This is a genomic window from Sneathiella sp., from assembly GCF_036844445.1.
Taxonomy (GTDB): domain Bacteria; phylum Pseudomonadota; class Alphaproteobacteria; order Sneathiellales; family Sneathiellaceae; genus Sneathiella.
In genome coordinates, this window is the sequence record NZ_DAIUFV010000003.1 from 1 (window position 1) to 220,997 (window position 220,997).

Here is a 220,997-nt window from a genome sequence, read left to right on the forward strand (position 1 = left end):
TGAAGTCGCTCTCCGACATGCTGAAGGGCAAGCAGGGCCGCTTCCGCCAGAACCTTCTGGGTAAGCGCGTCGACTATTCGGGCCGTTCGGTGATCGTGGTCGGGCCGGAGCTGAAACTCCATCAGTGCGGCCTGCCGAAGAAGATGGCGCTCGAGCTTTTCAAGCCCTTCGTTTATGCGAAGCTGGAACTGAAGGGCATGGCGGCGACCGTCAAGATGGCGAAGAAGCTGGTTGAGAAAGAACGGCCGGAAGTCTGGGACATCCTCGAAGAGGTGATCCGCGAGCATCCGGTGCTGCTCAACCGTGCGCCGACGCTGCACCGCCTCGGTATCCAGGCGTTCGAGCCGACCCTGATCGAGGGCAAGGCGATCCAGCTTCACCCGCTGGTCTGCACGGCCTTCAACGCCGACTTCGACGGTGACCAGATGGCTGTTCACGTGCCGCTGTCGCTCGAAGCGCAGCTTGAAGCCCGCGTTCTCATGATGTCGACCAACAACATCCTGAGCCCGGCGAGCGGCAAGCCGATCATCGTGCCGAGCCAGGACATTGTTCTTGGTATCTATTACCTCACCATGGACCGGGCGAATGAGCCGGGCGAGGGAATGCTGATTGCCGACGTTGCCGAAGCGCTGCATGCGATCGACAACAAAATCCTGACGCTGCACAGCAAGATCAAGACCCGTATCTATGAGATGCAGGAAGACGGCAGCGAGGTGCGCAAAGTGGTGGAGACCACGCCGGGCCGTATGCTGATCGAGGAAATTCTGCCGCGCAACGCGAAGATCAACTTCAACCTGATCAACCGCCTGCTGACGAAGAAGGAGATCACGCAGGTGATCGACGAGGTCTATCGTCACTGCGGCCAGAAGGAGACGGTGATTTTCGCCGACCGGCTGATGGGCCTCGGCTTCTCCCACGCCTGCCGCGCCGGTATCTCCTTCGGCAAGGACGACATGCGTATTCCGGAAGCGAAGGAGCAGCTTGTTGAAAGCACGCGCAAGCTCGCCGAGGAATATGAGCGTCAGTATTATGACGGCCTGATCACGCAGGGCGAGAAGTACAACAAGGTCATCGATGCCTGGTCACAGTGCACGGACCGCGTCGCCGAAGAGATGATGAAGGTCATCGAGAAGGTGGAGATGGATGAGAACGGCCGTCAGGTCGGCATCAACTCCATCTACATGATGGCCAACTCCGGCGCCCGTGGTTCCGCGGCGCAGATGAAGCAGCTTGCCGGGATGCGCGGCCTGATGGCCAAGCCCTCGGGTGAGATCATCGAGACGCCGATCATTTCCAACTTCAAGGAAGGCCTCAGCGTTCTTGAATACTTCAACTCGACGCACGGCGCCCGTAAGGGTCTCGCCGATACGGCGCTTAAGACCGCGAACTCCGGTTACCTGACCCGCCGTCTCGTCGACGTCGCGCAGGATTGCGTCGTCATCGAAGAGGACTGCGGCACGACCAACGGGCTGACGGTTCGCGAAGTGGTGGAGGGGAGCGATATCATCTCGACCCTGAATGACCGCCTTCTCGGCCGCACGGCGGCTGTCGATGTGATCAATCCGACCACGGGCGAGGTTCTTGTCGCGGCCGGTGAGATGTTCGACGAGGCGACGGCGCTCCAGACCGAGACGGTCGGGGTTGAGCAGGTTCTGATCCGCTCGGTTCTGACTTGCGAGACGAAGGGCGGCATCTGCGCGAAATGCTACGGCCGTGACCTCGCGCGGGGCACCCCGGTCAATATCGGTGAGGCAGTCGGTGTTATCGCCGCGCAGTCCATCGGTGAGCCCGGAACGCAGCTTACCATGCGGACCTTCCATATCGGCGGTACGGCGCAGGTTGCGGAAACCTCCTCCATCGAGGCGTCGCATGACGGCACGATCCGGATCGAGAACCGCAACGTGGTTGTCAACTCCAGCGGCTTCCCGATCGTCATGGGCCGGAACTCCGAACTGGTTCTGGTCGATGTCAATAACCGCGAGCGGGCCCGCCACCGCGTCGCCTACGGCACGCGTCTCCTCGTCGATGAGGGGGCCGAGGTCCGCAAGGGCGACAAGCTGGCGCAGTGGGATCCGTTCACCACGCCGGTTATCACCGAGCTCAAGGGTAAGGTCAGTTATAAGGACCTTGTCGGCGGCGTGTCGATGGCCGAACAGGTTGATGAGGCGACCGGCATCACCCGGAAGATTGTCGTTGACTGGAAGTCACAGCCGAAGGGCAGCGACCTCCGCCCGCGCATCACGCTGCGCGATGACGAGGGTGAGATTCTCACCCTGCCGAGCGGTCATGAGGCCCGCTACTTCCTGCCCGTCGATGCTATCCTCTCGGTTGAGGACGGCGCAGATGTGCAGGCCGGTGACGTGCTTGCCCGTATTCCGCGCGAAGGCTCCAAGACCAAGGACATCACCGGCGGTCTGCCGCGGGTGGCGGAACTTTTCGAGGCACGTCGTCCGAAGGATCACGCGATCATCGCCGAGGTCAGCGGCTTCGTCGAGTTCGGCAAGGATTACAAGTCCAAGCGGCGGCTTTATATCCGCCCCGAAGACGAGAATCTGGAGCCGGTCGAGTATCTGATTCCGAAGGGCAAGCATCTCGCGGTCAACGAGGGCGACTTCGTCCGCGTCGGCGACTACCTGCTTGATGGCAACCCGGCGCCGCACGATATCCTGAAAGTGCTCGGGGTCGAGGCGCTCGCCAACTTCCTGATCAACGAGATCCAGGACGTCTATCGCCTGCAGGGCGTGAAGATCAACGACAAGCATATTGAAGTGATCTGCCGACAGATGCTGCAGAAGATCGAGATCGAGAAGCCGGGCGACAGCTACTTCCTGCTCGGCGAGCAGGTCGATGCCGAAGAGTTCGAGGCGCATAACGCGAAGCTCGTTGCCGAAGGCCGCGCGCCGGCCGAAGGCAGCCCGGTTCTGCTCGGTATCACCAAGGCGAGCCTGCAGACCAACTCCTTCATCTCCGCCGCCTCCTTCCAGGAGACGACGCGGGTGCTGACGGAAGCCTCGGTCGCCGGCAAGCGCGATATGCTGGTCGGTCTGAAGGAGAACGTCATCGTCGGCCGCCTGATCCCGGCGGGAACGGGCGCGATGATGAACCGCCTCAAGGTGACGGCCGCGAAGCGCGACCGCGAGCTGCAGGAGCAGAATGCCGGCATCGATATGCTGGAACCCGAGAGCAGCGGCGAGACCTCGGCCGCCGAATAACAGGAGAATCGCCTTCGTGCGCGGGCAATGCCCCGCGGGAGGGCCACTCCATGAGACGAACGGCGCCCCGATCAGGGCGCCGTTTTTCATCGCCGCGCGCGATCACGATCTGAATTCGTGCAACATCGTGATTTTTATTCTCTTTTTGCGAAAATGCGGGCGCCGCCATGGGCCGGCGGAGGGGCAAGCGGAGCGGGCGGGAAAGATTAATGAAATGCCAATCTTTCTTCTTGACTGCATGAAACCCCGCCCATATATTGCGCGCTCCTGACACTGGTCGTGTACTGAATTTTCCGTGTGTCGTCAGGATTTTTTTAAAAAACACACGTGTTAAGTCTCTTCGGGTGGACGCAAAAAACCTGACCGCGAGCAGAGCCGCAACTGCGCGCGGCTGTTCTGTTTGCGGGAACGAATGATAGGAAGAAGAATGCCTACTATTAATCAGCTGATTAGAAATCCCCGCAAGGCACCGATTTCGCGGAATAAAGTGCCCGCCATGGAGGCGTGCCCGCAGAAACGTGGTGTCTGCACACGAGTTTATACGACGACGCCGAAGAAGCCGAACTCCGCGCTTCGTAAAGTTGCCCGTGTCCGCCTGACCAATGGTTTTGAGGTGTCAAGCTACATCCCCGGCGAAGGGCATAATCTGCAGGAGCACTCTGTGGTTCTGATCCGTGGCGGTCGTGTGAAGGACTTGCCGGGCGTTCGCTATCACATCATTCGCGGTGTGCTGGATACGCAGGGTATTGCAAGCCGTCGTCAGCGTCGCTCCAAATATGGCGCCAAGAAGCCGAAATAAGGAATGAATTGAATGTCACGTCGTCACGCAGCTGAAAAACGCGAAATTCTCCCTGACGCAAAGTATGGGGATGTTGTTCTGACCAAGTTCATGAACTCCCTCATGTATGACGGAAAGAAGTCGACTGCCGAAGGTATTATCTACAAGGCCTTCGAGATCATCGAAAAGAAGACGGGCAACAATCCCGTTGAAGTTTTCCATGAAGCGCTCGACAAGATTAAGCCCGATATCGAAGTCCGCTCCCGCCGTGTCGGTGGTGCGACCTACCAGGTGCCGGTCGAGGTGCGCAGCGAGCGCGGCCAGGCCCTGGCGATCCGCTGGCTGATCGCCAGCGCGCGCAAGCGCTCCGAGGTCACCATGGTTGACCGCCTGTCCGGCGAGATTCTCGATGCGTCCAACGAGCGGGGTGGCGCAGTGAAGAAGCGTGAGGACACGCACAAGATGGCGGAGGCGAACCGCGCGTTTGCCCATTACCGCTGGTAATTGAATTTAACGACGCAAGCTAAAGCTTTTAGGATTTCCGACATGGCACGCAAAACCCCTATCGACCGATACCGCAACATTGGGATTATGGCCCATATTGATGCCGGTAAGACGACAACCACGGAACGCATTCTGTTCTACACCGGGGTGTCTCACAAGGTAGGCGAGACGCATGACGGCTCGGCGACCATGGACTGGATGGAGCAGGAGCAGGAGCGTGGGATCACCATCACCTCTGCCGCGACCACCTGCTTCTGGCACGATCACCGCATCAACGTCATCGATACGCCCGGTCACGTGGACTTCACCATCGAGGTGGAGCGTTCGCTCCGCGTTCTCGACGGCGCGATCGCCGTGTTTGACGGCGTTGCCGGTGTTGAGCCGCAGTCGGAAACCGTCTGGCGCCAGGCCGACAAGTACCGCGTGCCGCGGATGTGCTTCGTCAACAAGATGGACCGCACAGGCGCGAACTTCCTGCGCTGCGTCGACATGTTCAAAACCCGCCTTGGCGCGACCCCGCTGGTCATCCAGCTGCCGATCGGCTCCGAATCCGATTTCGAGGGCGTTATCGACCTCATCCGGATGAAGGAAGTGGTCTGGCTCGGCGATGAAGCCGGCGCGCAGTTCGAATATCGCGACATTCGCCCCGAGCTTGCCGATCAGGCCGCGGAATACCGTGAGAAGATGATCGACACGGCAATCGAGGTCGATGAGGCGGTTCTCGAAGCCTATCTCGAAGGCGAAGAGCCGGACGAGGCGACGCTGCGCCGCTGCATTCGCAAGGGCACCATCGAGGCGATCTTCGTGCCGGTTCTGACCGGAACGGCGTTCAAGAACAAGGGTGTTCAGCCGCTGCTCGACGCGGTTGTCGATTTCATGCCCTCGCCGGTCGATATCGGCGGCACGCACGGCATCGATGTGAAGACCGAGAAGGACATCGAGCGCATGCCGTCCGATGACGAGCCGTTCGCCGGCCTCGCCTTCAAGGTGATGAGCGATCCGTTCGTCGGCTCGCTGACCTTCGTGCGCGTCTATTCGGGCGTTCTGGAAGCCGGCACGTCGACGCTGAACTCCGTAAAGGGCACCCGCGAGCGCGTTGGCCGCATGCTTCAGATGCATGCCAACAGCCGGGAAGATGTGAAGGAAGCCCGCGCCGGCGATATCGTCGCCATTGCTGGCCTGAAAGACACCACGACCGGTGACACGCTGTGCGATGCGGTGAAGCCGGTTATTCTGGAGCGGATGGAATTCCCCGAGCCGGTGATCGAGATTGCCGTCGAGCCGAAGACCAAGTCGGACCAGGAAAAGATGGGCATCGCCCTCAACCGCCTTGCCAAGGAGGATCCGTCCTTCCGCGTGTCGTCCGACGTCGAGAGCGGCCAGACGATCATCAAGGGCATGGGCGAATTGCATCTCGACATCATTGTCGATCGCATGCGCCGGGAATTCGGGGTGGAAGCAAACGTCGGTGCACCGCAGGTGGCGTATCGCGAAAGCCTCACCCAGCGGGCCGAACTCGACTACACCCACAAGAAGCAGTCGGGTGGTTCGGGTCAGTTCGCGCGGATCAAGATTGTTGTCGAGCCGAGCGAGGCCGGTGCAGGTTTTGTCTTTGGTGATACCATCACGGGCGGGTCGGTTCCGAAGGAATACATCCCGGGCGTTGAGAAGGGTGTCCGCGAAATCGTCGAGACGGGCGTGCTCGCCGGCTTCCCGATGATCGACGTGAAAGTGACGCTGATCGACGGTGCCTATCATGACGTCGACAGCTCGGTCATGGCCTTCGAAATCGCCGGTCGTGCGGCGATGCGCGAGGCGGCCCGCAAGGCCGGCCTGCGTCTGCTTGAGCCGATGATGAAGGTCGAGATCGTGACGCCGGATGAGTATATCGGCGACGTCATGGGCGACCTCAACAGCCGCCGCGGTCAGGTGACCGGAACGGAACAGCGCGGCATTGCGCAGGTCGTCAATGCCATGGTGCCGCTCGCCAACATGTTTGGCTATGTGAACACGCTGCGTTCCCAGACCCAGGGGCGGGCAACCTTTACCATGGTCTTCGACCATTATGAACCTGTGCCACAACACGTTTCAGACGAAGTTCTGGCGAAGTTGGCGTAACGAAACGAGCTGAGGCAGCCGGGAAATTGGAGAATTAAAATGGCCAAAGAGAAATTTGATCGCAGTAAACCGCATGTAAACATTGGCACCATTGGTCACGTTGACCATGGGAAGACGACGACGACGGCGGCGATTACGAAGGTGCTTTCGGAAGCGAGCGGCGGCAAGTCGTTTGCGTTTGACGAGATTGACAAGGCGCCGGAAGAGAAGGCGCGCGGCATCACGATTTCGACGTCGCATGTTGAATATGAGACGGCCAACCGTCACTATGCGCATGTCGACTGCCCGGGTCACGCGGACTATGTGAAGAACATGATCACGGGTGCGGCGCAGATGGACGGGGCGATCCTGGTTGTGTCGGCGAACGACGGCCCGATGCCGCAGACGCGCGAGCATATCCTGCTGGCGCGCCAGGTTGGCGTTCCGGCGCTGGTGGTGTTCCTGAACAAGGTTGACCTTGTTGACGATCCGGAGCTGCTGGAGCTGGTCGAGATGGAAATCCGCGAGCTGCTGTCTGAATATGAATTCCCGGGCGACGACATTCCGATTGTTGCCGGCTCGGCGCTGGCGGCGCTTGAAGGCCGTGACGACGAGATTGGCAAGGACGCGATCCTGAAGCTGATGGCGGCGGTTGACGAAGCCATTCCGCAGCCGGAGCGGGCGATTGACAAGCCGTTCCTGATGCCGATCGAAGACGTGTTCTCGATCTCGGGCCGCGGCACGGTTGTAACGGGCCGTATCGAGAGCGGCGTGGTCAAGGTTGGCGAGGAAGTCGAGATTGTCGGCATCCGCCCGACGACGAAGACGACCTGCACGGGCGTTGAAATGTTCCGCAAGCTGCTCGATCAGGGCCAGGCCGGTGACAACGTCGGCGTGCTGCTGCGCGGCACGAAGCGCGAGGATGTTGAGCGCGGCCAGGTTCTGGCGCGTCCGGGCTCGATCACCCCGCACACGAAGTTCAAGGCTGAAGCCTACATCCTGACGAAGGAAGAAGGCGGCCGTCATACGCCGTTCTTCACGAACTACCGTCCGCAGTTCTACTTCCGCACGACGGACGTGACGGGCGTTGTCTCGCTTCCCGAAGGGACGGAGATGGTGATGCCGGGCGATAACGTGACGATGGATGTCGAGCTGATCGCGCCGATCGCCATGGACGAAGGCCTGCGTTTCGCGATCCGCGAAGGCGGCCGCACCGTCGGCGCCGGCGTCGTCGCCAGCGTAACTGCTTAAGGCAAAGACACATCCTGTCTTATCGGTTAAGACAGTGATGCAGAGATAAAGGCAGTCCCGGGCGCCGATTCAAGCGGATCAGCGACCCGGGTCTGCCCGTTCAGGCCGGAGGAGTGTAGCTCAATTGGTAGAGCACCGGTCTCCAAAACCGGGGGTTGGGGGTTCGAGTCCCTCCTCTCCTGCCATTCTGGTTGATCTCTGCGTAAAAGTCTTGTATACCGCCGGGTCATTCACCCGAAATGAGGATATTGATTTAATATGGCGAAGGTTAACCCAGGAGCTTTTATCCGCCAGGTGCGGCAGGAAGCCTCGAAGGTCACGTGGCCGACCCGAAAGGAGACGCTGATCACCACGGGGATGGTCTTCGTCATGGTTTTTCTGGCCTCGATGTTCTTCTTTCTGGTTGACAGCGGCATCCAGTTAGCCATCAAGACATTCATGACGCTGGGGTCCTGATCCTATGGCAAAACGTTGGTACATCATTCACGCCTACTCAGGGTTTGAGAAGAAGGTCGCCCAGGCCATCAAGGAACAGGCGATTCTGAAGGGTCTCGCCGACCACTTTGAAGAGGTGCTGGTGCCGGTCGAGGAAGTGGTGGAAGTGCGCCGCGGCCAGAAGGTCAATACGGAGCGCAAATTCTTCCCCGGCTACGTCCTCGCGCATATGGAAATGAATGAGGAAACCTATCATCTGGTGAAAAACCTGCCGAAGGTGACGGGCTTCCTCGGTAACGGCAACAAGCCGACGCCGATCTCCGAGAAGGAGGCGAAAGCCGTCCTCAACCAGGTGCAGGAAGGGATCGAGCGGCCGAAGCCGTCGGTCACCTTCGAGCTCGGCGAGGAAGTGCGCGTCAGCGACGGTCCGTTCGCGACCTTTATGGGTCTCGTCGAAGAGGTTGATGAGGAAAAGGCCAAGCTGAAAGTGTCGGTCTCCATTTTCGGCCGCTCGACGCCCGTCGAGCTTGATTATTCGCAGGTCGAGAAGAGTTAATTCGAAGTCCGCATGGTGCGGAAATGTTGTGGGAGGCCGGCCATGGCCAAACCACGACCCCTTATTGTTGAAGAGGGAATATAATGGCAAAGAAAATTACGGGTTATATCAAGTTGCAGGTCCCGGCGGGACAGGCAAATCCTTCGCCGCCCATCGGCCCGGCCCTGGGTCAGCGCGGTGTTAACATTATGGAATTCTGCAAGGCGTTCAATGCCTCGACCGGCGGTATGGAAGCCGGTATGCCGATTCCGACTGTGATCACGGTCTATGCGGACCGCTCGTTCAGCTTCGTGACCAAGACGCCGCCGGCGGCTTACTTCCTGAAGAAGGCCGCAGGGCTCAAGAAGGGCGGCGCGACGCCGAGCCGCAGCGTTGCCGGAAAGGTGACCGAGGCGCAGGTGCGCGAGATTGCCGAGGCGAAAATGCCGGATCTCAACGCCAATGATATCGAAACGGCAATGGACATCATCCGTGGGTCTGCCCGTTCCATGGGCCTGGAAGTGGTGGAGTAAGGATCATGGCGAAACTGACGAAAAAACAGAAGGCCCAGGCCGGACAGGTTGACCGCAACAAGCTCTATGGGCTTGACGAGGCGATCGACATCATCAAGGCGAACGCGACGTCGAAATTTGACGAGACTGTCGAAATTGCCATGAACCTCGGCGTTGACCCGCGCCACGCGGACCAGATGGTGCGCGGCGTGATCCAGCTGCCGAACGGCACGGGCAAGTCGGTCCGCGTTGCGGTGTTTGCGCGCGGCGACAAGGCCGAGGAAGCGAAAGCGGCCGGTGCCGAACTGGTCGGCGCTGAAGATCTGATGGAGCGTATCCAGAACGGCGAGATGAATTTCGATCGCTGCATCGCAACGCCCGACATGATGGCAATCGTCGGCCGTCTCGGCAAGGTGCTGGGTCCGCGCGGCCTGATGCCGAACCCGAAGCTCGGCACGGTGACGCCGAATGTCGCCGACGCCATCAAGGCGGCGAAGGGCGGCCAGGTCGAATTCCGCGCCGAGAAGAGCGGGATCATCCACGCCGGCCTCGGCAAGTCGAGCTTCAGCAAGGATGCGCTGCGCGAGAATATCCGCGCCTTCGTCGATGCGGTGGCGAAAGCCAAGCCGAGCGGCGCCAAAGGAACATATATCAGGAAGATCGCCGTCAGCTCCACCATGGGGCCGGGCGTGAAGCTTGAGGTCAGCGACGTCATCTGACGCCGCGACGGGATTTGCCGCCTCGCAAGGGGCGGCAGATGTCGGGTCGGCATGCCGGCCCGTCTGTCCAAGACTGCAGGTGTTTCCGGATCTCCGGAAATTTAAAAGCGTTCGTTGCCTGCATAGACAGGGAAGCTAAAAAATTCGCTGCAAGTCAGCAATTCAGGTGGACCTGGGACAGTTTGAACCGGATCCGGCACCCCGCCGGGTTCAAGTGAAAACGGAATATCCTGAAGTCGGGATATTTCAAAAACTGGAGACGACGAGTGGACCGATCGCAAAAAGAAGCGGTGGTTGCCGAGCTGAACGGTGTCTTTAACGAGGCCTCAGTGGTTGTCATTGCCGAATACAGTGGTCTCACTGTCGCGGAAATGACCGATCTGCGCGTTAAGATGCGGCAGGCCGGAGCCCGCTTCAAAGTGACCAAAAATCGGCTTGCGCGTCTCGCTCTTGATGGCACGGACTATAGTTCCCTGTCCGCAAAACTGAAAGGCCCGGTGGGTATCGCCTATTCAAGCGATCCGGTCGCGGCCCCGAAGGTGGCGACGGACTTTGCCAAGGGGAATGAGAAGTTCATCGTCATCGGCGGCGCCATGGGTGAGACAACGCTTGACGCCGCAGGTGTCAAGGCTCTCGCCAGCATGCCTTCGCTCGATGAGCTTCGTGGAAAACTTATCGGTCTGGTGCAGGCACCCGCGACGAAGATCGCCGGCGTTCTGCAGGCACCGGCCGGCCAGTTGGCCCGTGTCCTGGCGGCGAAAGCCGCACAGGGTTAGATGTAATAGCCAGTTAATATCGAAACAAACCAATAGGTTTACCTGAGGAGAACTAGTAAAATGGCCGATCTCGAAAAGATTGCCGAAGATCTTTCCAGCCTGACCGTGCTGGAAGCTGCGGAACTCGCAAAACTTCTGGAAGAAAAATGGGGCGTCTCCGCGGCGGCTCCGGTCGCTGTTGCAGCGGCTCCGGGCGCTGGCGGCGGCGAAGCTGCTGCGGCTGAGGAAAAGGACGAATTTGACGTTATTCTTGCCACCGTCGGTGACAAGAAGATCAACGTCATCAAGGAAGTTCGCGCCATCACCGGCCTTGGCCTGAAGGAAGCGAAAGACCTTGTTGAAGGTGCGCCGAAGCCCGTTAAGGAAGGCGTCAACAAGGACGAAGCCGCGAAGATCAAAGAACAGCTCGAAAGCGCAGGCGCAACTGTTGAACTTAAGTAAACAGTTTTGTTGCAGCGACCTTTTGGTAGCTTGAAATAAACGGGGAAGGTGGCTTTTGCTGCCTTCCCCGCAGCCGCTTTCAAAGCGGTGATCGCAAAATCCGTCGGGATTTCAAACACGTGACCCGTCCGGAGGGGTGGATATCCGGAAGAAATCAGCAGGATTTCCTGACCAGGCGCCCCCGCTTCGGGCGCTGTCGGAGATCCGGCGGCAACTCTTGTTTTCCGGGGTTGTTATTCAGTTGGCCAGAAAACATACGGGGATTTGGCATGGGCATTTTGCAGTCTTTCACCGGTCGCAAGCGCGTTCGTAAAAATTTCGGAACAATCAAGGCGGCAACTGAAATGCCGAACCTGATTGAGGTTCAGAAAACGTCCTACGATGCGTTTTTGATGAAAGACACGCCACCCGATCAGCGCGGTGACGAGGGGCTACAGGCGGTTTTCAAGTCTGTATTCCCGATCAAGGATTTCGCGGATACGGCAAGTCTCGAATTCGTTTCCTACGAGTTTGAAGCCCCGAAATATGACGAGGAAGAGTGCCAGCAGCGCAGCATGACCTTTGCCGCGCCGCTCAAGGTGACCTTGCGTCTTATTGTATTCGAGGTCGATCCGGACACTGAAGCGAAGTCCGTCCTCGATATCAAGGAGCAGAGCGTCTACATGGGCGACATGCCGCTCATGACGGACAAGGGCACCTTCATCATCAACGGCACCGAGCGCGTCATCGTCTCGCAGATGCACCGCAGCCCGGGCGTCTTCTTCGATCATGACAAGGGCAAGACGCATGCGAGCGGCAAGCTCCTGTTCGCGGCGCGCGTTATCCCCTATCGCGGCTCGTGGCTCGATTTCGAATTTGACGCCAAGGATATTGTCTATGTGCGCATCGACCGCCGCCGCAAGCTGCCGGTGACGACGCTGCTGCAGGCGCTCGATATGACGCATGAGGATATCCTCAACTATTTCTACGACCGGGTTGACTACAAGCTCGAGAAAAAGGGCTGGCGGACGCCGTTCAATGTCGAGCGCGTGCGCGGCAGCCGGCTTATCCGCGACCTGATCGACGCCGACACCGAAAAGGTGGTCGCCGAAGCGGGCACGAAAATCACCCAGCGTCTTGCCAAGAAACTGGTGGAAGAGGGCCTCAAGGACATGCTCGTCGGCCATCTCGATCTGGTCGGGCGCTATATCGCCGAAGATCTGATCAACGAGAAGACCGGTGAAGTGTTCGCCGAGGCGGGCGATGAGCTTACCGAAGCGATGATCGACCGGCTTGAGGCAGCCGGCTTCAAGGAACTCTCGACGCTCGATATCGATAACGTCAATGTCGGCCCCTATATCCGCAACACGCTCGCCATCGACAAGAGCACGTCGCGCGATCAGGCGCTGATCGACATCTACCGCGTCATGCGTCCGGGTGAGCCGCCGACCGAAGAGACGGCGGAAGCCCTCTTCAACGGGCTTTTCTTCGATCCGGAGCGCTATGACCTTTCCGCCGTCGGCCGCGTCAAGATGAACCTCCGCCTCGATCTCGAGGTTGAGGACACCGTGCGCGTGCTGCGTAAAGAAGATATCCTCGCGGTTGTCAAGACGCTGGTCCGCCTGAAAGACGGGCATGGCGAGACCGACGATATCGATAACCTCGGCAACCGCCGGGTGCGCTCGGTCGGTGAGCTGATGGAGAACCAGTATCGCATCGGGCTTCTTCGCATGGAGCGGGCGATCCGCGAGCGGATGAGCTCGGTCGAGATCGACACGGTGATGCCGCATGACCTGATCAATGCGAAACCGGCCGCCGCGGCGGTGCGTGAATTCTTTGGCTCGAGCCAGCTCAGCCAGTTCATGGACCAGACCAACCCGCTTTCCGAGATCACCCACAAGCGCCGCCTGTCGGCGCTTGGCCCGGGCGGCCTGACGCGGGAGCGCGCGGGCTTTGAAGTTCGCGACGTGCACCCGACCCATTACGGCCGTATCTGCCCGATCGAGACGCCGGAAGGCCCGAACATCGGTTTGATCAACTCGCTCGCCACTTTTGCGCGCGTCAACAAATACGGCTTTATCGAAAGCCCCTATCAGCGCGTCGAAAACGGCAAGCTGACCAATGAGGTCCGCTATCTCTCCGCCATGGAGGAGAGCAAGCACACGATCTCGCAGGCCAACGCCGCCCTCGATGAAGAGGGCCGATTCACCGAGGATTTCGTTCGCTGCCGCGCGCAGGGCGACTATGTCGTCGCCAAGCCCGAGGACGTGACCTATATCGACGTGTCGCCCAAGCAGCTTGTCTCGGTCGGCGCGGCGCTTATCCCGTTCCTTGAGAATGACGACGCCAACCGCGCACTGATGGGATCGAACATGCAGCGCCAGGCGGTGCCGCTCCTGCGGGCCGAGGCGCCGTTCGTCGGCACCGGTATGGAAGAGCGGGTGGCCCGCGATTCCGGCGTCGCCACGGTGGCGAAACGCGCCGGCGTGGTCGATCAGGTGGATGCGACCCGCGTCGTTATCCGCGCGACCGATGAGGATGATCTCACCAAGTCCGGTGTCGATATCTACAACCTGCTGAAGTTCCAGCGGTCCAATCAGAACACCTGCATCAACCAGCGGCCGCTCGTGAAGGTCGGCGATCGGGTCGAAGCCGGTGATATTATTTGTGACGGTCCGTCGACGGATCTTGGCGAGCTCGCGCTCGGCCGCAACGTGCTGGTCGCCTTCATGCCGTGGAACGGCTATAACTTCGAGGACTCGATCCTCATCTCCGAGCGGATCGTGAAGGACGATATCTTCACCTCGATCCATATCGAGGAGTTTGAAGTTGCCGCCCGCGACACGAAACTCGGCCCGGAAGAAATCACCCGCGATATTCCGAACGTCGGCGAGGAGGGGCTGAAGAACCTCGACGAAGCCGGTATCGTCTATGTGGGTGCGGAAATCCAGCCGGGCGATATTCTCGTCGGCAAGATCACGCCGAAGGGCGAAAGCCCGATGACGCCGGAAGAGAAGCTGCTGCGCGCCATCTTCGGCGAGAAGGCGTCCGACGTGCGCGACACCTCGCTCCGTCTGCCGCCCGGGGTTGCCGGAACGGTCGTCGAGGTACGCGTCTTCAACCGTCACGGCGTTGAGAAGGACGAGCGCGCGCTCGCCATCGAGCGCGACGAGATCGAGCATCTGGCGAAAGACCGGGACGACGAAAAGGCGATCCTCGAGCGGACGATCTATGACCGCCTGAAGGGCCTGCTGATTTCACAGATCGTGGCGTCCGGCCCGAGCGAGTTCAAGGCGGGTGAGGAAATCACCTCCGAGAAGCTCCTCGACCTGCACCGCGGTGTCTGGTGGCAGATCAGCGTCCAGGACGACAGCGCGATGGAGAAGATCGAGCAGCTGAAGAAGCAGTATGACGAGGCGATCGGTGCACTCCGCGCCCGCTTTGAAAACAAGGTGGACAAGCTGCAGCGCGGCGACGAGCTGCCGCCCGGGGTAATGAAGATGGTCAAGGTCTTCGTTGCCGTGAAGCGCAAGCTGCAGCCGGGCGACAAGATGGCCGGCCGCCACGGCAACAAGGGTGTCATCTCCCGCATCCTGCCGGAAGAGGATATGCCCTATCTTGAGGACGGAACGCCGGTCGATATCGTGCTGAACCCGCTCGGCGTGCCCTCGCGCATGAACGTCGGGCAGATCCTCGAGACGCATCTTGGCTGGGCGAGCCATGGTATCGGCCGCCAGATCAGCGAGATCATGACGCGCATCCGCCATGGCTCCGCCGATCTCGCGCCGCTCAAGGCGAAGCTGAAAGAGGTCTATGGCGATACCGAGTATGAGGAAAAGATGTCGGATATGTCCGACGAACAGTTCCTCGAACTTGGCGGCAACCTGACGCATGGCGTGCCGATGGCAACGCCGGTCTTCGACGGCGCGCGGGAAGAGGATATCAACCGCCTGCTTGAGATCGCGGGGCTTGATACCTCCGGTCAGGTAACGCTGATTGACGGGCGCACGGGCGAGCCGTTCGACCGGAAAGTGACAGTCGGCTATATCTATATGCTGAAACTGCACCATCTGGTTGATGACAAGATCCATGCGCGCTCCATCGGCCCCTACAGCCTTGTGACCCAGCAGCCGCTCGGCGGTAAGGCGCAGTTCGGCGGCCAGCGCTTCGGTGAAATGGAGGTCTGGGCCCTGCAGGCATATGGCGCCGCCTACACGCTGCAGGAAATGCTGACCGTCAAGTCCGACGACGTGGCCGGCCGTACCAAGGTCTATGAAGCCATTGTCCGCGGCGATGACACGTTCGAAGCCGGTATTCCGGAAAGCTTCAACGTTCTGGTGAAGGAAATGCGCTCCCTCTGCCTGAATGTCGAACTTTCCCAGACGGGATACTGAGGATACCGGTCCCGGCTCCGGCCGGGACCGCATGAACGCCGGTCACTGACATTAGAATTTTAAGGCTGCCATACAGGCGCCTCCCGGGGGATCCCGGGTTAAAAAGGAGAGATGGTCCATGAATGAGCTAATGAACCTATTTGGTCAGCCGCAGGGCACTCAGGCTTTCGATCAAATCCGCATCTCGATTGCATCGCCGGAACGCATCCGGTCCTGGTCCTACGGTGAGATCAAAAAGCCCGAAACCATCAACTACCGCACATTCAAGCCGGAGAAGGACGGCCTCTTCTGCGCCCGTATCTTCGGTCCGATCAAGGATTACGAATGCCTTTGCGGCAAGTACAAGCGGATGAAATACCGCGGCATCACCTGCGAGAAGTGCGGCGTTGAAGTCACGCTCTCCAAGGTCCGCCGCGAACGCATGGCGCATATCGAACTGGCGTCCCCGGTTGCGCATATCTGGTTCCTGAAGTCGCTGCCGTCGCGCATCGGCCTCTTGCTCGATATGACGCTGAAGGATCTCGAGCGGATCCTCTATTTCGAAAACTACGTGGTCATCGAGCCGGGCCTCTCGCCGCTGAAGCAGTACCAGCTTCTCAGCGAAGAGGAATATCTCGACGCGCAGGACGAATATGGTGAGGATGCCTTCACCGCCGGCATCGGCGCGGAAGCGATCCGCGATGTTCTCGCCGGCCTCGATCTCGAAGCGATCCGCGAGGAAATCCGCGAGGAAATGGCGACGACCACCTCTGAAGCCAAGCCCCGCAAGCTCGCCAAGCGTCTCAAGATCATCGAGGCCTTCATTGAATCGGGCAACCGTCCGGAATGGATGATCCTGCAGGTGATCCCGGTGATCCCGCCGGAGCTGCGCCCGCTGGTGCCGCTCGATGGCGGCCGCTTTGCGACGTCTGATCTGAACGATCTCTATCGCCGCGTCATCAACCGCAACAACCGCCTGAAGCGCCTCATCGAGCTCCGCGCGCCGGACATCATTGTCCGCAACGAAAAGCGCATGCTGCAGGAATCGGTTGATGCGCTGTTCGACAACGGCCGCCGCGGCCGCGTCATCACGGGCGCCAACAAGCGTCCGCTGAAGTCGCTCTCCGACATGCTGAAGGGCAAGCAGGGCCGCTTCCGCCAGAACCTTCTGGGTAAGCGCGTCGACTATTCGGGCCGTTCGGTGATCGTGGTCGGGCCGGAGCTGAAACTCCATCAGTGCGGCCTGCCGAAGAAGATGGCGCTCGAGCTTTTCAAGCCCTTCGTTTATGCGAAGCTGGAACTGAAGGGCATGGCGGCGACCGTCAAGATGGCGAAGAAGCTGGTTGAGAAAGAACGGCCGGAAGTCTGGGACATCCTCGAAGAGGTGATCCGCGAGCATCCGGTGCTGCTCAACCGTGCGCCGACGCTGCACCGCCTCGGTATCCAGGCGTTCGAGCCGACCCTGATCGAGGGCAAGGCGATCCAGCTTCACCCGCTGGTCTGCACGGCCTTCAACGCCGACTTCGACGGTGACCAGATGGCTGTTCACGTGCCGCTGTCGCTCGAAGCGCAGCTTGAAGCCCGCGTTCTCATGATGTCGACCAACAACATCCTGAGCCCGGCGAGCGGCAAGCCGATCATCGTGCCGAGCCAGGACATTGTTCTTGGTATCTATTACCTCACCATGGACCGGGCGAATGAGCCGGGCGAGGGAATGCTGATTGCCGACGTTGCCGAAGCGCTGCATGCGATCGACAACAAAATCCTGACGCTGCACAGCAAGATCAAGACCCGTATCTATGAGATGCAGGAAGACGGCAGCGAGGTGCGCAAAGTGGTGGAGACCACGCCGGGCCGTATGCTGATCGAGGAAATTCTGCCGCGCAACGCGAAGATCAACTTCAACCTGATCAACCGCCTGCTGACGAAGAAGGAGATCACGCAGGTGATCGACGAGGTCTATCGTCACTGCGGCCAGAAGGAGACGGTGATTTTCGCCGACCGGCTGATGGGCCTCGGCTTCTCCCACGCCTGCCGCGCCGGTATCTCCTTCGGCAAGGACGACATGCGTATTCCGGAAGCGAAGGAGCAGCTTGTTGAAAGCACGCGCAAGCTCGCCGAGGAATATGAGCGTCAGTATTATGACGGCCTGATCACGCAGGGCGAGAAGTACAACAAGGTCATCGATGCCTGGTCACAGTGCACGGACCGCGTCGCCGAAGAGATGATGAAGGTCATCGAGAAGGTGGAGATGGATGAGAACGGCCGTCAGGTCGGCATCAACTCCATCTACATGATGGCCAACTCCGGCGCCCGTGGTTCCGCGGCGCAGATGAAGCAGCTTGCCGGGATGCGCGGCCTGATGGCCAAGCCCTCGGGTGAGATCATCGAGACGCCGATCATTTCCAACTTCAAGGAAGGCCTCAGCGTTCTTGAATACTTCAACTCGACGCACGGCGCCCGTAAGGGTCTCGCCGATACGGCGCTTAAGACCGCGAACTCCGGTTACCTGACCCGCCGTCTCGTCGACGTCGCGCAGGATTGCGTCGTCATCGAAGAGGACTGCGGCACGACCAACGGGCTGACGGTTCGCGAAGTGGTGGAGGGGAGCGATATCATCTCGACCCTGAATGACCGCCTTCTCGGCCGCACGGCGGCTGTCGATGTGATCAATCCGACCACGGGCGAGGTTCTTGTCGCGGCCGGTGAGATGTTCGACGAGGCGACGGCGCTCCAGACCGAGACGGTCGGGGTTGAGCAGGTTCTGATCCGCTCGGTTCTGACTTGCGAGACGAAGGGCGGCATCTGCGCGAAATGCTACGGCCGTGACCTCGCGCGGGGCACCCCGGTCAATATCGGTGAGGCAGTCGGTGTTATCGCCGCGCAGTCCATCGGTGAGCCCGGAACGCAGCTTACCATGCGGACCTTCCATATCGGCGGTACGGCGCAGGTTGCGGAAACCTCCTCCATCGAGGCGTCGCATGACGGCACGATCCGGATCGAGAACCGCAACGTGGTTGTCAACTCCAGCGGCTTCCCGATCGTCATGGGCCGGAACTCCGAACTGGTTCTGGTCGATGTCAATAACCGCGAGCGGGCCCGCCACCGCGTCGCCTACGGCACGCGTCTCCTCGTCGATGAGGGGGCCGAGGTCCGCAAGGGCGACAAGCTGGCGCAGTGGGATCCGTTCACCACGCCGGTTATCACCGAGCTCAAGGGTAAGGTCAGTTATAAGGACCTTGTCGGCGGCGTGTCGATGGCCGAACAGGTTGATGAGGCGACCGGCATCACCCGGAAGATTGTCGTTGACTGGAAGTCACAGCCGAAGGGCAGCGACCTCCGCCCGCGCATCACGCTGCGCGATGACGAGGGTGAGATTCTCACCCTGCCGAGCGGTCATGAGGCCCGCTACTTCCTGCCCGTCGATGCTATCCTCTCGGTTGAGGACGGCGCAGATGTGCAGGCCGGTGACGTGCTTGCCCGTATTCCGCGCGAAGGCTCCAAGACCAAGGACATCACCGGCGGTCTGCCGCGGGTGGCGGAACTTTTCGAGGCACGTCGTCCGAAGGATCACGCGATCATCGCCGAGGTCAGCGGCTTCGTCGAGTTCGGCAAGGATTACAAGTCCAAGCGGCGGCTTTATATCCGCCCCGAAGACGAGAATCTGGAGCCGGTCGAGTATCTGATTCCGAAGGGCAAGCATCTCGCGGTCAACGAGGGCGACTTCGTCCGCGTCGGCGACTACCTGCTTGATGGCAACCCGGCGCCGCACGATATCCTGAAAGTGCTCGGGGTCGAGGCGCTCGCCAACTTCCTGATCAACGAGATCCAGGACGTCTATCGCCTGCAGGGCGTGAAGATCAACGACAAGCATATTGAAGTGATCTGCCGACAGATGCTGCAGAAGATCGAGATCGAGAAGCCGGGCGACAGCTACTTCCTGCTCGGCGAGCAGGTCGATGCCGAAGAGTTCGAGGCGCATAACGCGAAGCTCGTTGCCGAAGGCCGCGCGCCGGCCGAAGGCAGCCCGGTTCTGCTCGGTATCACCAAGGCGAGCCTGCAGACCAACTCCTTCATCTCCGCCGCCTCCTTCCAGGAGACGACGCGGGTGCTGACGGAAGCCTCGGTCGCCGGCAAGCGCGATATGCTGGTCGGTCTGAAGGAGAACGTCATCGTCGGCCGCCTGATCCCGGCGGGAACGGGCGCGATGATGAACCGCCTCAAGGTGACGGCCGCGAAGCGCGACCGCGAGCTGCAGGAGCAGAATGCCGGCATCGATATGCTGGAACCCGAGAGCAGCGGCGAGACCTCGGCCGCCGAATAACAGGAGAATCGCCTTCGTGCGCGGGCAATGCCCCGCGGGAGGGCCACTCCATGAGACGAACGGCGCCCCGATCAGGGCGCCGTTTTTCATCGCCGCGCGCGATCACGATCTGAATTCGTGCAACATCGTGATTTTTATTCTCTTTTTGCGAAAATGCGGGCGCCGCCATGGGCCGGCGGAGGGGCAAGCGGAGCGGGCGGGAAAGATTAATGAAATGCCAATCTTTCTTCTTGACTGCATGAAACCCCGCCCATATATTGCGCGCTCCTGACACTGGTCGTGTACTGAATTTTCCGTGTGTCGTCAGGATTTTTTTAAAAAACACACGTGTTAAGTCTCTTCGGGTGGACGCAAAAAACCTGACCGCGAGCAGAGCCGCAACTGCGCGCGGCTGTTCTGTTTGCGGGAACGAATGATAGGAAGAAGAATGCCTACTATTAATCAGCTGATTAGAAATCCCCGCAAGGCACCGATTTCGCGGAATAAAGTGCCCGCCATGGAGGCGTGCCCGCAGAAACGTGGTGTCTGCACACGAGTTTATACGACGACGCCGAAGAAGCCGAACTCCGCGCTTCGTAAAGTTGCCCGTGTCCGCCTGACCAATGGTTTTGAGGTGTCAAGCTACATCCCCGGCGAAGGGCATAATCTGCAGGAGCACTCTGTGGTTCTGATCCGTGGCGGTCGTGTGAAGGACTTGCCGGGCGTTCGCTATCACATCATTCGCGGTGTGCTGGATACGCAGGGTATTGCAAGCCGTCGTCAGCGTCGCTCCAAATATGGCGCCAAGAAGCCGAAATAAGGAATGAATTGAATGTCACGTCGTCACGCAGCTGAAAAACGCGAAATTCTCCCTGACGCAAAGTATGGGGATGTTGTTCTGACCAAGTTCATGAACTCCCTCATGTATGACGGAAAGAAGTCGACTGCCGAAGGTATTATCTACAAGGCCTTCGAGATCATCGAAAAGAAGACGGGCAACAATCCCGTTGAAGTTTTCCATGAAGCGCTCGACAAGATTAAGCCCGATATCGAAGTCCGCTCCCGCCGTGTCGGTGGTGCGACCTACCAGGTGCCGGTCGAGGTGCGCAGCGAGCGCGGCCAGGCCCTGGCGATCCGCTGGCTGATCGCCAGCGCGCGCAAGCGCTCCGAGGTCACCATGGTTGACCGCCTGTCCGGCGAGATTCTCGATGCGTCCAACGAGCGGGGTGGCGCAGTGAAGAAGCGTGAGGACACGCACAAGATGGCGGAGGCGAACCGCGCGTTTGCCCATTACCGCTGGTAATTGAATTTAACGACGCAAGCTAAAGCTTTTAGGATTTCCGACATGGCACGCAAAACCCCTATCGACCGATACCGCAACATTGGGATTATGGCCCATATTGATGCCGGTAAGACGACAACCACGGAACGCATTCTGTTCTACACCGGGGTGTCTCACAAGGTAGGCGAGACGCATGACGGCTCGGCGACCATGGACTGGATGGAGCAGGAGCAGGAGCGTGGGATCACCATCACCTCTGCCGCGACCACCTGCTTCTGGCACGATCACCGCATCAACGTCATCGATACGCCCGGTCACGTGGACTTCACCATCGAGGTGGAGCGTTCGCTCCGCGTTCTCGACGGCGCGATCGCCGTGTTTGACGGCGTTGCCGGTGTTGAGCCGCAGTCGGAAACCGTCTGGCGCCAGGCCGACAAGTACCGCGTGCCGCGGATGTGCTTCGTCAACAAGATGGACCGCACAGGCGCGAACTTCCTGCGCTGCGTCGACATGTTCAAAACCCGCCTTGGCGCGACCCCGCTGGTCATCCAGCTGCCGATCGGCTCCGAATCCGATTTCGAGGGCGTTATCGACCTCATCCGGATGAAGGAAGTGGTCTGGCTCGGCGATGAAGCCGGCGCGCAGTTCGAATATCGCGACATTCGCCCCGAGCTTGCCGATCAGGCCGCGGAATACCGTGAGAAGATGATCGACACGGCAATCGAGGTCGATGAGGCGGTTCTCGAAGCCTATCTCGAAGGCGAAGAGCCGGACGAGGCGACGCTGCGCCGCTGCATTCGCAAGGGCACCATCGAGGCGATCTTCGTGCCGGTTCTGACCGGAACGGCGTTCAAGAACAAGGGTGTTCAGCCGCTGCTCGACGCGGTTGTCGATTTCATGCCCTCGCCGGTCGATATCGGCGGCACGCACGGCATCGATGTGAAGACCGAGAAGGACATCGAGCGCATGCCGTCCGATGACGAGCCGTTCGCCGGCCTCGCCTTCAAGGTGATGAGCGATCCGTTCGTCGGCTCGCTGACCTTCGTGCGCGTCTATTCGGGCGTTCTGGAAGCCGGCACGTCGACGCTGAACTCCGTAAAGGGCACCCGCGAGCGCGTTGGCCGCATGCTTCAGATGCATGCCAACAGCCGGGAAGATGTGAAGGAAGCCCGCGCCGGCGATATCGTCGCCATTGCTGGCCTGAAAGACACCACGACCGGTGACACGCTGTGCGATGCGGTGAAGCCGGTTATTCTGGAGCGGATGGAATTCCCCGAGCCGGTGATCGAGATTGCCGTCGAGCCGAAGACCAAGTCGGACCAGGAAAAGATGGGCATCGCCCTCAACCGCCTTGCCAAGGAGGATCCGTCCTTCCGCGTGTCGTCCGACGTCGAGAGCGGCCAGACGATCATCAAGGGCATGGGCGAATTGCATCTCGACATCATTGTCGATCGCATGCGCCGGGAATTCGGGGTGGAAGCAAACGTCGGTGCACCGCAGGTGGCGTATCGCGAAAGCCTCACCCAGCGGGCCGAACTCGACTACACCCACAAGAAGCAGTCGGGTGGTTCGGGTCAGTTCGCGCGGATCAAGATTGTTGTCGAGCCGAGCGAGGCCGGTGCAGGTTTTGTCTTTGGTGATACCATCACGGGCGGGTCGGTTCCGAAGGAATACATCCCGGGCGTTGAGAAGGGTGTCCGCGAAATCGTCGAGACGGGCGTGCTCGCCGGCTTCCCGATGATCGACGTGAAAGTGACGCTGATCGACGGTGCCTATCATGACGTCGACAGCTCGGTCATGGCCTTCGAAATCGCCGGTCGTGCGGCGATGCGCGAGGCGGCCCGCAAGGCCGGCCTGCGTCTGCTTGAGCCGATGATGAAGGTCGAGATCGTGACGCCGGATGAGTATATCGGCGACGTCATGGGCGACCTCAACAGCCGCCGCGGTCAGGTGACCGGAACGGAACAGCGCGGCATTGCGCAGGTCGTCAATGCCATGGTGCCGCTCGCCAACATGTTTGGCTATGTGAACACGCTGCGTTCCCAGACCCAGGGGCGGGCAACCTTTACCATGGTCTTCGACCATTATGAACCTGTGCCACAACACGTTTCAGACGAAGTTCTGGCGAAGTTGGCGTAACGAAACGAGCTGAGGCAGCCGGGAAATTGGAGAATTAAAATGGCCAAAGAGAAATTTGATCGCAGTAAACCGCATGTAAACATTGGCACCATTGGTCACGTTGACCATGGGAAGACGACGACGACGGCGGCGATTACGAAGGTGCTTTCGGAAGCGAGCGGCGGCAAGTCGTTTGCGTTTGACGAGATTGACAAGGCGCCGGAAGAGAAGGCGCGCGGCATCACGATTTCGACGTCGCATGTTGAATATGAGACGGCCAACCGTCACTATGCGCATGTCGACTGCCCGGGTCACGCGGACTATGTGAAGAACATGATCACGGGTGCGGCGCAGATGGACGGGGCGATCCTGGTTGTGTCGGCGAACGACGGCCCGATGCCGCAGACGCGCGAGCATATCCTGCTGGCGCGCCAGGTTGGCGTTCCGGCGCTGGTGGTGTTCCTGAACAAGGTTGACCTTGTTGACGATCCGGAGCTGCTGGAGCTGGTCGAGATGGAAATCCGCGAGCTGCTGTCTGAATATGAATTCCCGGGCGACGACATTCCGATTGTTGCCGGCTCGGCGCTGGCGGCGCTTGAAGGCCGTGACGACGAGATTGGCAAGGACGCGATCCTGAAGCTGATGGCGGCGGTTGACGAAGCCATTCCGCAGCCGGAGCGGGCGATTGACAAGCCGTTCCTGATGCCGATCGAAGACGTGTTCTCGATCTCGGGCCGCGGCACGGTTGTAACGGGCCGTATCGAGAGCGGCGTGGTCAAGGTTGGCGAGGAAGTCGAGATTGTCGGCATCCGCCCGACGACGAAGACGACCTGCACGGGCGTTGAAATGTTCCGCAAGCTGCTCGATCAGGGCCAGGCCGGTGACAACGTCGGCGTGCTGCTGCGCGGCACGAAGCGCGAGGATGTTGAGCGCGGCCAGGTTCTGGCGCGTCCGGGCTCGATCACCCCGCACACGAAGTTCAAGGCTGAAGCCTACATCCTGACGAAGGAAGAAGGCGGCCGTCATACGCCGTTCTTCACGAACTACCGTCCGCAGTTCTACTTCCGCACGACGGACGTGACGGGCGTTGTCTCGCTTCCCGAAGGGACGGAGATGGTGATGCCGGGCGATAACGTGACGATGGATGTCGAGCTGATCGCGCCGATCGCCATGGACGAAGGCCTGCGTTTCGCGATCCGCGAAGGCGGCCGCACCGTCGGCGCCGGCGTCGTCGCCAGCGTAACTGCTTAACTTGCGGGCAGCCCTCCGGGGCTGCCATGTTTCTCTTCTGGAGTGACCAGAGTAATGGAAAACCAAAATATCCGCATCCGCCTGAAAGCGTATGACCATCGCGTTCTCGATGCTTCGACAGGTGAAATTGTAAACACGGCGAAACGCACGGGCGCAAAAGTTCGCGGGCCCATTCCGCTGCCGACGCACATCGACAAATATACGGTCCTGCGCGGTCCGCATATTGACAAGAAGTCGCGTGAGCAGTTCGAAATCCGGACCCACAAGCGTCTCCTGGATATCGTTGAGCCGACGCCGCAGACGGTGGACGCGCTCATGAAACTGGACCTCGCCGCAGGCGTCGATGTGTCCATCAAGCTGTTGGGGTGATCTAAATGCGTAGTGGATTGATCGCAAAAAAGCTGGGCATGACCCGGATTTTCGCGGAAGACGGCACACATGTTCCGGTGACCGTTCTTGCCGTTGACAAATGTCAGGTCGTCGCGCATCGCACGGCGGACAGCCATGGCTATAATGCCGTCCAACTCGGTGCGGGCACGGCCAAAGTCAAGAATGTGACGCGGGCACTGCGCGGCCATTTCGCCAAGGCGGAAGTCGAGCCGAAGATGAAGGTGGCCGAGTTCCGCGTGTCGGAAGACGCGTTTGTCGATGTCGGTGCGGAGCTGACGGCGGATCACTTCGTCGCGGATCAGTATGTCGATGTTGTCGGCACGAGCATCGGTAAAGGCTTTGCCGGCGCGATGAAGCGGCACAACTTCGGCGGTATGCGCGCCTCGCACGGTGTCTCCGTGTCGCATCGCGCGCATGGTTCCACCGGCCAGTGTCAGGATCCGGGCAAGGTTTTCAAAGGCAAGAAGATGGCCGGTCACATGGGCGCCGCCCGCGTGACCACGCAGAATCTGAAAGTGGTCTCGACCGACAAGGATCGCGGACTGGTTCTCCTCAAAGGCGCCGTTCCGGGGGCCAAGGGATCCTGGGTCTATATCGCCGACGCGATCAAGAAGGCGCGCCCCGAGAATGCTCCGTTCCCGGCAGCATTCATCGCCAAGGGCGGGGAAGCCGCAGCGGCGGATGCGCCTGTCGAAGAGTCCTCCGTTGCCGACGGCGCGGCGGAAGAGTAAAGGACGGCTGAAATGAAGGTAAATGTAATCAACCTCGATAATAAGAAGGCCGGCGATATCGAACTTGCCGAAGAGGTCTTCGGTGTGCCTGTGCGGGCCGACATCCTGCAGCGCATGGTGCGTTACCAGCTGGCGGCACGCCGGGCCGGTACCCATAAGACGAAGGATATCTCCGAAGTCTCCGGGACGGGTCAGAAGCCGTTCAAGCAGAAAGGCACCGGCCGCGCCCGTCAGGGTCAGAAACGCGCGCCGCAGCATCGCACCGGCGGTGTGGCGCATGGCCCGGTTGTTCGCAGCCACGCCCACGATCTGCCGAAGAAGGTGCGCAAGCTCGCGCTGAAGACGGCGCTTTCCGCCAAGCATGCGGAAGGCAAGCTTGTCATCATCGATGAGCTGAAGGCCGGCGACATCAAGACCCGCGCGATTGCTGAAAAATTCAAGGCTCTCGGCTGGGAATCGGCGCTGATCGTTGATGGCGACGAGATGGAAAAGAATTTTGCGCTGTCCGCGCGCAACCTGCCGCGGATCGACCTGTTGACCTCGAACGGGGCGAATGTCTATGACATCCTGCGCCGCGATGTTCTCGTGCTGTCGAAAAGCGCTGTTGAAAACCTGGAGGCTCGACTGAAATGAACCAGGAAAATCTTTACGATATCCTGCTCGCCCCAGTGGTGACGGAAAAGTCCACCATGGGGTCCGAGTTCAATCAGGTGACGTTCCGCGTCGCCCTGAACGCGACCAAGCCGCAGATCAGGGAAGCTGTAGAAAAGCTCTTTGATGTCAAGGTAACGAATGTCAACACCAACCGCACCAACGGGAAGGTGAAGCGTTTTCGTGGCCGCATCGGCAAACGCTCTGACTATAAGAAAGCAGTGGTGACCCTTGCTGAAGGGCAGTCCATTGATGTGACGGCGGGGATTTAAGCTATGGCGTTGAAGAATTATAAACCGACGACACCGGCGCAGCGGGGCCTGATCCTTGTTGATCGCTCCGAGCTGCACAAGGGAAAGCCGATCAAGGCTTTGACCGAAGGCCTGTCCGGCAACGGCGGTCGCAACAACTATGGCCGGATCACGGCGCGTCGCCGCGGCGGCGGACACAAGCGGACCTACCGTCTTGTCGATTTCAAGCGGAACAAGTTTGACGTTTCCGCGACGGTTGAGCGGCTTGAGTATGACCCGAACCGGTCGGCGTTCATCGCGCTGATCCGCTATGAGGACGGCGAGCTTGCCTACATCCTGGCGCCGCAGCGTATCGCTGCGGGCGACAAGGTGATTGCGGGCCGCAACGTCGACATCAAGCCCGGCAATGCGATGCCGTTGAAGAATATGCCGGTCGGCACGATCGTGCATAACGTCGAGATGAAGCCCGGCAAGGGCGGCCAGCTCGCGCGCGCCGCAGGCACCTATGTCCAGCTGATCGGCAAGGACTCCGGCTATGCCCAGCTTCGTCTGGCCTCCGGTGAACAGCGCATCGTTCCGGGCGAATGCCTCGCGACGGTCGGCGCGGTTTCCAACCCGGACCAGAAGAATATCAAGCTCGCCAAGGCAGGCCGGACCCGCTGGCTCGGCAAGCGCCCGTCGGTTCGCGGTGTCGCCATGAACCCGGTCGATCATCCGCATGGTGGCGGTGAGGGCCGGACCTCCGGTGGCCGTCATCCGGTAACCCCGTGGGGTATCCCGACGAAGGGCAAGCGGACGCGGTCGAACAAGGCAACCGATAAAATGATCATGCGGCGCCGTCCGCAAAAGCGGAAGAAGTAGGAGCGCATTATGGCACGTTCTGTATGGAAAGGCCCGTTTGTTGACGGCTATCTGCTGAAGAAGGCAGAAGCCGCACGGGCTGATAGCAGAAAACAAATCATCAAGACCTGGTCCCGCCGGTCAACCATCCTCCCGCAGTTTGTCGGGCTCACCTTTGGCGTCTATAACGGCCAGAAGTTTGTTCCGGTGCTGGTGGACGAGGACATGGTCGGCCACAAGTTCGGGGAATTTTCTCCGACACGGACGTATTATGGCCATGCGGCCGATAAAAAGGCTCGGAGAAAGTAACATGGGGAAACCGTCTCTTAAGCGGCAACTGAAAGATACGGAGGCGTGCGCCATCGGCAATCGCCTGCGCGTCAGCCCGCAGAAAATCAATCTGGTCGCCGGCCTTATCCGTGGCAAATCGGCGGAAGCAGCGCTGACAGAACTCACCTTCTCCAAGCGCGGCATTGCGCCGGAAGTAAAGAAGGTCCTTCAGTCGGCAATCGCCAACGCGGAAAACAACCATCAGCTCGACGTTGACCGGCTCTATGTGGCGGAAGCCTATGTCGGCAACTCGCTGGTGATGAAGCGGATGCGCCCGCGCGGTCGTGGTCGGTCAAGCCCGATTCTGAAGCCTTTCAGCAACATCACGATCGTCGTCCGTGAGCGCGAGGAGCAGGAATAATGGGTCAAAAAGTAAATCCGATTGGCCTTCGGGTCGGCATCAACCGGACGTGGGATTCGCGCTGGTACGCCAAGGATGACTATGCGAAGCTGCTGCACGAAGACGTGCGCATTCGCGCCTATCTCGAGAAGCAGCTCGAGCAGGCGGGCATCAGCAAGATTATTATCGAGCGGCCGGCGAAGAAGGCGCGGGTGACCATTCACTCGGCGCGTCCGGGCGTGATCATCGGCAAGAAGGGCGCGGATATCGAAAAGCTGCGCTCGGCGATCGCCAAGATGACCGATTCCGAGGTGCACCTCAACATCGTCGAAGTCCGCAAGCCGGAAATTGATGCGAAGCTGGTGGCTGAGAACGTCGCCCAGCAGCTGGCCCGTCGCGTGTCTTATCGCCGGGCAATGAAGCGGGCGGTTCAGTCGGCGCTGCGGCTCGGGGCCGAAGGCATCCGGATCAATTGCGCTGGCCGTCTTGGCGGCGCCGAGATTGCACGCACCGAATGGTACCGCGAAGGCCGCGTGCCGCTGCATACGCTGCGCGCCAATATCGACTACGGTACGGCGTCGGCGCTCACGACCTACGGCATTATCGGTATCAAGGTCTGGGTCTATAAAGGCGAGATCCTGGAGCATGATCCGATGGCGCAGGACAAGCTGATGGAAAAACAACAGGCGGGTGGCCGCCCCGCGGGCCGTCCCGGCGGTCGTCGGAACTAAGTAAAGGGGTGATGTCATGCTTCAACCGAAGCGCACAAAATTTCGCAAAGCGCATAAAGGGCGCTTGAAGGGAACAGCAACTTCGGGTACAACGCTGAACTTCGGCGCTTTCGGCCTAAAGGCTGTAGAGCCCGGGCGTCTGACCGCGCGGCAGATCGAGGCGACTCGGCGTGCGGTAACCCGCCATATTAAGCGTGCTGGACGCGTGTGGATTCGCATATTCCCGGACGTTCCCGTCTCCAAAAAGCCCACCGAGGTTCGGATGGGTAAAGGTAAGGGATCGCCGGAATATTGGATGGTTCGCGTGCAGCCGGGCAAGATTATGTTCGAACTTGACGGTGTTCCGGTCGAAGTCGCGCGCGAGGCATTTGAGCGCGGCGCGGCGAAGCTTCCGATCAAGACCCGTTTCGTGACCCGTCTCGGGGAAGGGGATTGACCATGAAAGCACAGGATTTACTGGGCAAAACGAAAGACGAGCTGAGCGCAGAGCTGCTTCAGCTCAAGAAAGAGCAGTTCAATCTGCGCTTTCAGAAAGCCAGTGGCCAGTTGGAAAATACGGCGCGCCAACGCCAGGTGCGGCGGGATATCGCCCGCATCAAAACGGTGATGTCAGCTAAAGCTGCATCTTAGGAGAGAGAACGATGCCAAAGCGTATCCTGCAAGGAACCGTGGTCAGCGACAAGAACGATCAGACTGTCGTTGTCAAAGTCGAGCGTCAAGTGATGCACCGGCTGTATAAAAAGTACATTAGCAAGTCCAAGAAGTATCATGCCCATGATGCTGAAAACAAATTTTCGGTCGGGGACACGGTCCGTATCCAGGAATGTGCGCCGCGGTCTAAGTTGAAGCGCTGGGAAGTTCTTTAAGCGTTGCTGGAAATACTGGTTTTGATACCAAATAAAGGTAAACGACTATGATTCAAATGCAAACCAACCTGGATGTCGCCGACAATTCCGGCGCAAGACGGGTGCAGTGCATTAAGGTTTTGGGCGGTTCGAAGCGGAAAACCGCATCTGTCGGAGACGTGATTGTCGTTTCCGTGAAGGAAGCCATTCCGCGCGGCCGTGTCAAAAAGGGTGACGTTCAGAGAGCTGTCATCGTGCGCACCAAGAAGGAAATCCGCCGCCCGGACGGGACGGCTATTCGCTTCGATTCGAATGCCGCCGTGCTGATCAACAAGCAGGGCGAGCCGGTGGGAACGCGTATTTTCGGCCCCGTCACCCGTGAGCTTCGGAGCAAGAATTACATGAAGATCATTTCGCTGGCGCCGGAGGTTCTCTAATGGCTGAAAAGTTTGCAGTGAAAAAAGGCGACAAGGTCGTCGTTCTGGCGGGCAAGGACAAGGGCCGCAAGGGCGAGGTGCTGAGCGTTATTCGCAAGGATCGCCGCGTGGTCGTTTCCGGCGTCAATATCATCAAGCGCCATACCAAGCAGAGCCAGACCGAGCAGGGCGGAATCGTGGAAAAAGAAGCCGCCATTCATATTTCGAACGTTGCATTGCAGGATCCGAAGGACGGCAAGGCGACGCGGGTTGGCTACAAGATACTGGATGACGGCCGGAAAGTTCGCTTTGCCAAGCGCTCCGGTGAAGTCATTGATATTTAAGGGGCAGTTCGATGACGACGCCAAGACTTAAGACATTATATAACGAGACGCTGCGTCAGCAGATGCAGGACAAGTTCGCCTACAAGAACGTGATGGAGATCCCTAAGCTGGAGAAGATCGTCATCAACGTCGGCTGTGGTGAAGCGGTCGCCGATTCGAAGAAGATCAAATCGGTTGAAAGTGAAGTTGCGAAGATTTCCGGTCAGAAGCCGGTTGTCACGGTCGCCAAGAAATCCGTCGCCAGCTTCAAGCTGCGCGAAGGCATGCCGATCGGCGTAAAGGTGACGCTGCGCAAGAACCAGATGTATGAGTTCCTGGATCGCCTGATCAACATCGCGTTGCCCCGCGTTCGGGACTTCCGCGGTGTTTCCGCCAAAAGCTTTGACGGGCGTGGCAACTATGCCATGGGCCTGAAAGAGCAAATCGTCTTTCCGGAAATCCATTACGATGATGTAACGGACGTACGGGGAATGGATATCGTGATCTGCACAACGGCAAAGACCGACGAGGAAGCGCGCGAGCTTCTGAAGGGGTTCAGCATGCCGTTCAAGATCAATTGATCCAAGGAGTTATTTGAGAATGGCTAAGAAAAGTGCTGTTGAAAAGAACCAGAAGCGGAGCCGGATGGTCGCACAATATGCGGCCAAGCGAGCTGAGCTGAAGGCAATCAGCAAGAATGAGGAACTGCCGCAGGAAGAACGCTTTGCCGCGCGCCTGAAGCTGGCTGCGTTGCCGCGCAATTCCTCGAAAACGCGTCTGCGTAACCGCTGCGAACTGACCGGTCGGCCGCGTGGCGTTTATCGTAAACTGAAACTTTCCCGTATCGGCCTGCGCGACATGGCGTCCAATGGCCAGATCCCGGGCATGGTCAAGTCGAGCTGGTAGGGGAGATACAAAGATGTCTATGAGTGATCCCCTCGGCGATATGCTGACCCGCATCCGTAACGGTCAGCGCGCCATGAAGAGCAGCGTAAAGAGCCCGTCTTCCAAGCTGCGACTGAGTGTTCTCGAGGCTTTGAAGCGCGAAGGTTACATTCGCGGCTACGAAGTTACCGAAGAGCAGAAGGGCCGCCCGGAAGTGACCATTGAACTGAAATATTATCAGGGCAAGGGCGTGATCGAGCATGTCAGTCGGGTCTCCAAGCCCGGTCGCCGGATCTACACCGGCGTGAAAGATCTGCCGACGGTCCGCAACGGTCTCGGCGTTGCCATCCTGTCAACTCCGGCCGGCGTCCTGTCGGACACGGAAGCACGCGAAGCCCATGTTGGCGGCGAAGTGCTCTGCAAACTGTACTAAGGAGGAGTTATGTCTCGTATTGGAAAACATCCGGTGACGATCCCCTCTGGTGTCGATGTACAGCTTGCGGGCAACGATATCACCGTGAAGGGCAGCAAGGGCGTGCTCAGCATGAAATTTGTTGACGACGTTATCGTCGACCGCAAGGACGACCAGATCTGGGTGAAGCCGCGGAACAAGAGCAACCGCAGCCGCCAGATGTGGGGCCTGCAGCGGACGCTTCTGAACAACCTCGTCGAAGGCGTCTCGAACGGCTTTACGCGGAAGCTCGAAGTCCTCGGCGTCGGGTATCGTGCGGCGGTGCAGGGACGCGTGCTGAAACTCAGCCTCGGCTTCAGCCACGACATTGATCTTCCGATCCCGGAAGGCGTCAATATCGTAACGCCGTCTCCGACCGTGATCGAGATCTCGGGCGCGGACAAGCAGCAGGTTGGCCAGGTTGCGGCCGTCATCCGCTCTTATCGCAAGCCGGAGCCCTACAAGGGCAAGGGCGTCAAATATTCGGATGAAGTCGTCTTCCGTAAAGAAGGCAAGAAGAAGTAGGAGCCGAGAATGGTTAATTCTAAAGAATTGTTCGAACGCCGTCGGCGCAGGAACCGGACCCAGCTTCGCAAGGTGTCTTCGGGCCGTGTGCGGCTTTCGGTTCATCGCACGCTCAAGCAGATTTATGCCCAGATCATTGATGACGCGCAGGGCAAGACCCTCGCATCCGCATCGAGCCTGGAGAAAGATCTGCGCGAGAAGCTGAAAAGCGGCGCCAACAAGGATGCAGCTGCCGAGATTGGCAAGCTGATCGCCGAGCGGGCCCTCAAGGCCGGCGTCAAGGAAGTCGCGTTTGATCGCGGCGGGTATAAATATCATGGCCGGGTCAAGGCCCTTGCCGACGCTGCCCGTGAGGGCGGCCTGTCCTTCTAGGGGAATTGTCGATGTTGAGACCTGAACAAGCAGAAAAAGGCGATTCCGAGTTCGTCGATAAGCTGGTGTACATCAACCGTGTGGCCAAGGTGGTGAAGGGCGGACGCCGGTTCGCTTTCGCGGCACTCGTCGTTGCCGGTGACCAGAAGGGCCGTGTCGGCTACGGTCACGGCAAGGCGCGCGAGGTTCCCGAAGCCATCCGCAAGGCGACGGAAGCGGCAAAGCGCAACATGGTGCGTGTCCCGCTCCGCGAAGGCCGCACGCTGCATCACGACGTGGATGGCCGCTTCGGTGCGGGCCGCGTGGTTCTCCGCTCGGCGCCGGCCGGTACCGGTATCATCGCCGGCGGTCCGATGCGCGCTGTGTTCGAGACCCTCGGGGTCCAGGACGTGGTGACGAAGTCGATCGGAACCTCCAACCCCTATAACATGATCAAGGCGACGTTCGAGGCCTTGAAGGCTGTCAGCTCTCCCCGTATGGTAGCGGCCAAACGCGGTAAGAAGGTTTCCGACGTGCTCGGACGCCGCGGCAGCGAGGCAGGAAAGGAATAGGTCGATGGCGAAAGCAACGATCAAGGTAACCCAGACGGCCAGCCCGATTGGCCGCCCGAAGGATCAGCGGGCGACGCTCGTCGGTCTTGGACTGAACAAGATGCATCGCACTGTCGAACTTGAGGATACGCCGGCCATTCGCGGCATGCTCCGCAAGGTCCACCATCTGGTACAGGTTGAGGAAGCCAAATAAGGCTCAGCCCGTCTGATTTAAGGAATATTGAAATGCGTTTGAATCAACTTGCCGATAATGCAGGCGCAACCAAAAACCGGATGCGCGTCGGTCGCGGTATCGGTTCCGGCAAGGGTAAAACCTCCGGGGCGGGCCAGAAGGGCCAGAAATCACGGACCGGCGTCGCCATCAAGGGATTTGAAGGCGGCCAGATGTCCATCTATCGGCGCCTGCCGAAGCGGGGCTTCACGAATATTTTCCGCAAAGACTACGCGGTTGCCAACCTCGGCCGTATCCAGGCGGCGATCGATGCCGGAAAGCTCGATGCCTCCGCGACGATCACCGCCGAGGCCCTGAAGGCCGCCGGTGTCGTCGGGAAGATCGGCGAAGGCGTGCGTCTTCTCGCCAAGGGTGAGCTCAAGACGAAGGCGACTTTCGAAGTGGCCGGTGCGTCGAAATCGGCGATCGAGGCTGTTGAGAAGGCGGGTGGCAAGGTGACTGTCCTTGCCGCTGCTTCGGCGAAGAGCGAATAATCAGGTCTTCGGAGCGGCGAAAAGCCGGACCTTCGGGAGAGTTTTAGATGGCGTCAGCAGCAGAGCAAATGGCTTCGAGCCTGAGTTTCGGTGCGTTTTCAAAAGCGACGGAACTCAAGAAGCGTCTTTGGTTCACGCTCTTTGCCCTGATCGTATACCGGATCGGGACCTACATCCCGATTCCAGGCGTTGATCCGAAAATTCTGGCGGATGTCTTTCAACAGAATGCCGGGGGTATCCTCGGCATGTTTGATGTTTTCGCCGGGGGCGCGCTTGGTCGTATGACCATTTTCGCCCTCAACATCATGCCCTATATCTCGGCGTCTATCATCATGCAGCTGATGACATCGATTTCACCGTCGATGGCGCAGCTGAAGAAGGAAGGCGAGGCGGGGCGCAAGAAGATTAACCAGTACACCCGCTACGGCACGGTGCTGCTGGCGGCTTTGCAGGGCTACGGCATCGCGGCCGGGATCGAGGGGCTGACGCTCTCCAACGGGCAGTCGGCGGTCATCGATCCGGGCATGCAGTTCCGTATTATCACCGTGATCACGCTGGTCGCCGGCACGGTATTCCTGATGTGGCTCGGCGAGCAGATCACGGCGCGCGGCGTCGGCAACGGGATCTCGCTGATCATCTTCGCCGGTATCGTGGCCGAGCTGCCGAGTGCTCTCGTCGGAACGCTGGAACTTGGACGGACGGGCGCGCTGTCGACCTTCGTCATCCTGATGCTGCTGGTGATGGCGGTTGCGGTGATTGCGTTCATCGTCTTTATGGAGCGGGCGCAGCGGCGGATCCTGGTGCAGTATCCAAAGCGCCAGCGCGGCAACAAGACGTTCGGCGGACAGAGCTCGCATCTGCCGCTGAAGCTGAATACGTCGGGTGTTATCCCGCCGATCTTCGCCTCGTCGCTGCTGCTGATGCCGACGACGGTGGCGAGCTTCTCGTCGGGCACGGGGCCGGACTGGCTGACCAGCCTGACGGCGATGCTGGGGCACGGGCAGCCGATCTATCTGCTGCTCTATATCGTGGGTATTGTGTTCTTCTGCTTCTTTTACACGGCAGTTGTTTTCAATCCCGACGATACGGCGGATAACCTGAAGAAGAATGGCGGCTTTGTGCCGGGAATTCGTCCGGGTAAACGGACGGCGGAATATCTGGACTATGTCCTGACGCGGTTGACGGTTGTGGGGGCGGCGTATCTGTCTCTGGTCTGTATCCTGCCGGAGATCCTGGTTTCCCAGTGGGCGGTGCCTTTCTACTTCGGCGGAACGTCGCTGCTGATCGTGGTATCGGTGACCATGGATACGGTCGCGCAGATTCAGAGCCATCTGGTCGCTCATCAGTATGAGGGGCTGATCAAGAAATCCAGACTTGGGGGACGGCGGAAATGATTTTGATCCTACTTGGACCTCCCGGCGCGGGCAAAGGAACGCAGGCGCAGCGCCTTGAGGACAAGCACGGCCTGATCCAGCTTTCGACCGGCGACATGCTGCGTGCGGCGGTTGCGGCGGGAACGGAAGTTGGCCGGCAGGCGAAGGCGGTGATGGATCGGGGCGAACTCGTCTCCGACGATATCATTACCGGGATTATCTCGGACCGGCTGGACCAGCCCGATTGCAAATCCGGGGTGATCCTGGATGGCTTTCCGCGCACCGAAGCGCAGGCCGAGGCGCTCGACCGGATGCTCGCCGACAAGGGGATGAAACTTGACGCCGTCATCGAGATGAAAACCGATGACAAGGTGCTGGTGGAGCGGATCACGGGGCGCTATACCTGTGCGAAGTGCGGCGCCGGATATCATGACAAATTCCTGAAGCCGAAGGTGGATGGCGTTTGCGACAAATGCGGCGGAACCGAGTTTACCCGGCGCAGCGACGATAATGCCGAGACGGTTAAATCCCGGCTTAACGCCTACCATGCCCAGACGGCGCCCCTGCTGCCCTATTACCGCGGCAAGGGGATCCTGAAACAGGTTGACGGCATGGCACCGATTGACGAGGTAACGGCGCAAATTGAAGCCGTACTCAAGACAATCTAACTGTTGACTAGGTAAAACAAGATTATATAATCGCGCGCTTCTCAAAGGCGCATGAGAGACACGGGTCAGGACGACCCGATTTGGTGATGAGGAGAGACTAGGGTGGCTCGTATTGCTGGTGTAAATATCCCGACAAACAAGCGGGTGTTGATTGCACTGACCTATATTCACGGTATTGGCCCGGCTAAAGCCAAGGAAATCTGCGAGGCCATCGGTCTTGCCCCGGACGTGCGTGTGAACGCGCTGAGCGACGCCGAAGTCGTGAAAATCCGCGAGACGATTGATGCCGATCATCTGGTCGAGGGCGATCTGCGCCGCCAGACCTCGATGAATATCAAGCGCCTGATGGATCTCGGCTGCTACCGTGGTCTGCGCCACCGTCGCGGTCTGCCGGTTCGCGGCCAGCGCACCCACACCAACGCCCGCACCCGTAAGGGCCCGGCGAAACCCATTGCTGGAAAGAAGAAGTAAGATGGCACGTGACAAGACCCGTATTCGCCGCCGCGAACGTAAGAACATTATTTCAGGCGTCGCTCATGTCAGCGCCTCTTTTAACAACACGAAGATCATGATCACGGACGCGCAGGGCAACGCCATTGCCTGGTCGTCGGCCGGATCGCAGGGCTTCAAAGGCTCCCGCAAGTCGACCCCCTTCGCTGCCCAGATCGCAGCTGAAGATGCCGGTCGCAAGGCGATGGAGCATGGAATGAAGACGCTGGAAGTGGAGGTCAAGGGCCCGGGTTCAGGACGCGAATCCGCGCTGCGCGCACTGCAGGCCGTCGGGTTCAACATCACTTCCATTCGTGACGTGTCGCCCATTCCACATAATGGCTGCCGTCCTCCGAAACGCCGCCGCGTTTGACGGATATGCCATATGGATACTGGCGCATTTCCGGTATCCTTTTTGTCAGGATGTCGCGGGTCCGTGGTGGGCCCGCTCAACTATGAGGTCTATACCGTGATTCAGCAAAACTGGAAAGATCTGATCCAGGCGAACCTCTCCGTCGAGCCGGGAGAGGAGAGCGATCGGGAAGCCACGATTATTGCGGAACCTTTGGAAAGAGGCTTCGGGCTGACGCTCGGCAACGCGCTGCGCCGCGTCCTGCTGTCTAGCCTGCAGGGAGCTGCGATCACTTCTATCCAGATCGACAATGTTTTGCATGAATTCTCGTCGATCTCCGGCGTGCGCGAGGATGTGACCGATATTGTCCTCAACCTCAAGACGCTCGCGATCCGCGCCCACTCCGAGGGTCCGAAGCGGATGAGCCTGAAGGCGACCGGTCCCTGCGAAGTGACCGCCAGCATGATCGAGACGGGTCCCGATCTTGAGATCATGGACCCCGATCAGGTCATCATGACGCTCGATGACGGCGCGACGATCTCGATGGAGATGAATGTCAACACCGGCAAGGGCTATGTTCCGGGTGTCAACAACCACCCCGAGGATGCGCCGATCGGCCTCATCCCGATGGATGCGCTCTACAGCCCCGTCCGTAAAGTTACCTACAAGGTCGAAGCGGCCCGTGAAGGCCAGGTTCTCGACTATGACAAGCTGACGCTGAAGGTCGAGACCAACGGCACGGTCAGCCCCGAAGATGCGGTGGCGTTTGCCGCGCGCATCCTGCAAGAGCAGTTCCAGCTCTTTGTCAACTTTGACGAGCCGGAAGAAGTGGTTGTCAAGGAAGAGAGCGAAGAGCCGGAGTTCAACCGCAACCTGCTTCGCAAGGTGGACGAGCTTGAACTCTCTGTCCGTTCGGCGAACTGCCTGAAGAACGACAACATCGTCTATATCGGCGACCTGATCCAGAAGACCGAGGCGGAAATGCTGCGGACGCCGAACTTCGGCCGCAAGAGCCTGAACGAGATCAAGGAAGTCCTGGCGCAGATGGGCCTGCATCTTGGCATGGAAGTGCCGAACTGGCCGCCGGAAAACATTGAAGATATGGCCAAACGGCTGGAAGAACCCTTTTAAGACAGCACCAATCGCTGTGGAGTAAGAAAAATGCGGCATCGTAAATCCGGGCGCAAGCTCAACCGAACCTCTGCTCATCGCAAGGCAATGTTCGCCAATATGGCGGCATCGCTGATCAAGCACGAGCAAATCCAGACCACTCTGCCGAAGGCGAAAGAGCTTCGCCCGATCGTTGAGAAGCTGATCACTCTCGGCAAGCGCGGCGATCTGCACGCCCGTCGTCAGGCATTGTCGGAACTGCATGAGAAATCGGCGGTTGACAAGCTCTTCACGACGCTGAGCGAGCGCTATGCGGAACGCAACGGCGGCTACACGCGCGTGCTGAAAGCCGGTTTCCGGACCGGAGACGCGGCGCCGATGGGTGTGATTGAGTTTGTCGATCGCGATGTCGATGCGAAGGGGCAGGACTCCGGTCCGGACCAGAACGCCGATGCGGATGAGCTGGAAGCGGAAGCGGTCGCCTGAGCGGCTGGTTTCTGAAGGAATGCGAAGGCAGCCCGTCGGGCTGCCTTTTTTTTCGCCGGGTTGCTTCGGTGCGCGGACCCTTCGCTTGAAAAAGCGCTGAAGGGGTGCATTTAATAGGGTGTTGGAAATTTCATCAGTCCGGGTTGTAGCATGACGGTCAAGTCCCGCAAATTGTTGCCTGTCTTTTTCGTCGGCCTTCTCATGATTGCCGCACAGCCTGCCGCCGCGCGTGACGTCGCCGTGCCGGAGAGCCAGACGCAGATCATGCTGTCTTTCGCGCCACTCGTGAAAAAGGCGGTGCCGGCGGTCGTCAATATTTTCACCCGGACGCGAATCACCCAGACGCGCTCAAGCCTCTTTGACGATCCCTTCTTCCAGCGCTTTTTTGGCGGCAATTTCGGCCCGCCGCGGCAGCGCCAGAAAATCCAGAATTCGCTCGGCTCCGGCGTCATCGTCGATGCCAAGGGCATTATCGTCACCAATTACCATGTCGTTGGCGGGGCCGACGAGATCACGGTGGCGCTCTCGGACCGGCGCGAGTTCGATGCGCGGGTGCTGGTCGCCGATGAGCGGACGGACCTTGCGATCCTAAAAATCGATGTCGACGGGGAGAACCTGCCGGTGCTGGAGCTCGCCGATTCCGACCTGCTGGAGATTGGCGATCTGGTGATCGCCATTGGTAATCCCTTCGGTGTCGGCCAGACGGTGACGAGCGGCATTATCTCGGCGCTCGATCGGAACGCCGGCGTCAGCAATGAAATCCAGTCCTTCATCCAGACCGATGCGGCGATCAATCCCGGCAACTCGGGCGGCGCGCTGCTCACCATGGATGGCAAGGTTGCCGGCATCAACTCGGCGATCTTCAGCAAGAGCGGCGGCTCGCTCGGCATCGGTTTCGCCATTCCGGCCAACATGGTGAAGGCGGTACTTGCGAACGGTCTTGCGACCGGCAAGGTGGTGCGCCCATGGCTTGGCGCGAGCGGCCAGGAGATCACCGTCGATGTTGCCGAGGGCCTCGGCCTTGAAAAGCCGGGCGGCGTCCTGATCAGCCGCATCCATCCCGACAGCGCCGCCTATAATGCCGGCCTTAAAGTCGGAGATGTCATCGTCTCCATCGACGGGCGGGAAGTGCTGTCACCGGAAACGCTGTCGTTCCGGGTGGCGTCCAGCGTTGTCGGCAGCACGGCAACGCTCGGCGTCTATCGCGGCGGCGAGCAGGTTGATCTTGAAATGAACCTGACGCCCGCGCCGGAAAACCCGCCGCGGGCCCTCGAGACATTGACGGGCCGGCATCCGCTCTCCGGCGTGACGCTCGGTAACCTCTCGCCCGCCTATGCCCTGGAGCTCGGCTTCTCGGCGTTTACCGAAGGCGTCGTTGTCGATGAGGTGGCGCAGGGCAGCGTCGCAGAGCGCTACGGCCTCCTTCCGCGCGATATCCTGCTGCAGGTGAACGAGACGAAGGTCAGCACCGTCGCGGGCGCGCGCACCGCGCTCGAAGAGGCGCGGGGGAGCTGGCATATCACGATCCGCAGGGGTGGCCGGACGCTTGCCTTCAAGGTCAACTCGTGACAACTCTCTTTGAAGCCGCCGGGGGTGAGAGCGACAAGGGGCGGCCGCTCGCCGACCGGCTCCGCCCGTCCCGTCTCGAGGAGGTGGTGGGGCAGGATCACCTGCTGATGAAGGATGGGCCGCTTCGCCGGATGCTGGATGCGGGCTGGCTCGCCTCGCTCATCTTCTGGGGTCCGCCGGGCTCGGGCAAAACCACCATGGCGCGGCTACTCGCGCAGGAGGTGGATATGCATTTCGAGCAGATCTCGGCGGTCTTCTCCGGCGTTGCCGATCTTCGCAAGGCCTTCGATGCGGCAAAGCAGCGCCGCGCCGGCGGCAAGACGACGCTGCTCTTCGTCGATGAGATCCATCGCTTCAACCGCTCGCAGCAGGATGGCTTCCTCCCTTACGTCGAGGACGGCACCATCACCCTCGTCGGCGCGACGACGGAGAACCCGTCGTTCGAGCTGAACGGCGCGCTGCTCTCGCGCTGCCAGGTGCTGGTGCTGAACCGGCTGGACGAGGCGGCGCTCGCAACGCTGATGGAGCGGGCCGAGGCGCTCGAAGGGCGGCCGATCCCGCTCGATGACGAGGCGAAGGCGGCACTCATCCACCTCGCCGACGGCGACGGGCGCTTCTTTCTTAATATGGTGGAGGCGGTGTTCCGCTCGGGCAGCGACATACTCTCCGTGGCGGAGCTGCCGCAGGTTGTGGCGAAACGCGCGCCGGCCTATGACAAGGACCGCGAAGGGCACTACAACCTGATCAGCGCGCTCCACAAGTCGCTGCGCGGTTCGGATGTGGATGCGGCGCTTTACTGGTTCGCGCGCATGCTGGATGGCGGGGAGGATCCGCTCTATCTCGCCCGCCGTCTCGTGCGCTTTGCCGCGGAAGATATCGGCATGGCGGACCCCAACGCGCTTCTGCAGGCCAACGCGGCGAAGGAGGCCTATCAGTTTCTCGGCTCGCCTGAGGGGGAACTCGCGATTGCGCAATCGGTCATCTATCTCGCGACCGCGCCGAAATCGAATGCCGTCTACCGCGCTTATGGCAAGGCCCGGGCCGCGGCGCGAAAGAACGGCTCATTCATGCCGCCAAAACATATCCTGAACGCACCGACCAAACTGATGAAGAACATCGGTTATGGCGCTGGCTATCAATATGACCACGACACGGCGGACGGCTTTTCGGGGCAGAATTACTTCCCCGACGAAATGCCGCGCGCGCAGTATTATTCGCCGGTGGAACGCGGCTTCGAGCGGGAGATCCAGAAGCGCCTCGACTATTGGGCGCGGCTCCGGGCAGGCAGGCAGGGCGGGAAGACGGACGAATGACGATGTATCTTTCGGTCGCGCTCGGCGGCGCGCTTGGGGCGTGCGCGCGTTACGGAACGGGGCATCTGATGCTGCGCCTTGTCGGCGCGGGCTTCCCATACAGCACCCTTGTCGTCAATATCCTCGGCTCGTTTCTGATGGGCGTTCTGATCGAGCTGCTGGCGCTGCGCATCTCCATCTCGCCGGAACTCCGGGCATTGCTGGTGACGGGATTCCTCGGCGGCTACACCACCTTCTCCGCCTTCTCGCTCGATGCCGCGCTGATGATCGAAAAAGGCGAGATGCTGAGTGCTGCGCTCTATATCCTGCTTAGCGTCGTTCTTTCTATCGCCGGGCTTTTTGCCGGGCTCTATCTGATGAAAATGGTTTTGACATGAGTCGCGTACAGCATCTTACGGTGAGCGAACAGGACGCCGATCAGCGGCTGGATCGCTGGTTCCGGGCGCATTTCCCGGGTCTCACGCATGTGCAGCTCGAAAAGTTGCTGCGCAAGGGTGATATCCGTGTCGACAAGAAACGCGCGAAGGCCGGCGACCGGCTGGAGGCCGGGCAGATTGTCCGCATCCCGCCGCTCCCTGATGATATATATAAGCCGGCGCCGCGCGAGAAGACGCAGGATGCGCTGCCGCAGCGCCTTAGTGAAGCGGATATCGCCGAGATTCGCGGCATGATCCTGCATATGGATGACGAAGTCATTGTCCTTAACAAGCCCGCCGGCCTGCCGACGCAGGGCGGCAGCGGGCAGACACGCCATGTTGACGGGCTGCTTGCGGGCCTCCGCTTCGACTATCCGGAGAAGCCGCGCCTCGTCCATCGGCTTGACAAGGACACCTCGGGCGTGCTCGTCATCGGGCGGACGCGGCAGGCGGCGAAACATCTCGCGGAGGCCTTCAAACAGCGCTCCACCCGCAAGATCTACTGGGCGCTGCTCGCCGGTGTCCCGAAGCCGCGCCAGGGCAGCATCAGCTATAACCTCACCAAGATCGTCACCGCCAACGGCGAGAAGGTGGTGGTCGATCGGGACGGCCAGAAGGCAATCACCGACTTTTCGGTTATCAGCATGGCGGCCCAGAAAGCCTGCTGGGTCGCCTTCAAACCGCTGACCGGGCGCACCCATCAGCTCCGCGTTCATTCCGCCGCGATCGGCACGCCTATCGTGGGCGATGGAAAATATGGCGGCTCGGAGGCGTTTCTTGACGGCGTGATCAGCAAGAAGATGCATCTGCACGCCCGCGAGATTACGATTTCGCATCCCTCTGGCGGGGAAATAACCGTTACGGCGCCGCTCGATCGGCATATGGCGGAAAGCTGGAAACTGCTCGGCTTTCATGAAAATGACTATGAGGATCCCTTCGCCGAGTGGGGTTTTTGAGGCGAAAGGGCCGGATTCGGCGCTTTTTGGCTTGACTATTGGCGCTCAATATTTACATTTCTGGGCATGACACATGCTATCCGGATTTTGAGCCTACGACTTATTGGCCCGGCACTCTGAGTTAAGTGCCGGGGCTAGTGCTGTCCTTTTCTCAAAATCTTCGGATATTCAATGAACGTTACAAAACCTTCTGGGTCATTCATCTTTGGAAAATTTATCGGCTATCGGCGGGAAGAGTTTGCAGGCTCCTCCGGGGGGCTCTCGCGACTTCTTTGCGGTCGCACGGGTATGCGCAGCGCCCGGCGACCGTATGCAGGCTGCATCGAACCGAATTGCTGAAACTTGCGGACTGACGAGGTCCGATACAAAAATAAAAGGATAAGAAAAATGACTTTTAACCCCGGAGAAAAATACAGGGCGTTTACGCCGATCAATCTGCCGGACCGACAGTGGCCGTCGAAAGTGATCACCAAGGCGCCGATCTGGTGCAGCGTTGACCTTCGCGATGGCAACCAGGCGCTGATCGAGCCGATGGGCCATGAGCGCAAACTGCGCATGTTCCGTCATCTGGTGAAGCTCGGTTTCAAGGAAATCGAGGTTGGTTTCCCTGCCGCCTCGCAGACGGATTTTGACTTTGTACGTTTCCTGATCGATGAGAATGAAATCCCGGATGACGTGAAGATCCAGGTGCTCACCCAGTCGCGCGAAGAGCTGATCCGCGAGACGTTTGCGAGTATCCGCGGCGCCAAGCAGGCGATCGTCCATCTCTATAACTCGACCTCGACGCTGCAGCGCCGGGTGGTGTTTGAAGAGGGAATGGAGGGCGTCAAGAAGATCGCGACGGACGGGGCAACGCTGGTTCGCCAGCTCGCCGACGAGATGCCGGAAACCAAGGTGCAGATGGAATATTCGCCCGAAAGCTTCACGCAGACGGAACTCGAATATGCCTGCGAGGTTTGCGATGCGGTGATGGAGATCTGGAAGCCGACGGCTGACAACAAGATCATCATCAACCTGCCGGCGACCGTCGAGGTGGCGAGCGCCAATATCTATGCCGACCAGATCGAATGGATGCACCGCAACCTGCCGAACCGCGACAAGCTGCTGCTCAGCCTGCATCCGCATAACGACCGCGGCACGGGCGTTGCGGCGGCCGAATTGGGGATGATGGCGGGCGCTGACCGCGTCGAGGGCACGCTCTTTGGTAACGGCGAGCGCACCGGTAACGTCGATGTCGTCACCATCGCAATGAATATGTACACGCAGGGCGTCAACCCCGAGCTTGATTTCAGCGATATCAACGAGGTTGTCCGCACCGTCGAATATTGTAACCAGCTGCCCGTGCATCCGCGTCACCCGTATGGCGGCGATCTCGTCTTCACGGCCTTCTCCGGCTCCCATCAGGACGCCATCAAGAAGGGCTTTGCGGCGATGAAGAAAACCAATGACCCGCTCTGGGAAATTCCCTATCTGCCGATCGATCCGGCCGATCTCGGGCGCAACTATGATGCGGTGATCCGCGTCAACAGCCAGTCCGGCAAGGGCGGCATCGCTTATCTGCTGGAAGAGGATTACGGGATCGAGCTGCCGCGTCTGTTACAGATCGAATTCAGCAAGGTCGTTCAGGCCGTCACCGACGAGACCGGCAAGGAGCTGTCGTCGGCGGCGATCTATGACCTCTTCGAGAAGGAGTATCTGGTGACAAACGGCGGCCTCGAGTTCGTCAATCACCAGTCCGTCGCCGATCCCGAGGAAAGCGAGCGGCGTAGCCTCGTTGCGACGGTGCGCGACGGCGGCAAGGAGATCAAGCTGGAGGGACGGGGGACAGGCCCGATCGACGCCTATATGGCGGCCCTCAGCAGCAAGTTTGATATTGACCTCAAGGTCAATGACTATCGCGAGCATACGACCGGCTTCGGCTCCGATGCCGTCGCAATGGCCTATGTGGAGATGCGCGATTCCGCCGGCGATCCGATTTTCGGCGTTGGCAAACATGCCAATATCGTAACCGCGTCGCTCCGCGCCATTACGAGTGCGGTTAATCGTTCCAGAGCGAAAAAGTAAGACTAAACCGAACGGGCTGGCGGGATTTCCGCCGGCCTTTTCCTTTTTTCGGACTTTCAGGATAGTTGGGCATGGTTTCCAGCGCGGTTACTCTCGTCGTTTTTGACTGCGACGGCACTCTTGTCGACAGTGCGCATAATGTTATCGCCTGCATGCAGAAGGCGTTTCAGGAAGCCGGGCTTCCCGTGCCGTCTGACCAGTCGATCCGGCGCACGATCGGCCTCAACCCCGATGTCGCGGTGCGCAGTCTCGCTGCCCGGCCGCTCTCCTTCGAGCAGCTCGACCGGATCGTCACCACCTATAAAACCTCCTTCTTTCACCGCCGCCTCCAGATCGACCATCACGAGCCGCTGTTTGACGGTGTGCGGCCGGTTCTGGATGCCCTCTATGCGCGCGATATTGCCATGGCGGTCGCCACCGGCAAGTCGTTGCGCGGCCTTCATGCCGTGATCGAGCAGCATGGGCTGCAGAAATATTTCAGCTCTCTGCAGACGCCCGACCACAACCCCGGAAAGCCGCATCCGCAGATGCTCGACAAGGCAATGAGCGAAGTCGACGGGCGGCGCGAGCGCACCTTTATGGTCGGTGATACCACCTTCGATATGATGCTGGCGCGAAACGCCGGCTGCCGGGCGGTCGGGGTGAGCTGGGGCTATCACGACGCATCGGAGCTGAAGGAAACCGGCGCGGAGTGGATTATCGATCATTTCGATGAGCTTCTTGACATTGTCGAGGCCCCTTAAGGGGCGTAAAGTCCAAGTCAGTCCTTGCATTTTTTTGTGTAATCTCTATAAGCCAAACGACTGTTAGGTGGCGCGCGAAGAAAATGTGAAGACGGCCGGATGAAACGCTTTTATAAAAAGGTAACAGCGGAGGAAGGAGACGGGGGGTTCCGTATTCTTCTGGATGGCCGAATGATCAAGACGCCGGCAAAGGCCGCTTTGCTTCTGCCGACGAAAGCGCTTGCCGATGCCATTGCGGCGGAGTGGGAGGCGCAGGAGGCAGAGATTGTTCCGGCCACCATGCCGCTGATGCAAACGGCCGCGACGGCGATTGACCGGGTTGTTCCGCAGCGCGAGAAGGTGATTGACGATATCGCCGTCTATGGCGGCACGGACCTTGTCTGCTATCGGGCGACCCATCCGCAAAGTCTGGTTGCGCGCCAGTCCGAGGCGTGGGATCCGATGCTGGAGTGGCTGGCGGAGCGGCATGGCGTGCGACTGACGGTCGGCGAAGGGGTAATGCATATCCCGCAGCCGCCTGAGGCGCTGACGCGGCTTCGAGATGTGGTGGCGGCGCAAACGGATTTGGCGCTCGCGCCACTTTATAACATCACGGCGCTTGCCGGGTCGCTGGTCATTGCGCTGGCGGTTCTGGAGCGGCGTTTGACGGCCGATCAGGCCTTCGAGATTAGCGAACTGGACGAAACCCATGTGATGGAAACCTGGGGCGCCGATCACGAGGCTATGGTGCGACGAAAGAATAACAAAGAAAGTTTGGCGGCAAGCGTTCGCTTTCTGGAACTGATTTAAAATCTAAGCTGAGGTAGGGACATGCAGGATATCATTCAGCAGTTGGAACAAAAGCGGGCGAGCGCCCGGCTGGGCGGGGGTCAGAAGCGGATCGATTCCCAGCATAGCAAGGGCAAGCTGACCGCGCGCGAGCGCATCGATCTGTTGCTCGACGAAGGATCGTTCGAAGAGTGGGACATGTTCGTCGAACACCGCTGCGTCGATTTCGGCATGCAGAATGAAACCGTGATCGGCGACGGCGTCGTGACGGGGCATGGGACGATCAACGGTAAGCTGGTCTTTGTCTTCAGCCAGGATTTCACTGTCTTTGGCGGATCGCTTTCCGAATATCACGCCAAGAAAATCTGCAAGATCATGGACAAGGCCGTGCAGGTCGGCGCGCCGGTTATCGGCCTTAACGACTCGGGCGGCGCGCGTATCCAGGAAGGCATCGACAGCCTTGCGGGCTATGCCGAGGTCTTCCAGCGCAACGTGCTGGCCTCCGGCGTGGTGCCGCAGATCTCGGTCATCATGGGCCCCTGCGCGGGCGGGGCGGTCTATTCGCCGGCGATGACCGACTTCATCTTCATGGTGCGCGACAGCTCCTACATGTTCGTCACCGGCCCGGATGTGGTTAAAACCGTCACCAACGAGACGGTGACGGCCGAAGAGTTGGGCGGCGCGAGTACGCATACTACCAAATCCTCGGTTGCCGACAACGCCTACGACAATGACGTCGAAGTGCTGACGGAAGTCCGCCGCCTCGTTGATTTCCTGCCCTCCAGCAATCTCGAGCAGTCGCCCGAGCGCAAGAGCTTCGATAATCCGGACCGGAAAGAAAAGTCGCTCGACACGCTGGTTCCCGCCAACCCCAACAAGCCCTATGACATGATGGAGCTTGTCCTGAAGCTGGTCGATGAGAACGACTTCTTTGAAATCCAGCCGAACTTCGCCAAGAACATCATCACCGGTTTTGGCCGCATGGATGGCCAGACGGTGGGCATCGTGGCCAACCAGCCAATGGTGCTCGCCGGCTGTCTCGACATCGACAGCTCGAAAAAGGCGGCCCGGTTTGTCCGCTTCTGCGACTGTTTCAATATCCCGATCGTCACCCTTGTCGACGTGCCGGGCTTCCTGCCGGGAACGTCGCAGGAATATGGCGGAATTATCAAGCACGGCGCGAAGCTGCTCTTTGCCTACGCCGAGGCGACGGTGCCGAAAGTCACGGTCATCACCCGCAAGGCCTATGGCGGCGCCTATGACGTGATGTCCTCGAAGCATCTGCGCGGCGACGTCAACTACGCCTGGCCGTCGGCGGAAATCGCGGTGATGGGCTCCAAGGGCGCGGTTGAGATCATCTTCCGCTCCGAACTTGGCGATCCTGAAAAAATCCAGAAACGCACCGATGAGTATCAGGCGCGCTTCGCCAATCCGTTTGTCGCCGGGCACCGCGGCTTTATCGACGATGTGATCATGCCGAACAACACCCGGCACCGGATCATCAATTCGCTGCGCATGCTGAAAAACAAGCATCTCGAAAATCCGTGGAAGAAGCACAGCAACATTCCGCTGTAAGGGAGAGGGAAAAGAAAATGTTTAAAAAGATCCTGATCGCGAACCGCGGCGAAATTGCTTGTCGCGTCATCCGCACCGCCCGCGCCATGGGTATTCAGACGGTCGCCGTCTATTCCGATGCCGACGACGGCGCCATGCATATGCGCATGGCCGATGAAGCCGTGCATATCGGCCCGGCCGCGGCGGCGGAAAGCTACCTCGTCATCGACAAGATCATCGATGCCTGCAAAAAGACGGGCGCCGAGGCGGTCCATCCGGGCTACGGCTTCCTGTCCGAGAACCAGGCCTTCGCCGATGCGCTGGATGCTGCCGGTATCGTCTTTATCGGCCCCGGCAAGAAGGCGATTGCCTCGATGGGGGACAAGATCGCCTCGAAAAAGCTGGCCCATGCGGCCGGTGTCAACACGGTGCCGGGGCATATGGACCTTATCAACGATGCCGATCACGCCGTCGAGATTTCGCGCCAGATCGGCTATCCGGTGATGATCAAGGCCTCCGCTGGGGGCGGCGGCAAGGGCATGCGTATCGCGCATAATGACGAGGAAGCGCGCGAGGGCTTCCAGTCGGCGAAAAATGAGGCGATCAGCAGCTTTGGCGATGACCGTATCTTTATCGAGAAATTCGTTGTCGATCCGCGCCATATCGAAATCCAGGTGCTGGCCGACAAGCATGGCACCTGCCTCTATCTCGGCGAGCGTGAATGCTCCGTCCAGCGACGCCACCAGAAAGTCGTCGAAGAGGCGCCGAGCCCATTCGTCGATGAAGCCTTGCGTAAAGCCATGGGCGAGCAGGCCGTCGCGCTTGCCCGCGAGGTGGAGTATCATTCCGCTGGCACCGTCGAGTTCATCGTCGGCAGCGACAGGAATTTTTATTTCCTCGAAATGAACACCCGCCTGCAGGTCGAGCATCCGGTGACCGAGCTTGTCACCGGCATCGATCTTGTCGAGCAGATGATCCGCATCGCCTATGGCGAGAAGCTCGCCCTCAAGCAGGAGAATATCAAGTTGAAGGGCTGGGCGGTGGAGAGCCGTCTCTATGCCGAAGACCCCTATCGCGGCTTCCTGCCGTCCATTGGCCGCCTCAGCCGCTACAAGGCGCCGAAGGGCGACAATGTGCGCGTCGATACGGGCGTCAGCGAGGGATCCGAGATCACCATGTTCTATGATCCGATGATCGCCAAGCTCGTTACCTATGGCGAGACGCGTGAGGCGGCAATCGACGAGATGCGCCGCGCCCTCGATGCCTATGAGGTAAGCGGTATTTCGCACAACATCAATTTCCTGAATGCCGTCGTCAGCCATCCGCGCTTCCGCGCCGGAAACCTGACCACCGGCTTTATCGCCGAGGAATATCCCGACGGCTTCCACGGCGCGCCGCTCAGCGACGAGACGTTCGAGAAGCTGGTTGCGGTGGCGACGCTCGTACACCTGCGTTACATCAGCCGCTCACACAAGGATGTCGTCGAGAAGACGGCGGAGGAGTGGGTTGTCAGTGAAGGAAAGGAGCGCTCCGTCGCTGTTTCCGTCGAAGATGCGGACAAGGGCATCGACGTCGAGATCGGCGACAAGACCCTCGAGGTCCGCAGCAAGTGGAAACCCGGCAAGCGGCGCATCAAGGCGAAGGTCGACGGCGAGGAAGTGATCGCGCAGCTCGAATTCTATCGCGGCAGTATCCGCCTGACGCATGGCGGCGCGGTTGTCGAACTTGCTGTCCGCCGGCCCCACGCGGCGCGTCTTGCCGAGCTGATGCCGATCAAGGTCGCGCCGGACATGTCGAAATTCCTCCTCTGCCCGATGCCGGGCATGGTCGTTGCCGTCAACGTCAAGGAAGGCGATGAGGTCAAGGCCGGCCAGCCGCTCGCGGTCGTTGAAGCCATGAAGATGGAGAATATCCTCCGCGCCGAGCAGGATGCCGTCGTTGCCGCCGTCAAGGCGGGCGCAGGCGACGTGCTCGCGGTGGATGACGTTATCCTCGAGTTCGAGTAAGCGGAACCGAGTAGACCTCGACGCTCTCCTTCTTGCCCTTGAGGGTAAGGGAGAGCGGCGTGAGGCCGGGATAGGTGCTCGGGCCCTCGGGAAGCGTTCTTGCGCTGACAAGAAGCTGACCCGGGCCCGCTGCGGCCTGAATACGCGCGGCGGTATTCACCGGATCGCCAACCGCCGTGAAATCAAGATATTCGTTGTTGCCGACATTCCCGACATAGGCGATGCCGGAATCGATGCCGACGCCGACGGGCAGCCACGGCTCGCCGCGGCCCGCATAGCCGAGGGCAGAGAGGAGATCGATCGCGCTGTCGATCGCCGCCTGCCGGAAATTCGGGCCGGCAAAGCCGGGGACGAAAAACGCCATCACCTCATCACCGATCAGCTTGTCGATGGTCGCGTCGCGGCGGATCAGGACCTCGGTTGCGGTATTGTAGAAACGGTTGAGCGTCGCCGCGAATTTTTCCGGCCCCAATCGCTCCGCAAGCTCGGTCGAGCCGCGCACATCGGCGAACAGGATAGCCAACTCAACCTCCGCGCCGCCAAGCGGCATCTTCTCGCAGCAGAGGGTGCAAAGGCGCGGATTCTTTTTCGACGGAACCATACCGATGGAGCGGCAGAGAAGGCCGCCGATGCCGCCGAACGGGTTGTTGCACCCCTTGCAGCGCGGCGGTCCGGGAAGCAGGCGCCAGAAGCGGGCCATGAATTTTTTCCCAAGATGCCCGTCCCGGAGGACTTTTCGCCATTGCTCCGTTTGCAGATCGCTGTGCAGTTCGTCGGACATCGTAAGGCACCTTGCTGAGCGCCCATTATATCGCATTTTCCTAATAGAGTCACGGGGGTGTTTAAGCCGGTGCGGTCGCCGTCAGGGAAGGAGGACGCCCGGAATGCCGCGCGTCAGAAAGACGCGCTCGAACGCGGCTTTCAGCTCGCTGTCAAACTCCGGCAGGCTGACCGGGATGCCAAGATCCACGAGAGATGTAACGCCATGCTCCGAGATGCCGCAAGGCACGATGCCGCCATAGTGGCTAAGGTCGGGATCGACATTGATGGAGATGCCGTGAAAGCTGACCCAGCGGCGCACCCGCACGCCGATGGCGGCGATCTTGTCCTCGCGATACCCGCGATCCACCCAGACGCCGACGCGGCCCTCGCGCTTCTCGCCGCGAATCTGATACTGCGCCAGCGTTTCGATCACCCAGTCTTCGAGATCCTGCACAAAGGCGCGGACATCGGCGCCGCGTTTCTTGAGATCGAGCATGACATAGGCGACGCGCTGCCCCGGCCCGTGATAGGTATATTGCCCGCCGCGGCCGGCCGTGTAGACGGGGAAACGCTCCGGATCGCGCAAGTCGGCAGGATCGGAGCTGGTGCCGGCCGTATAAAGCGGCGGATGCTCCAGCAGCCAGATGAGTTCCGGGGCGCCTTTGTCTCGAATGTCGGCAACGCGCGCCTCCATCGCCTGGAGCGCCATCTCATAGGGGACGAGTTGATCCGATATTTTCCATTCGATCTGGTGCATGAGGGGGTTATAGCAGTTTTCTCAAAAACAACAAATCCTCGCCCCGCGCATTAACCGCGTCTTAACCCTGTTCGCGCATACTTCCCCCATTCTCAGTCAAAGGGTGAAGGTCATGAGCGAGGAAGGCAAGGCAATTGAAGGCGTTGACGTCGAGATTTCGGTCGTTCTCGGCAAGGCCGTGATGCCGATCCACCAGCTTTTGAAAATGGGCCGTGGTGCGGTGATCGAGCTTGACGCCGGCGCCGATGACGACGCGATCGTTCTTGCCAACAACAAGCCCATCGCCTATGGCGGGATCGTCATCGTCGACGATAACATCGGGATTTCCATCACCGACAAGGTGAAAAGAAACCTGCCCGAATTTTAATTGGCCAAAAAAGCAATTCAGTTGTTGCAGCGCGGGCAAACATTTGTTATCTCACGCTCCATTGCGGTCGTGGCGGAATTGGTAGACGCGCAGCGTTGAGGTCGCTGTCCGGTAACACGGGTGGAAGTTCGAGTCTTCTCGACCGCACCATATCATAAACAGCAGTTTGTGATTGTCCTTGCAGGATTGAAGGGTATTGCCAGAGTGCCCGATATCCGTCTACCAGTCAGGGATCTTTTTTCTGAATTAATTGAGCGATATGCAATAATATGCACTGTCCGCAGCCGGCCGGGGCTGTTGTCACGGCGGGCCGTTGTACCGTGCAGGCACTTCCCGCTGGCAATTCTCAGCCTTGACGGATAGATATTATTTCTATATTTCATGAAATATGGAAATAAAAAACGCCCTTGCCGCCTTTTCAGCCTTGAGCCAACCGACCCGTCTGGAAATTTTCCGTTTGCTTATAACGAAGGGGACGGAGGGGATGGCGGCGGGAGACATTGCCGATGCCCTCGATGTGCGCCCCAATACCTTGTCCGCAAATCTTGTCATCCTTGTAAATGCAGGTCTCCTGCGCAATGAACGGCAGGGGCGATCCATCCGCTATTTTGTTGACATGCAGGGAATGCGCGCGCTTTTGAGTTTCCTGCTGGAAGACTGTTGCGGGGGTCATCCCGAACTATGTCAGCCGGTTATCAGCGAAATCTCCTGCCGGCGCGGGGACGATGAGGGATGACCAATGGCGGCGGCTTTGCATTGTCTTATCCCCCCGAAATGACCTCGGCCCGACCTTGGCTGTCAGCCTGTGCGGGCGTTTTGAAATTCAATCAGATGAATAAGGTGTGACATGACAGATGTTTCTGATGCCCCCTCCGGCCTTGGCGTGTTTGAACGCTGGCTGACGTTATGGGTGGCGCTTTCGATTTTGGCGGGGCTTGTCTTCGGCTCCTTTTCACCCGGTGTTGTGGAAACGATTGCAGCGACGGAGGTGGCGTCCATCAATCTTGTCGTCGCCGTTCTGATCTGGGCAATGGTCTATCCGATGATGGTGGGAGTGGATTTTTCTGCTGTGTCCGATATTGCGCGGCAACCCAAGGGTCTTCTTATCACGCTTGTCGTCAACTGGCTGATCAAGCCTTTCACCATGGCGCTGCTCGCGGTGCTTTTTTTCGACTATGTTTTTGCGCCGTTCATTCCGGCGGAAGATGCGGCGCAATATATCGCGGGTCTTATTCTGCTGGGTGCGGCGCCCTGCACGGCGATGGTTTTCGTCTGGTCACAGCTGACCAAGGGGGACGCGCTCTACACCCTGGTGCAGGTCTCGGTAAACGATCTGATCATGGTTTTTGCGTTTGCGCCGATTGTTGCACTGCTCTTGGGCGTTGCGGAAATCACAGTGCCTTGGGAAACCCTGCTGCTGGCGACGGTTCTATATGTGGTTCTGCCTTTGATCGCCGGACTTGTCACGCGTCGGCTGCTCGGGGATCCTGCCCGCGTTGCTGCTTTTATGGCCCGCATAAAACCCCTTTCGGTCATCGGATTGCTGGCAACCGTGGTTATTCTGTTCGGCTTGCAGGCCTCTGCCATTCTGGCGAACCCGCTGATTATTGCCCTGATCGCCGTGCCGATCATTTTGCAAAGCTATGGCATTTTTGTCCTTGCCTATGGTGCGGCATACGGCATGCGGGTGCCGCATAAAATTGCCGCTCCCTGCGCCATGATCGGTACGTCGAATTTCTTTGAGCTGGCCGTCGCCGTTGCCATCAGCCTGTTCGGGCTGAATTCCGGCGCAGCGCTGGCAACCGTTGTCGGGGTGCTGGTTGAAGTGCCGGTCATGCTGTCTCTCGTTTCTCTTGCAAACCGGTCCCGCCGCCATTTTGAAGAAAGGAAAGCGTCATGACCCGTATCTATCATAACCCTGCTTGCGGCACCTCACGGAATACGCTGGCGATGATTCGCCAGTCCGGCGTTGAACCGGAGATCATACTGTATCTTGAAACACCGCCAGACCGTGAGGAACTGGAATCCCTCATCCGGCAAATAGGTATCACAGCGCGCGCGTTGTTGCGGGAAAAGGGGACGCCGTTTCAGGAGCTTGGTCTTGATAATCCTGAACTGACGGAAGCGGAACTGATTGATGCGATGATGGATCACCCGATCCTGATCAACCGGCCGATTGTCGTCACCAGTAAGGGCGCGCGGCTCTGTCGCCCGTCGGAGGTGGTACTGGAGATTCTTGAAAATCCCGATATCGGCCTGTTTACAAAAGAGGACGGTGAAATCGTCAAGAGGTGAATCCCTGATGGCTTTCATCGGCGCAAGAAGTCGAATTGGCGGCCGGTCGCTTAAAAAGGCAGAACAATTTCTGAAACTTATCCCGACGCCGCCCTGATTGCATGCTATAAAGGTATCGGCTTGCTTTTATTCAAAAAAACTCGGGGAGACTCACCTGTTTTACTGGCGCAGCCGACCGGCAGCGGGTAAAAGCGGTTATTCTTTTCTGAGCGGGGAAGATCGACGATGGCGAAGGACATTTCTGGAAAAGCGCTGGATTATCACCGGCTGCCAAGGCCGGGGAAGCTGACGATCCAGCCGACGAAACCGATGGACACGCAAATGGATCTCGCGCTCGCCTATTCGCCGGGCGTCGCCCATCCCTGTCTTGCCATTGCCGACAGCCCCGTCGAGGCGGCCAATTACACCGCGCGCGGCAATCTCGTCGGCGTCGTGACGAACGGCACGGCCGTGCTCGGCCTTGGCGCCATCGGGCCGCTCGCCGCCAAGCCGGTGATGGAAGGGACGGCGGTCCTCTTCAAGAAGTTCGCCGGCATTGATGTCTTCGATATCGAGCTCGATGAGCGCGACCCGGAAAAGCTGGTGAATATCATCGCGGCGATGGAGCCGACCTTCGGCGGCATCAATCTGGAAGACATCAAGGCCCCTGAATGCTTCATCGTCGAGAAGCTCTGCCGTGAGCGGATGAATATCCCTGTTTTCCATGACGATCAGCACGGCACCGCCATCTGCGTCGCCGCGGCCATTTACAATGCGCTTCGCATCGTCGGCAAGGACATCACGGAGGTCCGGCTGACGGCCTGCGGGGCCGGGGCGGCGGCGCTCGCCTGCCTCAACCTGCTGGTCAGCATGGGCCTGCCGCGCGAGCATATCACGGTCTGCGATATCCACGGCGTCGTCTATACGGGCCGGACGGTGGAGATGGACCCCTACAAGGCGGAATTCGCCGTCGATACCAACAAGCGGACCTTGGGCGAAGCCATGGTGGGGGCGGATATCTTCCTCGGCTGCTCCGGGCCCGGCGCCCTCAAGTCGGAGATGGTGGAGACGATGGCCGAGCAGCCGATCATCCTCGCGCTCGCCAACCCGACGCCGGAAATCCTGCCGGAGGAGGCGAAGGCCGTCCGCCCTGATGCGATCATCGCGACGGGGCGCTCCGACTATCCCAACCAGGTCAATAACGTCCTCTGCTTTCCCTATCTGTTCCGCGGCGCGCTCGATGTTGGCGCAACCGAGATCAATGAGGCAATGAAGATCGCCGCCGTGATGGCGATTGCCAATCTCGCGATGGCGGAGCAGTCGGATATCGTCGCGAAGGCCTATGGCGGCGCGCAGGCGGGGTTCGGGCCGGAATATCTGATCCCGACGCCGTTCGATCCGCGGCTTTATCTTGAGGTTTCCTTCGCGGTCGCCAAGGCGGCGATGGAGAGCGGCGTTGCAACGCGGCCGATCGATGATCTTGAGAAATATCACCAGCGGCTCTCGCACTTCGTCTACCGCACCGGCTTTGTCATGAAGCCGCTCTTTGACCAGGCACGACTCGAGCGGATGCGCGTCGCCTATTGCGAGGGGGAGGAGGAGCGCGTCCTGCAGGCGGTCCAGACCGTCGTCGACGACAATCTCGCAATGCCGATCCTGATCGGCCGGCGCAAGGTGATTGAATACCGGATCAAAAAGCTCGGCCTTCGCCTCCGCCCGGATGTGGATTTTGAAATCACCGACCCCGAAGACGATCCGCGCTACCGCGAATACTGGCAGGCCTATCACAAGCTCCGCGAACGCTTCGGCGTCGATGTGGAGACGGCGAAGGCGCGCATCCGCACGAATACGACGATCATCGGCGCGATGATGGTGCATCTTGGCCATGCCGATGGGATGATTTGTGGCACCTTCGGGAAATATGAAAAACATTACCGGCGCATCGCCGATATCATCCCGGTGCGCGAGGGCGTGCGCAACGCCTCGGCGCTGCATCTGCTGATCATGCCCGAGCGGACACTCTTTTTCACCGATACCCAGATCAGCCGCGAACAGTCGCCGGAGGAGCTCGCCGAGCTTGCCATCCTTTCGGCTGACGAAGTGCGCCGGTTCGGCATCCAGCCGAAGGCGGCGCTGCTCTCCTATTCCGACTTCGGCTCGGCCGACATGCCGTCCGCGCGCAACGCGCGCAAGGCGCTCAAGATTATCGAGCGACTGGCGCCGGAGCTTGAAATCGAAGGCGAGATGAAGGCCGATACGGCCCTCGTTCCGGCAATCCGCGAGGCGATCTTTCCGAACTCGCGGCTTGAGGGCGCGGCGAACCTCTTGATCATGCCCAATCTTGATGCAGCCAATATCAGCTATAATATTGCTAAAAGCATCGGAAACGGGATTGCGGTTGGACCGATCCTGATCGGCATGTCGAAGTCGGTACATATCACGGCGGCGTCCATTACGGTGCGCGGCCTTGTCAACATGACCGCGATTGCCGCGGTCGATGCGCAGGATCACAAATCCGGCAAGATGATGCCTGGCCCACTTGCGAGGCGCGAACGACTGAATGAAGAAGGCTGGTCATGACGGATGCGCAAGACGAATTTACGGGGGACGGCACGATCGCCGAAGACACCGCCGCACCCACCTATGGCCTGAACGACGAGATCGTTCAGGAAATCCAGGAAGCGATTGAGCGCAAGGATTCGGCCTATCTGCATGAGCGGCTGGAGGACTGGTACTCGGCCGACGTCGCTGACCTAATCGAACAGCTCAAGCCCAAGCTGCGATTGCCGTTCCTGCAGATGATGGCGGACCGGTTCGATCCCGATGTCTTCTCCGATCTTGACGAGAACGTGCGCGAGCATCTCGTTGACGAGATGGCGCCGGCGGAAATCGCCGCCTTCGTCAATGAGCTCGAACTCGATGATGCCGTTGATTTTCTTGAGAATATCGAAGAGGACGAGCGGCGCGAGGTTCTGAAGGAAATCCCGCCGGACGAGCGCGCGGTGCTGCAGGAGGGGCTCTCCTACGGCGAGGACAGCGCCGGTCGCCTGATGCAGCGCCACCTGATTGCGGTGCCGGAATATTGGAATATCGGCCAGACAATCGATTACATGCGCGACACCGACGATCTGCCCGACGAGTTTTACGAGATTTTCGTTGTCGATCCGCGGCATCATCCCATCGGCACCATTCCGCTCAACCGCGTCATGCGCAGCAAACGGCATGTCATGGTGCGTGATATCATGAATGCGGAGCAGAAGCTGATCCCGGTCGATATGGATCAGGAGGAAGTCGCCTTCCTGTTCCAGCAGTATCGACTTGCATCGGCGGCGGTGGTGAATGCGGATGGGGCGCTGATCGGCGTGATCACCGTTGATGATATTGTCGACGTCATCAACGAAGAGGCGGAGGAGGATATCCTGCGCCTTGGCGGTGTCTCGGAGGACGATCTGTTCGGCAGCGTCTTTCGCACCATTCGCGCGCGCTTTCCCTGGCTGTTCGTCAATCTGATGACGGCGCTTGCCGCATCCTTTGCAATCAGCTTCTTTGACGCGACCATGGAGGCGGTGATTGCGCTTGCCGTGCTGATGCCGATCGCCGCAAGTATCGGCGGCAATGCGGGGACGCAGGCGCTGACCGTTGCGGTGCGCGCCCTTGCCACCAAGGAGCTGACTACGGCCAATATGTTTCGCATTCTGAACAAGGAAGCGCTGGTTGCGCTGATCAACGGGTGTATTTTCGCCGTTCTCGTCGGGCTGGTGGCCTGGGGGTGGTTCGGGAGTGCCGTGATCGGCGGCATTGTCGCTGCGGCGCTGGTTGTGAATATCCTCGTCGCCGGCGTCATGGGCATGATCATTCCCGTGATCCTCGATCGTCTGAAGGTGGATCCGGCGATTGCGTCCGGGGTGTTTGTCACCACGGTGACGGACCTCGTCGGCTTTGTCTTCTTCCTCGGTCTTGCGACGCTGATCCTGCTCTGATCTATCGGGTCCAGGCGCGGCTTTTGCTGCTGCTCTGATCACTATACCAGCCATGGCTGCCCGCAAACATCTGGAAGGAACGAATGAGGTCGCTTTCCTCCTCCTTCTGGCGCAGCAGGCCGAGGGTGCGGTTGATGTTGATCCCATCGACCGGCAGCAGCACGACGCCGGGCGCCGTCAGGATATCGGGCATCATGCAAAGGCCGAGGCCCGCGGCAACCAGCGCAAGGGCCTTCTCGTCCTGATCGGTGCGAAAGACGATATGCGGGTTGACGCCGGCGCTCGCGAAGCTGCGGGTCAGTTCACTCTCCGCCTCGCAATGGGTCCGATGCAGGAAATTCAGCCGGTCCAGCTCTTTCAGCGGAATGACGCGGCGGCCGGCGAAGGGGTGCCCCGCCGGAACGGCCAGCATGTATTTCCACTTGTAGAGCCGCGTGAAATGGAGGCCGCTTTGCGTCTCCGGCCGGACGCTGAGCGCGAGATCGACACGCCCTTCATCGAGCCAGCGGAGAAGCTGCGCCGGGGTTCCGTCCTTGATCGATATCTGCAGATCGCCCTGCGCCTTCATGAAATCGCCGATGAGCGCCGAGAGGCGGGCGCTCGGCGCGGTGCGCAGTACGCCAAGCTGCAGACGGCGGCGCGGACTCTTGTGCGAGACTTCCGACTTCGCCGCGTTGCATTCATGAAGGATGGTGCGTGCATGTGGCAGAAGGCGGCGGCCGGCGTCCGTCAGGCTCGTTTTCCGCGGCGCCCGGTTGAACAGCGTGACGCCAAGTTCCGCCTCCAGCTTCTTGATTCCGGCCGAAAGCGTCGGCTGGCTGACGAAGGCGCGCTCCGCTGCACGGGAGAAATTTCCCGTCTCGACAATCGCCAGAAAATAGCGCAGCTGATAAATATCCATCGATAGATACTATCAATAGCTATAATCGAAATAAACGATTTTATCTATTGCTTGTCTTTTCATATAGTGGCGCCGATGAAATCGGGAGGCCTTGGGCGGCAGTGTCTGGAACTGCGCTACGGCCCTACGGGAGCGGGAGAGAAAATGTCTGGGAAGTTCACGCCACGCAATCCGGATTTTGACGCCGTCGTCCGCGACAGCTTCGGACGGCAATCCTTCATGACGGAGATTGGCGCGGCGATCTCGCATCTGGAGCCGGGGATCTGTGAAGTCACGCTGCCGATGCGTCCCGGCCTCACGCAGCAGCATGGTTTTTTTCACGGCGGGCTGGTTGCCGCCCTCTCGGATTCGGCCGCCGGTTACGCCTGCTATTCGCTCTATCCACCGGACAGCACGATCCTGACGACGGAATATAAAGTCAATTTTCTGAACCCTGCCGACGGCGAGTTCCTGCGCGCCCGCGCCGAGGTGCTGAAAAGCGGACGGACGCTGTTCATCTGCCGCGCCGATGTCTACGCGGAGGGGCAGGGGGAGACGCGCCACTGCCTGACCGGACTGTTCACCATGATGTGTCTGATGGGAAAATCGGATCATGGATGACCGCCCTGCGCTGCGCACTCGACATGCCCCCGGCAACGCGCCATATTGAGAAACAGGAAGATCGCCGCACCAGGCAGCAATGCCGCAGGCACGATCAGAGAGGGAGGGAGAAAGAATGTCAGCCGCCTATTTTCCGGGTTTGAATTTCGGCCTTGGCGAGACCGCCGACATGATGCGCGAGACGGTCGCGAACTTTGCCGCAGCGGAACTTGCGCCGCGCGCAGCGGAGATTGATGCGAAAAACGAATTTCCCATGGATATGTGGCAGAAGATGGGCGCGCTCGGCCTGCTTGGCATAACGGTCGAGGAGGAATATGGCGGCGCCGGCCTTGGCTATCTTGAGCATTGCGTCGTGATGGAGGAAATCAGCCGCGCCTCCGCCTCGGTCGGCCTTTCTTACGGCGCGCATTCCAACCTCTGCGTCAACCAGATTCGCCGCAACGGCACCGAGGCGCAGAAGCGGAAGTATCTCCCGAAGCTGGTCAGCGGCGAACATGTCGGGGCGCTCGCGATGAGTGAGCCGGGCGCGGGCTCGGACGTTGTTTCCATGCGCCTTCGCGCCGAGAAAAAGGGTGATCGCTATATCCTGAACGGCAACAAATTCTGGATCACCAACGGCCCCGACGCCGACGTGCTGGTGGTCTACGCCAAGACGGAGCCCGATGCGGGGCCGCGCGGGATCACCGCGTTTCTGATCGAAAAAGGGTTCCCCGGCTTCTCGACGGCGCAGAAGCTCGACAAGCTCGGGATGCGCGGCTCCAATACCTGCGAGCTGGTGTTCGAGGATTGCGAGGTGCCGGAGGAAAATATTCTCGGGCCGCTGAACGAGGGCGTGCGGGTGCTGATGAGCGGCCTCGATTATGAGCGTGTCGTGCTCTCGGCCGGGCCGCTCGGCATCATGCAGGCCTGCATGGACGCCGTCATCCCCTATATCCATGATCGCAAGCAATTCGGCCAGCCGATCGGCACGTTCCAGCTGATGCAGGGCAAGGTTGCCGATATGTATTCCACCATGAATGCCTGCAAGGCCTATGTCTATGCCGTGGCGCGAGCGTGCGACCGCGGCGAGACGACGCGAAAGGATGCGGCGGGCGTTATCCTTTATGCGGCGGAAAAAGCGACATGGATGGCGCTGGAAGCGATACAGGCTCTTGGCGGAAACGGTTATATTAATGAATATTCGACCGGCCGGCTGCTGCGCGATGCCAAGCTCTATGAGATTGGCGCGGGCACCAGCGAAGTCCGGCGGATGCTGATCGGGCGCGAACTTTTTAACGAAACCAGTTAGACCGGATTGTCCGGGATACTTCAAGGAGAATAAGAAAATGAGTGAAGATCCGATTGTAATCGTCGGGATGGCGCGGACCCCCATGGGCGGGTTCCAGGGCGACCTTTCCGATGTCAAGGCACCTGAACTTGGCGCCGTAGCCATCAAGGCGGCGATGGAGCGTGCCGGCGTTACCGGCACCGATATAGACGAGGTGATTATGGGCTGTGTGCTGCCGGCGGGTCTTGGCCAGGCGCCGGCGCGGCAGGCCTCCTTCGGGGCCGGTATCCCCGACAGCGTTGGCTGCACCACGGTCAACAAGATGTGCGGCTCCGGCATGCGCGCCGCCATGTATGCCTATGACGCCCTGAAAGCCGACAGTGCGAGCGTGATGGTCGCGGGCGGCTTCGAGAGCATGACCAACGCGCCTTACGTGCTGCCGAAAGTGCGGAGCGGTCTCCGCCTCGGTCACGGGACGGTCAAGGACCATATGTTCATTGATGGTCTTGAGGATGCCTATGAGGAAGGCCGCCTGATGGGCAGCTTCGCCGAGGAAACCGCCGGCCTCTACCAGTTTACGCGCGAGGCGCAGGACGCCTACGCGATCGAATCGCTGCGCCGCGCCAAGCAGGCGACCGAGGATGGCAGCTTCAAGGCCGAGATCGCCCCGGTTATCGTCCACACCCGCAAGGGCGAGGTGGTGATTGACAAGGACGAGCAGGCTCTGAAAGGCCAGCCGGATAAAATCCCGAATCTGAAGCCCGCCTTTGCAAAAAACGGCACGGTGACGGCGGCCAACAGCTCGTCCATCTCCGATGGCGGCGCGGCGCTCGTGCTGATGAAGGAAAGCGAAGCCAAGCGCCGCGGCCTCAAGCCGATCGCGAAGTTCCTCGCGCATTCGACGCATGCGCGCAAGCCCTCCGAGTTCACCATGGCCCCCATCGATGCGATCCGCAAGGTGATGGACAAGGTGAAATGGACGAATGACGACGTCGATCTTTTCGAAATCAACGAGGCGTTTGCCGTCGTCACCATGGCGGCGATGAAGGATCTCGGCCTCGACCATGCGAAAGTCAACGTCCATGGCGGCGCCTGCGCGCTCGGCCATCCGGTTGGTGCGTCCGGTGCCCGCATCGTCGTGACGCTGCTCTCGGCGCTGCAGAAATACGGCAAGAAGCGGGGCGTCGCCTCGCTCTGTATCGGCGGCGGCGAAGCGACCGCAATGGCGCTCGAACTCGTCGACTGAGGCTGACGGCAACACTGCGAAAGGGGGGAGCAGATGATTTTAACCGAAGAGCAGACCATGATCCGGGATATGGCGCGCGACTTCGCCCAGAATCGTCTGGCCCCCCATTCGGCAAGCTTTGAAGATGCCGAGGCGATCCCGAAAGAGGTGCTTCGCGAGATGGGCGCGCTCGGCCTGATGGGCATGACGGTGCCTGAAAGCTACGGCGGCGCCGGCGCGGACTATGTCTCCTACGCGCTCGCACTAATGGAGATTGCGGCCGGCGACGGCGCGGTTTCCACGGTCATGAGCGTCAACAATTCGCCCTGTTGCGCGGCCTTCCTGAAGGAGGGGACGGAGGCGCAGAAAGAAAAATTCCTGACGCCGGTCGCGAAGGGTGAACAGATCGGCGCCTTCTGCCTGACGGAGCCGCAGGCCGGCTCCGATGCCTCGGCGCTAAAGACCCGCGCCCGCCGCGACGGCGATCATTTTATTATTTCCGGCACCAAGCAGTTTATCACCTCAGGCAAAATTGGCGGCGTCGCGCTCGTCTTTGCGGTCACCGATCCCGAGGCGGGAAAGAAAGGCATCAGCTGCTTTATCGTGCCGACGGATACCCCCGGATACCGCGTTGTCTCGACCGAAAAGAAACTCGGCCAGAAAGCCTCCGATACCTGCCAGATCGCCTTTGACGAGGTAAAGGTGCCGGCGGGCAACCTGCTTGGGCAGGAGGGGGCGGGGTATCGCATCGCGCTTGCCAACCTCGAGACTGGCCGCATCGGCATTGCCGCGCAGAGTGTCGGCATGGCGAGCGCGGCGCTTGCCCACGCCATCACTTACGCAAAGGAGCGGCAATCTTTCGGCCAGCCGATCATCGACCATCAGGCCGTCGGCTTTCGTCTCGCCGATATGGCGACAAAAGTCGAGGTTGCGCGGCAGATGGTGCTGCATGCGGCGAGCCTCAAGGATGCAAACCTGCCCTGTCTCACCGAAGCCAGCATGGCGAAGCTGTTCGCGTCTGAAATGGCGGAGGAAGTCTGCTCCGCGGCGATCCAGACGCTCGGCGGCAACGGCTACATCGCTGATTATCCGGTGGAAAAGATCTATCGCGATGTCCGCGTCTGCCAGATATATGAAGGCACGTCCGATATCCAGAAGCTGGTGATCGTCCGCAATCTGGCGGCGATGTAGGGGGCGTCATGGCAGGTCCGATTGATTTTTACTTCGATTTCTCATCGCCTTACGCCTATCTCGGCAGCCATCTGATCGAGTCGGTGGCGGCAAAACATGGCCGCGAGCTGCTGTGGCGTCCCTTCATGCTCGGCATTGCCATGAAGGGCGAGAAAACCTTTCCGCTTACCGAATATCCCATGAAGGGCGATTATTCGCGGATGGATTTCGAGCGGACGGCGCGCTATCACAATATCCCCTTCGTCATGCCTGCGGCGTTCCCCAAGCTGACGCTTGCCGCCGCCCGCGGCTTTCTATGGATTGACCGGCAGGATCCGGCGCGGGCCGTCGCCTTCGCAAAAGCCGTATTCGCGGCTTACTTCGCCCACGGGCGGGATATTGCCGATCCCGCAGTTGTTGCCGATATTGCGGCATCCTCCGGCGTCGACCGCGAGGCCTTTGCCGCGGCCATCGAGGAGCCGGAGATCAAGCGCGTCTTCACCGCCTCGGTCGAGGATACAGTCTTTGAGAAGAAGGTCTTTGGGGCGCCCTTCTTTATCGTTGAGGGAGAGCGCTTCTGGGGCGCGGACAGGGTCGCGCAGCTCGATGAGTGGTTGACGCGGGGAGGCTGGTAATGCGGTCGCGGTTTCGGGAGAGGGACGTATCCGGCCCCGCCTCTGCGGGACCGGACAGAATGCGCGGCTCAGAACAGGAAATATCCGCCGTCGATCAGCATGGTATCGCCGGTGTGATAGGCGCTGGCATCCGACATCAGATAGACGGCCATGCCGCCAAAATCTTCCGGCTTGCCCCAGCGGCGCGCCGGGATGCGCGGCATGACGTTATCGGCGAACTTCTGCCAGCCGAAGGCGTTTTCCGTCATCGCCGTTTCGATCCAGCCCGGCAGGAGCGCGTTGGCGGTGATGCCGTGGCGGGCAAACTCAACGGCGAGGGCGCGGATCATCGAGATGACGCCGCCCTTGGTCGCCGCGTAATGCTCGTTCCGCGCCGCGCCGGAGATGGCGGCAAGGCTCGCGGTGGCGACAAGCCGGCCGCCTGGATCACCCTTTTCGGCGCGCTCGACCATATGCCGGGTCGCCGCCTGAAGGGTGTAGAAAACACCGTCGAGGTTGATGCTGAGAACGCGCTGCCATTCCTTGTCGTCGATATCAAGGAAGGATTTCTTGCCCGATGTCACGCCGGCATTCGCAAAGCAGCCATCGACGCGGCCGAACTGCGACAGCGTTTCGGCAAAGCAGTCCTTGACCTCTTTCTCGTCCGCCACGTTGCAGGTGAGGGAGGAGACGCGCGTCCCGTGCGCTTTCAGCGTTTCAACCGCCGCCTTGTTCTTCTCGGCGTTGGTGCCCCAGATGCAGACGTCGCCGCCCGACTGCGCGATCGCCTCCGCCATGCCAAGGCCGATGCCGCCGTTGCCGCCCGTGATGAGCGCTACCTTCCCCGTCAGATCAAATGGTTTATAGGCCATTTATTGTTCCTTTTTTATGACTTGTTCCACTGCATTTGCGTAACACAAACGACGGTATCCGCCAAGCTATCGATTGATTTTGTCCGAAATGGAAAGAAAACCGAATGTCTGTACTGAAAAGCAATCTCAATACCCGAAGTGAAGAGTTTAAGGCGAACGCGCAGCATATGAGCGCCTTGGTCGCGGACCTTAAGGAGAAGGTTGCGATTATCAAGCAGGGCGGCGGCGATCACGCGCGCGAGAAGCATCTCAGCCGCGGCAAGCTGCTGCCGCGCGAGCGGGTCCGCCGGCTTCTCGATCCGGGATCGCCGTTTCTGGAATTCAGCCAGATGGCTGCGTGGGAGATGTATAGCGGCGACATTCACTCCGCCGGGATCATCACCGGCATCGGCCGCATCGAGGGGCGGGAATGCATCGTCATTTGCAACGATGCGACCGTGAAGGGCGGCACCTACTACCCGCTGACGGTGAAGAAACATCTCCGCGCTCAGGAGGTCGCGCTCGAAAACCGCTTACCTTGCATCTATCTTGTCGATTCCGGCGGCGCCAATCTGCCGAACCAGCAGGATGTGTTCCCCGACCGCGACCATTTCGGCCGCAGCTTCTATAATCAGGCGAATATGTCCGCGCTCGGCATCCCGCAGATCGCCGTTGTCATGGGCTCCTGCACGGCAGGCGGCGCCTATGTTCCGGCGATGTGCGATGAGAGCATTATCGTCCGCAATCAGGGCACCATCTTTCTCGCCGGCCCGCCGCTCGTCAAGGCGGCGACGGGCGAGGTGGTCTCGGCCGAGGATCTCGGCGGGGCGGAGGTGCATTCGCGCATCTCCGGCGTCACCGACCATATGGCGGAGAATGACGAGCACGCGCTGCAGATCGCCCGCCGCTGCGTTGCCGGCTTCAACCATGTGAAACCCATGCCGCTTGACATACGCGCGCCGAAGCCGCCGCTCTATGATCCGGCGGAGATGTACGGCCTTATTCCGAAAGATATGCGGACCCCCTTCGATGTGCGCGAGATCATCGCCCGCGTCGTCGATGGATCGGAGTTCGATGAGTTCAAGAAGAATTACGGCACGACGCTGGTGACGGGCTTTGCCCATATCCATGGCTATCCGGTCGGCATTCTCGCCAATAACGGCATCCTCTTTTCGGAAAGCGCGCTGAAGGGCGCGCATTTCATCGAGCTGTGCTGCCAGCGCAATATCCCGCTCGTCTTTTTGCAGAACATCACCGGTTTCATGGTCGGCCAGAAATACGAGGCGGGCGGCATCGCGAAAGACGGCGCCAAGCTGGTGACCGCGGTCGCGACCGCGAAGGTGCCGAAATTCACCATCATTTTCGGCGGTTCTTTCGGCGCCGGGAACTACGGCATGGCCGGGCGCGCCTATAGCCCGCGGCTCCTCTGGATGTGGCCGAATGCGCGTATCTCCGTCATGGGCGGCGCGCAGGCGGCCGCCGTGCTCGCCACCGTCAAGCGCGACGGCATGGAGGCGCGTGGGCAGCAGTGGAGCGCCGAGGAGGAGGCCGCCTTCCGCGCCCCTATTGAGGCGCAGTATGAAAAGGAAGGTCACCCCTATTTTGCGAGCGCCCGCGTCTGGGACGACGGAATCATCGACCCGGCGGAAAGTCGGATGGTTCTCGGCCTCGCAATTTCCGCATCCCTCAACGCCCCGATCGAACCGACGAAATTCGGCCTGTTCAGAATGTAGGAGAGAGAGATGAGCGACGAGTTAGCCTTACTGAATTTTTCGACCGATGGCATCGCGACCATCACCCTGAACCGGCCCGAGGTCCATAACGCGTTCAACGACGAGCTGATTGAACTCCTCGGTGAGATGATCGTTGATGTTGGCCATCAGGAAGGGGTGCGCGCCGTGGTCATCGCGGCCGCAGGCAAAAGCTTCTCCGCCGGGGCCGATCTCAACTGGATGAAACGTGCCGCGCATTTCACCGAGGAGGACAACCGCGAGGACAGCCACGTCTTCGCCGAGATGCTGCGCAATCTCTACACCATGCCGAAGCCGACCATCGCGCTGGTGCAGGGACCGGCTTACGGCGGCGGCCTCGGGCTGATCGCCGCCTGTGATATCGCCATCGGCGTGAGAGCGGCAAAATTCTGCCTCTCCGAGGTTAAGCTCGGCCTGCTTCCGGCTGTGATCTCGCCCTATGTGGTGGAGGCAATGGGGCCGCGCGCCTGCCGCCGCTACTTCCAGACGGCCGAGATTTTCGATGCCGAAGAGGCATATCGTCTCGGCCTGCTGCATGAGGTTGTCGAAGATGTGCATCTGCTGGCCGAGGCACGGGACCGGCTGATTGACCAGATCATGAGAAACGCGCCGGGCGCCATGGCCGATTCCAAGGACCTTGTCTATACCGTTGCCGGGCGGCCGATCGACAATCACATCGTGCGGGAAACCGCGGAGCGCATTGCCGCCCGCCGGGCAACAGACGAAGGCAAGGAAGGCGTCCAGGCGTTCCTTGAGAAGCGCAAGCCCGAGTGGCATATCATTTGACCTTTGAGGGGATATTTAACCGGTGTTTAAAAAAATACTGATTGCAAATCGTGGGGAGATCGCCTGTCGGGTGATCGAAACCGCTACGCGGCTTGGCGTGCGGACTGTTGCCGTCTATTCCGAAGCAGACCGCAATGCCCGTCATGTCGAGATGGCCGATGAGGCCGTCCTGATCGGCGCGGCGGAAGTGGGGGAGAGCTACCTCAAGGCCGACGTCATCCTCGAGGCGGCGAAACAGACGGGCGCGGAGGCAATTCATCCGGGCTACGGCTTCCTCTCGGAAAATGCCGATTTCGCCGACAAATGCGAGAAGGCGGGCATTGTCTTTATCGGCCCCCCGGCGAGCGCCATTCGCGCCATGGGGCTGAAAGACGCGGCGAAAGCGCTGATGACGAAGGCGGGCGTGCCCGTCGTTCCGGGCTACCATGGAGAAAGTCAGGACGCCGACCTGCTCGCGAGAGAAGCGGAGCGGATCGGCTATCCCGTGCTGATCAAGGCCGTTGCCGGCGGCGGCGGCAAGGGCATGCGAAGCGTGATGACGGCGGCGGATTTTCCGGCCGCGCTTCTCTCGGCGCAGCGCGAGGGGCAGTCGGCCTTTGGCGACGGACGCGTCCTGATCGAGAAATATCTCACCAAGCCCCGCCATATCGAAATCCAGGTCTTTGCCGACAGCCACGGCAATGCCGTGCATCTTTTCGAGCGCGACTGCTCGCTGCAGCGACGCCATCAGAAGGTGATCGAGGAAGCGCCGGCGCCCGATATGCCCGAAACAATGCGGGCCGCCATGGGGGCGGCGGCGGTCGCCGCGGCAAAGGCGATCGGCTATGTCGGCGCGGGCACCATCGAATTTATCGCCGACGTCTCGAACGGGCTTAAAGAAGATGCCTTCTATTTCATGGAGATGAACACCCGCCTTCAGGTGGAGCATCCGGTGACCGAGATGATCACGGGGCAGGATCTCGTCGAATGGCAGCTGCGTGTTGCGAGCGGCGAGGCGTTGCCGCGCCGGCAGGAGGAACTTGCAATCAACGGTCACGCCTTTGAAGTCCGTCTTTATGCGGAAGATCCGGCGAATGATTTCCTGCCCGCAACGGGCCCGCTGCTTCGCCTCCGCGCACCGCGCGCAGGAGCGTCGGTCCGCATCGACACGGGCGTTCGCCAGGGCGACAGCGTGACGCCCTATTACGATCCAATGATCGCCAAGCTGATCGTCCACGGCGAGACGCGGGAGGCGGCGCTGCAGACCCTGTCCCGCGCGCTCGATGACTATCAGGTGGCGGGCGTTGCGACCAATCTCGGCTTCCTGCGGCAGATCGCGCGGCATCCCGCTTTTGCTGCGAAAGATCTCGACACCGGCTTTATCGAGCGGTTTCGCGCCGATCTGGTGCCGGCGTCGCCGCTCCCGACGGACGAGGAGCTGGCGCTCGCGACGCTCTATCTGCTCCTCGACCGGCAGCGCGTCACTGCTTTGCGAAGCGCGGCCGCGAATGATCGCTATTCCCCGTGGAATGATCTTACGGCCTGGCGCCCCAATGACACGGGACATGATGATTTCCGCTTCGAGATTGGCGGGGAAAACGTCACCGTGGTCGCCCGCTACACCCGGGCGGGGATACAGATCGACCTGCCGGGCGGCAGCCGCCTTGCGGAAGGTAACTGGACGCCGGATGGTGGGATCGCCGCACGTCTTGACGGGCATGTCCTCTCCGGCGCCGTTGTGCGCCAGGGCGTCAAGATGGTTGTCATGACATCGGGGCGGCAGGTCGAGATTGTCGAGCATGTTGCCGATTTCAACGCCCTCTCCTCCGAAGGCGGCTCGGGTGTCATCACCTCGCCGATGCCGGGCAAGCTGATCCAGCTCTTTGTCAAAGCCGGTGAGGAGGTCGCTGTCGGCGATCCGCTCGTCGTTATCGAGGCGATGAAGATGGAACACACTTTGACAGCCTTCCGCGACGGCGTTATTGAGGATGTCTTTTTCGAGGTTGGCGATCAGGTGGACGAAGGAGCCGTCCTTGTTCGCCTCGCAGATGAGGAGACATCATAATGCTTCCCTCCCGGGTGCGGATATTCGAGGTCGGCGCGCGCGACGGCCTGCAGAACGAGCAGCAGATGGTGCCCGTTGACGTGAAGGTGGAATTGATCGAGCGGCTGATGGACGCAGGCGTGTCGGCGATCGAGACGGGCAGCTTCGTCTCGCCCAAATGGGTGCCGCAGATGGCTGACACGGCCGAGGTGATGGCGAAACTGCCGGCGCGCAATGATGTCATCTATTCGGTGCTGACGCCGAATATGCAGGGCTATGAAGGCGCGGTTGCGGCGAAAGCGGACGAGATCGAGATCTTTACCGCCGCCTCCGAGCTTTTCAACAAGCGCAACATCAACTGCACGATCGCGGAAAGCCTCGAGCGCTTCGCGCCCGTCATGGCGGCGGCAAAGGCGGCGGGCATTCCGGTCCGGGCAAGCGTCTCCTGCGCGCTTGGCAGCCCGTTCGGCGATGAAATCCGGCCCGAAACCGTCGCCGAGGTTGCAAAGAAAGTCTATGACATGGGCTGCTACGAGGTCTCGCTCGCCGATACCATCGGCGTCGGTACTCCCGGCCGCACCCGCGAGGTGATCGAGGCCGTGGCGGGCGTCATCCCGCTCGACGTGATTGGCGTTCACTTTCACGATACCTACGGTCAGGCGCTTGCCAATTATCTTGCCGCGCTGCAATCGGGGGTCGCACGCTTCGACAGCTCCGTCGCCGGGCTCGGCGGCTGCCCTTACGCGCCGGGCGCCACCGGTAACGTCGCGACCGAGGATGTGGTCTATATGCTCGACGGCATGGGTATCGAGAGCGGCATCGACCTGACGTCGCTGGTGAAAACGGCGTGGTTTATTTCCGATCATCTCGGACGTCCGCCCGCCTCGCGCGTCGCGCGGGCGCTGAAGACCAAGCTCGGCTGAGGGGCGGCTGGACATTCCGGACCCAATCGGTTAAGCTGGGCGCCATGCCCATACATCTTTTAATTGTTAGCGTCGGCTCGGCGTCGGTCGAGCAGTTACGTGCTGCTCAATCACGGCGTCTGATTGCCGGACCCCTTTGTCATGTCACCAAAAAGCGCCCGACCCGTGAGGTGGAACTGCTGGATGGCGGCTCCGTCTACTGGATCATCCACGGCCATATCGCCGCCCGTCAGCAGGTCGTTGGCCTTGAGCGGCTTTATGATCATGAAGGCGAGAAATGCGGCCTGATGCTCTCCTCCGAACTTGTCGAGACGGAACATGTGCCTCGCGGCCCGCATCAGGGCTGGCGCTATCTTGAGCCCGAGTTTGCGCCGCGCGATCTTCGCGATATCGTCGCCGAAGGCCGTGCGGACAGCGAAAGCGAAGGCGAACTTTCGGAAAATATGGCGGCCGACTTACGCGCGCTCGGCCTCATCTGAGGGGGCCGGCTCGGGGCGGATCCAGACGGCGGTATCGTGAAACGCCGCGCCGCCAGCAGGCTTTGGCGACCGCGCGCTGACCAGCAGGTTGATGCCGACCTTCTCGATGAAGATTTTTCCCGGCCAGACCCCTTCGACGATGACCGTCCCCGGGTTCATTCCGCTGAAAATCTCGACATGGATGAGAAGGGAGCCAAGCCGGTTCCCCATGCGCACGACTTCGCCCTCGCTCGTGCCGATTTGTGCCGCATCCTCGGGATGGATTTTCACCGTCGGGCGCTTTTCGCGCTTCAGCGACGTCGGCGTTGCGGTGAAGGTGCTGTTCAGGAAATTCCGCGCCGGCGCCGTCACCATGCGATAGGGATGCTCGGCATCGGCCTCGAAAATTACCTCCCAGTGATCGGGGAGAGTGGGGACTCCGGCCGCGTTCTCGCCATATCTTGACCAGTCGGGTTTGAAGTGGAATTTTTTGTCCGCATGGCCGAAGCCGGTCAGATAATGGGCGTGATCGAAGTCGATCATGCAGTCATGCCATTTCTGCGCCCGAAGGCTCTCCACATCCGGCCAGCCGGAGCGGATCAGCGTCTCGTCGATCAGCTCAAGCTCCGTCATCTCAAAGCCCGGATGTTCCGCGCCGAGACGCTTCGCAAGGCCGGAGATCACCGCGTGGTTGGAGCGGCATTCGCCCGGCGCCTCGATGATCTTCGGACCGAGAAGGATATGGCTCTGCCCGCCCGCCTGATAGATATCGTCATGCTCGACAAACATCGTTGCGGGAAGAAGAATGTCGGCCATCTTCGCCGTTTCGGTCATGAACTGCTCATGCACGCAGACGAAAAGATCCTCGCGCGCAAATCCGCGGTGCACCTTGCCAAGCTCGGGGGCGACATCCATCGGGTTGACATTCTGGATCAGCATGCCGGTAATCGGCGGGCCACTGCCAAGATCGTCAGGATCGCCCGTGAGCACCGGCCCGATGCGCGACATATCTAGCTGGCGGATCGAGCGGTCCCGCACATCCAGCCCCTCGATTAGCGTCCTGTCCCAATGGAAAATCCCGCCGTTATTATGCATCGCGCCGCCGCCTTCATACTGCCATGCGCCGGTGACGGAGGCGAGGCAGCTTGCCGCATGCATGTTGATGCTGCCGTTCTGGCTGCGGGAAAAGCCGTAGCCGAGGCGGATGTAGCTGCGTTTTGTCCGGCCATAAAGCCGGGCGAAGTCATAGATCTCGGCGGCCGGGATGCCGGTGATCGCGGCGGCCCATTCCGGTGTCTTGCTTGCGAGATGCGCTTCCAGTTCTTCATAGCCCGAGGTATATGCGGCCATATAGTCGCGGTCCGCCATGCCCTCGGCAAAAAGGACATGCATAACCGCGCAAGCGAGCGCGCCGTCGGTTCCCGGATTGACGCAAAGATGGATATCCGCCGCTTCCGCCGTCGGGTTGCGATAGGGATCGATGACGACGATCTTCGCGCCGCGTTCTTTTCGCGCGCGCGTCGCGTGGGTCATCACATTCACCTGCGTATGCACCGCGTTGGTGCCCCAGATAACGATGAGATCGGATTTCGCCATTTCACGCGGATCGGGGCCATAGAGCGTGCCCGCCCCCGCGAGCCAGCCGGTCCAGGCGAGGGTGGTGCAGATGGTGGAGTACTGCCCCGCATATTTCTTCGCATGGCGGAGGCGGTTGATGCCGTCGCGCTGCACAAGTCCCATCGTTCCGGCGTAATAATAGGGCCAGATGGTTTCACTGCCGTAGCGGGCTTCGCGCTTGAGGAAGGCTTCGGCAACCTCATCAAGCGCATCATCCCAGCTGATCTGCTGCCAGCTTCCGCCGCCCTTCTCGCCGGTCCGCCGCATTGGATGCATCAGACGGTCGGGATGATGGACGCGTTCGGCATAGCGGGCGACCTTGGCGCAGACGACGCCGGCAGTATAGGAATTGTCGGCGGCGCCCCGGACGCGGCCGATACGAAACGCGTCAAGTCGTTCCACCTCCAGCGCGCAGGTTGAGGGACAGTCATGCGGACAGGCGGAGGGACGAATTTCAGCTACTGACAAATTTTTCATGATCACTAGATTAGAGACATCCGAATCCGCATGCAATGTTGCATCGCAAAAGGGGATGTTTTTTCCAAATTGACTGGCGTTGCGCCGATGGGCGGGATATATCGAAGCGTAAATTTGACCGTCGAAAGCGGAGAAATTTGAAGGCGATAAAGAAAATTCTGAAGAGCGACGGGGCGAAAGCCGTGGTTGGCTTTCTGGCGGCGGGCTATATCTGGCTCGTCTATCGCACCAGCCGCTGGGAGGTGGTGAACGGGGACGCGCCGCATGCGCGGATGCGCGCTCATGAGCCCTTCATTCTCGCCTTCTGGCATGGCCGCCTCCTCATGATGCCGATCTCGGTGCGAAGGAAAACGCCCGTCAATGTCATGATTTCCCATCACGGAGACGGCGAGATCATCGCCCGCGCCATCGGCCATTGGGGCCAGAAGAGCGTGCGCGGCTCGGCGACCAAAGGCGCGGCGGCCGCGATCAAGCAGATGCTGAAGGCGCTGCGTCAGGGTGAGGTCGCGGTGATCACCCCGGACGGGCCGCGCGGACCCCGCATGCGGGCGCAGGACGGCGTCGTGCGGCTCGCGGCGCTCTCCGGCATGCCGGTCTACCCCGTCAGCTTCTCGGTGACGCGTGGCAAGATACTCAAAAGCTGGGACCGCTTCCTGCTGGCCGCGCCATTCAGCCGCGGCGTCATCATCTGGGGCGATGCCATAGAGGTTCCACGTCATGATGCGGATGCGGCTTATGACAAGGCGCGGGCTGCCATCGAGGCGAGCCTCAACGCCATTACGGCACGCGCTGACGCGCTCTGCGGCCGCGAGACGGTTGAGCCCGAAGCCCGCGACAAGGCCGTCAAGCCGCACCGGCAGGGGGCCGAAACGTGATGGCCCTTGCGCTTTATAACGCGCTTCTCACGCTTGGCGGGCCGCTGCTCGATCAGCATCTGAAAGCGCGCCTAAAAAGAGGTAAGGAGGATCCCAAACGCTTCCCCGAGCGGATGGGCATGGCATCCCGGCCGCGGCCCCGGGGTACGGTTATCTGGATACATGCGGCGTCGGTTGGCGAGTCCGTCTCGGCGCTGCCGCTGATCGAGGGGTTGCTCGCCGCGGATGACGATCGGCATGTTCTGCTCACGACCGGCACGCGCACGTCGGCCGAGATCATGGCGGGGCGTCTTCCGGCGCGGGCGTTTCATCAATATGTGCCGCTTGATCGGAAAAAGGCGGTTCGCCTCTTTCTGGATCACTGGACGCCGGATCTCGCGATCTGGATGGAATCCGAGCTCTGGCCGAACCTCATCCATGAGACCGGCGCGCGGCGGATCCCGATGCTGCTGGTCAATGCGCGGATCACGGAGAAATCCTACCGGTCGTGGCGGCGCTCATTCGGGCTTGCGGGCCATCTGCTTGGCAATTTCACGCGCTGCCTTGCCCAGTCGGAACGCTCGGCGCATTATCTCCGGGCGCTCGGCGCGCCGTCCGTTGATTTCTTCGGCAATCTGAAATTCGCCGCCAAACCGTTGCCGGCCGACCCTGAAAAACTCGATGCCCTGACCGGCGCGATCGGCGATCGGCCGCGCTGGCTGGCCGCGAGCACCCACCGCGCGGAGGAGGAGATCATCCTTGGCGCCGATCGGATATTGCGCGAAGAGCGTCCCGATCTGCTGACGCTGATCGTCCCCCGGCATCCGGAGCGCGGGGCGGAAGTCGCGACGCTTGCCGCCCGGCAGGGCCTCGCGGTGCGCCGCCGTGCCGAGGGCGCGCTGCCGGATGCGGCGTGCGCTGTCTATGTTGCCGATACCATTGGCGAGCTCGGGCTATTTTACCGCGCGACCGACATTGCCTTTATCGGCGGCTCGCTGGTGCCGAAGGGCGGGCAGAACCCGCTTGAGGCAGCGCGGCTTGACTGCGCGCTGCTGCACGGCCCGCATATGTCCAATTTCGCCGAAGTGATGACCGCCTTCAACGCCCGCTCGGCGAGCCGGGAAGTGACGGATGCGGAAAGCCTCGCCGCAGCGGTGCGCGATTATCTCGACAACCCGTGGATTTGCCGCGACATGGCGTTTCGCGCCGCCGCCGTCGTCACCGGCGGCCAGGAGACGCTGGAGCGGACGCTCAAAGTGATCGAGGAGACGTTGCAGCAGGGAGTGCGACCATGAAGGCGCCCCGTTTCTGGGCACGCAATGCGGGCGGCGTGATGCCGGCGCTGCTGTCGCCGCTCGCGCTGCTTTACGGCGGGGCGAGCCGGCTGCACAGATCCTTGCAATGGACGCAGAGGGTGGATGTCCCCGTCATCTGTATCGGTAATGTCGTCGCCGGCGGCGCGGGCAAGACGCCGGTCGCCATCGCCATCGCCCGCATGTTCCTTGCAAAGGGGTTACGCCCGCATTTTCTGACGCGCGGCTATGGCGGATCACTGAAGGGGCCGGTCCGCGTCGTTCTCGACGTGCATAAATTTGCCGAGGTCGGCGATGAAGCGCTGATCCTCGCCGAAACCGCGCCGACATGGGTTGCGAAGGATCGTGTCGCAGGGGCGGCCGCCGCCGCGAAGGCGGGCGCCGATATCATCATCATGGATGACGGATTTCAGAACCCCTCGCTGCATAAGGATTTCTCGCTCCTCGTGCTCGATGCGGACTATGGCATCGGCAACGGCCGCATGCTTCCGGCCGGGCCGCTTCGTGAGCCGCTGGAGGCGGCGCTTGCGCGCACTGACGCCGTTGTCCTGGTTGGTAAGGATGATGGGTCGAGAGAATTTAACCGGTTAATCATAAGTAAGCCCGTATATAAAGCGATGCTTGTTCCGGGGCCGAAAAGTGAGCAGCTGAGCGGCGAGCGGGTCGTTGCCTTTGCCGGCATCGGGCGGCCCGAGAAGTTCTTCGCCAGCCTGAAGCAGGCTGGCTGCACGCTCATCCAAAACTTCAGCTATCCGGACCATCATGTTTATAATGCTGATGAAATCATGCGTATGGTGGAGCGAGCGACCGCTGCGGATGCGGCCCTCGTCACGACGCGAAAAGATTATGTTCGCCTGCCGGAGGAAGCCCGCCTGATGGTGGCTGTGCTTGATGTCGAGATGGTTTTCGCGGCGCCCGAGGGGTTGCAGGCCGCGCTTCTTGCGCTAATGAAGGCGAGGGCGGCATGAGCGATATCTCGCTTCGCTACCGTCTTGAATGGCTGGCGGTGAAGGCGGCCGTCGGTGTTTTTCGCGCCCTCGGGCGGGAGCGGGCGTCTGATTTCGGCGGCTGGCTCGCAGGTAAAATCGGGCCGCGCCTTGGCGTTCATCGTCTTGCAAAGACCAATATGCAGCGCGCGCTGCCGGCGCTCAGCGAGGCGGAGATCGCCGCAAAGCTCGACGGGATGTGGGATAATCTCGGCCGGAACATCGGGGAAATTCCCTTCAACCGCGAGATTTTGAGCGATACCGAAACTGTCGAACTGGTCGGCGGCGAGTATCTCGACGCCTGCCTTGAGAGCGGGAAGGCGGCCTTTTTCGTCACCGCCCATTATGGCCCGTGGGAGCTGGTCGCGCTGGTCGGGCGGAGACTTGGCGCGCGGGCGACGGGGATTTACCGCGCCGCCAATAATCCGCTCGTCGAGAACTATTTCCAGTCGATGCGGGCTGATCCCGATTACAGCTTTGTGCCGAAGGGGATGGAAGGCGCGCGCGCCATTCTGAAAGCCGCGCGGAGCGGCGGCGCCATTGTCCTGCTTAACGATCAAAAGCTGAACGGCGGCGTCGCCGTTCCCTTTTTCGGGCGCGAGGCCATGACGGCGCCGGCGGTTGCCGAGATCGCGACTAAAATGGATGTGCCGATCCACCCGATGCGGGCCGAACGGCTGCCGGGCGGGCGGCGCCGGCTCACCATCTACCCGGCGCTTGAGGTTGCGAAAACAGGCGATCGCAAGCGCGATGTCTATGCCATCCTCAAAGCTATCAATGAAACATATGAGCAATGGATAAGCGAGCGGCCGGACCACTGGTTCTGGGTCCATAACCGCTGGTCATAACAGGCGTTCGGCCACTCAGCTTGCGAGCGCGAGGGCGGCTTTCTCCTTGCGCGCCTTGCTGAGGCGCTCAAAGGCGATCCGGTCGGCGATTTCGGCGGTGGTCCGCTCCTCCCGCTCCGCCCGCTTGAAGATATCAAGACAGGTGTCATAAATGCGCCCGACATGGTGCATCGCCTTCTCCCGATCAAAGGACGGCCCTTCATGGCTGACAAGGATGATCCCGCCGGCATTGAGCGCATAATCGGGCGTATAGAGGATGCCGCGCGCCATCAGCGCCTCGGCATGGCGCGGCTCGGCAAGCTGGTTGTTCGCGGAGCCCGCGACGATATGCGCCTTGAGGCGCGGAATGGTATTATCGTTGAGGATCGCCCCGAGGGCGCAAGGCGCGAACACCTCAACCTCCTGATCATAGATCGCATCGACGTGGGTGGCAGTCGCGCCAAGCTCCGTCACCGCCTTGCGGACGAGCGCCTCATTGATATCGGCGACAATGATCTTTGCGCCGCCGTCTTTCAGAAGTTTGCAAAGGCCAAAGCCGACATGGCCGAGCCCCTGGACCGCGACGCGCATACCGGCAAGGGAATCCTTTTTCAGCCGGAACAGAACGGCGGCTTTCAGGCCTTGAAAAACGCCGAATGCGGTCGCCGGAGAGGGATCGCCTGCATTGCCTTCCGCAATTCCGGCGATATGGCGGGTGGCGCGGCGGGCATGTTCAAGATCGGTCGGATCCGTGCCGACATCCTCGGCGGCAATGTAGCGCCCGCCGAGCTGATCAACGGCGCGCCCGAAGGCCTCCATCAGGGCCGGGGTCTTGTCGGTTCGGGAATCGCCGATGATCACTGATTTCCCGCCCCCGAGATTGATGCCGGCAAGCGATGATTTATAGGTCATTCCCCGCGACAGGCGCAGCACATCGGCGAGCGCTGCCTCCTCGCTCTCATACTTCCACATGCGCGTGCCGCCAAGCGCCGGGCCAAGCGTGGTGTCATGCACGGCGATAATGGCCTTGAGGCCCGTCGCCTGGTCATGGACAAACAGAACGGCTTCGTGGTTGTCGAAATCATTAGCGGAAAAAACAGACATATCATCCTCGATTGAAAAGTTATCAAAGAAGCTCCCTACTTCATACTTCTCTGATATAGGAGAGAATCAACCGGAAACTGCGGGTTTTCTTAACTTCGCAGCTTCCTTTCGGAACAGCCGGGCGCAGCTTTATAAAGTTGCCCGTGCGCATGTGGAAACGCAATAAATGCTCGGGCGCCGAACGGGTGGTGCGGGCGGCGGGACGCGCGTTTCGACTCAGACACGACCTTTATTCCTAAGAATATCCAGAACATGCGCGCCAATCGCGAGCGATGAGGTCAGCCCCGGGCTTTCCATACCAAAGAGATTGACGAGGCCCGGAAGTCTGTGCGCGCTCTCATCCAGGATGCAGAAATCACCGCTGACGCCCTCTTGCGTTTTGAGCTTGGGCCGGATGCCGGAATAGGCGGGGATCAGGCTGCCATCCGGAAGCGCCGGGAAGTAGCGGCGGATTGCCTCATAGAAGCTCTCGGCGCGGGACCCGTCCACGGCGTAGTCGAGTTGGTCAACCCATTGCTGATCCGGCCCGAAGCGGATCTGTCCGGCAAGGTCGATCGTGACGTGAATGCCGAGGCTCGCCGTTCGCGGCATCGGATAGATGAGGCGCGAAAAGGGGGAGCGCTTCGTCATTGTGAAATAGCTGCCTTTGACAATGTCGCGGGGCGGGATCAAATCCGGCGCAAGGCCGTGGATATTTGCGGCCACCTCCTGCGCGTGAAGCCCCGCCGAATTAATGAGGTTGCGGCAGCGGATTGTCTCGCCGCCCGCGCGGATCTCAAACCCGTCCCGGGTCGGGGCGGCCCGCTCGAACGCCGTTGCGAAGGCGATCTGGCCGCCGTGATCCTCGATCTCGCCAACGTAAGAGAGCATAAGCTGGTGACTGTCGATAATACCCGTGGAGGGGGAGAGGAGCGCGGCTTTGCAAAAGAGCGCGGGCTCCAGTCGCATCGCCTCGGCGGCGGAGAGTGGGATAAGATCGACAACGCCGTTTGCCGCCGCGCGGCGTGAGATGTCGACAAGCGGCGCCACTTCCGCGTCCTCTGTCGCGACGATCAGTTTGCCGCAGCGCTGACGCGGAATATGGCGGCTTTGGCAGTACTCATAGAGCAGCTTCTTGCCCGCGACGCAGAGGCGCGCCTTCAGGCTGTCTTTCGGATAATAGATGCCGGCATGGATCACCTCGCTGTTGCGCGACGACGTCTCCTCCCCGAAATGGCGATGACGCTCGAGGATGAGCACCTCGCGGCCCGCTGTCGCCAGCGCACGGGCAATGGCGAGGCCGATAACCCCTGCGCCGATAACGATATTTTCCACATCTACGCTCATGCTCTCTCCCCTACCAGCTTTTTGGCCGGGGAGAAAGCCTCGAATGTGAGGACCAGGAACCTCTCTCCGGCGTCTCTTTATGCTTGAAAAAAGCCGAAAATCTGCGACGCTTCGAGAAGACGGGTGACGGAAATATAAAGCGGGCCGGAGATTGCGCGTTTGCGAGGCCCGGGCACGCGAAACCGGTTATTCCGCGACGCGGGAGAGGAACGCCGCGATGCCGTGCAATTCCCGATGCTGCGCGATTTCCTGTTAACGATATTCGTCAATAATTTATAAATTCGCCCCGGATATGGTGCTTGTGTTGAACCGGTTGCTGGTTTACTAAAATACGGTATTCAGACAAAATATAGATGTTCTGTAAGCGGCGATAACAATTGCTGGGGGCGATGAAAACGTGTCAAACGTGACGGTGACGGTAGAGAAGACAACTCCGGAGAAAGAACAGCCGGCCCGCGCGCATATTATCGTGGTCGGAAATGCCAAGGGCGGATCGGGCAAATCGACCACTGCCATGCATGTCATCATCTCGCTGCTGACCATGGGCTTCAAGGTCGGCGCGATCGATCTCGACGGCAAGCAGAAGACCCTTGGCCGCTACATCGAGAATCGCCAGAACTACATCACCAAGCGAAAGCTCAACCTGCCCATGCCGTCGCTCCGGGTGATCGAGCCGAGTCTCAAGAAGAATATGGACGAGGCGCAGTCTGACGAACGCTCGCGCTTTGTCGCCGCGCTGCAGGAGCTGGTCTATGAGAACAACTTCGTCGTCGTGGACTGCCCGGGCGCGGACAGTTTTATCTCCAAGCTCGGCCATTCCTTCGCCGATACGCTGCTGACCCCGATGAATGACAGCTTTATCGATCTTGATCTGCTGGCAACGGTCAACGGCTCCAACCTCGAGGTCGAGAAGCCGAGCTGGTACAGCGAAATGGTCTGGGAGCAGCGCAAGCGGCGCGCCCTGATCGACAATCATAAAATCGACTGGGTGGTGATGCGCAACCGCCTCTCGCACACGGACGCGCATAACAAGCGGCATATCGAGAAGATCCTCAACAAGCTGGCCCAGCGGATCGCATTTCGTGCCGCGCCGGGCTTTGGCGAGCGCGTGGTGTTCCGCGAGCTGTTCCTCAAAGGGCTGACCATGCTCGATCTCAACAAGAAGGGCGTCGGCGTCAAGATGTCGATGAGCCATGTCGCCGCGCGCCATGAGCTGCGCCACCTCATCAAGGCGCTTAACCTGCCGGGCGTCGAGGAGCGGGTAGAGAAGCTTTAACGCCGAGGCGCGGCGTGGAACGATAGCCCCTCGCGCCTAATCAAAAATTTACCTTTTTCGCATATTCTCCCGATCATGGAGACTGGCAGCGCTATTGCCCGGCGGGGCAGGCCGGCCGATCTCGCAATCAGGGAGGAGCCTGTGAGCCGCTTTATTCATTTCGCCGGTGATCTTGTTCTGTCGCGTGCGGCATCCCGTGCGGCATTTTTCGCAATGCTACTCCTGCTTTCGCTCGCAATTCTGCTGATGCTGCCGCGGACCGGCGAGGCGGCGCCCGAGACGGTCTGCTTTGATCGGGCGGCACTGATTGCCCATCTCAACGGAAAATTCTCGGAAACGCCGATTGCCGCGGGTCTTGCCGCCAACGGCAGCATGGTCGAGGTCTTCTCAAGCCCCGAGGGGGACACATGGACCATCGTCCTCACGGGGCCGGACGGGGCGACCTGCGTGATGGCATCAGGCGAATCCTGGATTGGCGTGACGCTTCCCAAGAACGACAAGATCAGCTAGCGCGCGTCCATCGCCTGATTCTCTAACTCCCTCTCTCGACGTGTCATCGCCGGTTCATGCCGCGGCGCTGCGCGTGAAATTTGCGTCTATGCAGATGTTTCAATTCAGCATAGCTTGTGCCATGAACCTGCAACAGGCAGGACGTAACAGGGAAAACAAGGAGAACAGGAATGATTGGTTACGTGACGCTCGGCACGAATGATATCGAGAAATCAACCGCCTTTTACGATGCTCTGCTCGGGGAGATCGGTGCGAAGCGGATTATCAGCTCGGACCGGATGAGCATGTGGAGCGTGGCGCGCGGCCAGCCGATGCTCGCGGTGATCAAACCCTATGATGGAAAGCCCGCCGTTGCCGGAAACGGAACGATGCCGGCGCTCGCCATGGACAGCAGCGAGACCGTGAAGAAGATGTATGAAAAGGCCATCTCGCTCGGCGCAACCGACGAAGGGGCGCCGGGGCCGCGCCAGGACGGGCGGATGTATTTCGGCTACGTCCGTGATCCCGAAGGACACAAGCTCGCCTTCTATACCTACACCGCCTGACGAGGGCCGCCTGCGGGCGCGCCGGAATTACAACGCCGGCGCGTCCACATTGGCATCTTTAAGGGCCGTCTGAAGCTGCGCCTTCAGCCGCGCGAGGCCGGCCTCATCGCGCGCTTCACAGCGGGCGACCAGCACCGCCTGCGTATTGGATGCGCGCAGCAGCCACCAGCCGTCTTCCGTCATCACCCGGACGCCGTCAATATCGGTGAATTCCGCCCCATTTTTGGCAAGCGCGTCACGGATTCGCGCAACGGCGTCGAATTTTTCCTCATCGGGGCATTCGAACCGCAGCTCCGGCGTATTGACCATGCTTGGCAGGTCGTCGCAGAGCGCCGCGAGGCTTTTCTCGCCCGTGCTGATGATATTTAGAAGGCGGATAGCAACGTAAATCGCATCGTCATAGCCGTAGAAATGATCGTTATAGAAGATGTGGCCGCTCATCTCTCCGGCGAGCGGGGCGTTCACTTCCTGCATCTTCGATTTGATCAGCGAATGGCCGGTGCGCCACATGATCGGCTCGCCGCCGGCCTTGCGAATGGTATCGAACAGCACCTGGCTCGCCTTCACATCGGCGATGATGGGCGCGCCGGGGTTATCCTTCAGCATGTCCTGGGCGAGAATGGCGAGAAGTTGGTCGCCCCAGATGATCCGGCCGAGATTGTCGACAACGCCGATGCGGTCGCCGTCGCCATCAAAGCCGATGCCGATATTGGCGTCTATCCCCTTGACCGCCTGGATCAGATCCTGAAGGTTTTCGGCGACAGTCGGATCGGGGTGGTGATTGGGGAAAGTGCCGTCGATCTCATCGAACATCAGCATATGACGGCCGGGCAGTTTCGCGACCACCTGGCGGAGCGCTTCGCCGGTCGCCCCGTTGCCGCAATCCCAGACGACGCTGAGATCCTTGCCGGGGGTGAAATCGCGGAGCAGGCGGGTAACGTATTTTTCCATGATCGGATGCTCGATTACTTTGCCGCTGCCCGCCTCGAAGGGGCCGCTTGCGGAAAGCCTGCCGAGCTGCTGGATCTGTTCCCCAAAAAATGACTTGCCCGCCAGCATCATCTTGAAGCCGTTGTGGGTCGGCGGGTTATGCGAGCCGGTGACCATGATGCCGCCGCCGGTGCCGAGCTCATAGGTCGCGAAATAAAGCATCGGCGTCGGCCCGAGCCCGATGTCATAGACATCAACGCCGGTTGACGTAAGGCCGCGGATCAGCGCGGCTTTCAGCATCGGCGAGGTGGTCCGCCCGTCCATGCCGACCGCGACAGAATCCAGCTTCTTCTGCTTCACCAGTGTGCCGAAGCTGCGTCCGATGGCCTCCGCATCCTTTTCAAAGACGGTTTCATTGACGATACCGCGGATATCATATTCACGAAGAATGGTCGGTTTGAAGACATGCTTGCTCATGGGTCAGGTTGCTTTCTGAGGGGGGCAGGAAAATTCGTGTGGCCGGCCGATGCTGGTATAATTGAAACCGTGCCTCGCCATATCATGCGGATCATAAACATTCCGTAAATCGACAATAACCGGCGCGCGCATCAGCGCTTTCACACGGGCCAGATCAAGGGCGCGGAATTCGTTCCATTCGGTGATGACGACGAGTGCGTCCGCCGTCTCGACGGTCGCATAGGAGCTCTCGCAAAGCTCGATATCGGGCAGCAGCTTGCGGGCTTCGGGCATGCCTTCGGGATCATAGGCGCGAATGCGCGCGCCCGCGTTGATCAGCGAGGGGATGATGGCGAGGCTCGGGCTTTCGCGCATATCGTCGGTATTCGGCTTGAAGGTGAGGCCGAGGATGGCAATGGTCTTGCCCGCGACGCTGCCGCCGCAAGCCGCGATTACCCGCGCCGCCATCTCCTGTTTGCGTTTCTCGTTGATGTCGATGACGGTGTCGACAATGCGTAGCGGCGCGCCGGCGGTAACCGAGGTTTCGAAAAGCGCCCGCGTATCCTTCGGAAAGCAGGAGCCGCCGAAACCCGGCCCCGGGTGCAGGAATTTCGCCCCGATGCGCCGGTCAAGCCCGATGCCGCGCGCGACGTCATGCACATTCGCGCCGACTTTTTCGCAGAGATCGGCGATCTCGTTTATGAAAGTGATCTTGGTCGCAAGAAACGCGTTGCCCGCATATTTCGTGAGTTCCGCGCTCTCAAGGCTGGTGAAGAGAAGCGGCGTCTGGATGAGCGAGAGCGGGCGATAAATATCCGCCATCACCTTTTGTGCGCGCGTCGCCAGCGTCCCGACAATAATCCGGTCGGGGTGCATGAAATCCTCGATCGCCGCCCCCTCGCGGAGGAATTCAGGGTTGGAGACAATATCGAAATCGGCATTCGGGTTAGCCTCGCGAATGATCCGCGCAACCTCGCGGCCGGTGCCGACGGGAACGGTCGATTTCGTCACCACCGCCGTATAGCCGCGAAGCAGCGGCGCAATCTCCTTCGCCGCCGCATAGACATAGCTGAGATCCGCCTGCCCGTCGCCGCGCCGGCTTGGCGTGCCGACGGCGATGAAGATGGCATCCGCGCCGTCGACGGCGCCTTTCATGTCGGTATCGAAGCGGAGGTAGCCTGACCGCCGGTTCTTCTCCACCATCGCTTGAAGGCCCGGCTCGAAGATCGGGATCTCGCCGGCATTCAGGCGGGCGATCTTCTCCTCGTCCATGTCGATACAGATCACGTCGTGGCCGAATTCCGAAAAGCAGGTGCCCGAAACCAGCCCGACATAGCCGGTGCCTATCACGGCGATATGCATTCAGCTCTCTCCGTCAGTTGTAACGCGGGAAGATATACTACAGAGTTGCGGCAATTTTTTTGACAATGGCGAGAATATCATCCCGCATGTCGGCGCGGTTGAGGGCGAAGGCGATATTTGCCTCCAGAAAGCCGATCTTGTCGCCGCAGTCATAGCGCGTTCCCTCGAACTTCATGCCGTGAAACGGAATATCGCCGAGCATCGCGGAGAGCGCGTCGGTGAGCTGGATCTCATTCCCGGCGCCGCGCTGCTGGGTTTCGAGAAGCGCGAAGATCTCGGGCTCCAGAATATAGCGGCCGATGACCGCCATGTTGGACGGGGCGTCCTTGGGCGCGGGCTTTTCGACAAGCCCGTTGATGGTGACGAGATTGCCCTTTTCCTCGCCCAGGCTCAGGATGCCATAGCGGGAGGTATGCTCATGCGGCACTTCCATGACCGCGAGCATGTTGCCGCCGCCCACCTTCTCGCGCGCCTCAACCATCTGCGCGAGGCAGGGAGTATCGGCGAGGATCAGGTCGTCGGCAAGGATCACTGCAAAGGGCTCGTCGCCGACCAGTCTTTTTGCGCACCACACCGCATGGCCGAGGCCGAGCGGCTCCTGCTGGCGGATATAGGCAATGCTGCCGGGCTTGGGGACGCTCGCCTGCAGCTCTTGCAGCAGGCCTTTCTTGTTGCGTTCGCTAAGCACGCTTTCCAGCTCGTAGGAATGATCGAAATGATCCTCGATCGTCGCCTTGCCGCGACCGGTGACGAAGATCAGATCCTCGATGCCGGCGGCGCGGGCCTCTTCGACCGCATACTGGATGAGCGGCTTGTCAACGACCGGCAGCATCTCCTTCGGCATTGCCTTGGTGGCAGGTAGAAACCTTGTGCCGAGCCCGCCGACAGGGAACACGGCCTTGCGTATTTTTTTTGACATATTACCCGGTGCTTTCCATTAACTTCGTAAAATTTATGACATTTAGCCTGCGACGATAGCAAGCGCGTTTTTCAGCGTTTGAGGAGAAAATCCTTTGCCTGATTAAGTTTTGCGGCCATGTAATCCGAGCCGTTATGGTCGGGGTGAAATTTTTTCATGAGCCGCCGGTGGGCCGCTTTGATGTCCGCAACACTGGCGCTCTCGTCGAGTTCGAGGATGGCGAACGCTTCGGCCCGGGTCATGCCGCCCGATGACGAACGGCTTTGCTGGCGGGAGTGGCTGTTCTCGCGCGTCTCCTCACCGGCTGCGTCAAATTCCTCGCCAAATTTGCGGCTGATGAAGCTTTCGACGATGGTGATCGTCGGCTCATCATCCTGCACTTCGCGCAGAAATGCGCCGATCTCAGCGCGGCTGAGGGCGGAGAGACGGCGGCCCTCAAACTGACCTTCGAGGATCGTCGCGTCCATCTCGCCGCTATCATGATCGAGGCGCGCCGCGAGGTAGCGGGTGCGCACATCGGAGGTTTGTCCTTCCGACGGCTGACGGCTGCTGAAAAGCGGTTTGTCGCGGAGAAAGAAAAGCGCCGCGAGCACGAAGGGCGGCGCGTAGGAGAAGCGACCAGTGAGGATAAAGAAGCCGGCCGCGACGGAGCAGACGAGCACCGCGCCGATGCGAAGGCCCTTCAGGATCTTGGCCGGTTCCGCATTCGCGAGCGCCTGACTGCCAATGATCAGGGCGACCAGCAATGTAACGCCGAGGATGAAGAGTGCGAGCATCGGCGTTACTTGATCTGGTCAAGCAGCAGCGTGGCCTCGCCGCCGGCTTTTCTGCTGAAATCACTGAGCGCCGTGCGCCCGCCCGCCGCATAGGCCGCAACGGCGCGCAGCAGCGTACGGAGCATCGCGGCACTCGCGCTGTCGAAGCGGCAGTACGCGCCGCCTGACAGCTTGGCGATCTGGCGAAAGCAATTCTCGGCAATACGGTCATGACCTTCCTGAAAGACAAAGACCGGCACTTTCAGCATGCCGAGCTGACCGGCGAGATGGCAAAGGGCGTCCGCATCTTCCTCCATGCAGTCGCCGACATAAACGAGGGCATTGATGCGTTCCTTCTTTGTCTCCTTGAGGGCGTGCTTCAGGACCCTTTCGATCTGCGTGTGGCCGCCGAGGCAAAAGACACGCGACATCGGGCGGATCAGCGCCTTGCTGTCCGCGGTCCAGCGGGTGGCGCGAAACTCTCCAAATCCGCGAAAGAACGCGACCTGAAGCTCCAGCCCGCCGATTGCGGCCGCTTCCTCGAACATCTCATGCTGCAGGTGGCTGGCGCGGTCCCATGTCGGCTGGCGGCTCGCGGTGGCATCGATGGCAAAGATCAAACGGCCGTTGCTCCCGCCTGCGCGCTGCGCCGGCGTTGCGGCGACCTTGCGCAGAAACTCCGCCACTTCGTCTTTGGCGGACGGGGCGGGGGCAATTTTGCCGGCCGGTGCTTTTATATCTTTTGCCAAACCCTGACATCTCCTGACGCAAACACTGTCTAACTAGATAGGAGGATTAGTGGAAAAATTCAATTAACGAGCAAGAATGTACAGGCCGGTGACGGGAGCCTGCGGTGGGCAAAAGCATCCGCCAATGCCGGCCGGCCGGATCAGAGCTTGCCATGCTAGACCATCTCGGTCATAAGGCAATTCTGATGTTCTGTTATCGCGGCGATCCGATCCCCGTTCGCGGCGATGTCCACAAGCTTTCGCGCGCTGCGGTTTCGGTTTCAGATGACGCTCAAACACTTCTTCTCACTTCCCGGTCACCGCGAGACGTGGCGCATCGCCTGGCCGGTCATCCTGTCGAATTCATCGGTGCCGTTACTTGGCGCGGTTGACACTGCCGTCGTCGGCCATCTGCCGGACGCACATTACATTGGATCGGTCGCCATCGGCGCGATGATCTTCAGTTTTCTCTACTGGGGGTTCGGATTCCTGCGCATGGGGACGACCGGCTTCATCGCGCAGGCGGTCGGACAGAAGGATGGCGGCGAGGTCCGGGCCGTGCTCGCCAGGGCGCTTCTGACGGCGCTGGTGATCGGCGTGCTGGCGTTGCTCTTTCAGCATCTCGTTCTCTGGTTCGCCCTCGATCTGATCAAGGCATCGGGGGCGGTGGAAGCGGGCGCCCGCGATTATTTCTTCGCGCGGATCTGGGGCGCGCCGGCGGTCTTTGCCAACTATGCTCTGATGGGATTTTTCATCGGCGTCGGCAATACCCGCGCCGCGCTCATTGTGCAGATCTTTATGAATGCGCTCAACATCCTTCTCGATCTTGTTTTTGTCCTCGGCTTCGGCTGGGACGTGACGGGCGTCGCCGCAGCAACGGCGATATCGGAGATGCTGGCGCTCGTGCTCGGCCTTTATCTGGTGCGGCGGGAGCTGCGCCGGATCAGCGGCGGCTGGCACCGTGCGGCGATCCTCTCCCTGTCGAAAATGCTGCGGCTTCTCTCGGTCAATTTCGATATCTTTATCCGCACGATCCTGCTGATCACGGCCTTCGCGTGGTTTACCGCGGCCGCGGCGGAGGAGGGGGACGTGACGCTCGCCGCGATTGCCGTGCTGATGAATTTCGTGCATTTCATCTCCTACGGCCTCGACGGCTTTGCGTTTGCCGCCGAGGGGATGGTCGGCGTCGCGATCGGCGCGAAAAAAGTCAGTCGCCTTCGCGAGATCATCCTGATCACGAGCTTCTGGGCGCTGGTGGTGGCGATCCTTTACGCGCTCGTCTATCTTATCTTCGGGCCGCTGGTGGTCAATCTGCTGACCAGTATCGAGGAGGTGCGCCTCCGGGCGTATGACTTCCTGCCCTGGCTCGTCGCGATGCCGCTCATCGCCATCTGGTCCTACCAGATCGACGGCATCTTTATCGGCGCGGTGCAGTCCAAAGAGATGCGCAACGGCATGATCATCGCATTCCTCGCCTATTTGCTCTGCATGAAGGGATTCGGCGCGCTTTGGGGGGCGCATGGGCTCTGGGCGGCGCTGATGGTCTTTATGGCGACACGGTCGCTGGCGCTGGCCTTCTTTTACCCGCGCATCGAACGGCGGGCGCGCGAGCAGCCTTAACTACTCTGCGCTGCGGCGGCGGAACTTTTCAATTGCCGTATAGACAGGCGGCACAATTGCAATGATCAGCGCAATGCGGATCACATGCATGGTCGAGACGAAGGCGACATCGATGCCAAGGGCGAGGGCAACGAGGGACATCTCGGCAAGCCCGCCGGGGCTGAAGGCGAGGACAATGCCTGCGCCGCTGACGCCGATTGCATCGGCGAAGGCCCAGGCGAAGGCGGCGGCAATGCCGACCATCAGCGCGGTCGAGGCGAAGCTGAGGGCGATGACGTTGCGAATGTCCGAGAAGCGGGTTCCGAGAAAGCGCGCCCCCATCGCCGTGCCGATCACGAGCTGCGCGGCGTAGACGAGGATCATCGGCGGGGCGACATCGGTGATGCCCGCCATCTGGACGAACGCCGTGGCGGCGAGCGGCCCCATCAGGTGATAGGCGGGCAGGCGGCAGAGGCGGCCGCCGATATAGCCAAGCACCGCCGCTAGCAGAAGCCAGCCGTCGCCGATCAGGTCGTTGAAATTGCCAAACAGCGGCGCCATCTGCGCGCTGCTGTCAAATCCGCCGCTAAAGCGAAAGATCATCGGCACGGTCATGACGAGGATGAGGATGCGTGAGGCATGGATGAGCGCAATGACCGAGCCGTTACCGCCTCTCTCCTGACCGATTTCATACATCACATTGATACCGCCGGGCGCGGCCGAGAAATACGCGGTCACCGGATCCAGCCTGCCAATGCGCCGGTAGAAGAGATAGACGAGGATCATCGAAATCACGATGCTGATCAGCAGGAGCGCAAGCCCGCCGCTCCAGCGGGTCATGGCGGCAAGCGTATCGGTGGAGAAGCCGCAGCCCAGCATCACGCCGAGAATGGCTGTCATGATTTTGCGGAACGTCTCGTTGACCGAAACATCGCGCCCGCGGAGCGACGCAACGGTCGCGATACACATGGCGCCCAGCATCCAGGCGAGAGGAAAGTTCAGAACGAAGAAGATCGCGCCGCCGATCGCGCCAACAAAAAGTGCGAAAGCGGTCTGTTTCAAATCCTTCATTTACGGGTGCCTATCAAAAAACTCTCGCATGGCGGAATGCGTCACTCATCGGGCCAGGCGGCGCGCATCGTTGCAGCAGCAACCGTTGCATAGCATGTTGATCGCGGTGGGAAAAGAGAGCTCTCGCGCATGGGAGATCTGCAGCGGGAGCCGGACGCGCGGGTGTTCGTAGTCGGCGGGACGATCCCGCCCGCCGATTTACAAACAGATGAAGCCCTGCGCGCCGGCGGGCGATGCCGTGCAGAGATGTCATGCAGGTCGTCTTACCTGCCGAGCTGCATCCCGCCATCGACGATCATCAACTCACCGGTGACCATGCTGCTGCCTTCGATGAACATCAGCGCGGCATCGGCGATATCTTCCGGCTGGCAGACGGCCCTGAGCGGAGTGCTGTTTTTCAGCTTCTTCTTGGCAAGCTCATATTTCTCTTCGCCATAGCCGCCGAGCAGCCAGCGGGTTTCGATAAAGCCCGGGCAGACGGCGTTGACACGGATTTCCGGGCCGAGCGCGCGGGCGAGCGCCTTGGTCATCGAGTTAAGCCCGCCCTTGGAGGCGACATAGGCGATGGAGGAGCCGGTGCCGTGCGTGCCGGCGATCGATGAAATCATGACTACGGCGCCTTTGCCGGTCTCTTTCATGTAAGGAGCGACGGCGCGCGTCATCTGGTAGGGGCCGATGGTGTTGACGGCGAAAATTTCGTGGAAATCCTGGGCGTTCAGCCCGTCGAGATCGTTATGGGCGACGAATTTCGTCCGCCCCGCGTTGTTGACGAGCGCGTCAATCCGGCCCCATTTGTCATAGGCCGCCTTGGCCATGGCGCGACAATCCTCGTCCTTCGAGACGTCGCCCTGGAAGAGCAGGGTCTCGACGCCCGTCGCGGCGCAGGCGGCTTCGGTCTCCTCCGCCTCTTTCAGGCTTCTTGTGTAGTTGATGACGACGTTGTAACCGCGGCTTGCAAGCGCGAGGGCGATCGCCGCTCCTGCTCCGGTCGCGGAGCCGGTGACGAGGGCGACCTTGTTCGCTGATGACATGACATATCCTTTGTTCTTTTGTTTTATGTTATGCGCGACAGACTACAGAAGAACGCGTCTAATATAAAAGGGAAATTTGCCTTGTCGCGCGTCCGCCCCGACATATTTCGGCGCTGCCAGTCCTCGGCAGTTGTTATGCAGCCCGCTTGGCACTAAAGTTACGGGAACGGACCGCAAGCAGGGGAGCAGACGGTAAGATGAAACCCGACGTAAAGGCGTTTTTCCACAAACCTACCTATACGGTGAGCTATGTCGTCGCCGATCCCGAAAGCCGCAAGGCGGTGATTATCGACAGCGCGCTTGACTATGATCACGCCGCCGGCTCCACCGCGACGACCACCGCGGACGAGATTATTGCCTTCGTGCGGGAACAAAAATATTCCATTGAATTTATATTGGAGACGCATGTTCACGCCGATCACCTGACCGCGGCGCCGCATCTGCAGCGGCAGCTTGGCGGCCGGATCGGGATCGGCGCGCGCGTCAGCACCGTCCAGTCGACATTCAAGAAGATCTATAACTTCGGCGATGATGTGGCTGAGGATGGCTCGCAGTTTCATGTGCTGTTTGACGACGGCGAGATTTTTCATGTTGGGGGCCTGCGGATCGAGGTCATGGCAACGCCCGGCCATACGCCCGCCTGCATCACCTACATCATCGGTGATGCGGCCTTTATCGGCGACACGCTGTTTATGCCCGATTATGGCACGGCGCGCTGCGATTTTCCGGGCGGCGATGCGCGCATTCTCTATCGCTCGATCCGCAAGATCCTCGCGCTGCCGCCCGAGACGCGGCTTTTTCTCTGCCATGACTATGCGCCAAACGGGCGGGAGTATTTATGGGAGACAACCGTTGCCGAGCAGCGGGCAAAAAATATCCATATCCATGACGGCGTGAGCGAGGATGAGTTCGTCAAAATGCGGACGGAGCGGGATAAGACGCTCTCCATGCCGGCGCTGATTATTCCCTCGATCCAGGTGAATATGCAGGCCGGTCACCTGCCGCCGCCGGAGGAGAACGGCATCGCCTATCTGAAAGTGCCGCTCAACGCGCTTTAGCCGCGCGCGGCACGCCATACCGCGGCTGCCCGGCGGGCGGGATCAGGAATTGCTCTTCTGGGCGATATAGCTTGGCAGTCTGAGATCGGGCGCGACGACGAAGCAGGAAACGCGCTGTTTGGCGAGACTGTTGCACGCTTCGCGCGCTTCCGCCTCATCAAAGCCGACGAACTGCGCGCGGTAGAAGGGCTTGCCGTCGGAGAGCGCCTTCTCGATATTGACGCGACGTCCCTGCAGCAGGCGGCTCGACTGCTCGGTCGCCTTGTAGATCTGGTTCTCCGCTGTCGATTTCTGGCTGAAGGCGCCGATCTGGATGGCCCAGTTCATATTCGCCGTCTTGTCCGTCTCGAAGCCGGAGCCGGCCGCCGCCGTGGTCGTGCTGCCGCGGGTGACGGAAACGCCGGTTGCGTTCATGTCACTCACCGTATAGACGCTGGCGCCGCTTGCGGGTGGTGTCGGCGCGGGGAGGGGGACAGGGGTGACGGAGGCCACCTCGACGCTCGCGGCGCGGTCATGCGGCTGGCCGAGGGCGATGCGCAGCGGCTTGTCGAACGGTGTCGGCACCGTGCTCGGGTAAATCGCCTCGATCTTCTCAAACCCGGTGTCGAGCAGCGACATCATGTGCGCATCGCGGCTTTTCGCGGTCTGGCCGCCGAAAACGACACCGATCAGGCGATGATTGCCGCGCTTGACAGAGGCAACGAGATTGAATCCCGAGGCGCGGATGTAGCCGGTTTTGATCCCGTCCGCGCCCTTGTACTGGCCTAGCAGATTGTTGTGGTTCTTGTGCTTGCGGCCTTTGTAGTCAAACTCCTGCAACGACATGAAATGGTAATATTGCGGGAAGTTGTGGATCAGGGCGGCACCAAGAATGGCCATGTCGCGCGCCGTGCTTTTCTGATGCTTGTTGGGCAGGCCGCTCGCGTTCCGGAAAGTCGTCCGCGTCATGCCGAGGGACTTTGCCTTTGCCGTCATCATGCGCGCAAATTCGGCTTCCGTCGGCGCCATTGCCTCGGCGAGCACGGTCGCCGCGTCATTCGCCGATTTCGTGATCAGGCCGAACATCGCGTCCTGAACGGTGATGGTCTGGCCTTTTTTCAAATCAAGCTTGGTCGGCGCCTGGCCGGCGGCCCGGGCGGAGACGGAGAGCTTCTGGTCAAGCCGGAGCTGGCCCCGCTGCAGCGCCTCGAACGTCATGTAGAGCGTCATGATCTTCGTCAGGGACGCCGGGTAAAGCCGCTCGTCGGCATTTCGGGAGTAAAGGATTTCACCGCTTCGGCTGTCCATGACGACGGCCGCATAGCGCGCCTCGGCCGTAGCGGGCAGCATTGCGACCAGAATGAAAAGGCAGAGAAGAGACGCGAGAAATGTCGAAAAGCGGGGGGCAAAAAGGCTTCCGACGCGGCGTTGCGGGCGGCGCATCTGCGGTTTGATGGCGATGGCTGTCTCTTCGGGTCCCTGGTGCAACGCTCGACCTGTTTTACTGATATTACGGATACGGTTACGCGTGGATAGTCCCACTTGTTGCCGAGTGTAGGAAAATCGGCGAATCATGTCCATCATTATTCCGATAAAAAAATTGTTATCGCATATGAACAACGAAACCTATCCTCTTGATCTGTGTGAGATAACGCGTTGCTTTCATTTCACTTTGTCAGAATATACGAGGAGGGTTAATATCCCGTTAGCCAGATCGCAAAATATTGGACAGCCCATGAAATTATTCCGCGCCGCGCTTCCCGCACTTGCCATGACGTTTCTGCTCGCCGGTTGTGCCGCCGATAGCGGCTCGGTCGGCAATCCCGTCTTCCGCCCGTTCCAGTGGTTTTCCTACGCCAACGGCGATGACATTCGCGAGCAGTGCACGGCGGGGCGCAATGCGCGCTACCGGCTGATCTACAACGCGATTTATGACGAGCAGGTGCGCACCTACGACATCGTGCAGGTTGCGCCCTCGGGCGCGGCGGTGCAGACAACAAATGTCTTTCGCGGCGGTACCATCGGCGCTGACTGGCTGCTCGGGCAGGTTTCGGGATCGGGCGCGCGCGCCGGTAACTACAGCCGCGTCGATATCAGCCTCGATGACCTGGTGGCGATCGAACAGGCGCTGATCCGCTCCGGCTTCGAGAAGCCGGCCATCCGCGGGCAGATCCTGCATTCGGACGAGTTCTACTGGATCGCGATGGTCTGCCGGGAGGGGAATTTCAAATATTACGCCTGGACTGATCGGAACGCGGATGTCGCGAAGCTGCCCTTCCGCGAGGTGCTGGCAAAAGGGGACGAGACCGGCGCCGCCTTTGTCGAGCCCTATACGCCGACCGTCTTCGGCCGCTCCTCGCGCTACTATACCGCGGGCCGGGGCGGGACCTATTTCACCATGCAGATTGGCGATAACGGCATCATCAGGTAGCCCGGCTCGCATATCGCGCCAGCAGCATTTTTTTGCGATATTTTATAGTTTTTGCCGCGTACTTTGCGCGCACGGGATGTATTGTGTTTAAAAAATCGTCGCAAAATCAATATATTGCATAAATAGTTAATTTATGTTGCGGCGCACAAAAAATCATTGACATCTATCAGGTGCCTATTATATACAGTGCGTATTGCTGCAGTGCGGCAAACAGAATTTACAGGCGCTATACCAGAAAGGTTAAGTCCATGAGCAAGAAAGCAACGCTGAACGCGACCATTGATCCGGCAGCCGTTCAGAAGGAATTCGAGACTGTTCTCGCAACCGGCCGCAAGACGCTTCAGGACGCGTTCCTGAGCGGCACGGAAGCTGCGGAAAAGGCATTCAAGTCCAATACCGAAACGCTTAAGACCAATTACGAGAAAGTTGTCGCCGAGAGCAAAACCGGCTACGAGAAAGCCGTCAAGGCGTTTGAAGGCTCGCAGTTCTACGACAAGAACAGCGCCGAAGCCTTTATCAACGCCGGAAATGTCGCGGTTGAAAAGGGCGAGAAAATCGGTGCGGCCCTGATCGATTTCGGAACCGAGCGCTGGCAGGATGTTTTCAACGTCGCCAAGACGCTGGCCGAGACGGAAGACTATGCCAAGGCGATCGAAGTCCAGACCGAGTTCGCCCGCAACAGCCTGCAGACCTATGTCGCCGAAGTGAGCCGCATCAACTCGCTGCTGACGGAAGCCGCCAAGTCTGTTGTTGAGCCGTTCGGCACCCGTTACGCTTCGGCGCTTGATGTGTTCACGAGGCAGGCCGCCTGATCGGCTGCGAACTAACCGTTTGAAAAGGCCCGGGTTTCGACCCGGGCTTTTTTTATGCCCGCCCCACAATGTTCACATTTTGCTGATTTTTTGAGACGGTAATAATATTTTTTTGAATTTCCTGCTAAGCTATATACTTATTGTAATGATGACAATGTGCGCTGCACAAGAGCAGCCGTAGAAAAGGAACGGAGTGAGACATCGGTTTATCTGTTCGGGCAGGACGACAATGAGTAACAATGACGACAATGACAAACGCGGTCAGGGACCCGGAACCGGCCTCGTCACAAAGACAAGGCCCAAGACGAAGAAGCCATCGCTATGGCGCGTCCTTTTGCTGAACGATGACTACACACCGATGGAATTCGTTGTGTATGTGCTCCAGAGATTTTTCAATATGGATGAACAGACTGCCGTGCAGATCATGCTGCATGTGCATCACAAAGGCGTCGGTAACTGCGGCGTTTTTCCGTACGAGGTTGCCGAGACCAAGGTCGCGCAGGTCATTGATTTTGCGCGTGAACACCAGCATCCCCTGCAATGTACGATGGAGAAAGAATAGTGCCCGGATTTTCCAATTCACTTGAAGAAACTCTGCATCGTGCCATGGCTCTCGCCACCTCGCGCCGCCATGAGTTTGCGATGCTGGAACATCTGCTGTTTTCCCTGACCGAGGATCAGGATGCGGCCGCGGTGATGCGCGCCTGCAATGTCGATGTTGATCTGCTGCGGCGTGATCTTGAGGCGTTTATCACCGAGGAGCTCGATGACCTGGTGATGGACGGCTTTGTCGAGGCGCGGCCGACGCTGAGTTTTCAGCGCGTGGTGCAGCGTGCGCTCATCAATGTCGAAAGCTCCGGCCGCGAAGAAGTGACCGGCGCCAACGTGCTGGTCGCGATTTTCTCGGAGCGGGAGAGCCATGCCGTCTACTTCCTGCAAAAACAGGAGATGAGCCGGCTCGATGCCATCAGCTATATCAGCCACGGCGTCGCCAAGGCGCCCGGCAAGGAAACGCCGCGCGCGATCCGCGGCGTCGACGGCGAATACAAGGCCGAGAAAGAGGCGAGCAGCAACACCGCGTCCGAGGGCAAGACCGAAACGCTCGAAGCGCTCGATGCCTATTGCGTCAATCTCAATGAAAAGGCGGCGGCCGGAAAGATCGATCCGCTGATCGGCCGGCACGACGAGGTCGAGCGGACGATCCAGATCCTCTGCCGCCGCTCCAAGAATAACCCGCTTTACGTGGGCGATCCGGGCGTCGGCAAGACGGCGATCGCCGAGGGCCTCGCCCGCCGTATCGTCCAGGGCGATGTGCCGAGCGTTTTGCTGCCCGCCGTCATCTACTCGCTCGACATGGGCGCGCTGCTTGCCGGCACGCGCTATCGCGGCGATTTCGAGGAACGTCTGAAGGCAGTGATCAGCGAGCTGCAGGGGTTGGATAACGCCATTCTCTTCATCGACGAGATTCACACCATCGTTGGCGCAGGCGCGACGAGCGGCGGGGCGATGGATGCCTCGAACCTCCTGAAGCCGGCGCTCGCGAGCGGCGATATCCGCTGCATCGGCTCGACCACCTATAAAGAGTTCCGCAGTCACTTTGAGAAGGATCGGGCGCTGCTCCGTCGCTTCCAGAAGATCGACGTGCGCGAGCCTTCGGTCGAGGACAGCATCAAGATCCTGAAGGGTCTGAAGCCCTATTTCGAGGAATATCACCAGATCCGTTATACGGCGGACGCGATCAAGGCTGCGGTGGAACTATCCGCCCGCTACATCCATGATCGCAAGCTGCCGGACAAGGCGATTGACGTGATCGACGAGGTGGGCGCCGCGCAGATGCTGAAGGCGGAAAGCCGGCGCAAGAAAACCATTGGTGTTCGCGATGTCGAGGCGGTAGTTGCCAAGATTGCCCGCATTCCTCCGAAATCCGTCTCGAAGGAGGATACCGAGAGCCTTCGCAAGCTCGATGTGGATCTGCGCCGTGTCGTATTCGGCCAGGATGCCGCGATCGATGCGCTCGCCAGCGCCATGAAGCTTGCGCGGGCGGGCCTTCGCGAGCCCGAAAAGCCGATCGGCTGCTACCTCTTTTCCGGCCCGACGGGCGTCGGCAAGACGGAGGTCGCGCGGCAGCTCGCCTCCATCATGGGTCTCAACCTCGTGCGCTTCGATATGTCGGAATATATGGAGCGGCACACGGTCAGTCGCCTGATCGGTGCACCGCCCGGTTACGTCGGCTTCGATCAGGGCGGGCTACTGACGGACGCCATCGACCAGCAGCCGCATTCGGTCCTGCTGCTCGACGAGATCGAGAAGGCCCATCCGGACCTCTTCAATATCCTTCTGCAGGTCATGGATCATGGCAAGCTGACGGATAACAATGGCAAGCAGGTGGACTTCCGCAACGTGGTGCTCATCATGACCACCAACGCGGGCGCCCATGAAATGACCCAGCGGGCCATCGGCTTCGGCAACGAGTTCCGCGAAGGCGAGGATGAGGAGGCGATCAAGCGCCTGTTCACGCCGGAGTTCCGCAACCGCCTCGATGCGACGATCCCCTTCGCGCCGCTGCCGCCGGAAGTCGTGTCGCGGGTGGTCGAGAAATTCGTCCTGCAGCTGGAGACGCAGCTTCAGGATCGCAATGTCACGATCTCGCTCTCCGATACCGCGGCGACCTGGCTCGCAGAGAAGGGCTATGATTCCGCCTATGGCGCCCGGCCGCTGGCCCGCGTCATTCAGGAATCGATCAAGAAGCCGCTCTCCGAGGAGCTGCTGTTCGGCAAGCTGGTCAATGGCGGGCATGTCTCGGTCGGCGTGAAGGCGGGCGAGCTTACCTTCAAGATCGACAGCGCTCCCGAAAGCGGCGCGAAGAAAGCCGCCCAGCGCAAGTCACGCAAGAAAGGCTCCAGCAAGGATACGGAGCTGATCGAGAAATAACCGCAACCTGCGGCGGAAATGGAAAAGGCGGGACAGTGATTGTCCCGCCTTTTTATTGCCCGAAATCGTCATTTCTGCCCGATCACCTTGCGCTTTTCATTCAGCGCCTTCAGATAGGCAATTCCCTCATCGGCAATGGCGTAGCCGACCATATCCTCATTCTCCCCGGCGAGTTCCTCCATATCAACCCAATGCGCATAAATGGGGCGCGTGCGATCGGTAATGATGCCGGACTTGAACAGCGTTTTCACGAGAACGCGGAAGATGTTGGTGGATTCCTTCAGCGTGTTGCGCCGGTCCTGGTCGGTGTAGACTTCGCGGCAGGCATCGCGCACCCATTCCCAGTCGAGACCGAACTGCTGATAGATCACCTGCTTCTGGCGGATGTTGATGAGGTTGAAGAGGACCGTCTCGAAGCATTGCGCGGCCCAGTCCTCGACCTGCGCATGCTCTTTTGCGTCGAGCTTCGGGATCGTCTTGTCGGCCCAGATCTTGCCGAACTTGTGATGGAACGCCTCATCGGTCATGACAAGCTGCGTCAGCCGTTTGAGCAGCGGATCATTTGTCTTGCTGTGGAAATTGGCGAACGCGCCCATCGCCAGCCCTTCGACCAGCATCTGCATGCCGACCAGCTTTTTATAGACTTCATTCGCGCCGACGAGCTCATTGAGCAGCGCGCCGAACGCCTCGCCGACCGGGTAGGGGCGGCCCCAACGCGCGCTGATGTAGCGGCTGAAGGCGGTGACGTGGCGGGCTTCCTCGCGCGTCTGATTGGTGGCGTATTCCTGCGCCCCCGGATCGACAAGGATGTGACAGAGGCTGGCGCTGAGCGAGAGCGCGCCCTGTTCGCCGTGCAGGATCGCCGAGAGGCCCCAGCGCGTGCTTTCATTGGCAAGGCGAATGCGCTGGCCTTCATCGAGAACGTCGGCAACCGCACTCTGCAGCTCCGGCACGGTTTCGGGCGGCATCAGATATTCATTCTCAAGATCGAACGGGCTGTCGAAATCGAGATAAACCTTGTCCATCGGATCCCAGAAATGATCATGGGTTGCCGAGATGATACCATCAAACGCATCAGTCCGCGTGCCGTAGCGGTCCACCTCCAGCATCGCCGGAAAATCGTCCCGGTGGACGGTGTTATAGATCGGATCGCGGGTGATATGGTCGCTCATGACGTCTCCCTTTCTTGTCTGTGCTGTGGCAGCGTCTTGCGGCTGTCCTTTACGTTTACGTAAACGTCAATATTAGTATAATGCACAGACAGGGAAATTTCAAGGCGGTATTGCGCGCAGCAGTTGCCTGCGGCGCGAGAGGCGTACCCGCCTTGATTACGCGACGTAAAATGCGGATCGCGCTAGCCGTCGCCGAGTTTCCTGAACGGGGAATGCGCACTCAGGTAATCGATCTCCGCTTCCACCTCGCGCGTTTCGCGGCGGAGAAAATCCGCAACCGCCGCCTGAAAGCCGGGATCGGGGAACCAGTGGGCGGAGAAAGTCTCCGTCGGCAGGTAACCGCGCGCAAGCTTGTGCGGCCCTTGTGCGCCCGCTTCGACACGTTTCAGCCCATGCTTGATCGCGTAGTCGATGGCGCGGTAGTAGCAGGTTTCGAAATGCAGAAAGCGGTGATCCTCGATGCAGCCCCAGTAGCGGCCATAGAGGCAGTCGCTACCTTTAAGATTAAGCGCGCCCGCGATATAGCGCCCGTCGCGGGCGACCATCATCAGTACGACCTGATCGGCGAGATAAGCGCCAAGCAGGCTGAAAAATTTGCGGTTGAGATAGGGCGTGCCCCATTTGCGGCTTCCGGTATCCATGTAGAAGCTGAAAAACGCATCCCAGTGATGCTCGCCAATCTCCGCGCCGCTCAGTATTTCGAACTCGAGCCCGGCCTCCGTCGCCCCGGCGCGTTCCTTCCGGATCGCCTTGCGTTTGCGCGACGAAAGCTGGCCTAGAAAATCATCGAACGTCTCATATCCCTCGTTGACCCAATGAAACTGCTCACCGCTTCGGATCAGGAAGCCCTCTTTTGCGGCAAGATCGCGCTCTTCCTCAGTCAGAAAGGTGAGGTGGACCGATGAAATATTATGCTCGGTCGCGATACGCCGCACGCCCGTCAGCAGCAGCCGCTGATATTCCTCGCGCCGCGGCCCCGCCGGCGTCAGCAGGCGCGGGCCTGTCACCGGCGAGAAGGGGACGGCGAGCTGCAGTTTCGGATAGTAGCGCCCGCCCGCGCGCTCATAGGCATGCGCCCAGCTGTGATCGAAGACATATTCCCCCTGGCTGTGCCCCTTCACATACATCGGCGCGACGGCAGCGATCTGGCCACCGATCTCGAGCGCGAGATGGTAGGGCATCCAGCCGCCGCGTGCGGAAACCGACCCGCTCTCCTCAAGCGCGCGGAGAAACTCGTGGCTTACGAACGGATGATCGTCGACGCGGCAGGAGTTCCATGCGTGCGGCGTGATTTCAGTGATGGATTGCAAAGTCTTGACGGATGCGCTGTCAGACATTGGCCTGGCGGAATAAGAATGTGACCTTCATCCTGTCATTCTAACAGATATCTCGCGTTGGAGGGGCCGGCCGCACAAAATTATTTTTCCTCGCCGCAGCGGTTTCAGGGTTGAAAATTATTCAACTTATATATGTATAGAATTACATATGAACAATTTTTAATATTTATTGCGAGGAGATTTTCATGGACTGGATCAAGGTGGGGACGGCGGCGCTTCTCGGCGGCGCGGCGGCCGCGGTGATAACGGCGCTGCTGGTCATTTTCTTTGCCGAGCCGGACGGGGACAGCCCGGCGGTTGCAGCGGGTGAAGTGCCGGCGGGCGCTGTGGTCGCGTTCGATCAGGAGGGCGCCTGCCCGGCCGGTTGGGCGCGCTATGACAAGGCGGCGAGCCGGGCGATTATCGGCGCTGCCGATCAGTCGCCGGGGCAGGGCAGTGACGGGAAGCCGCTGACGGCGTGGAAAGCGGGAACAGCGGGCGGGCAGGAAAGCGTCGTGCTGACGGCGGGGAATCTGCCGCCCCACAGCCACGCCTACGCGGATATCTATTATTCGGAATCGGGCGGTACGGTGACGGTGCCGAATAACCGCGGCAGCCATGCCAGCGACAATGACAACAAGGGCTTTGAGATGAACCGCACGACGCTGCCCGATCAGGGGAGCGCGAGCCCCGTCCCGCTGACGCCGCCCTTCCTTGCCCTGCTTTACTGCGTGAAGGGATAGCCGGGGGACGGTGGCCGGGCGCGCCGCATCGGGCCGCCCGGCCTTCGCATCAGTTGATTTCGAAAACCGCGTCGATTTCGACGGCGACATTCATCGGCAGCGCATTGGTGCCGACGGCGAAGCGGGCATGGCGGCCTTTTTCGCCGAACACCTCCACCATCAGGTCAGAGGCGCCGTTGATCACCTGCGGCTGCTCGCCAAAGCCGTCCGCGCAGTTGACGAAGCCGCTCAGCTTGACGCAGCGCACGACGCGGTCGAGATCGCCCTCGCAGGCGGCCTTGAGATGCGAGAGGATATTGAGGCCGCAGACGCGGGCGCAGGCCTTGCCCTCTTCGGTGGTGAAATCCTTGCCGACCTTGCCCTGCCATTTCAGCTTGCCGTCGACGAACGGCACCTGGCCAGAGATGAAGACGAGATTGCCCGTCTTCACGAACGGCACATAGTTGGCGGCCGGCGCGCTCGCCGTGGGAAGGGTAATGCCCAGTTCTTTCAGTTTCGCATCAATCTTGCCTGTCATTTCCGTCTCCATAGTCTCAATGTTGGGGATCAACCGCCGGGCCGGCCGCCGCCGCCGCTCGTGATCCGGATGCCGACATTCTTCGTCTGCACATAGTTGAGCAGGGCTTCCTGACCCTTTTCACGGCCATAGCCGGAGCGTTTCATGCCGCCGAACGGCGTCTCGATCCCGCCGGCGAACCATTCATTGACGAACACCTGCCCCGCAACAAGCCGGTCCGCCGCCCAGTGCGCGGTTGCAAGATCGCGGGTGTAAACCCCGGCGCAGAGGCCGTAATCGGTGCCGTTCGCGATGCTGATAGCCTCTTCCGGATCCTCGAAGGTGAGGATCGAGAGAACGGGGCCGAACACCTCCTCGCGGGCGATGGTCATATCGGGCGTGAGGCGGGTGAAGATGGTGGGTTCAATAAAGTGGCCGGGGAGATCCGGCGCCTTGCGCCCGCCCGTCACCGCCTCGGCGCCCGCCTGAACGGCGGCGCGGCACATGCCTTCGATTTTGTCGGCCTGCGGCCCTGAGATGACGGGGGTGATGTCGTGCCCGTCGATGCCGGGGCCGATGGAGAGGGAATTCGCCTTCGCCGCCAGCCGCTCGACCACCTCGTCCTCCAGCGCTTTCGGCACGATGAGGCGCGACTGGGCCGAGCAGACCTGCCCCGCATGGGTGAAAATGCCGCTCGCCGTGGAGTTGACCGCCTGCTCGATATCGGCATCCTTGAAGAGGATGGCGGCGGACTTGCCGCCGAGCTCCATCACGCAGGGGATCACCCGTTCCGCCGCTGCGCGCAAAATCGACTGACCCGTCGCGACCGAGCCGATAAAGACGATATGATCGATGTCGGGGTGGGAGACGAGGCTTGCGCCGCAGTCATGACCATAACCGCAAAGGATATTGACGGCGCCTTTCGGCACGCCGGCCCGGTGACAGGCTTCGGCAATGAAATAGGTGGAAAGCGGCGAGAGTTCCGGCGATTTCAGCACCACCGTGTTTGCGGTTGCGAGCGCGCAGGCGACCGAGCGCGCGGCGATCTGCAGCGGGAAGTTCCACGGCACGATCTGCGCCGAGACCCCGAAAGGCGTCGGCACGGTGTAGTCTACATAATCGGCGCCGAGCGGGATCATCCGCCCTTCCAACTTGTCGGTGAGGCCGCCGTAATAGGTGAAGTAGCGCGCCGCCGCGAGCGCCTCATTCTTGCCACCCGTCAGCGTCTTGCCATTATCGAGACACTCGGCAAGCGCGATCTCATCGGCCATTTCGGTCATGTGCCGGGCGATCTCGAACAGCATTGCGCCGCGATTGACCGGGCGCATGCTGTAAAGCTCACGGCTGTTGAAGGCCCTGCGGGCGCTCGCAACCGCATGATCGACATCGGCTTTCCCGGCGCGCGCAACCTCGGCGATCTGTTCGCCCGTCGCCGGGTTCTCGATAGCGATCCGCCCCTTGTCGGACGCATCGACCCACGCGCCATTGATATAGTTCTGCCAGTATTTCTTGAGTTCGTGCATATCTTCTTCTCCGCAGCTTGCTTTCGTTTCTAGCATGAGGTTTCGGCAATGTACAGCGGTTGAGAAAGCACGGCAAGATTTTTTCCGCCGCGAGGGTTATCTGCGCGTGAAAGAGGCCTATATGACAGCCGCAGGTAACGCTCCAGTATAAGGGGGGGCAGGTGGAAACCGACGATCTATGCGTACATTTCCGGTCCGACAGCGCGGAGGAAGCGCTCTTTTCGTGGCTGATCGATGCGGGACTGAAAGGCGAGCGCATCCGTGATCTGTTTGTTCAGTTCTGCGAACGGCTGAACGAGGAAGGCATCATGGTGAAGCGCGCCAGCATCACGCATAGCGCCATTCATCCGCAGGTCAACGCCTTCATGCATATCTGGCGGCGGGGCGAGGGGCTGGTCAGCAACACCAACTTCCTGCATACCGACATACCGGGCGAAGGCTGGTTCGCGAGCCCCTTCTTCTACATGCTCTCCAACAATGTCGACATCCTGCACCGTCCGCTCGGGCCGGAAAGCGAGCTCGATTTTCCGGTCCTCGTAGAATTTCGCAACGCCGGGATGACCGACTGGTACGCGCAGGCGTTCGACTTCGGCTGGGGATTTGAGAATAAGCATCTCGAGCATTCCGCCGGGGTCATCACAAGCTGGGCGACGGACCGGCCGGGCGGCTTCAGCGAGGCGGAATTCAGCCTCCTCCGTCGCATCATTCCGGTGTTCGGCCTTGCCGTGAAGGGCATCGCCTCCTTCCGCACCGCGCAGTCGCTTCTGGAAACCTATATCGGCCGCAACACGGCGGGCAAGGTGCTCTCGGGCCAGATCCGGCGCGGTTCGGTCGAGAGCATCAATGCGGTTCTCATGCATGCGGATCTCCGCGGTTTCACCAGCCTTTCTGACGTGTTGCCGCAGGAAGCGCTGATCGACATGCTGGACCAGTATCTCGAATGTATAGCAACGCCGATCGAGACGGCGGGCGGCGAGATCCTGAAATTTATGGGCGACGGGCTGCTTGCGACATTCGAGATGCCCGTGACCGACCCGCGCGAGGTACAGCTTATCTGTGAGACGGCGCTCACCGTCGCGCGGCAGATGATCTCCGATGTCGACGCGATCAATGACGAGCGCGCCGCGGCCGGCGAGCCGGTGATGGAACTCGATATCGCGCTGCATGTCGGCGACGTGATGTATGGCAATGTCGGATCCGAAACGCGGCTAGATTTCACGGTGATCGGCCCGGCCGTCAATGAGGTGAGCCGGATGGAGGCGCTCTGCGAGCTGCTCGGCAGCCACCTTGTCGCCTCGGCGGATTTCGTCGGCCTTTCGCGCGGAAAAGCGACGGGGCTTGTCTCCTGCGGGCTGCATGAGCTGCGCGGCGTGCGGGAGCCGCTCGAGCTTTTCTGCGACCGCGCGCCCGCGGCGGCTGAGCACGCCCGGGTCTAGGTCTCAGCGCGCGGCTTTGCCGGCCGCCTTCACCTCATACATGGCTTCATCGGCCTTGCGAAGGATATCGTCGAGCTTCGTGTCGCCGTCATAGGCCGAGACGCCGATGCTGGCGGTCAGCCGGATGTCGCATCCGCGCGCGCTGAAGGCGGCGCCGGCGATCGCCTCGCCGATTGCGGCGGCGCGGCGGCGGCCATTCTCAAAATTGGTATGGGTCAGCACAAAGATAAACTCATCGCCGCCGATCCGCGCCACAAAATCGGAACTGCGGACATTCTTCTTCAAAAGGTCGGCGAGCAGGCACAGCGCCCGGTCTCCGGTGGCATGGCCGAAACGGTCGTTGATGCCCTTGAAATCATTGAGGTCGAGATAGGCGAGCACGCCCTCTTCGCGGTGTCGCCGGGCCGAGGCCAGCAGTCGTTCCATGAAATCCAGCAGGCCGCGCCGGTTGGCAAGACCCGTCAGTTCGTCCGTTGAGGAGAGCGCCTCCAGCTCGCGAATACGCTGCTGCTGCTCGCTGATATGCTGCTCGGCGCTGGCCGCGTAGGCGATGATGCGGTTGATAAGCTGCCAGTGCCGCCGTGCCGTCTGCTGATGCAGGCTGGATTTCAAAACGCTGGACAGGTCTTCCAGATGCGGGCCGATATCCGGGTCAAGCCCCAGCGGCAGCATGGAATGTGCGGATGGCGCATGTGACAGTGTTAAGGGCATTATATCTCTCCTTGAAGCCCGGCTCCCAATCGCTTCTGAAACTCTGATACCGTGTGGCCGGGCCGGCATGTTCTATTGCCTGACGAGAAGCAACAGGCATGCCAATTAATGCGCCGAAAAATTATTATGTTTTTCAAAGTGTTGGACGCCCGGGCTTGAATCCTGCAATTTTTAGGTTAATTTGTCCGGCAATTTATGCCCGCCGCTCCAGGAGAAAACTGCCGTCTTGCCATAATTCCGCTTAATCTCCTCGATAACACTTCACAGCGTCGCTGGAGACGTATAAAACTGGCGCTAAGGGGCGCCCGTCGCCGCCTGTAATTTCAAGCGAATGAAAGCGTGATCGTGATGCATGGGACCGGATTTCTAAAGCTTTTCACCGGCATTGTCGTCGCCCTTGTGATGGGGACCGCGCTTGCGAGCGCGCAGCCGCTTCGCCTTGCCTCGCATCAGGCCGTCTATGATCTGCAACTCGATCACAACCAGCAGGACAGCGGCTTTGAGGCCATCCTCGGCCGCGTCGCCATCAAGCTTGAGCAGAATTGCGAAGGGCTGATCGTCAACCAGCGGATGGTGCTGGAGATGAGCAACTTCGATGGCGACGTGATGATCTCCGATTACACCCTGGCGACATGGGAGGACAATGACGGGGGGCTGATGCGCTTCGACATGTCGAACCAGCTGAACGGCCAGCTGCTCGAGAAATATAGCGGCATCGCCGAGCAGCAGGAGGATGGCGTCTCCATCACCTTCCATGAGCCGGCGAAATCACGCCTTGACCTTCCGGCCGGCGTCATCTTCCCGGGCGAGCACAGCCGCCAGTTGATCAAGGCGGCAGCGGCCGGGCGCAAGCTTCTCTCGGCCCGTGTCTATGACGGCAACGGTGAAGAGGGGCTTTCCGACACCCTCGCGGTGATCGGCAAGGGGCAAACGCTGCTCGCGCCCGCTGAAAATGAGGAGGCGCTCCGCGGTCGCATGTACTGGCCGGTGCAGATCTCCTTTTTTGATCTACGCGAACAGCAGTCAGAGCCCGATTACAAGGTGGCGATGAAGATGTTCGATAACGGCGTCGCGACGGATATCCATCTCGATTATATCGACTTCTCCCTGAAGGGCAGGCTTTCGAGCCTCACCATGCTCGATATGGAGAAATGCTCCTGAGCGGCGGGCAGGCGATCGCACTGCCTGAAATCCTGATCAGTCCTCTGTCGTCGGCAGGCCGCGGCCGCGATTGATTACCGCATCCCCGAATTTTTCCCGCACGCGGTCGATGGCCGCTTCGATCTCGCGCACCCGGCCGCTGTCGCCGCCAAGTAGGTCCGGGCGGTCCGCGTCGGCGACATCGCCGAAACTGCTGATCCCGACGCCGATCAATCGAAACTGATGATCCATCGCGGCTTTCTCGAGCAGCGGGCGGACGGCCTTGTAGAGCGTCTCCGCAAGCTGCGTCGGCTGCACCAGTGTGTGGCTGCGGGTCAGGGTGCGAAAATCGCCGGTTTTCAGCTTGAGGGTAATTGTCTTTCCCGCCATATCCGCCTGTTTCAAACGCTTTGAGACTTTCTCGCAAAGTGGCCAGAGGCGCGCGAGAAGGACGGCCGTCTCGCCGATATCCGTCTCGAACGTCGTTTCCGCCGAGATGCTTTTGATCGCCCGGTCCGCCTCCACCCGCCGGTCATCTTCGCCGCGCGCAAAATGATAGAGCCGGCTGCCCATCGCGCCGTAGCGGGCGATCAGTTCCGCCTTGTCGCGCGATTGCAGCTGACCGATGCGACTGATCCCTTCCGATGCCAGCTTGCGCTCGAGCGCCTTCCCGACGCCCCAGATATCGCTGACGGGACGGGGGCTCAGAAAGTTGCGCGCTTCGGCCCGGCCAATGACCGCAAAGCCGTTCGGCTTGTCGAGATCGGAGGCGAGCTTGGCGAGATACTTGTTATAGCTGAGGCCGATGGAGACGGTGACGCCGATGGTCTCCTGAACCTCGCGGGCCAGCCACGCGACGGACTGCGCGGCGCTCCGGTGATGCAGACGTTCCGTGCCCGTGAGATCGAGAAAAGCCTCATCGAGCGAGAGCGGCTCCACATCCGGCGTCAGCTTATCGTAGAGCGCGCGGACGGCGCGGCTGACGGTGCGATATTTCGCCATATCGGGCGGCACGATCAGCGCCTCGGGGCAGAGCTGCTTCGCCTTGAAGAGCGGCATCGCCGAGCGCACCCCCGACATGCGGGCGATATAGCAGGCGGTGGTGACGACGCTGCGGGCGCTGTCATGGGCGACGATGACCGGCTTTGCCCGAAGCGCCGGATTGTCGCGCTTTTCCACCGCGGCATAGAAGGCGTCGCAATCAACATGGGCGATGGTGAGGTCAGCGAGCTCCGCATGATAAAGGAGGCGGGGCGAGCGACAGGCGGGGCAGCGCCCATCGGCGGGGCGCTCGCGCATATCAACGAGGGTGCAGCATTGTCGGCAGAGCCCGGCCATGCGGCGCCCGTCAGGAAAGCCCCGTCCCGATGTGACGGAGAATATGATCGCTGATTTCCGGCCAGCTGTGCAGGCGCACGTGGCAATCCTCCGCCGGGCCCAGCAGTTTGGAGAGGCGCGCATCGGCGATGTAATGCAGCCGCTGCACATGCGCCGCATGGGTGCTGACGGAACGGTGGTTGTGCGGAATGTCGTCGATGAAGAAGGCCGGCGCATCCAGCCCGTCGGTGAGGAAGCGCACGACCTCGCCCTTGCTGCCGATATTGGCGATCAGCGGAAAATCCATCCCGCCCTGCAGCAGGCTGCCGCGCCGCTGCTCGGCATATTTCGGCGGCACGTTGCTGAGGACGACGACCTGGGCATGATCGCTGAGGCTTGCAAGCCCCTCCGCCGCGCCCTCCACAACGGCGAGGCTTGCGCAGCGCTCATCGAAGAAATCCGTGAGGAGGCGGCCCACCTCCTGCTGCTCGATGGCCTCCTTCGAGGCAATGCGGCGGATATTTCCGGTTAGCGCGAAGGATGTCCAGTCGAAGTAAAGCTCGCGCGTTTCAAGAAATGCCTCAAGCCCCGCCATGAAGCTGAACAGCACCTCGTCGGCGTCGGTGATGACAAGCGGGCGCTGCTTGTCGATCTGCAGCGTCTCAAGCTGGGGCCGCACGTCGTCGTGAATACCGGCATACATAATCAGTAATCCTCTATCGGGGCGCCGGGAAGGGCCCTCCGCGCACGGGCAGGGGTCAGGGCGTCGATATTTTCATGGTCGCAGAACTCAATAAGAATATCTTCATGGGCCAGCAGAAAATCAAGGATGCCGGCCAACATCTCGCCGCTGTCCATCGCGCTTGCCAGATGGCGCGGATCAATTCCCGTCTCAAACATCAGCCGCTCCAGGGTTTTTTCGCGTCCCGCAACATAGGCAAGTGCCTGAAGAGCGACTATTTCGGCATTTTCGCGGTCCATTGAGTTTTATCTTTCTTTAAAACCGCTTACAGTAATGGAAAATTAAACATATATCTGTTTACTTGGATCGAATGATAGTCTCAAGCGTTGAAAAAGGGAACGGGGAAGCAGGCGGTAATCAGTCTATTTCCCGCTTCGGTCGCGTTTGACCTTAGGAATGAACGGGTTGAAAATGAAGACAGTATTGATTGTCGAAGACAACGACTTAAATATGAAACTGTTCCATGACCTCCTCGAGGCGCATGGTTACAACACCATTCAGACCAAGGACGGGATGGAGGCGCTCAGCCTCGCACGTGAACATTCGCCTGACCTGATTCTAATGGACATCCAGCTGCCCGAGGTCTCCGGCCTCGAGGTGACGAAATGGATCAAGGAGGATGAGGCGCTGAAGTCGATTCCCGTTATTGCCGTCACGGCATTCGCGATGAAGGGGGACGAGGAGAAGATTCGCGAAGGGGGATGCGAAGCTTATATTGCCAAACCGATCTCTGTCGAAAATTTCCTCAACATGGTCAAAGAATTTCTGAGCTAGATAATGTCTGCACGCATTCTGGTCGTTGACGACGTCATTCCGAACGTCAAAATTCTCGAGGCAAAGCTGTCTGTCGAGTATTATGACGTCGTGACGGCCTATAACGGTCCGGATGCGCTGAAAATCGCCCGCGAACAGCAGCCCGACCTGATTCTTCTCGATGTGATGATGCCGCAGATGGACGGCTTCGAGGTCTGTCGCCGCCTGAAGGAGGATCGTCACACCGCGCATATTCCGGTCGTCATGGTGACCGCGCTCAGCGAGGCGGCCGACCGCGTTCAGGGGCTGGAAGTCGGCGCGGATGATTTCCTCACCAAGCCCGTCGACGATCTCTCGCTATTCGCCCGCGTCAAGTCGCTGCTGCGCCTCAAGATGATGATGGATGAGTTCCGCCTGCGCGAGGAGACGAGCTCCGAGCTTGGCGTCATTTCGATGTCGGACCGCAAGGAGGAGGCAATCCAGCGCGCCCGCATCCTGGTGATCGACGATAACGAATATTCCGTCCGCCTCATCAGGGAAGTTTATGCCGAAACCTATGACGTGACGCTGGGATCGGATATGGAAGAGGCGCGCGTTCTCCTTAGCGGCGGGGATTTCGATCTCGTCGTCATCAGCCTCGATTCCGCCCATTTCGATCCGCTCCGGCTGTGTTCGCGCATTCGCAGCATGGAAGAAACCCGCCAGCTGCCGATTCTTACCCTTGTCGACGAATCGGATCGCGACAAGCTGATCAAGGGGCTGGACCTCGGGGTTAACGATTATGTGATGCGGCCTATCGATACCAACGAGCTGATCGTCCGCACCCGCACGCAGATCCTCCGCAAGCAGTATCAGGATCGTCTCCGCCATAATTTCCATCGCAGCCTTGAGCTTGCCGTCACCGACAGCCTGACGGGCCTCTATAACCGGCGCTACATGTCCAACCATCTGGATGCGATCCTGCAGCGCGCCCGGATGGATTATAAACCGGTCTGTGTCATGATCATGGATATCGATTTCTTCAAGCCGGTCAATGACACTCACGGCCATGATGTCGGGGACGAGGTGATCAAGGAATTCGCGCGGCGCATCGCGACCGGCGTGCGCGGCATCGATCTTGCCTGCCGCTACGGCGGGGAGGAATTCGTCGTGGTTATGCCGGATACCGAGATTTCGCTGGCGATGGCGGTTGCCGAGCGCCTGCGTCGCCAGATCGCGGACAAGCCCTTTGCCGCGCGCAAAGGCGCGATCTCGATCAATCTCACCTGCTCGATCGGTGTGACGGTTTCGGGCGAAGAGGAAATGGCGGACAGCCTGCTGAAACGCGCCGATGAAGCGCTCTACAAGGCGAAAAAGGACGGGCGCAACCGCGTCGTCGTGGCGCCCTCGAATGTCCGCTCCTTCTCCCAGCCGCCGGGAATCGCCGCGCGCTGAGGGTGGGTAATCAGACAATAAAAAAGGCCGCAGGTTGCGGCCTTGTTTTTTTGGGGCAAGCGACGTTACTTGATTTTCGCTTCCTTGAATTCCACATGCTTGCGGACGACAGGATCGTACTTGCGAACGACCATCTTCTCCGTCATCGTGCGCGGATTCTTCTTGGTGACATAGAAAAAGCCAGTGTCCGCCGTGCTTACCAGCCTGATTTTCAATGTTGTCGGCTTAGCCATGTCCGAAACTCCAGTCGTCTCCCGCGGCATCGCGGAAGTAAATTATGATCGAAGCCCGGAAAATACGGATTTAATCGGCGAAGTCAAGCGTTCAGCTTGAAAATTCGCAAAATTAACCCGCGCTCCGACGGCGGATCGCGAGGATGGCAATGACAATGAAGATCAGGCAGATCGCCGCGAAGGTGACGGGCATGCCGTGCGGCTCGTAGAAGTCCATGGCAAAGCCGGCGACGAGCGGGCCGAACAGGCTGCCGATGCCCCAAAGGGCGGTCACCGTCGTTGCCGCCATCATCAGATCGCCGCCCTTGAAATCCTGCCCCATGACGACGAGCGCAATCGTGTAGGTGCCGACCACCGCACCGCCCCAGAGGATCAGCAGCGGCCAGAGCAGCACGCTGTCGGGCATCACCAGCGGCAGCAGCAGCGCGCCGACAAGCCCGATGACGCCGCAGCCGAGCATCACCATGGCGCGGTCCAGCCGATCGGCGAGCCAGCCGACTGGAAACTGCAGCAGGATATTGCCGGCGAGCAGCGCGCTCGTCATCAGCACGGCAATCTCGAGCGTCTGCCCGTTCTTCACGCCGTAAACGGGCAGAAGTGCGAGGATGGAGCCGTCAAAAAAGGCGACCAACAGCGTCGCCGCCGTCACCAGCGGCGCAGCGCGGATGAAGGAGAGGATCGAATACTGGCTCTCCTCTCCGAGATCGGGAAAGCGGTCGCCGACCGCGAGAAAGGCTAGTCCGGCGGACAAGACGATCAGCGCCGAGACAATGAACGGCAGGCTGCCCTCCGCACCCATGATATTGATCAGCACCGGGCCGAAGGCATAGCCGAGCGTCATGGAGGTCATATAGATCGCGACCGTCCGCCCGCGCGTCTTTTCGTGGGCGATCCGGTTGAGCCACGCTTCGCTGATCAGGAACAGCACCGCCATCGCCACACCAATGACAAGGCGGAGGAAAAACCAGTAGTAGATATTATCCGAGAAGGAGAGCGCCCAGATCGAGAAGGCGGTGATCAGCAACCCCGACCACAGCATGAAACGCGAGCCGAAATAGCGGGTGCAGGCCGGAATGAAGGGGGAGATAATCAGAAAGGAAAGCGGCGGCAGGGCCCCCATCAGGCCGATCGTGCCGCTATCATAATTGCGCTTCTCCATAAGGAGCGAGATCAGCGGCACCGACAGGCTGAAGGAGACCGCCATCGCGGTCACTGCCGCAATGACCGCAACCAGGGCAACGCGGTTGTCGTGACCGCTCTCAGCCATGTTCGTAGTTGCGAATGAACGGTTTTCCTTTGTAGTAAGTGAACAGGGGCACGCTGCCGGGGATCGGGCAGGGCAGCGGTTCTTCCCGCTTTATCGTGCGATCGACCAGCTCCAGCACAAATTCCGTCACATCGACGAGCGGGACGTGATGCACCTCGGCAAGCGGGATCCAGCGCAGGTCGATCAGCTCGCCCGAGCCGCCGAGATCGCCGCCCGTGATATGCTGCGCATCGAGGGTAAGAAAGCGCGTATTGAAACGGATCGGGCTGACTGCGGGCGTGATCGCCCGGGCGATGAAGTTGAGCTGCGAATGATCCGGCCGCAGCGTTTCGCCCTCAAGGTCGCCGATAATCAGGCCGGTTTCCTCATGCGTCTCGCGCACCGCCGCATTGGCAATCGCATCGGCCATGTTGGCCGGCTGCGAGAGCTGTTCGGCGATTGAGGGATCAAGTGGCGCGAGTGGGGTCAGGGCGGCATCGGCCGTATCGACGCGCCCGCCCGGAAACACATAAACATCCGGCAGAAAGCGGTGCTTTTTCGAGCGGCGCCCCATCAGGACATACACATCGTCCGCCCGCTGCTCATAGATCACGAGGCTGGCAGCGTGACGGGGGGTGACGGGCCGTGCGGCCCCGAGAGGTGCACTCATTCTTCGCCGTATATCCGTTTGCCGTAGCGCATGTGAAAACGGGGCACAGGCAGCATCGGGTCCCGGGGCGGCTGCGTCTTGAAGAACTTGTCCGCATAGCCGAGGACCCGTTCCGTGATCAGCGGAATATTGAGTTCAAGCGCCTGTTCCAACGTTACCCATTTAAGATCGAGCAGCTCGCCCGATCCCTTGAGCTCGCCTTCCATCTGCTCGGCATCGGCAACAAAAAAGCGGGTGTTGAAGCGCTTCTTGCGGGCCGGCGGCGTCACTGCGCGGGCAATATAGTCGAGTTTCGAGAGATCGGGGCCATAATCGCCCTCGGCGAAGCCATCCCACAGGGGCGCACGCGGTTTGGGCGGTGTTTCATATGTGCCGATCAGGCGAAGGCCGGTCTCCTCAAAGGTTTCGCGAACCGCAGCGATGCCGAGGGCGCGGGCTCTCGCCTCCGTGCAGCCGCCCCGCACCAGACGCGCCAGCACGTCGTCGCGAAGGTCGTTGGCCGGGCGCACGCGGCTGTCGGTCGCGTCCACGCGGCCGCCCGGAAACACGTAAGTATTGGGCATGAAGCTGTGCTTGCCGCTCCGCTCCCCCATCAGGATCTCAACGTTCCTGCTGCTCCGGCGATAGAGGATCAGAGTGGATGCATCTTTCGGGCGCGGAGCCCGGCTGCCGTCTGTGCGATCATCCGCGACGGCGCGTTTTCTTTCCGTACTCATCTTTGAACTTTCCTTTTCCCTGAATATGCACTGACGGGAGCGGTAAGTCCATATGCTTTACGTGAAGTCGCCCCCGAAACCGTGCATCTGGCGGGCCCATTGCAGGCCGATCAGCGCCCCTTTCACCCGCGGCAGCAGCCACAGCGAGAAGGCCAGCGACAACGGCAGCCAGACAACGAGATGCACCCACATGGCGGGGTGGTACATCCGCTCCATCATCACCAGGCCGCTGATGATCACATGGCCGACAATGACGATAGTGAAATAGGGCGGGGCGTCGTCGGCGCGCTGGTGGTGCAATTCCAGCCCGCATCCCTCGCAGGTGTGATTTACTTTGATATATTTATAAAATACCCGCCCGACCCCGCAACTGGGACAGCGCTGACGCAGCCCGTTCATTAGGGCCTGACCAAGCGGTCTCGGCGATTTGACTTCAATTGACATTTGTTACCTACCTCTTGAAACAATGCGCCGCACTTTATCATTACTTAGGGGCCAATTCTAATCGCAAAAGACCTTTGCGACACTGTGCCGCAGAGTTCAGCGGGCACGCTCAGTGCGGCGTAATTTTTTCTTTGCCTTGGGCAGGGTTTGTTTCTTTTTCTTTCCGCCTTTTGCCGCTTTTGCCGATTTCACCCCCTTCGCCGGCTTTCTCGCGCTCTCGCCCCGGCGCGTTTTAGTTGTGCCCGGGCGGGATCTTGCGGCAGGCGCATTATCATCGCCGTCCTCAATGCGGACGATCATGCTGCCGGTCACGATATCGACCTCGCGGATGCGCACCATCAGCCGGTCGGCGAGGCGATAGCTCCGTCCTGTGCGCTCGCCGACAAGAAGATGCCGGTCGGGGTCGAAATGGTAATATTCATTGCCGAGCGAGGAAATCGGCGCAAGCGCATCGGCGCCGCTCTCGTCAAGGGTGACGAAGAGGCCGGCGCGGGTGACGCCCGAGACCTTGGCCGGGAAGATCTCGCCGACCTTGTTGGCGAGGAACACCGCGGTAAAGCGATCCGTCGTTTCGCGCTCCGCGATCATGGCACGCCGTTCGGTCGCCGAAATCTCGACGCCGATCTCCTCGAACTCCGCCGCTTCCTCCGGCTTCAGCCCGTCCTTGCCGAGCCCGAGGGCGGCAATCAGGCTGCGATGGACAAGGAGGTCCGCATAGCGCCGGATGGGCGAGGTGAAATGCGCGTAATTCGTGAGATGCAGGCCGAAGTGATGCAGGTTTTCGGGGCTGTAGACAGCCTGCGACTGACTGCGGAGGATCAGCGAACTGACCAGCTCGCGGTCGATCTCGTTTTCCGCCTGGGCCAGAATGCGGTTGAAGGTCGTCGTCGTGATCCGCTGCCCCTTGGCCATGCGGATATCCATCTCGGCGAGTGTCTCCTGCAAGCCCACAAGCTTGTCTGCCGTCGGCGGCTCGTGAACGCGGAACATGCAGGGGGCCTTGCGCTTGACGAGCGTTTCCGCCGCCGAGACGTTGGCCTGGATCATAAACTCCTCGATCAGCATATGCGCGGCGAAGCGCTCGCGCCGGTGCACGGCCTTGATGAAGCCGTCCTCACCAAACTCGATCCGGCGCTCCGGTATCTCGAGATCGAGCGGCTCGCGCCTGGCCCGTGCTATTTTGAGCGCCTCATAGGCGCCGTAGAGCGGGCGGATCACATCGTCATAAATCGGCGCGGTCTTTTCGTCCGGATGGCCCTCATGGGCATCCTGCACCTGTCGGTAGGAGAGCGAGGCGAGGGAGCGGATCATCGCGCGCATGAAGCGGTGGCGGAGTTTCCGGCCGTCCGCCGTGAACCACATCTGCACGGCGAGCACCGGCCGGTCGACATTCTCATGCAGGGAGCAGAGATCGCTGGAGAGCTCATGGGGCAGCATCGGCACGACGCGGTCGGGGAAATAGACGCTGTTGCCGCGGGTCCGCGCCGCCTGATCGAAAGGGCTGCCGTGGGTCACATAATGGGCGACGTCGGCAATCGCGACGATGATCTGCCAGCCGCCTTCGTTGGCCGGATCGTCATCGGGCGCTGCCCAGACCGCGTCATCGCGGTCGCGCGCATCGACGGGATCGATGGTGACGATGGGAAGGGCGCGAAGATCCGTCCGCTTGCCAAGGCGCACCGGCTTCGCGGCCAGCGCCTGCTCGATCGCGGCATCGTCGAAATGATCGGGAATGCCGTGCGTGTGTATGGCGATCAGGCTGAGCGAGGCGGCATCCTCCATCGGCCCGACACGCTGCGTGACGCGCCCTTCGGGCAGCGCGAGCGCCTTGCCGGGGAGAATATCGCACAGCACCACTTCACCGCTTCGCGCGCCCATCGAATTTTCTTCGCGCACGATAATCTCTTTTTTCAGCTTGCGGTTGGTCGGCTGCACCCGTCCGTCCTTGCCGACGCGGGTATAGACACCCAGCACTGGCCCGGCCGAGGCCTCAAGCACGCGGATGACCTTCGCTTCATAGCTGCCGTCCTTCTGGCGGGAGAGGCGGGCGAGAAAGCGATCGCCGACGCCAGGCGCGCTCACCCGGTCGCGATTGCCGGCCCGCACGATATGGATCACGGGCGGGGACGCTTCGTCCTGCCAGCTCGCGGGGCGGGCGACGGGCTCACCGTCCTTGTCGAGCCGCACGACCTCAATCACCGCGACGGTGGGCAGCGCGCCCTTCGGCGCGAGCTCGCGCTTGCGGCCCTGCTCGAGATGTCCCTCGTTTATCAGTTCTTTGAGAAGCTGTTTGAGATAGATACGGTCCGCGCCCTTGATATTGAACGCGCGGGCGATCTCGCGCTTGCCGACGGGCGTCTCGCTCTCGTCAATGAAAGCGCGGATCTGCTCCTTGCTCGGGAGGTGGTCAGCTTGTGACTTTTTCGGGGTCAAGATATCCTGTTTTCTGTCACCATGGACCGGTTATTCCGCCGCCGCTGATTTCTTGGCGGATGACTTTTTTGCCGGCGTTTTCGCCTTTGCCGCAGGCTTAGCCTTGGCCTTGGCGGGAGCTTTCGCCGCGGGTTTCGCCTTTGCCGCGCCCGTCTTTTTTGCGAGCTTCGGCTTCTTGCCGCCCTTCTCGGCGCGCTCGGCAAGCAGGGTGACCGCTTCATCGAGCGTGATCGTCATCGGATCAGAGCCCTTCGGGATCGTCGCGTTGATGCCGCCGTGGGTGACATAGGCGCCGTAGCGTCCGTCTTTTACCAGGATATCCGCCTCATCGGCCGGATGCGCCCCAACAACACGAAGCGCCGAGGTGCCGCGGCTCGCGCCGCTCCGGCCCTTGGCTTCAGCCAGCAGCTCGACCGCGCGGTTCATGCCGACGGTCAGCACTTCCATGCTGCTCGGCAACTTGCCGTATTTCCGATCGCACTCGACATAGGGACCATAGCGGCCAAGCCCGGCGGTGATCATTGCGCCGCTTTCGGGATGCGGGCCGATCTCGCGCGGCAGGCCGATCAGCTGCACGGCAAGGTCGAAATCGAGATCCTCGATCGGGATATCCTTCGGGATCGAGACGCGCTTCGGCTTTTTCTTCGGCTCCGCCTCGCCAAGCTGGAGGTAGGGGCCGTAAGGGCCGCTTCGAAGCGTGATCATCAGGCCGGTCTCGGGATCCTGACCCAGCTCCTTCGGCCCCTCATCGGCGCTTGCATCCGCCTCCTCGGCGCCGTCGCCGAGTTTGCGGGTGAAGCGGCAGTCGGGATAGTTGGAGCAGCCGATAAAGGCGCCGAAGCGGCCGGTCTTCAGGCTGAGACGCCCGCCGTCACATTTCGGGCAGGCGCGCGGATCCTTGCCGTCCTCCGTCTCGGGGAAGATATGCGGGGCGAGGACGCGGTTCAGCTCCTCAAGCACGTCCGCGACGCGAAGCTCCGCCGTGCCTTCCACCAGCGTATTGAAATCAAACCAGAAATCGCGCAATACCTGCTTCCAGTCAATTTTGGCGGCCGTGATGTCGTCGAGCTTTTCTTCAAGCTGCGCCGTGAAATCATATTCTACATAGCGCGTGAAGAAAGAGGCGAGAAAGGCGGTGACGAGCTGTCCCTTATCCTCGGGGATAAAGCGTTTCTGCTCGATGCGCACATAGTCGCGCTCCTGCAGCACCGAGATGATCGAGGCGTAAGTCGACGGCCGGCCGATGCCAAGCTCTTCGAGCTTTTTCACGAGGCTTGCTTCCGAATAGCGCGGCGGCGGCTCGGTGAAATGCTGATCGGCGCGCACATCGGCGGTTTCCACCTTCTCGCCCGAAGTGACGGGGGGCAGGCGCCTGCCGTCCTCATCCTCGCCCGATTTATCATCGCGCCCCTCCTCATAGAGCTTGAGGAAGCCCGGAAAGCGGACAACGCTCCCCGTCGCGCGCAGGATCTGGCCTGCGCCGTCGCTGAAATCAATGGTCGTGCGCTCAAGCACGGCGCTCGCCATCTGGCTCGCGATGGTGCGCGTCCAGATCAGCTCATAAAGGCGCAGATGTTCCTGATCGAGATATTTTGCGACCATCGCGGGCGTCCGCGAAAGATCGGTCGGGCGGATCGCCTCATGGGCTTCCTGCGCATTCTTTGATTTCGATTTATAAAGTCGCGGCTTTTCGGGGAGGAAGTCCGCGCCATATTCTTTTTCGATCACGCCTCGGGCGCTGTTCACTGCTTCCATGGCGAGGCTGACGCCGTCGGTTCGCATGTAGGTGATCAGGCCTTGCGTCTCGCCGCCGAGATTGAAGCCCTCATAGAGTTTCTGCGCGACCATCATCGTCCGCTTGGCGCCGAAGCCGAGCTTGCGGGAGGCTTCCTGCTGCAAGGTCGATGTGGTGAAGGGCGGCGCGGGGTTGCGCTTCGCCGGCTTTTGCGTGACCTCGGCAATATGGAACGTGCCGGCGCGCACCTTGTCGGCCGCCGTCGTTGCCGTCGCCGCGTTCGGGAAGGCGAATTTATCGAGTTTCTTCCCCTCATACTGGATGAGGCGGGCCGTGATGCTGTCTTTCTTGTCGGTCAGGAAGTCGGCGTCGATGGTCCAGTATTCTTCTGCCTTGAATGCCTCGATCTCAAGCTCGCGTTCGCAGATGAGACGGAGCGCAACCGATTGTACCCGGCCCGCCGACTTCGCGCCCGGCAGCTTCCGCCAAAGGACCGGCGAGAGGGTGAAGCCGACGAGATAGTCAAGCGCGCGGCGCGCCTGCTGCGCGTTCACGAGATTCATGTCGAGCTCGCGCGGATTGGCGATGCCTTCGAGAACGGCGCGCTTGGTAATCTCGTTGAAGACGACGCGGCTCACCTTCGCGCCTTTCAGCTTCTTCTTCTCCTCCATCACCTTCAGCACATGCCAGGCGATGGCTTCCCCCTCGCGGTCCGGGTCGGTCGCGAGATAGAGATTTTCCGCGCCGTCGAGCGCATCGGCAATGGCCTTGATATGTTTCGCGGACTTCGCATCATTCTGGTAATGCATGGCGAAATCGCGATCCGGTTCGACAGAGCCGTCCTTCGATGGCAGGTCGCGGATATGCCCGTAGGAAGCAAGGACAATAAAATCCTTGCCCAGATATTTGTTGATCGTCTTGGCTTTTGCGGGGGATTCAACAACGACTACGTTCATATCACTACCGGAGGCTTCCTTTTCATTTTTCGGGATCGGCTAGCTCACATCCCGTGTTATATAGACACGCTAGAGGGCGATGGAAACCCTATTCCCAAAATGGCGTTCTATTCTGCCTGCCAGCTCCAGTTCAAGTAAAATCGTCAGGACGAGGGCGGGCGACTGCCCGCTCTGACGGATAATCTCGTCAATTTCGATGGGTGCAGCGCCGAGAAGATCAATGATTTCAGGTCGCGCGGCATCGAGTTCCGCCTCGGAGGCAAGTTCCGGCGAGAAGAGCGGGAGGAGCGGGCGATCAGGCTCGCCAAGCGGACGGCGGCGCAAGGCCGCGAGCGCTTCAAAAATTTCATCGGCATCTTCGATCAGGTTGGCGCCGGCGCGGATCAGCCCGTTGGTGCCGCGGGCGCGCGGATCGAGCGGGGAGCCGGGGATTGCGAACACCTCGCGTCCCTGGTCAAGCGCCATGCGCGCGGTAATCAGCGATCCGGAGCGGGGCGAGGCTTCGGCCACCAGCACGCCGAGGGCAAGGCCTGAGATCAGCCGGTTGCGGCGCGGGAAATGGCGCGCCTGCGGCACGGTCGCGAAGGGCTGCTCGGCGATGATGCAGCCGCGCGCGGCAATCTCCGCATAGAGGGCCTCATTTTCCTTGGGGTAAATATAGTCAATACCGCCGCCGACCACGGCGATGGTGCCCCCGTCGAGCGCGGCGTCATGCGCGGCCGTGTCGATGCCGCGCGCAAGGCCCGAGGCGATGATGAGGCCGCCCCTTGAAAGCTCGCCGGCAATCTGCCGCGTGAGACGGATCGCCGCCGCCGAGGCGTTGCGCGCACCGACGATGGCAAGGGTGTCGCGGTTCAGCAGGTCGGCATGGCCGAGAACCGAGAGGATTGGCGGCGGATCGGCAATGGCGCGAAGCGGCTTCGGATAGTCGGGCTCGATCGCGGCGATCATCCGCCCGCCAAATTTTTCGAGCGCCGCCATCTCGCGTTCGGCGGCGGAGGCGGGAAAGACGCGGATCGCTCTCTTGCTGCCGCCCCGGCGCGCAAGCTCGGGCAGCGCGTCAAGGGCTTTTGCCGCCGTCCCGAAGCGCCCCACGAGCTGGTAAAAAGTCATCGGGCCGACATTTTCGGAGCGGATCAGCCGTAGCCAATCCAGCCGTTCGCTGCGGGAAATTGCGCGCGTCTGCTCCATGCAGCGAAGGAAACAGGAAGTTTCATGGCGCGTCAATTGAATTTTATAGTTAATACTACACCTATTTATTGCCGCCGCCGCGGCTCCCTCTCAGCGAAAGCGCGGTTTGACATCGAAGAGACCGCGGAGCGAAAAGCGCCGTCGCGGCGGCGCTTCGGGCGTCTTTACTGCGTTCACCTCGTCCTCATCGAGGACCGCTTCATCCGCGGCGGGCGGAGGATCTGTCTCATTGGCCTCGGCAGTCACCATTTCCGCGTCGCTCTGAACTGCCGCGCGCTGGCGGAGAAGTTCCGCAACCGCGTCGATATCGGCGAGCAGCCGCGCCTCCTCCTCCGCCTCGCCGAGGAGGAGCGGTTCCAGCTCCGGCGCGGGCGCAGTGGGCGGGGGCGGCCCGGGGCTCGGTGCAGGCGCGGGGGAGGGCGCGGGCGCGTTTCCGGCGGCGGACCGGGTGCGGCGGTGAAATCTCGCAAGTTTGCGGCGAAGATGGAACGCTTTGTCCTTTGGCATCTTGGGCCCCTTGTCCGGCTCAACTGGCGGGGCGGGCTGAGGCTGAGGTTGATCCGTCGCCCCGGACGCGGCCATCTGGCGCGCCCGCGCCGCGTCAATCGCCGCCTGCTCGCCCGCAAGATAGGCCGCGCAGAACGCCGCCCGCTGCCGTGTCATCTCGGCCCGGGAGGCCCGGGCGCGCGCGGCATACGCGGCGCGCGCGGCCTGTTGCAGCCGCTGCAGGCGCGCGATATCGCACTCGATGCGCAAGGGAAAGACACTCATCTGGCGCTTCCGCTCCGGTTAGCTCTCGCAGTTAAACGGCGGAAGCGAATGCGTTGTGATCAGGATTTTTTGGCGGCCCCGATGCGCGGTTCGGCACCCCGCAGCAGCCTCGCGATATTTTCCCGGTGGCGGATGAAGATCAGCACCGCCATAAAGATCGCAAGCTCGATCCGCTGCATATCGCCGTAATATGTCTCCCCAAGCGGCGCGAAGGAGAGAAAATGGAGATAGAGCGGGGCGAGCGCCGCACTCACCAGCGCGGCAAGGGACGAGAAGCGGAAGATCAGCGCCGTCAGCAGCCAGGTGAGGGCGGCGGCAAGCCCGGCCGGCCAGCTGATCGCGAGCATAACGCCAAGGAAGGTGGCGACGCCCTTGCCGCCCTTGAACTTCAGCCAGATGGGGAAGAGATGGCCGATAAACGCCGCGCCGCCCGCGAGCACGGCATAATCCTGCGTGAGAAAATAGTTGGCGAGCAGCACGACGAGCGCACCCTTACCGCCATCGAGAAGGAGCGTCGCGAGCGCGAGGCCCTTGCGGCCCGTCCGAAGCACGTTGGTCGCACCGATATTGCCCGAGCCAATTTTCCGCACATCGCCAAGCCCGGCCATTTTGGTGAGCAGCAGCCCGAACGGGATGGAACCGATGAGATAGCCGATGATTGCCGCCGCGAAAAACGGCCAGGTGAAGCTGAGATCGCCAAGCGGTTCAGGCATCGCGCGCCCCCCTGCTCATCGCTGAAAGACCGTCTTGCCGCCGACGAGGGTGCGCATGACCCGGCCTTGCAGCAGATGGCCGTCAAAGGCGGTGTTTTTCGATTTGGAGAGTAGCTCCTCGCCCTTCACCTGCCAGGGGGCTTCGGTATCGAAAAGGATGAGATCGGCCGCCGCGCCTTTTTTGAGCGCCCCCGCATCGAGCCCGAGCAGCTTCGCCGGCGCGACCGTCATGATGTGCAGCAGGCGGAGGAGGCTGACATCGCCATTATGATAGAGGCGAAGGCTGACCGGCAGCATGGTTTCAAGCCCGATGACGCCGGGTTTCGCCTGCGCAAAGGGCACGCGCTTGCTGTCGGCGCTCTGCGGCAGATGCTGCGAGGAGATGACATCGATCGTCCCGTCGCGGATCGCCTCGACCACAGCGCGGCGTTCCTCCTCCTCGCGAAGGGGCGGGGAGACGCGCGCAAAAGTGCGGTATTCGCCAAGTTCAAGATCATTCAGCGCATGGTAATGCGGCGCGGTGCCGGCGGTGACGTTGAGGCCTTCGTCCTTCGCCCGGCGCATGGTGTCGAGCGCATCGCGGGTGCTGAGATGCGCCGCGTGCCAGCGCCCGCCGGTCATTTTGACAAGCCGAATATCGCGCTCGACGAGGATCGCCTCGGCGCAGGCCGGGATGGATTTAAGACCCATGAAGGTCGCGGTGCGCCCGCCTGTCATGACGCCGCCCGACGCAAGGCCCGGGTCTTCCGCATGGACGATCAGCGGGCGATCAAACATGCTTGCATAGGCGAGCGCGCGGCGCATCAGGTTGATGTCGCCAATGGCGAACTGCCCGTCGCTGAAGGCGACCGCGCCGGCATCGGCAAGGAGGCCAAACTCGGCCATCTCGCGCCCCGCAAGGCCCTTGGTGAGCGCCGCCGTCACCACGACATTGACGGCTGAGCGCGCCTTCGCCCGCCGCAGCACCATCTCGACAATTGCCGGATCATCAATAACCGGTTCGGTCGCGGGCATGGCGTTGATGGTGGTGACCCCGCCGGCCGCGGCCGCCATCCCGGCACTTTCCATCGTCTCACGGTGTTCCTTGCCGGGCTCGCAAAGATAGGCATGCGCATCGATAAGGCCGGGCGAGAGGCAGAGCCCGCCGCACTCCTCAACCGTTGCGCCGTCCGGAATATTACCCGATTTGATATGCCCGCCCCAATCGAGGATTTTGCCCTTGTCGATCAGCACGCCGCCCCGGGTATCTGTCTCTGTCGCGGGATCGAGCAGGCGGGCGTTAAGGAGCGCAAGAGGAGGTGTCGCCATCAGTCTGCCCCCCGCGTCAGGAGATCGAGACAGGCCATGCGTACTGCAACGCCCATCTCCACCTGCTCGGAAATGGCGCTGTTGTTGAGATCATCGGCGGTTTCGCTGTCGATCTCGACGCCGCGGTTCATCGGGCCGGGGTGCATGATCAGCGCATCCGGCTTCGCCACGCTGAGCTTTTCCGCATTCAGCCCGTAGAAATGGAAATATTCGCGGATCGAGGGGACGAAGGAGCCCTGCATCCGCTCCGTCTGCAGCCGCAGCATCATAACGATATCGGCATCTTTCAGCCCGTCTGACATTCTGTTGTACACCTCGACGCCCATCTTCTCCGCGTTGGAGGGGATCAGCGTCGTCGGCCCGACGATGCGGACCCGCGCGCCCATGATGTTGAGCAGCGCAATGTTGGAACGGGCGACGCGGCTGTGCAGGATATCGCCGCAGATGGCGACGATCAGCCCTTCCAGCCGGCCCTTGCGGCGGCGGATGGTCAGCGCATCGAGCAGCGCCTGCGTCGGATGCTCATGGCTGCCGTCGCCGGCGTTGATGACGGCGCAGTCGACTTTCTGCGCAAGAAGATGCGGCGCGCCCGAATCGCCGTGGCGGATGACCAGCACATCGGGGTGCATGGCGTTCAGGGTCATCGCGGTGTCGATCAGCGTCTCGCCTTTTTTGACCGAGGACGAATCAACCGCCATGTTGATAACATCGGCGCCAAGCCGCTTGCCGGCCAGCTCGAACGAGGTGCGGGTGCGCGTCGAATTCTCGTAGAAAAGATTGATCTGCGTCTTGCCGCGGAGGAGATCGCGGTTTTTATCCGCCGTGCGCGAGAGCTTTGCGTAATGTTCGGCGAGGGATAATATTTCGCGAATATCGTCGGCGCTGAGCCGCGCGATATCGAGAAGATGCCGATGGGCAAATTTTTTGAGATCGGATGTTGTCATTAAAAGTCAACTGTATAGCCAGCTTGGCGAGGAGCGGCAAGCGCAAGATGATATTTTTGCGCGCAACCTTAGCGCATCGCGTCCAGCGCGCCCTGCAGGATGAAGGCAGCGGCCATTTTATCGACGGCTTTCGCCCGTTTCGCCCGCGAGGCGTCCGCTTCCAGCATCGTCCGCGTCACCGCGACGGTGGAGAGACGCTCGTCCTGAAAATACATCGGCAGGTCGAACAGCGCCTCGAGGTTCTTCTGGAACTGGCGAATCGACTGGCAGCGCGGCCCCTCGCTGCCGTCCATATTGATCGGCAGGCCGATGACGAAACCGCCGATGTTCCATTCCTCGACAATTCGTGCGATTTCCGCCGCATCCGCCTTGAATTTTGTCCGCTGGATTGTCATAAGGGGCGTGCTGACCTTGAGCGCGGTGTCGGAAATGGCAAGGCCGATGGTTTTCGTGCCCGGATCCATCCCGAGCAGGCGTTTGTCGCGGGGCAGCAGATGTTTCAGATGGGTGGGGTTGTCGAGGAGCATCGCATACGCTAGTTTGCAGCCACTGTCGGTTTGGCGCCAGTTTTTAAGGATTGGTTCTGCCGGGCCGACCCTCCGGACAGCTTCTAATACAGCAAAGGGTGACAGATGTCGCTTGATAAAGCCACGGTGGCGAAAGTCGCCAATCTGGCCCGCATCAGGATCGAGGAAGATGACCTCGAACCGATGGCGGCCGAACTGAACAATATCCTGGGCTGGGTTGAACAGCTTGCCGAGGTCGATACCGAGAATGTCGAGCCAATGACGTCGGTTGCCGAGATGCGCCTGCGCTGGCGCGAGGATGTGGTCTCCGACGGCGGCTATGTTGAGGACATTGTCGCCAATGCGCCAAGCGGCGAGGACGGCTATTTCGGCGTGCCGAAAGTGATCGAATAATGACGGATCTGACCAGACTGACCATCGCCGCCGCCCGTGACGGGCTGGCCAAAGGCGATATCTCGGCGCGCGAGCTTGCTGCCGCCCATATCACCGCAATGAGCGCTGCCAAATCGCTCAACGCCTATATTACTGAGACGCCGGAGCAGGCGGTGGAGCAGGCGACCGCGTCGGACGCGCGCCGCGCCAAGGGTGAGGCCGGCAAGCTCGACGGCATCCCGCTCGCCATCAAGGACCTGTTCTGCACCAAGGGTGTGCTGACGACCGCCGCCTCGCATATTCTCGATGGCTTCATGCCGCCCTATGAGAGCACGGTCACCGCGAACCTCTGGCGCGAAGGGGCGGTGCTGCTTGGCAAGACCAATCTTGACGAGTTTGCCATGGGCTCCTCCAACGAGACGAGCTTTTACGGCAATGTGGTGAACCCGTGGCGACGCCAGAGCGATAACGCGGCTTTGGTGCCGGGCGGCTCCTCCGGCGGCTCGGCTGCGGCGGTCGCGGCCTTTACCGCGATGGGCGCAACCGGCACTGATACCGGCGGCTCGATCCGCCAGCCCGCCGCCTTCACCGGCATCACCGGCGCCAAGCCGACCTACGGCCGCTGCTCGCGCTGGGGCGTCATCGCCTTTGCTTCCAGCCTCGATCAGGCGGGACCGATGGCGCGCACCGTGCGCGACTGCGCGATTATGCTCGAAGCGATGGCCGGGTTTGACCCGAAAGACAGCACCAGCGTCGATCTGCCGGTGCCGAATTTCGAAGCGGCGCTGACCGGCGATATCCGTGGCCTTAAGATCGGCATTCCGAAGGAATACCGGTTGGAGGGCATCAACGCCGAGATCGACGCGCTCTGGCAGCAGGGCATTGACTGGCTGAAAGCGGCCGGCGCGGAAATTGTCGACATCAGCCTGCCGCACACGAAATATGCGCTGCCGGTCTATTACATCATCGCGCCCGCGGAAGCATCCAGCAACCTCGCGCGCTATGACGGCGTGCGTTATGGCCTTCGCGTCGAGGGATCGGATCTCAACGACATGTATGCGAGGACGCGCGGCGAAGGCTTCGGTGATGAAGTGAAGCGCCGCCTGCTGATTGGCACCTATGCCCTGTCGGCGGGCTATTATGATGCCTATTACCTGAAGGCGCAGAAGGTCCGCGCGCGCATTGCCGAGGATTTCCGCGCCGCTTTCAAAAACGTCGATGCGATCCTGACCCCGACTGCGCCCTCGGCCGCCTTCGGCTTCGGCGAGAAGGGAGACGATCCGCTCGAGATGTATCTTAACGATGTTTTCACCGTCCCGGCGAGCCTTGCCGGCCTGCCCGGCCTTTCGCTGCCGGCCGGTTTGTCGAAGGACGGGTTGCCGCTTGGCCTGCAGGTGATCGGCCGTCCGTTTGATGAGGAAACCATGTTTCGCGTCTCGGGCGTGCTGGAGGAGGCCGCCGCCTTCACCGCAAAGCCCGCCGACTGGTGGAGGGGGTAACAATGGGTATGATTATCGAAGGCGCGACCGGCGACTGGGAAGTTGTGATCGGTCTTGAAGTCCACGCGCAGGTGACCACCGCATCGAAGCTCTTCTCCGGTGCCTCCGCGGCCTATGGCGCGGCGCCCAACAGCCAGGTCTCCTTCATCGACGCGGCGATGCCGGGCATGCTGCCGGTTATCAACGGACACGCGGTGGAGCAGGCGGTGCGCACGGGCCTCGGCCTCAAAGCCCAGATCAACAAATATTCGGTGTTCGATCGGAAGAATTATTTCTATGCCGATCTGCCGCAGGGCTATCAGATCAGCCAGTATCTGCAGCCGATCGTCGGCAAGGGCGTGATCACCATCGATCTCAAGAACGGCGAGACGCGCGAGATCGGCATCACCCGCCTGCATCTTGAGCAGGACGCCGGCAAGAGCCTGCATGACCAGCACCCGAACCAGACCTTCGTCGATCTCAACCGTTCCGGCGTGCCGCTGATGGAGATTGTCTCCGAGCCTGACATGCGCTCGCCTGAAGAGGCGGCGGCTTATGTCAAGAAGCTTCGCAGCATTCTGCGCTATCTCGGCACCTGCGACGGCAATATGGAAGAGGGCTCGATGCGCGCCGATGTCAACGTCTCGGTCCGCCGCATCGGCGAGGGCTATGGCACGCGCTGCGAGATGAAGAATATCAACTCCATCCGCTTCATGCAGCAAGCGATCATCTATGAGGCCAACCGCCAGGTCGATATTCTGGAATCGGGCGGCACGGTCGATCAGGAGACGCGGCTCTACGATCCGGACAAGGGCGAGACGCGCTCCATGCGCTCGAAGGAAGAGGCGCATGACTATCGCTACTTCCCGGACCCGGACCTGTTGCCGCTCGAATTTGACGATGCGTTCATCGAGCGGATCCGGGCCGAGCTGCCGGAGTTGCCGGACGATAAAAAGGCCCGCTTCATCAACGAGCTCGGCCTTTCCGCCTATGACGCGGGCGTGCTGGTCGCCGAAAAGGAGGTTGCCGATTACTTCGAGGCTGTGGCCGCGGGACGCGATGCCAAGCTCGCCGCCAACTGGGTGATCGGGGAGCTGTTCGGCCAGCTCAACCGCACCGGCAAGGATCTTGCCGAGAGCCCGGTCGGCGCCGCGGCGCTCGGGGAGCTGATTGACCTCATCAAGGACGGAACCATCTCCAACCGTATCGCCAAGGAGGTCTTCGAGGAGATGTTCGAGACCGGCAAGGCGGCCAAGGCCATCGTTGAGGAGAAGGGGCTGAAGCAGGTCTCTGACAGCGGCGCCATCGAGGCGGCCATCGATGCCGTGATTGCCGCCAACCCCGACAAGGTTGCCGAATACCGCTCCGGCAAGGACAAGCTCTTCGGCTTCTTCATGGGGCAGGTGATGAAGGAAACGCAGGGCAAGGCTAACCCCGGGGTCGTCACGGACGTTCTGAAAGCCAAGCTGAACGGCTGAGGCTTGATATTACTGGTTCTGCGGAGCGCGGTGTGGTAGGGGATGCCGCACCGCGTTTTTTATGACCGGACCTTAAGGATCATCTCCGTTTCACATATATGACTTTACTGCCCAGAGCAGCATAAAGGTCGGAAAGGCAAAGATATAGGCGGCTTCGCGGAGCTTGCTCGTCTTCGGCTGGCGGGATTTATTTTCGCGCTTTTGCATGTTGATCTCCTGCATATTGGTGGTGCGGGCTTAAATTCGCGCCTTCATGCCGGCTTCTCGCATGTGCAGCATTGATCCTGATCAATGTTTTTGCATTTCATGTTTTCGTTGTATAACAATGGCTTGCAGTCAGAGAAGAACGATCTCCAGCCGGTATGGCGCGTGGCTGGTGATCTGGATGATTTCCATATCATGATGCGTCGGGGTCGACTTGCGGCAGGTGAGGCCCCAGGCGGTCACGTCGATGCGGCAGATCAGCCCGTCGTATTTGAGCGGGATCTGGTATCCCGAGGTCGGGCCGGTGCAGCGGCAGCGGTAATAGCGGAATGCGGGCAGAAAGGGCGGCGGCGCCGTGATCCAGGTCAGGCCATCGGCCTCCAGCGCCTGATATTTCAGGTTGCGGTTCTCGATTGTGCTGATGAGGGCGATGTGGGCTTCAAGGGGCATTCGGTCTGTCCTTATGTTTAGCCAGACTGACGCGCCGGCAGGGGCGGCTGTGAGCGCCGTTGCGGCGATTTTTGTTCGGGATGGGCGGGCGATCTGCTAGGCTCAACGGATGCAGTGGATCGACAGCGGAATACTCGTCAGCCTGCGCAAGCACGGCGAAAACAGCGTGATTATTCATGCCTTTACCCGCGATCACGGGCGCGCGGCCGGGCTCGTCCGAGGCGGCGTCGGGCGGCGGCTGCGCGGCATTTTGCAGCCGGGAAACGAGTTGCGACTGAGTTGGCGCGGTCGGCTCGCGGAGCATCTTGGCAGCTTCACGGTCGAGGCCGAAAAAACCCGCGCCGGGCTGTTGTTCGAGGCGGGTGATGCGCTCATCGCGGCGAGCACGGCGCTCTCGCTCCTCGATATCGTACTGCCCGAGGGGGAGGCGCATCCCGCGCTTTTCGAGGCGACGGGGCTGCTGCTCGATGCGCTCGGCGACGCGCCGGAACATTGGCCGCTTTTGCTCGCCCGCTGGGAGCTCGGGCTGCTGCATGAAATCGGCTACGGTCTCGATCTCAGCCACTGCGTCGTGACGGGCGCGACGGCGGATCTTGTCTATGTCTCGCCGAAATCGGGCCGCGCGGTGAGCCGGGAGGCGGGGCGGCCCTATCACGACCGGCTGCTGCCGCTGCCCGCCTTTCTGCGCCGGGCCGCTTTAGGGCCGGAGGCGGCGGAGGCATTGCCGCCGGATGAGATCAGCGAGGCGGATTTTCTCTCGGCGCTCCGGCTGACCGGATATTTCCTTGAAAAATTCATGGCCGGACACCACCCGAAGGCGCAGCTTGCGGCGCGCGGGCGGATGATGGCGGCGCTCGCCCGGAAATATGGCGAGAATGCCCCTTAAAGGCCGCAAAAGCCCTCAATCTATCAGCGGGAGACCGCGCGGGGAGGTGCGGGCGCATTTTGCCGCAGCTTCACGATAGACAGGAGAGCCGAAACCGGATAAATAGAACTGAATATATCTTAATTGCCGGGATGGTGGCGATATGGCGGGCGGGCGCCCGCAAGGAACGCCGGGGCAGCGGAAAACCGCGTTCTGCCCGGTAAAAGAGGGTGAACGGGTGCAGGATTTGCAGGTGCGCAAGGGTGGCTCAATGATTTTTCCACTCCCCAAAGCGGAATGTAATGGTATATAGGGCGCATGAGTGAACATTCCCCAGTTACCCCCGGCGAGATCGTCCCGACCTCGCTCAAGGACGCCATCAGCGAGCGCTATCTCGCCTATGCGATGTCCACCATCATGTCCCGATCGCTGCCCGATGTCCGCGACGGGTTGAAGCCGGTCCACCGGCGCCTTCTCTACGCCATGCGGCAGTTGAAACTGGATCCCAATTCCGGCTTCAAGAAATGCGCCCGCGTCGTCGGCGATGTGATCGGTAAGTATCACCCGCATGGCGACCAGTCGGTCTATGACGCGCTCGTTCGCCTCGCGCAGGAGTTCGCGCAGCGCTACACGCTGGTGGAAGGGCAGGGCAACTTCGGCAATATCGACGGCGATAACGCCGCGGCGATGCGATATACGGAGGCGCGCCTCACGGTGGTCGCCGAAATGCTGCTGCGCGATATCGATCAGGATACCGTCGATTTTCGCCCGACCTATGACGGCGAGGATCATGAGCCGGTGGTGCTGCCGGCGGCGTTTCCGAACCTGCTCGCCAACGGCTCGGCCGGCATTGCCGTCGGCATGGCGACGTCCATTCCGCCGCATAACGCGGTTGAGCTGGTGAACGCGCTTTTGCACCTGCTGAAGTTCCCGAACGCCGGGATCGACAAGCTGATGGAATATATTCCCGGCCCCGATTTCCCGACCGGCGGCGAGCTTGTTGAAAAGACGGAAAACATCCGCGAGGCTTATCTCACCGGGCGCGGCAGCTTCCGCCTCCGGGCCCGCTGGGAGGTTGAGGATCTCGGCCGCGGCACGTGGCAGATCGTGGTCACCGAAATCCCCTACCAGGTGCAGAAAAGCAAGCTGATTGAACGCCTTGCGGAGCTGATCCAGACACGGAAACTGCCCTTCCTCGCTGATGTACGTGACGAATCGGCAGAGGATATCCGCCTCGTGCTGGAGCCGCGCAGCAAGAATGTCGACGCCGAAATGCTGATGCAGGGGCTGTTCCGCCTCAGCGATCTGGAGACCCGCTTCTCGCTCAATATGAACGTGCTGGATGCCAGCCAGACGCCGCGGGTGATGAGCCTCCGCGAGGTGCTGCAGGCCTTCCTCGATCATCGTTTCGAGGTGTTGATCCGCCGCTCGAATAACCGTCTTGGCAAGATCGGGGCGCGGCTAGAGGTGCTGGACGGCTATCTCATCGTCTATCTCAATCTCGATGAGGTGATCCGCATCATCCGCGAGGAGGATCATCCGCGCCAAAAGCTGATGGAGACCTTCCATCTCACCGAGAATCAGGCCGAGGCGATTCTCAATATGCGGCTGCGCTCGTTGCGCCGGCTTGAAGAGATGGAGCTGCGCGCCGAACATGACCGCCTGAGTGCCGAGAAGGCGGAGCTGGAGGCGCTGCTGGAAAGCGAGGATCTCAGGCGCGAGGCGATTGCGGGCGAGCTTCGTGAGATGAAGAAAACCCTCGCCGCCCTGCCGGAGATCGCCAATCGCCGCACCCGTATCGGCGAGGCGACAGAGATCCCGGAAATTCCGCTGGAAGCTATGATCGAGAAAGAGCCGATCACCGTGATCTGCTCCGAAAAGGGCTGGGTGCGGGCGCTGAAGGGCCATGTCGAGGAAAACGGCGCGGAGAAATACAAGGACGGCGACCGCGGCCGCTTCTGGATACGCGCGGAGACGACCGACAAGCTGCTGCTGTTCGCGACCAACGGCCGGTTTTACACCATCGGCTGCGATAAGCTGCCGCGCGGGCGCGGCGCGGGCGAGCCGGTTCGCCTGATGATCGATCTTGGCAATGATCAGGATATTGTTGCGCTGTTCGTCCACAAGCCGGATCGTAAGCTGCTGATCGCGAGTAACGACGGACGCGGCTTCATCGTCGATGAAAACAGCGTGATCGCGCAGACCCGCAACGGGCGGCAGGTGCTCAACGTCTCGGGCGATGTCGAGGCGGCGTTCTGCGTCGAGGTGGAGGGCGACAGCGTCGCGGTGATCGGCGAGAACCGCCGCCTCAACTGCTTCGCGGTCGAGGAAATCGGCGAGATGGCACGCGGACGGGGGGTCACGCTGCAACGCTACAAGGACGGCGGGCTTGCCGATATCAAGACGTTCAACCGGGCGGACGGGCTCACCTGGAAATCGGGCGAGCGGACGCGCACGGAAACCGATCTGACGGGCTGGTACACCAAGCGGGGCAATGCCGGACGGCTGCCGCCGCGCGGCTTCAACCGGCACAATAAATTCAGCTGATTGTAATGGAGGGGAAATATGGCCACTGTAACTGTATACGACGCATTTTGCAGGACAGCGGCGAGGTTCCCCACCAACGCGTTTCTTTGTGCCCCGGCCTATGCCAAGCGGAGCTATCATCCGGAGGGGATCGAGTTCACCTACGCGGAGGCCGCGGCCGAGGTTGAACGGATCAAGGCTGTCTATCAGGCGGCCGGCTTCGGCCATGGCCACCGCATCGCCTATCTCCTTGAAAACAGGCCGGAATATTTCCTGCATCTGATTGCCGCAAATGCCCTTGGCATTTCCGCTGTGCCGATCAATCCCGATTACCTGCATGACGAGATGCTCTATCAGATGGATCATTCCGAGACCGATCTCGTCATCACCATCAGGGAGAGATTGACGGATATCGAGGCGGTCGCACGCGCCGCAAAAAAGCCGCTGCCGGTCGAGGTCTATGAGACATTCGGCGGCCCGCTTCCCGCAGCCCCTGGCCCCGCGCCGAAGGCTGGCGCCCCGGGCCTCCTCAGCGAGGTCAGCCTGCTTTACACATCGGGCACCACGGGGCGGCCGAAGGCCTGCATCCTCACCAACGATTATTACCTCACCGCCGGGCAGTGCTATCTCGATTATGGCGGGGCGCTTACCATCGAGACGGGGACGGATCGCATCTATAACCCGCTGCCGCTCTTTCATATGAATGCAGGCACGGTCTCCTTCATGTGCATGCTGCTCTCGGGTGGCTGCCAGATTATCCCGGACCGCTTCCATCCGACGACCTGGTGGCAGGAAGTGGTGGAGACCCGCGCAACCATCATTCATTATCTCGGCGTTGTCCCGCCGATGCTGCTGAACCAACCGAAAAACGACTATGAGCGGGCGCATCAGGTGCGCTTCGGCCTTGGCGCGGGCGTCGAGCCGGAGCTGCATGGCGTGTTCGAGGAACGCTACGGCTTTCCGCTCGTCGAAGTCTGGGGGATGACGGAGACGGGCCGGCTGATCTGCAACAATTTCGAGCCGCGCCAGATCCACACCCGCGCCTTCGGCCGGCCGGCGGGCGAGCTGGAAGCGCGCGTCGTCGATGAGCAGGACCGCGACGTGCCGGCAGGGACCGAGGGCGAGATGCTGGTCCGCTGCAAGGGTGACGATCCGCGGCGCGGCTTCTTCGCGGGCTATCTGAAGAATGAGGCGGCGACCGAGGAAGCATGGAAGGGCGGCTGGTTCCATACCGGCGACACCGTGCGCCAGGATGAGAGCGGCCTGCTCTATTTCGTTGATCGCAAGAAGAATATCATCCGCCGCTCGGGCGAGAATATCGCCGCCGCCGAGGTCGAGGCGGTGCTGCAGGCGCATGACGATGTGGCGAAGGTCGCCGTCATCGCCGCCCCCGATGAGGTGCGCGAGGAGGAGGTGATGGCCTGCATCGTCCTGATGGACGGCTGCGCGGCCTCAACGGAGACGGCGGAGGCGCTGTTCAGCCATGCCAACGGGCGGCTTGCCTATTTCAAGACGCCAGGCTGGATCATTTTTCTTGATGATCTGCCGACCACCGGCACGCAGAAGATCCAGAAGACGCGGATCTTCGGCGCGGATGTCGATCCGCGCCAGCAGCCGGGCGCCTATGACTTCCGAAAGTTCAAGAAAAAATCCAGATAACGGAAACTGCTTCCGACTTTGCGTCTTGAATATCAAACGAGTGTTTGGTAACGTCGCCGGCAGTTCATATCCGAGCCCCGTTAGGGCGTATAATGAAAGGAACCAAGAATGGCTTCTAACAGGACTTCCTCCACTCTGGCAGGCGCTTTGTGGTCCGTTGATGCACAAACGTCACGGCTGGAAAAAGCGTTTCGCGCAACGATTCTCGCCCTCGTCGGCACCTTTATCCTGGCGGTCTCCGCGCAGCTTGCCGTTCCGATGTGGCCGGTTCCGATGACCATGCAGACCTTTGCCGTTACGCTGATCGGCGCGGCTTATGGCTGGCGTCTTGGCGGGGCAACGGTTGCTCTCTATGTCGCACAGGGTGCAATGGGCCTGCCGGTCTTCTCCGGTGGTGTTGCCGCTGCCGGTCTCGTCGGTCCGACCGCCGGTTACATCTATGGCTTCGTCGCCGCAGCGGCGCTGGTCGGCTTCATGGTTGAAAAGGGCTGGGATCGCTCGATCCTGAAAAGCACGATTGCCATGACGCTTGGCCACGTAGTCCTCTTTATCGGCGGTATTTCCTGGCTCGCCAACATCATCGGTTTTGAGGCGGCGCTGGTCTCTGGTCTCTATCCGTTCATCACCGGCGGCATCGTCAAGATCGCCCTCGCGGTGGCGGTTCTGCCGATGGCCTGGAAGCTGGTCGAGAAGTTCCGCGGGTAACCCACGCGCGACGAACAGACACAAGGGCGGGAGATATCATCTCCCGCCCTTTTTTTATCCGCTGATCACCCACGGCAGCCAGGTGGCGAGGGAGGGGAAAAGCGAGAGGATCAGCAGCATCAGAAGCTGCAGCGCCACGAAGGGGATGACGCCGCGATAGATGATGGCCGTGGTGATGCCGGCCGGCGCGACGCCCTTCAGGTAAAAGAGCGCAAAGCCGAAGGGCGGCGTCAGGAACGAGGTCTGCAAATTCATCGCAATCATGATGCCGAGCCAGATCGGGTCGATCTGCATCAGCAGCAGCACGGGCGCGACGACGGGCACGACGACGAAGGTGATCTCGACGAAATCGAGGAAGAAGCCGAGCAGGAAGATTACCGTCATCACGACAAGGAGCGCGCTGATATGGCCGCCCGGCAGATCGCTCAAAAACTCATGCACGAGATCATCGCCGCCGAGCCCGCGAAAGGCGAGGCTGAAGATCGTTGCGCCGATCAGGATGACGAAGATCATTGCCGTCATCTCCATGGTCGCGACCGCGACCGCCTTCAGGATGCCACTCCGCCCAAGCCGGAGGAGACCAAGGCCGACGCCGGCCAGAATAATGGCAAGGAGCAGGAAGGAGAGGAGTGCAGCCGCACCGATCTCACCGCTCGCGACGCCTGTAAGATCGGTGACATTGGCAAGCAGCAGGAGCGCGAGGAGCGCCACAATCGCCGCCGGGATCAGGGCGGAAAAGCGCCCCCTCTCGCGCCCCGCGGCCAGCATCAGCGCGCCGACCCCGCCGACCGCCGCCGCTTCGCCGGGCGTCGCGATGCCGATCAGGATCGAGCCCAGCACCGCGACGATGAGCCCGACCGGCGGCAGCAGCGCGCGCAGGAGCGCGGCGGGCGCAATTCCGGTCCCGACCTCGCCATCAATGCCGCGAACGGGCGGTGCGCTCTCTGGCCGCCGCCAGGCGATGATTATCTGGTAGAGGACATAAAGCGCGACCAGCACCATTCCCGGCAGCAGTGCGCCCGCAAAAAAATCGCCGACGGAAATCGGGGTGGGCGACCAGTTGCCGAGCTGCGACTGCGCGCTCACATGCGCGTTGGAAATCTGCTCGGCGAGGATGATCAGCGCGATCGAAGGCGGGATGATCTGGCCGAGCGTGCCGGACGCGCAGATCGCCCCCGTCGCAAAGCGCGCATCATAGCCCGTCTTCAGCATCACCGGCAGCGCCATCAGCCCCATGGTTACGACCGAGGCGCCGACCACGCCCGTCGAGGCGGCCAGCAGCGCGCCGACAACAAAAACAGAGATGCCGAGCCCGCCGCGAAGGCCCCCAAAGAGCCGCCCCATGGAATTCAGCAGCTCCTCCGCGACGCGGGATTTCTCCAGCATCAGCCCCATAAAGACGAAAAGCGGCACAGCCACCATCGTCTCGCTCCACATGGCGGTGCCGAAGATGCGCGAGGGGATGGCGCCGAGCAGCGAGAGATCGAAGGCCCCGACATACCAACCCATGCCGGCCATGAAGAAACCGACGCCCGCGAGCGTGAAGGCTACCGAAAACCCGGCCATCAGGCTGATAACGGTGAGGAGGAAAAGCGCGAAAGTGAGGGGGCCGGCCATGCTCATTGCGCTCCGCTCGCGCGAAGCTGCACCGCCGCCTTGATCGCGTTCGAGAGGCTCTGCAGGATCATCAGCACCGGGAAGACGATCAGCAGCGACTTCAAGAGGAAGAGGAAGGGCAACCCCGTGCTCTCGCGCGAGCCTTCCAGTATGCTCCATGACCCGGCGACATAGGCATAGCTCAGGAGCAGGATGGCGATACAGACGGGGATGAGGACGAAGAGATGACCTGCGAGATCGATCCACGCCCGCCCGCGCGGACTGAGCCGATCATAGATGATGTCGATGCGGACATGGCCATCACGGCGCAGCGTCTCGGCCGCACCCAGCATGAACAGGAGCGCGAAGCTGTAAATCACGCTCTCCTGCAGCGCGATCAGCCCGAGCCCGTAGACATAGCGGGCGATCACCATCGCGAACTGCGCCAGCACCATGAAAAGCGCGAGCCAGCTGACATATTTTCCGATGACGGCGCTGAAGCAATCGATGGAACGGCTGAGCGAGATGAGAAAGGGCACGGATTTACTTTCAACAGTGATCTTCGCGGCCGGCAGAAGGGCGCGCTGTGAGTGTTGATTTATAGGGGAGATTTCGCCGTTTCGCAATGCGGCGCGGCAATGAGGGCGGCGGCTGGCGCGGATGCCGCGGGCGCGTCAGCTTTGCAGCGTTTCCCAGCCGTTCCGGGTCAGTACCTCGGCAGGCGCATAGCGCTGCTTGTAGGACATCTTGCGGCTCTCGCGGATCCAGTAGCCGAGATAGACATATGGCAGGCCGCGCCGTCTCGCTTCCAGAATATGCCAGAGAATCAGGAAACTGCCGGGGCTGCGGCGTTCCTCCTCGGGATCGAAGAAGCTGTAGACGAGGGAGAGGCCGTCCTCCATCGTATCGATCAGGCCGACGGCATAGAGCGATCCGTCGGCTTTGCGAAATTCGCTCAGGCTGGACTGCACCGGGCTTTCCTCGACCATCGCGCGGTAATCGCCGAAATCCATATCGACCATGCCGCCATTGGCGTGGCGCGACAGCAGGTAGCGATGAAAAAGCTCGTAATGCTCGCCAAGCGCGCGGGAGGCGACAGTCATCCCACTGACATCGGCATTGGCCTTGAGAACGCGGCGGAACGACTTGCCGAGCCGGAAATCCTGGGTTCGCACCCGGATCGGGATGCAGGCGCTGCACCCGTCGCAGGCCGGACGATAGGCGAGATCCTGGCTGCGCCGGAAGCCGGCGAGGCTCAGCGTATTGTGCAGCCCGTCCGGATCTTCCCCGGCGAGAAGCGTCACCACCTTGCGCTCCAGCTTGTTTTCAAGATAAGGGCAGGGCGCGGGCGGCGTCGAAAAAAAGAAGCGTGAGGGAATTTCCACTCGTTTCACTGTGCCAGTCCCAATTCGGTTCACCTCCTCTAAAGGTAACGCGAAACCCGTCCGGCGCAAATAGGGGGCAGGAGAATTATTTTCTGCTAGCCAAGAGCGAAATACATCGGCGCCATAAAAGTGAAGACCAGCCACAACAGAATGACGAGCGGCGAGCCCGCCTTGACGAAATCCATAAATGTGTAATGCCCCGGACCCATAACCAGCAGGTTCGTCTGATATCCGATCGGCGTCGCGAAGGAGCAGCTTGCGGCGAACACCACGGCGTAGATGAACACCATCGGATCGACGCCGAGCTGATGGGCAATGCCGATCCCGATCGGCGTGAACAGGACGGCCGTCGCATTGTTGCTGAGGATATTGGTCATGATCGCAACCAGCAGGAAAAAGGCCGACAAGATGACAACGGGCGGGGCGCCCTGCATGACGCTCAGGATAGCGTCGGCGAGATAGATCGCGCCGCCGGTCGCCTGCAGCGCGGCGCCAAGGCCGAGCGAGGCGCCGATCAGATAGATGATCTTCTGATCGATGGCGCGGCCGGCCTGAAAGACGTTGAGACAGCCCGTCAGCACCATCGCCACCGCGCCGATGATGGAGGCGATGACGATCGGCACGATATCGAGCGCCGCGAGCACAACGACCACGCCAAAAATAATGCGGGCACGCCGGGCGAGTGAGGTTGCCGGCAGCTCACGCGCTGACCATTCGAGCAGCAGGACATCGGGGTTGCTGCGGAGCCGCACCATGTCGGACCGCTTGCCGAGCAGCAGCAGCACGTCGCCCGCCTCAAGCCGGATATCGGCCATGCGGCTGGTGCGGATCATGCGCGAGCGGCGCTGGATGCCGACGACGATGCATTTGGTGCGGTAGTGGAAATTGATCTGATGCAGGGCCCGGCCGATCATGCGCGAGGCGGGGGCGACGACGGCCTCAGCCAGCATCTGATCTTTCGTCGTGGCGAACTCGGTGCCGTCTTCCGTCTCGGCGCCTTCGACCTCGAGAAAGCCCTGGAGAATCTGCGGGTTGTCGATGACGGCCTGGGTGATCGATTTTCGCGTGCCGGCAAACACCACCTCGTCGGACGGGCGGAGCGTAACATCATCGAACGGCGGCAGCAGGATCTTTTCTCCGCGCTGGATAAAGCGGATGGTGATGTTGCGAAGGCTCGGGAATTGACCGGCGACGGCGGCCTCTCCGACCAGCGGGCTTTCCGGCGAAATGCCGAGTTGGACAATGAACTGCTTCCCCGAATCGTCCGCCGTCGTCCCCTTCGCGCCGGAGCGATCGGCGAGCAGTCGGGGCACGATAAAGACCGCGTAGAGAAGCCCCGAGACCGCGAGGATGGCGCCCGGCACCGTAAATTCAAAAAAGGTCAGCGGGCGCTGGCCCGCCTGCACTGCCGCGCCCATCACCAGAAGGTTGGTGGAGGAGCCGATCAGCGTCGTCATGCCGCCGAGGATCGAGACGAAGCTGAGCGGCATCATCAGGCTGGCCGGGGAGCGGCGCAGGCGCTCGGCAAGGGCCGCCATCAGCGGAATGAAGATGACCACGACCGGCGTGTTGTTCATGAAAGCGCTTACGACCATCACCGTGGTGAGGACGACGATAATCGCGAGCATCGGATGATGCCGGCGCAGCGTTACGAGAATGCGGATCGGCTGTTCAAGCGCGCCGGTGCGCACCACGCCCTGACCCACCACAAGAAGCGCGATGACGGTTATCAGCGCAGGGTCGGCAAAGCCCGCGAGGAGTTTCGAGACGGGCAGCAGATTCTCACCCGCAGCATCCTCGAGCGGGAACAGGTAGAACAGCAGAAGCAGCACCGAGAGGATGACGAGCGAGGAAATCTCGAGATCGATCCGCTCGTTCGCGAACAACACAATCGCGACGATGATCAGCGCAAAGACCGCCCATATATGGAAAAGTGATCCGGCGATTTCCATGAGCGGCAAAAAACCCTTGCTGTTTTAACGCGGCGGAGTAAAAGCGGTGCGAGCGGCAATATACTGATTTTTTTATCATGCGCAAACGCCGCGCAATATGCAAACGCCGATCTGATTTTACTCTATAAACGATTGAAGAAAAACAGGATGCAAGGCTCCTATTACGATGCTTCGGCCCATCTTCGGGAGGATTTCCCACGCCTTGCCGGGGTGCGGCAGGCGGATGTCTGCATTGTCGGTGGGGGCTATACGGGGCTTATCGCCGCGCTTGAACTTCGCCTGGCGGGCTTCACCGTGACGCTGCTGGAGGCGCGCCGCATAGGCTTTGGCGCCTCGGGCCGGAACGGCGGGCAGATCGCCACAGGTTACAGCCCCGGCATGTGCGAGACGGCCGATATCGTCGGCGCGGCGGCGGCGAAGCAGCTCTGGGATCTCTCCGTCGAGGCGTCGGCGATGCTCCGCGCGGTTATCCGCCGTCATGACATCGACTGCGACCTGCAGCCTGGCGAATTTTACGCCGCCATCAAGCCGCGCCACCGTGACTGGCTGCACAGGGAGCAGGAGTATTGCGAGCGCGCCTTCGGCTATACGCAGTATCGCTGGTGGGACACGGAGGATTTCCGCGCGCAGGTCGTCTCCGATCGCTTTTGCGGCGCGCTCTATGATGAGGCGGGCGGGCATCTCCACCCGCTCAACTATCTTCTCGGGCTTGGCCGTGCGGCGAAGGCGGCGGGGGTCGAGATTTTTGAGCATTCCGAGGTGCTGAACCTCCGCGAAGGGACGAGACCCGTCGCCGAAACGGCGGAGGGCCGCGTCACGGCCGATTTTGTCATTCTCGCCGGCAACGCCTATCTCGGCAATCTGCAAGCAAAGCTCGCCGCGAAATTCATCCCCGTCGATGCTTATATCATCGCGACCGAACCGCTTGGGCAGATGCGGGCGCGGGCGATCATGAACACCGATGCCTGCGTCTCCGATATGAACTACAATCTCGATTACTTCCGGCTCTCCGCCGATACGCGGCTGCTTTACGGCGGGCGGGACAAGGTGATCGGCCACCGCGCCCCGCGCGAGGCGCTTCGCGCCAATATGGTGGCGACCTTCCCGGGCCTTGCCGATGTGGCGGTCGATTATGTCTGGGGCGGCAAGGTCGCGATCACGCGCAACCTGTTACCCGACGTCGGGCGGATCGGCGCCAATATCTACTACGCGCAGGGATATTCGGGGCAGGGCGTACCGCTCTCTGCCATTGTCGGCCGCCTGCTGGCGGAGGCGATCAGCGGGCAGGCGGCGCGCTTTGACGTCTTTGCCCGCATCCCGCACAAGGCGTTTCCGGGCGGCACGATGCTGCGCCGCCCGCTGCTCTCGCTCGCCCGGCTCTATTACGAGCTTCGCGACGCACTCTGAAGCGTTATTTCAGGGGAATGCGCCGCACGACAGTGTCGAGCAGGTAATCCTGCAACAGCCGCCCGCGCGGATTGAAGAGCGAGACCAGCAGGATCAGCGACGAGGTGACGCCGATCGAGAGATAGAAGATCACCGCATGGATGAAGGCGACAACATAGTCCGGCTTCTCGCCCGTCATCCGTTCCATGCGGATGTTCATAAAGCGCATGCCGAGCGTCGCGCTCGCCGGGCCGCCGACGAGCAGCGTGTGATAGCTGAGCGGGGTCAGCGCGATGATCAGCACAAAGAGCGGCGAGAGCAGGCCGAAAGTCATCACGCCGAGCAGCGTTCCAACGACGGCGACAACGAAGGTGATCAGCGCGATGCAGACGACATCGATCGCATAGGCAAGGATGCGCCGCAGCCGGATCGCCTCGAAATCATCGGGATTGAACGTGTCATGGGCGACACGTCCGGCCTTGCCCGCGCCGTCGAGGGAGGAGAGTTCCACAAGGGGGCCGTTGGAGTTGTTCATATAGGATCGCATCCTTTCATCAACAATTGCTATCGCCTAGGGGTCATAAATGGTAATTGTGTCGCCTCAATGCAATAATATGCCGTCAATCGGATGAAGGGCGGCAAAATTTTGGGAAACACCCATGTCGATCCGCCGCGCGCCGCCATCCGTCAGCCGTTTTGAAGGGGAGGGCGCATGAGCGGCCCGCGCGGGGAGGCGCGATCCCCCGTCTTTATCGCGCTCGCCATCCAGCTTGGCGTCTTCGTTTGTATTGCAATCTTTACGCTGGCGACCGCGAAGTTTACCGCCCTCTCGCTCCCCGTCTATGGGCTCGCGATCGCGCAAGGGGTGATTGCGGCCATCGTGACGGCTGCCTTCGGCTTTTCGCGGCCCTGGATCATCGGCCAGCTTGTGGCGCCGCCGCTCCTGTTCCTCGGCAACCGGCTCAATGTCCCCGACTGGGTTTTTCCGGTTATCCTGCTGTTGCTGGTGCTGCTCTTCTGGAATGTGGCGCGCCATCGTGTGCCGCTCTTCCTGACCAACCGGCAGACATATCAGGCGATTGAGCAGCTGCTGCCTGCCGCGCCGGTGCATGTCGTTGATCTCGGCTGCGGGTTTGGCGGGTTGCTCCGCCATATTGCAAAATGGCGGCCCGATGCGCGGGTTACCGGGCTTGAGACCGCGCCGCTGCCCTTTGCGGCTGCCTGGGTGCTCGCCAGGCTTTCGGGGTGTGATAATCTTGAGATCCGTTACCGCGATATTTTCAATGCCGACCTCGGCGATTATGACGTTGTTTACTGCTTCCTCTCGCCGGCGCCGATGCCGCGCCTTTTCGAGAAGGCGCGCGCCGAAATGAAACCCGGCAGCCTGCTGATCAGCAACAGTTTCACGGTGCCGGGTACCCCGCCCGATGACGTGGTGGAGGTAGATGACCGGCGCGAGACAGAGTTGCTGATCTGGCGGATGTAAGGTGTTATTTCAGATTGGGCGGCAATACCGGCGTTTCACGGAGCAGCACGATGCTGATGCGGCGGTTGCCGGGGTTGGAGGGATCGTCGCGGATCAGCGGATTGGTATCGGCAAGGCCGACGACGCGCTCGATCCGCGCGGGATCAAGTCCCGAATCGAGGAGCGCCCGGCGGCTCGCATTGGCGCGGTCCGAGGAGAGTTCCCAGTTGGTATATCCATCGCCGCTGAAATTCGCGCTATCGGTATGCCCGCTGACGGAGAGGCGGTTCGGCAGATCCGCGATGGAGCCGGCAATCATCTTGAGCAGCGCCCGGATGCGCGGCGTGATGGTGGCGCTGCCGCTCTCGAACATGCTCTCGTTGAACTGATCGATAATCTGGATGCGCAATCCCTCCGGCGTCATGTCGATCATGATATGATCGCGAAGGCCGGAAAGCTCGGGGTCGGTGTTGATCGCCTGGCGGATCGTCTCGCGCGCCTGCTCGAAGCTCATCTCCTCGATCTGGCGGAGCCGGGCGAGCAGCTCGGCCTCTTCCATCTCGCGCACCTTCGCCTCCGCCTCGCTCTCGTCTTTACGGCCGCTTTCGGGCGGCTTGATGCTGGAGACGACGGACGGGACGCCGAGGTTGGAGATTTGCGCCCCTTCCGTCTGCAGGCTGCGCCCGCCGAGGTTGCCGCCAGCGCCGGACTGGCTGAGGCTCGCGGCGGTCGGCGCGAAATATTCGGCAAGCCCCTCCTTCTGCTCTGTCGTTGTTACGTTGAGCAGCCAGAGCAACAGGAAAAACGCCATCATCGCGGTCACAAAGTCGGCGTAGGCAACCTTCCACGCGCCGCCGTGATGGCCATGGCGGCCTTTCTTGACCTTCTTGACGATTATCGGGGCGATATCATTGGCCATGGGATCAGTCTCTTAACGCGCGGCACACATGTTTACACGGACGGCGCCGCACTGCAGGCTTCCTCGACCTCAAGGAAGGTCGGGCGCTCGTGGTTATAGAGGGTCTTGCGGGCAAACTCGACGGAGATCGCCGGCGCATAACCCTGCAGATGAGCGAGCAGGCCCTGCTTCATGCATTCGAAATATTTGCTGTCGGCGTCGCTGTAATGCTCAAGGCTGCGTCCCATCGGCGAGACAATGCCATAGGCGACAAAAATGCCGAGAAAGGTGCCGACCAGTGCGGCGGCGATCAGCCCGCCGAGAATCTCCGGCGGCTCGGCGATCGATCCCATGGTGACGATGACGCCAAGAACTGCGGCGACGATACCAAAGGCCGGCAGCGCCTCGCCAAGCGCAATGATGGAGGAGGAGATGGCGTGCCCCTCGTTATGATGGGTTTCGATATCCTGATCCATCAGGGCTTCAAGCTCATGCGGATTTTCGGTCCCCATGGTCATCAGCCGGAGATAGTCGCACATGAAGGCGACGGCGTGATGGTTCTTGATAAAGCTCGGGAAATGCTGAAAGAGCTCGCTCTCATGCGGGTTCTCGATATGCTGCTCGAGGGCGATCAGCCCCTTGGTCTTGGAGAGGCGGAAAATCGCGTACATCAGCGTCAGCAGCTCGGTATAGCTCTCCTTGCTGTAGGGTGTGCTCTTGATCAGCTTGCCGGTCGATTTGAGGAAACCGAAGATCACCCATTTCGGATTGGCCTGCAGATAGGCGCCGATCGCGGCGCCGAGGATGATCAGAAACTCAAGCGGCTGAAACAGGACGGAAAAGCTGCCGTGCGGGGCGTATCCACCGGCAACGGAGCCGAATGTTACGACGATGCCAATAATCCAAAACATTCTTTTTCAGCGGTCCCCAATACGATCGACAGGAATTCGAGCGCCGATTGTGCCGCGGAAATGGTTAATAAACCGTGTGTAATTTTAGCCACATTTTAAAGAATCTCCTCGCTACATGAAGGACTTGAAGGGGGCTTCCCCGGCGCGTTCAAGAAAAAGGATGATTTTGCGGGGCAATTATGGGAAAGTGCCCGCCGATCACATTTGCCGCAAAAGTAACGCGCGCGTCCGGGGTGCAGGTATCGGTACAAATGAGCTTTGACGCCAGAGATTTCAGAAACGCTATGGGGTGTTTTGCGACGGGGGTGACGGTCGTTACCTCGCACAACAGGGTGGGCGAACCGCTTGGCGTTACGGTCAATTCTTTCAGCTCCGTCTCGCTCGACCCGCCGCTGATCCTGTTCAGCCTCGCGCTTGTCGGCGGGCATTGCCAGGAGTTTCTCTCAAGCGGGCAGTTTGCCGTAAATATCCTGACGCCGGAGCAGCGTCCGCTTTCCGAGCGCTTCTCGACGCCGCGCGAAAACCGCTTCGAAAATATCGACTATGTTCTGGGCGAGAACGGCAGCCCGATCTTTCCCGAAAGCCTCGCCGTCTTTGAATGCAGCACCCACGCCGCGCATGATGCGGGCGATCATACGGTGTTTATCTGCCGCGTCACGCATGTACATATGAGCGAGCGCGACAGCGCCCTGCTGTTCCATAAAGGACAGTATCACACGCTTTAGACCCGCCGGTGCGCGGCCCCATGCAATGGCCTTCCTTTGCGCGCGGCGCAGGTCTATAACGGATGAAATGAATTCCAAGGAGGTGGGAAAATGGCGGAAAAGGCAGCATTTATCGGGCTTGGCGTGATGGGTTATCCGATGGCGGGCTTCCTGCAGAAAGCCGGCTATGAGGTAACCGTTTACAACCGTACGGCGGCGAAGGCTGAAAAGTGGGTCGCCCAGTATGGCGGCGCCTTTGGGGCAACGCCCGCGAAGGCCGCAGAGGGGGCCGATTTCGTAATGGCCTGCGTCGGCAATGACGATGACCTGCGCAGCGTCGTCCTGGGGCCGGACGGCGCTTTTGCCGGCATGAAGAAGGGCGCGCTTTTCATCGATCATACCACGGCATCGTCAGAGGTTGCGCGCGAGCTTGGAGCGATCGCGAAAGAGAAGGGCTTTGGTTTCGTCGATGCGCCGGTCTCGGGCGGTCAGGCAGGGGCGGAAAACGGCGTCCTCACCGTGATGTGCGGCGGGTCGGAGGCTGATTTTGCGCGTGCAGCGACGCCGATTGACTGCTATTCGCGAAGTTGCATGCGGATGGGCGATGTGGGTGCGGGGCAGCTCACGAAAATGGTCAATCAGATCTGCATCGCGGGCGTCGTCCAGGGCCTCTCCGAAGGCATCCATTTCGCGGAAAAAGCGGGGCTCGATGCGGAGAAGGTGATCGAGGTGATCTCGAAAGGCGCGGCGCAGAGCTGGCAGATGGAAAACCGCTACAAGACCATGATCAAGGGCGAGTTCAACCACGGCTTCGCCGTTGACTGGATGCGAAAAGATCTCGGCATCTGCCTTGAAACCGGCGATCAGATCGGCGCCAGCCTGCCCAATACCGCGCTGGTAGACCAGTATTACAGCGATATCCAGAATATGGGCGGCAACCGCTGGGATACCTCAAGCCTGATCGAGCGCCTGCGCAAGCTCACGAAATAGGCCGCGATCGGCTCAGGAAGGCTCGGCGCCGGTGACCGGCGCGGCGAGGGAGAGCGACCAGTAGCGTGTCCCGCCGGCGGCCTCCGCGATGCCGATCCCGACATGGCGAAAGACCGGATTCAGGATATTGGCACGGTGCGGCGGGCTCTCCATCCAGAGCTGGACTGCATCTGACGGATCGGTGGCGCCGGCCGCGACATTCTCCGCTGCGGTGGTCGGTGAGTAGCCGGCGATCCGGATCCGCTCATCGAAGCGGCTCCCCTCCCGCCCGATGTGGGAGAGCCGCCCCGTCTCCGCCATATAGGCGGCATGGGATACGGCCGCCTGCATCAGCCGCTCGTCGGGATCAAGCGGGGCGAGGCCAGCCTCCGCCCGGGCCGCGTTGAGAAGGCGGATCACTTCCTCTTCCATGGTATCTCCTTAGCATAAGGGACGCTTGAGAGAGGACGGGCGGCAAGCCACCGTTGTGACGGCGAGCCAGCCTGCTTGATCGTGCGCCGTAATGCTGCCATCCTTGACGGATAAGCGGAGGGAGAAGCAAAGGGAAGGGAGCCGCCCATGCCGTCGCCAGAAAAAAGCATCATCATCACCGGAGCGAGCCGGGGCATTGGCCGCGCCATCGCGCTCAAGGCCGCCGCTGAGGGCTATGCGGTCTGCGTCAACTATGCAACGAATGCGGGGGCCGCGGACGAGGTGGTGCGAAAAATCGAGGCGGCCGGTGGACTCGCCCTTGCCGTGCAGGCCGATGTCAGCCGCGAAGAGGATATCCTGCATCTTTTCGCCGTGGTTGACGGCGCGATGCCGCCGCTCGGCGCGCTTGTCAATAACGCCGGCATCGTCGATGCCGCGGCGCGGCTTGATGAGATGGACCGGGCGCGGCTGGAGCGCATGTTTTCGACCAACATCACCGGCCCCTTCCTCTGCGCCCGTGAAGCGGTGCGGCGTCTCTCAACCCGCCACGGCGGGAATGGCGGGGCGATCATCAATATCTCGTCTGTCGCGGCGCGGCTCGCGAGCCCCTCGGAATATGTCGATTACGCGGCCTCGAAAGCGGCGGTTGATACGATGACGAAGGGGCTTGCCGTGGAAGTCGCGGCAGAGGGGGTGCGCGTCAATTGCGTGCGCCCTGGCCTGATCCGCACGGAGATTCATGCGAGCGGCGGCCAGCCCGATCGCATCGAGCGGGTCGAGAAGGTGGTACCGATCCGCCGCGCGGGCGAGGCGGAGGAGGTGGCCGATGTGGTTCTCTGGCTGCTCTCGCCGCAGGCGAGCTATGTCACCGGCGCGCTGATTGATGTCGCGGGCGGGCGCTAGCGACGCCCGGCTGTTCCTCAGCCGCCAAGTTTCTTCGCCGCCTCGATCGCAAAATAGGTGAGCACGCCGTCGCAGCCTGCGCGTTTGAAGCCGAGCAGGCTTTCCATCACCACGCGCTCGCGATCGAGCCAGCCGTTTTCGGCGGCCGCGGCCAGCATCGCGTATTCGCCCGAAACCTGATAGGCGAAGGTCGGCACGCCGAACTCATCCTTCACCCGCCGGCAGATATCGAGATAGGGCATGCCGGGCTTCACCATCACCATGTCGGCGCCTTCGGCGAGATCGAGCGCGACTTCCCGGAGCGCCTCATTGCCATTTGCGGGATTCATCTGATAGGTGCGCTTGTCGCCCTGCCCGAGATTGCTGGCGGAGCCGACGGCATCGCGGAATGGGCCGTAGAAGCCGGAGGCATATTTCGCGGCGTAGGACATGATCTGTGTATTCACATGCCCCTCGCGCTCCAGCGCATCGCGGATGGCGCCGATACGCCCGTCCATCATGTCGGAGGGGGCGATGATGTCGCACCCCGCATTGACCTGGTTGAGCGTCTGGCCGACCAGCACCTCGAGCGTCGCGTCATTGACGACATAGCCCTCTTCCAGCAGCCCGTCGTGCCCGTGGCTGGTGAAGGGGTCGAGTGCGACGTCGCACAGAATCCCCATGCCGGGCACCGCGTCCTTGATTGCCCGGATCGCCTTGCAGACGATGTTGTCGGGATTGAGGGCCTCGCGCCCGTTTGCGGTTTTCAGATGCGGCTCCACCGCCGGAAAGAGCGCGATCACCGGAATGCCGAGATCGAACGCCTCGCGCGCCGCTTTCACGAGGAGGTCGGTACTGAGGCGCGAAACCCCCGGCATGGAGGCAATGGGGAGCGCATGATCCCGGCCCTCATGCACAAAAACCGGCCAGATCAGATCGTCCGGCGTCAGCAGATTCTCCGCCACCAGACGACGGGACCAGTCGGTCCGGCGTACCCGACGCATCCGGGTGCGGGGGAATTTGGGCGTGAGGCTTGTCATTGGCGGTTTTCCTGCTTTTTCCTGTTCCAGATCAAATGATGCGGCATACTATCCCTATGCCAGCCGAGCCGCAAATTTTTATACCAAACGGGTGTTTGGTCATCGTTGACAGCCCATCGGCAAGAACGTATCAACATGCTATAACAGATAAGATAAAACGTTTCAGGGGAAATTCATGGATTTCAATCTGACCGAAGATCAGCGGGCATTTCGCGATATGGCGCGTACATTCGCCGCTGAGGTTTTCGCCCCCAATGCCGAGAAATGGGACGAGGAAAAGATATTCCCTGTCGAGGCACTGCGGCAGGCCGCGGCGCTTGGCTTCGCCGGCATCTATGTCGGGGAGGAGCATGGCGGCGCGGCGCTTTCGCGCCTTGATGCGGCGATTATCTTCGAGGAACTCGCCGCCGGCTGCACCTCGACGGCCGCTTTCATCTCGATCCACAATATGGCGAGCTGGATGATCGATCGCTTCGGCTCCGATACGGTGCGGGCGGAATTTCTGCCCAAACTCACAACGATGGAGCATTTCGCGAGCTACTGCCTGACGGAACCCGGCGCCGGCTCGGACGCGGCGGCACTCACCACCAAGGCGGTGCGGGACGGCGATCATTATATCATCAACGGCGGCAAGGCCTTCATCTCGGGTGGCGGCCGGTCGGATGTCTACGTCACCATGGTCAGGACCGGCGCGGAGGGCGCGGGCGGCATCAGCTGCATCGCCATCCCGAAGGATGCGCCCGGTCTCTCCTTCGGCGCGCAGGAGCGCAAGATGGGCTGGAACTCCCAGCCGACGGCGCAGGTTCTCTTCGATGACTGCCGCGTGCCGGTGGAAAATCTCATCGGCGCGGAAGGCGACGGCTTCAAGATCGCCATGATGGGGCTTGATGGCGGACGGCTCAATATCGGCGCCTGCTCGCTCGGCGCTGCGCGCGCCGCGCTGCAGCTTGCGCAAGATTATGTTGCCGATCGCAAGCAGTTCGGCAAACCGATCGGGACGTTTCAGGCACTGCAGTTCCGCCTCGCCGACATGGCGACGGAGCTTGAGGCAGCGCGGCTGATGATCCGCCAGGCGGCGGCCAAGCTCGATGCGAAGGATCCCGAGGCGACGCTTTATTGCGCGATGGCGAAACGCTTCGCCACTGATGCGGGCTTCAATGTCTGTAACGAGGCGTTGCAGCTCCATGGCGGTTACGGTTATTTGCGGGATTTCCCGCTGGAACGCTTTGTGCGCGACACCCGCGTGCACCAGATTCTGGAAGGAACCAACGAAATCATGCGCGTTGTCGTGGCGCGCAAGCTGGCGGAAGGCCAGGGGAGAGGGTAAGGATGAGTGTGGAAGTTCAAGATGAAATTCTGTTCGAGGTGCGGGGCGAGATCGGCGTTGTTACGCTGAACCGGCCAAAGGCCCTGAACGCGCTGACCCATGAGATGTGCGTCGCCTTCAACGAGAAACTCAAGGAGTGGGCGGTTGATCCGGGCGTTCAGGCTGTCCTCGTGCAGGGCACGGGCGAGCGGGCCTTCTGCGCCGGCGGCGATATCGTCAAGCTCTATAACGAGGGCCGCGCGGGCAGTGATTATCCGCTCAATTTCTATCGCGATGAATATTATCTCAACACCACCATCCGGCATTTTCCCAAGCCCTATATCGCCCTGATTGACGGGATCGTCATGGGCGGCGGCGTCGGCGTCTCCGTGCATGGCAGCCATCGCGTCGCCACCGAGCGGACGCTGTTCGCGATGCCGGAGACGGGCATCGGTCTCTTTCCCGATGTTGGCGGGTCATATTTTCTGCCACGGCTGGAAGGTCAGCTCGGAATGTATCTCGGGCTCACCGGTGCGCGGCTGAAGGCAGGCGATTCGGTCTATGCTGGCATAGCGCAGGTCTTTGTGGAAGCGGACCGGCTGCCGGCATTGACCGATAGCCTGACGACACGCCATTTTGAAGGCGACGTCGCGGCGGAAATCGATGCCATCCTCAAGGAATTCTCACGCGCGGCGCCAAGCGCGCCGATCGCCATCGAGCGCACGCTGATCGATCGCCACTTCGCGAAAGGGTCGGTGGAGGAGATTGTCGCAAGCCTCGAATCCGCCGGAGATGACTTCTCGTTCCTCACCGCGTCGACGCTGAAAACCAAGTCGCCGACCAGCCTGAAACTCACCCATCAGCAACTGCGTCGCGGCCTGAAGCTCGAGTTTGATGACTGCATGCGCATGGAGTTCCGCATGGTGAGCCGCGTCGTAAAGGGCACGGACTTCTACGAGGGCACGCGCGCGACGGTCATCGACAAGGACCAGACACCAGCCTGGAACCCGGCGACGCTGGAAGAGGTGAGTGACGCGGCGATTGACGCCTATTTCGCGCCGCTTGAGAAAGAGCTTTACTGAGCGTGTTGCGGCCGCGCCCCTCGCATGGCCGCCTGCCCTACCAGAGCGGCTTGTCGAGCCCTTCGAGCAGGATGAACTGGGCCTCCGCCGCAGGCGCGCGGGCGGCGCGGGCTTCGGCATATTCGGGGCTGTCGTAGAAGGCGCGGACGGTTGCCATGTCGGGAAACTCGAGCAATACCACGCGCCGGGTTTCCTTCGCCCCCTCGATCGTCTCCATCGCCCCGCCGCGCGTCAGATAGCGGCCGCCAAACTTGCGAACCGCGGCGGGCGCAATGGCTTTGTAATTTTCATACTGCTTGGGATCCGTGACATTGATCTGGGCGATGAGATAGGCAGGCATGGCAGCTCCTCCGCTGAATGAAGGCAACAACAATAACGGGAAACGCCTCCCGTGGCAATAATCGCCCGCTCCGCCCCGAAGGGCGGAGATGCGGACGTGTCAGCAGTGGCTTAGGAAAACTCGCCGTGCCTCCCGGTGCCTTTGACGAAGGTTCCGGCGCCGGACTGGAAGGCGTCTCTAAATGCGAACTTCGCGCCTTCGATCTCGCGGTCGATGGCCTCCTCTTCGGGGTAGTCCCACTGGTGGATCGCCGAGTAGCGATCGCAGAGCAGCGCCGATTGCGGAAAGGCGGCGAGCTGGTTGGCCAGCTCAAGCGCGGCGCTGAGCGCCTCGCCCTTCGGGGCGATGCGGTCGGCAAGGCCGATGCGGTAGGCTTCCTCGGCATTGACCGGGCGGCCGGTCATCAGCATATCGAGCGCGCGGCTCTCGCCGACAATGCGGGGCAGGCGCACGGTCGCGCCGTTCGGCATGGGACCGCCAAAGCGGCGGCAGAAGACGCCGAAAACGGCGCTCTCGCTCACGACGCGCATATCGCACCAGACGGCGAGCGCGAGGCCGGCGGCGACAGCATGGCCTTCAACCGCTGCAATAACCGGCTTGTCGAGGCGGCGGCGGGTCGCGCCCTTATCCTTGCCGGCCCAGCTGAACCCGATGGCGCTGCCATTCGAGATTTCCTCAAGATCGGCACCGGCGCAGAAATAGCCGCCGCTGCCGGTCAGGATGGCGATGCGCGACGTCTCGTCGGCTTCGAATTCGTGAAAGGCATCGTGAAGCGCCTTGACCATTTCGACGGTGCAGGCATTGCGCTGCGCCGGGCGGTCGATTGTGACGATGGTGACGGGGCCGTTCTTCTCGGCTTTCACAAATCCATCTGCGTAGCTTTTCATCTCTCCCCCTTTGTTATTATTTTTTGACGGAACGGGAAGGAGAGTAGGGCATTGTTGCCCTGTTGCCAATATCTGCGGAACTGCATTCTATGGAAGTTGTCTCTAACCTCTATTCTCGCGCGCGTTTCTCGTCTATAAATCAACGATGACCCTTCGCCGTAAACTCTATATTGGCTTTTTTGCCGCGCTGATGATCCTTGTGGTCATTCCCGTGGTCGGCATCTATTTTATCGAACGCGCCATCGTCTTTCCAGCGCCTGATCGGCTCGGCCCGACGGAGGTGGTTGACGGCTTCGCGCCCGTTTTGATCGAGACGCCGGACGGGGAGCAGCTGAAGGCGCTCTATCATCCTCCGGGCGCGCAAGCCGCGAGCATTCTCGTCTTTCACGGCAGCGCCGAGATTGCCGCCGACCAGTTGCCGCGCGGCAAGGCGCTGGCGGAAGCGGGCTTCGGGGTACTGCTTGCGGAATATCGCGGCTATGGCGGCAGCAGCGGCAGCCCGAGCGAAGAGGGCGTGATTACCGACGGCCTTGCCGCCTTTGACTATCTCGCCGCGCAAGGATCTGAGCCGATCGGCATCCTTGGCCAGTCGATCGGCGCGGCGGTCGCGGTGCCCGTGGCGGCAGCGCGCACTCCCTTCGCCGTGGTGCTGGAATCGCCCTTCCTCTCGCTGATCGAGGTGACGCGTTATCGCGTCGGGATTGCGCCATTCAGTTTCATGATGCGCTATCCGTTTCGTTCCGATCAGCGGATTGCCGATGTGACGGCGCCGATCCTGATTATCCACGGGACGGAGGACAAGGTGGCGCCGTTCGAGCAGGGGGAGAAGCTCGCGACCCTCGCGCCGCGCGGGACGGCCTTCATCAAGATCCCGGGCGGCGGCCACAACGATCTTGCGAAGTTCGACGACATGACGCCGATCGTCACCTTCTTCACGCGCAAGAACCCGGCGGCAGATGGGGCGCGCGAGGCGAGCAGCCGCTGACGGGCGCGCTGCGCGTCAGCCGCGCAGTTCCTCGCGGAGATAGGCGTCGCGCAGTTTGCGCATCCCCTTCAGCCAGCGATCATAATCATTGGCCTTGCGGCGGATATATTCGGCGACCTGCGGGTGCGGCAGGATGAGGAATTCCTCCTTATGAATGCCATCGACGACGCAATGGGCGAGCTGTTCGGGCTCCAGCACCCCATCGACCGAGGCGACGCCGCCGAGATTGCTTTCGGTCATGGCGGTTCGCACCGACTGCGGGCAGAGGACTGAAACCCGGATGCCCTTGTCGCCATAGCGGATGGAGAGCGTCTCGGCAAAGGCGATGGCGGCATGCTTGGTTGTCGAATAGGTGGCGCTGTCGACCTGGCTCAGCAGCCCGGCGGCCGACGCGGTGTTGAGGAGATAGCCGCCGCCATTGGCGATCATCTTGTCGACAAGCGCGCGCGCCGCATAGACATGCGCCATGACATGGATGTCCCAGTTGAGCTGCCAGATGTCGTCCGGCGTTTCCTCAAAGCCATAGCGGGCGATCCCGGCGTTGGAGCAGAAGATATCGATGGGGCCATAAGCCTCTTCCGCCTTGGCGACGAGATTCTGGATGTCGGCTTCTTTTGCCACGTTGCAGGGAACGGCGAGGCCGCCAACGGATTTTGCGACCTCGGCGAGCGGGCCTTCCTGCAGGTCGGCGACGGTAATGGACTTCGCGCCTTCCTTATGAAAACGCTGGGCGAGCGCCTTTCCGATGCCGCTCGCCCCGCCCGTGATAACGATATTCCTGCCCGCAATATTCATCGGTTTCTCCCGCAGTTTTGGCGCTTTTGCCAAGCGCTTAATAAATTGAACTGCGGGGGATTGTGGCCTCTCTTTACGCTCCCGTAAAGGCCTGAATGCCCGTCTGCGCGCGGCCGAGGATCAGCGCATGAACGTCATGCGTGCCTTCGTAGGTGTTGACGGCTTCAAGGTTGAGAACATGGCGGATGACATGGAACTCGTCGGAGATGCCGTTGCCGCCGTGCATATCGCGGGCCATGCGGGCGATGTCGAGCGCCTTGCCGCAGGAGTTGCGCTTGATCAGCGAGATCATCTCGGGCGCGGCGCGGCCTTCATCGCGGAGCCGCCCGACGCGCAGGCAGGCCTGCAGGCCGATGGAGATTTCCGTCTGCATGTCGGCGAGCTTCTTCTGGATGAGCTGGTTGGCGGCGAGAGGGCGGCCGAACTGTTTGCGCTCCAGCGTGTAGTTGAGCGCGGCCTGCCAGCAGAATTCAGCAGCGCCAAGCGCGCCCCAGGCAATGCCGAAACGGGCGCTGTTGAGGCAGCCGAACGGGCCGCTGAGGCCACGGACGTTGGGCAGGAGATTTTCTTCCGGAACGAACACGTCATCCATCACAATCTCGCCGGTGATGGAGGCGCGGAGTGAGAATTTGCCTTCAATCTTCGGCGCCGACAGCCCTTCCATGCCTTTTTCGAGGATGAAGCCGCGGATTTCGCCGTCATCGGTTTTCGCCCAGACGACGAAGACATCGGCGACGGGGGAGTTGGTGATCCACATCTTGGCGCCGCTGACGCGGTAGCCGCCGGGGGCAGAGCGCGCGCGCGTGACCATGCTGCCGGGATCGGAGCCGTGATCGGGTTCGGTCAGCCCGAAGCAGCCGATCCATTCGCCGCTCGCCAGCTTCGGGAGATACTTCTCGCGCTGCGCTTCCGTGCCATAGGTGTAGATCGGATGCATGACGAGGCTCGACTGCACGCTCATCATCGAGCGATAGCCGCTGTCGACGCGCTCCACCTCGCGCGCGACGAGGCCGTAGGAGACATAGCCGAGACCGGCGCAGCCATAGCCCTGAATGGTCGTGCCGAGCAGGCCGAGGGCGCCCATTTCGGTGAAAACCTCGCGGTCGAAGGTTTCATGGCGGTGCGCCTCCAGAACCCGGGACATCAGCTTGTCCTGGCAGTATTCGCGGGCGGTTTCACTGACCAGCCGTTCTTCCTCTGTTAACTGATCGTCCAGCAAAAAAGGGTCAACGGGATTGAAAGCAGGTCTGCTCATCATGTGTTCTCCGGATTTTGGGGGTCTGCCTCTCGCAGGAGAGGGAATTCATTTGGCACTGTTTAACCGCTTTGCGTGCCGACTTCAATATGCTTCATGGCCGCCTTTACGAATATGTGATAGGCTCTGGCCGGGCGCGGCGATAGGGGCAGGAGCATGACGGCGGACCGTAAAGACGAAGGGTATATCATCGAATTTCAGGCGCATGGCGCGACTGTCAAGGTGTCGGTGTTCGATCCCGCGACGCTTGCGGAAGTCTCCCTCGTCGGCCCAAGCAGCGCCGGTCGCGAGGCGCTGGAGCGGGCGGCGATTGCAAAGCTCGCCTATGTCCAGCGGCGCCGAAAAGAGGAATCGGGCGCGTCCGATGCATCCGCTGACTTTGAGAAAAAAAAGCCCGGCATTGTTGTCTAGCCGGGGATCAGTTTCCACGAACAGAAATATCGCCGCTTCAGGCGGTTTTTCTTTTGCGGCCGAGGCCGAATTCCTTGGCAAATTCCGAACGGCGTTTGGCATATGCCGGTGCGACCATCGGATAATCCGGTGGCAGGTTCCACTTCGCCCGGTATTCCTCCGGCGTCATGTCGTAATTGGAGCGCAGATAGCGCTTCAGCATTTTGAGCTGTTTACCATCCTCCAGGCAGATCAGATAGTCATCATGAACGGACCGCTTGATCGGCACCGCCGGTTTCGGCTCCGCCGGCTGATCAGGCTCCGCTTCCGTATCAAGCGAGGCAAGGGAATTGTACACCGCCTTGATAACGTCTGTGATCTCCGAATTTTCGATATGGTTGTTGCTCACATAAGCTGCGGTGATATCTGCAGTCATGCGCAGCAATTCCTCACGTTCCGTCAGGGTGGAGGGACTCCCCTCCTTAAAGTAGTTCTGGGTCATTTTTTATTTCGTTCGCTATTGAGTTGTTTAGCGCCTCCCGGCGGGAATACATGAAACAATCGGTATCCAAATGTCAATACATTGACTGCCGGTGTACTAAAAAATTTGTTAACAACTACATTCCATATACTTAATCGCTGTTTAGTTTGCTCCGGCGATTAGTTTCCGGGAGCAAATTAATACGGTTAATTTCTTGTGTGTTAATCAGGACCGCAATAACTGGACATAGCCGTTGCCGGTTCCACCTTGGGCCTAGTATTAATCACGAATTATGGCGCTATTTTGTCGTGCAATTGCGGATATTGTGGCGAAATAGCAGCTGTATATCACTGTTTTTTCAGGAGCGGATGATGATTTAAGATCATACGTCCGGCAATTCAACCGCTCCTCTCGTTTTTTCTTGCGATTTTTACAAGTAAACATGTTTTTCTCGGCTCTTCTCATGGGCGAATAGCGCGGTTTTCGTGGCCCAGAAGGGCAGGCGGAGAAAAAACCGTCTGCGGGCCGGGTTTTCCTAGGCACTCGCAACATCCTGTGCTATCCATCCGGCGCGGATTTCGCTTGCTGGAAAAGGACGGCCTGTCGTGAACGTTATCCAAAGGTGCCGACAGTCCGTGCCAGGGCGGATTGGATGGTGATGCTGACCGCGCATGAGACGCGGGGCGGCCTATAAAGGAGTGCGATAGATGTCGAAGCAGAGTGCTGACGTTGCAAATTTCTTCACGGCGGATCTGGAACGGAACGATCCCGAAATCTTCAAGGCGATCCGGCTGGAACTCGGCCGTCAGCGCGACCAGATTGAGCTGATCGCGTCGGAAAATATCGTCAGCCCCGCGGTGATGGCCGCGCAAGGCTCGGTTCTCACCAACAAATATGCCGAAGGCTACCCCGGACGCCGCTACTATGGCGGTTGCGAGTTTGTCGATATCGTCGAGGAGCTGGCGATTTCCCGCGCCAAAGAACTGTTCGGCTGCGGCTTCGCCAACGTGCAGCCCAACTCCGGCTCGCAGGCCAACCAGGGCGCCTTCATGGCGCTGATCAAGCCGGGTGACACCATCCTCGGCCTGTCGCTGGCCGCCGGCGGACATCTCACCCACGGCGCGCCGCCGAACCAGTCCGGCAAATGGTTCAATGCCGTCCATTATAATGTCGACCGGGAAACGCACCTTGTCGACTTTGACAATGTCCGCGCGCTCGCCCATGAACATCGCCCGAAAATCATCATCGCCGGCGGCTCCGCCTATCCGCGCCACCTCGATTTCGCGACCTTCCGCGCCATTGCCGATGAGGTTGATGCCTATCTGATGGTCGATATGGCGCATTTCGCCGGCCTTGTCGCCGCCGGCGTGCATCCGAGCCCGTTCCCGCATGCGCATATCGTCACCACCACCACGCACAAGACGCTGCGCGGGCCCCGCGGCGGCATGATCCTGACCAATGACGAGGCCATCGCCAAGAAGGTCAACTCGGCGATTTTCCCCGGCATGCAGGGCGGCCCGCTGATGCATGTCATCGCGGGCAAGGCGGCGGCGTTCGGAGAAGCGCTGACCCCGGCCTTCAAGGCCTACTCGGCAGCGGTCGTTGAAAATGCGAAGGTGCTGGCGGAAACGCTGGTCGGGCATGGCTTCGATATCGTCTCGGGCGGCACCGACACGCATCTCATGCTGGTCGATCTGCGCCCCAAGAAGCTGACCGGAAATGTCGCCGAGCGGGCGCTCGAAAATGCCCATATGACCTGCAACAAGAACGGCATCCCGTTCGATCCGGAGAAACCGACGGTGACCTCCGGCGTGCGTCTCGGGACGCCGGCCGGGACGACGCGGGGCTTTGGCGTCGCCGAATTCAGGAAAGTCGGCGACCTGATCGCCGAAGTGCTTGACGGACTGGCCGCAAATCCCGAGGATAACGGCGTTGTCGAGGCACGGGTCCGCGAAGAGGTGACGGCGCTCTGCAAGGCGTTCCCCATCTATCCGGGCCTTTAGGATCTGCCGGACCGACAACGGGGTTGGCAGAATAGCAAGGAGCAATCGGAATGCGTTGTCCATTTTGCAGCAGTGAAGAAACGCAAGTGAAGGATAGCCGTCCGACGGAAGATAATACGGCGATCCGCCGGCGGCGCGCCTGCGCCACCTGCGGAGCCCGTTTTACCACCTTCGAGCGGGTCCAGCTTCGCGAGTTGACCGTCGTCAAAAAGGACGGCCAGCGTACCCCGTTTGAGCGCGAGAAGCTGGAGCGCTCCATCAGCATCGCGACCCGCAAACGCCCTGTCGATCCGGATCGCATCGACCGCATGATCAACGGCATTGTCCGCCAGCTGGAAAGCAGCGGCGATCAGGAAGTCCCGTCCGAGCGCATTGGCGAACTGGTGATGGAGGGGTTGGCGGCGCTCGATAGCGTTTCCTATGTGCGCTTCGCATCGGTATATAAGGATTTCCGCGAAGCCAAGGATTTTGAAGAGTTTATTGGCGAACTCTCAAGCAATAGCTCAAGCTGAGCCGATCCTTCCGAAAGCGCGAGAGCAATGACAGCCGCTGACACTCTCAACGATGAACGCCATATGCAGAGCGCGCTCAATCTCGCCGCGCGCGGGCTTGGGCGTGTCGCGCCGAATCCGGCCGTCGGCTGCGTCATCGTGAAAGACGGCAAGGTTGTCGGGCGCGGCTGGACACAGGCCGGCGGCCGCCCGCATGCCGAGACGGAGGCGCTTCGGAGGGCAGGCGAGGCGGCGCGGGGCGCGACCGCTTATGTGACCCTTGAGCCGTGCGCCCATCAGGGCGCGACGGGTCCTTGCGCCGCGGCGCTGGTTGAGGCCGGGATTGCGCGCGCCGTTGTAGCGATCCGTGATCCGGACGAGCGGGTCAACGGTCTCGGGATCGCGATGCTGAAGGATGGCGGGATCGCGGTGACGGAAGGGGTCTGCGCCGAAATGGCCGCCGAGCTCAATTCCGGATTCATCATGACGCGGCGGCTCGGCCGGCCGCTGGTGACGCTGAAAATGGCGACGAGCCTTGATGGCTGCGTTGCGACGGCGAGCGGCTCTTCCAAATGGATCACCGGGGAGCAGGCACGGCGCTACGGTCATCTGATGCGGGCCGAGAATGATGCGATCATGGTCGGCGTCAACACCGTTCTGGTCGATAACCCCGAGCTCACCTGCCGGATTGACGGGCTCGAGGACCGCTCGCCCATCCGCATCGTCGCGGATTCGCGCCTGCGTCTGCCGCTCACCTCGAAGCTGGTTGCGAGCGCGGCGAAGACGCCGCTCTGGATCATTACGGTCCCGGATAACGATCGCGACCGGCTGAAAGCCTTCGTTGATCTCGGCGTTGAGATTGTCGAGGTGCCGGCGGATGCGTCCGGGCTTCCCGAAATGGCGCCGGCGCTCACAGCGCTCGCGGAAAAGGGGATCACGCGAATACTTGCCGAGGGTGGTTCCCATCTTCTGGCAAGCTTGATAAAAGAAGGGCTGGCGGACCGGCTGGAATGGTTTCGCGCAGGCAAGATCATTGGCGGCGACGGCATCCCGGCGCTCCAGTCCATCGGGCTTGAGCGGATCGAGGATGCGCCGGATTTGCGCCTGGTCAGCGAACGCCGGCTTGGCCGGGACATATTGGAAAGTTATCTCTTGCGGAATTGAGAGCAATGTTTACAGGTATTATCACCGATGTCGGAGAGGTGCGCGCCATCGAAAAGGCGGGCGACACCCGCATCGAGATAGCGACAGCCTATGATCTGGATACCGTCGATATCGGCGCTTCCATCGCCTGTTCGGGGCCGTGTCTTACGGTGATCGAGAAGGGCGAGGGGTGGTTCGCGGTCGAGGCATCGGACGAGACGCTCGGCTGCACCAATCTTGGCGACTGGATCGTCGGCACCAAGGTCAATCTGGAGCGGGCGCTGAAGGTTGGCGATGAGCTTGGCGGGCATATGGTGACGGGCCATGTGGACACCGTGATCAGCCTGCTGATGTCGCATCGGGTCGGTGAGTCCACGAAGCTGATCCTCTCGCTTCCGCCCGCCTTCGCGCCGTTCGTTGCGCCGAAGGGCTCGGTTGCGCTCGACGGCGTCTCGCTCACAGTGAATGAAGCGACGGATGATCACTTTACGGTCAATATCATCCCGCACACGCAATCCCATACGACCTTTGGCGGCTTCACCGTCGGTCGGCGGATAAACTTGGAAATAGATGTACTCGCGCGATATGTCGCGCGCATGGCTGAGGTTAATAATAAGAAATGAGCTATAAGGAATACCTTGCCTCGGCAGAGGAAATCATCGAGGACGCCCGCAACGGCAAGATGTTCATCCTCGTCGATGCGGAAGATCGCGAAAACGAGGGGGATCTGGTAATCCCCGCACAGTTTGCAACGCCCGATGCGATCAACTTCATGGCCAAATACGGCCGCGGCCTGATCTGCCTCTCAATGACGGAGGCGCGCGTCAACACGCTCGCCCTGCCGCTGATGGCGCAGGATAACGCCTCGCGCCTGACGACCAACTTCACCGTCTCGATCGAGGCGCGCGAAGGCGTCACCACCGGCATTTCCGCGGCCGACCGCGCCCATACCATCGCGGTCGCCATCGATCCGACGAAGGGCGCGGCCGATATCGTCTCGCCGGGCCATGTGTTTCCGCTGGTTGCGCGCGAGGGCGGCGTCCTCCGCCGCGCCGGTCATACGGAAGCAGCCGTCGATATCTCGCGCCTTGCCGGTCTCAACCCGGCCGGGGTGATCTGCGAGATCATGAATGACGATGGCACCATGGCGCGGCTGCCCGATCTTGTGAAATTTGCGCAGTTCCACGGCCTAAAAGTCGGCACCATCGCCGATCTGATCGCCTATCGCCGCCGCTATGACAGCCTGATCAGCCGCGAGATCGAAGCTGACATCAGCAGCAAATACGGCAACGACTGGAAGATGATCGTCTATTCCAACAAGCCCGAATATGCCGAGCATGTCGCGCTGGTGAAGGGCGATGTCGCGGGCGATGACGCGGTGCTGGTGCGCATGCATGCGCTCAACCTGCTCGGCGATGTTCTCGGCGAAATCGACGAGAATCCCGATACGCTGCATGATGCCATGCGGCAGATTGATGCGGCGGGGCGGGGCGTTGTCGTGCTGATCCGCGAGCCGCGCCCGATGGCGCTCTCGGACCGGGTCCGGCGCAAGCTCGGCAAGCCGGCCAAAGAACAGCAGGAACTGCGCGACTACGGGATCGGCGCGCAGATCTTGCTCAACCTCGGGATCCGCAACATGATCCTGCTTTCCAATAACAAGCGCACCGTGGTGGGGCTCGAGGGCTATGGCCTGACCATTACGGAAACGCGCGCTATCAGCAATAAGGGTTGATCATGAGCAGCGATATTCATGTGCTCGTCGTTGAGGCGGATTTCTACCGCGATATTTCCGATGCGCTGCTCGAGGGCGCGCTCGAGGTTCTCGATGCCGCCGGCTGCAGCTACGATGTCGTGCAGGTGCCGGGCTGCCTCGAAATTCCCGCCGCGATCCGTTTCGCCATCAAGTCGACCGAATTGATTACCGGCCGCCGCCGCTATGACGCCTATGTGGCGCTTGGCTGCGTGATCCGGGGCGAAACCTCGCATTATGATACGGTCTCGGAGGAAAGCGCGCGCGGCCTGATGGATCTCTCCATCCAGTCCTCGATCGCGGTCGGCAACGGCATCATCACCTGCGAGAATGAGGCGCAGGCCTGGGCGCGCGCCCGCAAGTCCGAGAAGAACAAGGGCGGCGGGGCGGCGGAAGCGGCGCTCCAGATGTTGAAACTGAAAGAAAAGTTCGGAATATTTCCGCGATGAATGAGCGCAGCGAAAAGCGGGGCGATAAACACAGCAGACGCACGCTGGCGCGGCTCAATGCCGTGCAGGCGCTCTATCAGCTTGAGCATGACCAGCGGCCGGCCGAAGAGGTCGTGGAGGAATTTCTCCAGCACCGCGTCGGCGCCGAGCTCGACGGCGACCAGTTCAAGGACAGCGACAAGCCGCTGTTTCGCGATATCGTCATCCACACACGCGAGCGGCAGGCGGAGATCGACGCGCTGATCGCCGGGCGGCTGGAAAAGGACCGCACGCCCGAGCGGCTGGAGATTGTCCTCCTCTGCCTAATGCGCGCGGCGACCTATGAATTCATGGCGCGCATTGATACGCCGGCAAAAGTGCTGATCAAGGAATATATCGGCATCGCCCGCAGCTTTTTCACCGGCAAGGAGCCGGCGCTCGTCAACGGCGTTCTCGACAAGGTGGCGAGAGAGCTGCGCCCCGGCGAATTCGAGTGAGATGACGGGGAGGGACGGCAGCGCGGCGCCCGACACCGGTGAATTTGCGCTGATTGAGGCGCTGTTCAAGCCGCTCGCCGCCCGAACGCCCGCCGCGCTTGGCCTCACCGATGACGCCGCAGTCTTCTCCCCGACGCCGGGCCGCGACCTTGTTTTCACAAAAGACGCGATGGTCGAGGGCGTGCATTTCCTCAAAACCGACGATCCGGCGGATATCGCGAAGAAGCTGCTTCGGGTCAATCTCTCGGATCTCGCCGCGATGGGGGCGAGCCCGGTCGGCTATCTTCTTGCGACCTTCTGGCCTGAAACCATCCGTCGCGACTGGATCGAGGGCTTCGCGAACGGCCTTGCCGCAGATCAGGAGCGCTTCGGCATCGGCCTTTTCGGCGGCGATACGGTTCGAACGCCGGGCCCGCTGACGCTTTCGCTGACCGCAATCGGCGAGGTGACAAGGGGGCAGGCGCTTCGCCGCAACGGCGCGAAGGCGGGTGACCTGATTGCCGTCTCCGGCAGTATCGGCGATGCGGCGCTCGGCCTTCAGATCCTGCAACATAAGATCAAGGGCGTTGTGGCGACAGACGCCGGCTTTCTCATCAATCGCTATCACCTGCCGACGCCGCGCCTTGCGCTCGCCCCGTATCTTGCCGGCGTTGCGACGAGCTGCATCGATATCTCCGACGGGCTGATCGCCGATATCGGACATATCGCGGCGCAGTCTTCGCTTGCCGCGCGTATTGACGGGCGGACCGTGCCGATGAGCCCTCCGGCGCGTGAAGCGCTTGCCCTGGACGAGGGGCTGCTCACCGTGCTGCTGAGCGGCGGAGACGACTATGAACTTGCGCTCACTTTCGCGCCCGGAAACGCCGCCGAGATCGACCGGATTGCGAAGAAGGCCGACGTTCCCCTTACCGTAATTGGCGAAATGACGGAGGGGAGCGGCGTCAGCGTCATCGGGCCGAAGGGGCAACAGCTAGTCTATGAAAGCGGGGGGTGGCGCCACTTCTAGGCCGCCGCGCAATTTGCATGTGAGCTATGCATATCTGTGGGTTGTTTTTTAGACACATTTTTGACATATTCCACGAAAATTTCGTGTGTTACGGGAGACATATATGCTGGCGATGCAGTACACGGTTCGCTTGCCGGAAGAATTCGATGAAACCCAGATCCGCAAACATGTGGCCGTACGCAGCCCGCTGTTCAACGGTTTCCCTGGCCTGCGGCACAAGTTTTACCTGTATGACGCCGACGAAAATGTCTACGCGCCATTTTATATCTGGGAGAATGCCCAGTATGCGCAGGAGTTTCTCCTCGACAATCTCTTCAACGGCGTATCGCAGAAGTTTGGCCGCCCGCGCGTACGGAGCTGGCAGGTCGTCGCCTTCGACTATGGCGAGCTGAAGGAAGATCCCGGATATATGCGCAGCGCCATTGACAAGGTGCCCTCCAATGAATCTGTCGGTATGCAGATGGAGAAAGAAAAGGCGCGCCACGACAAGGTTCTCGCATCGCCCGGCCTTTATATGCATATGGTCCTGCTCGATCCCGACCGCTGGGAAGTCGGACATTTCAGCTTCTGGGGCAAGGCCGAACAGGCGCCCCCCATCAATGCGGACTGCATCGATGAATATGCTGTCCTGAAAAGCTATCGGCATCTTGAAGGCGCAGCCTGACGTGCGCGGCCGATTTTACCTCACCTTTTCATAAACAGGAGCGATCGGCATGATGGATCGCCGGACCAGAATAAGCATTCTCCTGATGTCCGGCTGTCAGGCGCTGCTCAACAGCTCCACGTCGATCATGATTTCATCGGCCGCGCTTGTCGCGCTGATCCTGCTCGGGCCGGATAAGTCGCTGGCCACGCTGCCGGTATCGGCGGTGGTGACGGGCACCGCGCTCGCCACCCTCCCGGCGTCCCTGATCATGCGGCGGATCGGTCGCCAGCAAGGCTTTATCCTCGGCGCGGGGTTCGGCATTTTCGGCGCCGCAATCTGCAGCTACGCTGTCTGGATCGGCAGTTTCTGGATCTTTACCTTCGGCGCGCTGATCCTTGGGACATATGCGGCGTTCGGCAATTACTACCGCTTTGCCGCCGTCGATATCGCGGGGCATCAGAATCGCTCGCGCGCCGTCTCCTATGTGCTTGCCGGCGGCCTGATCGCGGGCTTTCTCGGACCGCAGATCGCGAGCCACAGCCGCGAGCTGTTCCTGCCCTATCTCTATCTCGGCACCTATCTTGCGGTTATCCTGCTCGGGCTTCTCGCCATCGTGCTGATCAGCTTCGTGCGCATTCCGAAGATGACGGTGAGCATGAGCGATGAGCCGCAGCGAGCTTTGCGCGATATCATCCGCCACCCGACTTTCATCACCGCCGTCCTCAGCGCCATGATCGGTTACGGCGCGATGAGCCTGATCATGACGGCGACGCCGCTTGCCATGGTTGGCTGCGGCCATGATGCATCCGATTCCTTTAACGTCATCAGCTGGCATGTCGTCGCGATGTATGGCCCGAGCTTCTTCACCGGACCTCTGATCGCGCGCTACGGCGAGCATCGCATCATCATTGTCGGGGCGCTGCTCGGGCTGGTCGCGGTCGGGATCGCTCTTGCCGGGCTTGAGCTTGCCAACTTCTATATTGCGCTGATTGCGCTCGGGGTGTCGTGGAACTTCATGTTCATCGGCGGAACGACACTGGTCACAACCGTCTATCGCCCCGCGGAGGCGGCCAAGGTTCAGGGGATGAATGATTTCCTCATCTTCGGCACGGTTGCGACGGCGTCGCTGCTGAGCGGCCAGCTGCAGGAACGTATCGGCTGGGAGGCGGTCAATTATGTCGCGCTGCCGATGTTCGCGCTGGTAATTCTGCTGGCGCTTCTAAATATGCGCGGCGGCCGGCGCCGGCTCGCGGCAGCGGGCGGCTGAACGCGAAGACGCCGCCCTTTCGGGGCGGCGCCGTTCCCAGGTATTCCGGACTAGATTTTGCCGTGCGAGGGCTCAGTCCTTCTGGATCATCGCTTTGCGGATAATTTCCGCCGCTTCCTCGGCATCGCCCCAGCGGGTGATGCGGACCCATTTATCCGCTTCCAGATCCTTGTAATGCTCGAAGAAATGCGAGATCTGATCGAGAAGGATGCCACGCAGGTCCGAATAGTTGTTGATGTTGGAATAATAGGGATGCAGCGCATCCACCGGCACGCCGAGGATTTTTTCATCCTGGCCCGCTTCGTCTTCCATAATGAGCACGCCGACCGGACGGGCGCGAATGACGGCGCCGGGGATCACCGGTGTCGGGCCGGTTACCAGCATATCGACCGGATCGCCATCATCGGCGAGGGTCTGCGGAATAAAGCCGTAGTTGCACGGATAGAACATGGCCGTATGCAGGAAACGGTCGACAAACATCGCTCCGCTTTCCTTATCGACTTCATACTTTACGGGCACACTTCCGATCGGGATCTCAATGACGACATTCACGTCCCATGGGACATTCTTGCCAGCCGGGATTTTAGAAATATCCATTACTTAGATTGTCTCCTGAAAATTCTGGCCTGCGATAGCACGTTCCGTAATTTTTTGCACCAGCGAATCGAAAAAAAATGTTTGGAATATAATGTACTAAATTAGATACATACTATATTCTGTGGCGTGCGGACTCATTCGGCATTCGGCTTTCGACCAGATTAAAGGGGGTAAAGACTGACCGGCCCGGTGGTCCAATAAGGTCAATAATAAAATGACCATGCGAAGGCATGGCCGCTTCGTAACTATTTGGGGGTATCAGAATAATGTCAGTTGAAATTTGGATTCCGATCATCTGCGGGCTGATCGCGCTTGCCTATGGCGCTTACGCCTCGCGGGTTGTGATTTCGCATGATGCGGGAACGGAGAAAATGCAGCGGATCGCCAGTGCGATTCAGGAGGGGGCATCCGCCTATCTGAACCGGCAGTATCTGACCATCGGCCTTGTCGGGATCGTGATTTTTGTCATTCTTTTCTTTCTGATGGGCTTGTATGTCGCCATCGGTTTCGCGGTTGGCGCCATTCTCTCGGGCGCGGCCGGTTTCGTCGGCATGAATGTGTCCGTGCGGGCCAACGTGCGGACGGCTGCGGCGGCCGCCAAGAGCCTGAAAGACGGCCTGCAGATTTCTTTCACGGCCGGCGCCGTCACGGGCATGCTGGTCGTCGGGCTTGCGCTGCTCGCCGTCGCGGGCTACTACGCGGTTCTTCTGAACGTGGGCGTTTCGAGCCGCGGCCTCATTGACAGCCTCGTCGCACTCAGCCTTGGCGCATCGCTGATTTCGATCTTCGCGCGGCTTGGCGGCGGTATCTTCACCAAGGGTGCGGACGTCGGCGCCGATCTCGTCGGCAAGGTGGAAGCAGGTATCCCCGAGGATGACCCCCGCAACCCGGCCGTGATCGCCGATAACGTCGGCGACAATGTCGGTGACTGCGCCGGTATGGCGGCCGATCTTTTCGAGACCTACGCTGTGACGGTGGTCGCGACGATGGTGCTCGCCTCCATCTATTTCGCTGGCGATACGGCGATGATGGCGTACCCGCTGATGATCGGCGGCATCTGCATCATCACCTCCATCATCGGCACCTTCTTCGTGAAGCTCGGCGCCAGCAACAACATCATGGGCGCGCTCTACAAGGGCTTCATCGTCACGACGATCCTCTCCGCCATCGCGCTCTGGCCGATCACCCAGTTCACGGTGGGAATGGATACTGTCTACAGCATCGGGGCAACCCAGTTCACGGGCTGGAGCCTGTTTTTCTGCGGGATTGTCGGGCTGGTAGTGACCGGTCTCCTGATCTGGGTGACGGAATATTACACCTCGACCGAATATCGCCCGGTGCGCAGCATTGCCGCCGCGTCGGAAACCGGCCATGGCACCAACGTCATCCAGGGCCTTGCCGTCTCGATGGAAGCGACGGCGCTGCCGGCGATCATCATCGTTGCCGGGATCATTGTCTCTTATAACCTCGCGGCGCTCTTCGGTATCGCCATCGCCGTGACCACGATGCTGGCGCTCGCCGGTATGATCGTCGCGCTCGATGCCTATGGCCCCGTCACCGACAACGCCGGCGGCATTGCCGAAATGGCCGAGATGGATGAGGACGTACGCAAGACCACCGATGCGCTGGATGCCGTCGGCAACACCACCAAGGCGGTGACCAAGGGCTATGCCATCGGTTCCGCCGGTCTCGGCGCACTCGTTCTGTTCGCCGCCTATACGGAGGATCTGACCTACTTCATCGCCAATGCGACAGCGGATCAGTTCAGCTTCTTCCAGGGCGTGACGCTCGATTTCTCGCTGAAGAACCCCTACATCGTCGTCGGGCTGATTCTCGGCGGCCTGCTGCCCTATCTGTTCGGGGCGATGGGCATGATGGCGGTTGGCCGTGCGGCCGGGTCTGTCGTGCGTGAAGTGCGCCGCCAGTTCAAGGAAATTCCGGGCATCATGGAAGGCACGGGCAAGCCCGACTACGGGCGCGCTGTTGACATGCTGACGCGGGCGGCAATCAAGGAGATGATCATTCCATCCCTGCTGCCGCTGCTGGCGCCGATCGTGGTGTTCGGTGTGATGCTGCTGATCGCCGACAAGTCGGCGGCCTTTGCGACCGTCGGCGCGATGCTGCTGGGTGTCATTATCACCGGCCTCTTCGTCGCCGTCTCGATGACGGCGGGCGGTGGCGCCTGGGATAATGCCAAGAAATATATCGAAGACGGCCACCACGGCGGCAAGGGCACCGATGCCCACGCTGCGGCGGTGACCGGTGATACCGTTGGCGATCCCTACAAGGACACGGCGGGACCCGCCGTCAACCCGATGATCAAGATCACCAACATCATTGCCTTGCTGCTGCTCGCGTCCCTCGCACACTGATCGGGACGAGAGTGGAAAACCCCCGGCCGAAAGCCGGGGGTTTTTTTATGCGCGCGAAGTGCGGCGATGATGAGAGGGAAGGCGCCCCGCGCGGTGCGGGCGGGGATTACGGGTTGTTGTTGGTATTGAACCGGCCGAGGTTGCCGAACAGCTGTTCCAGCAGGCCGAGCTTGCGCCCTCCCGTCGGCGTTTCCCGCTCGACGATCTTGATCTCCTCGCCGGCCTCCAGATCGAGGCCCTTGAGTTCCGCGACCACGTCATTGATATCGAACTTCACGATAAGGATATCGCGCGACGTCACTTCCTTTGCGAAAAAGGCGAGATGCTCGGTTTTGCTGCTGATGTAATACCAGGCGTCGCCCTCGGTCTGGAACGTCGCGATGGAGGAGGGCGAACCCATAATCTCCTGCACCATGTCCTTGGTGGTGACGCCCGCCTCAAGCTTGGCGACCTGCTCCGGATCGAAGTGATATCCCTGGTCGGCTTTGATAGGCTCACAGGCCGTCAACGCAAGCCCGAAGGCGGCAATGCACAGTCCTGTCGTTAGTCCTCTGGTCATGCGTCGGCGCGGCTTTCGGTTGACTATCTGCCCTGTAATGCGTAATTCAGGCTAATAAATGACCCGTCGTTCGGAAAATGTCAAATTTTCTGATAATCAGCGAGACGATCCGGTCATCACATTCCGTCGAGCCTCGGCAGGAGATCAGCAGCGTGGTTTTTTCAAAACTTTTCCGGCGCAAGCGGCAGGAGCAGCAGGCCGCCTCGCTCTATGTCGAGATCGTGACGCGGGCCCGGATGCCGGTCTTTTACGAAATCGCCGCGGTACCGGATACCGTCGACGGACGGTTCGAGATGATCTCGCTGCACGCCTTTCTGGTGATGCGCCATTTGCGCCGCGGTGACGAGGCCGCGCGAACGCTCTCGCAGAGCCTCTTCGATCAGATGTTCGCCGATATGGACCAGAACTTACGCGAAATAGGCATCGGCGATCTCAGCGTTGGCAAGCATATCAAGAAGATGGCGAAGGCCTTCTATGGCCGCGTCGCCGCCTATGACGCGGCGCTGGACGGCGGAGAAGAGACGCTGGAGGAGGCTCTAATGCGCAACCATTACGGCACGCTTGAGAGCGTGTCGGAGGACGCCGTTTGCATCCTTGCGGATTACGTACGGAATGCGGATGCGCATATGGCGGCGAAGGGAGTAGAGCCGCTGCATACCGGAACGGTTGATTTCGGCCCGCTGCCCCGCGAATAAGAGGCGACGGCTTTGCGCGATTTCAAAGGCTTTCTTGGCCCTCGCGCGCGGCAATTTGCGGGCGGCGGAAAAAACATTGACCGGAGGCGGTGAAACCAGTATTTTCGCGCCTTCGAATCGCCTGTCGGCTGAACGCAGCTACGGGCCGTTCGGGCGCGCACTTTGAAAGGAATTGTTGCAATGCAGGAGACCGGCGGAGATTTCGCGCGGTGGATCAATGTCGAACGTCTGGGGCGCGAGCCGATGACTTTCGATATCGTTGCGACAGAAGCGGAATGCCGTGCGCTGGCGGAGACCCTTGGCATCATAGGGGTTTCCGACGTTCACGCATGGGGTTCCATCAGCCGGCGGAGCCTGAACGGGCAGCTTGAGCTGGTCGGGCATGTCAAGGCGGAGGTCGTACAGGCCTGCGTCGTGACGCTCGATCCGGTGCCGGAGACGATTGACGAGGAATTTAAGGTATTCTACACCTTCGATCCGGGCGACCTCGAAATCGAAGAGCAGGAAAAGGTGGTGGCGCTGGATGAGCCGGATCTGCCGGAGTTGATCGTGGCGGGCCGTATCGATCTGGCGGCGATGGTATCGGAGCAGATCGCGCTTGCGCTTGATCCCTATCCGCGCAGCAAGGACGCGCCGGAGCTTCGGGACGAAGACGCGGAGGTCCTTGAACAGGCCAAGAAGGAGCAGGGGGTGCATAAGCCCTTTGCAAATTTGAAGGACTTGATGAGCAAGAAGTGATATGTAGGACAGTAACGTTTCATATCACTACTGGGTTTGATATCGCCCCGCTGCGGCCGGGCATTGAAGTGAAAGACTAGGAAAATGGCAGTACCAAAAAGAAAAACCACCAAATCCAAGCGCAACATGCGCCGTGCCCATGACGCACTGGTTGGTACGCAGGTTCAGGAATGCCCGAACTGCGGCGAAATGAAACGGTCTCATCATATCTGCGGCTCCTGCGGACATTATGGGGACCGCGAAGTTCTGGAAACGAGCGAGATCCTCTGATCGGCTCGGCTGACCAGGACGACCGGATCCGGACATCAACATGCCAGACAACATTGTCATCGCCCTTGATGCGATGGGTGGGGACCACGCCCCAGACATCGTCGTAAAGGGCATCGACATAATCCGCATCCAGTTTCCGAAAGCCCGGTTTTTGCTGTTCGGGGATGAGGCGCGGCTGACGCCGCTGCTTCAGGCCCATCCGGCTGTGCAGGCGATTTGCGATTTGCGGCACACGGACGAAGTGGTGACAGGCGAGGACAAGCCGAGCCAGGCGCTCCGCAAGGGCCGGCGCAGCAGCATGCGGCTGGCGATCGATGCCGTGCGCGACGGGGAGGCGGGGGCCATTGTCTCCGCCGGCAACACCGGTGCACTGATGGCAATGGCGAAAGTCTCGCTGAAGATGATGACAGGCATCGACCGCCCGGCGATTGCCTCTGTGCTGCCTTCGCCGCGCGGCGAGACGGTGATGCTCGATCTTGGCGCCAATGTCGAATGCGATGCCGACAATCTCGTTCAGTTCGCCTTTATGGGCGCGGATTTCGCCCGGGCTGTGCTTGGCCGTGTTCCGCCGCGCGTTGCGCTTTTGAACGTCGGCAGCGAGGATTTGAAAGGCCACGACACCGTCAAGGCCGCAGGAGATCGTCTGCGGTCGATCGAAAACCCGCCCTTTGAATATCACGGCTTCGTCGAAGGCAATGATATTACTGGCGGCGTTGTCGATGTGATCGTCACCGACGGCTTCACCGGCAATGTCGCGCTGAAAACGGCGGAAGGGGTGGTACGGCTCTTTACCGATTTCCTCCGTGCGGGCTTTCGCAGCTCGCTGATGGCGCGGATCGGCTATCTTTTCGCGCGCGGCGGACTCAATATCCTGAAAGAGCGGCTTGATCCGCGCGCCTATAACGGCGGCGTGCTTCTCGGCCTCAATGGCCTTTGCGTGAAAAGCCATGGCGGGACAGACGCCACCGGTTTCGCCAACGCCATCGGCGTCGCCATCGAGATGGTTTCCGACAATATGATCGAGAAAATGCGCGCCAACTTCGAGACCTTTGATATGGCCGCGAAAATGAGCAATAATGGCTCCGGCTCCGGTAGCGGGGACGGTCAGCGCGATGACGCTGCCTCGTCCCGAACCCCGTCGGCCGCCCCCGTGGATCAAGCCACTGACACCGCACAGGATGTCGGTTAGAACAGGAAACCCATGCGTCGTTCAGTTATTACCGCTACCGGATCGTATCTGCCCAAGCGTATTCTCACCAACCATGAACTGGCCGAAATGGTCGACACCTCCGATGAGTGGATCGTCTCCCGCTCCGGTATCCGTCAGCGCCATATCGCCGCGGACGGGGAGCTGACCTCGGATCTTGCGACGCATGCGGCGAAGGCGGCGCTTGAGATGGCCGGCCTTGAAGCCAACGACATTGACCTGATTGTACTTGCGACGGCAACGCCCGACGAGACCTTCCCGGCAAGCGCGACGGTGGTGCAGAAAAACCTCGGCATGACGCGAGGCGTCGCCTTTGATCTTCAGGCCGTTTGCAGCGGCTTCCTGTTCGCGCTCGCGACCGCCGACAATTTCATCCGCGCCGGGCAGGCCAACCGCGCCCTGGTGATCGGCTCGGAGACCTTTTCGCGTATCCTCGACTGGGAGGACCGCACGACCTGCGTTCTCTTCGGCGACGGCGCGGGCGCCATTGTGCTCGAAGCGATGGAGGGCGAGGGAACGTCCGATGATCGCGGCATCCTGACGACGCATCTGCATTCCGACGGCGAGAAGCACGACCTTCTTTACGTCGACGGTGGCCCGTCCTCGACGCAGACGACCGGCCTGTTGCGGATGGAGGGGCGGGAGGTTTTCCGCCATGCCGTGACGAATCTCGCAAATGTTGTGCATGAGGCGCTCGAGGCGACGGGACTCCAGACCTCTGACATCGACTGGCTCGTCCCGCATCAGGCGAATAAGCGGATTATTGACGGGACTGGAAAGAAACTTAAACTCGATCCTGAGAAAGTCGTCTTAACCGTTGAAAAACATGGAAATACTTCCGCTGCTTCCGTTCCGCTCGCTCTCGATGAGGCGGTCCGCGACGGCCGCATCAAGCGCGGCGATCTCCTGCTTTTGGAGGCGATGGGCGGCGGTTTTACCTGGGGATCGGCACTCATTCGCTGGTAAGGCGCGGAAGAATCGCGAATCTCTTTTGTGCGCAAGTCCCTTTACGGTACTAATTCCCTGATCTATTTCAATCGGTTATCGCGCTCTTTTGCGGCCAAAACGGGGTTTTCTCCGCTTCCGGCAGCGGAAAATCCGCTTTCTGATTGACGCGTCCCGCGGCTTTGATAATCCTGTAGAGACTAACGGGGTATCATCATGACAAAAAACACATTGACCAGAGCGAATTTGGCGGAGGCCGTATATCAGGAAGTCGGATTATCACGTAACGAATCCGCTGAACATGTAGAGGCAGTCCTGTCCGAAATTGCGAACCGGCTTGTCGCCGGCGAGACAGTAAAAATTTCCTCCTTCGGAAGCCTTCAGGTGCGCCAGAAGACCGGCCGCGTGGGGCGCAATCCCAAAACAGGAGAAGAAGTGCCGATCAGTCCGCGGCGTGTTCTCGTCTTTCGCGCATCGCATGTCCTGAAGGACAAGATCAACAAGGGTAACGGTGGCGCATAAGGTGGCGAGAGAGGCCGAAAAACGGGAAAAGTCAGCCGAGGCGTTTCGCACCATCAGCGAGGTGTCCGCGGAACTCGACGTGCCGCAGCATGTCCTGCGGTTCTGGGAGACGAAGTTCAAGGTCGTCAAGCCGCTTAAGCGGGGCGGCGGCCGGCGTTACTACCGCCCCTCCGATGTCGAGCTGATCCGCGGCATTCGCGACCTTCTCTACAAGCATGGCTTCACCATCCGCGGGGCGCAGAAGCTGCTGCGCGAGCAGGGAGGGCGCATCGACAATGTGGATGCGCTGATCTCGGCAACCCGGACCGAGGGGAACCCCGCGCTCTCCCAGGCGGTGAGCCAGGAGGCCGCTGCGGGCGAGGCAGCAGAGAGCGCGCTCGGGGAGGATGCGAAAGCGCAGCTACGGCTCATTCTTGCGGATCTGAAGGCGCTGAAAGAGCTGCTCGGCTGACACGGGCCCAAAAGGCCGCGCGCCTCTCGGGACGCGGAGAAAAAATAACGCCCGAAGCTGATAACGGGCGTTGCCATTCACGGCGCTGCTCAGTATAGTGCGCCAGCCTTTGGGGGCGGAGCCTCCGCCCGCCGGGCATATCCGCCTCGCGGATCTTCTCGGGCAGTAGCGCAGCCTGGTAGCGCACTTCACTGGGGGTGAAGGGGTCGTCGGTTCAAATCCGGCCTGCCCGACCAATTAGAAAGCCTCGAAACCGAAGGGTTTCGGGGCTTTTTTTGTAATGCCCGAGGCTTGGGGTTTGCAGCGATATGCGTGCCAAATCACGATTTTTTTTGTGGCCCTTGAAACCCGCAGAAAACCGCCGTCGTGCGTGAGTGGCTTTGGATGACTGGCACACATGCGGCACCCAGAATGCGCCCTACATAGGAAGCGCGATATTCCGTGGCCTTCATACATGGTTGTTGACGAGAGGCTTCCGCCCCTGCGGCGATGTGCCGCAAGGTGTGGCGGCATATTGCGTTCGTGGTGAAATCGGGTATGTTGCGGACCATGATAACGGATATTGAAAAGGGCGCGGCGGTGCGCGGTACAGCGGCGACGGACGGGCGGAAGGCGGTGATCACCTGGCTCACGGTGGTTACGGTTCTGGTCTTTGCCATGATCGTGCTCGGCGGTGTCACGCGGCTCACCAATTCCGGCCTCTCGATGACCGAGTGGAAGCCGATCACCGGCTGGCTGCCGCCGCTCGATGAGGCGGCCTGGGTCGCCGAGTTCGAGCGCTACAAAACCTTTCCCGAATATCAGAAGATCAACAAGGGCATGAGCCTTGATGCGTTCAAGCGCATCTATGCCTTTGAATATGCGCACCGCGTTCTCGGGCGCGTGATCGGCCTTGCCTTCTTTGTGCCCTTCGTGGTCCTGCTGCTGCTGCGTAAAATCCCCAAGAGCATGGCGCCCCGGCTCGCGCTCCTCTTTCTGCTCGGCGCGGCGCAAGGGGGGATGGGCTGGTTCATGGTGAAAAGCGGTCTTGTCGATCACCCGGATGTCAGCCATTACCGCCTGACGGCGCATCTTGGCCTTGCGAGCCTGATTTTCGCCGCGCTGCTATGGACGATTTTTGATCTGGTGGAGCGGAACCGCCCGCCCGCCGCGCCGGCGCCGGATCGCCTCCGCCGCGCGAGTTATTTTCTGCTCGCGCTGATCGCGCTGCAGATCCTCGTCGGCGGCTTTGTCGCGGGCCTTAGTGCTGGCTTCATCTATACCGACTGGCCGATGATGGGCGGGACGTTCATCCCCGATGATTTCCTGAGCTTGCAACCCTGGTTCCACAACTTCCTTGAAAATCCCTCGACGATCCAGTTCACGCACCGGATGCTGGGCTACGCCATCCTGATCGCCGGGATCTGGTTCTTCCTGATCAGCCGGGGCGCGGATGTCGATCGCCGCCTTCGAAACGGCGCTCTGGTCCTGCTCGCGCTGATCCTGCTGCAGGTTATCCTTGGCATCCTGACGCTGCTCTATGTGGTGCCGGTCTCGCTCGGCGCAAAGCATCAGGGCGGCGGGATGCTGGTGCTTGCGGCTGCGCTCTATGTGCTGCACCGGATCCGCGCGGCAAGCCCCGCAAAGGCAGCCGGCCAGCCGCGCGGCTGACCGGCCTTAAACCGCTTATCAAGAGGGGCTTTTCACTGCGTGCGTGCGGCCGTTAGTACGTCTGAAAACTGTCGCCCTTCGATATCAAGCCATAGGGGACCGACTTGGTTAAAATGACCGGCGCGAAACCGGATTCGTAATAGGTGGTCGCACCGATCGCTGTGTGGCTGGTTGCGTAGAGCGTGATATCCGGCGTCGTCTCGCCGCGGTAACTTCCCGGCGACAGGGTGAGCGAGGGCGCGGCGATACTGGAATTCACGAAATTCGCGCTGTTGATGACGTTGCCTGCGTTGATCGAGCCGAAGTTCACGGAATAATCGCCATTCGCCGAAATCACATTCGCGGCGCTGTTGACGGTAATGGCGCTGACAAGGACAGAATCACCGGAACCGGGCGCTGGTGTCGAGAAGCTACCGCCGACAATGGCGCCGCCGGCGTTCTCGGCAAGCGCCGTGGTGGCCGTCAGGCAAAGGGCGAAGGCGCCCATAATCATCTTCTTCATAACAATATTCCTTTGATAAAATGAAGTAACGAATGATGGCAACCTGCTCGGTTGCTTCTTTTTATGATTTCTCTTCAACCCCCTCGATTGCATCGACGATGGGCTGGCACCGGGTCCGAAGCTCAGGCGCTATCTGCGTCAGCATCTCATAGAGCCCGTATTGCAGCATGGAGCGGAGGGAGAGCTGAAGCGGCTCGCGGTTCTGGCCGGAGAAATCGAGGTTGACCAGCGCATCGCCAAAGAAACGGCCGATCCCGAACCCCGCTTCATCGGCGAAAATCTGCTTCGATATCTGCACCGCCGCAATGACGCGTGAGCTAGTCGCTTCCGTCAGATGCAGATCGAGCCCGACCACCGCCCGATGCTGGCGATAACGCGGCCCGATCCCGCCGATGGTGATTTCCGCTGCCGCGCCCGGGATGAAGTCAAGCGTGTTGACGGAGCCCGTAATGTAGTAATTCATTGCCGTGAATGTATGCGGCGAGCGGATGCCGAGATTAATCTCGGCGAGGAGCGGGCGCGGATCGCGGCGATTGACGATGGTCTCGGCCTCCGCCTGAAGCAGCGTTGTCTGCATTATGTCGCCCGCGCCTTGCGTGATATATTTCCCCGTTCCCGCATATTCGCCGCTGAACTTGCCGGTCGCATCGATAATATCGCCGACCGCCCAGACGCCGCGCATGGGATGCGCTGACGCGATACAGCCGACGAGCTGGTCATAGGGCGTCGTCACGGTCTCGACAGGCGGTCCCTTGACGAGCTTTACATTTTCGCCGCTCGTCGCGATGCAGCCGGCAAGGAGGAGAGGGGCGAGAGAGCAAAGCGTGTGTTTAGTTGCCATAATAGCCATCGGGATCGCTTATATTGTTGGTGGTCACATTGCAGCCGCCGCCCGTGACATTGATCTTTCCAACGCCGGCGGATTTGATCGCCGCGGCGCTCGTCACTTCGCCGCAGTTGGTCGTGGTGACGATAACGTCGTTGAGATGGCTGTTCTGAAAGATGGTCTGCGCGCCGATGGTCGTCATCTGCGCGCCGATGTAGGTCTGGAAGACGACCGGCCGATCCCACTGGTCGTAATAGCCATTCTCCCCCCGCTCGATAAGGTCGGAGGTCGCGCCCTTGACGCTGACGTCATAGGAGGATTGAAAGCCGGCGCTGTTGTTCCAGCCGACGGCGGCCGTCACCGTGCCGTCCCGCGCGGCTGCGGTGAGCGGCAGGGAGAGAAGCAGGGCCGCCGCTGCAAAATGGAGTTTCTTCATCTGCTCTGTTCCGAACCGAAAGTGAAGTTGAGGTAGATATAAACTTCATATATTCAACTATAGATAGAATAAAAAAATGGAATTCAAGGGCCGAAGGCGTGGATTATTTATCAGTAAAGATGCGCACGGGCGATGCGGTGGAGGTGGAGCAGGCGGGTGCGGCCCGTCGCAGCGGCGGCGCTGGAGTGGCGCGCGAGCGTTTGGCCCTGCGCCGGCGACCGTCGCGGCAGGGAAGGGATGCGAAGAAGATATCCAGGCATAAAAAAACTGCCCGCCCCGAGGGGCGGACAGTCTTACGCGTTGCTTGCGTTGACTTAGACCTTGGCGAGCGCCTGATCGAGGTCGGCGATAATGTCCGCCGCATTCTCGATACCGATGGAGAGGCGCACCACATCGGGGCCCGCGCCGGCCGACGTCTGCTGCGCTTCGTCGAGCTGGCGATGGGTGGTGGAGCTCGGATGAATGATCAGGCTCCGGGTGTCGCCGATGTTGGCGAGGTGAGAGAAGAGCTCGACGCTGTCAACCAGCTTCTTGCCGGCTTCATAACCGCCCTTGACGCCGAAGGTGAAAACGGCGCCGGCGCCGCCGGAGAGATATTTCTTCGCGAGCTTGTTGTAGGGATCGTCCTCAAGCCCCGCGTAAGAGACCCAGGAGACCTTGTCATGCTGCTTGAGGTGCTTGGCAACGGCCAGCGCGTTGGCGCTGTGGCGTTCCATGCGCAACGCCAGCGTCTCGATCCCGGTCAGGATCATGAAGGCGTTGAACGGCGAGAGAGCGGGACCGAGGTCGCGCAGGCCGAGCGCCCGGCAGGCGATGCCAAAAGCGATATTGCCGAAGGTCTCATGGAACTTCATTCCGTGGTAGGACCCGTTCGGCTGGCTGAGCGTCGGGAATTTGTCGGACGCGCTCCAGTCGAAGCGGCCGCCGTCGACGATCAGGCCGCCGATGGAGTTGCCGTGACCGCCGAGGAATTTCGTTGCCGAATGCAGAACGATGTCGGCGCCGAACTCGATCGGCCGGCAGTGATAGGGGGTCGCGAGCGTGTTGTCGACGATGAGCGGAATGCCGGCCTCATGGGCGATGTTGGCAATCGCTTCGATATCGGTGACGACGCCGCCCGGGTTGGCGAGGCTTTCGATAAAGATCGCCTTCGTCTTCGGCGTCAGCGCCTTCTTGAAGTTCTGCGGATCGTCCGGATCAACCAGAATGGCGTTCCAGCCGAATTTCTTGAAGGAATGGGTGAACTGGTTGATCGACCCGCCATAAAGCTTGGTGGAGGCGAGGAAGTCTTCGCCGCTTTCCATCAAGGTGTGCAGGGCGATCACCTGCGCCGCGTGGCCCGAGGAGACGGCGAGCGAGGTCGTGCCGCCTTCAAGCGCGGTGATCCGCTCTTCCAGGACGCCGTTGGTCGGGTTGGTCAGACGCGAATAGATGTTGCCGAATGCCTGCAGGTTGAAGAGGCTCGCCGCGTGATCGGCATCGTCAAAGACGAACGAGGCCGTCTGATAGATCGGCGTAATACGGGCCTTGCTGGCGGGATCCGGCACGGCGCCTGCGTGCACGGCGAGAGTATCGAATTTATGGTTGCTCATCGGTTGTTCCTTATTCCTTGATCCTGATCGGATAGCTTTGGTTGGTTGTGGCGGTCACTGGCTCCGGACGGTAATCCGGTGGCCGAGGTGGCCGAACTCGATTTTCGGACATCGGTCCATAACCACTTTGATCCCCGCCGCCTCGGCTTTCTGAGCGGCGGCATCATTGCGAATACCGAGCTGCATCCAGACGACTTTGGCGTTGATGGCAATGGCGTCCTCAACGATAGGCGGGATATCCTCCGCAACGCGGAAGCAATCCACCATATCGACAGGCTCCGGGATGTCCCGAAGTGAGGCGTAGACCGTTTCGCCGATCATTTTTTCCCCCGCAAGTCCCGGGTTTACCGGGATGACCCGATACCCCTGAGATTTCAGAAAGACCGCGACATAGTGACTGGGCCGCGCCGGATCGGCGCTCATGCCGACAACGGCAATGGTCCTAACATCGTTGAGAATGCCGACGATATAATCGTCGGGGTAGCTGTCGTGGTCCATATTATTATTCTCCCCGCCAGCGCGGTTCGCGTTTTTCGAAGAAGGCGGTCAACCCCTCGCGGGCATCGCGCGTGCGCATGTTCTCGACCATAACCTCCGAAGCGGTGCGATAGGCGGCATCGAGAGGGAGGGGAAGCTGGCGATAGAAGCCGGCCTTGCCGAGACAAATGGCGGCAGATGATTTGGCGGCGATGGTGCGGGCGACCGATTGAATGTGGCTGTCCAGCGCGTGCGCCGGCAGGGCGGCGTTGATGAGCCCGATTTCGGCGGCCCGTGCGGCGTCGATGAAATCGCCGGTCAGCAGCATCTCCATGGCGTGCTTCGGCGCGACATTGCGGCTGAGCGCGACGCCCGGTGTCGAGCAGAAAAGCCCGAAATTGATGCCCGATGTTGCAAATTTTGACGTATCCGACGCATAGGCGAGATCGCAGGAGGCGACGAGCTGCGTGCCCGCGGCGGTCACTGCGCCGTCAAGTCGGGCGATCACCGGCTGCGGCAGGGTGACGATGCGCTGCATCATCGCGCTGCATTGCTCGAACAGCGCATCGAGCGTCTCGTCCTCCGCCATCGCCAGCACTTCTCTCAGATTGTGGCCCGATGAGAAGACCGGCCCCTCGGCGCGGAGGATGACGACGTGAATGTCGCGGCCCGTCGCGATGTCGGCCAGAGTAGCGTCGATACGGCTCATCATCTCGCGCGACAGGGAATTGCGGCTCGACGGATCGTTAAGCGTCAGGCAGGCGATATTTTTCTCGACGGTCAGATCGACGATCATGCGATTGTCCCCTCGCGCCTCTTGCCTGGCTGGCATATCTCTTCCCTGGTTGCTGATGAAAGTCCGACTGCTACCTTAATCCTTTCTCCGCCCCGATCAAGGGTATCTGTAATAATTCAGGGAAATAAGCGCCAGTATTGGCGGCTTTCACTTGCCCGCGCAACAGGTGCTGCTATCCTCACCGGGCCATCTGGCCAGAAAAACAAGGAGAAACGCCCATGCCTGTGATGACCCCCGACATGCTGGAAGCTTTTCACCGGGAGGTATTCCCGGAAATGCAGCTGAATCTAAAAGTGGATCATGTGGATCATGAGAGCATCGTCGTTTCCATGCAGGCGGACGCGCGGCACCTGCGCCCCGGCGGCACGGTTTCGGGGCCGACCATGATGGAGCTTGCCGATGCGGCGATGTATTTTCTCGTCCTCGCCCAGATCGGCCCCGTCGCGCTCGCCGTCACGACCAATCTCAATATGAATTTCCTGCGCAAGCCCGAGCCCGGCCGGATGGTAGCGAAAGGCCGGCTCCTGAAGCTTGGCAAGGCGCTCGCCGTCGGCGAAATCGGAATTTTTTCAGGCACTTCCAAAGATCCCGTCGCGCATGCAACGGTCACCTATTCAATCCCGCCGAAACGCTAGTCCGAGACCTCGGGGCGAGGGTGCCGGAAAAGCCCTCGCAATTTGCGGTATTGTAATACCGCTATCGTAATGAAGTGATATCGCAGCGTTATTTCTGTTGACGCAGCCCCCTGCAGCGTTTATACCGCGCAGCAGATCGGGGAGCTTGTTGGCTCCCTTACTTTATCTATGGCACGCATGACGCGAAGGCTTGAGCTAATGAAAACCTATTCTGCGAAACCGACCGAGGTGGAGAAGAAGTGGCTGCTGATCGATGCGGAAGGCATCGTTCTCGGCCGTCTCGCCGCGATTGTTGCGAACCGCCTGCGCGGCAAGCACAAACCCATGTACACGCCGCATATCGATTGTGGCGATAACGTCATCATCATCAATGCGGAAAAAGTCGCCCTGACCGGCAAGAAGATGACCGACAAGGTGTTCTACTGGCACACCGGCCATCCGGGTGGCATCAAGAGCCGCACTGCCGAGAAGACCCTTGGCAGCGCGCATCCGGAGCGGCTGATCCTGAAAGCGGTTGAGCGCATGATCCCCCGCAGGCCGCTTGGCCGCCAGCAGTTTGGCAACCTTCGTGTTTATGCCGGCGCGGAGCATCCGCATGCCGCACAGAACCCGGAAGTGCTTGATATCGCATCCATGAACACCAAGAACGTAAGGAGCGCCTGAGCATGGCTGATGAAGCAAACTCCCTCGAGGATTTGAAAAATCTGACGGAAGGCGCAGCCGCAGGCGAGACCGGCGCTGAAGTCATTCAGGCCGCCGGCGTTATCGAGGCCGTGAGCGCCGAGCCCGTCATTGACAGCCTTGGCCGGTCCTACGCCACGGGCAAGCGCAAGAATGCCGTCGCCCGCGTCTGGGTAAAGCCCGGCAGCGGCAAGATCACCGTCAACGGTCGCGACCAGTCGGAATATTTCGCCCGTCCGGTTCTGCGCATGCTGCTGCAGCAGCCGTTTGAGGTGACCGATCGCGTCGGCCAGTTCGACGTTGTCTGTACGGTTAAGGGCGGCGGTCTCTCGGGTCAGGCCGGTGCCGTTCGTCACGGCGTCTCCAAGGCGCTGACCTATTACGAGCCGGCGCTTCGCCCGGCGCTGAAGGCCGAAGGCTTCCTCACCCGCGACAGCCGCATGGTGGAGCGTAAAAAATACGGCCGCGCCAAAGCACGTCGGAGCTTCCAGTTCTCCAAGCGTTAATCGCGGGAGTACGCCAAAACGAAAAGGCCGCCCTTGTGCGGCCTTTTTTTGCGTTTACGTCCCAGCGGATCGGGACTTCTGAGAGTGACTATATATGAACCGGAAAATCCTCGGCATTATTGGCGCCGTTTTGCTTTTTATCGCCGTGATCCGCGCCTGGCCGGAGGTATCGGTCAAGATGGCGGACTATCCGCTTGACGGGGAATGGGAACTCACCGAAATGCGTACCGCCGGAATTTACGGCGGATCGCTTGAGACGGCGCGCGCCCTTGTCGGGCAGTCGATCACCATCCAGAAGCATGTGATCACGTCAAGGGCCGAGCGCTATTGCCCGCTTGCGCCGCTCGCGCCCGTCACGCTTCGCGATGATATGGAGACATTCGGCACGTCCGGCGGCTCCTGGTCGGAACTGGGCCTGAAACCCGTCGGCGACGGGCGGAGCTATGAGGTGCTGCAGGCGGACGCGAAATGCGATTTCGGGACTTTCGCCAAGGCAATCTTTGAGCCCGCAAGCGGCCTCATCCTGCTTGCCCACAATGAAATTTATCTGCTGCTGACGCGGCGCTGAAGCTCGATCGGCGTTTCATTATCCCGCTCATCCAGCGAGCGCGTCTCGCCGATTTTCAGGATCAGCGCGTTCTCGGCGCCAAAATTCTGAGCGATGGCGGCCTCGCGGAATCGCTGCGGCGCTTCGAACGGATCCTCCGACGTCAGGCGGATCGTTCCCCAATGCATCCCGAGCGCCTTTGTCGCGTTCACCGCGCGGGCAATCTCAATAGCATCTTCGGGGGAGGCGTGGACCAGCTTCATGATCTCGCGCGGCTCATACGCCCCGATGCCGACGATGGCGAGGTCGAACGGTCCTTCGCGCTCGCCGATCATCTCGAAAACATTCCCCTTGGCGGTATCGCCGGAGAACCAGATGTTTTTCTCGTGCGTGCGAATGCCGAAGCTTGCCCAGAGCGTCTTCTTCTGGTCATGGACACCGCGCCCCGATGAATGAACGGCCGGAAGCGTGGTGATGGTCAACCCGTCCTCGGACCAGTTTTCCCACCAGTCCATCTCGATCACCTTTTTATAGCCGCGCCGGGTGAAAAAGGATTTCAGGCCGAGCGGAACAATCACCTGCGTCCTGTCCTTATAGGGGTAGGCACGCACGACGCGGGCATCGAGATGATCATAATGATTGTGGCTGACCAGCATGACATCGGCGCAAGGGAGTTCGGTTGCGCTCATTGCAGCCGGCGCATAGCGTTTCGGGCCGATGCGACCGGGCCCCGCGACTTTGGAGAGATACGGGTCGGTCAAAATCACCTTGCCGCCGCTTCGGATAATAAACGCGGCATGACCAAGCCACGTCACGCTCGGGTTGCCGCCCGCAACGATACCTTGCGTCACTTCGCTCCGCGGCAGAACATGCCCGTCAGGCAGCGTCGGCGATGGCATCTGCTGCATTAGCCGGTAAATAAGCGGGGCAATGCGCCGTTTGCGTAGGTGCATATTAGGATTGCCCTCCGGATTACGGAAGCCGCCACGGGGATTATGATGATATGGTTTCTGCGTCATTATCTCAGATAAATATTCATTCAAATGATACTTAACCGGTTAAGTGGAGTCAATTCGCCAGTGAACCGCGTATGGTTAAAGATCATGGTGGATCACCGGATTTTCAACCGCTAAATGTTGCAAATCCCTCGCAAATGCCCGATCTCACGCAGGCTTGATCAAAATCATTCCCCAAAGCGGCGACATTTCATATGATCCGGAGAAAGCGAGCCGAGAAGGGCCGCTGGCACGGGTTCTGATAGGAAGAAAAAGGGGGATGCGGTGCGTGAATCGCTCCGATGTCCCATAAATAACGGGAGTAATAATAATGACAAAACTTGAAAACTTTTATGATTGGGACGCGATTCTCGACGGGCTTACGAAATATCTCCGTATTCGAGCGACTCCGATCGGGATGAAACTGTTCGAGACTGTCGAGGAGATGGAGGCGATCGAGAAGATTCGCCGCCCCAAAGGGATTTTCACCGCGGATCAGATTGTCGGGCAGGCCTGCCGCCTCGGCTGGACCGTGGGCGCGACGGCGGAGGATTTTGTTGGCGCGCAGTGCGGCGCGGTCCTCGGCCTTCGCCCGCAGGATGAAGAATGGCGCGAGGGTGAGCGATATGTTGGCGTCTGGTATCAGACGCCGGAGGATGCGCGCAACCATCAGGACGCCATGACCGTGATGCCGGCCGGGAAATTCAAGGCGATGGCCGTCTCGCCGCTCGCCAGCAAGCGTCTCAATCCGCCGGATATCTGCCTGATTTACGCAACCCCGGCGCAGATGATCCTGTTCATCAACGGGCTGCAGTGGGCGGGCTACAAGAAGCTCGATTTCTCGGTTGTGGGCGAATCGTCCTGCGCCGACAGCTGGGGACGGGCGCTCTCGACGGGAGAGCCCAGCCTGTCGCTTCCCTGCTTTGCCGAGCGGCGCTATGGCGGCGTTCAGGAGGACGAACTTTTGATGGCAATTCCGCCCGCCTATCTTCCAAAAGTGATCGACGGGCTTGCTGCGCTCGCCAAAAACGGCCTCCGTTATCCCATTCCGCCCTATGGCGTGCAGAATGACGCGCGCGCCGGCCTTGCGGTAAGCTACAGTAAATAAAAGAAAAATAGAAAGAGTAGCAGCGACGTGATTATTTGTCCGTCGCTGCCCCTATATTTAACACCTCTCGGCTGTATTTGGCGCTTGGCAATCTTCGGATATATGCGTATATTCCCCGGCGCTCATAAATAAAAATGAAAAGCAACGCCCGAGCCCCGTTCCTGCGGGGCTTATTCTATGTGTGCGGTATGCGGAGGGGGTAACGTTAGGGGACATGCTCTGCGAGAAATTTGACAATATCAGGTGGGGGTCGCCTGAGACGGAACGCTTTGCGAGATATTGGCGAAGCCTGGAACCGGGGTCTCTGGTGCCGCGTCGCCGCAGCTTCGATCCGACCCGCATCGCGCCGCTGCTGCCGGGGATCGCGCTTTATGAAGTCCTGTCGCCCGATGAAATTGTTTGCCGCCTGGCCGGGACCGCGCTGGTTGATCATTTCGGCATGGAGCTGACGGGGCGGAATTTTCTCGATTTCTGGCCGGGGGATATGCGCGACGCGGCATCGCGCACCATCCTGGAATGCATCACGCGCCCGTGCGGCGTATTTTCGAAAGTCCTGACACATTCGGCCGCCGGAAAAACCGAGATGATTATCTCGGTCGGTTTCCCGCTCCGCGATGACAAGGATATCTGCTGCCGGATGGTCTTTTATACGGGAGAGTTCGAGCGGGAGCGGATCCGCGTCCCGCGTGATGACCAGGTCGCCAGTCTCGAGGCTCCGACAAGTATCTTTATCGATCTCGAAGAGGACGCAACCTGAGACATAGCCCGCCGCGCGGGACGGAGTTTCACTCCTCCTCCTCCTCCGTCGCGATCAGCCGCTTGGGCGTGGTGAAATGAAGGACGCGGCCGGGCGCGTGCATCTCCCGCCAATCGTCGATATCAAAGGCAAACTGGATCAGTCCGCCGCGCGGGAATTTCCGTGCAATCTCTTTATAAAGGTTTGAGGCCGGATCCATGAGCGAGAGGGCGAGCTGCTGCATCGCCGGGTTATGGCCGATTACCATCACATGCGCTTCGCTGATCGCGGCGCACTTCAAACTGGCGAGCAGTCCGGCGCCCGTCCCGGCGGAATAGACCGCGGGATTGAACCGTCGCTCGAAACCGTCCGGCAGCGAGGGTTCGATCTGGGCGAGCGTTTCCCGCGTGCGCCGGGCCGGGGAACAGAGAATGATGTCCGGGAATATCTTGTTGCGCGCCATATAGGTGCCGACCGCAAGCGCGCCGAGCCGTCCGCGTGCGGTGAGCGGCCTGTCGATATCGGCTTTGGCGCGGTCCGACCAGCTCGATTTTGCATGGCGCATCAGTGTCAGTTTTCGCATGATCTGCCTCTTCTTCTTGCGTGACGTTCCCCCGATATACTCTCCAGATGGAGATTATATGACAGCAATATGACGCGATGACGAAAGCAGGCTCAGGAATCGCGGGCCGCCCTTTGCGTTTTTTTTACCATTTGGCGATTGCCGCTTGCTGTTGAAAGCAGAGTTGAAATATTTTTTTCAGGCGGCTGACCCCGGCATCCTGTCGGTCTCTTCATCGGCAGGCGCTCGGCGGCGATAACAAATGTGACAGGCAACAGAGGGAGGAAAAGATGCTGCGGAAAATTATACTGTGTGCGGCGGGCGTCCTGCTCGCCGGCGGGCTTGCGGCCTGCAGCGGCGAGGACGGCCTTTCGGGGGAATACGGCCAGCAGGACGGCGGCCAGTGGTTCACCATTCTTGATTTCAAGGGCAGCGATCAGGTGACGCTGACCATGATCGGCAGCGAAGATCGCCACAGCGGAACCTATAGCCGCGACGGCGACAGCGTGACGGTCAAGGTCGCCGGTGAGACGCGCACGCTGCGCATCGACGCAAACGGCTGTCTCGACGGCGGGGCGGGCAACAGCCTGTTCTCGGGCCCGGTCTGCAAGAAACCTTAAATCGCGAGCGGCAGGCGGCGGATGGCGCGCATCGCCCGTCCGCTCAATCAGCGTGGCAGTCAGTCGGGGCTGTCGCCCTTGGGAAAGCCGGCATGCTGCGGCAGGCCGTCGTTGATGCTGTAGTAGCTTTTCTTCGCCTCAACAAAGATATGGTGCCCGCCCGCAAGCTTCGGATCGCCGTCCAGGCTGCCAACGACAAAGCTGAAACCCGCGCCGCCCACGCGCCGCCAGAAAAGCTGGCTGCCGCAGGTGGAGCAGAAGCCGCGCTCGGCAAAGGATGACGAGCGATACCATTTCAGCGTTTCCGAGGCGAGGAGGCGAAGTTCGCCCGTTGTCGGCATGGAGGAGGCATAGAAATGCCCCGTCGACTTCTGGCACTGCGTGCAGTGGCAGTAATTAACGACGTCGAGCGGGCCGGTCACTTCATAGCGAACGGCGCCGCACAGGCATCCGCCCTGATGGATCTCCGGGTCAACCATGACTGCTCCTCGGTCAGGATAATTGCGTCTTTGCTTATACTACGCAGATTCCTGGCGCGCGTCAGCGGTAAATTGAGACGCGGAACGCGCTCGGCAGATAAGTATCCCTCCCAGGCCAAAGATGGCAAAATCGCGGCATTTCGATAGCATTTTTGCAACGTTTCGCCGAAAGCATCACAAAATCTTGATCCGACACAAATCTTCCTTGCAAATGCCCCAATTATAAATTACCGGATTCGCAGGGAGCCTGTTTTTTTGTTCGGTGACATGCCGACAGCGGACCTTCCTAGGATTTCAAACGCTGCATTTGGGCACTTTAGGCGTGAGGTCCTGATAATTATCGAGTGTCCAGGAGACTAAATAATGGCTACAGGTACTGTAAAGTGGTTCAACCCCACCAAAGGATATGGTTTTATCGCTCCTGATGGAGGCGGGGCTGACGCTTTCGTGCATATTTCGGCAGTTGAACGCGCCGGATTGACGACCCTTCAGGAAAACGCAAAGATCGAATTCGAACTCGTTTCCGGTCGTAACGGCAAATCTTCCGCGGAAAATCTCGTGCTTCTGGACTGAGATAAAGGTTCCGATACGAAAGAGAAAAGGCGGCGTTTGCCGCCTTTTTTTTGTGCCTTGACGGCGCCGGCGCGTGACGGAATTCTTTGCCAAGTGACGTGAAGTGTGCAAAAACCCGCTGCAGACAGCGACCCGGAGAAAACAGGACATCGGCGATGACCAAACCGATCAGAAACATTGAAGAAATCGACATTGAAACACTCGGCATTCCACTCGATGCGGAGGGCGCCTTTACCTTGCGGCTCAAGGACTACACCCATCGCCTGACGGGCGACGAACTGGTGCAGGAAATGCGCGACCAGCTTGATGTACGGGGTTCCGTGCGCAACGCCCTGCTGCGCAAGGCCGAGAAGGATATTCTCGCCGGCCTGAAGCGAGGGCCGGAGCATTTGGATGAAGAGGCGCGCGCCGCCTTTGATCTCAATGTCCTGATCTGGTTTGCGGACAAGGCGCTGAAAGGCGCGCATCGGACATATCTCGCGGATTGACGTTTTTTTGGAGGCGGGGCGGCAACGCCCGGGTTGAGGAACATGGCACATTCGGACAGCAAAATTAAAGTCGGTATTCTTGGCGCAAGCGGTTACACGGGCGCGGAAGCGATGCGCCTTCTGCTGCGCCACCCGAGCGCCGAAATTTGCCTGCTGACGGCGGACCGCAAGGCCGGCCAGCCGGTCGCGGACGTCTATCCGCATCTCGGCGGCCATGGCCTTCCGGATATGGTCTCCATCGAGGACGCTGACTGGAGCGGCGTTGATGTGGTTTTCTGCGGCCTGCCGCACGGCACGACGCAGGAACTCATCGCGGCGCTTCCCGCGGGCGTAAAGGTGGTCGATATGTCCGCCGATTTCCGCCTTGATGATCCGGCAACCTACGCCGAATGGTATGGCCATGAGCATCGGGCGCTCGCGCTGCAGAAGGAAGCCGTCTACGGCCTGACGGAGCTGTACCGCGAGCGGATCCGGAGCGCGCGGCTCGTCGCCTGTCCCGGCTGCTATCCGACAGCGACGCTGCTCTCGCTCGTGCCGCTCGTCAAAGGCGGGCTGATCGATGCGGACGATCTTGTGATCGATGCAAAGTCGGGCATTACCGGCGCGGGGCGGGGGCTCAAGCAGAACACCCTCTTCAGCGAGGCGGGCGAGGGGCTCTCTCCCTACAGCATTGGCGCGCACCGGCATGCGCCGGAGATCGAGCAGGAAATCGCCAAGGCCGCGGGCCGCGCGGCGGAGGATATCCGCGTCAATTTCGTGCCGCATCTCATCCCCATGAGCCGGGGCGAAATGATCACCTCGCATGTCCGGCTAACCGGCGGGGCGCGGGCGGCCGACCTCAAGGCGGCGCTCCAATCCGCCTTTGCGGGCGAGCCGTTTGTCCGTATCCTGAACGGCAAGGATGTGCCGCAGACGCAGATGGTGCGCGGCTCCAACAACTGCGTGATCAACGTCTTTGAAGATCGCATCCCCGGCCGGGCGATTGTCATCTCGGTGATTGACAATCTGGTCAAGGGATCGAGCGGTCAGGCCGTGCAGAATATGAACCTGATGTTCATCCTGCCGGAGACGCTCGGGCTGGAACAGGTCGCGCTTTTCCCGTAAGCTTCGGGCAGAAAAACAAGAACAGAAAGCGGAAAACCTATGACGAAGAACATCATCTCCCTGAACGGCAAGACCCCGGCTATTGCGGCGGACGCCTTTATCGCCCCGTCGGCCTATGTGATCGGCGATACGGTGATCGGCGAGCAATCGAGCATCTGGTTCAATTGCGTCGTGCGCGGCGATGTGCATTCGATTCGCATCGGCAAGCGCAGCAATGTGCAGGACGGCACGGTGATCCATGTCTCGGAAGGCACCCACCCGACGACCATCGGCGATGACGTTCTGATCGGCCACAACTGCATGATCCACGGCAGCACGCTGGAGGACGGATGCTTTATCGGGATGAGCTCGACGCTGCTTGACGGCGTCGTGGTCGAAAGCGGCGCGATGGTCGCGGCCGGATCGCTGGTCACGCCGAACAAACGCGTCCCGCGCGGCGAGCTGTGGGGCGGGTCCCCGGCGAAGTTCCTTCGCAAGCTGAGCGAGGCCGAGCAGGCGAACCTCACGCACGGCGCAGATCACTATGTTGAAAAGGGCCGCCAGTACCGCGAGCAGCTCGGTCTCTGACCTCCGTCGCTACATCAGAAAAAAAGGCCCGTCCATCCGGCGGGCCTTTCTTGTGTCAGCGTTTGTCCGCGGGCATTGTTACTCGTCAAGCTCCGCATAATGCTTCGCCTTTACCTTGACATAGCTCCCCGGCGCATCCTCGATCGGCTTCAGCTTGCCCTTGGCGGGATCGCGCGCGGGCACTTTCGGCCCCGATTTCTTGGCCAGCCATTTATCCCAGTAGGGCCACCAGGAGCCCGGATGCTCGGCGGCGCCCTCAAACCATTCCTCGGCACTTGCGTAGTCTTTCTTCTTCGTGTTGGTCCAGTACTGGTATTTCATCGCTTCCGGATGGTTGATGACCCCGGCGATATGGCCGGAGCCCGCCAGCATCAGTTCCGCCGGGCCACCGAACAGCTTGATATTCTTGAACACCGAGCGGAAGGGCGCGATGTGATCTTCCTTACTCGCCTGAATGAAGACCGGCGTTTTGATCTTCGAGAGATCGATCGGCTGTCCGCCGAGTGTCAGCGCGCCCGGCTGGCGCAGCAGGTTCTTCTGATACATGTTGCGAAGATAGAAGCTGTGCATCTTGTGCGGCATGTTGGTCGCGTCCGAATTCCAGTAGAGCAGGTCGAACGGGAAGGGCGTCTTGCCGAGCAGGTAGTTATTCACGACAAACGACCAGATCAGATCGTTGGAGCGCAGCAGGTTGAAGGTATTGGCCATCTCCTTGCCCTCAAGGTAACCGGCCTTCATCTTGCTTTCGACAAGCTGGATATGTTCTTCATCGGTGAAGACCATCAGATCGCCGGCGTCCTCGAAATCGAGCTGCGCCGCGAAGAAGGTCGCCGCCTTGATCCGCTCCTCGCCGACCGCCGCGAGATAGGCGAGCGTCGCCGCCATCAGCGTGCCGCCGATGCAATAGCCGATCGCCGTTACCTCCCGCTCGCCGGTCGACTGCTCGATCGCATCGAGCGCGGCGAGGATGCCCTCCGACATATAGCTCTCGAAGGTCTTGTCGACATGCCGCTCATCGGGGTTGACCCAGGAGATGACAAAGACGGTGTACCCCTGATCGACGCACCATTTGATGAAGGAGTTTTCGGGCTTCAGATCGAGAATATAGTATTTGTTGATCCAGGGCGGGGTGATCAGCAGCGGGCGCTTGTAGACCTCCTCCGTCGTCGGCTCATATTGCAAAAGCTGCATCAGGTCGTTCTGATAGATCACCTTGCCGGGCGTCACGGCGATATTGCGGCCGATCTCGAAGGCATTCTCATCGGTCATCTTGGGGCTCAGCGTGCCGTGGGTCCGCTTGAGATCCTCGAGCATATTGTCGAGGCCCTGCACGAGGTTTTTCCCCTTGGTCTCCATGGTTTTCTTGAGAACGTCGGGGTTCGACCAGAAGAAATTGCTTGGCGACATCGCGTCGATATAGAGCCGGGTGTAGAAATCGACCTTTTTGCGCGTCGGGGCGTCGAGCCCGTCGACATCGGCGATGGTGTTCTGGATCCAGTCCGCGGTCAGAAGGTAGGACTGCTTGATATAGTCGAAGATCTGGTTCTGGCTCCATTCCTCCGATTTAAATCGCTTATCGGTTGCATCGGGAACGGCGAGGGGGGCGACATCTTCGCCGCTCGCGCGCCGCGCTGCATTCTGCCAGAGGTCCATGTAACTCTTCCAAAGCGCCGCCTGCGCCTCGACGATCCGGGCCGGATCGGCCATCATCCTGTTCATCAGCTCCATAAAGGTGCGGGCGACGATGGCGGGGTCGGGATCGATATGCGTCGGCTTCTGGCTTTGCAGAAACGCGGTGACAAGCTCCTGGCTCTGGGCGGCGATCTTGGCAAAATTCTCGGCAAATTCCCGAGACGTTTCCAGCGCTTCCTGACTGCTTTGCAATGGTTCCCTGTTCGGCACGTCTGCTTCTCCTCGCTGTTAGTGTTCGAGCGGCGACAACTTATGAAGGATGGCACTTCTTTTTTCGCAAGCCGGGCCTGAAATCGTTAGAAAACGTTGCGAAATCCTGCCCTATATGTTTAATGATAGCTGCGTTTTTTACCAGATTATATTAAAAACCTGTCAACCTCAATGGACCGCTGCCGTGTCACAGTGAGGAGGCGGGGTGGACGTAAGTGATGATCAGGACAGCTCTCCATTCCGGGAACCATTTGCAGGCCGTCGCCAGGCGGCTGCTGGGCCTTGGCCTCTGCGCTCTACTGCTGGCGGGCGCGGCGTGCTCAACCGACAATAGCGAGGAGCAGGAGGCAGCCGAGTACCCGAGCGTTTCGACGGTGCCGGAGAAGCCTGAAACAATCGCGACGCTGGCCGAGGCAAATAAGATCGGCGAGGGGCTGCGCGCCGATCGCAGCAACGCCCGCTATACCGATGAAGCGCTGCGCGCCGATACCTCGGTGCAGCCGCCGCTGGCGCCGCCGCCTTCACCGCAGCCGGAAGCTGTCACGGAGACGGTAACCGAGACGGTGACGACGACGGTGGAGGAGACGGCCACGGGCGTCACGACCACCACCGAGGAGCGCGTTGAGGCCGAGGTCGAGGAGCGGACGGAGCCCGCAGTTGCCGCTGCGCCGCAGGAGCCGGTTGCGCAGCAGCGCCTGACACCGCCCGCAAGTGAGACATCAGAGCAGACGACCGTCATCAGCAGCGACGGGGTGGAGCGGACAACGGTTGCAAGCGTCTATGAACAGCAGCTCGCCGCCTCCGGCGCAACGCGTCTGCCGGATGGCGTGCGCGCGGACGGCGCCGGATCAGACGCGGCGGCACCTGCCGCCGATGCGCCGCGGCTTGCCCCGAATTATGCCGCCGCGAACGGCAGGACGCCGGTCGAGACGCTTTATTTTGCGCAAGGATCCGCCCGTCTCAGCGCGGAGGACCGGGCGAAGATCGATCGCATCACGCGGAGTCAGCGGGATGAGGCGAGCACGATCCGCATCGTCGGCCATGCCTCGAGTCGCACACGGGATCTACCCGAGACCGAGCATATGATGGTGAATTTCAGTATTTCGCAGCAGCGCGCCGCCGCGGTCGCCGAATATTTCCTGAAGGCCGGGATCAATGCGGAGAGGCTGGTTGTTGAATCCGTCAGCGACAGCGAACCCGTGAGCGCCGAGCCGATGCCGCGTGCGGAGGCGATGAACCGTCGCGTTGAAATCTTTATTCTCAATTAAACGAATTTCGTATACACAGCCGTAACAGCAGAATCGGGGGCCTGTTGCGGCGTGAGGCCCGGACCGTCCCCGATATCATTTAAACAGGAACGAGATTGATGGAACCTGACTTCCACCGCATTAAACGCTTGCCGCCCTATGTTTTCGAACAGGTCAACCGGATGAAAGCGGCGGCGCGAGCGGCGGGCGAGGATATCATCGATCTCGGCATGGGCAATCCGGATTGCCCGACGCCGCAGCATATCGTCGACAAGCTGGTCGAGACGGTGCGCGACGGCCGCACGCATCGCTATTCGACAAGCCGGGGCATCCCGGGGTTGCGCCGCGCCAACGCGGCCTATTACAAGCGCCGCTTCGGGGTCGATATCGATCCCGAGACGGAAACCATTGCGACGCTCGGCTCGAAAGAGGGGCTCGCCAACCTCGCGATGGCGATCACCGCGCCGGGCGATGTCATTCTCTCGCCGAACCCGAGCTATCCGATCCACCCTTACGGCTTCATCATCGCGGGCGCCGTCATCCGGCATTTCGAGGTTGGCCCTGGCATCGATTTCTTTGCCGCGCTCGAGCGGGCGGTGCGCCACTGCATCCCGTCGCCGACCTGCCTGATCCTCAACTTCCCGTCCAATCCGACGGCGATGACGGTGGATCTCGAGTTCTACAAGGAAGTCGTCCGCTTCGCGAAGGAGCACGGGATGTATGTCCTCTCCGATCTCGCCTATGCGGAGATTTATTTCGACGACGTGCCGCCGCCGTCGATCCTGCAGGTCGAGGGCGCGCGCGATATCGCCGTTGAATTCACCTCGCTCTCCAAGACCTATTCGATGCCGGGCTGGCGCATCGGCTTTGCGACCGGCAACAAGAAGCTGATCGGCGCGCTGACGCGGATCAAATCCTATCTCGACTATGGCGCCTTCACGCCCATCCAGGTTGCAGCGACGGCGGCGCTCAACGGGCCGCAGGATTGCGTTGAGGGGTTCCGCAAGCTATACAAGCAGCGCCGCGACGTGATGATCTCCTCCTTCGCGGCGGCCGGCTGGGTAATCCCCGCGCCGTCGGCGACAATGTTCGCCTGGGCGCCGATACCGGAGCCGTTCCGCCATCTTGGCAGCCTCGAGTTTTCCAAGCTGCTGCTGCAGGAAGCGAAGGTAGCTGTCGCGCCGGGCCTTGGCTTTGGCGAACATGGCGACAGCTTCGTGCGCATCGCGATGGTGGAGAATGAACAGCGGATCCGTCAGGCCGCGCGGAATATCAAAAAGTTTATGGCCAATGCACCCCAGCATCTGGCGAGTAGAGAGGCATCCTGATCGTGTCATCGAATGTGAGGATTGGAATTGCCGGCCTAGGGACGGTCGGGATCGGTGTGCTCAAGATTATCAAGGCGCATGGCGACCTCCTGCAGGCCCGCTCGGGCGCGCATCTTTCGGTAACCGCCGTCTCCAGCCGCGACCGCACGAAAGATCGCGGCGTGTCGCTTGACGGGATCAAATGGTATGAGGACGCGCGCGATCTGGCGACGGATCCCGATGTTGATATCGTCCTTGAACTGATCGGCGGCAGCGACGGCATTGCGCGCGAGCTCTGTGAGGCGTCGCTTAAAAGCGGCAAGCCGGTGGTTACCGCCAACAAGGCGCTGCTCGCGGAATATGGCAACGAACTTGCGCGCATCGCCGAGGAGAGGGGCACCCCGCTCGCCTATGAAGCAGCGGTGGCGGGCGGCATCCCGATCATCAAGGCGCTCCGCGAGGGGCTCGCGGGCAACGCCATCTCGCGCGTCTACGGCATCCTCAACGGCACCTGCAACTATATCCTCACCGAGATGGAGGAAACGGGCGGCGAATTTGCCGCGATCCTTCGCGATGCGCAGAAGCTCGGCTATGCCGAGGCCGATCCGAGTTTCGATATCGACGGGGTGGATGCGGCGCATAAGCTCGCCATCCTCGCGAGCGTCGCATTCGGCACGCCGGTCGATTTCAGCAATGTCTATATCGAAGGCATTCGCGATGTGAGCGCCGCCGATATCACCTCGGCGCGCGAGCTTGGCTATCGCATCCGCCTGCTCGGCGTTGCGCGGCGGACGGCGCGCGGGATCGAGCAGCGCGTGCATCCCTGCATGGTGCGCCGCGACAGCACCATCGCCAATGTCAACGGCGTCTTTAACGCGGTCGTTGTCGACGGCGATTTCGTGAATGAAACCACCTACGTCGGGCGCGGCGCAGGCGAGGGGCCGACCGCCTCCGCGGTCGTTGCCGACATCATCGACATTGCGCTTGGCCGACATACGCCGACCTTCGGCGTTCCGGTCGCGAAAATGAACCCGATCCCGACATCCCCCATCGCCGATCATCGCGGCTGCTATTACGTCCGCCTGACAGTCGAGGACAAACCCGGCGTGATCGCCGATGTCTCCGCCGTGTTCCGCGATGAGAATATCTCGATCGAGAGCCTGCTGCAGCGCGGCCGGGCGTCGGGCGAGGCGGTTTCGGTCATCCTCGTCACTCACGAGGCGAAGGAGGAGGCGCTGGTTCGCGCGCTTGGAAAAATAGCACAATTCACGCATAGTATGGCAAAACCGCGGATGATCCGCATTGCTTCCCTGTAATGACCTGTGCCCGTTATTAATGTTTTGGAAGAGAAGATTATGACCACATCCTCAAAACTTGACAGGAACCTGACCCTGGAAATCGTCCGTGTCACGGAAGCGGCGGCCCGCGCGGCCTGCAACCTGGTCGGCCTTGGCGACGAGAAGGCCGCCGATCAGGCCGCTGTTGACGCCATGCGCACCGCGCTCAACAAACTCAATATCAATGGCACGATCGTGATCGGCGAGGGCGAGCGGGACGAAGCACCGATGCTCTATATCGGCGAGAAGGTCGGCACCGGGAAAGGCCCGGAAATTGACATCGCGCTCGATCCGCTGGAGGGCACGACGCTGACCGCAAAAGGCGGTCCGAATGCGCTCGCCGTCATCGCTTTCGCCCAGAAGGGCAACTTCCTGAACGCGCCAGACACCTATATGGAAAAAATCGCCGTCGGCGGCGGGTATCCGGAAGGGATCATCGATATCGACAGGTCGGCCGGCGAGAATCTGCGCGCCATTGCCGAGGCGAAGGGGGTTCCCGTCAACCAGACGATGGCCTGCGTCCTTGACCGTCCGCGCCATGCCGAGATCATCGCCGATATCCGGAAAACCGGCGCCCGCATCCAGCTTATCTCGGACGGCGACGTCGCCGGCGTGATGGCAACGGCGGACCCGGATACCGGGATCGACATGTATGTCGGCACGGGCGGCGCGCCGGAAGGCGTGCTTGCCGCCGCGGCGCTTCGCTGCATCGGCGGGCAGATGCAGGGCCGTCTCGTCTTCCGCAATGACGATGAAAAGGCCCGCGCGGCGAAATGGGGCATTACAGATCTGCACCGCGTCTACAAGCTCGAAGAGCTTGCGGCGGGCGAGGTGATTTTCGCCGCGACCGGCGTCACCAACGGCTCGATGCTGAAGGGCGTGCGCCAGATCGGCGACAAGATCTACACCGAAAGCATCGTCATGCGTTCGCACAGCGGCACCGTTCGCTATATCCGGGGTGTGCACCGGGTCCGCTGACGGAGGCTTTTCATGGATGCGACGGCGACGCCGCCCTTTCTCGATGTCGAGCAGTCGCTTGGCGGCAGGCGCTGGCGGCTTCGTGCCGGGAACGAGCGGCTCGGTCTCGCCATTTCCCAGCGCCTTGGCGTGCCGGAGATCGTCGGGCGGGTCATGGCCGGGCGCGGCGTCGGGCTGGAGCAGGCGGAGCAGTATCTGAGCCCGCAGCTCCGTCATCTGCTGCCCGATCCGTCGACCTTCAAGGATATGGATACCGCCGCCCGGCGCATTGTCGCGGCCATTCGGGAGGGCGAGAAAATTGCCGTCTTCGGCGATTATGACGTCGACGGGGCAACCTCTTCAGGCCTGCTCAGGCGGTTTTTCAACGCCATCGGCATCGATGTCGAGATCTATATCCCCGACCGGCTGAAGGAGGGCTATGGTCCCAACGCCGCGGCGATGGAGACCCTCAAACAGCGCGGCGCGGACCTCGTCATCACCGTCGATTGCGGCATCGTCTCCTTCGATGCGCTCGCCCATGCGAAAGCGATCGGCCTCGATGTCATCGTGGTGGACCATCATCAGGCGGAGACGCGCCTGCCCGAAGCGATCGCCGTCGTCAATCCGAAGCGCCATGACGAAAGCCAGCAATATACCTATCTCGCCGCGGTCGGCGTCACCTTCCTGCTGGTCGTTGCGCTCAACCGCGCGCTTCGCGAAGCGGGCTGGTTCAACGCGGAGCGGCCGGAGCCGGATCCGCGTCTCTGGCTCGATCTTGTGGCGCTCGGCACCGTCTGCGACGTGGTGCCGCTGATCGGCCTCAACCGCGCCTTTGTCGCGCAAGGTCTCAAAGTCATGGCCCGGCGCGGCAACGCGGGGCTCGCGGCGCTCGCCGATGTGGCGGGGCTTGACGAGGCGCCCGGCACCTATCATGTCGGATTTCTCCTCGGCCCGCGCGTCAATGCGGGCGGGCGGGTCGGCCGGCCGGAATATGGCCCGGATCTCCTCTCGCTCGATAACCCGGAGCAATGCCGCCTGCTCGCAACCGAGCTTGATCGCTACAATCAGGAGCGCAAGGAGATCGAGGCGGCGGTGCAGGAAGAGGCGGCGGCGCTTGTCGAGGGGAGCAGCCTTCGCGATGACAGGGTGATCGTTGTCGCGGGCGAGGGGTGGCATCCCGGCGTCATCGGGATTGTCGCGAGCCGCCTCAAAGATCTCTATCAGCGCCCCGCCGTGGTCATCGCGCTCGATGGTGATACCGGCAAGGGTTCCGGCCGGTCGGTTCCGGGCGTCGATATGGGCGCGGCCGTCGGTGCGGCGCGGCATAAGGAGATCATTGTCGCCGGCGGCGGTCATCTGATGGCGGCCGGGCTCACGGTCGGGCGCGCGAATATTGACGCGCTCCGCGTCTTTTTGAACGAGCGGCTTGCCAAAGACGTGAGCGACGCCGCGAGAACCGCGAGCCTTGGTCTTGACGGCGCGCTCTCGGTCGAGGGCGCGACGGCGGAGCTGATCGAGCTGATGGATCAGGCGGGCCCGTTCGGGGCGGGCAACCCGGAACCCAGATTCGCGCTTCCCAATGTGCGGCTGGTGCAGGCGGGAATCGTTGGCGAGAATCATGTCCGCTGCGTCCTCACCGGCAGCGGCGGCAGGGGCCGGCTGACGGCCATCAGCTTTCGCTCACTTGAGACCCCGCTCGGCCAGGCGCTGCTTGGCCATAATGGCGCGAGCTTTCATATCGCGGGCCATCTTCGCCGCAACAGCTGGCGGGGAAATGTGACGGCGCAGCTTCTGATCGAGGATGCCTGCCGGCTCGCGTAAGCGTCTTTTCGGGCAAAAGGCGGCGGAGATGCCGATTTCCCGACGTTCCACTGTAAATCCTTCATACAAAATGAAAAAATAACAAATTTTTTACTTGATATCCGCGCCTAAAATGGCTACATCCTCGGGCGAGCAACAGGATATGTGTCCCCTTCGTCTATCGGTTAGGACGCCAGATTTTCATTCTGGAAAGAGGAGTTCGATTCTCCTAGGGGATACCATCCTGATGCCCGGTCACAGTTCCCGATGCGTCCCCTTCGTCTATCGGTTAGGACGCCAGATTCTCATTCTGGAAAGAGGAGTTCGATTCTCCTAGGGGATGCCATCGTGACCCCGACCGGCCACCGTCTCTTTCGCCACATTCTGCGTCCCGCTTTCCCTCTGGATATCATCCGGTGCTGCTGCTACGATGCGCGCGGAGGCTGCAAAGATGAATTTACGACTTTGTTTTGAAAGCAAGGCCGGCGTCAATATCGACGAAGCGGCCGTGTTCCGCCATTACGCCGAGAATTATCTCTCCGGCTTCGATATCGAGTGGGGCGGATCGGTGAGTATGCCGCACCACGACACGATTACCCGCCCGATGGAGCCGCTGTGGCAGTATTTCATCCGCAATGCGAGCACGGCGGCGCGCGACTATCTGATCGAGTATCTGAACCGCAATCCCATGGCCGGCTATTTCGTGCATGTGTATGAGCAGGAAAGCGGCGCGGGAGATCGCAAGATCCGCTAGGTGAGGGGACGGCGGCAAGGGCGCCGCGCCCATTGTCACGCCTTAGGACGCCGGCGCCGTATCGAACTTGGCGTCTTCGAGGTCCGTACCGTCGAAGCGCGCGCCTTTCAGCTTCGCGCCGGTGAAGTTGGCATCGATCAGGTTCGCCTCGCTCATATCAGCGCCTTCGAGGTCGGCATTGGTGAAATTGGCGGCTGAAAGGTTTGCCGGCCATTTCTTGCCGAGCGATTCGCCGCGCTCGCCCTTGAGATCGACAGCCGTCAGCACCGCGCCTTTCAGATTGGCGCCCGTCAGATTGGCGCGCGAGAGATTGACGCCCTCCATAACGGCACTCTCAAGGTTTACATTCTCAAGAATGCACTGCGACAGGTCGGTCATCACGGTCTGTGCGCCTTTGAGGATCGTCCCGGTGAGATTGGCGCCGCGCAGCGTCGCGCCGGAAAGCGCGCAGCCCGAGAGATCCATGCCCGAAAGATCCATGCCCGAAAGATCGGCCCGCTCGCCTTTGAGGCCATTGGTCTCCACCCAGAGGAAATGCTTCTTCAGCAGCGTCTGCAGGTTGGGCGGCAGGGGCGTCGTGTCGTCCTTTTTCAACAGATGCGGCGCGACGGCCTTTGATTTCGAAAAATCGATATTGGCGAGGTTGGCGCCGTCAAGGCGGGCGTTGTCGAAATTGCACCCGTCGACCTTGGCGCCTTCGAGATCGGCATTGCTGAGATCGGCGCCGGTCAGATCGGCGTTGGTGAAATCGCAGCCGACCATATCCGCGCCGATGAAGCCGGCGTTGGTAAGCTCCGCATTCGAGAGATTCGCGCCGCGGAGCTGTGAATAGGCGAAGTTGGCGTTGCCAAGCGCTGCGCCCGCGAGGTTGGCGCCGTTCAGATTGGCTTTCTCGGCGACCACCCGCTCCATCTCCGCGCCGGAAAGATTGCTCGCCGAAAAGGTCACGGTTTCGCCGCCCGAGAGGATAAGCGAGCCGCCGCGGAAATCCGCTTCCTGAAGGTTGGCGCCGTTCAGCTTGGCGCCTTTGAGCTCGGCGCCGCGAAGATCGGCGCGGATGAGCAGGCTGTCGCGAAGGTCAGCGCGCGTCAGATCGGCGGCATAGAGGTCGGCGGAGATGAGATTGGCGCGGCGAAAGATACTGCGCGAAAGCTTGCACCCGGTCAGCCGTGATTTCTGCAGCTTGGCGTCGGCGAAATTTGCGCCGGTGAAATCGGCCTGGTGAAAATCGGCGCGCGCGCCCTCTTTGGGATTGATCAGCCACTTTCGATGCTGTGCGAGAATCTCGAGGATTTCCTGCGGCGTCATTGTTGTCATTTAACGTCTACTTTACCTGTTCCCTTATGTCCGCGAAGCGCCCCGTGACGGCCCTTTGTAAGACTAGATTAATCTTTATATTTCATACTTCGCACAGCGTCGAAGGCATCCGTTCCCGTTATAACGGGACAAGGTTAATAACTGGTTGCCGACATTCATTCATTAAAGGACTGGAGAAAATGTTTCGGATCACGCAGGAACAGGTGGATGCTTTGGAAATTTGGGTGCGTGATCGCCGCGATGCCTATATGCGCAAAGGCTTTCAGCTTGCCGCACTCGCCGGCGCAACGCCGCTCGCGGCCTATGCGAGCGATAGCGGCCTCAAGCCCGAGGATGCCGCCAAATCGGTGATCGAGCTGAAAGAGGAGTATGAACTCGCCGAGATGTTCCATCGCGACGCGAAGCAGCTTCTGCATGCGGGGCGGCAGGGCGGGTAATCTCCCGGCGAAGGTGAGTCTTTGTATCCGGCGTCAGGATGATTCGGGCGATTTCGCGCGTGCCACGAGCCGAAACTGCTCGCGCCGCTTGCGCGCAACGAGGGCGGCGATGCGCGCGATCAGCGCCTGTTCCTTTTCCGCCGAGAAGGTGAATTTGACGGCGATACCGTCTTCAAGCTGGCGGATGACGCGCGCCGGGATGAGGCCGATATCGCCAACCTCAAGGGTGATATCGGATCCATCCGGCAGGCGCATGTCCATCTGCAGCCCGGCGCCGCCGGCGGAAATATTCATAATGCAGGCCCGCGCCGCGCCCGCAGAATGATGGACGCGGCCCTGCCGGGCGATCATGACGCGCCGATGCGCGCGGCGGTTATCGATATTTGACTCAGTCATTCGGCCTCCGGTGCCCGTGCGCCTTGTTGGCTGCCCGCGCGAGACGCAGGGCAGGGGATAGGGCTGACTGTTGCGCAATTTGGTTAATATTTTCTTGTGCTTGACGCCCGCCGCCGGCGCGGCTTCTTTCGTTAATATTTCGTTCACGCCTTGGCGCTATTCTGGCGGCCGGGTCATCATGAAAGGAAATGCCATGCGGCAACAGGAACTCTCCGTTCTCGTCAGGGAATTGAAGGCCGAGGTCGAAAAATCGCCCCGCCTCAATCGCAAGTCCGTGGCCGACCGGGCGATCATGACCAACACCGCCGCGCTGGACCTCCTGCTTGAGACGGCGGACCCTGAGCGGGGCGCTGCCAGCCCGGCGACGGGGGCAAGGCTTCTGAAGGGGCTCTCCCATGAATTCGTCGATGTGTCGCGCGCGCTCCGCGCGTTGTCGGCGCGCTGAGACGCGCCCGCCGGGATGCTCGGGCCCGGCTTGCAAAAACAGTCTTGGCATTCGCCCCATTTATGGTAAATCTGTGCCGCGGCCTTTCGTAACGCGGCCGGCTTTGTTGCGTTCCTGACTGACCGAGTGCCATGCATATCCCGCCGAAATCAGAAATAAAAACCATCCTGCATCAGCGTCTTTCCCGGATTGTCTCCGCCATCCGCGCGAGCAGCGTGAAGGCGCGGCTCACGGCAGGCGCGCCCGTCGCCGCGGCCGTAATTCTTGCCGGGGCGGCGCTGCTGCTCGATATCGTCTTGCGTGGGGCAGGAACTGAGGGCTGGGGCTGGCGCCTCCTTGCCGGGACGGCTCTGCTCGCGGTCTTTCTCGCCCCCCTCTGGTTCGCGGGGCTTCGGCTCGCCCGGCGGATCCGGCCGCGCCTTCGCGAGCGACGTTTTCTCGATGCGCTGCTCGTCGGGCTCTATCTGCCGCATGTCGTCGCCGTCCTCGTCATCGTCGTTGCGCGGCTCGAAGGATCGGAGACGATTGCCTCCCTTGGCGCCGCACTTATCACCTGGGCGATGCTGAGCCTGCTGCTCTCGCCCTTCCTCGTCCTGCTGACGCTGCTCGGCTGGTCGTTCCTGCCAACGGATGAAAAGCTCACCGAGATGAAGGAGCGCACGCGCGAGCTCGGGCAAAGCGCAAAGGCACTGCTGCCGGCGCCTGTGCGCCTTAATGGCCGCGACCAGAAGCTCCTCGGTGCGCCGGCCGAGCCGGCGGCGGCGCTCGATGAGGAAAAGGACGCCGTGCGGACTTGAAAAAGGCGACGCGACCCAGCGCCTACTTGGCGCTTTACTTTAGTTCGGTTGTTCGGCAAGCTTTCGGGCGGCGAAAACAATCAAAAACAGGCTTCGCCGCACGAGAATAACAATCGAAACAATAAGAACAAGGCGCGGAGGAGAAGCCCCCTCGCGTTGCCCGTCAGGAAGGAATAAAGAATGGCCGCAATCGCCTTTGATCTCCCTGAATCTGTCGCCGAGGTGCGCGACGGTATCCGCAATTTTGCGCTGCAGGAGGTGATCCCGCGCCATGAAGCAAACCGTGCGCTGCTCGAAAATCCGCGGCTGAAATATGACGAGGACGGCCGCCTGTCGGCGCCGGTCCGCGCGCTGATCAGGGAAGTGCGCATGGCCTCCGCCAAGGCGGGCTATTACCAGATGTGCGTGCCCGAGGCGCTCGGCGGCAGCGGGCTCGGGATGCAGGCCTATTATGCCTGCTGGCAGGAGCTTTTCCACACCTGCGGCCCGCACAACTGGATGATGCTTTATGCGCTGTCGCACTGGGCCTTCGGGCCGAGCCGGCTGCTCGAAAAGGTCACCGACCGGGCCCGCGATGAAATTCTCGCCCCCCTGATGAGCGGTGAGAAATCCATGTGCTTCGGGCTCTCTGAACCCGGGGCGGGGTCGGACGCCAGCATGATCCAGACCCGCGCCCGCAAAGACGGCGACGGCTGGCTCATCAACGGGCGGAAAATCTGGACCTCGAACGCGCCGATTGCCGATTACTGCATTCTTTTCGCGGTGACGGACGCGGAAAAGGCGGCGGCGAAAAAGGGCGGCATCTCCGCCTTTCTCGTGCCGACCGATGCGCCGGGCTTCGTTATCCAGCGGGTCGTCAAGCTGTTCGGCCATATCGGCGGCGATGAGGCCGAACTGGTATTCGAGGATCTCCGCGTCGAGCCGTGGCAGCTTGTTGGCGAGCTCGATAACGGCTTTGCCGCCGCGCTTTACGGCGTCTCGCTCGGGCGCATCTATAACTCGGCGCGCGCCGTCGGCATCGGCCGCTGGTCGATCGAGCTCGCGCTCGAATACGCCAAGCAGCGCGTCGCCTTCGGCAAGCCGATTGCCGAATATCAGGGCGTTTCCTTCCCGCTCGCCGTCGCCGCGACGGAGCTGCACGCGGCGCATCTGATGGGGCTGAACTCGACCGCGCTGCTCGATAAGGGCGAGGCGGCGATCAAGGAACTTTCCATGACCAAGATCTACTCGGTGCAGGTCGGCCTTCGCGCCGTCGACCGGGCCATTCAGGCCCACGGCGCCATCGGCCTCACCAACGAGGTCGGCCTTGCCGAAGCCTGGCAGTATCTGCGCATCGTCAATATCGCCGACGGCTCCAACGAAATCCTGAATAAGACAATTGCCCAGCGGTTGCTGAAGGGCGATACGGAAATCTGATCCGAGGGGGATGAGCCAGATGGTGAAAGCGTTTCAGGCTGGCCTTGCCGCCAGTCTCTATTTTCTCGCCATTGCGCCGGGCGCAGCAGAGATGACGCCGGATGCCGAGCGCGGGCGAGTGCTCGTGGAAACCCATTGCGCGGAATGCCATGCAATCGACAGGGCGGGGCCCAGTCCGCTCGCAATCGCGCCGCCCTTTCGCGACCTTCACACGCGCTATCCGGTCGAAAGCCTAGAAGAAGCGTTCGCTGAAGGGATTTCGACAGGCCATGCCGATATGCCGGAATTTCGCTTCGAGCCGGACCAGATCAATGATTTGATTGCCTATCTGAAATCCCTCGAATAGGGGAACTCACCCCATGAGCGCATCCCGCCGCTGATCCGTTCCTCATTCTCCTGCTCGGCGGCGGGCTCCTTCTCGGCTTCCTTATGATGCCCGGCGACTGGTATGCCGGCCTCGCCAGACCCGCCTTAAATCCGCCGGCCTGGCTGTTCGTGCCCTATACCGCATAGGTGGCCTTCGCGTCGCTGCTGACGGCGCGATCTGGATGTTGAACTGGTGGCTGGCCGGCCAGTGCCGCTCATTCAAGCTCGGCAAACAGGGGAATTTTCTCGAAAAGCGGGAGTTGGCTGGGGAACCTGGACTCGAACCAGGATTGACGGAGTCAGAGTCCGCTGTCCTACCATTAGACGATTCCCCACCATATCGGCGGTGCGTGACCTTGAAGGTCCGGCTGGCGGCTCTAGTAGCAATTCCGCAGCGGCCTGTCAACGCCGGATCCGTTTGGAACTTGTTCTTTATAGCTATTGTCTTCCATCCAGACGGCTCCGGGCGGCTTTTTTGAAGATTGTGCTCGTCTCGATGTCGACCGCGGCCGCGAACTCGGCAAAATCATCGAGCCAGTCGTCGCCCAGCCGACCTGTCTCCCCGGAAAGGTGGATCGCGACATCGCGCAGAATGTCTTGCGACAGCGGCATCGTATCAGCCCTTTCACAGATCTCGAAATCCCCTTTATAGGAGCTGCGGAGGGAAAATCCGAAGCGCGCACCAAGGTCAGCATTGAATCTTTCGATTGCCGGGCCGTATTTCGCCTCGAGCGCGCGGAGTGTCGCGTGGCTCGTCGGGATTATCTTTTTCCCTTTGCGCTCCGGATACTGGTTGACCAGATAGATAGCTGCGGCGCCGGAGAGGGTGTTGAAACCGCCGGGGCCTGGCGGCCTGCCCGTCCGTGCAGCAGCATATCGTTCGCTCCATTCATGGACCTGACGGACAACCTGCATCTCGTCGTGAAGAAGCGCGCGGTTGACGCTGACTTTTCGCATCGGTTCAAGTTTACTGTAATCAAGTCCTGCCGCGTCGCAGAAGGCCGCCGCGACATTCTTCTTCGCATTATCGTACGACAGCAGCTTGATATCCTTGAAGTGTTCCGCGAGGAGCGTGGCAAGCGCAATATGGTGCGGTATGTCAGGACCATCGAGATAGGCTTCGAAGGGCTTTGGCTTCGCGTCTCCGCGAAGTTTCATCTCATGCGCATAGAGGGAAAAGAGATGGTCAATCGGATCGCGCATGAAGGCGACTATATTGATCCTGACGTCAAAGTCTCGCTCAATCTCTTTCAGCAGAGGAATGCTTCTCCGGGCGAGAGGAAGTCCTTCGCTTGAAATGATGATATTGGGATGGTCGTTGTCGAGGTAGTGAAGGTCGACCCGTCTTTTGCGGATTTTCTGGTGCACCCGCCGATCGATGCGCCATTTCGGATAGTTCTTTATCGCGCTCCGGAGCAGCAGGCGGAGGCGTTCTCCATTACCCGGACCGACGCGATAGTTCAGATTCTCTTTGTGCCCGATCTCATAAAAGAATCCCTGATCAGAAAGGCCGGAGACGTTGTTGGCAAGCCATGACTGAAGGGCGGAAGAGCCGGTCTTGTTAAATCCGAGATGCAGGATCAGTCGTCTCTTGCGGCGGAGTATGGCAGGGGAGTGGTAAGAGGTCTTTGCAGGCGGGCGAAACATAGCGGGCAACGTGAGGCTTAAATCGATCTAGCAGGCCAAATAGAATGGAGAAATTTTTCGAAAAAAAATCTACTGTAAGTAGTTTTATCAATGGCTCGACCGCTTGTCAATTGAGGATAAACGCCGCCTCGCGCAATTTCTAAATGATCCTTGCGGGGAAACCTGTTAGCATGGGCGCGAAGGGTTCGGGCCAGTCGGCGCTGAACCACCAATTTTTAGCTGGAGGTAGTCCTGGGTGGCAACATCACAACCCCGGAAAACAGCAAAAGGTGAGCGAAGACATCGTCGCAGGTTTCAAAATGGCAGGGGAGAACGGCCGGACATTTTCGCCGCCCTGGATCTTGGTACGAACAACTGTCGGCTGCTGATCGCGCGGCAGCATGGCAAGGGATTCCGTGTCATCGATAGCTTCTCGCGGATCGTCCGGCTCGGCGAAGGCGTCAGCCTGAGCGGCCGGCTTTCCGATGAGGCGATGGAACGGACGGTCGACGCGCTCAGCATCTGCGCCGAGAAAATGCGCCGGGCCGGCGTCACTCACCAACGCTGCGTCGCGACGGAAGTCTGCCGAAAGGCCGATAACAGCGATGATTTCCTCGGCCGCGTTGCGCATCGCTGCGGCCTTGATTTCGATATCATCAGCACCGCGGAGGAGGCGACGCTGGCCGCCGAAGGCTGCGCGCCGCTGATCGATTACCGGCATCGCTACGCGCTTGTTTTTGACATCGGCGGCGGCAGTACGGAGCTTGTCTGGCTCGGCCTTTCGGGGCGCAAGCAGAGCGAGGTGCTTGGCTGGACCTCGATCCCTGTCGGTGTCGTCACCCTGACGGAGCGCCACGGCGGCATCACCATTACTGATGAGAGCTATCGGCGCATGATGCAGGAGGTTGCCGCCTATGTCGACGCGTTCGAGGCCGAGCACGGCATTGCCGAGCGGATCCGCGACGGGCGGGTGCAGATGCTCGGCACGTCGGGCACGGTGACCACGCTTGCGGGCGTGCATTTCGGGCTCGAGCGATACAGCCGCGCCCGCGTCGACGGCGCGTGGCTGAGCGCAAGCTCGATGCTCGATATCTGCCGCCGCCTCGCCGGCAGCGATTATGAGGCGCGATTGCAGGAGCCCTGCATCGGGCGCGAGCGGGCCGATCTCGTCGTCTCCGGCTGCGCCATCGTCGAGGCGATGCACCGGCGCTGGCCGGTTGGCAAGCTGCGCGTCGCCGATCGGGGCCTGCGCGAGGGGATGCTGCTCGAGATGATGCGCGAGGCGCGGGAGGCGCGTGCTGCAAAGGCCGAAGCGCGCCGGCAGGTGAAGCTTGCGAGAGGCGCAGGCGAGACGGGTGCGGCGATGAAAAGTGAACAGAAGGCGGCATCATGACTGAGAAAGCGGGACGTCGCGGCGGCGGCCGGGGCGGAAAATCGACCGGCGTGACGGGCCGCCTTTTGCATACGCGGGTCCGTACCGCGCGCGGGCGTAAAAGCTCATCGACGCAGTGGTTGCAGCGCCAGCTCAACGACCCTTATGTGGTGGAGGCGAAAACGCGGGGCCTGCGCTCGCGCGCCGCCTTCAAGCTGATGCAGCTCGATGACCGCTATGGCCTCCTGAAGCCCGGCCAGTCGGTGGTCGATCTCGGCGCGGCGCCGGGCGGCTGGACGCAGGTGGCGGTCGAGCGCGTCGGCGCGGAGAAGGGCAAAGGGCAGGTGCTCGCCGTCGATATCCTCGAGATGGAGCCGATCCCGGGCGCGCGCATCATGCAGCTCGACTTCACGGCCGAGGATGCGGATACGCGCGTCAAGGCGGCGCTCGGCGGGCCGGTCAATGCGGTCATCTCCGACATGGCGGCGCCGACCACGGGTCATCGCCAGACCGACCATCTGCGCATTGTCTATATGTGCGAGCTCGCGCTGCATTTCGCCCGCGATGTGCTGGCGCCGGGCGGTATTTTCATCGCCAAGGTGCTGAAGGGCGGCACCGAGAACGAGCTTCTCGAAATGATGAAACGCGATTTCGAAGTCGTCCGCCATGCCAAGCCCGAGGCAAGCCGCGCCGATTCCCGCGAAGCCTATGTCATCGCCACCGGCTTTCGCGGCAAGGGGGATGCAGGGGAAATGGACGCGGGCGAGGACTGAGCCCTAGACGCTTGCCCTCGGACCCCAGAGGATGATGGCGGCGCCGATCAGGCAGATCATACCGCCGATCAGGTCCGAGCGGTCCGGGCGCACCTCTTCGATGCCCCAGAGCCAGAGCAGCGAGCAGACAATATAAATCCCGCCATAGGCCGCATAGGCACGGCCCGCCGCCGCGCTCTCCACCCGCGTCAGCAGCCAGGCGAAGAGGATCAGCGAGGCAATCCCCGGCAGCAGCCACCAGATCGGCTTATCCAGCCGCGCCCACGCCCAGAAGGCGAAGCAGCCGGCAATCTCGGCAAGGGCGGCGGCGATATAGGCGGGAATGGTCAGCATGGGGCACCTCCTTTTCTCTATTGACGCCGAAAACGGCTGGTCTTTCAAGAATTTCCTCCGCGCAGGGCGCCGTTCAGGGCGCCCTGAGGCGGCAAAATCCGGCAATTGCGCCGCAATGCAAAAAAAACGCAAGGCGGATGAATTTCCCGCTATGAATTTTCAAATCTGACTGTATGATTGCGCGGCAATTCCCAAGATTGTTTCGCCTGCGAAGTAATATATTCTGCGTTGGCTGGAAATGATCTCCACTAGATATAGTGGGTTTATTGATCCATGGAGTTGCCCGATGAAAATCCGAGAAGCCTATACTTTTGATGATGTGCTGCTGCAACCGGCGGCCTCCGATATTCTCCCCGCCCAGGTCAACACCACAACGCGTCTGACGCGCGAGATCACGCTTGGGATCCCGCTCATCTCGAGCGCCATGGACACCGTGACCGAGGCGACGATGGCGATTGCCATGGCGCAGGCCGGCGGCATCGGCGTCGTGCACAAGAATCTCTCCATCGAGGAGCAGGCCAACGAAGTCCGCCGCGTCAAGAAGTTTGAGGCCGGCATGGTGATCAATCCGCTGACCATCGCGCCCGATGCGCCGCTCTCGGAGGCGCTCTATCTCATGCAGTCGCACAAGATTTCCGGCATTCCGGTGACCGAGCGGGGGACCGGCAAGCTGGTCGGCATCCTGACGCATCGCGATGTCCGCTTCGCAACCAATATGCGCCAGCCCGTGAGCGAGCTGATGACGTGGGAAAATCTCGTCACCGTGCGCGACATGACCACGCAGGAGGAGGCGAAGAAGCTGCTGCATCGCCACCGCATCGAAAAGCTGCTGGTGGTGGATGACCAGTATCGCTGCACCGGGCTGATCACCGTCCGCGATATCGAGCGCTCGACCCTTTTCCCGGACGCCAACAAGGATTTGCAGGGCCGGCTTCGCGTTGCTGCCGCCGTTGGTATTGGCGATGACGGCGTTGCCCGCGCCGAAGCGCTGATCGACTGCGAGGTCGATGTGCTGGTCGTTGATACGGCGCATGGCCATTCGAGCCGCGTGCTGGAGGCGGTGACCCGCATCAAGAAAATGTCCAATTCGACGCAGGTGATCGGCGGCAACGTCTCGACCGCTGCGGGCACCAAAGCGCTGATCGATGCGGGCGTCGATGCGGTGAAGATTGGCATCGGCCCCGGCTCCATCTGCACGACGCGCATCGTCGCGGGCGTCGGCACTCCGCAGCTCACCGCCATCATGGATGCGGCGGAGGCCGCGGCCGAGAGCGGCATCCCGGTGATTGCGGACGGCGGCATCAAGACGTCGGGCGACCTTGCCAAGGCGCTCGCGGGCGGGGCAAGCTCGGCGATGATCGGCTCCCTGCTTGCCGGCACGGATGAAAGCCCGGGCGAAGTCTTCCTTTATCAGGGCCGCTCCTTCAAATCCTATCGCGGCATGGGCTCGCTCGGCGCAATGGCGCGGGGCTCGGCCGATCGCTACTTCCAGCAGGAGGTCGCCGATAACCTTAAGCTCGTCCCCGAAGGGATCGAGGGGCGCGTCCCCCATCGCGGCCCGGCCAATGCCATCATTCACCAGCTTGTTGGCGGTCTCAAGGCGGCGATGGGCTACACGGGCTCGAAGGATATCCCGACCTTGCAGAAGAATGCCGAGTTCGTCCGCATCACGGCGGCCGGGCTGCGTGAGAGCCATGTGCATGATGTCGCGATCACGCGGGAAGCGCCGAACTATCGGCAGGACAGTTGACCCCCGCCGCGCGGCTTGCCGCCCTTGCCGAACTGCTGGCGGAGATCGAGGCGGCCACAGCGCCGGCCGAGCAGTTGGTTGCCGCCTATTTCCGCGCCCGTCGCTTCGCGGGCTCAAAGGATCGCCGCTGGATCACGGAGCGCCTTTACCGCGCGCTCAGAAGGCTGGGCGAACTCGGCGGTGCGGCGACGGAACTCGGCCTTGTGCCCGGTCCGCGGGCTCAGGCCATCCTCTCGCTGCTCCTTTTTGATGACCTCCCGGCCGGGGAACTGGCGGAGCGCTGGTTTGACGGCCCGCACGCCCTCGCCGCGCCCGATGCGGCGGAAGCCGCGGCTTTTGCCCGCGCCGCGTCGCTAGACCTTGCAACGCTCCCGGCGGCCGCAAGGTGGAATTTCCCGCCCTGGCTCGCCGCGCGCATAGAGACGCAGTATGGCGCGCGGGCAGGGGCGGTAATGATGGCGTACCGGGAGGCGGCGCCGGTCACCTTCCGCGTCAACCGGCAGAAAGCAGCGCGGGACGATATTATCAGGCTTCTGAAAGACGAAGGGATCGAGGCGGCGCCAACCGCCCTCTCGCCCGATGGCGTGACGCTCACCGCGCGGATCAATCTCACCCGCCATCCGCTGCTGGAAGGCGGGCGGATCGAGCCGCAGGATGAAGCGGCGCAAATTGCCGCGCGCCTTGCGATGGCCGCACCCGGCATGACGGTCGTTGATTTCTGCGCCGGCGGCGGCGGCAAGGCGCTCGCGATGGCCGCAAACATGGGGCATGCGGGCGTCATCCACGCCTTTGATATCGACGCGCGGCGGATGCGCGATATTGCAAGGCGCAGCACCCGCGCCGGCGTCAGCATCATCCAGCCGCTTGCGCTTGCAGGCGATGCGGGGGACGAGGCGATCCTCGCGCCGCTCGCGGGCCGGGCGGACCGTGTCTTTGTCGATGCGCCCTGTTCAGGCTCCGGCACCTGGCGGCGCCAGCCCGATCAGAAATGGAAATTCAGCGAGGTGCGTCTTGCTGAGCTGGTCCGGACGCAGGAGGAAATTCTCGCCCGCGCCGCCCCGCTGGTGGCAAAGGGCGGACGGCTTATCTATGCGACCTGCTCGATCCTTGCGGCGGAGAATGAGGCGCAGGTTACCGCCTTCCTTCGCGCCCATCCCGACTTTCGCCTCCTGCCCGTTGCCGGGATCTGGGAGGCGGCGGGGCTGCAACAAAGCTGGGACGGCGACTGTCTCGCCCTTACCCCCGATCTTTTTGCAAGTGACGGCTTCTTCGCCGCGGTGCTGGAGCGGGCGCCATAGGCGATTTCAAGCGGATGTGATTGAAAGGCGCGCAAGGCCATTCGCTTGTCATGGCGTTTGGCGCGGATCTCGTATATAATCGCCCCCCTTGAGGGAAAGGGTGGGACCATGAAACTCGGACGAATGATCAAGCGAGCCCTTGGCACGGTCGCGGCAGTGCTTGTCGCGACGCAGATGGTATACGCCATGGGCGGCTCGGACCCAACGCCGCAGAAGCCGGATTTTGAAGTTGGCAAGGCCGCGATCGAGAAGGAGGACTGGAACGGCGCCATCGCCGCCTTCACGAAAGTCACGGCGGAGGAGCCGAAGAACGCCGATGCCTACAACTATCTCGGCTATGCCAACCGGCAGATGAAGAATTACGAGGCGGCCTTTGCCAATTACGAGAAGGCGCTGGCGTTAAGTCCGGAACATCGCGGCGCCAATGAATATATCGGGGAGGCGTATCTGCAAACCGGCAATCTCGCCAAGGCGGAGGAGTATCTCGCGAAACTCCGCGCCATCTGCTATCTCGGCTGCCCCGAATATACGATGCTGAAACGCGCCGTCGACGGATACAAGGCGAAGCAGAGCTGACGGACGCCAGCTCCGCGCGGGAAATTTCCGATCCGGCCATAAACAGGCTGGACAGGGCGGGTGAGTTTGTTTAAATCCCGTCTATGAAGAACACTATTCTGATTATCGATTTTGGCAGCCAGGTCACGCAGTTGATCGCCCGGCGCGTTCGCGAGGCCGGGGTTTACAGCGAAATCATTCCCTTCAATAACGCGGCCGGCAGGATCGCGGAGTTCGATCCGGCGGGGATCATTCTCTCGGGCGGTCCGGCCTCCGTCATCGGCGAGGCAACGCCCCGCGCGCCGGAGGATGTTTTCACCCTCGGCGTTCCCGTGCTCGGCATCTGTTACGGCCAGCAGACCATGGTCAACCAGCTCGGCGGCACGGTCGAAGCGCCGGAGCATCGCGAGTTCGGCCGCGCCGAAATTGATATCACCGGTCACTCCGCGCTCTTTGAGGGCATCTGGGAGCCGGGCGGGCGCGATCAGGTGTGGATGAGCCATGGCGATCACGTGACCGCGATCCCCGAAAGTTTCCGCGTTGTCGCGACGTCAAAAGGCGCGCCGTTCGCCGCCATCGCGGATGAGGCGCGCCGCTTCTACGGCGTGCAGTTCCATCCCGAGGTTGTGCATACCCCGGCGGGTGCGAGGCTGCTTTCCAACTTCGTGCACAAGATCTGCGGCCTCAAAGGCGACTGGACGATGGCCGCCTTCAAGGATCAGGCGATTGCGAGCATTCGCCGCCAGGTCGGCAGCGGCAAGGTCATCTGCGGCCTTTCGGGCGGCGTCGACAGTTCGGTGACCGCCGTCCTCATCCATGAGGCGATCGGCGATCAGCTGACCTGCGTTTATGTCGATACCGGGCTGATGCGCGCGGGCGAATCGGAGCAGGTGGTGAGCCTCTTCCGCGATCACTACAATATTCCGCTCATTCACCGCGACGCGTCCGATCTCTTCCTTGGCGAGCTTGCCGGCGTTGAAGATCCGGAAGCCAAGCGCAAGACCATCGGCCGGCTCTTCATCGATGTGTTCGAGGCGGAGGCGAGCAAGGTCGGCGGCGCCGAATTTCTTGCCCAGGGCACGCTTTACCCCGATGTGATCGAGAGCGTCTCCTTCGCCGGCGGACCCAGCGTCACCATCAAGTCGCACCATAATGTCGGCGGCCTGCCCGAGCGGATGAATATGAAGCTCGTCGAGCCGCTTCGCGAGCTTTTCAAGGACGAGGTCCGCGCGCTTGGCCGCGAGCTTGGCATGGCGCCCGAACTCGTCGATCGGCATCCCTTCCCGGGGCCGGGCCTTGCCATTCGCGTCCCCGGCGCCATCACCCGGGAGCGGCTCGATATCCTCCGCAAGGCCGACACCATCTATCTTGAGGAGATCCGGAACGCCGGGCTCTATAGCGAGATCTGGCAGGCCTTCGCCGTGCTGCTGCCCGTCCGCACCGTGGGCGTGATGGGCGACAACCGCACCTATGATTACGTCTGTGCGCTGCGCGCCGTCACCTCGACCGACGGCATGACGGCGGATTACTATCCCTTCTCGCACGACTTCCTCGGCCGCGTCTCGACGCGCATCATCAACGAAGTCCGCGGCATCAACCGCGTCGTCTACGACGTCACCTCCAAACCTCCCGGAACGATCGAGTGGGAATGATCCTGCCCATCAAGCCGCTTCGATATGCCGTATGCATCGGCGGGCGTATGCTGTTCGCTGGTTTAGCGCCTAGTGGCCGGAAGAAGGCCCCATCCGATTAAATCGGAAGCGATTGACATCCCTGGGAAATGCTCAGAATTTGTAGTTCACGCCGAGTTTGAGGGTATGGATCGAGAGGTCGGAGCGAATGCTGAAGGGGACGCCGGCAAAGCCACCGCCAACGCCTTGCTCGCTGATCTTGCTCTTGCCGAAATCATATAGGCGTATTCCGCCTTGACGATCCAGCGATCCGTCAGCGCATAGTCCAGACCTGCGCCGAGCTGATATCCCCAGCCGACCTTTTCCGAAGCGTTGGCCGTCGAGTTCCCGCACGGGGCGACGGTGCAGGTATCTGAAAAGCCGAGCTTGGCCGCAGAATAGACAACCCCCGCCTTTGCGTAAAGAAGCGTGCGATCGAGCGCATATCCCGCACGGGCGCTGAGGCCGCCGTACCCGCCTTTGCTGACGGTGCCGAAACCGTCATAGGGATCACCAAGCGGGTCCACCCCCGGCTGAAGCCGGTTGCCGCTGAGGTTCAAATGACCAACCTCGCCCTCGATGCCGTATACAAAATCGTCACGGTGCCAGTTGTGACCCCCGTTGAGCCCGCCGATCAATCCATCTGACTTGACCCCCCATTTGACCTCGGGGAAAGTTCCGACGCCGTTATATTCGTTATCGACGAAGGTTGAATCGCCCCACCCGTATCCAAGGTGGAGCCCGATGTAGGATCCGGACCAGTCATAAGGGGACTGGTTGCCCGAGGTCGGCTCCGCGCCCGCGGCGGAGGCAACCCCTGCACATCCCAGCAGAAGCGCCCCGGCAATGATGATTTTCTTCACGGCTGTTCCTTTCATTGCTCTCTCGAGAGGCAGACGGATGCTCGTGCCCCGGTTGAACCTTCCTATCGGTCGTGCCGGTATCAATGCTAAGGAACCGTCTGTTAATAATTTGTTAATATTAGGAAAGCCGCGAACGGGATTTTCGTGGCTTGCAGGTTAACCGCCTGCCGCCGGCCAATAGTGGGAGTCGGGGGTTGCGCGGGCGCCGAAGATGGCCTGGCCGACGCGGACGACGGTTGCGCCTTCCTCGACCGCGATCTCATAGTCGCCCGACATGCCCATGGAGAGTTCATCCAGCGTTATGCCGTCCGGCGCGCCGTCGCGGAGCCGGTCGCGGAGGTCGCGAAGCCGCTGGAAGCAGGCGCGGACGCGGGGCGCATCGCTGGAGAAAAGCGCGAGCGTCATCAGCCCGCGAACGCGGAGCGCCGGGAAGGCCGGCAGCGCCTTCAGGAAGGCCGCGACCTCCTCCGGTGGCAGGCCGAATTTGCTCGCCTCCCCCGATGTGTTGACCTGGATGAACACATCGAGCGCGCGTCCCTCGATCTGCAACCGCCGCTCCAGCGCCTCGGCGACGCGGAGCGAATCGAGCGCCTGGAACTCGGCGGCGAAGCGCGCCACCAGCTTCGCCTTGTTGGTTTGAAGATGCCCGATCACCGACCAGTTGAGATCGCCAAGATCCTGCATGGCCTGCCATTTTCCATACGCCTCCTGCGGCTTGTTTTCGCCGAAATAGCGGCAGCCCGCGGCATAGGCGAGGCGAAGGCTCGCCTCGGTTTTCGTTTTACTGACCGGCAGCAGGCGGACCGCGGCGGGATCGCGCCCGGCGCGGGCGCAGGCGGCGGCGATGCGCGCCTCTACGGCGGCAAGATTGCGCTGGAAGTCCTCGATCGTTGCCGCTTCGGGCCAGCGCCCGTGCTGATCATGCATCGTCCCCGTTCCCGAACGTCTATCGGTCATCGCGCGCTCCTTTATTCCGCCCCCTATCCAATGCCACATGCGGGTGTTTGTAAAGGGGCGGGCGGTCATCTCCCATGCCGGCGGGAGAAGTCGCCTCGGGCCTGCAGCCGCACTCCCGGGCGGTCTATATTGGCTTATATTATAAAAAATCCGTGTATCGGAGCGCCGAGCGATAATTTTTTATTGCATCTTCGGCATATAATAAGTAGTTGATATGCATCATCTTTAGCTTGTCTTTGTGCTGCGTGCTGATGAATGGCCGTATCGGGTCTCCTGATTTCGGGGATAGAAACAATAAATAGATAATAGGGTACCGAAATGATGGCGGACAAGCTCGACAGAGAGACATTCCTGGCAGCGATTGATTTTTCGCGCCTCGGCGAGGAGGCGAAGGTGCAGCCGCTCGGCGCGTGGCAGAATTATCTGGATCTCCGCCCCAAGGGCAAAGGCGGCGCGGACAATGACTTCAACAAGCAGATTTACGACACCGATATTGCCATTTCCATTGAGGTTTACGGCAATTTCCTGAAGTGGCTGTTCGCGACCTTCAACACCACCGAAGAGGCCTTCCGCCGCGACGTGATCGGCAGCCTCAATCTGAAGCCCGGCGACAAGGTGCTGGTCACCAGCATGGGCCTCGGCGAGGAGGTCGAGGTTTGCGCCGACTATGTGGGGCCGACGGGCGCGGTTCATGGCCAGGATCTCAACCGGCGCTTCGTCCGTCATGCGAGCGAGCATACGCAGCATGAGCAGGTCTTTTTCACCGTCTCCGACGCGCTCGATCTGCCCTATCGCGACAATTATTTCGACGCCGTCTATCATTTCGGCGGGATAAACCTGTTTGGCGATATCCACACCGCGCTGCTCGAAATGACACGGGTCTGCAAGCCGGGCGGCAAAATCCTGTTTGGCGATGAGTCGCTCGCGATGCATCTGCGCGATACCGAATATGGCCGCATGGTCCTGAAGAATAATCCGATCTGGGGCGCGCCGCTGCCGCTAGAGGAATTGCCGGTGAATGCCCGCAATATCTCGATCCGCTATGTCCTCGGCAACTGCTTCTACCTGATCGGCTTCGAGAAGGGGGAGGGGTTTCCCGAGATCAATATCGACGTGCCGCATATCGGCTATCGCGGCGGCACCATACGCACCCGCTATTTCGGCGAGATCGAGGGCGTCGATATCGCCGCGCGCGAGAAAGTCTATGCCTACGCCAAAGAGCATAATATCTCGGTCCATGAGTTGCTGAGCAAGCTGATCCACGATAATTTCGACTGATCGGTAAATCCCCCGCTTTCACTCAGGCGGGCAGCGCCGCGCCCGCGTTCCGGGCGACGCGGCGAGATATGTTGCGCCAATCTGGCGGTCAGAGCGCGGGTTTCTTGCCCTTGCCCTGGCGCTTTTCAATGGCGGCCTGGCGCAGTTTTTCGAGTTCTTCGCCCGCCGCCAGTTCGGCCCGGACCCAGGATTGCACATCAATCATTAGCGTGCTGACATCATCTGCCGGTCGCGAGCCGTTTGAACCCAGACGGAATTCGAGCATATTGGCGCATTCCTCCAGATTTTTGACGGCGCTGACCCGGAAAAGGTCGAGCCGGTAGCTACCGCCGGTTCGTCGATAAACCACGTCGAGGATGTTTTTGTTTTTCCTGACATCGGGCAATTGAACGCCGACCCCGTCCAGACCGGTGGACAGGCAGTTCTTATCGCCGCCGCCGAATTTCCAGTTTACCATACTGGCGCTGGCGTTTGCGGCGGTCGGCTCCCCGTATTTATCAATTATGGCATCCCTGAACTCGCCGTTGGTCACCGGATCAATGCGATTACGGACAAGCCGTTCCAGCCCGACGAGGCGCCCGCCTTCAGGGGGCGGGGAGAAATAGAGGTTGACGCTATCGGTGTGCTCCCGGCCATTTTCAAAGCGTCGTGTCTTTGCCGCCGAGATGCGGGAAACAAACGCCTCGGTTCGGTAATCATGGTTGAGGCCGTCGCTGTAGGAATAGGAGGACTGCGTTTCACTGATCGATGCGTCATCCGCCCCGTACTCGCGGAGTGCCTGCAGGGCCTGCTCAGGCGTCATGCCAAGAGTAAAGCCGGCAACATCGAATTTTTCGTTATCCGCAGCGAGAACGGCCTGCCCCGTCAGCGCAGCGATGAGAAACGCCGCGAGGGACGCTGTTATCTTCTTTGAGACTGTCATCGCTTTCTCCCCGTCATTGCGATCGCCTGATGAGGTATGAATGCGTGAAATGCGATATATGTCAAGAATGTTGTGGCGGCATAAACTCAGTCTATCGGCGGGTCCCGGGGCGAATAGATGGCCAGATCACCGGCGAGGACGGGCGGCTGCGCGTTGCCCGCGCCGCTGCCCGCCGCCCGCCTAGAGAATGCTCTCGATAATGCCGCCCTCGACGCGGAGCGCCGCGCCGGTGGTGCCGCTGGCCTCAGCTGAGGCGACATAGACGCTGAGGTTCGCCGCCTCCTCGGGCGCCGTGAAGCGCCTGATCAGGGTCGAGGGGCGATGCTCGTTCAGAAACTCCGCTTCCATCTCGGCGAGGGAAATCCCGCGCCGACTCGCCAGTTGCGTCAGCCGCTCCTGCATGGCTTCGGTGCGCGTCGGGCCGGGGAGGAGGGCGTTGACGGTGACGCCGCTGCCGGCGAGCACCTTGGCGAGCCCGCGCGAGAGCGCGAGCAGCGCCGCTTTGGTGACGCCATAATGCACCATCTGCGCCGGGATATTGTGCGCGGATTCGCTTGAGATAAACTGGATGCGGCCCCAGCCGCGCGCCTGCATCTTCTGCCCGTAGTGGCGGGCAAGACGGACGCCGCTCATCACATTGATCTCGAAAATCTCCTCCCACGCCGCATCGTCGATCTCGAAAAACGGGCAGCCTTTATAAATGCCGAGATTGTTGACGAGGATATCGACCGTCTCCTTGCGGCGGATAATCTCCGCCGCCCCCGCCGCCGTGCCGGCATCGGCGAGGATGCCGCTCGCCGCCGCCCGCCCGCTCGCTGCATTCACCGCGGCGATGGCGTCATCAAGGCGCGCGCGCGTCCGCCCGGTAAGGGTGACGGCGGCGCCGGCGCGGGCAAGGCCGCTCGCGATGGCAAGGCCGATCCCGGCCGTCGCGCCCGTGACCAGCGCCTCTTTTCCCGAAAGGTCGATCTGCATGTCCGCCGTCTCCTCACCTCTGTCAGAATTGCGGCATGCTATCGCAATGGGCGGCAATGCGAAAGACGGCAGTCGAATTTTTGCGCCGCCTCATGCGACAGAAAACATCGTTTGTTTTCAGGCTTGTCTCGCGCCCCGGAACGGGTGCATGATGTGACCGCGCAGGGAGGCGCGAGAGGGAGAGGAAGACATAATGTATGTGACGGCAACCCCATTCTTTGCGGCGCTGCTCGCGCTGGTCTATCTGGTTCTCAGCGTGCGGGTCGGGCGCGTCCGCACGAAGGCGAAGGTGAGTATCGGCGATGGCGGCGACATGGCGCTGACGCGGGCCATGCGGGCGCAGGCGAACTTTAACGAATATGTGCCCTTGACGCTGCTCATTATCGCCTTTCTCGAAATGCGCGCGGTCAGCCTCTATGTTGTCTGCATCCTTCTGACGTTGCTGCTGGTCGGCCGGATCCTGCATGCCATCGGCATCAGCCCGGTGAAGGAAATCACCCTTTGCCGGATGTTCGGGATTATCTTCACTTTCATATCGCTTCTGGTCGGCAGCATCTGGCTGCTGGTGACCTATCTCTAGGCAATGGCCATGCTGACCATTTATGGCGATGCGATTTCCGGCAACTGCTACAAGGTGAAGCTGATCGCGGTGCTGACCGGGCGCGCCTTCGAATGGCGGCCGGTGAATGTCGTGAAGGGCGAGACACGGACCGAGGAGTTTCTTGCCCTCAACCCGAACGGCCGGGTGCCGATCATTGTGCTGGACAGCGGCGAGGTGCTGGCCGAATCCAATGCGATCCTCTTTTATCTCGCCGAAGGAAGCCCCTACCTGCCCGAGGATCCGCTGGCCCGCGCCCGGGTGCTGCAATGGATGTTTTTCGAGCAATACAGCCATGAGCCCTATATCGCGGTGGCGCGCTATATCATCCGCTTTCTCGGCCGCCCCGCGGCGATGGAGGCGCGGCTTGCCGGAACGAAGGAGCCGGGCCTCGCCGCGCTGCGCGTGATGGAGCGCCAGCTGAGCCTGACGCCGTTCCTGACCGGCGAGACCTTCACCATCGCTGACATCGCCCTTTATGGCTATACCCACCTCGCCGGGGAGGGGGAGTTCGACCTCGCCCCCTTCCCGGCCATCCGCGCCTGGTTCAAACGCATCGAGGCGGTGCCGGGCTTTATTCCGATGGGGTAGGGACAGGACGGCTCAGGCGGCGCGCCGTTCCGGCCACGGGTCGGCCCAGGCGGGGAGTGTCATCAGCGTATCGAGCCAGCGGATGATATTCGGGAAATTCTCCATTGGCAGCTTCGTCTCCCGCCAGTAGCGCGCCATCGAGGCGAGGGCGAAATCGGCGATGGTGAGGCGGTTTGCGGCGAGGTAATCCCGGCCGTTAAGATGCGCGTCCAGCACCTTGGCGAATTTCATGAAATTGCCGGTATTGGCGTCGATTGCCGCGGTATCCGGCGGGCCCATGTTGAACTGCGGCTTGATGATATATTCGACATAGTTGACGCCGACGGCACGGACCCAGTGGCCTTCGTTCCAGGTCAGCCAGCGCAGCACCTCCGCCTGATCGCGGGGATTGTCCGTCGGCCACATGTCGGAGCCGGCCTGCATTGCAAGATACGCCATGATCGCCGCAGATTCCCAGAGCACCAGCTCGCCGTCAACCAGCGTCGGCGCCTTCTTGTTGGGATTGAGCGCGGTATAGTCCTGAGCGCGAAGGCCGCCCTTAGCCATGTCGATCTCGACCAGCTCCACCTCTATGCCGAGATGCTTGATAAGCGCGAGCACGCGAAGCGGCGCCTGTGCCTTGAACCAGTGTAGTTGCATCATCTCCCGCCGTCCCCCGTCTCGATCATCGCCCTGAAAAAGGCGATGATGCCAAAGGCGCGGCGGGGGCGCAAGCGACAAGCAGGGGCGCGCGCGCGGCCGGAGCGCCCGGCCCGGGATTTCTTTTCATTAGAAGCCTTGAATATAGGGGCCTTCGATGCTATACTAATGGGTATAGAGGAAGTGATGCCGCGACAGGCTTTTCCCCCTCCCGTGACGGGAGCCTCTGCGGGATGCAGAGCTGGAAAAGCCGGCCGGAGAACAGGTTCCAATACCCGACAACCCCTGCAGCGGGCCGGGGAACCTCACCGGAATTCGCGCCCCGACCCGGTTCACGCAACCGGACGAGCGGATCAGCTCCGCGGCAGGAAAGTCACTTCTTCCGTCATAGCGATGTGGTTGACGCAGAGCGAGACCCGACTTCCGACTGTCCGGCCATGGGGCCGATGGAGCGGGTTTAACGAAAGCGTCGCCGGAGATGCGGGACAAATTTTACAGGACGCTACTTGTGAATGGCGCCTTGCGGATAATCAGGAAGCCCGACATCCGGAGAAAGCGACCTCATCGTACAAATCGCCGGGAAGCCTCGCCGCTCTGGCGGGAGCGCGAGACTGGATTTCCCGATCGATAAACAGGACGCCCAGGTGAAACCCCTCGGACGAAATTTGACGCGCCCGATTGAAACATTCCGGTTGAAACAGGAGTCTGCGCCACGGGGAAGGGAGGGAAGATCATTCCGCCGCGCCGATGCCGCTGTTGAACCGCGTTGAAATCCACGCTGAAAGTCCGCCGCGTTTCCCGCTTGGCCGCGATCCCGAAATTCCCGATTACGCTCCGGCCAGAGCGTATGCGGGGATCATAAGGAACGGCGCGCCAGCGTCCTTTTCCCGCTATTTTTCCGATGCGCCGCGCCAGGCTTCGATCCCGCCGCGCCGCCTCGGCCCTCGCCTCAGCTGCCGGCAAACATGCGGTAGAGGAGGGCGATCACCACCGCCGCCGCCAGCCAGATGGCGATGTTGCGGAGCAGTACCGCTTTGCCCGTCCGCCGGGTGTAGTAGAGAAAGCCCGGCAAAACCAGCCCCAGCACCATGAGCAGGGCGACCAGTTGTAAAATCTGTCCCTCGGCCATAAAAATGTCCGCCTTTGCTTCGACTGTCCGACACATGCGGACCGGAGGGCGCCTTTGCCCTTTGGCCAAAATATCAAATTTTCGCCAAAGGGCGAGACAACATTTGCTTAAATTGGCCCGGGGGGTTATTTTGCAGCGGATTTTTGACGCCGAAGCGGGAGTTTTTTGTGACGGAAATTTTTAACGAAATCGATGAAGAGATTCGCAAGGAAAAGTCACGCGAGCTTTGGAACAAATACGGGATCTATGCCGTCGCGCTGATCGTGCTGATTATCGTCGGCACGGCGGGGTATGTCGGATGGCGGAATTATCAGCAGTCCGCGGCGCGCGATCAGGGCGCGGCCTTTGCCGCGGCGGCGACCCTCGCGGCCGAGGGGGATCACGCGGCGGCGGCCAAAGCCTTCGGCGCGATCGCCGAGGATGGCAGCAACAGCTACCGCGCGCTTGCCTCGCTCCGCGAAGCGGCCTCGCTCCGCGAAGCCGGTGACGGGGCGGCGGCGATGGCGGTTTATGACCGCCTTGCCGCCGACGGATCGGTGGCGGCGGAATTCTCCTCCCTCGCGCATCTGATGGCGGGCTATTACCTGCTCGATCACGGCACGACGGCAGAGGTTCGAGCCCGCATCGCGCCGCTGCTTGAAACCGGCCGGCTGTGGAGCGCGTCGGCAAATGAGCTGCTCGCCCTCAGCCAGATCAAGGACGGTGACTATGCGGCGGCGCGCAGCACGCTCGCCCTCGTCCAGAATGACGCCGATGCGCCGGAGATGATAAAGGGCCGCGTCAGCCAGCTCCTCGCCGC

General features: G+C 60.8%; 228 protein-coding genes and 6 tRNA genes (1 of these 234 running past the window's edge). 159 read left to right on the plus strand and 75 right to left on the minus strand.

Annotation, left to right across the window (positions count from 1 at the left end; translation table 11 throughout):
• From rpoC (V7Z56_RS06670) to V7Z56_RS06935, 54 genes are all read left to right on the plus strand, one after another.
• Positions 1 to 3,212 (plus strand): DNA-directed RNA polymerase subunit beta' (gene rpoC, locus V7Z56_RS06670; RefSeq protein WP_334128597.1); only part of this gene is annotated, 3,212 nt, incomplete at its 5' end.
• A gap of 427 nt (positions 3,213 to 3,639) precedes the next feature.
• A complete protein-coding gene (gene rpsL / locus V7Z56_RS06675) occupies positions 3,640 to 4,011 on the plus strand; it encodes a 30S ribosomal protein S12 (RefSeq protein ID WP_334128598.1) in 372 nt (123 codons plus the stop codon).
• A 12-nt stretch (positions 4,012 to 4,023) separates the two neighbouring features.
• Positions 4,024 to 4,494, plus strand: a complete 471-nt coding sequence (rpsG, locus tag V7Z56_RS06680; protein ID WP_334128600.1) for a 30S ribosomal protein S7 — start codon at positions 4,024 to 4,026, stop codon at positions 4,492 to 4,494.
• Positions 4,495 to 4,536: 42 nt separating this feature from the next.
• Positions 4,537 to 6,612, plus strand: coding sequence for an elongation factor G (fusA, locus tag V7Z56_RS06685; RefSeq protein ID WP_334128601.1), 2,076 nt, complete (start codon positions 4,537 to 4,539; stop codon positions 6,610 to 6,612).
• A gap of 39 nt (positions 6,613 to 6,651) precedes the next feature.
• Positions 6,652 to 7,842: an elongation factor Tu gene (tuf, locus tag V7Z56_RS06690; RefSeq protein ID WP_287948672.1), complete on the plus strand. Its 1,191-nt coding sequence runs from the start codon at positions 6,652 to 6,654 to the stop codon at positions 7,840 to 7,842.
• 109 nt (positions 7,843 to 7,951) lie between these two features.
• A tRNA-Trp gene (locus tag V7Z56_RS06695) sits at positions 7,952 to 8,027 on the plus strand.
• Positions 8,028 to 8,100: 73 nt separating this feature from the next.
• On the plus strand, positions 8,101 to 8,298 hold the full coding sequence (gene secE / locus V7Z56_RS06700) for a preprotein translocase subunit SecE (protein ID WP_334128604.1): 198 nt from the start codon (positions 8,101 to 8,103) through the stop codon (positions 8,296 to 8,298).
• Between the two features lie 4 nt (positions 8,299 to 8,302).
• On the plus strand, positions 8,303 to 8,833 hold the full coding sequence (nusG, locus tag V7Z56_RS06705; RefSeq protein WP_334128605.1) for a transcription termination/antitermination protein NusG: 531 nt from the start codon (positions 8,303 to 8,305) through the stop codon (positions 8,831 to 8,833).
• An 83-nt stretch (positions 8,834 to 8,916) separates the two neighbouring features.
• Positions 8,917 to 9,345, plus strand: a complete 429-nt coding sequence (gene rplK, locus V7Z56_RS06710) for a 50S ribosomal protein L11 (protein WP_334128606.1) — start codon at positions 8,917 to 8,919, stop codon at positions 9,343 to 9,345.
• 5 nt (positions 9,346 to 9,350) lie between these two features.
• On the plus strand, positions 9,351 to 10,043 hold the full coding sequence (gene rplA, locus V7Z56_RS06715) for a 50S ribosomal protein L1 (RefSeq protein ID WP_334128607.1): 693 nt from the start codon (positions 9,351 to 9,353) through the stop codon (positions 10,041 to 10,043).
• Between the two features lie 266 nt (positions 10,044 to 10,309).
• Positions 10,310 to 10,819: a 50S ribosomal protein L10 gene (rplJ, locus tag V7Z56_RS06720; RefSeq protein WP_334128608.1), complete on the plus strand. Its 510-nt coding sequence runs from the start codon at positions 10,310 to 10,312 to the stop codon at positions 10,817 to 10,819.
• A 60-nt stretch (positions 10,820 to 10,879) separates the two neighbouring features.
• On the plus strand, positions 10,880 to 11,260 hold the full coding sequence (gene rplL / locus V7Z56_RS06725) for a 50S ribosomal protein L7/L12 (RefSeq protein ID WP_334128609.1): 381 nt from the start codon (positions 10,880 to 10,882) through the stop codon (positions 11,258 to 11,260).
• A 275-nt stretch (positions 11,261 to 11,535) separates the two neighbouring features.
• Positions 11,536 to 15,633, plus strand: coding sequence for a DNA-directed RNA polymerase subunit beta (rpoB, locus tag V7Z56_RS06730; RefSeq protein WP_334129049.1), 4,098 nt, complete (start codon positions 11,536 to 11,538; stop codon positions 15,631 to 15,633).
• A 118-nt stretch (positions 15,634 to 15,751) separates the two neighbouring features.
• Positions 15,752 to 19,936, plus strand: a complete 4,185-nt coding sequence (gene rpoC, locus V7Z56_RS06735) for a DNA-directed RNA polymerase subunit beta' (protein ID WP_443023764.1) — start codon at positions 15,752 to 15,754, stop codon at positions 19,934 to 19,936.
• A gap of 427 nt (positions 19,937 to 20,363) precedes the next feature.
• A complete protein-coding gene (gene rpsL, locus V7Z56_RS06740) occupies positions 20,364 to 20,735 on the plus strand; it encodes a 30S ribosomal protein S12 (protein ID WP_334128598.1) in 372 nt (123 codons plus the stop codon).
• Positions 20,736 to 20,747: 12 nt separating this feature from the next.
• A complete protein-coding gene (gene rpsG / locus V7Z56_RS06745) occupies positions 20,748 to 21,218 on the plus strand; it encodes a 30S ribosomal protein S7 (RefSeq protein ID WP_334128600.1) in 471 nt (156 codons plus the stop codon).
• Positions 21,219 to 21,260: 42 nt separating this feature from the next.
• Entirely contained in the window at positions 21,261 to 23,336 is a 2,076-nt protein-coding gene (gene fusA / locus V7Z56_RS06750) for an elongation factor G (protein ID WP_334128601.1), read from the plus strand.
• A gap of 39 nt (positions 23,337 to 23,375) precedes the next feature.
• Positions 23,376 to 24,566 carry an elongation factor Tu gene (gene tuf, locus V7Z56_RS06755; protein WP_287948672.1) on the plus strand — a complete coding sequence of 397 codons (1,191 nt, stop codon included), beginning with the start codon at positions 23,376 to 23,378 and terminating at the stop codon, positions 24,564 to 24,566.
• A 54-nt stretch (positions 24,567 to 24,620) separates the two neighbouring features.
• Positions 24,621 to 24,935 (plus strand): 30S ribosomal protein S10, encoded by a 315-nt coding sequence (rpsJ, locus tag V7Z56_RS06760; RefSeq protein WP_287948675.1) that lies wholly within the window; start codon positions 24,621 to 24,623, stop codon positions 24,933 to 24,935.
• 5 nt (positions 24,936 to 24,940) lie between these two features.
• The gene (gene rplC, locus V7Z56_RS06765; RefSeq protein WP_443023765.1) at positions 24,941 to 25,687 is read left to right on the plus strand and encodes a 50S ribosomal protein L3; all 747 of its coding nucleotides are present in this window, start codon (positions 24,941 to 24,943) and stop codon (positions 25,685 to 25,687) included.
• A gap of 12 nt (positions 25,688 to 25,699) precedes the next feature.
• The gene (gene rplD, locus V7Z56_RS06770) at positions 25,700 to 26,320 is read left to right on the plus strand and encodes a 50S ribosomal protein L4 (protein WP_334128611.1); all 621 of its coding nucleotides are present in this window, start codon (positions 25,700 to 25,702) and stop codon (positions 26,318 to 26,320) included.
• Positions 26,317 to 26,610 (plus strand): 50S ribosomal protein L23, encoded by a 294-nt coding sequence (locus V7Z56_RS06775; protein WP_334128612.1) that lies wholly within the window; start codon positions 26,317 to 26,319, stop codon positions 26,608 to 26,610. Before rplD ends, V7Z56_RS06775 begins: the two co-directional genes overlap by 4 nt.
• A 3-nt stretch (positions 26,611 to 26,613) precedes the next feature.
• Positions 26,614 to 27,450 carry a 50S ribosomal protein L2 gene (gene rplB, locus V7Z56_RS06780; RefSeq protein ID WP_334128613.1) on the plus strand — a complete coding sequence of 279 codons (837 nt, stop codon included), beginning with the start codon at positions 26,614 to 26,616 and terminating at the stop codon, positions 27,448 to 27,450.
• Between the two features lie 9 nt (positions 27,451 to 27,459).
• Positions 27,460 to 27,738: a 30S ribosomal protein S19 gene (rpsS, locus tag V7Z56_RS06785; RefSeq protein ID WP_334128614.1), complete on the plus strand. Its 279-nt coding sequence runs from the start codon at positions 27,460 to 27,462 to the stop codon at positions 27,736 to 27,738.
• 1 nt (position 27,739) lies between these two features.
• Entirely contained in the window at positions 27,740 to 28,120 is a 381-nt protein-coding gene (rplV, locus tag V7Z56_RS06790; RefSeq protein ID WP_334128615.1) for a 50S ribosomal protein L22, read from the plus strand.
• A complete protein-coding gene (gene rpsC / locus V7Z56_RS06795) occupies positions 28,120 to 28,830 on the plus strand; it encodes a 30S ribosomal protein S3 (protein WP_334128616.1) in 711 nt (236 codons plus the stop codon). The genes rplV and rpsC overlap by 1 nt, the downstream gene beginning before the upstream one ends.
• A 16-nt stretch (positions 28,831 to 28,846) precedes the next feature.
• On the plus strand, positions 28,847 to 29,266 hold the full coding sequence (rplP, locus tag V7Z56_RS06800) for a 50S ribosomal protein L16 (RefSeq protein ID WP_334128617.1): 420 nt from the start codon (positions 28,847 to 28,849) through the stop codon (positions 29,264 to 29,266).
• Between the two features lie 2 nt (positions 29,267 to 29,268).
• Positions 29,269 to 29,460: a 50S ribosomal protein L29 gene (gene rpmC, locus V7Z56_RS06805; protein ID WP_334128618.1), complete on the plus strand. Its 192-nt coding sequence runs from the start codon at positions 29,269 to 29,271 to the stop codon at positions 29,458 to 29,460.
• A gap of 11 nt (positions 29,461 to 29,471) precedes the next feature.
• Positions 29,472 to 29,696, plus strand: coding sequence for a 30S ribosomal protein S17 (gene rpsQ, locus V7Z56_RS06810; protein ID WP_334128619.1), 225 nt, complete (start codon positions 29,472 to 29,474; stop codon positions 29,694 to 29,696).
• A gap of 47 nt (positions 29,697 to 29,743) precedes the next feature.
• The gene (rplN, locus tag V7Z56_RS06815; protein ID WP_334128621.1) at positions 29,744 to 30,112 is read left to right on the plus strand and encodes a 50S ribosomal protein L14; all 369 of its coding nucleotides are present in this window, start codon (positions 29,744 to 29,746) and stop codon (positions 30,110 to 30,112) included.
• Positions 30,112 to 30,435 (plus strand): 50S ribosomal protein L24, encoded by a 324-nt coding sequence (gene rplX, locus V7Z56_RS06820; protein WP_334128623.1) that lies wholly within the window; start codon positions 30,112 to 30,114, stop codon positions 30,433 to 30,435. The genes rplN and rplX overlap by 1 nt, the downstream gene beginning before the upstream one ends.
• 11 nt (positions 30,436 to 30,446) lie before the next feature.
• Positions 30,447 to 30,995, plus strand: coding sequence for a 50S ribosomal protein L5 (rplE, locus tag V7Z56_RS06825; RefSeq protein ID WP_334128624.1), 549 nt, complete (start codon positions 30,447 to 30,449; stop codon positions 30,993 to 30,995).
• 19 nt (positions 30,996 to 31,014) lie between these two features.
• Entirely contained in the window at positions 31,015 to 31,320 is a 306-nt protein-coding gene (gene rpsN, locus V7Z56_RS06830; RefSeq protein ID WP_334128625.1) for a 30S ribosomal protein S14, read from the plus strand.
• Between the two features lie 13 nt (positions 31,321 to 31,333).
• Positions 31,334 to 31,732 carry a 30S ribosomal protein S8 gene (gene rpsH, locus V7Z56_RS06835; RefSeq protein WP_334128626.1) on the plus strand — a complete coding sequence of 133 codons (399 nt, stop codon included), beginning with the start codon at positions 31,334 to 31,336 and terminating at the stop codon, positions 31,730 to 31,732.
• Between the two features lie 9 nt (positions 31,733 to 31,741).
• Positions 31,742 to 32,275: a 50S ribosomal protein L6 gene (gene rplF, locus V7Z56_RS06840; protein WP_334128627.1), complete on the plus strand. Its 534-nt coding sequence runs from the start codon at positions 31,742 to 31,744 to the stop codon at positions 32,273 to 32,275.
• Between the two features lie 9 nt (positions 32,276 to 32,284).
• A complete protein-coding gene (rplR, locus tag V7Z56_RS06845; protein WP_334128629.1) occupies positions 32,285 to 32,647 on the plus strand; it encodes a 50S ribosomal protein L18 in 363 nt (120 codons plus the stop codon).
• Between the two features lie 11 nt (positions 32,648 to 32,658).
• Positions 32,659 to 33,198 (plus strand): 30S ribosomal protein S5, encoded by a 540-nt coding sequence (rpsE, locus tag V7Z56_RS06850; RefSeq protein ID WP_334128630.1) that lies wholly within the window; start codon positions 32,659 to 32,661, stop codon positions 33,196 to 33,198.
• A gap of 4 nt (positions 33,199 to 33,202) precedes the next feature.
• Positions 33,203 to 33,391, plus strand: coding sequence for a 50S ribosomal protein L30 (gene rpmD, locus V7Z56_RS06855; RefSeq protein WP_334128631.1), 189 nt, complete (start codon positions 33,203 to 33,205; stop codon positions 33,389 to 33,391).
• A 32-nt stretch (positions 33,392 to 33,423) separates the two neighbouring features.
• The gene (rplO, locus tag V7Z56_RS06860; protein WP_334128632.1) at positions 33,424 to 33,903 is read left to right on the plus strand and encodes a 50S ribosomal protein L15; all 480 of its coding nucleotides are present in this window, start codon (positions 33,424 to 33,426) and stop codon (positions 33,901 to 33,903) included.
• Between the two features lie 47 nt (positions 33,904 to 33,950).
• Entirely contained in the window at positions 33,951 to 35,297 is a 1,347-nt protein-coding gene (secY, locus tag V7Z56_RS06865; RefSeq protein ID WP_443023766.1) for a preprotein translocase subunit SecY, read from the plus strand.
• Complete coding sequence (locus V7Z56_RS06870; protein ID WP_334128633.1) at positions 35,294 to 35,944, plus strand: adenylate kinase; 651 nt, start codon at positions 35,294 to 35,296, stop codon at positions 35,942 to 35,944. The genes secY and V7Z56_RS06870 overlap by 4 nt, the downstream gene beginning before the upstream one ends.
• A 102-nt stretch (positions 35,945 to 36,046) precedes the next feature.
• Positions 36,047 to 36,415, plus strand: a complete 369-nt coding sequence (rpsM, locus tag V7Z56_RS06875; protein WP_334128634.1) for a 30S ribosomal protein S13 — start codon at positions 36,047 to 36,049, stop codon at positions 36,413 to 36,415.
• Between the two features lies 1 nt (position 36,416).
• Positions 36,417 to 36,806, plus strand: coding sequence for a 30S ribosomal protein S11 (rpsK, locus tag V7Z56_RS06880; protein WP_334128635.1), 390 nt, complete (start codon positions 36,417 to 36,419; stop codon positions 36,804 to 36,806).
• A gap of 96 nt (positions 36,807 to 36,902) precedes the next feature.
• The gene (locus tag V7Z56_RS06885; protein WP_443023771.1) at positions 36,903 to 37,916 is read left to right on the plus strand and encodes a DNA-directed RNA polymerase subunit alpha; all 1,014 of its coding nucleotides are present in this window, start codon (positions 36,903 to 36,905) and stop codon (positions 37,914 to 37,916) included.
• A gap of 30 nt (positions 37,917 to 37,946) precedes the next feature.
• Positions 37,947 to 38,381 carry a 50S ribosomal protein L17 gene (gene rplQ / locus V7Z56_RS06890; protein ID WP_334128637.1) on the plus strand — a complete coding sequence of 145 codons (435 nt, stop codon included), beginning with the start codon at positions 37,947 to 37,949 and terminating at the stop codon, positions 38,379 to 38,381.
• A 150-nt stretch (positions 38,382 to 38,531) separates the two neighbouring features.
• Entirely contained in the window at positions 38,532 to 39,950 is a 1,419-nt protein-coding gene (locus tag V7Z56_RS06895) for a DegQ family serine endoprotease (protein ID WP_334128638.1), read from the plus strand.
• Positions 39,947 to 41,263, plus strand: a complete 1,317-nt coding sequence (locus V7Z56_RS06900) for a replication-associated recombination protein A (RefSeq protein WP_334128639.1) — start codon at positions 39,947 to 39,949, stop codon at positions 41,261 to 41,263. Before V7Z56_RS06895 ends, V7Z56_RS06900 begins: the two co-directional genes overlap by 4 nt.
• Positions 41,260 to 41,640 (plus strand): fluoride efflux transporter CrcB, encoded by a 381-nt coding sequence (gene crcB / locus V7Z56_RS06905; protein ID WP_334128640.1) that lies wholly within the window; start codon positions 41,260 to 41,262, stop codon positions 41,638 to 41,640. Before V7Z56_RS06900 ends, crcB begins: the two co-directional genes overlap by 4 nt.
• A complete protein-coding gene (locus tag V7Z56_RS06910; RefSeq protein WP_334128641.1) occupies positions 41,637 to 42,635 on the plus strand; it encodes an RluA family pseudouridine synthase in 999 nt (332 codons plus the stop codon). Before crcB ends, V7Z56_RS06910 begins: the two co-directional genes overlap by 4 nt.
• Positions 42,636 to 43,022: 387 nt before the next feature.
• Entirely contained in the window at positions 43,023 to 44,699 is a 1,677-nt protein-coding gene (leuA, locus tag V7Z56_RS06915) for a 2-isopropylmalate synthase (RefSeq protein ID WP_334128642.1), read from the plus strand.
• A 71-nt stretch (positions 44,700 to 44,770) separates the two neighbouring features.
• Positions 44,771 to 45,442, plus strand: a complete 672-nt coding sequence (locus V7Z56_RS06920; RefSeq protein ID WP_334128643.1) for an HAD-IA family hydrolase — start codon at positions 44,771 to 44,773, stop codon at positions 45,440 to 45,442.
• A 99-nt stretch (positions 45,443 to 45,541) separates the two neighbouring features.
• A complete protein-coding gene (locus V7Z56_RS06925) occupies positions 45,542 to 46,231 on the plus strand; it encodes an ATP12 family chaperone protein (RefSeq protein ID WP_334128644.1) in 690 nt (229 codons plus the stop codon).
• A gap of 21 nt (positions 46,232 to 46,252) precedes the next feature.
• Entirely contained in the window at positions 46,253 to 47,785 is a 1,533-nt protein-coding gene (locus tag V7Z56_RS06930; RefSeq protein ID WP_334128645.1) for an acyl-CoA carboxylase subunit beta, read from the plus strand.
• 17 nt (positions 47,786 to 47,802) lie between these two features.
• A complete protein-coding gene (locus V7Z56_RS06935) occupies positions 47,803 to 49,770 on the plus strand; it encodes an acetyl/propionyl/methylcrotonyl-CoA carboxylase subunit alpha (RefSeq protein ID WP_334128646.1) in 1,968 nt (655 codons plus the stop codon).
• On the opposite strand, the gene V7Z56_RS06940 is transcribed toward V7Z56_RS06935, so the two are convergent.
• Both V7Z56_RS06940 and lipB read right to left on the minus strand, forming a co-directional pair.
• A complete protein-coding gene (locus V7Z56_RS06940; RefSeq protein WP_334128647.1) occupies positions 49,751 to 50,551 on the minus strand; it encodes an adenylate/guanylate cyclase domain-containing protein in 801 nt (266 codons plus the stop codon). The genes V7Z56_RS06935 and V7Z56_RS06940 overlap by 20 nt on opposite strands.
• Before the next feature lie 81 nt (positions 50,552 to 50,632).
• On the minus strand, positions 50,633 to 51,289 hold the full coding sequence (lipB, locus tag V7Z56_RS06945; protein WP_334128648.1) for a lipoyl(octanoyl) transferase LipB: 657 nt from the start codon (positions 51,287 to 51,289) through the stop codon (positions 50,633 to 50,635).
• A gap of 112 nt (positions 51,290 to 51,401) precedes the next feature.
• On the opposite strand from lipB, the gene V7Z56_RS06950 reads away from it, so the two are divergent.
• From V7Z56_RS06950 to mgtE, 7 genes are all read left to right on the plus strand, one after another.
• Positions 51,402 to 51,656 (plus strand): FliM/FliN family flagellar motor switch protein, encoded by a 255-nt coding sequence (locus V7Z56_RS06950; RefSeq protein ID WP_334128649.1) that lies wholly within the window; start codon positions 51,402 to 51,404, stop codon positions 51,654 to 51,656.
• A gap of 63 nt (positions 51,657 to 51,719) precedes the next feature.
• A tRNA-Leu gene (locus tag V7Z56_RS06955) sits at positions 51,720 to 51,806 on the plus strand.
• Between the two features lie 238 nt (positions 51,807 to 52,044).
• Positions 52,045 to 52,392, plus strand: coding sequence for an ArsR/SmtB family transcription factor (locus V7Z56_RS06960; RefSeq protein ID WP_334128650.1), 348 nt, complete (start codon positions 52,045 to 52,047; stop codon positions 52,390 to 52,392).
• Positions 52,393 to 52,503: 111 nt separating this feature from the next.
• The gene (arsB, locus tag V7Z56_RS06965; protein WP_334128651.1) at positions 52,504 to 53,556 is read left to right on the plus strand and encodes an ACR3 family arsenite efflux transporter; all 1,053 of its coding nucleotides are present in this window, start codon (positions 52,504 to 52,506) and stop codon (positions 53,554 to 53,556) included.
• The gene (gene arsC, locus V7Z56_RS06970) at positions 53,553 to 53,951 is read left to right on the plus strand and encodes an arsenate reductase (glutaredoxin) (RefSeq protein ID WP_334128652.1); all 399 of its coding nucleotides are present in this window, start codon (positions 53,553 to 53,555) and stop codon (positions 53,949 to 53,951) included. The genes arsB and arsC overlap by 4 nt, the downstream gene beginning before the upstream one ends.
• Positions 53,952 to 54,176: 225 nt before the next feature.
• Complete coding sequence (locus V7Z56_RS06975) at positions 54,177 to 56,510, plus strand: NADP-dependent malic enzyme (RefSeq protein ID WP_334128654.1); 2,334 nt, start codon at positions 54,177 to 54,179, stop codon at positions 56,508 to 56,510.
• Positions 56,507 to 57,910, plus strand: a complete 1,404-nt coding sequence (gene mgtE / locus V7Z56_RS06980; RefSeq protein WP_334128655.1) for a magnesium transporter — start codon at positions 56,507 to 56,509, stop codon at positions 57,908 to 57,910. Before V7Z56_RS06975 ends, mgtE begins: the two co-directional genes overlap by 4 nt.
• Position 57,911: 1 nt before the next feature.
• On the opposite strand, the gene V7Z56_RS06985 is transcribed toward mgtE, so the two are convergent.
• Positions 57,912 to 58,811: a LysR family transcriptional regulator gene (locus V7Z56_RS06985; RefSeq protein ID WP_334128656.1), complete on the minus strand. Its 900-nt coding sequence runs from the start codon at positions 58,809 to 58,811 to the stop codon at positions 57,912 to 57,914.
• Positions 58,812 to 58,955: 144 nt separating this feature from the next.
• Between V7Z56_RS06985 and V7Z56_RS06990 the strand changes: the two genes are divergently transcribed.
• From V7Z56_RS06990 to V7Z56_RS07010, 5 genes are all read left to right on the plus strand, one after another.
• The gene (locus tag V7Z56_RS06990; protein WP_334128657.1) at positions 58,956 to 59,411 is read left to right on the plus strand and encodes a PaaI family thioesterase; all 456 of its coding nucleotides are present in this window, start codon (positions 58,956 to 58,958) and stop codon (positions 59,409 to 59,411) included.
• A 115-nt stretch (positions 59,412 to 59,526) separates the two neighbouring features.
• Positions 59,527 to 60,699: an isovaleryl-CoA dehydrogenase gene (locus V7Z56_RS06995; RefSeq protein WP_334128658.1), complete on the plus strand. Its 1,173-nt coding sequence runs from the start codon at positions 59,527 to 59,529 to the stop codon at positions 60,697 to 60,699.
• 37 nt (positions 60,700 to 60,736) lie between these two features.
• A complete protein-coding gene (locus V7Z56_RS07000) occupies positions 60,737 to 61,924 on the plus strand; it encodes an acetyl-CoA C-acyltransferase (RefSeq protein WP_334128659.1) in 1,188 nt (395 codons plus the stop codon).
• 33 nt (positions 61,925 to 61,957) lie between these two features.
• A complete protein-coding gene (locus V7Z56_RS07005) occupies positions 61,958 to 63,094 on the plus strand; it encodes an acyl-CoA dehydrogenase family protein (RefSeq protein WP_334128660.1) in 1,137 nt (378 codons plus the stop codon).
• A gap of 8 nt (positions 63,095 to 63,102) precedes the next feature.
• Positions 63,103 to 63,708, plus strand: coding sequence for a 2-hydroxychromene-2-carboxylate isomerase (locus V7Z56_RS07010; RefSeq protein ID WP_334128661.1), 606 nt, complete (start codon positions 63,103 to 63,105; stop codon positions 63,706 to 63,708).
• Between the two features lie 68 nt (positions 63,709 to 63,776).
• Here V7Z56_RS07010 and V7Z56_RS07015 read toward each other — a convergent pair whose 3' ends face one another.
• On the minus strand, positions 63,777 to 64,559 hold the full coding sequence (locus V7Z56_RS07015) for an SDR family NAD(P)-dependent oxidoreductase (protein WP_334128662.1): 783 nt from the start codon (positions 64,557 to 64,559) through the stop codon (positions 63,777 to 63,779).
• A 104-nt stretch (positions 64,560 to 64,663) separates the two neighbouring features.
• On the opposite strand from V7Z56_RS07015, the gene V7Z56_RS07020 reads away from it, so the two are divergent.
• The 5 genes from V7Z56_RS07020 to V7Z56_RS07040 are packed head-to-tail and all read left to right on the plus strand — an operon-like array spanning position 64,664 to position 70,500.
• On the plus strand, positions 64,664 to 66,271 hold the full coding sequence (locus tag V7Z56_RS07020) for a carboxyl transferase domain-containing protein (protein ID WP_334128663.1): 1,608 nt from the start codon (positions 64,664 to 64,666) through the stop codon (positions 66,269 to 66,271).
• Positions 66,272 to 66,280: 9 nt separating this feature from the next.
• Positions 66,281 to 67,075 carry an enoyl-CoA hydratase/isomerase family protein gene (locus tag V7Z56_RS07025; protein ID WP_334128664.1) on the plus strand — a complete coding sequence of 265 codons (795 nt, stop codon included), beginning with the start codon at positions 66,281 to 66,283 and terminating at the stop codon, positions 67,073 to 67,075.
• A 22-nt stretch (positions 67,076 to 67,097) separates the two neighbouring features.
• Complete coding sequence (locus V7Z56_RS07030) at positions 67,098 to 69,119, plus strand: acetyl/propionyl/methylcrotonyl-CoA carboxylase subunit alpha (RefSeq protein WP_334128665.1); 2,022 nt, start codon at positions 67,098 to 67,100, stop codon at positions 69,117 to 69,119.
• Positions 69,116 to 70,021: a hydroxymethylglutaryl-CoA lyase gene (locus V7Z56_RS07035; protein ID WP_443023772.1), complete on the plus strand. Its 906-nt coding sequence runs from the start codon at positions 69,116 to 69,118 to the stop codon at positions 70,019 to 70,021. The genes V7Z56_RS07030 and V7Z56_RS07035 overlap by 4 nt, the downstream gene beginning before the upstream one ends.
• Before the next feature lie 44 nt (positions 70,022 to 70,065).
• Positions 70,066 to 70,500, plus strand: a complete 435-nt coding sequence (locus tag V7Z56_RS07040) for a DUF1489 family protein (RefSeq protein WP_334128667.1) — start codon at positions 70,066 to 70,068, stop codon at positions 70,498 to 70,500.
• On the opposite strand, the gene V7Z56_RS07045 is transcribed toward V7Z56_RS07040, so the two are convergent.
• Complete coding sequence (locus V7Z56_RS07045; RefSeq protein WP_334129051.1) at positions 70,477 to 72,573, minus strand: molybdopterin-dependent oxidoreductase; 2,097 nt, start codon at positions 72,571 to 72,573, stop codon at positions 70,477 to 70,479. The genes V7Z56_RS07040 and V7Z56_RS07045 overlap by 24 nt on opposite strands.
• A gap of 137 nt (positions 72,574 to 72,710) precedes the next feature.
• Here V7Z56_RS07045 and V7Z56_RS07050 point away from each other — a divergent pair, with 137 nt between their 5' ends.
• Genes V7Z56_RS07050 through V7Z56_RS07065 form a run of 4 tightly spaced genes read left to right on the plus strand, consistent with a single transcriptional unit; the run spans position 72,711 to position 76,574 of the window.
• On the plus strand, positions 72,711 to 73,448 hold the full coding sequence (locus V7Z56_RS07050; protein WP_334128668.1) for a lysophospholipid acyltransferase family protein: 738 nt from the start codon (positions 72,711 to 72,713) through the stop codon (positions 73,446 to 73,448).
• On the plus strand, positions 73,448 to 74,722 hold the full coding sequence (locus V7Z56_RS07055) for a 3-deoxy-D-manno-octulosonic acid transferase (RefSeq protein ID WP_334128670.1): 1,275 nt from the start codon (positions 73,448 to 73,450) through the stop codon (positions 74,720 to 74,722). Before V7Z56_RS07050 ends, V7Z56_RS07055 begins: the two co-directional genes overlap by 1 nt.
• Positions 74,719 to 75,708: a tetraacyldisaccharide 4'-kinase gene (gene lpxK / locus V7Z56_RS07060; RefSeq protein WP_334128672.1), complete on the plus strand. Its 990-nt coding sequence runs from the start codon at positions 74,719 to 74,721 to the stop codon at positions 75,706 to 75,708. The genes V7Z56_RS07055 and lpxK overlap by 4 nt, the downstream gene beginning before the upstream one ends.
• Entirely contained in the window at positions 75,705 to 76,574 is an 870-nt protein-coding gene (locus V7Z56_RS07065; RefSeq protein WP_334128673.1) for a lysophospholipid acyltransferase family protein, read from the plus strand. The genes lpxK and V7Z56_RS07065 overlap by 4 nt, the downstream gene beginning before the upstream one ends.
• Before the next feature lie 15 nt (positions 76,575 to 76,589).
• Here the strand turns inward: V7Z56_RS07065 and V7Z56_RS07070 are convergent, their stop codons facing one another.
• Both V7Z56_RS07070 and V7Z56_RS07075 read right to left on the minus strand, forming a co-directional pair.
• Complete coding sequence (locus V7Z56_RS07070; protein WP_334128674.1) at positions 76,590 to 77,657, minus strand: Glu/Leu/Phe/Val family dehydrogenase; 1,068 nt, start codon at positions 77,655 to 77,657, stop codon at positions 76,590 to 76,592.
• Between the two features lie 216 nt (positions 77,658 to 77,873).
• Positions 77,874 to 78,983 (minus strand): NAD(P)/FAD-dependent oxidoreductase, encoded by a 1,110-nt coding sequence (locus V7Z56_RS07075; protein ID WP_334128675.1) that lies wholly within the window; start codon positions 78,981 to 78,983, stop codon positions 77,874 to 77,876.
• Between the two features lie 406 nt (positions 78,984 to 79,389).
• Here V7Z56_RS07075 and V7Z56_RS07080 point away from each other — a divergent pair, with 406 nt between their 5' ends.
• The 3 genes from V7Z56_RS07080 (at position 79,390) to V7Z56_RS07090 (ending at position 81,314) form a co-directional block, all read left to right on the plus strand.
• Positions 79,390 to 80,259 (plus strand): division plane positioning ATPase MipZ, encoded by an 870-nt coding sequence (locus tag V7Z56_RS07080; RefSeq protein WP_334128676.1) that lies wholly within the window; start codon positions 79,390 to 79,392, stop codon positions 80,257 to 80,259.
• A gap of 141 nt (positions 80,260 to 80,400) precedes the next feature.
• The gene (locus tag V7Z56_RS07085; RefSeq protein WP_334128677.1) at positions 80,401 to 80,769 is read left to right on the plus strand and encodes a hypothetical protein; all 369 of its coding nucleotides are present in this window, start codon (positions 80,401 to 80,403) and stop codon (positions 80,767 to 80,769) included.
• Positions 80,770 to 80,939: 170 nt separating this feature from the next.
• The gene (locus V7Z56_RS07090; protein ID WP_334128678.1) at positions 80,940 to 81,314 is read left to right on the plus strand and encodes a VOC family protein; all 375 of its coding nucleotides are present in this window, start codon (positions 80,940 to 80,942) and stop codon (positions 81,312 to 81,314) included.
• 27 nt (positions 81,315 to 81,341) lie between these two features.
• Here the strand turns inward: V7Z56_RS07090 and pgmG are convergent, their stop codons facing one another.
• The 5 genes from pgmG to V7Z56_RS07115 all read right to left on the minus strand — a co-directional run bounded on the left by pgmG (position 81,342) and on the right by V7Z56_RS07115 (position 86,485).
• The gene (gene pgmG / locus V7Z56_RS07095) at positions 81,342 to 82,721 is read right to left on the minus strand and encodes a phosphoglucomutase/phosphomannomutase PgmG (protein ID WP_334128679.1); all 1,380 of its coding nucleotides are present in this window, start codon (positions 82,719 to 82,721) and stop codon (positions 81,342 to 81,344) included.
• Positions 82,722 to 82,724: 3 nt separating this feature from the next.
• A complete protein-coding gene (locus V7Z56_RS07100) occupies positions 82,725 to 84,062 on the minus strand; it encodes a UDP-glucose dehydrogenase family protein (protein WP_334128680.1) in 1,338 nt (445 codons plus the stop codon).
• 37 nt (positions 84,063 to 84,099) lie between these two features.
• Positions 84,100 to 84,981: a UTP--glucose-1-phosphate uridylyltransferase GalU gene (gene galU, locus V7Z56_RS07105; RefSeq protein ID WP_334128681.1), complete on the minus strand. Its 882-nt coding sequence runs from the start codon at positions 84,979 to 84,981 to the stop codon at positions 84,100 to 84,102.
• A 71-nt stretch (positions 84,982 to 85,052) separates the two neighbouring features.
• A complete protein-coding gene (locus V7Z56_RS07110; protein WP_334128682.1) occupies positions 85,053 to 85,757 on the minus strand; it encodes a DnaJ domain-containing protein in 705 nt (234 codons plus the stop codon).
• A gap of 5 nt (positions 85,758 to 85,762) precedes the next feature.
• Positions 85,763 to 86,485, minus strand: coding sequence for a hypothetical protein (locus tag V7Z56_RS07115; protein WP_334128683.1), 723 nt, complete (start codon positions 86,483 to 86,485; stop codon positions 85,763 to 85,765).
• A gap of 264 nt (positions 86,486 to 86,749) precedes the next feature.
• Between V7Z56_RS07115 and V7Z56_RS07120 the strand changes: the two genes are divergently transcribed.
• On the plus strand, positions 86,750 to 88,084 hold the full coding sequence (locus V7Z56_RS07120; RefSeq protein ID WP_334128684.1) for an MATE family efflux transporter: 1,335 nt from the start codon (positions 86,750 to 86,752) through the stop codon (positions 88,082 to 88,084).
• On the opposite strand, the gene V7Z56_RS07125 is transcribed toward V7Z56_RS07120, so the two are convergent.
• A complete protein-coding gene (locus V7Z56_RS07125) occupies positions 88,085 to 89,134 on the minus strand; it encodes an AbrB family transcriptional regulator (RefSeq protein ID WP_334128685.1) in 1,050 nt (349 codons plus the stop codon). It abuts the gene before it with no gap.
• 263 nt (positions 89,135 to 89,397) lie between these two features.
• A complete protein-coding gene (locus V7Z56_RS07130) occupies positions 89,398 to 90,165 on the minus strand; it encodes an SDR family NAD(P)-dependent oxidoreductase (protein ID WP_334128686.1) in 768 nt (255 codons plus the stop codon).
• A gap of 197 nt (positions 90,166 to 90,362) precedes the next feature.
• On the opposite strand from V7Z56_RS07130, the gene V7Z56_RS07135 reads away from it, so the two are divergent.
• Positions 90,363 to 91,223, plus strand: coding sequence for an MBL fold metallo-hydrolase (locus V7Z56_RS07135; RefSeq protein WP_334128687.1), 861 nt, complete (start codon positions 90,363 to 90,365; stop codon positions 91,221 to 91,223).
• Between the two features lie 42 nt (positions 91,224 to 91,265).
• Here V7Z56_RS07135 and V7Z56_RS07140 read toward each other — a convergent pair whose 3' ends face one another.
• Positions 91,266 to 92,690 carry a D-alanyl-D-alanine carboxypeptidase gene (locus V7Z56_RS07140; protein ID WP_334128688.1) on the minus strand — a complete coding sequence of 475 codons (1,425 nt, stop codon included), beginning with the start codon at positions 92,688 to 92,690 and terminating at the stop codon, positions 91,266 to 91,268.
• Between the two features lie 247 nt (positions 92,691 to 92,937).
• Between V7Z56_RS07140 and V7Z56_RS07145 the strand changes: the two genes are divergently transcribed.
• The 4 genes from V7Z56_RS07145 to clpA all read left to right on the plus strand — a co-directional run bounded on the left by V7Z56_RS07145 (position 92,938) and on the right by clpA (position 97,376).
• A complete protein-coding gene (locus tag V7Z56_RS07145; RefSeq protein ID WP_334128689.1) occupies positions 92,938 to 93,633 on the plus strand; it encodes a hypothetical protein in 696 nt (231 codons plus the stop codon).
• Between the two features lie 248 nt (positions 93,634 to 93,881).
• On the plus strand, positions 93,882 to 94,445 hold the full coding sequence (locus V7Z56_RS07150) for a phasin family protein (protein ID WP_334128690.1): 564 nt from the start codon (positions 93,882 to 93,884) through the stop codon (positions 94,443 to 94,445).
• 229 nt (positions 94,446 to 94,674) lie between these two features.
• Positions 94,675 to 95,007, plus strand: a complete 333-nt coding sequence (clpS, locus tag V7Z56_RS07155; RefSeq protein WP_334128691.1) for an ATP-dependent Clp protease adapter ClpS — start codon at positions 94,675 to 94,677, stop codon at positions 95,005 to 95,007.
• Positions 95,008 to 95,051: 44 nt separating this feature from the next.
• Positions 95,052 to 97,376, plus strand: coding sequence for an ATP-dependent Clp protease ATP-binding subunit ClpA (gene clpA, locus V7Z56_RS07160; RefSeq protein ID WP_443023767.1), 2,325 nt, complete (start codon positions 95,052 to 95,054; stop codon positions 97,374 to 97,376).
• Positions 97,377 to 97,444: 68 nt separating this feature from the next.
• On the opposite strand, the gene V7Z56_RS07165 is transcribed toward clpA, so the two are convergent.
• Positions 97,445 to 98,548: a long-chain fatty aldehyde decarbonylase gene (locus V7Z56_RS07165; RefSeq protein WP_334128693.1), complete on the minus strand. Its 1,104-nt coding sequence runs from the start codon at positions 98,546 to 98,548 to the stop codon at positions 97,445 to 97,447.
• A gap of 182 nt (positions 98,549 to 98,730) precedes the next feature.
• On the minus strand, positions 98,731 to 99,885 hold the full coding sequence (locus V7Z56_RS07170) for a GNAT family N-acetyltransferase (protein ID WP_334128694.1): 1,155 nt from the start codon (positions 99,883 to 99,885) through the stop codon (positions 98,731 to 98,733).
• Positions 99,886 to 100,070: 185 nt separating this feature from the next.
• Here V7Z56_RS07170 and V7Z56_RS07175 point away from each other — a divergent pair, with 185 nt between their 5' ends.
• A complete protein-coding gene (locus tag V7Z56_RS07175; protein WP_334128695.1) occupies positions 100,071 to 100,607 on the plus strand; it encodes a hypothetical protein in 537 nt (178 codons plus the stop codon).
• 49 nt (positions 100,608 to 100,656) lie between these two features.
• Here V7Z56_RS07175 and V7Z56_RS07180 read toward each other — a convergent pair whose 3' ends face one another.
• Positions 100,657 to 101,124: a RidA family protein gene (locus tag V7Z56_RS07180; RefSeq protein WP_334128696.1), complete on the minus strand. Its 468-nt coding sequence runs from the start codon at positions 101,122 to 101,124 to the stop codon at positions 100,657 to 100,659.
• Positions 101,125 to 101,153: 29 nt separating this feature from the next.
• On the minus strand, positions 101,154 to 102,626 hold the full coding sequence (locus V7Z56_RS07185; RefSeq protein WP_334128697.1) for an aldehyde dehydrogenase family protein: 1,473 nt from the start codon (positions 102,624 to 102,626) through the stop codon (positions 101,154 to 101,156).
• Positions 102,627 to 102,787: 161 nt separating this feature from the next.
• On the opposite strand from V7Z56_RS07185, the gene V7Z56_RS07190 reads away from it, so the two are divergent.
• A complete protein-coding gene (locus V7Z56_RS07190; protein ID WP_334128698.1) occupies positions 102,788 to 104,062 on the plus strand; it encodes an adenylate/guanylate cyclase domain-containing protein in 1,275 nt (424 codons plus the stop codon).
• Positions 104,063 to 104,065: 3 nt separating this feature from the next.
• Here V7Z56_RS07190 and V7Z56_RS07195 read toward each other — a convergent pair whose 3' ends face one another.
• Positions 104,066 to 104,773 carry a GGDEF domain-containing protein gene (locus tag V7Z56_RS07195; RefSeq protein WP_334128699.1) on the minus strand — a complete coding sequence of 236 codons (708 nt, stop codon included), beginning with the start codon at positions 104,771 to 104,773 and terminating at the stop codon, positions 104,066 to 104,068.
• A gap of 348 nt (positions 104,774 to 105,121) precedes the next feature.
• Here V7Z56_RS07195 and V7Z56_RS07200 point away from each other — a divergent pair, with 348 nt between their 5' ends.
• Positions 105,122 to 105,934: an EipB family protein gene (locus V7Z56_RS07200; RefSeq protein WP_334129052.1), complete on the plus strand. Its 813-nt coding sequence runs from the start codon at positions 105,122 to 105,124 to the stop codon at positions 105,932 to 105,934.
• 36 nt (positions 105,935 to 105,970) lie between these two features.
• Here V7Z56_RS07200 and V7Z56_RS07205 read toward each other — a convergent pair whose 3' ends face one another.
• From V7Z56_RS07205 to V7Z56_RS07215, 3 genes are read right to left on the minus strand one after another with little or no spacing between them, the layout of a single operon-like run.
• A complete protein-coding gene (locus tag V7Z56_RS07205) occupies positions 105,971 to 107,251 on the minus strand; it encodes a DNA polymerase IV (protein WP_334128700.1) in 1,281 nt (426 codons plus the stop codon).
• 10 nt (positions 107,252 to 107,261) lie between these two features.
• Complete coding sequence (locus V7Z56_RS07210) at positions 107,262 to 107,933, minus strand: hypothetical protein (protein WP_334128701.1); 672 nt, start codon at positions 107,931 to 107,933, stop codon at positions 107,262 to 107,264.
• Positions 107,934 to 107,935: 2 nt separating this feature from the next.
• On the minus strand, positions 107,936 to 108,211 hold the full coding sequence (locus V7Z56_RS07215) for a DUF3572 domain-containing protein (RefSeq protein ID WP_334128702.1): 276 nt from the start codon (positions 108,209 to 108,211) through the stop codon (positions 107,936 to 107,938).
• Between the two features lie 172 nt (positions 108,212 to 108,383).
• Between V7Z56_RS07215 and V7Z56_RS07220 the strand changes: the two genes are divergently transcribed.
• Together V7Z56_RS07220 and V7Z56_RS07225 are read left to right on the plus strand one after the other, a co-directional pair.
• Positions 108,384 to 108,746: a response regulator gene (locus V7Z56_RS07220; RefSeq protein ID WP_334128703.1), complete on the plus strand. Its 363-nt coding sequence runs from the start codon at positions 108,384 to 108,386 to the stop codon at positions 108,744 to 108,746.
• A gap of 3 nt (positions 108,747 to 108,749) precedes the next feature.
• A complete protein-coding gene (locus V7Z56_RS07225; protein ID WP_334128704.1) occupies positions 108,750 to 110,159 on the plus strand; it encodes a PleD family two-component system response regulator in 1,410 nt (469 codons plus the stop codon).
• A gap of 65 nt (positions 110,160 to 110,224) precedes the next feature.
• Here V7Z56_RS07225 and rpmG read toward each other — a convergent pair whose 3' ends face one another.
• From rpmG to ruvX, 13 genes are all read right to left on the minus strand, one after another.
• Positions 110,225 to 110,392 (minus strand): 50S ribosomal protein L33, encoded by a 168-nt coding sequence (gene rpmG / locus V7Z56_RS07230; RefSeq protein ID WP_334128705.1) that lies wholly within the window; start codon positions 110,390 to 110,392, stop codon positions 110,225 to 110,227.
• 112 nt (positions 110,393 to 110,504) lie between these two features.
• Positions 110,505 to 111,659 carry an MFS transporter gene (locus V7Z56_RS07235; protein WP_334128706.1) on the minus strand — a complete coding sequence of 385 codons (1,155 nt, stop codon included), beginning with the start codon at positions 111,657 to 111,659 and terminating at the stop codon, positions 110,505 to 110,507.
• Entirely contained in the window at positions 111,652 to 112,308 is a 657-nt protein-coding gene (locus tag V7Z56_RS07240; protein ID WP_334128707.1) for an NUDIX hydrolase, read from the minus strand. Before V7Z56_RS07240 ends, V7Z56_RS07235 begins: the two co-directional genes overlap by 8 nt.
• The gene (locus V7Z56_RS07245; RefSeq protein ID WP_334128708.1) at positions 112,305 to 113,024 is read right to left on the minus strand and encodes an NUDIX hydrolase; all 720 of its coding nucleotides are present in this window, start codon (positions 113,022 to 113,024) and stop codon (positions 112,305 to 112,307) included. Before V7Z56_RS07245 ends, V7Z56_RS07240 begins: the two co-directional genes overlap by 4 nt.
• Positions 113,025 to 113,081: 57 nt before the next feature.
• Entirely contained in the window at positions 113,082 to 113,468 is a 387-nt protein-coding gene (locus tag V7Z56_RS07250) for a DUF983 domain-containing protein (RefSeq protein WP_334128709.1), read from the minus strand.
• A 96-nt stretch (positions 113,469 to 113,564) separates the two neighbouring features.
• Positions 113,565 to 115,901: a ribonuclease R gene (rnr, locus tag V7Z56_RS07255; RefSeq protein ID WP_334128710.1), complete on the minus strand. Its 2,337-nt coding sequence runs from the start codon at positions 115,899 to 115,901 to the stop codon at positions 113,565 to 113,567.
• A 30-nt stretch (positions 115,902 to 115,931) separates the two neighbouring features.
• Complete coding sequence (topA, locus tag V7Z56_RS07260; protein WP_334128711.1) at positions 115,932 to 118,592, minus strand: type I DNA topoisomerase; 2,661 nt, start codon at positions 118,590 to 118,592, stop codon at positions 115,932 to 115,934.
• A gap of 69 nt (positions 118,593 to 118,661) precedes the next feature.
• Positions 118,662 to 119,783: a DNA-processing protein DprA gene (gene dprA, locus V7Z56_RS07265; protein ID WP_334129053.1), complete on the minus strand. Its 1,122-nt coding sequence runs from the start codon at positions 119,781 to 119,783 to the stop codon at positions 118,662 to 118,664.
• Between the two features lie 90 nt (positions 119,784 to 119,873).
• Complete coding sequence (locus tag V7Z56_RS07270) at positions 119,874 to 120,554, minus strand: hypothetical protein (RefSeq protein ID WP_334128712.1); 681 nt, start codon at positions 120,552 to 120,554, stop codon at positions 119,874 to 119,876.
• Positions 120,555 to 120,613: 59 nt separating this feature from the next.
• Positions 120,614 to 121,267 carry a glycerol-3-phosphate 1-O-acyltransferase PlsY gene (gene plsY / locus V7Z56_RS07275; protein WP_334128713.1) on the minus strand — a complete coding sequence of 218 codons (654 nt, stop codon included), beginning with the start codon at positions 121,265 to 121,267 and terminating at the stop codon, positions 120,614 to 120,616.
• Positions 121,268 to 121,282: 15 nt separating this feature from the next.
• Positions 121,283 to 122,575 (minus strand): dihydroorotase, encoded by a 1,293-nt coding sequence (gene pyrC, locus V7Z56_RS07280; protein ID WP_334128714.1) that lies wholly within the window; start codon positions 122,573 to 122,575, stop codon positions 121,283 to 121,285.
• Positions 122,575 to 123,519: an aspartate carbamoyltransferase catalytic subunit gene (locus tag V7Z56_RS07285; RefSeq protein WP_334128715.1), complete on the minus strand. Its 945-nt coding sequence runs from the start codon at positions 123,517 to 123,519 to the stop codon at positions 122,575 to 122,577. Before V7Z56_RS07285 ends, pyrC begins: the two co-directional genes overlap by 1 nt.
• Positions 123,520 to 123,587: 68 nt before the next feature.
• Positions 123,588 to 124,046, minus strand: a complete 459-nt coding sequence (gene ruvX / locus V7Z56_RS07290; RefSeq protein WP_334128716.1) for a Holliday junction resolvase RuvX — start codon at positions 124,044 to 124,046, stop codon at positions 123,588 to 123,590.
• A gap of 105 nt (positions 124,047 to 124,151) precedes the next feature.
• Between ruvX and gatC the strand changes: the two genes are divergently transcribed.
• The 3 genes from gatC to gatB are packed head-to-tail and all read left to right on the plus strand — an operon-like array spanning position 124,152 to position 127,374.
• Complete coding sequence (gatC, locus tag V7Z56_RS07295) at positions 124,152 to 124,439, plus strand: Asp-tRNA(Asn)/Glu-tRNA(Gln) amidotransferase subunit GatC (protein ID WP_334128717.1); 288 nt, start codon at positions 124,152 to 124,154, stop codon at positions 124,437 to 124,439.
• A complete protein-coding gene (gatA, locus tag V7Z56_RS07300) occupies positions 124,439 to 125,917 on the plus strand; it encodes an Asp-tRNA(Asn)/Glu-tRNA(Gln) amidotransferase subunit GatA (RefSeq protein WP_334128718.1) in 1,479 nt (492 codons plus the stop codon). The genes gatC and gatA overlap by 1 nt, the downstream gene beginning before the upstream one ends.
• A 2-nt stretch (positions 125,918 to 125,919) precedes the next feature.
• A complete protein-coding gene (gene gatB, locus V7Z56_RS07305) occupies positions 125,920 to 127,374 on the plus strand; it encodes an Asp-tRNA(Asn)/Glu-tRNA(Gln) amidotransferase subunit GatB (protein WP_334128719.1) in 1,455 nt (484 codons plus the stop codon).
• Positions 127,375 to 127,710: 336 nt separating this feature from the next.
• Here the strand turns inward: gatB and V7Z56_RS07310 are convergent, their stop codons facing one another.
• The gene (locus V7Z56_RS07310) at positions 127,711 to 128,028 is read right to left on the minus strand and encodes a hypothetical protein (RefSeq protein ID WP_334128720.1); all 318 of its coding nucleotides are present in this window, start codon (positions 128,026 to 128,028) and stop codon (positions 127,711 to 127,713) included.
• Between the two features lie 109 nt (positions 128,029 to 128,137).
• Between V7Z56_RS07310 and recO the strand changes: the two genes are divergently transcribed.
• The 4 genes from recO to V7Z56_RS07330 all read left to right on the plus strand — a co-directional run bounded on the left by recO (position 128,138) and on the right by V7Z56_RS07330 (position 133,783).
• Entirely contained in the window at positions 128,138 to 128,914 is a 777-nt protein-coding gene (gene recO, locus V7Z56_RS07315) for a DNA repair protein RecO (protein WP_334128721.1), read from the plus strand.
• 297 nt (positions 128,915 to 129,211) lie between these two features.
• On the plus strand, positions 129,212 to 131,440 hold the full coding sequence (gene parC / locus V7Z56_RS07320; RefSeq protein ID WP_334128722.1) for a DNA topoisomerase IV subunit A: 2,229 nt from the start codon (positions 129,212 to 129,214) through the stop codon (positions 131,438 to 131,440).
• Positions 131,441 to 131,458: 18 nt separating this feature from the next.
• On the plus strand, positions 131,459 to 133,078 hold the full coding sequence (locus V7Z56_RS07325; protein WP_334128723.1) for an AMP-binding protein: 1,620 nt from the start codon (positions 131,459 to 131,461) through the stop codon (positions 133,076 to 133,078).
• 108 nt (positions 133,079 to 133,186) lie between these two features.
• On the plus strand, positions 133,187 to 133,783 hold the full coding sequence (locus V7Z56_RS07330) for a biotin transporter BioY (RefSeq protein ID WP_334128724.1): 597 nt from the start codon (positions 133,187 to 133,189) through the stop codon (positions 133,781 to 133,783).
• Positions 133,784 to 133,837: 54 nt separating this feature from the next.
• On the opposite strand, the gene V7Z56_RS07335 is transcribed toward V7Z56_RS07330, so the two are convergent.
• From V7Z56_RS07335 to V7Z56_RS07350, 4 genes are all read right to left on the minus strand, one after another.
• A complete protein-coding gene (locus tag V7Z56_RS07335; protein ID WP_334128725.1) occupies positions 133,838 to 135,406 on the minus strand; it encodes a TRAP transporter large permease in 1,569 nt (522 codons plus the stop codon).
• Complete coding sequence (locus V7Z56_RS07340) at positions 135,403 to 135,918, minus strand: TRAP transporter small permease subunit (RefSeq protein ID WP_334128726.1); 516 nt, start codon at positions 135,916 to 135,918, stop codon at positions 135,403 to 135,405. The genes V7Z56_RS07335 and V7Z56_RS07340 overlap by 4 nt, the downstream gene beginning before the upstream one ends.
• A 135-nt stretch (positions 135,919 to 136,053) precedes the next feature.
• Positions 136,054 to 136,773 carry an arginyltransferase gene (locus V7Z56_RS07345; RefSeq protein WP_334128727.1) on the minus strand — a complete coding sequence of 240 codons (720 nt, stop codon included), beginning with the start codon at positions 136,771 to 136,773 and terminating at the stop codon, positions 136,054 to 136,056.
• An 86-nt stretch (positions 136,774 to 136,859) separates the two neighbouring features.
• Complete coding sequence (locus tag V7Z56_RS07350; protein ID WP_334128728.1) at positions 136,860 to 138,716, minus strand: SLC13 family permease; 1,857 nt, start codon at positions 138,714 to 138,716, stop codon at positions 136,860 to 136,862.
• 147 nt (positions 138,717 to 138,863) lie between these two features.
• Between V7Z56_RS07350 and V7Z56_RS07355 the strand changes: the two genes are divergently transcribed.
• Entirely contained in the window at positions 138,864 to 140,123 is a 1,260-nt protein-coding gene (locus V7Z56_RS07355; protein WP_334128729.1) for an NAD(P)/FAD-dependent oxidoreductase, read from the plus strand.
• A 4-nt stretch (positions 140,124 to 140,127) separates the two neighbouring features.
• On the opposite strand, the gene V7Z56_RS07360 is transcribed toward V7Z56_RS07355, so the two are convergent.
• Entirely contained in the window at positions 140,128 to 140,637 is a 510-nt protein-coding gene (locus tag V7Z56_RS07360; RefSeq protein ID WP_334128730.1) for an RDD family protein, read from the minus strand.
• A gap of 177 nt (positions 140,638 to 140,814) precedes the next feature.
• Between V7Z56_RS07360 and V7Z56_RS07365 the strand changes: the two genes are divergently transcribed.
• Positions 140,815 to 141,588, plus strand: coding sequence for an SAM-dependent methyltransferase (locus V7Z56_RS07365; protein WP_334128731.1), 774 nt, complete (start codon positions 140,815 to 140,817; stop codon positions 141,586 to 141,588).
• A gap of 4 nt (positions 141,589 to 141,592) precedes the next feature.
• Here the strand turns inward: V7Z56_RS07365 and motB are convergent, their stop codons facing one another.
• Both motB and motA read right to left on the minus strand, forming a co-directional pair.
• Entirely contained in the window at positions 141,593 to 142,486 is an 894-nt protein-coding gene (gene motB / locus V7Z56_RS07370) for a flagellar motor protein MotB (protein ID WP_334128732.1), read from the minus strand.
• Between the two features lie 32 nt (positions 142,487 to 142,518).
• Positions 142,519 to 143,376 (minus strand): flagellar motor stator protein MotA, encoded by an 858-nt coding sequence (gene motA / locus V7Z56_RS07375; protein WP_334128733.1) that lies wholly within the window; start codon positions 143,374 to 143,376, stop codon positions 142,519 to 142,521.
• 251 nt (positions 143,377 to 143,627) lie between these two features.
• Between motA and V7Z56_RS07380 the strand changes: the two genes are divergently transcribed.
• Positions 143,628 to 144,101, plus strand: coding sequence for a flavin reductase family protein (locus tag V7Z56_RS07380; protein ID WP_334128734.1), 474 nt, complete (start codon positions 143,628 to 143,630; stop codon positions 144,099 to 144,101).
• Positions 144,102 to 144,191: 90 nt separating this feature from the next.
• A complete protein-coding gene (locus V7Z56_RS07385) occupies positions 144,192 to 145,070 on the plus strand; it encodes an NAD(P)-dependent oxidoreductase (RefSeq protein WP_334128735.1) in 879 nt (292 codons plus the stop codon).
• A 12-nt stretch (positions 145,071 to 145,082) separates the two neighbouring features.
• Here the strand turns inward: V7Z56_RS07385 and V7Z56_RS07390 are convergent, their stop codons facing one another.
• Positions 145,083 to 145,481, minus strand: coding sequence for a CAP domain-containing protein (locus V7Z56_RS07390; RefSeq protein ID WP_334128736.1), 399 nt, complete (start codon positions 145,479 to 145,481; stop codon positions 145,083 to 145,085).
• Positions 145,482 to 145,628: 147 nt separating this feature from the next.
• Between V7Z56_RS07390 and V7Z56_RS07395 the strand changes: the two genes are divergently transcribed.
• Positions 145,629 to 146,384: an SDR family oxidoreductase gene (locus V7Z56_RS07395; RefSeq protein WP_334128737.1), complete on the plus strand. Its 756-nt coding sequence runs from the start codon at positions 145,629 to 145,631 to the stop codon at positions 146,382 to 146,384.
• 17 nt (positions 146,385 to 146,401) lie between these two features.
• Here the strand turns inward: V7Z56_RS07395 and hemB are convergent, their stop codons facing one another.
• Positions 146,402 to 147,403 (minus strand): porphobilinogen synthase, encoded by a 1,002-nt coding sequence (gene hemB / locus V7Z56_RS07400; protein WP_334128738.1) that lies wholly within the window; start codon positions 147,401 to 147,403, stop codon positions 146,402 to 146,404.
• Between the two features lie 175 nt (positions 147,404 to 147,578).
• Between hemB and V7Z56_RS07405 the strand changes: the two genes are divergently transcribed.
• Both V7Z56_RS07405 and V7Z56_RS07410 read left to right on the plus strand, forming a co-directional pair.
• Positions 147,579 to 148,730, plus strand: coding sequence for an acyl-CoA dehydrogenase family protein (locus V7Z56_RS07405; RefSeq protein WP_334128739.1), 1,152 nt, complete (start codon positions 147,579 to 147,581; stop codon positions 148,728 to 148,730).
• 2 nt (positions 148,731 to 148,732) lie between these two features.
• Positions 148,733 to 149,791 carry an enoyl-CoA hydratase/isomerase family protein gene (locus tag V7Z56_RS07410; RefSeq protein ID WP_334128740.1) on the plus strand — a complete coding sequence of 353 codons (1,059 nt, stop codon included), beginning with the start codon at positions 148,733 to 148,735 and terminating at the stop codon, positions 149,789 to 149,791.
• Positions 149,792 to 149,828: 37 nt separating this feature from the next.
• Here V7Z56_RS07410 and V7Z56_RS07415 read toward each other — a convergent pair whose 3' ends face one another.
• Together V7Z56_RS07415 and V7Z56_RS07420 are read right to left on the minus strand one after the other, a co-directional pair.
• On the minus strand, positions 149,829 to 150,131 hold the full coding sequence (locus V7Z56_RS07415; RefSeq protein WP_334128741.1) for a DUF1330 domain-containing protein: 303 nt from the start codon (positions 150,129 to 150,131) through the stop codon (positions 149,829 to 149,831).
• Positions 150,132 to 150,241: 110 nt separating this feature from the next.
• A complete protein-coding gene (locus V7Z56_RS07420; RefSeq protein ID WP_334128742.1) occupies positions 150,242 to 151,018 on the minus strand; it encodes a crotonase/enoyl-CoA hydratase family protein in 777 nt (258 codons plus the stop codon).
• 145 nt (positions 151,019 to 151,163) lie between these two features.
• Here V7Z56_RS07420 and V7Z56_RS07425 point away from each other — a divergent pair, with 145 nt between their 5' ends.
• A complete protein-coding gene (locus tag V7Z56_RS07425) occupies positions 151,164 to 152,003 on the plus strand; it encodes an alpha/beta hydrolase (RefSeq protein ID WP_334128743.1) in 840 nt (279 codons plus the stop codon).
• A 15-nt stretch (positions 152,004 to 152,018) separates the two neighbouring features.
• Here the strand turns inward: V7Z56_RS07425 and V7Z56_RS07430 are convergent, their stop codons facing one another.
• Positions 152,019 to 152,798 (minus strand): SDR family oxidoreductase, encoded by a 780-nt coding sequence (locus V7Z56_RS07430; protein ID WP_334128744.1) that lies wholly within the window; start codon positions 152,796 to 152,798, stop codon positions 152,019 to 152,021.
• Positions 152,799 to 152,871: 73 nt separating this feature from the next.
• Positions 152,872 to 154,053 (minus strand): acyl-CoA dehydrogenase, encoded by a 1,182-nt coding sequence (locus tag V7Z56_RS07435; protein ID WP_443023773.1) that lies wholly within the window; start codon positions 154,051 to 154,053, stop codon positions 152,872 to 152,874.
• Positions 154,054 to 154,209: 156 nt separating this feature from the next.
• On the opposite strand from V7Z56_RS07435, the gene V7Z56_RS07440 reads away from it, so the two are divergent.
• On the plus strand, positions 154,210 to 154,464 hold the full coding sequence (locus V7Z56_RS07440; protein ID WP_334128746.1) for a DUF6898 family protein: 255 nt from the start codon (positions 154,210 to 154,212) through the stop codon (positions 154,462 to 154,464).
• 37 nt (positions 154,465 to 154,501) lie between these two features.
• Here the strand turns inward: V7Z56_RS07440 and V7Z56_RS07445 are convergent, their stop codons facing one another.
• Positions 154,502 to 154,945, minus strand: coding sequence for a MucR family transcriptional regulator (locus V7Z56_RS07445; protein ID WP_334128747.1), 444 nt, complete (start codon positions 154,943 to 154,945; stop codon positions 154,502 to 154,504).
• 686 nt (positions 154,946 to 155,631) lie between these two features.
• Between V7Z56_RS07445 and glyA the strand changes: the two genes are divergently transcribed.
• The 10 genes from glyA to V7Z56_RS07495 all read left to right on the plus strand — a co-directional run bounded on the left by glyA (position 155,632) and on the right by V7Z56_RS07495 (position 164,155).
• Entirely contained in the window at positions 155,632 to 156,927 is a 1,296-nt protein-coding gene (glyA, locus tag V7Z56_RS07450; RefSeq protein ID WP_334128748.1) for a serine hydroxymethyltransferase, read from the plus strand.
• A gap of 50 nt (positions 156,928 to 156,977) precedes the next feature.
• Positions 156,978 to 157,439 carry a transcriptional regulator NrdR gene (gene nrdR / locus V7Z56_RS07455; protein ID WP_334128749.1) on the plus strand — a complete coding sequence of 154 codons (462 nt, stop codon included), beginning with the start codon at positions 156,978 to 156,980 and terminating at the stop codon, positions 157,437 to 157,439.
• Positions 157,440 to 157,466: 27 nt separating this feature from the next.
• Positions 157,467 to 158,582, plus strand: a complete 1,116-nt coding sequence (gene ribD / locus V7Z56_RS07460) for a bifunctional diaminohydroxyphosphoribosylaminopyrimidine deaminase/5-amino-6-(5-phosphoribosylamino)uracil reductase RibD (protein ID WP_334128750.1) — start codon at positions 157,467 to 157,469, stop codon at positions 158,580 to 158,582.
• A gap of 5 nt (positions 158,583 to 158,587) precedes the next feature.
• On the plus strand, positions 158,588 to 159,184 hold the full coding sequence (locus V7Z56_RS07465) for a riboflavin synthase (RefSeq protein WP_334128751.1): 597 nt from the start codon (positions 158,588 to 158,590) through the stop codon (positions 159,182 to 159,184).
• On the plus strand, positions 159,181 to 160,293 hold the full coding sequence (ribB, locus tag V7Z56_RS07470; protein ID WP_334128752.1) for a 3,4-dihydroxy-2-butanone-4-phosphate synthase: 1,113 nt from the start codon (positions 159,181 to 159,183) through the stop codon (positions 160,291 to 160,293). Before V7Z56_RS07465 ends, ribB begins: the two co-directional genes overlap by 4 nt.
• A gap of 2 nt (positions 160,294 to 160,295) precedes the next feature.
• Positions 160,296 to 160,760 carry a 6,7-dimethyl-8-ribityllumazine synthase gene (locus V7Z56_RS07475; RefSeq protein ID WP_334128753.1) on the plus strand — a complete coding sequence of 155 codons (465 nt, stop codon included), beginning with the start codon at positions 160,296 to 160,298 and terminating at the stop codon, positions 160,758 to 160,760.
• On the plus strand, positions 160,757 to 161,236 hold the full coding sequence (gene nusB, locus V7Z56_RS07480; RefSeq protein ID WP_334128754.1) for a transcription antitermination factor NusB: 480 nt from the start codon (positions 160,757 to 160,759) through the stop codon (positions 161,234 to 161,236). The genes V7Z56_RS07475 and nusB overlap by 4 nt, the downstream gene beginning before the upstream one ends.
• A 1-nt stretch (position 161,237) precedes the next feature.
• Entirely contained in the window at positions 161,238 to 162,242 is a 1,005-nt protein-coding gene (gene thiL, locus V7Z56_RS07485; RefSeq protein ID WP_334128755.1) for a thiamine-phosphate kinase, read from the plus strand.
• A gap of 103 nt (positions 162,243 to 162,345) precedes the next feature.
• Positions 162,346 to 162,906: a DUF4865 family protein gene (locus V7Z56_RS07490; RefSeq protein WP_334128756.1), complete on the plus strand. Its 561-nt coding sequence runs from the start codon at positions 162,346 to 162,348 to the stop codon at positions 162,904 to 162,906.
• A 49-nt stretch (positions 162,907 to 162,955) separates the two neighbouring features.
• Entirely contained in the window at positions 162,956 to 164,155 is a 1,200-nt protein-coding gene (locus tag V7Z56_RS07495) for an MFS transporter (RefSeq protein ID WP_334128757.1), read from the plus strand.
• Positions 164,156 to 164,227: 72 nt separating this feature from the next.
• On the opposite strand, the gene ppa is transcribed toward V7Z56_RS07495, so the two are convergent.
• Positions 164,228 to 164,752, minus strand: coding sequence for an inorganic diphosphatase (gene ppa, locus V7Z56_RS07500; RefSeq protein WP_334128758.1), 525 nt, complete (start codon positions 164,750 to 164,752; stop codon positions 164,228 to 164,230).
• A gap of 266 nt (positions 164,753 to 165,018) precedes the next feature.
• Here ppa and V7Z56_RS07505 point away from each other — a divergent pair, with 266 nt between their 5' ends.
• Entirely contained in the window at positions 165,019 to 167,124 is a 2,106-nt protein-coding gene (locus V7Z56_RS07505) for a sodium-translocating pyrophosphatase (RefSeq protein ID WP_334128759.1), read from the plus strand.
• A gap of 106 nt (positions 167,125 to 167,230) precedes the next feature.
• On the opposite strand, the gene V7Z56_RS07510 is transcribed toward V7Z56_RS07505, so the two are convergent.
• Entirely contained in the window at positions 167,231 to 167,683 is a 453-nt protein-coding gene (locus V7Z56_RS07510; protein WP_334128760.1) for an outer membrane protein assembly factor BamE, read from the minus strand.
• A gap of 152 nt (positions 167,684 to 167,835) precedes the next feature.
• Here V7Z56_RS07510 and V7Z56_RS07515 point away from each other — a divergent pair, with 152 nt between their 5' ends.
• The 9 genes from V7Z56_RS07515 (at position 167,836) to V7Z56_RS07555 (ending at position 174,161) form a co-directional block, all read left to right on the plus strand.
• Positions 167,836 to 168,378 carry a ubiquinol-cytochrome C chaperone family protein gene (locus tag V7Z56_RS07515; protein WP_334128761.1) on the plus strand — a complete coding sequence of 181 codons (543 nt, stop codon included), beginning with the start codon at positions 167,836 to 167,838 and terminating at the stop codon, positions 168,376 to 168,378.
• Between the two features lie 180 nt (positions 168,379 to 168,558).
• Positions 168,559 to 169,116: a YceD family protein gene (locus V7Z56_RS07520; protein ID WP_334128762.1), complete on the plus strand. Its 558-nt coding sequence runs from the start codon at positions 168,559 to 168,561 to the stop codon at positions 169,114 to 169,116.
• An 84-nt stretch (positions 169,117 to 169,200) separates the two neighbouring features.
• On the plus strand, positions 169,201 to 169,386 hold the full coding sequence (rpmF, locus tag V7Z56_RS07525; RefSeq protein WP_334128763.1) for a 50S ribosomal protein L32: 186 nt from the start codon (positions 169,201 to 169,203) through the stop codon (positions 169,384 to 169,386).
• A 40-nt stretch (positions 169,387 to 169,426) separates the two neighbouring features.
• On the plus strand, positions 169,427 to 170,575 hold the full coding sequence (gene plsX, locus V7Z56_RS07530) for a phosphate acyltransferase PlsX (RefSeq protein WP_334128764.1): 1,149 nt from the start codon (positions 169,427 to 169,429) through the stop codon (positions 170,573 to 170,575).
• A 12-nt stretch (positions 170,576 to 170,587) separates the two neighbouring features.
• Complete coding sequence (locus V7Z56_RS07535; RefSeq protein WP_334128765.1) at positions 170,588 to 171,559, plus strand: beta-ketoacyl-ACP synthase III; 972 nt, start codon at positions 170,588 to 170,590, stop codon at positions 171,557 to 171,559.
• 195 nt (positions 171,560 to 171,754) lie between these two features.
• The gene (locus V7Z56_RS07540; RefSeq protein WP_334128766.1) at positions 171,755 to 172,060 is read left to right on the plus strand and encodes an integration host factor subunit alpha; all 306 of its coding nucleotides are present in this window, start codon (positions 171,755 to 171,757) and stop codon (positions 172,058 to 172,060) included.
• Positions 172,050 to 172,511, plus strand: coding sequence for a MerR family transcriptional regulator (locus tag V7Z56_RS07545; protein ID WP_334128767.1), 462 nt, complete (start codon positions 172,050 to 172,052; stop codon positions 172,509 to 172,511). The genes V7Z56_RS07540 and V7Z56_RS07545 overlap by 11 nt, the downstream gene beginning before the upstream one ends.
• 159 nt (positions 172,512 to 172,670) lie before the next feature.
• Positions 172,671 to 172,747, plus strand: a tRNA-Pro gene (locus V7Z56_RS07550).
• 313 nt (positions 172,748 to 173,060) lie between these two features.
• A complete protein-coding gene (locus tag V7Z56_RS07555) occupies positions 173,061 to 174,161 on the plus strand; it encodes a COX15/CtaA family protein (RefSeq protein ID WP_334128768.1) in 1,101 nt (366 codons plus the stop codon).
• Between the two features lie 52 nt (positions 174,162 to 174,213).
• Here the strand turns inward: V7Z56_RS07555 and V7Z56_RS07560 are convergent, their stop codons facing one another.
• The 7 genes from V7Z56_RS07560 to V7Z56_RS07590 form a co-directional block, all read right to left on the minus strand.
• Positions 174,214 to 174,663 carry a hypothetical protein gene (locus tag V7Z56_RS07560; RefSeq protein WP_334128769.1) on the minus strand — a complete coding sequence of 150 codons (450 nt, stop codon included), beginning with the start codon at positions 174,661 to 174,663 and terminating at the stop codon, positions 174,214 to 174,216.
• Positions 174,664 to 174,724: 61 nt separating this feature from the next.
• Complete coding sequence (locus V7Z56_RS07565) at positions 174,725 to 175,504, minus strand: CsgG/HfaB family protein (RefSeq protein ID WP_334128770.1); 780 nt, start codon at positions 175,502 to 175,504, stop codon at positions 174,725 to 174,727.
• Positions 175,494 to 175,925 carry a hypothetical protein gene (locus V7Z56_RS07570; protein WP_334128771.1) on the minus strand — a complete coding sequence of 144 codons (432 nt, stop codon included), beginning with the start codon at positions 175,923 to 175,925 and terminating at the stop codon, positions 175,494 to 175,496. The genes V7Z56_RS07565 and V7Z56_RS07570 overlap by 11 nt, the downstream gene beginning before the upstream one ends.
• A gap of 110 nt (positions 175,926 to 176,035) precedes the next feature.
• Positions 176,036 to 176,185, minus strand: coding sequence for a hypothetical protein (locus tag V7Z56_RS07575; protein WP_334128772.1), 150 nt, complete (start codon positions 176,183 to 176,185; stop codon positions 176,036 to 176,038).
• 54 nt (positions 176,186 to 176,239) lie between these two features.
• Positions 176,240 to 177,517 (minus strand): O-acetylhomoserine aminocarboxypropyltransferase, encoded by a 1,278-nt coding sequence (locus V7Z56_RS07580; protein ID WP_334128773.1) that lies wholly within the window; start codon positions 177,515 to 177,517, stop codon positions 176,240 to 176,242.
• A gap of 54 nt (positions 177,518 to 177,571) precedes the next feature.
• Positions 177,572 to 178,015, minus strand: coding sequence for a CoA-binding protein (locus V7Z56_RS07585; RefSeq protein WP_334128774.1), 444 nt, complete (start codon positions 178,013 to 178,015; stop codon positions 177,572 to 177,574).
• A 4-nt stretch (positions 178,016 to 178,019) separates the two neighbouring features.
• Positions 178,020 to 178,826, minus strand: coding sequence for an enoyl-CoA hydratase (locus tag V7Z56_RS07590; protein ID WP_334128775.1), 807 nt, complete (start codon positions 178,824 to 178,826; stop codon positions 178,020 to 178,022).
• Between the two features lie 182 nt (positions 178,827 to 179,008).
• On the opposite strand from V7Z56_RS07590, the gene V7Z56_RS07595 reads away from it, so the two are divergent.
• The 4 genes from V7Z56_RS07595 (at position 179,009) to V7Z56_RS07610 (ending at position 181,180) form a co-directional block, all read left to right on the plus strand.
• Positions 179,009 to 179,425 carry a PaaI family thioesterase gene (locus V7Z56_RS07595; protein WP_334128776.1) on the plus strand — a complete coding sequence of 139 codons (417 nt, stop codon included), beginning with the start codon at positions 179,009 to 179,011 and terminating at the stop codon, positions 179,423 to 179,425.
• A gap of 198 nt (positions 179,426 to 179,623) precedes the next feature.
• The gene (gene rplM / locus V7Z56_RS07600) at positions 179,624 to 180,088 is read left to right on the plus strand and encodes a 50S ribosomal protein L13 (RefSeq protein ID WP_334128777.1); all 465 of its coding nucleotides are present in this window, start codon (positions 179,624 to 179,626) and stop codon (positions 180,086 to 180,088) included.
• A 2-nt stretch (positions 180,089 to 180,090) separates the two neighbouring features.
• Entirely contained in the window at positions 180,091 to 180,612 is a 522-nt protein-coding gene (rpsI, locus tag V7Z56_RS07605) for a 30S ribosomal protein S9 (RefSeq protein WP_443023768.1), read from the plus strand.
• Between the two features lie 94 nt (positions 180,613 to 180,706).
• Positions 180,707 to 181,180 (plus strand): hypothetical protein, encoded by a 474-nt coding sequence (locus V7Z56_RS07610; RefSeq protein ID WP_334128778.1) that lies wholly within the window; start codon positions 180,707 to 180,709, stop codon positions 181,178 to 181,180.
• Here V7Z56_RS07610 and V7Z56_RS07615 read toward each other — a convergent pair.
• On the minus strand, positions 181,156 to 182,112 hold the full coding sequence (locus V7Z56_RS07615) for an MBL fold metallo-hydrolase (RefSeq protein ID WP_334128779.1): 957 nt from the start codon (positions 182,110 to 182,112) through the stop codon (positions 181,156 to 181,158). The genes V7Z56_RS07610 and V7Z56_RS07615 overlap by 25 nt on opposite strands.
• A 373-nt stretch (positions 182,113 to 182,485) precedes the next feature.
• Between V7Z56_RS07615 and V7Z56_RS07620 the strand changes: the two genes are divergently transcribed.
• Positions 182,486 to 183,262 carry a DUF169 domain-containing protein gene (locus V7Z56_RS07620; RefSeq protein ID WP_334128780.1) on the plus strand — a complete coding sequence of 259 codons (777 nt, stop codon included), beginning with the start codon at positions 182,486 to 182,488 and terminating at the stop codon, positions 183,260 to 183,262.
• Positions 183,263 to 183,476: 214 nt separating this feature from the next.
• A complete protein-coding gene (locus tag V7Z56_RS07625; protein WP_334128782.1) occupies positions 183,477 to 184,019 on the plus strand; it encodes a PAS domain-containing protein in 543 nt (180 codons plus the stop codon).
• A gap of 28 nt (positions 184,020 to 184,047) precedes the next feature.
• On the opposite strand, the gene V7Z56_RS07630 is transcribed toward V7Z56_RS07625, so the two are convergent.
• A complete protein-coding gene (locus tag V7Z56_RS07630) occupies positions 184,048 to 184,581 on the minus strand; it encodes a SixA phosphatase family protein (RefSeq protein ID WP_334128783.1) in 534 nt (177 codons plus the stop codon).
• Positions 184,582 to 184,850: 269 nt separating this feature from the next.
• On the opposite strand from V7Z56_RS07630, the gene V7Z56_RS07635 reads away from it, so the two are divergent.
• On the plus strand, positions 184,851 to 185,180 hold the full coding sequence (locus V7Z56_RS07635; RefSeq protein WP_334128784.1) for a hypothetical protein: 330 nt from the start codon (positions 184,851 to 184,853) through the stop codon (positions 185,178 to 185,180).
• A gap of 59 nt (positions 185,181 to 185,239) precedes the next feature.
• Here V7Z56_RS07635 and V7Z56_RS07640 read toward each other — a convergent pair whose 3' ends face one another.
• Complete coding sequence (locus V7Z56_RS07640) at positions 185,240 to 185,659, minus strand: GFA family protein (RefSeq protein ID WP_334128785.1); 420 nt, start codon at positions 185,657 to 185,659, stop codon at positions 185,240 to 185,242.
• Positions 185,660 to 186,022: 363 nt separating this feature from the next.
• Here V7Z56_RS07640 and V7Z56_RS07645 point away from each other — a divergent pair, with 363 nt between their 5' ends.
• From V7Z56_RS07645 to V7Z56_RS07660, 4 genes are all read left to right on the plus strand, one after another.
• Positions 186,023 to 186,232, plus strand: a complete 210-nt coding sequence (locus tag V7Z56_RS07645; protein ID WP_334128786.1) for a cold-shock protein — start codon at positions 186,023 to 186,025, stop codon at positions 186,230 to 186,232.
• A 155-nt stretch (positions 186,233 to 186,387) separates the two neighbouring features.
• Positions 186,388 to 186,720: a hypothetical protein gene (locus tag V7Z56_RS07650; protein WP_334128787.1), complete on the plus strand. Its 333-nt coding sequence runs from the start codon at positions 186,388 to 186,390 to the stop codon at positions 186,718 to 186,720.
• 42 nt (positions 186,721 to 186,762) lie between these two features.
• Positions 186,763 to 187,824 carry an N-acetyl-gamma-glutamyl-phosphate reductase gene (argC, locus tag V7Z56_RS07655; protein ID WP_334128788.1) on the plus strand — a complete coding sequence of 354 codons (1,062 nt, stop codon included), beginning with the start codon at positions 186,763 to 186,765 and terminating at the stop codon, positions 187,822 to 187,824.
• Between the two features lie 39 nt (positions 187,825 to 187,863).
• Positions 187,864 to 188,391 carry a gamma carbonic anhydrase family protein gene (locus V7Z56_RS07660; RefSeq protein ID WP_334128790.1) on the plus strand — a complete coding sequence of 176 codons (528 nt, stop codon included), beginning with the start codon at positions 187,864 to 187,866 and terminating at the stop codon, positions 188,389 to 188,391.
• 78 nt (positions 188,392 to 188,469) lie between these two features.
• Here V7Z56_RS07660 and V7Z56_RS07665 read toward each other — a convergent pair whose 3' ends face one another.
• A complete protein-coding gene (locus tag V7Z56_RS07665) occupies positions 188,470 to 190,293 on the minus strand; it encodes a PHA/PHB synthase family protein (protein WP_334128792.1) in 1,824 nt (607 codons plus the stop codon).
• A gap of 218 nt (positions 190,294 to 190,511) precedes the next feature.
• On the opposite strand from V7Z56_RS07665, the gene V7Z56_RS07670 reads away from it, so the two are divergent.
• From V7Z56_RS07670 to V7Z56_RS07705, 8 genes are all read left to right on the plus strand, one after another.
• Entirely contained in the window at positions 190,512 to 191,561 is a 1,050-nt protein-coding gene (locus tag V7Z56_RS07670) for an OmpA family protein (RefSeq protein ID WP_334128793.1), read from the plus strand.
• A gap of 98 nt (positions 191,562 to 191,659) precedes the next feature.
• Positions 191,660 to 192,868, plus strand: coding sequence for an LL-diaminopimelate aminotransferase (locus tag V7Z56_RS07675; RefSeq protein ID WP_334128795.1), 1,209 nt, complete (start codon positions 191,660 to 191,662; stop codon positions 192,866 to 192,868).
• A 2-nt stretch (positions 192,869 to 192,870) separates the two neighbouring features.
• Positions 192,871 to 194,163 (plus strand): homoserine dehydrogenase, encoded by a 1,293-nt coding sequence (locus V7Z56_RS07680; protein ID WP_443023769.1) that lies wholly within the window; start codon positions 192,871 to 192,873, stop codon positions 194,161 to 194,163.
• A gap of 39 nt (positions 194,164 to 194,202) precedes the next feature.
• Positions 194,203 to 195,162, plus strand: coding sequence for a class II fructose-bisphosphatase (glpX, locus tag V7Z56_RS07685; protein ID WP_334128796.1), 960 nt, complete (start codon positions 194,203 to 194,205; stop codon positions 195,160 to 195,162).
• Between the two features lie 12 nt (positions 195,163 to 195,174).
• Positions 195,175 to 196,962 (plus strand): single-stranded-DNA-specific exonuclease RecJ, encoded by a 1,788-nt coding sequence (gene recJ, locus V7Z56_RS07690; protein WP_334128797.1) that lies wholly within the window; start codon positions 195,175 to 195,177, stop codon positions 196,960 to 196,962.
• A gap of 146 nt (positions 196,963 to 197,108) precedes the next feature.
• Positions 197,109 to 197,183 (plus strand) — tRNA-Glu (locus tag V7Z56_RS07695).
• 29 nt (positions 197,184 to 197,212) lie between these two features.
• Positions 197,213 to 197,287 (plus strand) — tRNA-Glu (locus V7Z56_RS07700).
• A gap of 105 nt (positions 197,288 to 197,392) precedes the next feature.
• The gene (locus V7Z56_RS07705; RefSeq protein WP_334128798.1) at positions 197,393 to 197,695 is read left to right on the plus strand and encodes a hypothetical protein; all 303 of its coding nucleotides are present in this window, start codon (positions 197,393 to 197,395) and stop codon (positions 197,693 to 197,695) included.
• Between the two features lie 42 nt (positions 197,696 to 197,737).
• On the opposite strand, the gene V7Z56_RS07710 is transcribed toward V7Z56_RS07705, so the two are convergent.
• Positions 197,738 to 199,012 carry a pentapeptide repeat-containing protein gene (locus V7Z56_RS07710; protein ID WP_334128799.1) on the minus strand — a complete coding sequence of 425 codons (1,275 nt, stop codon included), beginning with the start codon at positions 199,010 to 199,012 and terminating at the stop codon, positions 197,738 to 197,740.
• Between the two features lie 179 nt (positions 199,013 to 199,191).
• On the opposite strand from V7Z56_RS07710, the gene V7Z56_RS07715 reads away from it, so the two are divergent.
• Positions 199,192 to 199,449, plus strand: a complete 258-nt coding sequence (locus tag V7Z56_RS07715; protein WP_334128800.1) for a hypothetical protein — start codon at positions 199,192 to 199,194, stop codon at positions 199,447 to 199,449.
• Between the two features lie 33 nt (positions 199,450 to 199,482).
• Here V7Z56_RS07715 and V7Z56_RS07720 read toward each other — a convergent pair whose 3' ends face one another.
• Positions 199,483 to 199,845 carry a PilZ domain-containing protein gene (locus tag V7Z56_RS07720; protein WP_334128801.1) on the minus strand — a complete coding sequence of 121 codons (363 nt, stop codon included), beginning with the start codon at positions 199,843 to 199,845 and terminating at the stop codon, positions 199,483 to 199,485.
• 193 nt (positions 199,846 to 200,038) lie between these two features.
• On the opposite strand from V7Z56_RS07720, the gene V7Z56_RS07725 reads away from it, so the two are divergent.
• The 4 genes from V7Z56_RS07725 to V7Z56_RS07740 all read left to right on the plus strand — a co-directional run bounded on the left by V7Z56_RS07725 (position 200,039) and on the right by V7Z56_RS07740 (position 202,849).
• Positions 200,039 to 200,290 carry a hypothetical protein gene (locus V7Z56_RS07725; protein WP_334128802.1) on the plus strand — a complete coding sequence of 84 codons (252 nt, stop codon included), beginning with the start codon at positions 200,039 to 200,041 and terminating at the stop codon, positions 200,288 to 200,290.
• Between the two features lie 131 nt (positions 200,291 to 200,421).
• Positions 200,422 to 201,087, plus strand: coding sequence for a hypothetical protein (locus V7Z56_RS07730; RefSeq protein ID WP_334128803.1), 666 nt, complete (start codon positions 200,422 to 200,424; stop codon positions 201,085 to 201,087).
• A 180-nt stretch (positions 201,088 to 201,267) separates the two neighbouring features.
• Positions 201,268 to 202,503, plus strand: a complete 1,236-nt coding sequence (locus tag V7Z56_RS07735) for an acyl-CoA dehydrogenase family protein (RefSeq protein WP_334128804.1) — start codon at positions 201,268 to 201,270, stop codon at positions 202,501 to 202,503.
• A 19-nt stretch (positions 202,504 to 202,522) separates the two neighbouring features.
• Positions 202,523 to 202,849 carry a c-type cytochrome gene (locus tag V7Z56_RS07740; RefSeq protein WP_334128805.1) on the plus strand — a complete coding sequence of 109 codons (327 nt, stop codon included), beginning with the start codon at positions 202,523 to 202,525 and terminating at the stop codon, positions 202,847 to 202,849.
• A gap of 281 nt (positions 202,850 to 203,130) precedes the next feature.
• On the opposite strand, the gene V7Z56_RS07745 is transcribed toward V7Z56_RS07740, so the two are convergent.
• Positions 203,131 to 203,204 (minus strand) — tRNA-Gln (locus tag V7Z56_RS07745).
• A gap of 103 nt (positions 203,205 to 203,307) precedes the next feature.
• On the minus strand, positions 203,308 to 204,516 hold the full coding sequence (locus V7Z56_RS07750) for a hypothetical protein (RefSeq protein ID WP_334128806.1): 1,209 nt from the start codon (positions 204,514 to 204,516) through the stop codon (positions 203,308 to 203,310).
• 235 nt (positions 204,517 to 204,751) lie between these two features.
• Between V7Z56_RS07750 and V7Z56_RS07755 the strand changes: the two genes are divergently transcribed.
• Both V7Z56_RS07755 and V7Z56_RS07760 read left to right on the plus strand, forming a co-directional pair.
• Positions 204,752 to 205,888, plus strand: a complete 1,137-nt coding sequence (locus V7Z56_RS07755; protein ID WP_334128807.1) for a Ppx/GppA phosphatase family protein — start codon at positions 204,752 to 204,754, stop codon at positions 205,886 to 205,888.
• Entirely contained in the window at positions 205,885 to 206,640 is a 756-nt protein-coding gene (locus V7Z56_RS07760; RefSeq protein WP_334128808.1) for an RlmE family RNA methyltransferase, read from the plus strand. Before V7Z56_RS07755 ends, V7Z56_RS07760 begins: the two co-directional genes overlap by 4 nt.
• Positions 206,641 to 206,643: 3 nt before the next feature.
• On the opposite strand, the gene V7Z56_RS07765 is transcribed toward V7Z56_RS07760, so the two are convergent.
• A complete protein-coding gene (locus V7Z56_RS07765; protein ID WP_334128809.1) occupies positions 206,644 to 206,973 on the minus strand; it encodes a YnfA family protein in 330 nt (109 codons plus the stop codon).
• Positions 206,974 to 207,259: 286 nt separating this feature from the next.
• Here V7Z56_RS07765 and guaB point away from each other — a divergent pair, with 286 nt between their 5' ends.
• From guaB to guaA, 4 genes are all read left to right on the plus strand, one after another.
• Positions 207,260 to 208,723 (plus strand): IMP dehydrogenase, encoded by a 1,464-nt coding sequence (guaB, locus tag V7Z56_RS07770; protein WP_334128810.1) that lies wholly within the window; start codon positions 207,260 to 207,262, stop codon positions 208,721 to 208,723.
• Positions 208,720 to 210,021, plus strand: a complete 1,302-nt coding sequence (locus tag V7Z56_RS07775; protein WP_334128811.1) for an RsmB/NOP family class I SAM-dependent RNA methyltransferase — start codon at positions 208,720 to 208,722, stop codon at positions 210,019 to 210,021. Before guaB ends, V7Z56_RS07775 begins: the two co-directional genes overlap by 4 nt.
• A gap of 108 nt (positions 210,022 to 210,129) precedes the next feature.
• Complete coding sequence (locus V7Z56_RS07780) at positions 210,130 to 210,597, plus strand: tetratricopeptide repeat protein (RefSeq protein WP_334128813.1); 468 nt, start codon at positions 210,130 to 210,132, stop codon at positions 210,595 to 210,597.
• Positions 210,598 to 210,680: 83 nt separating this feature from the next.
• The gene (gene guaA, locus V7Z56_RS07785; protein WP_334128814.1) at positions 210,681 to 212,228 is read left to right on the plus strand and encodes a glutamine-hydrolyzing GMP synthase; all 1,548 of its coding nucleotides are present in this window, start codon (positions 210,681 to 210,683) and stop codon (positions 212,226 to 212,228) included.
• Positions 212,229 to 212,374: 146 nt separating this feature from the next.
• Here the strand turns inward: guaA and V7Z56_RS07790 are convergent, their stop codons facing one another.
• Positions 212,375 to 213,124, minus strand: a complete 750-nt coding sequence (locus V7Z56_RS07790) for an outer membrane protein (protein ID WP_334128816.1) — start codon at positions 213,122 to 213,124, stop codon at positions 212,375 to 212,377.
• Between the two features lie 141 nt (positions 213,125 to 213,265).
• Positions 213,266 to 214,066 (minus strand): YggS family pyridoxal phosphate-dependent enzyme, encoded by an 801-nt coding sequence (locus V7Z56_RS07795; RefSeq protein WP_334128817.1) that lies wholly within the window; start codon positions 214,064 to 214,066, stop codon positions 213,266 to 213,268.
• Positions 214,067 to 214,384: 318 nt separating this feature from the next.
• Between V7Z56_RS07795 and V7Z56_RS07800 the strand changes: the two genes are divergently transcribed.
• Positions 214,385 to 215,344: a class I SAM-dependent methyltransferase gene (locus tag V7Z56_RS07800; protein ID WP_334128819.1), complete on the plus strand. Its 960-nt coding sequence runs from the start codon at positions 214,385 to 214,387 to the stop codon at positions 215,342 to 215,344.
• Between the two features lie 88 nt (positions 215,345 to 215,432).
• On the opposite strand, the gene V7Z56_RS07805 is transcribed toward V7Z56_RS07800, so the two are convergent.
• Both V7Z56_RS07805 and V7Z56_RS07810 read right to left on the minus strand, forming a co-directional pair.
• Positions 215,433 to 216,266, minus strand: a complete 834-nt coding sequence (locus tag V7Z56_RS07805) for a hypothetical protein (RefSeq protein ID WP_334128820.1) — start codon at positions 216,264 to 216,266, stop codon at positions 215,433 to 215,435.
• Positions 216,267 to 216,446: 180 nt separating this feature from the next.
• Complete coding sequence (locus V7Z56_RS07810) at positions 216,447 to 217,241, minus strand: SDR family NAD(P)-dependent oxidoreductase (protein WP_334128821.1); 795 nt, start codon at positions 217,239 to 217,241, stop codon at positions 216,447 to 216,449.
• A gap of 199 nt (positions 217,242 to 217,440) precedes the next feature.
• On the opposite strand from V7Z56_RS07810, the gene V7Z56_RS07815 reads away from it, so the two are divergent.
• A complete protein-coding gene (locus V7Z56_RS07815; RefSeq protein ID WP_334128822.1) occupies positions 217,441 to 217,821 on the plus strand; it encodes an MAPEG family protein in 381 nt (126 codons plus the stop codon).
• A 9-nt stretch (positions 217,822 to 217,830) separates the two neighbouring features.
• Entirely contained in the window at positions 217,831 to 218,430 is a 600-nt protein-coding gene (locus V7Z56_RS07820) for a glutathione S-transferase family protein (protein WP_334128823.1), read from the plus strand.
• A 12-nt stretch (positions 218,431 to 218,442) separates the two neighbouring features.
• Here the strand turns inward: V7Z56_RS07820 and V7Z56_RS07825 are convergent, their stop codons facing one another.
• Together V7Z56_RS07825 and V7Z56_RS07830 are read right to left on the minus strand one after the other, a co-directional pair.
• Positions 218,443 to 219,072, minus strand: a complete 630-nt coding sequence (locus tag V7Z56_RS07825) for a glutathione S-transferase family protein (protein WP_334128824.1) — start codon at positions 219,070 to 219,072, stop codon at positions 218,443 to 218,445.
• 946 nt (positions 219,073 to 220,018) lie between these two features.
• Positions 220,019 to 220,234 carry a hypothetical protein gene (locus V7Z56_RS07830; RefSeq protein ID WP_334128825.1) on the minus strand — a complete coding sequence of 72 codons (216 nt, stop codon included), beginning with the start codon at positions 220,232 to 220,234 and terminating at the stop codon, positions 220,019 to 220,021.
• 131 nt (positions 220,235 to 220,365) lie between these two features.
• Here V7Z56_RS07830 and V7Z56_RS07835 point away from each other — a divergent pair, with 131 nt between their 5' ends.
• A protein-coding gene (locus tag V7Z56_RS07835; RefSeq protein WP_334128826.1) for a tetratricopeptide repeat protein crosses the window boundary here: on the plus strand, positions 220,366 to 220,997 show its 5' portion. It continues 16 nt past the right edge of the window; the window shows 632 of its 648 coding nt (coding positions 1-632); its start codon is at positions 220,366 to 220,368; its stop codon lies off the right edge, out of view.

What these genes read in the sequence shown, in the direction of transcription:
- V7Z56_RS07420 (WP_334128742.1), bottom strand. Translation starts at nt 151,018, where the DNA reads ATGAAAAGCTACGCAGATGGATTTGTGAAAGCCGAGAAGAACGGCCCC.
- V7Z56_RS07355 (WP_334128729.1), top strand. Translation starts at nt 138,864, where the DNA reads ATGCAAGGCTCCTATTACGATGCTTCGGCCCATCTTCGGGAGGATTTC.
- rpsL (WP_334128598.1), top strand. Translation starts at nt 20,364, where the DNA reads ATGCCTACTATTAATCAGCTGATTAGAAATCCCCGCAAGGCACCGATT.
- V7Z56_RS07810 (WP_334128821.1), bottom strand. Translation starts at nt 217,241, where the DNA reads ATGCAGATCGACCTTTCGGGAAAAGAGGCGCTGGTCACGGGCGCGACG.
- ribB (WP_334128752.1), top strand. Translation starts at nt 159,181, where the DNA reads ATGAGCTATAAGGAATACCTTGCCTCGGCAGAGGAAATCATCGAGGAC.
- rpsK (WP_334128635.1), top strand. Translation starts at nt 36,417, where the DNA reads ATGGCACGTGACAAGACCCGTATTCGCCGCCGCGAACGTAAGAACATT.
- V7Z56_RS07015 (WP_334128662.1), bottom strand. Translation starts at nt 64,559, where the DNA reads ATGGCCTATAAACCATTTGATCTGACGGGGAAGGTAGCGCTCATCACG.
- recO (WP_334128721.1), top strand. Translation starts at nt 128,138, where the DNA reads ATGCAGTGGATCGACAGCGGAATACTCGTCAGCCTGCGCAAGCACGGC.
- V7Z56_RS07630 (WP_334128783.1), bottom strand. Translation starts at nt 184,581, where the DNA reads ATGCGAAAACTGACACTGATGCGCCATGCAAAATCGAGCTGGTCGGAC.
- rplV (WP_334128615.1), top strand. Translation starts at nt 27,740, where the DNA reads ATGGGGAAACCGTCTCTTAAGCGGCAACTGAAAGATACGGAGGCGTGC.
- V7Z56_RS07720 (WP_334128801.1), bottom strand. Translation starts at nt 199,845, where the DNA reads ATGACTGAGTCAAATATCGATAACCGCCGCGCGCATCGGCGCGTCATG.
- V7Z56_RS07590 (WP_334128775.1), bottom strand. Translation starts at nt 178,826, where the DNA reads ATGCCAGCCAGGCAAGAGGCGCGAGGGGACAATCGCATGATCGTCGAT.
- gatA (WP_334128718.1), top strand. Translation starts at nt 124,439, where the DNA reads ATGACGGATCTGACCAGACTGACCATCGCCGCCGCCCGTGACGGGCTG.
- V7Z56_RS07285 (WP_334128715.1), bottom strand. Translation starts at nt 123,519, where the DNA reads ATGACAACATCCGATCTCAAAAAATTTGCCCATCGGCATCTTCTCGAT.
- V7Z56_RS06990 (WP_334128657.1), top strand. Translation starts at nt 58,956, where the DNA reads ATGTCTGGGAAGTTCACGCCACGCAATCCGGATTTTGACGCCGTCGTC.
- galU (WP_334128681.1), bottom strand. Translation starts at nt 84,981, where the DNA reads ATGTCAAAAAAAATACGCAAGGCCGTGTTCCCTGTCGGCGGGCTCGGC.
- V7Z56_RS07780 (WP_334128813.1), top strand. Translation starts at nt 210,130, where the DNA reads ATGAAACTCGGACGAATGATCAAGCGAGCCCTTGGCACGGTCGCGGCA.
- V7Z56_RS07205 (WP_334128700.1), bottom strand. Translation starts at nt 107,251, where the DNA reads ATGGCCGGGCTCTGCCGACAATGCTGCACCCTCGTTGATATGCGCGAG.
- V7Z56_RS07020 (WP_334128663.1), top strand. Translation starts at nt 64,664, where the DNA reads ATGTCTGTACTGAAAAGCAATCTCAATACCCGAAGTGAAGAGTTTAAG.
- V7Z56_RS07040 (WP_334128667.1), top strand. Translation starts at nt 70,066, where the DNA reads ATGCCCATACATCTTTTAATTGTTAGCGTCGGCTCGGCGTCGGTCGAG.
- crcB (WP_334128640.1), top strand. Translation starts at nt 41,260, where the DNA reads ATGACGATGTATCTTTCGGTCGCGCTCGGCGGCGCGCTTGGGGCGTGC.
- plsY (WP_334128713.1), bottom strand. Translation starts at nt 121,267, where the DNA reads ATGCCTGAACCGCTTGGCGATCTCAGCTTCACCTGGCCGTTTTTCGCG.
- V7Z56_RS07795 (WP_334128817.1), bottom strand. Translation starts at nt 214,066, where the DNA reads ATGACCGATAGACGTTCGGGAACGGGGACGATGCATGATCAGCACGGG.
- V7Z56_RS07185 (WP_334128697.1), bottom strand. Translation starts at nt 102,626, where the DNA reads ATGCACGAACTCAAGAAATACTGGCAGAACTATATCAATGGCGCGTGG.
- V7Z56_RS07330 (WP_334128724.1), top strand. Translation starts at nt 133,187, where the DNA reads ATGGCTTCTAACAGGACTTCCTCCACTCTGGCAGGCGCTTTGTGGTCC.
- V7Z56_RS07660 (WP_334128790.1), top strand. Translation starts at nt 187,864, where the DNA reads ATGACGAAGAACATCATCTCCCTGAACGGCAAGACCCCGGCTATTGCG.
- V7Z56_RS07150 (WP_334128690.1), top strand. Translation starts at nt 93,882, where the DNA reads ATGAGCAAGAAAGCAACGCTGAACGCGACCATTGATCCGGCAGCCGTT.
- pgmG (WP_334128679.1), bottom strand. Translation starts at nt 82,721, where the DNA reads ATGAGCAAGCATGTCTTCAAACCGACCATTCTTCGTGAATATGATATC.
- tuf (WP_287948672.1), top strand. Translation starts at nt 6,652, where the DNA reads ATGGCCAAAGAGAAATTTGATCGCAGTAAACCGCATGTAAACATTGGC.
- V7Z56_RS07715 (WP_334128800.1), top strand. Translation starts at nt 199,192, where the DNA reads ATGTTTCGGATCACGCAGGAACAGGTGGATGCTTTGGAAATTTGGGTG.
- V7Z56_RS06935 (WP_334128646.1), top strand. Translation starts at nt 47,803, where the DNA reads ATGTTTAAAAAGATCCTGATCGCGAACCGCGGCGAAATTGCTTGTCGC.
- V7Z56_RS07610 (WP_334128778.1), top strand. Translation starts at nt 180,707, where the DNA reads ATGAACCGGAAAATCCTCGGCATTATTGGCGCCGTTTTGCTTTTTATC.
- V7Z56_RS07005 (WP_334128660.1), top strand. Translation starts at nt 61,958, where the DNA reads ATGATTTTAACCGAAGAGCAGACCATGATCCGGGATATGGCGCGCGAC.
- V7Z56_RS07570 (WP_334128771.1), bottom strand. Translation starts at nt 175,925, where the DNA reads ATGAAGAAACTCCATTTTGCAGCGGCGGCCCTGCTTCTCTCCCTGCCG.
- V7Z56_RS07175 (WP_334128695.1), top strand. Translation starts at nt 100,071, where the DNA reads ATGGACTGGATCAAGGTGGGGACGGCGGCGCTTCTCGGCGGCGCGGCG.
- V7Z56_RS07385 (WP_334128735.1), top strand. Translation starts at nt 144,192, where the DNA reads ATGGCGGAAAAGGCAGCATTTATCGGGCTTGGCGTGATGGGTTATCCG.
- V7Z56_RS07135 (WP_334128687.1), top strand. Translation starts at nt 90,363, where the DNA reads ATGAAACCCGACGTAAAGGCGTTTTTCCACAAACCTACCTATACGGTG.
- V7Z56_RS07435 (WP_443023773.1), bottom strand. Translation starts at nt 154,053, where the DNA reads ATGAGCAGACCTGCTTTCAATCCCGTTGACCCTTTTTTGCTGGACGAT.
- rplM (WP_334128777.1), top strand. Translation starts at nt 179,624, where the DNA reads ATGAAAACCTATTCTGCGAAACCGACCGAGGTGGAGAAGAAGTGGCTG.
- guaB (WP_334128810.1), top strand. Translation starts at nt 207,260, where the DNA reads ATGAAAATCCGAGAAGCCTATACTTTTGATGATGTGCTGCTGCAACCG.
- rplA (WP_334128607.1), top strand. Translation starts at nt 9,351, where the DNA reads ATGGCGAAACTGACGAAAAAACAGAAGGCCCAGGCCGGACAGGTTGAC.
- V7Z56_RS07410 (WP_334128740.1), top strand. Translation starts at nt 148,733, where the DNA reads ATGAGTGTGGAAGTTCAAGATGAAATTCTGTTCGAGGTGCGGGGCGAG.
- gatC (WP_334128717.1), top strand. Translation starts at nt 124,152, where the DNA reads ATGTCGCTTGATAAAGCCACGGTGGCGAAAGTCGCCAATCTGGCCCGC.
- rplN (WP_334128621.1), top strand. Translation starts at nt 29,744, where the DNA reads ATGATTCAAATGCAAACCAACCTGGATGTCGCCGACAATTCCGGCGCA.
- rpsE (WP_334128630.1), top strand. Translation starts at nt 32,659, where the DNA reads ATGTTGAGACCTGAACAAGCAGAAAAAGGCGATTCCGAGTTCGTCGAT.
- V7Z56_RS07065 (WP_334128673.1), top strand. Translation starts at nt 75,705, where the DNA reads ATGAGCGATATCTCGCTTCGCTACCGTCTTGAATGGCTGGCGGTGAAG.
- V7Z56_RS06950 (WP_334128649.1), top strand. Translation starts at nt 51,402, where the DNA reads ATGAGCGAGGAAGGCAAGGCAATTGAAGGCGTTGACGTCGAGATTTCG.
- V7Z56_RS07540 (WP_334128766.1), top strand. Translation starts at nt 171,755, where the DNA reads ATGACAAAAAACACATTGACCAGAGCGAATTTGGCGGAGGCCGTATAT.
- rpoC (WP_443023764.1), top strand. Translation starts at nt 15,752, where the DNA reads ATGAATGAGCTAATGAACCTATTTGGTCAGCCGCAGGGCACTCAGGCT.
- V7Z56_RS07110 (WP_334128682.1), bottom strand. Translation starts at nt 85,757, where the DNA reads ATGCTCGCACTCTTCATCCTCGGCGTTACATTGCTGGTCGCCCTGATC.
- V7Z56_RS07625 (WP_334128782.1), top strand. Translation starts at nt 183,477, where the DNA reads ATGCTCTGCGAGAAATTTGACAATATCAGGTGGGGGTCGCCTGAGACG.
- lipB (WP_334128648.1), bottom strand. Translation starts at nt 51,289, where the DNA reads ATGCACCAGATCGAATGGAAAATATCGGATCAACTCGTCCCCTATGAG.
- V7Z56_RS07075 (WP_334128675.1), bottom strand. Translation starts at nt 78,983, where the DNA reads ATGAGCGTAGATGTGGAAAATATCGTTATCGGCGCAGGGGTTATCGGC.
- V7Z56_RS07395 (WP_334128737.1), top strand. Translation starts at nt 145,629, where the DNA reads ATGCCGTCGCCAGAAAAAAGCATCATCATCACCGGAGCGAGCCGGGGC.
- V7Z56_RS07675 (WP_334128795.1), top strand. Translation starts at nt 191,660, where the DNA reads ATGGAACCTGACTTCCACCGCATTAAACGCTTGCCGCCCTATGTTTTC.
- rpmF (WP_334128763.1), top strand. Translation starts at nt 169,201, where the DNA reads ATGGCAGTACCAAAAAGAAAAACCACCAAATCCAAGCGCAACATGCGC.
- V7Z56_RS07045 (WP_334129051.1), bottom strand. Translation starts at nt 72,573, where the DNA reads ATGAAAAATTTGTCAGTAGCTGAAATTCGTCCCTCCGCCTGTCCGCAT.
- V7Z56_RS07535 (WP_334128765.1), top strand. Translation starts at nt 170,588, where the DNA reads ATGCGTCGTTCAGTTATTACCGCTACCGGATCGTATCTGCCCAAGCGT.
- V7Z56_RS07725 (WP_334128802.1), top strand. Translation starts at nt 200,039, where the DNA reads ATGCGGCAACAGGAACTCTCCGTTCTCGTCAGGGAATTGAAGGCCGAG.
- V7Z56_RS07360 (WP_334128730.1), bottom strand. Translation starts at nt 140,637, where the DNA reads ATGAACAACTCCAACGGCCCCCTTGTGGAACTCTCCTCCCTCGACGGC.
- V7Z56_RS07225 (WP_334128704.1), top strand. Translation starts at nt 108,750, where the DNA reads ATGTCTGCACGCATTCTGGTCGTTGACGACGTCATTCCGAACGTCAAA.
- rpsI (WP_443023768.1), top strand. Translation starts at nt 180,091, where the DNA reads ATGGCTGATGAAGCAAACTCCCTCGAGGATTTGAAAAATCTGACGGAA.
- V7Z56_RS07580 (WP_334128773.1), bottom strand. Translation starts at nt 177,517, where the DNA reads ATGAGCAACCATAAATTCGATACTCTCGCCGTGCACGCAGGCGCCGTG.
- parC (WP_334128722.1), top strand. Translation starts at nt 129,212, where the DNA reads ATGAGTGAACATTCCCCAGTTACCCCCGGCGAGATCGTCCCGACCTCG.
- V7Z56_RS07475 (WP_334128753.1), top strand. Translation starts at nt 160,296, where the DNA reads ATGAGCAGCGATATTCATGTGCTCGTCGTTGAGGCGGATTTCTACCGC.
- V7Z56_RS06870 (WP_334128633.1), top strand. Translation starts at nt 35,294, where the DNA reads ATGATTTTGATCCTACTTGGACCTCCCGGCGCGGGCAAAGGAACGCAG.
- ruvX (WP_334128716.1), bottom strand. Translation starts at nt 124,046, where the DNA reads ATGCTCCTCGACAACCCCACCCATCTGAAACATCTGCTGCCCCGCGAC.
- V7Z56_RS07705 (WP_334128798.1), top strand. Translation starts at nt 197,393, where the DNA reads ATGAATTTACGACTTTGTTTTGAAAGCAAGGCCGGCGTCAATATCGAC.
- fusA (WP_334128601.1), top strand. Translation starts at nt 4,537, where the DNA reads ATGGCACGCAAAACCCCTATCGACCGATACCGCAACATTGGGATTATG.
- rplB (WP_334128613.1), top strand. Translation starts at nt 26,614, where the DNA reads ATGGCGTTGAAGAATTATAAACCGACGACACCGGCGCAGCGGGGCCTG.
- secY (WP_443023766.1), top strand. Translation starts at nt 33,951, where the DNA reads ATGGCGTCAGCAGCAGAGCAAATGGCTTCGAGCCTGAGTTTCGGTGCG.
- V7Z56_RS07405 (WP_334128739.1), top strand. Translation starts at nt 147,579, where the DNA reads ATGGATTTCAATCTGACCGAAGATCAGCGGGCATTTCGCGATATGGCG.
- V7Z56_RS07555 (WP_334128768.1), top strand. Translation starts at nt 173,061, where the DNA reads ATGATAACGGATATTGAAAAGGGCGCGGCGGTGCGCGGTACAGCGGCG.
- V7Z56_RS06960 (WP_334128650.1), top strand. Translation starts at nt 52,045, where the DNA reads ATGGAAATAAAAAACGCCCTTGCCGCCTTTTCAGCCTTGAGCCAACCG.
- rplO (WP_334128632.1), top strand. Translation starts at nt 33,424, where the DNA reads ATGCGTTTGAATCAACTTGCCGATAATGCAGGCGCAACCAAAAACCGG.
- V7Z56_RS07145 (WP_334128689.1), top strand. Translation starts at nt 92,938, where the DNA reads ATGAAATTATTCCGCGCCGCGCTTCCCGCACTTGCCATGACGTTTCTG.
- rplX (WP_334128623.1), top strand. Translation starts at nt 30,112, where the DNA reads ATGGCTGAAAAGTTTGCAGTGAAAAAAGGCGACAAGGTCGTCGTTCTG.
- V7Z56_RS07235 (WP_334128706.1), bottom strand. Translation starts at nt 111,659, where the DNA reads ATGGCTGAGAGCGGTCACGACAACCGCGTTGCCCTGGTTGCGGTCATT.
- fusA (WP_334128601.1), top strand. Translation starts at nt 21,261, where the DNA reads ATGGCACGCAAAACCCCTATCGACCGATACCGCAACATTGGGATTATG.
- V7Z56_RS07730 (WP_334128803.1), top strand. Translation starts at nt 200,422, where the DNA reads ATGCATATCCCGCCGAAATCAGAAATAAAAACCATCCTGCATCAGCGT.
- V7Z56_RS06920 (WP_334128643.1), top strand. Translation starts at nt 44,771, where the DNA reads ATGGTTTCCAGCGCGGTTACTCTCGTCGTTTTTGACTGCGACGGCACT.
- V7Z56_RS07055 (WP_334128670.1), top strand. Translation starts at nt 73,448, where the DNA reads ATGGCCCTTGCGCTTTATAACGCGCTTCTCACGCTTGGCGGGCCGCTG.
- rpmC (WP_334128618.1), top strand. Translation starts at nt 29,269, where the DNA reads ATGAAAGCACAGGATTTACTGGGCAAAACGAAAGACGAGCTGAGCGCA.
- V7Z56_RS07615 (WP_334128779.1), bottom strand. Translation starts at nt 182,112, where the DNA reads ATGCACCTACGCAAACGGCGCATTGCCCCGCTTATTTACCGGCTAATG.
- rplK (WP_334128606.1), top strand. Translation starts at nt 8,917, where the DNA reads ATGGCAAAGAAAATTACGGGTTATATCAAGTTGCAGGTCCCGGCGGGA.
- V7Z56_RS07735 (WP_334128804.1), top strand. Translation starts at nt 201,268, where the DNA reads ATGGCCGCAATCGCCTTTGATCTCCCTGAATCTGTCGCCGAGGTGCGC.
- mgtE (WP_334128655.1), top strand. Translation starts at nt 56,507, where the DNA reads ATGACGGATGCGCAAGACGAATTTACGGGGGACGGCACGATCGCCGAA.
- rpsL (WP_334128598.1), top strand. Translation starts at nt 3,640, where the DNA reads ATGCCTACTATTAATCAGCTGATTAGAAATCCCCGCAAGGCACCGATT.
- gatB (WP_334128719.1), top strand. Translation starts at nt 125,920, where the DNA reads ATGGGTATGATTATCGAAGGCGCGACCGGCGACTGGGAAGTTGTGATC.
- V7Z56_RS07750 (WP_334128806.1), bottom strand. Translation starts at nt 204,516, where the DNA reads ATGTTTCGCCCGCCTGCAAAGACCTCTTACCACTCCCCTGCCATACTC.
- rpsC (WP_334128616.1), top strand. Translation starts at nt 28,120, where the DNA reads ATGGGTCAAAAAGTAAATCCGATTGGCCTTCGGGTCGGCATCAACCGG.
- V7Z56_RS07425 (WP_334128743.1), top strand. Translation starts at nt 151,164, where the DNA reads ATGACCCTTCGCCGTAAACTCTATATTGGCTTTTTTGCCGCGCTGATG.
- arsB (WP_334128651.1), top strand. Translation starts at nt 52,504, where the DNA reads ATGACAGATGTTTCTGATGCCCCCTCCGGCCTTGGCGTGTTTGAACGC.
- V7Z56_RS06940 (WP_334128647.1), bottom strand. Translation starts at nt 50,551, where the DNA reads ATGTCCGACGAACTGCACAGCGATCTGCAAACGGAGCAATGGCGAAAA.
- nrdR (WP_334128749.1), top strand. Translation starts at nt 156,978, where the DNA reads ATGCGTTGTCCATTTTGCAGCAGTGAAGAAACGCAAGTGAAGGATAGC.
- V7Z56_RS06775 (WP_334128612.1), top strand. Translation starts at nt 26,317, where the DNA reads ATGAACCAGGAAAATCTTTACGATATCCTGCTCGCCCCAGTGGTGACG.
- V7Z56_RS07325 (WP_334128723.1), top strand. Translation starts at nt 131,459, where the DNA reads ATGGCCACTGTAACTGTATACGACGCATTTTGCAGGACAGCGGCGAGG.
- V7Z56_RS06930 (WP_334128645.1), top strand. Translation starts at nt 46,253, where the DNA reads ATGCAGGATATCATTCAGCAGTTGGAACAAAAGCGGGCGAGCGCCCGG.
- ppa (WP_334128758.1), bottom strand. Translation starts at nt 164,752, where the DNA reads ATGGATATTTCTAAAATCCCGGCTGGCAAGAATGTCCCATGGGACGTG.
- V7Z56_RS07800 (WP_334128819.1), top strand. Translation starts at nt 214,385, where the DNA reads ATGATGGCGGACAAGCTCGACAGAGAGACATTCCTGGCAGCGATTGAT.
- dprA (WP_334129053.1), bottom strand. Translation starts at nt 119,783, where the DNA reads ATGGAGCAGACGCGCGCAATTTCCCGCAGCGAACGGCTGGATTGGCTA.
- V7Z56_RS07240 (WP_334128707.1), bottom strand. Translation starts at nt 112,308, where the DNA reads ATGAGTGCACCTCTCGGGGCCGCACGGCCCGTCACCCCCCGTCACGCT.
- rplC (WP_443023765.1), top strand. Translation starts at nt 24,941, where the DNA reads ATGCGTAGTGGATTGATCGCAAAAAAGCTGGGCATGACCCGGATTTTC.
- V7Z56_RS07310 (WP_334128720.1), bottom strand. Translation starts at nt 128,028, where the DNA reads ATGCCCCTTGAAGCCCACATCGCCCTCATCAGCACAATCGAGAACCGC.
- rplQ (WP_334128637.1), top strand. Translation starts at nt 37,947, where the DNA reads ATGCGGCATCGTAAATCCGGGCGCAAGCTCAACCGAACCTCTGCTCAT.
- V7Z56_RS07195 (WP_334128699.1), bottom strand. Translation starts at nt 104,773, where the DNA reads ATGCCCTTAACACTGTCACATGCGCCATCCGCACATTCCATGCTGCCG.
- V7Z56_RS07505 (WP_334128759.1), top strand. Translation starts at nt 165,019, where the DNA reads ATGTCAGTTGAAATTTGGATTCCGATCATCTGCGGGCTGATCGCGCTT.
- V7Z56_RS07760 (WP_334128808.1), top strand. Translation starts at nt 205,885, where the DNA reads ATGACTGAGAAAGCGGGACGTCGCGGCGGCGGCCGGGGCGGAAAATCG.
- V7Z56_RS07830 (WP_334128825.1), bottom strand. Translation starts at nt 220,234, where the DNA reads ATGTGTCGGACAGTCGAAGCAAAGGCGGACATTTTTATGGCCGAGGGA.
- argC (WP_334128788.1), top strand. Translation starts at nt 186,763, where the DNA reads ATGGCACATTCGGACAGCAAAATTAAAGTCGGTATTCTTGGCGCAAGC.
- V7Z56_RS07440 (WP_334128746.1), top strand. Translation starts at nt 154,210, where the DNA reads ATGACGGCGGACCGTAAAGACGAAGGGTATATCATCGAATTTCAGGCG.
- V7Z56_RS07000 (WP_334128659.1), top strand. Translation starts at nt 60,737, where the DNA reads ATGAGTGAAGATCCGATTGTAATCGTCGGGATGGCGCGGACCCCCATG.
- topA (WP_334128711.1), bottom strand. Translation starts at nt 118,592, where the DNA reads ATGAACGTAGTCGTTGTTGAATCCCCCGCAAAAGCCAAGACGATCAAC.
- V7Z56_RS07510 (WP_334128760.1), bottom strand. Translation starts at nt 167,683, where the DNA reads ATGACCAGAGGACTAACGACAGGACTGTGCATTGCCGCCTTCGGGCTT.
- thiL (WP_334128755.1), top strand. Translation starts at nt 161,238, where the DNA reads ATGACGGGGAGGGACGGCAGCGCGGCGCCCGACACCGGTGAATTTGCG.
- rpmD (WP_334128631.1), top strand. Translation starts at nt 33,203, where the DNA reads ATGGCGAAAGCAACGATCAAGGTAACCCAGACGGCCAGCCCGATTGGC.
- V7Z56_RS07215 (WP_334128702.1), bottom strand. Translation starts at nt 108,211, where the DNA reads ATGGACCGCGAAAATGCCGAAATAGTCGCTCTTCAGGCACTTGCCTAT.
- V7Z56_RS07100 (WP_334128680.1), bottom strand. Translation starts at nt 84,062, where the DNA reads ATGCATATCGCCGTGATAGGCACCGGCTATGTCGGGCTGGTTTCGGGC.
- V7Z56_RS07560 (WP_334128769.1), bottom strand. Translation starts at nt 174,663, where the DNA reads ATGAAGAAGATGATTATGGGCGCCTTCGCCCTTTGCCTGACGGCCACC.
- V7Z56_RS07125 (WP_334128685.1), bottom strand. Translation starts at nt 89,134, where the DNA reads ATGAAGGATTTGAAACAGACCGCTTTCGCACTTTTTGTTGGCGCGATC.
- V7Z56_RS07245 (WP_334128708.1), bottom strand. Translation starts at nt 113,024, where the DNA reads ATGAGTACGGAAAGAAAACGCGCCGTCGCGGATGATCGCACAGACGGC.
- V7Z56_RS07130 (WP_334128686.1), bottom strand. Translation starts at nt 90,165, where the DNA reads ATGTCATCAGCGAACAAGGTCGCCCTCGTCACCGGCTCCGCGACCGGA.
- V7Z56_RS07575 (WP_334128772.1), bottom strand. Translation starts at nt 176,185, where the DNA reads ATGCCTGGATATCTTCTTCGCATCCCTTCCCTGCCGCGACGGTCGCCG.
- V7Z56_RS07620 (WP_334128780.1), top strand. Translation starts at nt 182,486, where the DNA reads ATGACAAAACTTGAAAACTTTTATGATTGGGACGCGATTCTCGACGGG.
- rpsQ (WP_334128619.1), top strand. Translation starts at nt 29,472, where the DNA reads ATGCCAAAGCGTATCCTGCAAGGAACCGTGGTCAGCGACAAGAACGAT.
- V7Z56_RS07635 (WP_334128784.1), top strand. Translation starts at nt 184,851, where the DNA reads ATGCTGCGGAAAATTATACTGTGTGCGGCGGGCGTCCTGCTCGCCGGC.
- motB (WP_334128732.1), bottom strand. Translation starts at nt 142,486, where the DNA reads ATGGCCAATGATATCGCCCCGATAATCGTCAAGAAGGTCAAGAAAGGC.
- V7Z56_RS07090 (WP_334128678.1), top strand. Translation starts at nt 80,940, where the DNA reads ATGATTGGTTACGTGACGCTCGGCACGAATGATATCGAGAAATCAACC.
- V7Z56_RS07025 (WP_334128664.1), top strand. Translation starts at nt 66,281, where the DNA reads ATGAGCGACGAGTTAGCCTTACTGAATTTTTCGACCGATGGCATCGCG.
- V7Z56_RS07335 (WP_334128725.1), bottom strand. Translation starts at nt 135,406, where the DNA reads ATGAGCATGGCCGGCCCCCTCACTTTCGCGCTTTTCCTCCTCACCGTT.
- V7Z56_RS07210 (WP_334128701.1), bottom strand. Translation starts at nt 107,933, where the DNA reads ATGTATGCCGGTATTCACGACGACGTGCGGCCCCAGCTTGAGACGCTG.
- V7Z56_RS07520 (WP_334128762.1), top strand. Translation starts at nt 168,559, where the DNA reads ATGCAGGAGACCGGCGGAGATTTCGCGCGGTGGATCAATGTCGAACGT.
- rpsN (WP_334128625.1), top strand. Translation starts at nt 31,015, where the DNA reads ATGGCTAAGAAAAGTGCTGTTGAAAAGAACCAGAAGCGGAGCCGGATG.
- V7Z56_RS06895 (WP_334128638.1), top strand. Translation starts at nt 38,532, where the DNA reads ATGACGGTCAAGTCCCGCAAATTGTTGCCTGTCTTTTTCGTCGGCCTT.
- V7Z56_RS07430 (WP_334128744.1), bottom strand. Translation starts at nt 152,798, where the DNA reads ATGAATATTGCGGGCAGGAATATCGTTATCACGGGCGGGGCGAGCGGC.
- V7Z56_RS07805 (WP_334128820.1), bottom strand. Translation starts at nt 216,266, where the DNA reads ATGACAGTCTCAAAGAAGATAACAGCGTCCCTCGCGGCGTTTCTCATC.
- clpA (WP_443023767.1), top strand. Translation starts at nt 95,052, where the DNA reads ATGGCTCTCGCCACCTCGCGCCGCCATGAGTTTGCGATGCTGGAACAT.
- ribD (WP_334128750.1), top strand. Translation starts at nt 157,467, where the DNA reads ATGACAGCCGCTGACACTCTCAACGATGAACGCCATATGCAGAGCGCG.
- secE (WP_334128604.1), top strand. Translation starts at nt 8,101, where the DNA reads ATGGCGAAGGTTAACCCAGGAGCTTTTATCCGCCAGGTGCGGCAGGAA.
- nusB (WP_334128754.1), top strand. Translation starts at nt 160,757, where the DNA reads ATGAATGAGCGCAGCGAAAAGCGGGGCGATAAACACAGCAGACGCACG.
- rpsG (WP_334128600.1), top strand. Translation starts at nt 4,024, where the DNA reads ATGTCACGTCGTCACGCAGCTGAAAAACGCGAAATTCTCCCTGACGCA.
- arsC (WP_334128652.1), top strand. Translation starts at nt 53,553, where the DNA reads ATGACCCGTATCTATCATAACCCTGCTTGCGGCACCTCACGGAATACG.
- V7Z56_RS07165 (WP_334128693.1), bottom strand. Translation starts at nt 98,548, where the DNA reads ATGAGCGACCATATCACCCGCGATCCGATCTATAACACCGTCCACCGG.
- rpsH (WP_334128626.1), top strand. Translation starts at nt 31,334, where the DNA reads ATGTCTATGAGTGATCCCCTCGGCGATATGCTGACCCGCATCCGTAAC.
- V7Z56_RS07365 (WP_334128731.1), top strand. Translation starts at nt 140,815, where the DNA reads ATGAGCGGCCCGCGCGGGGAGGCGCGATCCCCCGTCTTTATCGCGCTC.
- V7Z56_RS07170 (WP_334128694.1), bottom strand. Translation starts at nt 99,885, where the DNA reads ATGTCTGACAGCGCATCCGTCAAGACTTTGCAATCCATCACTGAAATC.
- rplE (WP_334128624.1), top strand. Translation starts at nt 30,447, where the DNA reads ATGACGACGCCAAGACTTAAGACATTATATAACGAGACGCTGCGTCAG.
- V7Z56_RS07825 (WP_334128824.1), bottom strand. Translation starts at nt 219,072, where the DNA reads ATGATGCAACTACACTGGTTCAAGGCACAGGCGCCGCTTCGCGTGCTC.
- V7Z56_RS07765 (WP_334128809.1), bottom strand. Translation starts at nt 206,973, where the DNA reads ATGCTGACCATTCCCGCCTATATCGCCGCCGCCCTTGCCGAGATTGCC.
- V7Z56_RS07220 (WP_334128703.1), top strand. Translation starts at nt 108,384, where the DNA reads ATGAAGACAGTATTGATTGTCGAAGACAACGACTTAAATATGAAACTG.
- V7Z56_RS07270 (WP_334128712.1), bottom strand. Translation starts at nt 120,554, where the DNA reads ATGAGTGTCTTTCCCTTGCGCATCGAGTGCGATATCGCGCGCCTGCAG.
- rpsJ (WP_287948675.1), top strand. Translation starts at nt 24,621, where the DNA reads ATGGAAAACCAAAATATCCGCATCCGCCTGAAAGCGTATGACCATCGC.
- V7Z56_RS07010 (WP_334128661.1), top strand. Translation starts at nt 63,103, where the DNA reads ATGGCAGGTCCGATTGATTTTTACTTCGATTTCTCATCGCCTTACGCC.
- rpsS (WP_334128614.1), top strand. Translation starts at nt 27,460, where the DNA reads ATGGCACGTTCTGTATGGAAAGGCCCGTTTGTTGACGGCTATCTGCTG.
- V7Z56_RS07790 (WP_334128816.1), bottom strand. Translation starts at nt 213,124, where the DNA reads ATGAAAGGAACAGCCGTGAAGAAAATCATCATTGCCGGGGCGCTTCTG.
- hemB (WP_334128738.1), bottom strand. Translation starts at nt 147,403, where the DNA reads ATGACAAGCCTCACGCCCAAATTCCCCCGCACCCGGATGCGTCGGGTA.
- V7Z56_RS06910 (WP_334128641.1), top strand. Translation starts at nt 41,637, where the DNA reads ATGAGTCGCGTACAGCATCTTACGGTGAGCGAACAGGACGCCGATCAG.
- V7Z56_RS07820 (WP_334128823.1), top strand. Translation starts at nt 217,831, where the DNA reads ATGCTGACCATTTATGGCGATGCGATTTCCGGCAACTGCTACAAGGTG.
- V7Z56_RS07645 (WP_334128786.1), top strand. Translation starts at nt 186,023, where the DNA reads ATGGCTACAGGTACTGTAAAGTGGTTCAACCCCACCAAAGGATATGGT.
- V7Z56_RS07380 (WP_334128734.1), top strand. Translation starts at nt 143,628, where the DNA reads ATGAGCTTTGACGCCAGAGATTTCAGAAACGCTATGGGGTGTTTTGCG.
- tuf (WP_287948672.1), top strand. Translation starts at nt 23,376, where the DNA reads ATGGCCAAAGAGAAATTTGATCGCAGTAAACCGCATGTAAACATTGGC.
- rplR (WP_334128629.1), top strand. Translation starts at nt 32,285, where the DNA reads ATGGTTAATTCTAAAGAATTGTTCGAACGCCGTCGGCGCAGGAACCGG.
- V7Z56_RS07200 (WP_334129052.1), top strand. Translation starts at nt 105,122, where the DNA reads ATGCATGGGACCGGATTTCTAAAGCTTTTCACCGGCATTGTCGTCGCC.
- guaA (WP_334128814.1), top strand. Translation starts at nt 210,681, where the DNA reads ATGAAGAACACTATTCTGATTATCGATTTTGGCAGCCAGGTCACGCAG.
- glpX (WP_334128796.1), top strand. Translation starts at nt 194,203, where the DNA reads ATGACCACATCCTCAAAACTTGACAGGAACCTGACCCTGGAAATCGTC.
- motA (WP_334128733.1), bottom strand. Translation starts at nt 143,376, where the DNA reads ATGTTTTGGATTATTGGCATCGTCGTAACATTCGGCTCCGTTGCCGGT.
- rpmG (WP_334128705.1), bottom strand. Translation starts at nt 110,392, where the DNA reads ATGGCTAAGCCGACAACATTGAAAATCAGGCTGGTAAGCACGGCGGAC.
- V7Z56_RS06995 (WP_334128658.1), top strand. Translation starts at nt 59,527, where the DNA reads ATGTCAGCCGCCTATTTTCCGGGTTTGAATTTCGGCCTTGGCGAGACC.
- glyA (WP_334128748.1), top strand. Translation starts at nt 155,632, where the DNA reads ATGTCGAAGCAGAGTGCTGACGTTGCAAATTTCTTCACGGCGGATCTG.
- V7Z56_RS07565 (WP_334128770.1), bottom strand. Translation starts at nt 175,504, where the DNA reads ATGGCAACTAAACACACGCTTTGCTCTCTCGCCCCTCTCCTCCTTGCC.
- V7Z56_RS07710 (WP_334128799.1), bottom strand. Translation starts at nt 199,012, where the DNA reads ATGACAACAATGACGCCGCAGGAAATCCTCGAGATTCTCGCACAGCAT.
- V7Z56_RS06985 (WP_334128656.1), bottom strand. Translation starts at nt 58,811, where the DNA reads ATGGATATTTATCAGCTGCGCTATTTTCTGGCGATTGTCGAGACGGGA.
- pyrC (WP_334128714.1), bottom strand. Translation starts at nt 122,575, where the DNA reads ATGGCGACACCTCCTCTTGCGCTCCTTAACGCCCGCCTGCTCGATCCC.
- leuA (WP_334128642.1), top strand. Translation starts at nt 43,023, where the DNA reads ATGACTTTTAACCCCGGAGAAAAATACAGGGCGTTTACGCCGATCAAT.
- V7Z56_RS07415 (WP_334128741.1), bottom strand. Translation starts at nt 150,131, where the DNA reads ATGCCTGCCTATCTCATCGCCCAGATCAATGTCACGGATCCCAAGCAG.
- nusG (WP_334128605.1), top strand. Translation starts at nt 8,303, where the DNA reads ATGGCAAAACGTTGGTACATCATTCACGCCTACTCAGGGTTTGAGAAG.
- V7Z56_RS07670 (WP_334128793.1), top strand. Translation starts at nt 190,512, where the DNA reads ATGATCAGGACAGCTCTCCATTCCGGGAACCATTTGCAGGCCGTCGCC.
- V7Z56_RS07350 (WP_334128728.1), bottom strand. Translation starts at nt 138,716, where the DNA reads ATGGAAATCGCCGGATCACTTTTCCATATATGGGCGGTCTTTGCGCTG.
- V7Z56_RS06925 (WP_334128644.1), top strand. Translation starts at nt 45,542, where the DNA reads ATGAAACGCTTTTATAAAAAGGTAACAGCGGAGGAAGGAGACGGGGGG.
- clpS (WP_334128691.1), top strand. Translation starts at nt 94,675, where the DNA reads ATGAGTAACAATGACGACAATGACAAACGCGGTCAGGGACCCGGAACC.
- V7Z56_RS07585 (WP_334128774.1), bottom strand. Translation starts at nt 178,015, where the DNA reads ATGGACCACGACAGCTACCCCGACGATTATATCGTCGGCATTCTCAAC.
- recJ (WP_334128797.1), top strand. Translation starts at nt 195,175, where the DNA reads ATGGATGCGACGGCGACGCCGCCCTTTCTCGATGTCGAGCAGTCGCTT.
- V7Z56_RS07595 (WP_334128776.1), top strand. Translation starts at nt 179,009, where the DNA reads ATGCCTGTGATGACCCCCGACATGCTGGAAGCTTTTCACCGGGAGGTA.
- V7Z56_RS07445 (WP_334128747.1), bottom strand. Translation starts at nt 154,945, where the DNA reads ATGACCCAGAACTACTTTAAGGAGGGGAGTCCCTCCACCCTGACGGAA.
- V7Z56_RS07120 (WP_334128684.1), top strand. Translation starts at nt 86,750, where the DNA reads ATGACGCTCAAACACTTCTTCTCACTTCCCGGTCACCGCGAGACGTGG.
- V7Z56_RS07650 (WP_334128787.1), top strand. Translation starts at nt 186,388, where the DNA reads ATGACCAAACCGATCAGAAACATTGAAGAAATCGACATTGAAACACTC.
- rplP (WP_334128617.1), top strand. Translation starts at nt 28,847, where the DNA reads ATGCTTCAACCGAAGCGCACAAAATTTCGCAAAGCGCATAAAGGGCGC.
- V7Z56_RS07180 (WP_334128696.1), bottom strand. Translation starts at nt 101,124, where the DNA reads ATGACAGGCAAGATTGATGCGAAACTGAAAGAACTGGGCATTACCCTT.
- rpsG (WP_334128600.1), top strand. Translation starts at nt 20,748, where the DNA reads ATGTCACGTCGTCACGCAGCTGAAAAACGCGAAATTCTCCCTGACGCA.
- V7Z56_RS07490 (WP_334128756.1), top strand. Translation starts at nt 162,346, where the DNA reads ATGCTGGCGATGCAGTACACGGTTCGCTTGCCGGAAGAATTCGATGAA.
- lpxK (WP_334128672.1), top strand. Translation starts at nt 74,719, where the DNA reads ATGAAGGCGCCCCGTTTCTGGGCACGCAATGCGGGCGGCGTGATGCCG.
- plsX (WP_334128764.1), top strand. Translation starts at nt 169,427, where the DNA reads ATGCCAGACAACATTGTCATCGCCCTTGATGCGATGGGTGGGGACCAC.
- rplL (WP_334128609.1), top strand. Translation starts at nt 10,880, where the DNA reads ATGGCCGATCTCGAAAAGATTGCCGAAGATCTTTCCAGCCTGACCGTG.
- V7Z56_RS07390 (WP_334128736.1), bottom strand. Translation starts at nt 145,481, where the DNA reads ATGGAAGAGGAAGTGATCCGCCTTCTCAACGCGGCCCGGGCGGAGGCT.
- V7Z56_RS07070 (WP_334128674.1), bottom strand. Translation starts at nt 77,657, where the DNA reads ATGTCTGTTTTTTCCGCTAATGATTTCGACAACCACGAAGCCGTTCTG.
- V7Z56_RS06975 (WP_334128654.1), top strand. Translation starts at nt 54,177, where the DNA reads ATGGCGAAGGACATTTCTGGAAAAGCGCTGGATTATCACCGGCTGCCA.
- V7Z56_RS07495 (WP_334128757.1), top strand. Translation starts at nt 162,956, where the DNA reads ATGATGGATCGCCGGACCAGAATAAGCATTCTCCTGATGTCCGGCTGT.
- V7Z56_RS07250 (WP_334128709.1), bottom strand. Translation starts at nt 113,468, where the DNA reads ATGTCAATTGAAGTCAAATCGCCGAGACCGCTTGGTCAGGCCCTAATG.
- V7Z56_RS07740 (WP_334128805.1), top strand. Translation starts at nt 202,523, where the DNA reads ATGGTGAAAGCGTTTCAGGCTGGCCTTGCCGCCAGTCTCTATTTTCTC.
- rplD (WP_334128611.1), top strand. Translation starts at nt 25,700, where the DNA reads ATGAAGGTAAATGTAATCAACCTCGATAATAAGAAGGCCGGCGATATC.
- rplF (WP_334128627.1), top strand. Translation starts at nt 31,742, where the DNA reads ATGTCTCGTATTGGAAAACATCCGGTGACGATCCCCTCTGGTGTCGAT.
- V7Z56_RS07640 (WP_334128785.1), bottom strand. Translation starts at nt 185,659, where the DNA reads ATGGTTGACCCGGAGATCCATCAGGGCGGATGCCTGTGCGGCGCCGTT.
- V7Z56_RS07465 (WP_334128751.1), top strand. Translation starts at nt 158,588, where the DNA reads ATGTTTACAGGTATTATCACCGATGTCGGAGAGGTGCGCGCCATCGAA.